The sequence below is a fragment of the Streptomyces sp. NBC_01525 genome (genome assembly GCF_045040405.1).
Classification (GTDB): domain Bacteria; phylum Actinomycetota; class Actinomycetes; order Streptomycetales; family Streptomycetaceae; genus Streptomyces; species Streptomyces benahoarensis.
The window spans coordinates 5,225,001-5,455,686 of record NZ_CP109397.1 but is presented as its reverse complement, the minus strand read 5'-3'; the positions used below and the strand labels follow the sequence as shown (position 1 = coordinate 5,455,686).

Here is a 230,686-nt window from a genome sequence, read left to right as displayed (position 1 = left end):
CCGGGCGAGCACGACGGCGTCCTCCACGGCCCAGAAATGGGCGAAGAACAGCCGGGGCGACTCGTCCAGGTGATGGTTGTGCAGCTCGACGAGGCGGATCCCGCCGCGCCGCAGCACCTTCAGTACGCTCTGGACCTCGTCCGCGGTCATGGCGAAGTCACCGGCGAGCGCCGCCCGGCCACCGCCCACCGGCTGGAAGAGGAACGCACACGTCGACCCGACACCGGTGGGCAGCACCAGCGAACCGCTGGTCACCGTCTCCCGGCGGACGAAGAGGCACGTGAAGAGCCCGTCCTCGACGGTCCCCCGGGTACCCAGCGCCGCCTCGATCCCTGCGGTGTCCAGATCGATGGGGAACGACAAACCCGGTGGCGCCGGGGGTGGAGTACCGGTCCGGTCGAACCCGGCGCGCAGCCCGCGGGCGAGCGCCTCCGCATCCCGGCCGTGCCCGTGCAGATGGGCCCACCAGATGTCCGGGTGCTGCGCGAGCAGATGCTTGTGGAGCGCGGTCAGCGCGATCCCGTGCCCCTGCCACGCATCGATCACCCGCTGCATCTCGCCCTCGGTGACCACCACGTCGCCCATCGCCATCGCGCTGCCGTCGGCGTACCGGACGAACGACACATGCGTCCCGAGCGCAAGCCCCGGCTGCACGATGACACCGTCGGAGATCACACTCAGATCCCGACGCGGAAAGCCCGTGTGATACATCGTGCGCCGCAACATATTGCCGCCACGGCCGAGCGCCCGCGCCACGCCGACCCAATCCGCCTCGGTGGTCGGCACCGGCTCAACCCTCTGGCGCCCAGGCGACCCCATCGCCCCCACGGTCCGCGCATACGCGGCGGCAGGCCCCGCTCCGGCGAGCACCGGCGCCGCAGCCACCGCGGCCAACAGCCCTCGCCGCGAGGTGGATGCCTGCGCATGCCTGTCCGGTGAGCGGTCTCCAGTCATCGTTCCATCGCCATTCATGGCGGGATGAAAACATGACGCAGCACAGAAAAAGGGGCATTACGCGCCGAGTGTCCCGGTTGAGTCGAGCGGCCCTCACCCCACGGCGCGCACTCCGCGGGAATCGGCGCGGGGTCCACCGCGCAGGAGCGCCGCGTACGGGCAGGGACGGCCGCGCCCGACGGGGGCCGTCGGGGCGCGAGAACCGGCACGGGCGGGCGATGACCCGCATGCGGTTCGACAGCTGCGGAGACCGGGCACAGGGCGATTCACCCCCTGTGCCGTGGAGCCACGCAGGTGCGGGGTGCGAAGATCCAGACCTCTTGCGAGAGAGTGGCGCCCAGGACGCGTCCCTGTTCGCGGAGCCACGGGTAACGGGGTTGCAATTCCACGTAGTTGTCGTTGGTGACGACCACGGCGCCGATGTCATCCGCGATGGCCGCGACGAGCGCGTCTCCCTTCCCCTCCGTTCCCGCAGGGGGCTGGATCACGTCCCCCTTGCTGAGGGCTTCCTGGACAGCGGCACGCTCTCCCGGTGCCACCCGGTGCCGGAGCGTCGCATCCACCACCATGTGGATCTGCGCGTCCGGGTAACGCGAGGCCAGAGCCGCACGGGCGGCCAGCAGCTGGAGGAAGCTGGGCCGGTCGTCGCTCTCGTACACGCCGGGCTTGCGGGGTGAGCGGCCGATCCAGGCGATGTTGGAGCCGTCGACAACCAGGGCCCGCGGCAAGCCGGCCGGAGCGGGGGTGGCGATGCGGGGTGCGTTCTTCGGTGGTGCGGGGACGTGAGGTCGCGCAGGCGACGTCTCGCCCCGCGCAGGCGCACCTCGCTGGGGCGACGGGATGCCGGGCAGGGAGACCTGCTGGTTACCGGCAAGCAGTTCGGCGAGTTCTTTGCGGACCGCGGGCGTGGGTCCGCCGGAGCCGAAGCTCCGGACCTCCTGGTCGACGACGACTTCACCGGTGCGCTCGAGTTCGGCCTTGACGTGGAGAAGGCCGTCGGTGTTGTAGGTGTATTCCAGTTCGAAGCGTGACTCGTCCCGGGGGCGGCGCTCGGGGTAGTTCAGGGTCAGCTCGGTGAGCTGGATGTTGTCCGGGTGGGTGAGGTTCTTGTCCGGATCGCCTTCCCAGATCTCGACGCGGAGCTCACCGGCGTGGTCACGGCGCGGGGTGTAACTCTTGCGTTCGCTCCACGGCAGAGGTGAGTTACGGGGGATGATCTGGCTGAACTTCTTCCGTCCCTGGGTGTCGGTGACGACGGTGCCCAGCGCGTGGCCGGTGGCGACCTGGATAACGCCCTCCGCCTCACCACTGAGTACGGCCGCGGCGACGGATGCTCCCCGGGCGACCGCTGTCATGGGGTCGCACAGGTCGGTGGAGACAGGCTCGGTCTGCAACGCCTCGGCGACGGCGGCGCGGACGCTCGGGATCTGGCTGGTGCCTCCGATCATCAGGACGGCATCGACGTCGAGCGGAGCCATATGGACGTCGTCCAGGCACCGCTCCAGCGGGACGAGGGACCGGTCCACCAAGTCCGTGATGGCTTCCGCGAGTTCCTCCTGGTGGATTTCCACCGTCGCCCCCTCGGGTGTCATGACGACCACCGAGTCCTGGCAGGAGAGAAGGATCTTGCTGCGTTCCACGTCCAGACGGAACTGACGCTCCTGCGCGGGCGTCCAGTCGGAGCGGACGGGCGCACGGCCCAGGATGAGCTTGCGTAGCCGCCGGTCGATTTCCAGTCCGCCGAGCTCGGTAACGCCGCGTGAGGCGCGCTCCTCGAAGAAGCCGTCGGCGTAGTCGAGCACGGTGACGTCGATGGTGCCGCCACCCCAGTCGAACACCAGGATCTGGGAGTCCTCCCGAAGGTCGTGCACATAGGAGATGGCTGCGGCGGTCGGTTCGTTGAGGAGCGCCTGCACCTCGATCCCGGCGAAGCGGGCCGCGGCCCGGGTGCGGTAGCGGGCCGCCCCCGTCGCATTGGCCGGGACGGTGATCACCGCACGATCGATGTCCGTGAGATTGTGCTGCGCCCCTTCCTTCATGGCTTGGAACACGCCGGCGGCTACCGTGGTGGCGGCGAACCTCCGGTCATGGATCTTGACGTACTCGTCGCTCTTCAGCAGCCGCTTGCATGCCTCTGCGGCTTCTTCGGAGCGGAGCTTGGCCTCCCAGCCGAACAGGGGCCCCCTGCGCAGGGAACTCATGCCCACGACTGACGGGAAGAGGAAGTCGAAACCCGGACGGCGCCAGTCCGCGTCGAGGTGGTGCGCGTCCAGCGGCAGCACCTCGACATCGTCACTGCTCCACTGGGCGACCACCGAGTTGGTGGTACCGAAGTCAATACCGGTCGCGGTCACGCTTCCCCCTCCTCCCGCGCGTGGTCCAACCGGCTGTCCGGGGACGACTGCGGGGGCAGCGGCACACGGCGGAGCTGACCGGACAGCAGCAACTTGCCCGTCACCTGATCCACATAGGCAGGGCGCAGCACCTCGAAGCCGTCCCCCTCACCCTCCACGACCACGAAATGCTCCTGCTCGCCGGGTGAGTCGATGCAGCGCAGCCCTTGGTCGTGCAGACAGCTACGGATCGTGCGCTGGAGCGCCTTCAGGCTCTGCCCCGGCGCACTGGCGAGCAGGTCGGTCTCGACCATGCGGGCCATGTACTCCTCACGCGTCCGGAAGGCTTCGAGGACGGCCTGGCGCAGCGCGGCGGACACCCCTGCCGGTGCGGGCTGGTCGTCGTCGGGGAGTGCCGCGATCAGCTCCTGGGCACGTTCGGTGAACCGGGCCAACAGCGCTGCGGGGCTGAGGACCTCGTCAGGGCGGTAGGTACGCGGCCGTTTCTCCACACCAAGAGCCTGGCGGGTCTTGTGGTCCAGGCGGCGACCACGCCCGGTGGCCTTGCGCTTCGGCTGGCTGGCCCCCTCGCGGGGCGTCGCACCGGTCTGCTTCTTGCGCTGCTGCGTCATACGGGGTTCCTGGTGTGGCGGTCGGGACGACGGGGAGTGGTGAGCAAGGAAGGCAACAGGTCGACGACTGCCTGAGCGCGCACAGCGTCCAGGTCGGCAGCAGAGCCAGGTGTCGTCCGCCGCTGAAGAGGGGCGGGAGGGGGAACCAAGGAGACCGGTACGGCGCACGGGAGCTGGTACCGGTCGCTGTCCAGCGGCAGGACGAAGAACCCGGACCAGTCCTCCTCCTGCTCGGCCCGGCGGATACGCTGCACGGCGCGATTGACACGAGCCGCGGCCTCGCGGTCCTGCGCGTGGTCACGCCGCAAGCCCCTGTAGCGCTGCTGCCAGGAGGCCGACTGATGGGAAAGGCCCAGGTCCAGGTAGGGGTTGCTCGGGGGTTCCCGGTCATTCCTGGGAATCGACCGTCGGCGCTGCACGAGCGCCAGGTTCGCCGCCACCCCGGGTTCATCCGTGGTGATCATCTTCTGCGCGGTGGCCACACGCGGAAGGTCGTCGTCGAGCAGGGCGAGATAAGCATGCATGTTCCATGCCTCGGCGGCGAACGCCGGCTCCGCATCCTCGTCGGCGATCAATTTCACGATCTGCGTTGCCGCCTTGCGGATCTCGCCCGAGCAGATCACGTCATACGCGTGGCGCAGGGCCATGAGAGCGTGCAGCGGACTGCGCCGCGGATCGATGGCCGCCTTGGGCTCCCAGAGACCGACGATGAGTCGCCAAAGTCCACGATCGGCGATGATGCCGGTGTCCCACGAGCCGATCTGCGCACCGTCCTGGATTCTCCGGAGGCGGAGCACCAACTCGCGGGGCAGATGGCGCTCCAACGGCTTCAGCGCCTTGGTGTCGCCGTCGGCGACCCTGGTCAGAAGGGAGTACAGGTCCCCTTCAGCCGCATCGAGGATGTCCTCACCGTCGAGAAAGCGGTCCCGCTGCAGTCGCTCCACCCAGCCGAGCCGCTCGCACTCCTCCGCACCAAGCTGCTCGGGAACCAGCCGCGCCCTCAAATACAGCGCCTCGTCCTCGTCCTGCCGTACCTCCCATGGCTCATCGGCCGCCTGGAGGACGCGTCCGTCGATCAAGTCATCCAGGACGCCCACAGGCGCCCAGGACAGGACGGAGGCGACCCGTCGGGCAGGGAATGCGTCGGCTTTTCCGGCGGCCAGGCAGGTGGATAACTCGTAGGCCCCCGAGGGGTCGTGGGAGTCCGATACGCCCTCTCCCGACGGCGGATCAGGGATCCGGCACCCACCGGGGAAGAGCGCGGCCATGCGCGCTTCCCCCCAGTCCGTGAGCCACAGGGTCCCCGCCGTGTGCGCACAGATGAGTACCTCGGCGACCGTCTCCCTGTCCATGTGCTCCAGAAGAGCCTTCACCGCGCCCGGCACCTCGTGGGACGGCTCACCACCCAACGCGGCGCGCAGCGTGCCGACGGCACCGGCGGGGGCACCGCTGCCGTCGGCCCGCTCCAGCAGCAGCCGGAGAGTCTCTTCCACGCGTCTCACCGAGTCGGCACCGAAGGCACCCGCACGCCGCCACTTGCGCAGAGCGAAACCATCGACGGTCGCCACACCTGCCGACGCAGCACGACGAGCCTGATGCGCGCGCCGTCGTGCGCGCTCGGCATCGACGGCAGCCGCTCGCGCGAAGACCCCGCCATCCCCTACCACACCGCGGGTCGCGTCCCCCGCCGGCGCGTTCTCCTTCATCAAAAGGCCCCACCCAGTCACCAATGCTGGGCGGAATTATGGCAGGCCGTCCACTGCCATGACTGGTGTACTCACCTATAAAACCTACGAGTTGCTCCGATCCGTACGTTCAGAGCCACTCGACTCACCACGCGGGATGTAGAGCACCTGCCCGGTGGCCACGGTGGCGTTCAGCAGGACGGGGCCGGCTTCTCCCGGGACTTCTCCGGCTTGCCAGTTGTGGTCGGACGGACCGCTCCTGACGGTCCATCGTTTGCTGCCCGCCACCTGGAGGAGGAACGCTGATCAACGAACTGGGCGTCGAGCCGGGTCCCGAACTGGCCTCGATGCACCAGTGCATCCTCAAGTGCGACCCGAACTCGACGAGAGCCCGCCGCCACGGGCGCACCTCGGCCGGCGGTCCAGGCCGGTGAGGAGAGCGGAGAGTTCGGCGTTCACGGGGGTCTCCTTCTTGACGGCGGCGGTCATGAGGGCTCCTTCTCGGTGACGGTGGATGTGCCGGCCGCACGCATGCGGTGGCGAACGGCGGCGGAGAAGCACTCCGTGTCCTGCGGGGTGGCAAAGGCCAGGACGGCCGCGATGACCGGGCCGAGGGCCAGGACGGCGAAGGCCGCTTCGAAGGAGACCGTGTCCGCGATCACGCCCAGTACGGGCGGCACGACCATGCCGGCGACCTGCCCGCCGAGGACGACGACGGCGCTGCCGACGCCGACCAGCTCAGGGACGAGGCTGCGCAGCGGCACGGCGAAGATCGGCATGTAGCACAGGGACGCGGCGAAGATGGCGATCGTGCCGAAGGCGACGGAGCCGGCGAGGCTGGGAGAGCGCGCCATGAGGCACAGTGCCGGTGCCGCGACCGACATGGCGGGCACGATCACCTTGCGGTGGTGGCCCTCGAACCGGTCGGACAAACGCCCACCCGGCAGGGTGCCCACGGCGGACGCGAGGGAGGGCACCGCCACCAGCACACCGGCGGAGGTGAGGGAAAGCCCGCGTTCCGTGCTGAGGTAGGACGGTATCCAGGTGCTCAGCCCCCACATGACGGCGGCGTACCCGAAGAGCATCAGGGAGAAGCGCCACAGCACGCCCATGCGCAGGACATCCCCCACCCGGACGCCGCCCGCGGTCCGTACGACGTTCTCGGTGCGCTCCCGGGGGGCGGGCAGCCACAGCCGCACCGCGAGGTGGACGAGGGCGCCTGTCCCGGCGGCCAGGACGAAGGCCCAGCGCCAGCCGACCACTGACGCCAGAGGCGGTACGGCCAGCGGCGCAACGACCGAGGCGAGGGAGTTGGAGCTCATGATCAGCCCCTGCTGTCCTCGGTCAAGAGCGAACTCGTCGCCGATCGCCGGGAGGATCGTGGCGATGGCGAGCCGGTCGACGTAGTCGATGAACCACGCCGCGAACAGCAGGGCCACCGTGGTCCTGACCGAGGCACTCATGGTCGGCTTCGTCGAGGCGGAGGGGGAACGGAGGAAGGGCACGGCGAACCTCTCTGAGATGGCCGCGACACGGCGGGCCTCTGCGATCTCCGGTCCGGTGCAGGTCGGTCACGGGGCGCTGCTCGCGACGGCCGTGATCCGGACCGTTGAACCGGGCGGAAGGTGTCACGACGAGCCGCCCGCGGGGCCTCACCGGCCGTCAATCAGTCGAAGAGGTCCGGCTGATCCTCGGTGATCTGGTCCCACAGGGGCCGGAGCTGGAACCACCCCGACAGTGGGGTGCCGATCTGTTCGCGCACCTGGAGCGCGGTCTCCCTGTCGATGAGGTACGGGGTGCCAGCAGCCATGGCCAGCAGCTGGGCCTGACAAGAGCGTTCCATCGTGATGAACCACCAGGCGGCCTCGGCAACACTCTGACCGACAGTCAGCAGACCGTGGTTGGCGAGGAGGGCGGCCTTGTGAGAGAGGAAGAGTTGTTCCTCGCACTGTTCGGCCTGCATGCGCAGCGAGTGATCGACCAACTGACCCAGGCGGTCGACGAACTGGACACGACCGACGACCCGCTACGGACGGTGCTCAGGCGGATGAGCACCGTCGACGAGACCGAGCGCCGCTGGTACCTGCTGTCCACCGAGTTCACTCTGCACGCCATCAGGCACCCCGCCACGGCCCGCACCCTGGCCGAGCACGACCGCCGCCTCCGCGAGGAGATCACCCACCTCCTCGCCCGCCTCTTCGACCGCCTCGGCCGTAGACCCACCGTCGACCTGGATTGCAGATTCAAGGATCGCCACGCACTCCACATGGTGCGTCTGAACCACCACATCGGGCCCATCCGGCGCCGGACGCGGTGAGCCACCTCACCGTCGCGCAATACCTGGCACGCGCTGTGCGGCGAAGCGGAAGACCGGCAGCCGGTACAGACGCACGAGATCTCTCCGTCTCTCCGGCGCCTGGGCGGCCGGCCGTCAGGCATGTCGCGGCCGCTCCGGTCGGCAGCTCGAAGGCACCTCCTGCCCGCGCACCCCAAAAAGGGGACTTTCCATGCAAACAATTGATCTAATAGTAAGAATTTCATTAAGGTCATGCCCCAACCCCCGTTCAGTGCTCACTCAGACGGAGTGACAGCGGAGGGCCCCGCCCACCGACGTGTTGGAAGGCGGCTGAAGGAGCAAGGAGTTCGCCCCTGTGGCGTCCCATCGTCGACCCAAGCAGCCCAGCCGAACGCGTATCACCGTACTGACCACCGCAGCAGCGGCCGCCGTGGCCCTGAGCACGCATGCCGCCAACGCCGCACCGAGCCAGAAACTCGACAAGGACGAGGTCAAGGCGAAGGTCGACAAGCTCTACGAGCAGGCGGAGCAGGCCACCGAGAAGTACAACGGGGCCAGAGAGGAGCAGCAGAAGCTGCAGAAGGGCATCTCCTCGATCCAGGACGGTGTCGCCCGCTGCCAGCAGGAGCTGAACAAGCTGCGCAACGGCCTGGGTTCACTGGCCAGCGCACAGTACCGCTCCGGAGGCATCGACGCCTCGGTCCAGCTCTTCCTGTCCTCCGCCCCGGACGACTTCCTGGACAAGGCCTCCACGCTTGACCAGTTGGGCGGACAGCAGGTCGCCGCCTTGAAGAAGATCCAGGACAAGCAGCGTGAAATCGCCCAGGCGCGCGCCAAGGCCACCGAGAGACTCAAGGACCTCGCCACCACCCGTACCGAGCTGGGCAACAAGAAGCAGGAAGTCCAAGGCAAGCTCGCCGAGGCACAGAAACTCCTCAACACCCTGACCGCCAAGGAGAAGTCGGCCCTCGCCGACGAACAGAAGCGGGCCAGCCACTCCGCCACCGAACGTGTACAGCTCGGCAACGACACTTCCGCCTCCGGCCGGGCCGCCGCCGCGTTCGCCGCCGCCCAGGGCCAGATCGGCAAACCGTACTTCCGCGGCGGCACCGGCCTCGCCTCCTACGACTGCTCGGGCCTGACCTCCTGGGCCTATGCGCAGGCCGGCGTCCACATACCGCGCACCTCCGAGGAACAGGCGGGCACCGGGACCCGCCTCACACGGAGCCAACTCCAGGTCGGCGACCTGGTTTTCTTCTTCAACGACTTGCACCACGTCGGCCTCTACGCGGGCAACGGCCAGATCCTCCACGCCCCTCGCACCGGCACAGTCGTGCGGTACGAGTCGATGGAAACCATCGGCGGACCGTTCATGTTCGGCGTCCGAGTCTGACCCGCACCCGCACCCGCACTCAGGTGAGCCGCCCGCGCCTTCGGCGAGAAGGTGCGGGCGAAACGTTCGCATGCCGGCCGAAATCCACCAGCTGGGCGATCACCGGAACACGGTTCCCGCCGGCCGAGGCCCACCGCCACGACCACCGAACCCGGCGAACCTATGTGGTCACAGCATCAGCATGTGACCAGGAATCTGCGGCTATCGGGGCAGTGGTTCTCAGTCGCCGCGCCGCACTCGGGCCGCCTTGCGGGCCTCGGCGAGCTTGCGGGCCTCGCTTGCCTTGCGGGAGTTGCCGCTGGTGCCGCGGGAGGCGCCCTTGCTGGTGCCCAGGCCGCGGAAGGGGGCGTTGGTGTTCTTGGGTCGGGGTGCGGCGGGCCCGCCGTCGAGCGGGATGCCGGAGGGGGCCTTGGCCCCGGTGATCCGACTCAGCTCCGCCTCGCCCGAGCGCACCTTGGTGACCGTCGGCTCGATGCCGGCCTCGGCCATCAGCCGGCTCATCTCCCGGCGCTGGCCCGACAGCACCAGCGTGACGACGTTGCCGGACTCTCCGGCCCGGGCAGTGCGGCCCGCACGGTGCACATAATCCTTGGGGTCGGTGGGCGGGTCGACGTTCACCACGAGATCGAGGTCGTCGACGTGCAGACCACGGGCCGCGACATTGGTCGCCACCAGGACGGTGACCTGGCCGTTCTTGAACTGTGCAAGGGTCCGTGTGCGTTGCGGCTGGGACTTGCCGCTGTGCAGGGCCGCGGCGTGCACCCCGCTGGCCCGCAGATGCCGGGTGAGCTGGTCGACGGCGTGCTTGGTGTCCAGGAACAGCAGTACGCGGCCGTCACGGGCGGCGATCTCCGTGGTGACGGCGTACCGGTCGGGGCCGTGGACGACCAGCACATGGTGGTCCATCGTCGTGACCGCGCCCGCGGAGGGGTCGACCGAGTGGACGACCGGGTCGTGGAGGTAGCGGCGGACCAGCTGGTCGACGTCGCGGTCCAGGGTGGCCGAGAACAGCATCCGCTGGCCGTCGTGGTGCACCTGGTCGAGCACCTCGGTGACCTGGGGCAGGAAGCCCATGTCGCACATCTGATCGGCCTCGTCGAGGACGGTGATCCGTACCCGTCCCAGGCGGCAGGCCCTGCGCTCGATGAGGTCGTGCAGACGGCCAGGCGTGGCGACAACGACCTCGGCTCCGTCGCGCAGCGCAGCGGTCTGCCGGCCGATCGACATGCCGCCGACGACCGTGGCCATCCTCAGGCGGAGCGCGTCGGCATACGGCGCGAGCGCCTCGGTTACCTGTTGGGCCAGCTCCCGGGTAGGCACCAGGATCAGGGCGAGGGGCTGCTTCGGCTCCGCGCGCCGCCCGGCCGTCCGTGCGAGCAGCGGCAGGCCGAAAGCGAGCGTCTTGCCCGATCCCGTGCGCCCGCGCCCCAGGACGTCGCGTCCCGCGAGGGCGTTGGGGAGTGTGGCTGCCTGGATCGGGAAAGGCTCGCACACGCCGAGCTCGGTGAGCGTGCGCAGCACCTCGGCCGGAAGTTCCATGTCGGCGAAGGCGATCGGGGGCACCGTCGGGGTGAGGGTCACCGGCCGGGCGAGGTCGCCGTGCGAGGTGCCGAGGCGGTCCGGGTGGTTCATGAAGAGCCTTCCGCATGGGGAACGTACCGAGGAAGGCCCGGCAGGAATAACGAGGAGCCGACGAACAGGGGAACCGCACGGACGGAGTCGGCAGCCGTCACGAACGTCCAAACATGTGAGACTAACACAAAGTGACATTTCGGCCCGGCGCTGTGGTGCTGATCGCTCCGTCTGCGTCGGTGACGTGACACAGCCTGAGAGCCATTTCCGTGGACAGAACACCTAAGCCCCTCCCCATGGGCACCGCCAGCAACGGTTGGCCCCTGTGCCGCATCCTCAGCGGCATGGACAGCAGCAAGTGCCTGGACGTCAAAGGCGGCTAGAGCAGTACACCGGGCAGCAACCTGCACCTCTGGGACTGCCACTCCCTGTCCAGCGACCCTTCAGCGTGAAAGCCAGGACTACACCCTGGAGCACCCCTTCGCCCAGTACCCCAACGCGACGATGATCCGCGACAACGCCGCCTACCTGTTCGCCACCATCGCCGGCAACCAGACCGGTGACGGCAGCCGGGTCATCCAGTGGCCGTCCCCGGAAACCACCCCCCGTCCAACGAAATCTTTTACCTCCACCCGACCGAAGACTCCCTCCTGCCGCTCCCCTCCCCCTGAGGATCGGCACATGGGCACGCCGTGGCCCGAGTCACGCCTGTGCGGCTCGGGCCACGCGCATGTCCGACGATTGGGCGCTAAAACCGCAGGTCAGGCGCCCTTGCCCGCCTTCTCCAGGATCGCCACGCACTCCACGTGGTGCGTCATGGGAACGGGTCAGCGACGTCCGCATGGCAATGCCGACCCGCAACGCATGGCTGCGCAGCCGGGCGCTGGCACAAGGGGCAGCAACCGGGTCAGTCAGCGGTCTGCTTCCGCCGCTTCGCCTGCACCTTCAGCCACGGATTTTCGGCGCGGATCTGGGACCGGTCCAGGTACTCCTTCTTCACCACGGCAGAGCCGGGCTTCGACCGGCCTTGCTGGGTGGGGTCGCCGCCGGCGTCGGCGATGGCCTGCGCGCCGCCGCGGCGCAGCCCGTGCGCGGTGATCTCCCGCCAGTGGTCATTGAGGATGGCGGCCTCGTGCTCGGGGCAGCGGATCGTCACGTCCTCCAAGACGGTGTCACTCGTCAGACGCACGCCCTTCGCACCGAACTCCAGGGTGCCGCCGCGCAGCTGCACCCCAGGCGCGAGGGTGATCATCGACATCCCGCGCAGTACACCGTTGACCTCGATCGCCGGTACTGCCTGCCGAAGCGCCTCAGCGAGTTCCGCCGTCGTCGACACGCGCGTCCACTCAGCCACTATGACCTCCATCGACCCATTTTTCGGATATACACCAGCCCATCACGCATCACCCACCAGAAGTGCGGTTGAAGCCCCTGGGGCAGCTGAAGGCGAGTCCGCCGTTGGTGGGTCACCGCGGTCAGCTCAGTTGGCCTCATCGAGCAGTTGCTGGAACGTCTTGTTGACGCGTAGTGCTTTTTGGATGTCTGTGATGGTGGCGTCGGGGGCGGCGCGGAGGTACGTGCACGCTGTGGCCTGGTGGGCGACGACGAAATCCTTGATGCCGGGGTCCTTGATGCCCGGGTAGCCCTCGGTGTGTTGCAGGACGGCGTCGAAGGTGTCGGGGATCAGCGCGGCGAAGTCGTCGATGTACGCGTCCCAGTTGCCGTCGAAGTTGCTGGCGAACAGGAGGCGTGTGTCGTCGTCGAAGAGCACCCACCGTAGGTCGTGGAGGGTGCCGATGCGGTCGGTCAGCGCCCTTCGCTTATCGTGGTCTACCCCTTGGAGGTAGTCGCGGATTTGCTGTGCGTGGCCGGGCTTGACGTTGAAGAAGAGGGTGAACTCGCTGGTTTTGCCTTCCTTCAGGCCGGGGCGGCTGGGGGTCTGTGTGTTCGCGGTCATGTCGGAATCCCTTCTCGGAGCACCTCAGGAGTGTTGGTCGCTGCCACAGATGGACTCGGCTGATCGGCCCGCAGGCATGGCTCAGGTACCCCGTTCGGCAATCCACTTCAGAGCGCGGATGCCGGGCATGAAGAGGTATTCGCCTCCCTTGGTCACAGCGAAGCGGGGCAGCTGCTGGAGTCGGCGGCGGACGGGCCGTTTGGGGATTGTGAAGGTGCCTGTGCCGTCGTTGCTTCCCACGATCGGGTCCTTCTCGTTGCCGAGGCCGACGAAGTCTCCGTCATTGGCCCACCGTGATTTGAGGAACTCGAACTGCCGGACGAGGTCGGTTCCCATGAAGATGAACACGATGCCGCGCTCGGCGCCGTCGTCCTCCAGCTCTCCCTCGGGGAGCATGGGGCCGTACGGGGTGCCCCGGCGCAGGGCTCGGTGCAGTTTCACGTCCACCAGGGAGTCGGCCAGGGCGTCGCGCGGGTTCATGCGTCGAATGTGGGCGCCGAGCGGACAGCGCCGGCCCTCCGGATCCTGCTCGTGGTAGGTGAAGTCGTTGACGCGGTGCGGGTCGGCGGCGATGGCCGGGTCGTCGTGCTCGGGGGCGAGCACCAGGGGTGCCCCGCTGGGCCAGCGGCCGACCATCTTGGCCGCGAGCAGTTCTTCTTCTTCGGGTGAGGAGGCGTTGTCCTTCAGGTAGCGGCGGTACTCGGCGACCCTCAGGTGCAGTTTGCGGAAGGCCACGTAGGTGCCGTTGCGGCTCAGTACGTCGGGCTGGGGCATGGGCGTGAGCCGTCCCATCTCGTTGGCATAGCCCAGGAGGAACTCGCCGGCCTTGATGGTGGGGCCGAAGCCTGGCAGGTAGCCGTAGTCACCGCCGCCCATCCCCTGGGCGAGGCTGGCCACCCCGGAGCCCTCGATGTCTGGCTCGCCGATCCCGTCCACGAAGCCCAGGTGGGTGCGCTTGGTCGGCAGCGCCGAGGCGTCCAGCCGGTAGATGACCGACACGCCGGGCAGGTCCCTGAGTTTCTCGCGGGCCGTCTCCAGCAGGGACTCCATCGCGGTGGCGTCCGGGGCGAACACGGATACCGCGACATGGGCGTCCGCGCTGCCCAGCGGGGCGTCCCAGTGTTCGGGACTGCTGCCGCCGGTGTCTCCCAGCTGTTCGGCGCGGGCTGCCATGCCCTCGCGGAAGGCGTCCGGGAAGCTGTCCAGCGATTCCTGCGGCACGCCGAGAGCCCGCAGCCCGGAGTAGCTCAGCGCGACGCTCAGCCACGCGCGGTGGGGAGGGTCCCACCATTGGGTCGCCGAGGCGACGAGGGGTACCAGGCGGGCGAGCATCTGTCGGCCGTCGGCGGGATCGTCGATGCGCAGCAGGAAGTACGCGCCCGTGAAGGGCGTAGGGCGCAGCCTGAGCAGTGTGCCCTGGATGTCGTCCAGCTCCAGCTCCAGCACCTGCTCCTCGGCCCGGCTTGCGCTGTCTGCCATGGTGTTCCGTCTCCGCGTCGTGGTGGAATCGAACCGTGCCCGGCGGCTGTCGCCCGTCCCAAACGCGCGTCGGCCCCGGCGTGGGGGGACCCGTTGGAGAACCGCACGAGCGCGTCGTGCCTGCCCGGGGTGGCGTAGATACCCTGGGCGTACTCCTCGGGCAGCCCATCGAGGGCAGTGCTTTTGCTCGGGCGCCCGGCAGTCTGCTGCCGAATTACTCCACACCGTTGGCACACGTCTATGACTCGGTCATGCGCCGAGTCTCGTCGCCACGCCGCTACCATCTGGCCGACCGGCGTGCTCACGCGACGGAAGACAACGCCCCGTCCGCCAGGCGGCCTCACACTGCTTCATCGTAGGCGCGTCGTGAATGCAGGCGCGCGTTGAAGACGTCCGTCGGCGAGCGGTGCCGAATCACCAGGAACGCGCACCCTCAGCTGGGCATGACGAACATTCCCGCAGCCCCTCACGGCGCCGGTCATTCACCCGTTCGTCTCCGCCACCGCGCTTCGGGGCCGACGCCACCTGACGATGTGCGTGAGAGCCACGCCGGTGCACGGGACGATCACCTGGGCTCGCGATCAGGCATCCCTGATGTGGCCCCGGCCACCGGTCCTCGTCAGACCGATGCCTACGACCACGCGCGGAGGCCGTCTCGGGACACGCTGTTGGTCATGTGCTGGGCCTGGTCGCCGCTGTCGCGGTCAGTCCACTTCCCATCATGGCCATGATCCTCATCCTGGCCACACCGGGCGGACGCCTCAACGGAACATTGTTCGCCCTCGGCTGGGTCCTGGGCTGGCACCGGCTCTGTCGGCCGCCAATCTCAAGAACGCCCCGCTCACCATCGCTGCCGGTGCCTCGATCAGCTCAGCCGGGATTCCCGTCCCGCAGCAGATCGGGACGCTCGCCGTGTGCGTGAGCACCGCGTCCCTCGGGGTGCTCACGCCGCTGACCGCCTACCTGATCATGGGAGAACGGGCAAAGAGCATGCTCAGCTCCTGGCAGGACTGGGCCGTACAGCACCACGTCGCCGTGATGGCCGTCCTGTTCTTCGTCCTCGGCCTGAAACTGTTCGGGGACGGCATCAGCATCCTCGCCACCTGAGTACGGCCGGGGACAGCTGCACGCCACGAGGAGAGGACGCGCTTGGGCCAACCCGAGCCCATCGGTGGCACCCGCGGGAAAACTACCCAACGGCGAGGGGAGTCACCGGGGCCCGAGCCGGACGAGAAGTACAGCAGCGGAGTACAGCCGATAGTTCCGGACGAAGAGACTTAGGTTCACATCCCCGACAAGTGTCCTGGAACGCGTGGGCGTAGACGTTCATCGTGACGGCGATCTGGTGGTGCGTCAGGAACTCCATCACGACCCTGCTCACCCCGGCCGCGGTGAGCAGGGTCACGCAGCCGTGCCGAGCGTCATGCGGTCGGATTACCCGTAGGTCCGCGTTCTTGGCCGCGACTTCATCGCCCGTCCCTGGGGGTGCTGTTGCGGGCCTCAGTAGCCGGTGCCGCGCTTGACCTGGGCCCGCTCGATCTCGGTGGTCGCACCCTTGTGGTCCAAGGTGCTGCACGCGTCGGCGATGTCCTGGGTCAGACGCTCGATCTGCTCGCGGCTCAGGGTCTCCTTGACCAGTGCACGCAGGATCTTCACTCGCTCCGCGTTGGGCGGGAGCGTGTACGCCGGCACCATCCAGCCGCGCTCGGCCGAGAGCTGCCAGGCGACGTCGGACTCGTCGTAGGCGTGCTTGCCGGCAAGGCGGAAAGCGACCAGCGGCAGCTGCTCGAGGTCGCTGCCGATCACTTCGAAGCGGCCGCTGCTACGCAGGTTGTCCGCCAACGCGTGGGCGTTCTTCTGCATCGTCTCCATGACGTAGGTGTAGCCCTGGCGACCCAGCCGCACGAAGTTGTAGTACTGGGCGAGCACCATCGCCGCGCCGGTCGAGAAGTTCAGTGTGAACGTCGCGTCGGTCTTGCCCAGGTAGTTCTCGTGGAACACGAGGTCCTTGGCCAGGTCGGACTCCTCGCGGAAGACCAGCCAGCCGATGCCGGGGTAGACCAGGCCGTACTTGTGTCCCGAGACGTTGATCGAGCGGACCTGGTCGAGCCGGAAGTCCCATGTCGAGTCCGGGTAGAGGAAGGGCCACACGAAGCCGCCGCTGGCGCCGTCAACGTGGATCGGGATGTCGAGGTCCCGCTCCTTGCGGATGTCCCGCAGGAGCTTGTCGATCCCGACGACGTCGTCCTTGTGGCCGGTGAACGTGGTGCCGAGGACGGCGACGACGCCGATCGTGTTCTCGTCGAGGTGGGGCTCCACGTCCTCCGGGCCGATCGTGTACTTGTTCTCGGCAAGCGGCACGATCCGCGGCTCGACGTCGAAGTAGCGGCAGAACTTCTCCCACACGACGTGGACGTCGCCGCCGAAGACCAGGTTGGGCCGGTCGGCCGACAGGTTGGCCGCCTGGCGGCGCTCCCGCCACTTCCACCTCAGCGACAGCGCGCCGAGCATGATCGCCTCGGACGAGCCCTGGGTCCGGCATCCGGTGGTCTTGCCCGGTGCGTGGAAGAGGTCGGCGAGCATGCGAACGCAGCGCTGCTCGATCTCGGCGGAGATGGGGTACTCCGCGTGGTCGATGAAGTTCCGGTGGAGGTTCTCGGCGATGATCCGTTGCGCCTCCGGCTCCATCCAGGTGGTGACGAACGTGGCCAGGTTGCGCTGCGGGTCGCCCTCCATGACGAGGTCCGCATCCAGCAGCCTCATGGCGTCCGTCGCCGTCATGCCCTCCTCGGGGAATTCCTCCGAGGGAGCGGGCGCGGTCAGAAACCGGTTGCCGAACAGAGCCGCAGCGTCACTCTTGGTCATGCGGAGGATTCAAACAGTTCCGGAACGTTCCTCGGCGAAGAACACGCCGAGGAAGAACAGCGAACCGTGGCCTTCGTCGTATCCGTCGATATTGTCGCAGCAGTTATCTACGTGGTCGCCTTTATGCTGAGTCGTTCGCGGCCCCCAACCGCCAGCGAGGTTGCCGCGATCTGAAAATCAGGATTGGCGAGAAGGCCGCCGAAGCCCTCGCCCCGGGGGCGACCGAGGCTACGCCCGAGATCAAGGCCGGGCGAGGCTTTCGATATCTGACGTAAGTGCGACCAAAAAATGGTGACGCTCACCACATAATTCACAAGTCGACATCCCTCAATGATTCCATGAATTCACGGTCACCATCATGGGCAAATTTCACCGCATCACCGATGCGCCGATTACCTCCTTACTGTGAAGGCAGCAAATCGCCGACCCTTGAGTGCTCGTTCCAGTGGATTCATGACGCGCTCCACTCACGAAGAGACCAAATAGCATGAGCCTGGTCAGTCAGAAAGCTGCGTGAAGCCCAGTGGACTCATCACCCATTATCCAGCAGCGGTCAGATTCCGTACTCCGGAGGCTGATTCTCTGGAGCACCGAGCCAACGGCACAGGGGGAGTCGACACGTTCGGCGGCGACGCATTCGCGAACAGGAAGAAAATCATCTTGCCATTAGCGCGTTTCACATGCCGGGGCACCCGGATCTTGATCGGAAAAGCGAAAGTTCCTTCTGAGCTGGGAGATAAGGCTTGCCGCAGATCTCTGGCATCCGAGCAGGAAGGAACTTTCTGCGTGCACACTCCGCCTTGCGCCCCGAGCTCGTCGTCTCGGTCCGACGGTCACGGGGTGGTCAGTCACGCCGGGTGCCGTCTGCTGGCCGATTGCGGGGCGCCCGGTCTCACGGGGATGCGTCGGTGGCTGTGTCGGATAGCCGGCTCTTGCTGGTCCGGACTGCTCCGAAGAAAAGTCGCAAACCAAGACCTAGGACGAGGAGATCGAGCAGCATCTGGACGGTGACGATCAGGTGGGCGGCTTCGCTGGTGGCGGTGATGTCGCCGAAGCCGACCGTGGTGAAGGTCGACACCGTGAAGTAGAGGGTGTCGGTGCGGGTGAGGGGGTGGGTACTGAAGTTCGCCGGATTATCTTGGGCGAGGATGAAGTACGCCGCGGCGAACAGCAGCAGGAATAGCGGTGCGGTGACCGAGAGTGCCTCGACCGCCCGGATGGTGGGGTAGTCGGCGCGGGTGATCGAACGGACCTGCCAGGTCACGGCTCCGGCAAGGACCAGCAGCGCGACTGACAATGACACCGGGACCGGGACCGACAACTCCTCGAGTTGATGCAGCGGGGCGAGGTAGTACAACGCGACCAGGCTCAGCGAGGTGGCCAGGATGCGCACGAATGCCAACAAGGTCAGCCGTCGCCGCTGTGCCGGGGCCAGGGCGCGCAGCAGTTTCGGGATAAACATCTAGCGGCCTCCGGTTCACACGGTCGCGTCCTCGGAGCGGTGTAAAAGCTCGACGAGGTAGGTGCCGTGGAGTGGATATTACGCGGCGTCCGTGAGTGTGTCGTTGATCTCGGCTGCGGTTCGCCTGATCGAGGTCGGGGGTTGGACCAGGGATCGGCGGAAGTCTTGGAGGCAACTGCGCCCGGAGGATGTCTGCCGCGTCGTCTATCGATGGCCTGTGCCGGACATGCCCTGATCCCGTCGCTCGCCAAGTGGGTGCGCAAACGTACTCCCGCGGTCGGTGTGGCGGCTTGGTGTGTACCGCCGCGCCAGGGGTACCCAGAAAGGCCCCCTGCCGCGGTCCCGGCACAGGTCACCGGGAGTACGCAGCCAAGTGCCGGACCAGCCCGACCAGCGCGAGCACCCAGGCGGCCGCGGCGACCCAGAGCAGTACCTGGCCCGGCGTCCGCAGCCAGCCGACGGCCGCGGCGTCGGCGACGGCGACGGACAGGGTGGCGACGGCCGTCATGCCCATCGGGAAGCCGTCGCCCAGCGCCTCATGTCGTAGCGCGGACGTGGCCAGCGTGCCTCGGCGAAGACGAGGACGGCGTACCAGCACACGGACAGCGCGAGCGTGACCAGCGTGAGCGGACGCAGCGCGTCGTGCAGAGCGGTGTCGCGCCAGGCGGGAACGGCCAGCAACTTCGCTCCGGCGAGCGCGGAGATCGCCAGCGTCCCGCCCGCCACCCACTGGTCGCCCGCGCCGGACCGTACCGGCCGAGGTCGAAGCGGAGGAAGGCGATCGGGTAGAGCGCCAGCCCGAGCACGAAGCAGCCCAGTGTCGGCCAGGCGAGCCACCCGGACGGCAGCGAGACGACCAGCGTTCCGCCCAGCACAGCCAGGCCCTGCGTCGCGACACACACCAGGAACACCGTTCCCGGCAAGCGCCGCCGCCAGTGCCGCACCACCGCCGTCAGCAGCACCGGCCAGATCAGTACCGCGACGACCAGCGCGGCGACGGCGACACCCGACCATCCCTGGAGTGCGAACCAGGTCCCGAGGCGGGTCGTCGCGGCCACTGCAGTCAGCGCGGGCGGCGTGTCTGCCTTGACCTCCCACCGGTCCCGTTCGCGCAGCAGCTGCCGCGCGAAGTCGACGGCGAGCGCGAGCCACGCGATGGAGGCCAGGACGAGCAGGATCCATGAGAGCGCCTCCTGCCCGACCAGGTGCAGCCCGATGGAGACAATCCCGGTCGCCATCACCGCCGTTCCTGCTCCCGGTGGCAGCGCCACCCACCAGCCGACCAGCCCGTCCTCGGCCGGGACACGATCACCCATCCCCCCCAATCTGCGGCGGTAGGGCGAGCCGCAACCGCCACGCGGTGTCCCACGGGCCAGCGGGCGTCAGTCCAGCGGACGTCCGTCTCGCAGCGCCTCGAGCACCGGTGCGTGCGTCCGCCCCGCCGGCAGCGGGCGACGGCGGAGCACGGTGATCGGCCCCAGGTCAGCCAGCAGGAGGACGAACGGCGGGAGATACACAGCCTGATCAGAAGCGAGATCAGCCAGCTGCCAGAACCGGCAACTCGAGTTGAGGCGTACCTGCAAATCCTTGCGCGGACTGGTTCTGACGAGTCCGTGCAGGAACCACCACCACCCGGCGAGGGCGCCGGAAACTCCCCTTAGAGCTCGTAACACGATCATGAGCGGGCTTTCTTGAGACGTCTCCAGCAGATGAGGCTGCAGGCGAGGGAGACGAAGGCGTCGTGGAGTTCAGTGCGACGCTCCCATCGGACAGTGAGGCGTTTGAAGTGGTGGAGCAGGGCGAAGGTCTGCTCGACGACGTAGCGGAGCTCGCCCATGCCCTTGATGTTCGGTGATCCCTTGCGGGAGATGACGGGCAGGATCCGCCGGTGACGCAGTTCGTCACGATGGACGTTGGAGTCGTAGCCCTTGTCGCCGAGCAGGGCTTCGGGCCTGCGGCGGGGCCGGCCGGGGCGGCCCGCGACGGGCGGGATGCCGTCGACCAGGGCGAGGATCTGGGTGACGTCATTGACGTTGGCCGCAGTAGTGATGACTTTGAGCGGGGTGCCGCGCCCGTCGCAGATCAGGTGATGTTTGCTGCCTGTCTTGCGCCGGTCGACCGGCGACGGACCGGTGTCGGCACCCCCTTTTTCGCCCGGATGTGTGAACCATCCACACACGCCCGGGACCAGTCGAGTTCGCCGGCCGCGTTTAGCTCCGCGAGCAGGATCCGGTGCAGCCGGTCGAAGACGCCGGCCTTCTGCCACCGGTCCAGACGCCGCCAGCACGTCTGACCCGAGCCGAACCCCAGCTCCAACGGCAGGAGTTGCCAGGCTATGTCGTTGTAGAGGACGAACAGGATGCCCTGCAGGCAGAGTCGGTCCGACACCGGCCTCGGCCCCGGCGACCGCTCCGGCCAGGGCGGCAGCAGCGGCTCGATCAGCGCCCACAAGTCGTCATCCACGATCCACGGCCGAGTAGTCACACCATCACGAACGGCCGAATCCTCACACCGGTCACGGCCAACCAGGACGATTCAGCAAGATCGTGTTACGAGCTCTTAGGAGAAAATCTTCGAGGTGACCGGATGACTCCGGTGACGCTGGTACTTCAGCAACACTTGCCCCTCGCTGTCTCTGTATCGCTCGAGCAACAACTCGCCGCGGCGTCCGGGAACGGGAACTCCCCCTGTCGCACTCATTCCCTCATGGGGCCGTGCAACTTTTTAGAGGCTGAAGGGTCGACTTCGGTATGCACCACCGCCTGCCGTACTGGCACCCAGCCCCCCGTTCCCCTACTGCGCATGACCGCCGAGGACCGGTGCTCCCACCTGCACCCGGAGCGCCGCCTTGGGCACCGCTCCACCTACCGCCGCCTGCCGCAGGCCGGCCAGAAGCGTCGCCATGGCCCGCAGGCCATCTGGCACACCGTCGCCGGTCATGGACCGAAACGACAACCACCGCCCCCTCCATTCATTGCCGCAGTCGGAGTCAAGGCGTGTTGACATAGTCAACAGCACTTCACGGTCCATACCCTCACTTCTGGTGTACGCTCCCCGCTAGATACCTTCCACCACGACGCGAGTGACGGGGAGCAGCAGTGGCACTGGAGCAGGTCGGTGGACGTTTCCGGATTACCGGTGACCTGGGTCGCGGAAACATGGGCGAGGTGCACCGGGCCGTGGACCTGGAGGCCGCACCCGCTTCGACGCAGTACGAGGTGGCGCTCAAGACGGTGCTGCGCAACCGCACCGGCCTGCTGGTCGAGGCTGCGGAGGGGAACAAGGAGACACAGCGCTTCCACCGCGAGGTGAAGATCATGCGCATGCTTTCCCAGGGTCACCCCAACCTCACCCATCTGCTCGCAGGCGGCGTCGACGACGCACCGGGTGCCAGCGGTCTCCCTTATCTGGCAATGGAGTTGCTCGACGGCCACACCCTGGGCCTGCTTATGGATGAAGAGCCGCAGCTCCCGGTCTCCTGGGTCGCCGCGATCGGCGCGCAGATCGCGTCCGGCCTCGCCGCCGCGCACACGGCTGGCGTCGTACACCGCGATCTAAAGCCGGCCAACGCGATGCTGCTCCGCGACGGCACCGTGAAGATCCTCGACTTCGGCATGGGCTCGATCGTCGACGACCCCGACCAGACGCGACTGACTAGCACCGGCGTGAGCGTCGGCACGGCACGGTACATGGCGCCCGAGCAGTTCCGCGCCGAGCCGGTCTCCGCCGCGGCCGATCTGTACGCGCTCGGCTGCGTCCTCTACGAGATGCTGATCGGCCGCCCCCCGTTCTCCGCGCGGACCGCCTACGAGCTGTCCGTGCAGCACCAGTACGACCCGCCGCCGCGGCTGACCATCGTCCGGCCCGATCTGCCGCAGGCCCTGGTGCGCCTGGTCTCCCGGCTCCTGGAGAAGGAGCCGGAGAACCGGCCGGAGAACGCCACCCTGGTCCGCGAGGCCCTGATCCCGCACGCGCTCGCCCCCGACGCGACGGTCGACCTGCTCGCCCCGGAGTGGACGGCGATGGACCCGGTGGCCCGGCTCCGCGCCGAGCTGCCGCAGCCCGCCGCCGTGAAGCCGGCCCCGGTACCGCGCCGTTCGCCCCGCCTGCCGGAGACCATGGACGTCTTCGGTATCCACAACAATCTGATCGAGGAGTACGAGAGCTTCACGCGGAGCGCCACCGTCATCCGTGACGCCCGGATCGAGAACTTCGTCGAGGACGACCTGGCCTCGAAGTCGCAGTGGCCCGACCCCTGGCTCTCGCTGAATCCGTTCTTCGCCGACGGCGGCCAGGTCACCGATCTGGTCAGGGACGGGCTGCTGCATCCACGCTGTGCCGAGATCTTCCAGGCCGGCAAGAAGGAGGACGCCCGCCGTCCGGACGGCCGGCCGCTCACCTTCCACCGCCATCAGCGCGAGGCGATCGAGGCGGCCCAGGAAGGCGACTCGTACGTGCTCACCACCGGCACGGGTTCCGGCAAGTCGCTCTCCTACATCGTGCCGATCGTGAACCAGGTATTGAAGGAGCGGGACGCGGCCGCTCCGGGGGCTCCGCGACGGGTACGGGCGATCGTCGTCTACCCGATGAACGCGCTGGCCAATTCCCAGCTCAAGGAGTTGGAGAAGTACCTGCGGCACGGCTTCGGGGAGGGCCACGAGCCGGTCACCTTCGCCCGGTACACGGGCCAGGAGGACGAGGAGCGGCGCAAGGAGCTACGCCGGAATCCGCCGGACATCCTGCTCACCAACTACGTGATGCTGGAACTGATGCTCACCCGGCCGGACGACCGCGACGGTCTGATCCGGAACGCCGAAGGCCTGCAGTTCCTCGTCTTCGACGAGCTGCACACATACCGGGGCCGGCAGGGCGCGGACGTCGCGCTCCTGATCCGCCGGGTCCGCGAGGCATGCCGTGCGGGGCAGAACCTGCAGTGCATCGGCACCTCGGCGACCATGTCCACCGAGGGCACCTGGGAGGACCAGCGGCGGGAGGTCGCCCGGGTCGCGGGCCGGCTCTTCGGCACCACGGTGCTGCCCACTCGGGTGATCGGCGAGACGCTGGTCCGGGCCACCGATCAGCCCCCGGCGGCCGTTCCCCCCGAGCGGCTGCGGATGCCCGCGGCGCCCCGCGCGTACGAGGCACTCACCCGGGACCCCCTCGCCCGCTGGGTGGAGTCCCGGTTCGGCCTTGAGGAGGAGCCGGATACCGGGCGGCTGCGCCGCTGTGCGCCGCGCACTATCGAGTCGGCCGCCGAGGAACTGTCCACCGACTCCGGGGTCCCCGCCGACCAGGTCCGGGAGGCGATCCGCGCCACCCTGGAGGCCGGTTCCCAGGCCAAGCACCCGGTGACCGAGCGGCCCCTCTTCGCCTTCCGCCTGCACCAGTTCCTCTCCAAGGGCGACACCGTGTACACGACCCTGGAGAACCCGCTCACCCGCCCGCTGACCCGCACCTTCCAGCTGGAGCAGCCGGGCAGCGGCGGCATGCCGCTGTACCCATTGTCGTTCTGCCGGGAGTGCGGTCAGGAGTACCTCACGGTGTGGCGCACCGAGGGCCGTGACGGTGTCTTCCGTTACGAGCCCCGGCGTGGCACCTCGGCCTCCGGCGGCCGCGAGGGCGAGGGCTGTCTGTACGTCGGGGTGCCGGACGAGGACTACGTCTGGCCCGCCGATCCGCAGCGGGCCGTGGACGACCGGCGGATTCCGGAGTCCTGGCTGGAGCAGGATGCGAATGGTCTGACGGTGGTGAAGAAGACCTACCGAGAGCGGGTGCCCAGGCGCGTCGTCGTCGACCCTCTCGGCACGGAGAGCACGGAGAGCGGCAAGGGTCTCGAGGCGGCGTTCGTCCCGGCGCCGTTCCTGTTCTGTTTGCACTGCCAGGTGTCGTACGAGCAGACCCGCGGCCGTGACTTCGCCAAGCTGGCGACGCTCGACCAGGAGGGCCGCTCCTCGGCCACCTCCCTGATCTCGGCCTCCATCCTCAAGTCGCTGCGCGCGGTGCCGGAGAAGAGCCTGGACAAGGAGGCCCGCAAGCTCCTCACCTTCGTCGACAACCGTCAGGACGCCTCGCTGCAGGCCGGCCACTTCAACGACTTCGCGCAGGTCACCCAGTTGCGCGGGGCGCTGTACGCGGCGGTCGTGCGCTCCGGTGAGGAGGGGGTGCGCCACGACGACCTGACGGCGGCGGTGACGGAGGTGATGGGCCTTGCACCGCGCGAGTACACCGGTGTCGCCGACCAGCCGCCGTCCATGGAGCGCCGGGCGACGAAGACCTTCCGGGACGTCGTCGGCTACCGCCTCTACCGCGACCTGGAGCGCGGCTGGCGGATCACCATGCCCAACCTGGAGCAGACGGGCCTGCTACGCATCGACTACGAGGACCTGGAGTGGGTGGCCGCCCGCGCCGAGCGCTGGGAACCGGCGCACCCGGTGCTCCGCGAGATCGACGCGGAGCTGCGTGCCGAGATCGCCCGCACCCTCCTGGACTTCCTGCGCCGGGGCCTGGCCATCGATGTGCAGTACTTCCGGGACGACTTCGACGCATTGAAGGGCGCCAGCGAGGAGCGGCTGACCGGCCCCTGGGTCCTCAGTGAAAGCGACAAGCCGAATGTCGGCACGGCCTACCCGTACGGTTCCAAGCCCGGTATGGAGCGCACCGCCCTGTTCCTCTCGCCGCGCGGGAAGTTCGGCAAGTATCTGCGCCGGAACGTCCCCGCGCTGCGTGAGGCCCCGCAGGACGATGTGCAGGGGGTGATCGAGACCCTGCTCACCGTGCTCCGCGACGCCGACCTGGTGCGCGAGGTGGAGGCGGCCCCGGAGCGTTCGGGGCCGGTGTTCCGCCGGCGTGCGGCGGAGAAGCGCACCGGGTACCGGGTGTCGGCCGCCGCGATCGTGTGGCGGGCCGGCACCGGGGAGACGGGGGCGATCGACCCGCTGACCCGCACCTACAGCCACGGCGAGGGGCCGCGCGTCAATCCCTTCTTCCGCGATCTGTACCGCAACGCCGCAACCGAGCTGGCGGGGCTCTACGCCCGCGAGCACACCGCGCAGGTGCCGCCGGAGGACCGGCTGCTGCGCGAGGAGGAGTTCCGCACGGCCGAACTGCCGCTGCTCTACTGCTCGCCGACGATGGAGCTGGGCGTCGACATCTCCTCGCTCAACGCGGTGATGATGCGCAACGTGCCGCCGACGCCGGCCAACTACGCCCAGCGTTCTGGCCGTGCGGGCCGTTCGGGGCAGCCGGCGCTGGTGACCACGTACTGCGCGACGGGCAACAGCCACGACCAGTACTACTTCCGCCGCTCGGAGGCGATGGTCTCCGGCCAGGTCGCGCCGCCCCGCCTCGATCTCGCCAACGAGGACCTGGTCCGCTCGCACGTCCAGAGCATCTGGCTGGCGGAGACCGAGATGAAGCTCGGTACGGCCGTACCTGACATCGTCGACGTGGCGTACGACCCGGAAAGCGGGGACCGGCCCGATCCGCGGATGGTGCTGCCGCTGCACACGCACATCCGTGACAGGTCGCTCGACGAGGGGGCCCGGCGCCGCGCGGTCACCGCCGCACACAACGTGCTCGCGCCGCTGATCTCGGACTTCCAGGACACGACCTGGTGGTACGACGAGTGGATCGAGGACCGTATCGAGCGGGCCGCCGACAGGTTCGACAAGTCCTTCGACCGGTGGCGTGACCTGTTCCGGGCCGCCGTACTCGACCAATACGAGCAGAACAAGCGGGTGGTGGACCACACGCTCAGCCAGGGCGAGCAGGGCCGCGCCCGCACCCGCCGCCGGGAGGCCGAGACGCAGACCAATCTGCTGCTCAACCGCTCCACCGACAACAAGTCGGTGATGAGCGACTTCAACCCCTACCGCTATCTGGCCTCCGAGGGCTTCCTCCCCGGTTACAGCTTCCCGCGCCTGCCGCTGGCCGCGTACATCCCACGTTCGGGCAACCGGCGCAACGCCGACGGCGACTATCTCCAGCGGCCGCGGTTCCTGGCGATCCGCGAGTTCGGCCCGGGTGCGCTGATCTACCACGAGGGCGCCCGCTACCAGGTGACCCGGATCCAGCTGCCGCCGGACGCCTCCGGCGATCTGGCGACGGCGGAGGCACGCCGCTGCGACACCTGCGGTTACCACCACCCGGTCCGTCCCGGCCTCGACCGCTGCGCGATGTGCGATACGGAGCTGACCGGGAAGCGCACCGGCCTGATCCATCTCCACACCGTGTACACCACCCCCCGCGAGCGGATCTCCTCCGACGAGGAGGAGCGGCGCCGGGCCGGTTTCCGGCTGGAGACCTCGTACGCCTTCCAGGACCACGGGGTCCGCAAGGGCCGTCTCACCTCGCAGGTGACGGACGGAGAAGGTGCCGCCGTCCTCGCCCTCGACTACGGCGATTCGGCCACGGTCCGGATCACCAACTTGGGCCGGGTCCGCGACAAGGAGGATGTGCAGGACGGCTACTGGCTGGACCTGGGCGACGGCCGCTGGCTCAACGACCGGGCCGCGGCGGACGCAGTGGAGGGCACCGGGATGCCGGTGGTCGACGAGGACGGCAACGAGAAGCGCCGCCGGAAGCGCGTCCTGCCGTACGTGGAGGACCGGCGGAACATCCTGGTGTCGACGCTGGACGAGCCGCTGCCGGAGCCGATCGCATTCTCCGTCCTGTACGCCCTGGAGCGTGGCATCGAGGCCGCCTTCGAGCTGGAGGACTCCGAGCTGACGGCCGAACTCCTGCCGCCGCCCGAGGGACCGCGCCGCCGGCTGCTCTTCACCGAGGCCGCGGAGGGCGGAGCCGGTGTGCTGCGCCGGCTGCGACAGGAGCGAGGGGCGCTGGCGAAGGCCGCCCGCGCCGCCCTGCAGATCTGCCACTTCGACCCGGACACCGGCGAGGACTTGGGCGGTCCCGAGGGCGGTGAGGAGTGCGCCCGCGGCTGCTACGCCTGTCTCCTGACGTACGGAAACCAGACCCATCACCGCCTGCTGAGCCGCCACGCGGCCCGCCCGCTGCTGCTGCGCCTCGCGGGTTCGCAGACCGAACGCGAGGACCGGGGCGAATCCCGGAGCGAGCAGTTCCACCGGCTGGCGGCACCCACCGCGACCGGGTCCGGCGGCCCCGCCCTGACCGGCAGCGATGGCCCCGCCGCGCCCACTCCGCTGGAGGCCGACCTCGAAGCCCTGATCGCCTCGGGTGATCTTCTCGGCTGGCTGAAGGCCAAGGGCTACCGGCTGCCGGACGAGGTCGACGTCCTGGTTCCGGAGGCCGCCGCCAAGCCGGATCTGGTGTTCCGTATGGACGGTGCCCGTCTCGCGGTCTTCGTCGACCTTCCCGACCACGGCGCCGATTCCACCCGGGACCGCGAGGCCGGCTACCGCCTGGAGGAGGCCGGCTGGGACGTGCTGCGTTTCCGGGCCGGATCCGACTGGGACGCCGTGGCGGACGACAACGCGACGTATTTCCAGACCCGTTGACCGTTACGTTCTCCCCGTCGATCCTTACGCTCACCGCCCAGGTCCCACCCCGACCACTCCACCCCGCCGACTCCGAAGGAACCGAGAGACCCATGAGCCCCACGTACACGGCCGGTTCGCTGGTGAACGCCCGCGGCCGGGAATGGGTGGTGCTCCCCGAGAGCGCCTCCGGCATGCTGGTGCTGCGCCCGCTGGGCGGCGGCGAGGACGACGTCGCGGCGGTCTTTCCCGCCTTCGAGGAGGTGCGGCCCGCCCAGTTCGCGGCGCCGAGCCCGTCCGACCTGGGTGACCAGCGGGCGGCCGGCCTGCTGCGGACCGCGCTGCGGATCGGTTTCCGTTCCGGGGCCGGGCCCTTCCGCGCGCTGGCGTCGATCGCCGTGGAGCCGCGCGCCTACCAGCTGGTGCCGCTGCTCATGGCGCTGCGGCAGCGCACCGTACGGCTGCTGATCTCGGACGACGTCGGCATCGGCAAGACCGTCGAGGCCGGCCTGATCGTCAAGGAGCTCCTCGCGCAGGGCGAGGCGAGCCGCCTCGCGGTGCTCTGCTCCCCCTCGCTCGCCGAGCAGTGGCAGGGGGAGCTGCGGGAAAAGTTCGGTATCGACGCTGAGCTGGTCCTCGCCTCCACCGTGTCGCGTCTGGAGCGCGGCCTGGAGCTGGGGCAGTCGCTCTTCGACCGGCACCCGTTCACGATCATCTCGACGGACTTCATCAAGTCGACCCGGCACCGCGAGGACTTCGTACGGCACTGTCCGGACCTGGTGGTGGTGGACGAGGCGCACACTTGCGTCGCGGCCGACGACGCGCAAGGCCCGGCCTCCTCGTCCACCAGTCAGCTCCGCTACGAACTGCTGCGGCGGGTCGCCGCTGACGAGGACCGGCATCTGCTGCTGCTCACGGCCACCCCGCACTCCGGCAAGGAGTCCGCGTTCCGCAATCTGCTCGGTCTCGTCCGGCCGGACCTGGCCACGGTCGATCTGGAGAGCCCGGCGGACCGGGCCCGTCTCGCCGAGCACTTCGTCGCCCGCAAGCGGGCCGACGTGCGCCAGTACCTCACCAAGGAGGACGGTCTCGCCGACGACTCCCTCGTCGAGCGGACCGCGTTCCCCTCCGACCGGTGGACCAAGGACGAACCGTACAAGCTCACCCCCGCCTACCGGGCGCTACTCGACGACGCGATCGCCTACGCCGCGGACCGGGTGGAGACCGCCGGTCGCCAGGGCAAGCGGGAGGCCCGGATCGCCTGGTGGTCGGTGATCGCGCTGCTCCGGTCGATGGTGTCCTCGCCCGCCGCCGCGGCCCGCACCCTGGAGACCCGCTCCGAGTCCGCCGCCGCCCGGACCGCCGTCGAGGCGGACGCCCTCGGCGCCCCGCTGACCCGTGACTCCTCGGACAGTGACCGGCTGGAGGGCATGGACGTCGCGCCGGGCGCGGCGGAGAGCGAGCAGGGCGACCCGCGGCTGCGTGAACTCGCCGCGTGTGCAGCCGAGTTGTACGGTCCGGCGTCCGACGCCAAACTCAAGGCGCTGACCGCGCATCTCAAGTCGCTGATCGCGGACGGCTACAGCCCGATCGTCTTCTGCCGCTACATCCCCACCGCCGAATATCTGGCGACGCACCTGGAGAAGAAGCTGGGGGCGAAGACGCGGATCGCCGCCGTCACCGGCACGCTCTCCCCGCAGCAGCGCCTGGAGCGCATCGAGAAGCTGGCCGCCGAGGACGCCGACGACCCGGCCGTCCGCCGGGTCCTGATCGCCACCGACTGCCTCTCCGAGGGCGTCAACCTCCAGCACGCTTTCGACGCGGTGATCCACTACGACCTGGCGTGGAACCCGACCCGGCACGACCAGCGGGAGGGCCGCGTCGACCGGTACGGGCAGAAGCGCGACCAGGTCCGCGTGATCACCATGTTCGGCGAGGACAACGGCATCGACGGCAAGGTCCTCGAAGTCCTCTTCGCCAAGCACCGCCAGATCAAGAAGGACCTCGGCATCTCGGTATCCGTCCCGGACGAGACGGCCTCGGGCGTCACCGACGCGGTGGTCGAATGGCTGCTCCTGCACGGCAGGCAGGGCACCCAGGAAGGGCTCTTCGACCTCGACGGCCACCAGGAGTCCCTGGACCGGATGGAACGGGAGTGGAACTCAGCCGCCGAGCGCGAGCGGACCTCCCGCTCGAAGTACGCGCAGCGCGCCATCCACCCGGAGGAGGTGGCCCGCGAAGTCACCGCCGTACGGGCCGCGCTCGGCGGCTCCGAGGAGGTCCGCGACTTCGTCCTGGAGGCGCTGCGCGACCTTGACGCCCAGGTCCGCGACCCCCGCGACGGCTCCGGCGACTTCGCCGCGCAGGTCGGCGGTACGCCGGCCGGTGTGCGCGACGGTCTCGCGGCGGTCCTCGGCGGACGGATCGTGGAGGAGGACCGGGAGATCCCCTTCCGCGCCTCCCCGGCGATCGGGCGCGGCGAGGCGGCCCTGGTCCGCACCGACCCGGCGGTCGGCGCGCTCGCCTCGTACGTCCTCGACTCGGCCCTCGACGCGAACACTCCGGGCCCGCGCCCGGCCCGCCGCTGCGGCGTCGTCACCACGGACGCGGTCACCATCCGCACCACCCTGCTCCTGGTCCGCTACCGCTTCCACCTGACGCTGCCGTCCCGCACCGGGGAGCGGCAGATCGTCGCCGAGGACGCCCGGCTGCTCGCCTTCGAGGGCCTGCCGTCCCGGGCCCGCTGGCTCGACGACGACGCGGCAGCGGCGCTCCTCGGGGCACGGGCTGCCACGAACACCCACGAGCAGCTGGCCCGCAACCAGATCACCCGCACCCTGGACGGACTCCCCGAACTGTCCGGCCACATCACCGAGTACGGTGTCGCCCTCGCCGCCGACCTCAACGCCTCGCACCGCCGGGTACGGAAGGCCGACACCAGCGACCGTGCAGAGATCGTCCGCGGTCTGAAGGTCGTCCCGCAGGAGCCCGCCGACGTACTCGGTGTGTACGTGTATCTGCCGCAGCAGCCCGCCGCCGTATCCGCCCCTGCTACCTCTTCCGCCTCTACCGTGACCGGAGCCGAAGCCTGATGTCCGCCGCCACCCGCACCGCACCGGTCTTCACCGCCGTCACCACCGTCGGCGGGCTGCTCCCCGGCGACATGCTCGTCCGCATCGCCGAGGCACGGAACCTGCCGGGCACCAAGTCCGCCGATTACGGGCTGCCGGGCTCGGTCACCGTCCGCGACGAGGCCGAGCGCGCCTGGGAGTACCTCAAGCCGCTCTGGCGCGAACTGCGCGCCGCGCTGCCCGCCGACCCGGAGACCGGCGCGCCCGCCGCCGACCCGACCGGCCGGGCCTCCTCCGACTGGCTCTCCCAGCTCTTCCGCAAGCTGGACTTCGGGGCGCTGACGGAGGTCGGCCCGGAAGGCATCCCCGCCGACTCCGATACGGAGACCCGGTTCCGTATCTCGCACCGGCACGGGCCCGCGCTGCTCCACCTGATCCCCTGGAACCAGGAACCGGACAAGCGGCCGGCGGCCGGGCAGGTGCCGCCGCAGTCCCTCGTCCAGGACTGCCTCAACCGGACCGAGGCCCATTTGTGGGCGGTCCTCACCAACGGTCGGACGCTGCGGCTGCTTCGCGACTCGTCGTCGTTCGCGACGGCCGCGTACGTCGAGTTCGACCTGGAGGCGATCTTCGACGGTGAACTGTTCAGCGAGTTCGTGCTGTTGTACTGCGTGCTGCACGCGTCGCGGTTCGAGGTGGCGGAGGGGGCGGCGCCGTCCGGGTGCTGGCTGGAGAAGTGGCGGACCGAAGCCGTCACCTCCGGCGCCCGTGCCCTGGACCAGCTGCGGCTCGGTGTCCAGCAGGCACTGACCGTGCTCGGTACGGGATTCCTGCGGCATCCGGACAACGGCCGGCTGCGCGAGGACACCGACCCGAAGGCGCTGCAGGCGGCGCTCCTCCGGCTCGTCTACCGGCTCCTCTTCGTCTTCGTCGCCGAGGACCGGGACGCGCTGCTCGACCCGGCAGCGGACGAGGGGGCGCGGGCCGCGTACGCCCGGTACTTCTCCTCGGACCGGCTGCGCAGGCGGGCCCGGCGGCGCCAGGGCACCGCGCACGGCGACCAGTACGAGGCGCTGCGCCTGGTCCTCGACGCGCTCGGCATCGAGGGCGGCCGGCCCGAGCTGGGCCTGCCCGGCCTCGGCGGGCTGTTCTCGCGTACGGACGCGGACGCGCCGCTGGAGGGGCTGAAGCTCTCCAACGAGTCGCTGCTCCAGGCCGTCGGGTACCTGGCTCAGGTCCACGACCCGGGAGCGCGGCGGTGGCGGGCCGTCGACTACCGGCACCTGGACGCGGAGGAGCTCGGCTCGGTGTACGAGTCGCTGCTCGAACTGGAGCCGAAGCACTCGGCGGCGGACCGGTCGTTCGAGCTGGTCGAAGTGGCGGGCAACAGCCGTAAGACGACGGGCAGTTACTACACCCCGTCGTCGCTGATCGAGTGCCTGCTCGACACCACCCTCGACCCGGTGATCGACGACGCGGTCAAGCGCGGCGAGCAGCGGGCCTCGGCCGGCGGGCGTCCCGATCCGGCGGACGACATCGTCGCGGAGCTGCTGGGCCTGACAGTGTGCGACCCGGCGTGCGGTTCCGGACACTTCCTGGTCGCCTCGGCGCGACGGATCGCCAAGCGGGTCGCGGCGGTACGCGAGCACAACCCGGAGCCGACGGTGGACGCGGTGCGGCACGCGCTGCGGGAGGTCGTGGCGCGGTGCATCTACGGCGTCGACCTCAACCCCATGGCGGTGGAGCTGGCGAAGGTGTCGCTGTGGCTGGAGGCGATGGAGCCGGGGAAGGCGCTCGGGTTCCTGGACGCGCATGTCCGGTACGGCAACGCGCTGCTCGGCACGACGCCGTCACTCCTCGCGGGCGGAGTGCCCGACGAGGCGTTCGACGCGATCGAGGGCGACGACAAGAAGTACGCGGCCGCGCTCAAGAAGCGCAATAGGGCCCAACGCGGCGGCCAGGGCGACCTGTTCGCCGAGTCCGAGGTCACGGTCCCCAGCAATGCACGCCTCGCGGCCCAGCTCAGCAGCATCACCAACGCTCCGTCCGAGGACCTCATCGAGGTCAACGCCCAGCAGGCGGCGTACGAGGATTACGTGACCTCCACCGCGTACACGCGCGACCGTGAGACGGCGGACACGTGGTGTGCCGCCTTCGTCTGGCCGAAGCAGCCGGGCGCGCCGGAGGCACCGACGCACGACGTCGTACGGAGCCTGCTCGCCTGGGACACGGCGGCGGTGAACGACGCGACGCTGACGGAGGTGCTCGCGCTGAGCGAGCGGTACCGGTTCTTCCACTGGCACCTGGAGTTCCCGGAGGTGTTCGCCGTCCCGGAGTCGGGGGCGGGCGTCGATCCGGCGACGGGGTGGGCTGGCGGGTTCGACGCGGTGGTGGGGAATCCGCCGTGGGACAGCGTGAGCCTTCCGGAGGTCGAGTTCTTCGCGGTGCGGGCACCAGAAATCGCGGCCACGAACAACACGGCGGCGCGCAAGAAGAAGATCGAGGCACTCAAGGATGACCCTGACACTCTCGATCTGTACAACGAGCATGAGGCAGCGAAGCGCACGATGCTGGGCGCGAGCCACTTCCTGCGCAACTCTCACCGCTATCCCCTCACGGGGCAGGGCAACCTGAACTTGTACGCGCTGTTCGCCGAGGCTGACCGCATCCTGACCGGGGGCCGGGGGCGTACCGGTGTCATCGTGCCGACGGGTATCGCGACGGACGCGCGGACGCAGTACTTCTTCAAGGACCTGGTGTCGGCGGGGTCGCTGGCGGCGCTGTTCGACTTCGAGAACCGCAGCGGTCTCTTCCCGGCGGTGGACTCTCGGATGAAGTTCTGCGTGTTGTCCCTCGTCGGCCGCTCACAACGTGAACCGGCGGCACGATTCGCCTTCTTCACCCACGACCCGGTCGAACTGGAAGCCCCCGGCAAGGTCTTCGCCCTCACCCCTGAGGAGATCACCCTCCTCAACCCCAACACCGGAACCTGCCCGGTCTTCCGCTCCCGCCGCGACGCCGAGATCACCCTCGGCATCTACCGCCGCGTGCCGGTGCTCCTCAAGGAGTCCGACAAGGCGAACAGCAACCCGTGGGGCGTGTCATTCATGCAGGGCTTGTTCAACATGTCCCACGACTCCCACCTCTTCCGCCCCTCCGCCGCCAACGGCGAAACCCTCGACTCGATGCTCGCGGACGGCTGGCGACTCGACGGGAACCAGCTGGCGCGCGGGGAGGAGCGACTGCTGCCGCTGTACGAAGGACGCATGGGGCATCAGTTCACTCACCGCTTCGCTGACTCAGCCGGAAAGGAGGAGGTGTCCGTTCTGGAACTCGACGACCCGGACTTCGTAGTTCAGCCCCAATACTGGGTCACCCCTGAGGACGCTGCCGTACGTCAGGGACGCAGGCCTTTTGCCTGCACATCGGCCCTACTGGGCCACCGCCGTGTGGCGCGGAGCACCGATGACCGCACCCAGATCGCAGCACTTATCCCCTGGGGTCCGGCATCCTACGGATGGATCATCTCAGCTGGCCCCGATGCTGAATCGCTGACGATCCTGTCGGCTGCGTACAACTCCTTCGCGTACGACTTTGCGCTGCGCAACAGCCTTACTCAGCCGAGCATCCCTCAGGGGACGTCCCAGCAGATTCCCGTTCCTGCACCGTCCACGGCTGCACCCTTGGCTTCCTTTATCACCCCCCGCGTTCTCGAACTCACCTACACGTCACAGGACATGGCGCCCTTCGCACAGGACCTCGGCGACACCGGCACGCCTTTCCACTGGGACGACTCCCGCCGCACCATCATCCGCGCCGAACTCGACGCCCTCTTCTTTCACCTCTACGGCATCACCCGCGACGACGTGTCGTACATCCTCGACACCTTCCCCATCGTGAAGCGCAAGGACGAAGCGGCCCACGGCACCTACCGCACCAAGGACCTGATCCTCGCCGAGTACGACCGCATGGCCGCCGCCGGTCTCACCCTGGATACCCCGCTCGACGAGAGCGACTCCGGCACATACCGGTCCACGCTCACCCCGCCCCCGGGGCACGGTCCGCGCCACCCGGCCCGCCAGGACGGCTGACGTCCGGACAACGCGAGGGGCGCCGTCCGCTACACAACAGCGGACGGCGCCCCTCGACCTATCAGCGCTCCAACGCGAACCGAACGAACCGTCCCCACCCGTCGCGGCCGACGGCGAAGGCCGGACGCGCCACATCCTTGGAGTCCCGTACGTGGACGGCCGCCTCGGCGATGGCCACCTCCACGCAGCTGTCGCCCTGGCTACCGCTGTAGCTGGACTTGAACCAGAACAGTTCCGCCGTTCCGCTCGTCATTGCTCTCCTCGCAGTCGCTCCAGAAGGGCCCTGCTCTCCTGAGGGTTGAGGGCCTGGGAGCGCCGTGTTTCATAGCGTTGGCAGAGCAGACTGACACCTTTCGGGTCGGAGATCAGCCGCCCGCTCTCCTGCCCCTCCGCATAGCCGAGCCGCCGCCCCTCCGGCGTCTCCAGCACCTGCACCGGGCCGTCCAGACAGACATGCAACACACCTTCCAGCGGGACCACTTGCAGGATCACGTTGCGCGGCGCCGTCGCTGCCAGCACATGATCAAGCATCCCCCGCATAGCCTCCACATCCCCGAACCGCCGCCGGAACACATGCTCCTCGACGATGAAACTGAACAACGTCGTCGGCCGCTCCACCAGCATCCGCTGCCGTTCCGCCCGCGCCGCCAGCAGCGCTTCGAGCCGCTCGTCCGTCACCACCGGAATCATGCCCTCGAACACCGCCCGCGCATACGCCTCCGACTGCAGCAACCCCGGCACCAGCCTGCACTCGTACGTACACAGACTCACCGCTGTCCGCTCCAGCCGCGCCCACTCCCGGAACCACGCCGCCAGCCCCACCTCTCCCCGCGGCAGATACGGCGCCGCCCTCCGCAACGCCCCCGTGTTCCCCGTCGCCTCCTCCCCGCGCTCCATGAACAACTCGTCCGGCATCCGCCGCCCCAGCTCCACCGACTCCACGGTGTGCTTCGAGAACCGCACCCGCTCGCCGAACTCCACCCGGCTCAGCCCCGCATGCTCGCGCAGCGTCTGCACGACCGCCCCGAACGTCCGCAGACTGTCCGACGGATGCGGTTCCCGTTCCCCCTCTGAGAACGCACCGGCCCCTTCTCCCACGATCGCCATCCGCCGCCCCTTCCCACCGCACGGTCAAACACACTTAGCGTGACGGCGTACGCCCCGTACTTTCTACCCTGCGTGCCCGTACGGTGGCCTCCCGTACGGGCCTCCCCTCTCGCCGCCCCAACCCCGCGCGGGCCACGCTGACCCCATGAACCACACCGCCCCCCAACTCACGCCTTTCACCCGGACGTTCAGGCAACAGCTGTCCTCCACTCGCCGCGGCGCACGGCTCGCCCGACTCCTGCCGTCACCGAACTCCACGCCTGGGGCCTCCCGCCGGACATCACGGAACGTGCCGAACTCGTCGTCGCCGAACTCGCCGCCAACGCCGTCCTGCACGGCCGCGTCCCTGGCCGCGACTTCGAACTCGCCCTGACCTACACCCCGCTGCCCCGCCCCGGCCGCCTCCTGGTCGAGGTCTCCGACGCCCGCGGCGACCGCCTCCCCCGAACCGCCGGCGAGAACCCCGACCTCTCCACCGGCGGCCGGGGCCTGACCCTCGTCACCCTCCTCGCCGACCGCTGGGAGACTGTGCCACGCCCACCGGGTGGCAAGACCGTACGAGCGGAACTGGCCACATCGTCCGGTATCTGACGGGCCGTTGACCGAGCCAACAGACGCCACCTAAGGTCAACCGCGCACCACGTGCACATGGGGGACCTGCTTGAACACCACTGACGCCACCCGCATGCTCCGTCAGGCCGAACAGGCCTACGGCACGGGTAATTTCGCGCGCACGCTCAACCTGCTGGACCGGATCTCCACAGACCGTCCCAGCCTCCCCGTGGACGACCGCGCCTCCTACGACGCACTGCGCGCCCTGCTCGCCGAACGCGCGGGCAACTGGCCCGAGGCGGTCCACCGCTGGCTCGCGGTGTTCGGCTCCATCCCGCCCGCGAGCGGCGAGGACCAGCCCTGCGACCTCGGCTGCGACTGCGACGGCCGCACCGTACTCGACGCTCCGGACGCCACGTCCGGCGAGGTGCCTTGCCTCTGCTGCCCGGCACACGCGCTGTGGCGCCTGGTGTGGCAGGCGGCCCGCCAGGGCGCGTTCGGCGAGGTCCTCGACGCCGTCCCCGACCCGTCCGGAAACCGCCGCACCGCCGTGGTGCACGCGCTCGCGGTCGGCGCGCTGAGGTTGCTCGCCCAAAGCGAGAAGGTTGATCCGGCTCACGCGGTCTTCGCTATTGCCGTCTGGCGTCTGCTGCTCGACGTAGAGGACTCACTCCGCTTCTGGAACCTGATGACCGCCCGGCGCGGCACCCCCATCGACGTCCAGGACTGGCTGTCCGCATGCGACAGGTTGGCGGACCGTATTCGTACGGCGCTTCGCTCAGTCGACGAACGCGACGGCCATGACGTCCTCGACGCCTGGGAGACCGTCTGGAACGTCGAGGAGCACGAGAACAGCGGCGAGCTTGTCCGCGGCGAACGCGCCTATCTGCGCATGGAGGACTGTTTCGGCAGCTGCAACGACGGCTTCCGCTGCCGGTGCCCCATCGACACCTGGCAGCCCCCCACGCCCGACACCACTCCCCCGTGCCTGGGCCTGATGTTCGGTGGCCACCGGCCCGCGACCGGCCACTCCCCCATCACCACGGACACGGCCGCCCGGCAGCTGGAGGAGTGCGGTGAACACCGCGCCCTGCTCACCGCGTACACCCACCGCCACGGCGAACCCGCCACCTGGCAGATGAAATCCGACACCCACCGGGCCTGCGCGCCGTACCTCGCCAGGGCCCTGGCCACCAGGGCACATGAGCAGTTCGAGAAGGGCGCGTGGCAGGACACCCTCGCCGACCTCACCTCTGCCGCCCGCCTCGGCCTCGTACTCGACCGGCATCACCACGAGATGGCCCGCAAAGCCGGACTGAGCGCCGGCCGGAACGGCAACGGCTACCAGCGGGCCACGCTCGTCCAGCGCATCCTCTGGATGGAGTCCGCGCACGCGCTCGCTCCCGATGACACCGCCCTTGCCAAGGAGCTGGCAGCCGCCCTGGTCCGGCGCGGCACCGAAGCACTGGGCACGAAGGACAGGCATCAGGGCCGTACCCGCTTCGAACGGGCACTGTGCGTACGCCCCGGCGATCCGGTGGCACAGGACGCGCTGGACGCGCTGGATCTCGCCGACATCGCTTCCGTCGTCACGGGAAACAGGCGGGGCAAACAGCCCGGCCTGCAACGGGTCGGGGAACTTCTGCACCGCGGGTTCCGCGCGGAGAACCCGGCCGAGGTTCTGCACGAGGTGTACTCCTGGTACCGCGACCGAATGATCGAACGGACCGTGCGGAAGGCGCTCGACGGGAAGAAGAGCGAGGCCCGTCGGGTCCTGCGACAACTGGAGGAGGTCCGCCCCTCCGAGGACGAGTGGGGGGAACTGGCTGACGACGGTGACATCGCGCACCTCCTGTACGACACGGCCGTCCGACAGCTCGGAGCACGATCCGGCGACTACACCCGGCAGGTGCCCCTGCTGCTCTCCGCCGCCGCGTCTTTCGCACAGCTCACCGGGGCGGAGGCGGAGTGGCAGGCGCTGGAGACCGTCGTGCCGTTCGCCGCCGAACTGGTCGACACCGGACGCTTCTCCGAGCTGATCGCCCTCCAGGGCGGGCTGCTGATCACCCCGGGCCGCTCCGCGGAGTACGACCAACTCGTCGCCGTCGCGTACCACCGGCGCGCCCGCGACCGCCGTACCGACGGCGACCGAGCCGGTGCCGTACGCGACGAACGCGCCGCGTCCGCGCTGGGGTTGGCGGCCGGCCGGCAGACCTCACTCCCCCTCGAACCGTTGATATTCCCCGGCCTCTTCGACTCACCGGGAACACCGGACCCGGACGACCCGCCGTACATCCAGGAGACCCTGTGACCGCGCACTCCCGCACGCCGATGCCCTCCTTTGGCCCCACCGTGTTCGAGCTCCTTCCGCGTGCCAGGCCGGGCATCGGCCAGGGGGACCTCGCGAAGGCGGTGGGCGTGGCGGTCTCCCGGGCCCGCCGCGCACGGGACACGGACCGCGAGCGCGCCCTGAAGACCGCCCACGACGCGGCCCGCACCCCCGCCGACACCCTCGTCAGCGAAATGCTCACCCCTCCTCTCCCGGCGTCCGCCGATCCGAAAGGTCCCGCACCCAAGTGACCACTCCCCCGCCCGGCACCGACGAGCTGCGCAAGCTGCGCGTCCGCGTCGCCGCCCTCTCCCGTAAACGCGAAGAGGCCGTAGCCCAACTGGCCGACCTCCTCACCGCGTTGCTGCCGCTCGACGATCTCCTCACTGACACGGCACACCGGTCCGAGCAGTTCGGCTGCTCCGGAACGGGCCGTACCGGACAGATCGCAGCCGCCGTGCAACAGCAGACGGACGCCGCCCACCGGATGCTTCGGGCCGAGCTCGCGCGCCACGGCGTCCGTCCCATGGATCTCGTCGGGAAGATCCCCGACCCGGTGGAGGCACGGGCGACGGGCGTCGAACCGCATCCGACCGCCCCCGAGGGAACCGTCTTGCGGGAGACCGTCACCGGCTTCCGCCACGGAACCGCCTGCCTGCGCCGTGCCGATGTCGTCCTAGCCGCACCCGGGCCCGCGCCCGCCACCGAACAGGCGGCACCTGCCGAGCCCTCCGACGGCGGGGCCACCCGGGAGCGCCGGAACCAGCCGCGCCGCACCAGCCGCGCCCGGCGCCGACAGCCGCTGCCTCGCAAGCCTTCCAAGCGCCGCCGCTGAACCCGCTCCACATCGCCCCCTCCCGTCCCTGCCACCCGAAGGCCACGTCATGCCGTACCGCACTCTCGGAATCGATCTCGGCACCACCAACTCCGTCACCGTCTGGATGGACGGCGGCGTGCCGGTGGTCCTCCCCAACCGCCACGGCGAGCAGGCCACGGTGTCCGCCGTCGGTACCGGCGCCGACGGATCCCTCCTGGTGGGCAGCGAGGCGCTCGGCGTGCGCGACCACCTGCCTGGCTCCGTGATCACCGAGGTGAAGCGGCTGATCGGCCGCCGCCATGCCGACGCCGACGTACAGCGGCTGCTCGACGAGCGGCCCGCGGGCGCACCGCCGGTACGGGAGTCCACGGACGGCGGGGTCGAGATCCGGCTCGGCACCCACTGGCTGACGCCCGTACAGATCTCGGCGATCCTGCTGCGACGACTGCGCACGGACGCCGAGAACACCGCCGGTGAACCCTTCCCGCGAGCCGTCATCACCGTCCCGGCGTACTTCACGGAACCGCAGTTCGCGGCGGTGCGGGAAGCCGGGGAGCTTGCGGGCTTCACCGTCGCACGGATCCTGCCCGAACCGACCGCGGCGGCCCACGCCTTCGGGGTGGAGCGCCTCGTCGAGGATGACGACGACATGTGCTCGGTGCTCGTCTACGACCTTGGCGGCGGTACCTTCGACGTGTCCCTGCTGCTCATCGGGCCGGGGTACTTCCGGGTGCACAAGCTGGGCGGGGACAAGTCGCTCGGCGGGGCCGACTTCGACTCCGCGCTGTGCCGGATGCTCACCGACAAGCGACTCGGCGGCCGTGACCTCTCCGGGACCGGCGACGCGGCACGCATCCGCGCCGCCGCCGAACGCACCAAGATCGAACTCTCGGATGTCACCGCAGCGGAGATCATCCTCGCGCCGCTCGGAAAGAACGGCGGCTCCTGGACGGGAAAGGTCACCCGCGACGACTTCGAGGAGCTGATCGGCGCCCAGATCAACCGCACGCTGGAGCTCACCCGTGGCGTGTTGCGCGACGCGTCCAGGACGACCGCGGACATCGACAAGGTCCTGCTCGTCGGCGGCTCGACCCGCATCCCGCTGGTCCGCCGCCGTCTGGCCGAACTGTTCGGCGAGGGGAAGGTGCACAGCGGAATCGACCCCATGTCCGCCGTCGCGCTGGGCGCCGGCATTGAGGCCGGGCTCGCGTCCGCTCTCGCCTGCCCCTCCGAGCCGTGCCTGACCACCGGAATCCCGATCACCGAGAGCGCCTGCCCCGACTGCGGCACCTCTCTGCTCGGCACGGCGACGGTCGACTGCCCCGGCTGCCACGTGCCCGCCGCCGAGGGGACCACGAGCTGTCCGGTCTGTGCCATCAGCCTCTCCGGGCTGCGGGCGGCCGCCCCCGTCGCATCCCGAGCATCGTGCCCACACTGCGGCGAGCAGAACTCCACCTCATCCACCGTGTGCCAACTCTGTGACGAGCCGCTGGACGCGGGCGGACTGAAGTGCCCCGACCCCGAGTGCCAGATGGTCAACGCCACCGGCCTGACAGCATGTTCGGCCTGCGGCACATTGTTCCGGACCGACCGACCGGAACAGGTCACCGCCCAGAACCTGGGACTGGCACTCGACGACGGCACCGTCGCGGTCCTCTTCACCGCCGGAACGACGTACCCGACCGACTGGCAGAACATCGAGAACCTTCAGATCCGGCCGGACGGCACCACCGCGCTGACCTTCCGGATCATCGAAGGACCGCACGAGAAGTCCCATGCCCGCAACGAGTTCTGCGGGGAGCACACGCATGTCTTCGACAGGGGCACTGACAGCGTCGAGCGGCTCACACTCCGGGTACAGCTGGACGAGAACCGCACCGTGAACCTCGCCTACCGCATCGGCGACGGCGAGGAGCTGGGCGCGCGGCTGCGCCGCAGCGCCGTCGCCGACGGCATCGGCCGCGACGCCTCTCGGCTCCTCGACGTGATCCGTACCCATGGCGCCCATTTCGGCGACGGGCTGACGGCGGCGGAGCACAGCGTCTTCGCCGAACTGACAGAGCAGCTCACCGCGATCGTGCGCGGTGAACCCCTCGGCCGGTCCCTTGACGGATTCCTCGACGAGGCTCGCGACACGGTGGAGACGTGCCGGGACGCCCGCGGCTGGTCGGCCAACGCGTCCGTCGCCGCGCGCCGGGGCCGGGAGCTGGGCCTCGGCGCGCCGGCCGAAGAGCTAGCCGACGCCCGGCGCGCCCTGGACGCGGCACGCGAGCGGCTGGATCTGCCCGCGATGCGGGCAGCGACGGAGCACGCCCGCAGCCTGTGGCGGCAGCTCGACACGACCACCTGGCAGTCCATGCTCGCCGCCCACGACGCCGAGCTCGGCCGCTTCCCGGAGTCCGTACGCCGTCCCGTCCTGACCGCCTGGGACGACCTGCGCGCCGCGGCCTCTCGCGGGGACTACGCCGCCCAGGACGCGCTGCACATGAAACTGAACGAGCTCGCCGGTCACTCGCAGGCGCCTGCCCCGGCGGCGCGCAAGCAGCGGGACAGCGCCCAGGTGTTCCCCGAGCGCCGGTAGCCGAACGGGCGTGGTGAGCGTCCAGCACACCGAACATACCGATTGACACCGTCAACACGTAGGCTGGAACGCACTTCGTGCCACCCGAACCACCCGCGTCCCGGAAGGTCCCCATGCCGCAGCTCCCCGACCGTCTTCCCGGCTTCCCGGACTTCCGGATCGCCCTGCCCAAGGACGCCGGTGAGGCTCGCGGCCTCCTGCTCGCCGAGCCCGGCGACAACGGCTCGCACAAGTTCCTGGTGACCGCGGGTTCGGCGGTGTCGGCGGAGGACTGGCCGGGGCTGAGCGACTTCGCTCGCCGGCTCCGTTCCGGACTGCGGGAGAACGGAACGCTGGCCGACGGTCCCCGCCCCGGCGCCTGGACCGCGTCCCGCGACATCGTGTGCAACTCGCCGTCCGCCGCGGCCTCCCTAGTCCTCGGCTACGGAGCCACCGGCCCCGGCACCTGGCGCAGCGCCGAGGACGGGCACCGCCTGGGCGACTTCCTGCCGCAGAGTTGGCGGGCCCCGCAGAAGGCCTGGCTGGTGCGGGGGAACAACGTCTCCGGCCACAACCTGGTCCGCCGGCTCTGGCTGAAGGAGGGCTTCGTCTCGCTCGACGCACCCCACCTGCCGCAGGTGGACGAGCCCGACCCGACCAAGAGCGTGCTGCGCCGCTTCGTCGAGGAGGGCTACGAGGGCTCGGCGACGTACCACCAGAAGCGCGGTCTCGTCGACGAACTGCACGCCTTCTTCACCCAGATGCGGATTGGCGACACCGTCGCCACCCTCAGCGACGGCCTGCTCCACCTCGGGCGGATCACCGGCGACCTGGTGCAGTCAGGCTCCCCCGGCGGGCTCTCCAACCTCCGGCGCCCGGTGGCCTGGCAAGAGACCGCCCATCCGTACGAGGAGCTGCCGGAGGAGGTGCAGCAGAAGCTCTCCGCCCAGCACGACGTGGTCGACCTGACCCCCGTCCTGGAACAGCTCACCGCGCTCACCGGCGGCCCGGGGACAGCGCCGGAGCAGGCCGGGGAGGCCCTGGAATCCTCCGAGCAGCGTGTCCTGACCTTCCCCGAGGTCACCGACGAGTTCGCCCGGAAGCTCCTCGTCCACGACCGCTCCTTCCTCGACGAGCTGCGTGAACTCCTTCTCGACGAGCGGCAGATGGTCCTCTACGGGCCGCCCGGCACCGGAAAGACGTATCTGGCGCTGAAGCTGGCCGAGTACTTCGGCGGCGGCCCTGAGCAAGTCAAGATCGTCCAGTTTCATCCGTCGTACGCGTACGAGGACTTCTTCGAGGGTTTCCGGCCGGTCGAGGACCCCGAGACACGGGAGGTCGCTTTCCGGCTGACGGCGGGACCGCTGCGGGAGCTCGCCGACACCGCCTCGCGGGAGGGCAACCGGCATGTACCGCACTTTCTGATCATCGACGAGATCAACCGGGCTAATCTGGCGAAGGTCTTCGGCGAGCTGTACTTCCTCCTGGAGTACCGCAAGAGCTCGGTGCGCCTGACCTACTCCGGGGACGACTTCGGGCTGCCGCCGAACCTGTACGTGATCGGCACCATGAACACCGCGGACCGGTCGATCGCGCTGGTGGACGCGGCGATGCGGCGCCGTTTCGCCTTCGTGGAGCTCTCCCCCCGCGTGGAGCCCACTGCCGGCCTCCTCACCCGCTGGCTGAAGCACGAGGGCAAGGACCCCGAACCTGCCCGCCTGCTCGACGCCCTCAACACGGCGATCGACGACCCCGACTTCGCCATCGGCCCGTCCTACCTGATGAAGCCCGGCCTATACCGCGAGGGCGGCCTCGACCGGACCTGGCGCACCAAGATCCTCCCCCTCCTTGAGGAGTACCACTACGGCGAGGGCATCGACATCGCCGCCCGCTACGGCCTGGACGCGCTGCGCGAGCGGACCCGGCGGTCATGAGCGGGAACGCGGCGGGCGGCGCCGCCCTGGCGCACAGTGACATCCCGGCCGCGACCACCGACGGCAACGCGGCAGACGACGCGGGCCCAGCATGCAGTTACATCCCGGGCGAGATCACGCTGCGGGAGTACGGCGCCGCCTTGTCCGTACCGCTGGACGCGGCCACCGGGCGGGCCCTCGTCGCGGCGCGATTCCTCGACGCCGCCGCGCCGGACCCCGAGCGGCCCGGACACTGGAGACTGCGGGCCGGCCACCAGGTCGGCGCGGTCCGGCTGCCGGGCGGGACGGTCCTGCGGATCGCGCCCAAGACACCGGTGGGGCGGCTGTTCTTCCTGCTCGGCTTCAGCCTCGACCCGGCTGGCGCCTGGCGCGACAGCCGTGAGGGCACGGTCAGCACCGGTGCGCACGACGAGGTGGTACCCGCGCTCGCGTACGCGGTGGAACGGCAGATCGACGGCGCGCTGCGGCAGGGGGTCCTCCAGGGCTACCGGGAGGTGGCGGAGTCCGCGCTGGTGGTACGAGGCCGACTGCGGGAGGCCGAGCAGATCCGGCTCCACTTCGGCCGCATGCCGCCCGCCGAGATCGTCTACGACGCGTACACCGCCGACACCGCCGAGAACCGCATCCTGCGCGCCGCGGTGGAACGGCTACTGCGGCTGCCGTCCGTTCCTGGGCCGGTGCGGCGCCGTCTCGCCCACCAGCGAATCCGCCTCGCGGACGCCGGTCCCCTGGTCCGCGGCCAGGACCTGCCGCACTGGCAGCCATCCCGTCTCAACTCCCGCTACCAGCCCGCCCTGCGGCTCGCCGAGGCCGTACTGCGCTCCACCTCGCCGGAGCACCGGACCGGCCCGCTCGCCCTGGACGGCTTCCTGCTCGACATGCACCAGCTCTTCGAGGACTTCGTGACGGTCGCACTGCGCGAGGCCCTCCGGGAGTACGGCCTGACGGCGCGGCTGCAGGACGTACACGCTCTCGACCCGGGCGGCCAGGTCCGGATGAAGCCAGATCTGGTGGTGTACGGCGTGGACGGCCGTACACCTGTCGCCGTCGTCGACGCCAAGTACAAGACCGAGAAGTCCCACCGGGCCCACGGCTACCCGAACGCCGACCTGTACCAGGCGCTCGCCTACGCCACCGTGCTCGGCCTGCGCGAGGCGCATCTGGTGTACGCGGCGGGCCGCCTGCCCGAGCGGACGACCGAGGTCCGCGGCACCGGCGGTCTGCGGTTGTTCCAGCACAGCCTCGACCTCACCTCGGAACCCGCGGCGCTGCTGCGGACCTTCCGGGAGCTCGCCGCCCGCCTGGCCGGGCCCACCGCCTGACACCCACGGAAAGGGGGCCCACGGCCCATGCCCCGACTCGCCTTCGCCCAGAGCTTCTGGGACGGATTCGACACCCTGGAGAAGCCGGTCAGAGCCGGCGTCCGCAAGGCCATGACGAAGTTCCAGGCCCTGACCGTGGCCGAGCTCAACGCTGACAAAGGTCTGCATCTGGAGTCCGTGGAGAACGCCCGTGACCAGCGGATGCGCACCATACGGATCACCGACTTCTGGCGCGGCGTGGTCCTCTCGCCGGACGACGGCAGCGATCTCTTCCTCCTCGTCCATGTGCTGCCGCACGACGACGCGTACACCTGGGCGGCGAAACGCCTGTACAGCACGAACAGCGCCACCCGCGGCCTGGAGGTACGCGACGCGGTCGCACTGGACGAGCTGACACCGCTGTACGAGACGGCCTCCCGCAAGGCGCCGAAGCTGCTGTTCTCCGGCGTCTCCGACGGAGTCCTGCGCGAACTGGGCATCGACGCCCAGGTGTTGCGTGCAGCGCGCTCGATGGCGGACAAGGCGCAGCTGGAGGCGTTCGCTACGCTGCTGCCCGAGGACCAGCTGGAGGTCCTCCAGTACCTCGCGGAAGGATTCTCACCGGAGGAGGTCTACCGGGACGTGGTGGCCGTGCGCCGCCCGGTGGACGCGCCGCCCGAGCCGGACGAGGACCTGGCCACCGTCATCAGCAACACCACCGCCCGGATCCGTCTCGTCACCGGCCCGCAGGAGCTGGAGGAGATCCTGGCGAAACCGTTCGCGGCCTGGCGGGTCTTCCTGCACCCCTCCCAGCGGCGGGTCGCCCACCGCACCTCGTACGGCGGTCCGGTGCAGGTCACCGGCGGCCCGGGAACAGGGAAGACCGTGGCCGCGCTGCACCGGGTCCGGCACCTGCTGGGACGGTCGCCGGACAGCCGGATCCTGCTGACGACGTACACCAACGCGCTGGCCGCCGGACTGCGCGACATGCTCGGTCTTCTCCTCCAAGGCGACGAACTCCTCCTCTCCCGGGTCGATGTCACGACCGTCGACGCCTATGCCAACGGCGTGGTGCGGCAGCACACCGGCGTCACCCCGAAGCCGGTGGGCGACCGCGACCAACGGCAGCTCTGGGAGAAGGCGGTCAAGCAGCTGGATCTGCCGTTCCAGGCCCGCTTCCTGGCGCAGGAGTACCGTCACGTGGTGCTCGGCCAGGACATCCGTGATCTGGACGGCTATCTCGCGGCGAGCCGGCGCGGACGCGGCACCGGCCTCGGAGCGGCCAGGCGCGGGCTCGTGTGGAACGGCGTCGAGTGGTTCGAGAAGCTGCTGCTGGAGCGCGGTGCCACCACCCACCTGCGGGTCTGTGCCCGGGCGGCCGATCTGCTCGCCGCCGGCCCGGCCCCGTACGACCACGTCGTGGTGGATGAGGCACAGGACCTGCACCCCGCGCAGTGGCGGGTGCTCCGGGCCGCCGTCACCCCCGGACCCGACGATCTGTTCCTCACCGGCGACCCGCACCAGCGGATCTACGACTCCCGGGTGTCACTCGGCTCGCTGGGGATCGCCACCGCCGGCCGCAGCTTCCGGCTGCGTCTCAACTACCGCTCCACCGAGGAGATCCTTGTCTGGTCGGCGCGGCTGCTCGCACCGGTCAGCGTGGACGCCCTGGAAGGCGACGGAACCGACTCCCTGGCCGGCTACCGCTCGCTGCTGCGCGGCCGCCGACCCGAGGCCGCCGGGTACGCCACCCAGCCGGAGGAGTACGCCGCCCTCGTGGACCGGGTGCGGGCCTGGATCGGTGAAGGGCTCGCACCTCACGAGATCGGGGTGTGCGCCCGGTTCAACCTGGCACTGGACGCGGCGGAGTCCCGGCTGAAGGACGCCGGGATCCCGGTGGTGCGAGTGAAGGGGCAGGTCGCCGCGGAGACGCCAGGGGTCCGGCTGGCCACGATGCACGCCATGAAGGGGCTGGAGTTCAGGGCGGTCTCCGTGCTCGGGGTCACGAAGGGAACGGTGCCCTTCGCCCGCGAGATCACCCCGCTGGAGACGGACGCACCGCAGCACGAAGCCGACCTCCTGCGCGAGCGCTGCCTGCTCTTCGTCGCCTGCACCAGGGCGCGCGAGGCACTGAGCGTGACCTGGACCGGAAGACCGAGCGAGTTCCTGCCGACCCAGGTGTGAACGGGTGGCTCCGGGGCTGCGGGGCCCCGGCGCTGCGGCGGCTCCGCCTCCCAGAGCCGCCCCGCCGGATGTCCTCAGTCCTCCGGGGCCAGAGCGCCGGTGGCGAGTCCGTCGCGGGCCAGCTCGGCGAGCCGGCGACTGAGCTCGGACACGGCCCGCATCGTCGCCTCGAATTCGGTGAGCTGCCGGAAGGCCGCACCGTAGCGGCGCTGTTCCTCGATGGCCAGCTGCGGAATCCTGGCGCCCTTGGCCTCCAGCCGGTAGGTGCCGGAGGCACTGGTGGCACGGCGGGTGTTGGCCGGGCTGCGCAGGAAGCCCTGGAGGTAATCGGTGTCGAGCTGGTCGCTGGCTGAGACCGGCTCCGGGCCTTCGTAGGTCACGAGGCCTGCCCGGAGGAGTTCGGCGACGCCCGCCGTGGCACCGTCGAGCGAGCCTGCCCCCGTACCGGGCCGTAGCTGAGGCAGCAGTGCGGCCAGCCGATGCAGCTGCTCCTCCAGATCGCCACGGAGGGCCGTGAACTCGCCGGAGTAGTCGCGGTGCACGGCCTGGAGGTGGCTGCCCGGGGTGAGGTCGACCATGTCGTCGAGGAGACTGATCGAAGGGACGTCCACGATCTGCTCGGGGCGGGGGGCGAGGCTGCCGTCGGGATCGTTGGCGGTGAGGTCCACCACCCGCACCGTGGACGGGGGGACGTCGGCCGGCCCGGGACGACGCAGAGTCCAGAGGTGAACGGGGAGGGCGTGCGAGGAGGCCGTGCCCGGCGGCAGGGCGACAACCTGGGTGAGGATGCCCCTGCGGACCAGCTCGGCCCTGATCCTTCGCCCGGCCTTGCGGTAGGCGACCGAGGCGGGCAGCACGATCACAACGTGCCCGCCCGGCGCGGTGTGTGCGTAGGCGTGCTGCAGCCAGGCGAGTTCGCCCTCCGCCTTGGACGGGGTGCCGAGTTCCCAGCGTGGATCGAGAAGGAGTTCCTCGCGGCCCCATCCGGTGACGCCCACCGGAGGATCACAGACCACGAGTTCGGCCCGGAGGTCGGGCCATCGGTCGTCGCGGAGCGAGTCGCCCGTCTCGATCCGGGTGTCGGGCATCGAGGACAGGGCGGCACGGAGCCTGGCGAGCCGCGCGGAGTCGGCATCGGCCTCCTGCCCGCGGCAGAGCGCCCCGGTCTGCCCGGCGACGGAGAAGAGCAACAGACCGATGCCGCAGGCAGGATCGAAGACCGTCGCCCCGGGCGGCAGCGGCGGCGCGAAGTGTCGTACGGCGAGGGCCAGGCGGGGGGACGTCACCTGATCCGACCCGGCGCGCCGTACGGCGTCGGCGAACCGTTCGGCCAGTGCGTTCACGACGTCAACGGGCCGCTCGGTTTCGGCGAGTGAACGGACGCGCGTCACGGCTTCTCGCGGCAGGCGCAACCCCGGCAGCCGTCGACCGTGCGCTTCGGAGAGCAGCTCGGCCACATCGGCGAGTCCGGCGATCATGTCCTCTCCATAGGCGGCCCGCAGCTCCTGCCAGACCTGGACCTCGACCGAGACCTCCTGCCCCTTCCGCTGCTTCTCCAGCCACGCCTGGACTTCGGCCAGCGCGAACAGGGGGCTGCTCGCCCCACCTCCCGAGGGCGCGGGAAAGTCCTCGTAGCGGCGCCGCCAGTTGGACACGGCGGCGCGGGTGACGCCGGCCAGCCTCGCGATCTCTGATCCGGTGACGAGGGGGCCGGTGGCGGGGGCAGCTTGGTCCGACATGCGGCCACCGTACACGCAGTGGCACGACCATGAGAACATCAATATCACGTTGACAACGTACACAGATTCTTGTCATCGTTCTGCGTATACAGGTGAGACTTCGTCAGCCTTCTTGCACCGCCCCCGCAGACGCTCGGAGAACTTCCCATGGCCACCCACACCGCAGTCCGCACCGTCTATCGACTCCCCACCGTCTCCCCGACCCCCGAGGCGATGTTCGAGGCCCTCGACCACGAACAGCTCGACCGGCTGGGAGCCGAACTGCACCACCCCGTGGTCCTCGGCGTGCCCGCGATCTACCTCACCTACGGCAAGGAGGAGGCCGCCGACACCTGGTGCGCCCCCAACGCCCATACCACCGGAATCACAGTCTTCGAACCCGTCCGCCGCACCGGAGCCCTGCTGCTCCTCGCCGTCGACGGCCAGGTCTACGCCGTGACCTGCGGCAACGGCTACCGCCTGGTTCCCGATGCCCTCAAGGACAAGCGGTTCGGCCTCTGCTTCGCCATCCGCATGATCGACCCCCGGCACATCAGCGGCGCCGTCACCAAAGCGCTCGGCCGGCCGCGCACCGACATCTCCCTGGTAGCCGCCGGCACCTCGGTCCCCGCACTCGGCATCCGCGACCAGGCACGGGTGGTCCGCCACCTCGGCGGCCACCTCGACGACGTCCCGCTCACCCGAAGCCGCCACGCCAACGGCCGGGCCTGCACCGCCCAAGGCGGTGTCGGCCTGCGGCTCCCGCTCGGCATCGAGCCGGCCGACCTGGTCGAGGACCTGCGCACGATCACCCGGGTCTGCCAGGACGACATCCCGCACCCCGAGCTGGAATTCGTCGACCACATCGTCCCGGTCACCGACACCGTCACCCGCGCCGCACTCGAAGCCGCCCTCGACCGTCTGCTCGGCGCCCCCGCCGACGGACGGATCTCGTCCTCCGTACCCCTCGACCTGCACGAGACGTACGCCGAGGCCACCGCATACCGGACCTGCATCGGCAGCACCGAGGCCTACCTCTGCGACGACTTCGACCTTGAGTACGTCCTCACCCGGGCCAGGATCCACCGCCCCGGCACCCGTATCGCCGCCCTGCGCGACGGCACGGTGACCCTCCACCGCGACCCGTCGCCCAGATCCTCCGTCCCGCTGGCAACCACCCACGCCCTGGACTGGATCCAGGCCGATGTCTCCCTCGGTCCACGGACGTACTGCCTTCTGGACGGCGACTGGTACGAGCTCGGCGCCTGCTACATCGACTCCGTCCGAGACAACCTGCGACAGTTGTTCACCGATGCCGCCGCGTACGGCCTGCCGTACTGGCCCGAAGGCGCGAACGAACGCGCCTACAACCGAGCGGTCTCAAAGGCCCGGCCCGAATGGCTGTTCCTCGGCGGCGAGTTCATCAATAACCCCCTCAAGCGCACCGACCGGGTCGAAATCTGCGACCTGCTGACTACGGACGGTACCCTTATCCTGGTCAAGCAATCCGGCTCCTCCGGCTCCTTCAGCCACCTCCTCGGGCAAGCACAGGTCGCCGTCGAACTCCTCGTCAACTCACCTGAGGCGCGCTGCCAGTTCGTCCGCCGGGTCGCACGGGACAGCGACAGGAGAATCAGGCTGGCCGAGGACTTCACACCTCGTCGGCTGGGCCTTGCGGTCCGGCACAAGTCCGGAGCCACCTTCACGCCCGACTCGCTTTTCGCCTTCTCCCAAATCACGCTCCACCAGACAGCAAGGGAGCTCACCACACGCGGGGTAAGTATCGAGGTCGTTCCCGTGCCGACGGCAGCCGAGATCGCTCGGACCACCGCGGCGTAACGGCACCCCGCACCAACGGTCCATCGACGCTCGCCGAGGCAGGCGTGTGCTGCGTGCCGAAAACCTGCTCGTCGGGCTCACCCGGGGCACGAATCGTCTGGAGCCCTCCGAGAACAGGGCTGTGACGTCGGCGGTGAGGACTGCACGGCGATTGCCCTCTGAGCGCCTTGACCGGAATTCCCCTTGGGGGTCCCGGGCTGGCCAGCGCATACAGGAATGCGCCCCGTCCTTTGGTGGCGGGTCGTTTCACGACCTCGACGTCGAATCCTCGGGCGACTCCGTGCTGGAAGACGCTGTGCTGGTGCCGCTGTCGGCCCAGACCTTCGTTACGCTGGGATGCGAGACTGCGGGCTCGTCGAACAGGCGTCTCGTTCCCAGGCCGGTCCGGGCGGCTCGACAGGCCGCGAACATAGGCTCGATCAACGTCCGTGGGTATCCGAGACGTCACTGCGATACGCGCGTCGAAAACTCACGAAGCACGCAACGATCCACCCTTGCCTCGGTCACCGCTAATAGCTCAGACGTCTGCAAAACAGATCAGTTGCCCCCGTGGGGGACGCCTGACCAGTCGGAATCAGCGTCCCGAACGCTCAGCGTCGCCTACCTGCAGCGCCCCGTCGATACCGGCCACCTCGACGGCGCCTAGCCTGCCAAATAGAGCACCTGGCACCCCATCAGAACGAGCGTTAATTTAGCGTCACGATGCCTCGGGGAGCGTCATTTCAGCGTAAAGATATCGCCCATAACGCCCGCACCACACATAATACACATCAACAAAACCGCAGGTCAGACGGCCTTCGCGGCAGGCTCCAGAATCGCCACGCACTCAACGTGCGAGGTCATCGAAATCAGGTCCCACATCGCGATGCTAGAAGAAACCACAGGTCAGACAGTCTTTCGAGGCTCGCCAGGCAGGACGTCAGGCACTCGAAGCGTCAAACGAGCGTCACCGGGCGCGTATAGCGACTCCGACAACCGACCCGCGAGCCCTGGAGCTTGCCGATCTGGGCGCAGAAGGCGATGCCGAAGGCGGGGCATGGGGCGGTTCTCCTCACTCGACTTCCGGCGGGCGCGGCATGAACGCCCTGCCGGGCTTTGGTCAGTCGCGTGCAGTCGTGGTCGTCTCGTCCTCGTCTGACTCCGCGAGCTCACCGAGGACCCGCCCGGCCAGATCGGCGAGGGAGTCGCCGGTCTCGGTCTCCCATCGGGCGGTGCCCTGGTTGGCCACGGGTCGCTCTTCCCATTCGGCGAGTTCCCAAATGCGGGTGATCAGGCTGGACGGTGAGTACTGGTTCCCGTCGGCAGCCCACAGGATCGGCTTAGTGCGGTGGTTGATCCACGTAGCCCGGCCGCGCTTGTCGTCCTGCGCCAGCCAGCCCTTGAGGGCCTCAGCCTCCACCGGGTAGGCGGTGGCCAGGACGAGCGGCGCGCCTTCTGCGAGCACCCCCTTGTCGACGAGGATGTGGACGGCATTGGGTCGGCGCGGCTTGCGCTGTGAGGCGACACGACGGTACTTGTCCGTCAAGGGTTGGCCCTCGGAGTCTACAAGGAGGCACATGACACGGTCGATGACCTCCCTGCTGCGGTGGACGTCCGCACATACCGCCCGGATCTGCGAGCGCTCGCCGTAAAGCCCGTCGATCGCCTCGGCTACGGCCGGCAGCAACTCTTGAACTAGTCCGGGAACATCAGCCACGGCGGCCGTCACCCATCCTTGGTTCGGGTCGGGCTCGTCGATGGTCTCGGTGTCGAGGCGGCGAAAGACCAGATGGGTGAGCAGATAGAGGCCGTGCTCGGTGAGCGCGGCGCCCCGGCCTTCGTATCCCGGACGCAGGGCGTGCAACTTCCGGCGAACCTCCCGGAGGATCTGCACCGAGTTCCAGAGCAGGTAGACGCTGGGTTGGGGTCGGAAGAGCACGTCATAGATGCCCTGCGAGCCGCGCTCCCAGAGAACGTCCAGGGTGGTACCCATTCTGGCCGCGTACTGGCTGTCGGGGTGAGCGCAGGCCAGCGCGCACGCAGCTTCCACCACCGAGCAGCCGGTGTCCTCCGTGGGGTCCAGTTCGCTGCGGCGGACGCTGTAGTCCAGACCGAGTTCCGCCCGCATCTCCTCAAGGATGCCGGCCTGGACCGGATCGAGGGCGATAAAGTCCCTTGGCTCCACGCGGTTCTGCCGGTTGGTGGCTTGAATGGTCCGCTTGGCGAATTCGACAGCCTTGCCTGTCACGATGATCCGGACGCCCACCTGTGCGTTCGCTGCGTCCTCGTCAGCGGCGATGGCCTCGGCCACCGACCGGACGGTCTGGACTCCGTTGACGATACTCGCGTTGTGCAGTGTCAGGGTGATCGGCCGTGTTTGGGGGTTCCGGATGGACTGATAGGTCCGATCCACTGACTCACAGAGCACGGTGACACCGTTGTTGAAGTACCAGAAGTTGTCGGGCTCCTCAGTGAGGGTGCCGATGAGCTCGTTGTTGATCGGTGTTCTGCCAAGGGGGTTACGGATGGTCAGGCTGAACAGGTTCGATCCGTGCTCCAGCCATTGGGCGACCTGTTCGGCCCCGACAGTGCCCTGATACGACTCGTACGGGACGCTCACCGCGAACCACGGGAACAGGTCGGCCCTCAACTGCACCGGCTGGGGAGCCAAGTCCTCGCGCACGGAAGCCCACACCTCGGGGGCAAGGATGATCCGATGGTCCAGTACCTCGCCATGCCGGTTGAACTCCTTCTCACCATCGACCAGGGCATGGCGGAATCCCTCGCTCACCTCGTCGGCCCGCATCAGCACTACGACCTGGGTAACCTTGGTCGGCCCCTTCGCCATGACGGCTTTGGCGTATTCGGCGAGCTGCCGGCCGCGCGGGTTGAACGCGGCGAAGTCCTCGTCGTCGATGAGCCGCAGTCCCGTGAGCAGTTCCCAGACCGCCTCCCGCTGGCCCTTGGCCCTGCCGTCCTTGCTCCACTTTCCTTGGACGAGATAGACGTGCGGGTCCGGCCCATCCACCACGGCAATGGCGTCGATGCCCTTGTCCGCTATGCCGTCGATCACCGTGAGCGCTGCATCCTGGGGGCTAAAGCCGGTGACAATGCGTACGGCTTGGGCGGTGAGAGCCCGTGAGAGCATGCGCTTGTCTAGGTCCTCACCCGCCTTTCCCGCCAGGTCACTGCTGTCGATGAGTCCTGAATCCAGATAGACAGATTTCAGAGCTTGGCTGACCTGGCGAACCTGCAGGCTCACATCCTGGATGCCGCTGCCCGTGTGCTTGGTGGCCATTCTCTGTCCTCCCCAGGGCATGCACCGGTGCCGTTCGCAGCCTGCCCACACACAGATCCTGCCACGAGCAGTTGCCTCATCACTCTGTGTTTCAGGACATCGAGCCCGATCGACTTTCGCGAACACATAGACGCCTTGGCCCTGCCCACAAGGACAGGGCCAAGGCGTCTATGCGGCAATGGTCAGCGGAGCGTCCAAACGCTCCCAAGCACCGAGCACAGCCTTGTGCGCATCCGGCTGCAGGTGTGCGTACCGCTGCGTGGTCTGGAAGCTCTCGTGACCGAGGAGGTGCTGCACCTCGTAGAGCGAGACCCCCTTCTGGACGAGCCACGAGGCGCAGGTGTGGCGCATGGAGTACGGCGGATATGGCGGGACGAGGCTGAGCTCGCCATCGGTGTCGAAGTGGTACGCGTTGCCGAGGGCGGGCCACCAGGTCTGGCGTCGCCAGTTGCCGTCATCAAGGCGGCGGCCAGCCCGGCCCTTGGTGAGCGTGGTGAAGACCAGCGCGTCACGCTCCAGCCGGTGGACGTGGCGTTCGACTGCCTCCAGGGCGTGGGGCGTCAGGGGGACTTCTCGACGGCTTTTCGAGGTCTTGGGATACTCCTTGATGCCGCTCTTGGTGTTGACCTCGACCACGAACACCCGTGAGCGGCGCCGGTCGATGCGGTGGTGGTGCAGATCAGAGAGCTCGCCCCAACGCAGACCGGTGTAGAAGCCGAGCAGGCACATGGTCCTCCACGCGGGTGGGAGGGCGTCGAGGATGCTCTGCGCCTGGTCAAGCGTGAACCACTGGGGCGGCTTCACCGGGAGGGCGGGGAGGTCGACGCTGCGGCAGGGGCTCACGGCGATGATGTCGTCGTCCACGGCCGCGCGCATGATGGAGGACGTCAGGTTGTACGCCCTCTTGATCGCCGCGGCGCCCGTGCCCTTCTCAACCAGGGAACGGATCCAACTCTGGACGTCCATGCGGGTGATGGCCCGCATCTCCCAGTCGGCCAGGTGGGGCAGGACGTGGTTTTGGAGGCTGGATGCGTCGCCGCGCAGCGTGTGCGGCTCCACGATGCGGGCGGCCCACCAGCGGTCGTGCCATTCCCGGAAAGTGATCTCACCGGCTCGTGGGTTGCGCAGGGCTCCCCGGGAGAACTGAGTCTCCAAGTCCGTACCCCACGCGCGGGCCTGGGACTTGAGGGGGAACGATTCGCTGAATCGCTCTCCCGCCCGGTTGCGTACGGTCGCCTGCCACTTGCCGGACTTGAGCTTGCGCAGGTACGTGGTGATCCTCCTCGTTCAACGGTGGCGGCGAGGGCCATGGCGGTGTCAGCGGCGGCGGGCTGTCGGTGATGCGACGGCGCGGCTGCTGACGAACGCGTCCAATCCGTCGGCAGGGACCCGTACACGGGACCGCTCCGGTCCGGTACGGAGGTCGACGACGGGAAGGTCGCCGGTCGAGATGAGGCGGTAGACGGTGCGACGGTCGACATCGAGCAGGGCGGCGACGGCGGGAACGGACAGCAGACGAGACGGCACGGGCAATTCCTTCGTGGTGAGGTGAGCGAAGTCGGTGGACCGCTTGGGGGCGGCTATCGGTTTGGCTTAGCGGAGGGTGAAATCCGGCAACACTTCCGGAGGGCTGCCAGGAATTCCGCACGTTCTGATCAGGAGGATTCACACACGATCCGTCTGGCATGGGCCGCGTCGGCGCATGCTGCGCGACAGCGAGGTGAATCGGAGCGATTTAACAACTCGAAAGAGAGCACCTCGCCGACATGGGGATCAATTTGACGTGCCGACGCGGTGGCTGTGCCGGGATATTCAATGATGCGGAACATCGCCGGTTTGGCTAACCGGCGATCGTCGGCTATGTTCCGCCCGCTCCGACCAGTTCCGGTCGCTGGCAGCACCCGCGAGGAGTGTGTCCGGGGAGACCCCGAGTGCAGTGGCGATAGCGACGAAGTCGTCGATGTCGCAGCGCCTGACCATGCGTTCGACGCGGGAGAGCGCGGTGACGGTCATGGGCCGGCCGAGGGCGGTGACGCGGGCTGCGAGCTGGCGCTGCGAGTAGCCGCAGGCGGTGCGGGCACGCACGATGGCCCGGGCGACACGCTTTCCTGCGGTACCGATTTCAAGGGAACGTGGTGGCATGAATGTGTTGTAGCTTGCGTTCCCCGATGCCGGGAACACTTTCCTGTCTGCCGTGAGCGATCCCCCGCACATCGACGCCTTCGCAGGCGATTTCGGCAACCGCGGATCTGGGTCTACTGTTTCCGACCGGCCGGAAAGTAGTACAGAGTTTCAGAACCAACTCTGGACTTTCGCGCCCCTGGTGTGGCTGTCTTGTCCACGCCCCGGCCCCGGCCTCGCCGGAATTCCTTGCCCCCGAATGCGACGAAGGTGGTCGATCGACATCGCCCGTATCCGCACCATCAAGCCCGAGGCGTTCAACTCGGAGTCCCTCGCGGCGGTGTCCCTCTCCGCCGAGCGGACGTTCTTCGGCCTGCTTACCCAGTCCGACGACCACGGCCGGTTCCGCGACCAACCCGCCGTCATCGCCGGCCTGCTGTGGTCCCTACGCCCCGAACACGGCCCTCTGGGCGTCGAGGACGACCTCACCCAGCTCCACGCCGCCGAGCTGATCTGCCGATACCAGGGCGACAACGGCAAGCGGTACCTGCACATCGTCACCTTCTCCCAGCACCAGAAGGTCAACCGGCCCAGCGGCGTACGGCACCCCGCCTGCCCACACCACGACCTCGGCATTCCGCATGAGCCCTCACCGCCGACGCACGCATCACTCACCGAGCCCTCCGCACCGACTCACGGTGGGGTCACGGAGGAGTCAGGGAGCGACGAACACGCAGGTCAGGACCGATTCCATGAGCCTTCATCGCCGACGCAGGGAGGACTCACGGAGCCCGCACCGAGTGCTCACGGTCCGGATCTAGGATCTAGGAACAGGGATCTAGGATCTACTCCGTTGGGGGGCGCGAGCGCCCCCGCGCCCCAGACCGTCTCGGCGAAGGACCTCATAGCCGAGTACACCGCCGCCTGCAGCCACCGACCTCCCAAGAGCGTGCTCGGACACCTCGGCAGCGAAATCAAGAAGCTCCTCGATGAGGGCATCGACCCCGACCACGTACGCGCCGCTCTCGCGCGTCACCGGGCCAAGGGCTTGCACCCCAGCGTCCTCCCCAGCCTCGTCAACGAGGCCATGAACGCCGCCCCGACCACACCCGGCACCGCCCACCGGTCGTGGACCAACCCCGCCGATGTCACCGCCGCCTACGGGGGTGACCTGTGACCACCACCCTCACCCACGCCCCGGACCGCCTCGGCCCGCTCGCCGAGCGGCTGTAGACTTCGATCCGCCGTACCGGCTGTACAGCCAGGACCTGCTGGAACAGGTCACGGGCGAACTGCGGGACATCGTCGGCGCCCACCCTGGTGCAGACCTTCTAGCCCCGGCCGCCGTCACCCGCCACCCGGACCACCTCCTCGTGCATGACGCGGCGGTCCGCCTGGGGTGCCGCTGGTTCTGGGAAGACCTCGCGTTTTGGTCCACGTACGCCCTCGCCGGATGCGACCGGTACCTCTTTCGCGCCCGCAACGGCCCGCGCCTGACGTCCGAACTGGTCGACATCACCGAGGTGCTCCTCGACAAGGTCACCATCCTGCGGATGCACGGCTCGCAGATGCACCCTGCCCGGAAGATGTATCGGCCGATTCGGCACGCCTGGACCACGGCCGCCGAACTCCCGGCCGGCACCGGCACCTACGCGGAACGCTTCTATCGGACGGAGTCGCTGTGAAGGTCATAGCCCTCGAAGGACCGTCGTACGCGGGGAAGTCCACCGCCATCAGCCACCTGCGCATCCGTGGCATCGAAGATCAGGCATTCGTCTCCGACTGCTACGTCAAGCACATCGCCCACCGCGACGACGTCCCACCGGCCCGGACCGGATCCGCCGCCGCGCAGCTCACCGCGTTTGAGAAGTTCATGGCGATCGAGGTGACCCGTGTCCGCAGGGCACTCGGAAGCGCCAAGCCCGTGGTGATACTCGACCGCTCCGTCGACACTCTCCTCGCTCATGCCCACGCCCTCGACGCCCTGTTCGGCTACGGCGTCCACCACCAGCTCCGTGATCGGCTCAAGGAGCTGCCGTTCCTACGCCCCGACCACACCATCTACCTCGACGTACCGGCCGAGGTGCTGGGCCTACGACGGAAGAGGGCCGGGCACACGGCGGCGGAGTCGGACCACTTCCTCCACGAACCGGCGTTCCTCGACCATGCCCGTGACTACTTCCTCTCGGGTGTGCAGCCGCCGATCTCGCGGGAGGTGGTCGCCGTCCCTGCCGACACCAACCCGGCGGAGATCGCGCAGGCAGTGGAGTCCCTCGTCACCTTCTGGACGAGGTGATTACCCGATGCCCACCGCCCTCTTCGCCTGGCGACGTACGCCGCCCCCGCTTCTCATCGGTGGAGCCGAGGTAACACAGCAGCTCCTCGCCGAGGAACTCGCCGTGGCCGGCTGGCAGGTCGTCTATCTGGGCTCCCACCAAGCACCTTGGGACCAAGCCGAGCAGCTTCCGCAGATCCGCGCGTTCCTGGACACCCATGTCATCTCATACGAGGAAACCCACAACACGCTGCGCTACCAGTGGCACGGTGCGGACTGCATCGCCGTACCTCAGGACAGGACCGTGCCGGTCCTCGGCAGTCTGCTGTCCGAATTCCGGCCCGACGTCGTGTTCACTGCTCAGGAGGGCGCGGCCGACCTCGCCGCACAGGCCCGGCCGACGTCGCTGGTCGCGGGCATCCTCCACTCGGTCTCGCAGAACGGCCTCGGGGTCCTGGCCGGTGGTCCGCACTACGGGCTGGCGGTCTCCGAGTTCGTCCGTCAACGAGCACCTCAGACCGAGGGAACCCGTATCGCCGTGGTCCACCCGCCGTTCATACCGCCCCAGCAGCACCCGAGCACGGCGCGGACCAATTCGGTGCTCATGGTCAACCCGATCCCCGCGAAGGGCTCCGCCCTCGTCCACCAGCTCATCCGTCTCATGCCGGAGCAGCACTTCACCCTGGTCGAGGGCTGGTGGAACACCGCCGCCGAGTTCGCCGCCTACCCCAACGTGACCTTCGTTCCGAGGGTCTACGACATGGCCCCGCTCTACCGCAGCCACCGGGTCCTGCTGGTGCCGTCCACGGTAGAGGACGCCTTCCCTCGAGTGATTATCGAAGCCGCACTGCATTCGACACCGAGCATCGGCAGTGACCGGGGCGGCATCCCCGAAGCCATCGGCAACGCGGGAATAGTCCTGCCCCTCACGGCGGACCCGCAGACGTGGGCGGACGCCATCCACGCGACCGACCACCACACCCGCGGGGCGCAGGCCCGGCAGCACGCGGCAGAGTTCACCGGCCCGCGCCTGCCCACCCTCGAAGCCTTGGGGATCTACCCCCCGGCGAAGGCAGCCTCGACCTCACAGAGCCGGCCCGTCCACCAGTGCAACAGCGCCTCGTCCGCGGTGAACAGCTCATCGCAGGAGAAGTCAGCGCGGTCGTAGTGGAATTCCAGCTGCCAGAAGTCCGTCATCCGCTTCCACCACAGCCGACGCACACCGTCCAACAGCGCGAAGGTCTCCAGCGGCACCACAGACCGATAGCCGCCCACGAACGCCGACACACGGGCGAGGTCGAACACCCCGTCCACGCCGAACTGCACCTGCGCCGTCCGTACGATCTCCTCGGCATACGGGCGGACGCCAACACGGTCCCAGTCCAGGACTGCGGCCAGCTCACCGCCCTCCCACAAGAGATTGCGGTACTGGACATCACCGTGTGTCCACCCGTGACCGCCCGCAGGGGCCTCGTCCTGCGGTCGGCGATCAGCGTGTTTGCCGATCAGCACGCGCCGCTGTTCCAGGGCGGCTGCCGCCGCCGTGTCGAACGCGCTGCCAGTGCCCTTGTCTCCTTCCGCAGCGGAAAGCCGCTCCGACTTCTCCACCGCCCGCTCCGGCGTCGTCACTTCGGCGGTCACCGTCTCGGGCACCGCCGGCAACAAACCTCGATCGCAAGCGCGTCCGAGCCCCTCGTGGAGGCGCCCCAGCTCCGCCCCCAGGGAGGCGGCCTGGGACAAACTGAGGTCCACACCACGGCCATGGGTACCGGGCACCCACGGGAACAGGCACCAGACGCCGCCACCGACCTCGGCCACCAGAGCGCCACTTCCGGTGACCGCGGGAGCAGCAACAGGAAGACCATCATCAGCCAGCGAAGCGAGCACCCCGAGGTTGCGCCGCAGACGGTCGAGCGGCACATCGGTAACCCGCTTGAGTGCGAACACCCCGGCCGGTGTCTCCACCTTCCAGTTCGCATTCATCAGTCCGTCGGCGAGGTAACGGCGCTCCCGCACCTCTCCTAGGCGGAAAACGCTGGTCAGCTCAGCGAGAACGCTGCCGGGGATCTCAGTCCGGTCCGTCACGGTCGCATCAGTCACGTGAAGGACGATACTCGGGGACGACGCCCCCGGGCACGAGGTTCCCGGCATGCCTCGCGGAGCCACATCGGCACCGAGCAGCGGCACCGCGACGCTCTCACCCGCTGGGCCCCGTAAAGTACAAACGCCTCCACACACTCACACACGCCGACCTCGGCGAAAGCCTCGCCGCCCAGCCCCGCGCCGACGAAGCCATGGCCACCTGGAGCCAGCCGGTCAATCGCATGGCCGGGATGACTTCAGAACGCACCCGCAAGGCGATCTCCTCCCTCAGGCCCACGCTCGCGGTCTACCAGCGACGCGGCGTCCGCGGGGACGCCAAATCGGCCGGATCGCGGCTGCCGGCCCTCGACAACGCCCGGTCGCCGCCGCAATCAGCGACGACGAAACCAGACCAATCTTCGGCAAGTTCCGTAGAGACAAACCTCGGGAACTGCGCCTTGCACCACTCGCGACCTGCTCGGCCAGGCAGGTGACGCCTCATCAGAACGAGCGTCATATGAGCGTCAAGATGCCGCGGAGAGCGTCATTTCAGCGTCAAGATACCGCCCATACCGCACATACCGCACATACCGCACGTCACCCAAACCCGCAGGTCAGGCGCCCTTTCCGGCCTTCTCAAGGATCGCCACGCACTCCACATGATGCGTCATCGGAAACAGATCGAACGCCTGCATCCGCCGCAGTACGTATCCCGCCTCGCGGAAGTAGGCCAAGTCGCGGGCGAGGGCGGCGGGGTCGCAGGCGACGTAGGCGATGCGGCGGGGGGTGAGGGAGGCGAGGTGGGCGACGGTTTTGCGGCCGGCGCCGGCGCGGGGCGGGTCGAGGACGATGAGGTCGGCGGTGGTGATGCCGGTGCGGGGGAGGATCTGCTCGACCTTGCCGTGCTCGATGCGGACGCGGTCGAGGTCTTCGAGGTTGTGGCGGGCGTCCTCGGCTGCGCGCTTGCCGGATTCGATGCCGAGGACGGCGCCCTTGTCGCCGACGCGTTCGGCGAGCGCACCGGCGAAGAGACCGACGCCGCAGTAGAGGTCGAGGGCGGTGTCGCCCTTCTTCGGCATCAGGCCCCGCATCACAGCTTCGACGAGGACGTCGGCGGCCATGGGGTGGACCTGCCAGAAGCCGCCGTTGCCCACGCGCCAGGTGCGGTCGGCGGCGCGCTCGCGGACGAAGGGGCGGCCGTGGACGCGGTGGACGCCGCCGTCCTTCTCGTCGACGCGCAGGACCGAGACCGGCTTGTCGAGTTCGACGATCGGCAGGCGGCCGCCGGGGCGCGGGGTGAGGACGACCTGGCGGTCGTTCGAGCCCGTGGCGGCGATGGCCTCGACGGTGGCCATCTGCGGCCAGGTGCGCTTCTCGATGCCGAGTTCGGTGACGCCGGGGGCGGCGATCAGGCAGTGGTCGACGGGCTGCACGTCGTGGGAGCGGTGCTTGCGCAGACCGGCGTGGCCGTCGGCGTCGACGGCGTACTGGACGCGGGTGCGCCACGCCGGAACCTCGCCCTTGGCGACCTTGTCCCCGGGGGCGGGAGCGACGGTGCCGTCCCAGCGGGCCTCCTCGGGGGTGAGGCCGGCGAGACGCGCGAGCTGTTCGGTGATGACGGCGCCCTTGAGGCGGCGCTGCGCACCGGGCGCGGCGTGCTGCCAGTCGCAGCCACCACACCGTCCGGGGCCGGAGAACGGGCAGGGCGCCTCGACGCGGTCCTTGGACGGGGTGTGGATCTCCACGGCGTCGGCGCGCAGGAAGCGGGCACCCTCGGCGCCCTCGGTGACACGGACGGTGACGCGCTCACCGGGCAGCGCGTGGCGGACGAAGAGGACCTGGCCCTCGTCGGTGCGGGCGATGCAGTGGCCGCCGTGGGCGACAGGGCCGACCTCGACCTCGTACTCAGCGCCGACCAGCGACTTCTCGGGTTCTGTCTGCATGGCGGGCGAAGCTCCAAAGGGTGGGACCGGCGCGGCGGGGCCGCGGCCGGGTACGGCGGACGACAGCCTTCGAGTCTACGTGCCGTCGCGCCGTGCCGTGCCCCGTGCCGGGCGGCCACCCGCCCGGCACGGTCCCGGTCACTTGCGGGGTGCGGCCTTGTCCTTCTTCGGCTGGCTGACCGGACCGCGGCGGACGGCGCCCGGCGCGTTCCACTCGGCGCGGCGACGGGCGCGCTTCTTGGCCACCTCGGAGGAGTCCAGCTGCCAGGGCACGGAGGTGACCATGACGCCGGGCGTGAACAGCAGCCGGCCCTTGAGGCGCAGCGCGGACTGGTTGTGGAGCAGATGCTCGTACCAGTGGCCGACGACGTACTCCGGGATGTAGACGGAGACGACGTCGCGCGGCGATTCGCGGCGCAGCGACTTGACGTGGTCGACGACGGGGCGGGTGATCTCGCGGTAGGGCGAGGCGAGGACCTTGAGGGGGACCTCGATACCGCGGCGTTCCCACTCGGCGCGCAGCGCCTTCGTATCGGCCTGGTCGACGTCGACGCTGACCGCCTCCAGGGTGTCGGAGCGCATCAGCTTGGCGTAGTTCAGGGCCCGCAGGGTCGGTTTGTGGACCTTGGAGACGAGGACGAGGGAGTGCACCCGGGAGGGGCGGACGATGTCGTCGTCGGGGGTGTCCTCGGCGGCGATCTCCTCGGAGACCCGGTCGTAATGGCGGCGGATCGCGGTCATCGTGACGAAGAAGATGACCATGCCGAGGAGGGCCACCCACGCGCCGTGGGTGAACTTCGTCAGCAGTACGACGACGAGGACCAGACCGGTGAGGCTGGCGCCGAACGCGTTGATCGCCCGGGAGCGGTGCATGCGGTTGCGCGCCGCCGGGGACTTCTCAATGCGCAGATGGCGGTTCCAGTGCCGGACCATGCCGATCTGGCTGAGCGTGAAGGAGACGAAGACGCCGACGATGTAGAGCTGGATCAGCCGGGTGGAGTCCGCGCCGTAGAGGTAGACGAGGACGGCGGCGGCTCCGGCGAGCAGCACGATGCCGTTGGAGAACGCGAGGCGATCGCCGCGGGTGTGCAGCTGGCGGGGGAGGTAGCGGTCCTGGGCGAGGATCGAGCCGAGCAGCGGGAAGCCGTTGTAGGCGGTGTTCGCGGCGAGGAAGAGGACCAGCGCGGTCGCGGCGGCGAGGATCACGAAGAGGAACGAGCCTTGACCGAAGACCGCCTCGGCGACCTGCGAGATGACCGGGTTCTGGGTGTATCCGGAACCGACCGGGTGGCCGTGGTCGAGCAGGTCGGTGGCGGGCTTCTCGGCCATCTTCACGCCGGTGGTCATGGCCAGCGCGATGATGCCGCAGAACATGGTGACGGCCAGACCGCCCATGAGGGCGAGGGTGGAGGCGGCGTTCTTCGACTTGGGCTTGCGGAACGCCGGGACGCCGTTGGAGATCGCCTCGACGCCGGTGAGCGCGGCGCAGCCGGACGAGAAGGCCCGCAGCAGCAGGAAGACCAGCGCGAAACCGGCCAGCCCGCCCTGTTCGGCGTGGATGGTGTAGTCGGCGGTGGGTGCCTTCATGTCGTGGCCGAGGACCAGTCCGCGGAAGGCGCCCCAGCAGATCATGAGGAAGACACCGGCGACGAAGACATACGTCGGGATGGCGAAGAGCTTGCCCGACTCCTTGACGCCGCGCAGGTTCATCAGCGTCAGCAGGACGATGATGCCGATCGCGCAGAGCGTCTTGTGCTCCACGACGAACGGGATCGCCGAGCCGAGGTTCTCGACGCCGGAGGCGATGGAGACGGCGACGGTCAGGACGTAGTCGACCAGCAGCGCGCTGGCGACGGTCAGGCCCGCCTTGGGTCCGAGGTTGGTGGTGGCGACCTCGTAGTCGCCGCCGCCGCTCGGGTAGGCGTGCACGTTCTGCCGGTACGACGCGACGACGGTGAACATCAGCACCACGACGGCGACCGCGATCCACGGGCTGAAGTGGTAGGCCGACACGCCCGCCACGGACAGCACCAGCAGCACCTCGCCCGGGGCGTAGGCCACGGACGAGAGCGGGTCGGAGGCGAAGACGGGGAGGGCGATGCGCTTGGGGAGAAGGGTCTCCCCGAGCTTGTCGCTGCGCAGTGCGCGCCCGATCAGAATGCGTTTGGGCACGTCGGTCAGTTTGGACACGCAGAGGATGCTAAGCCTTCGCCCGGGGCCCCGCCCACCCGCCACCCGCCTCGCGGAATCGCCGGGTGTGCGGACGCGCGGCGTCGCTCCGGGGCCTTCACCGGACGCGCACACCTCCCTCACCGCGCCCGTACGGGCTCAGCCGGTGCGCCAGGTGCGCTTGATCTCGGCCCAGCGGCGGGCCTGCACAGGGGTGAGGCGGCCGCGGAGCTCGGCGAGCTTGAGGAGGTTGGCCTCGGCGCCGCCGGTGAGGGTCTGGGCCTCGGCGCGGTAGTGACCGTCGAGCAGCGCCTCGGTCTCCGTGTCGTTCATCACGGGCACCAGCCGGGCGGCGATCTTGTTGGTGTTGCGGTACGAGCCCTGGAGCAGGAACGGCGGCTCGGTGCGGGTGGAGTCGGCCTGCGCGGCGGAGTCGATGTACGCGCGGTTGACGGCGAGGACGGTCTCCTGGACACGCAGCAGGGTGCGCAGCACGGCAAGGATCTGGTCCAGCTCGGCAGGGGCGTAGGGGTGGACGAGGCGGTCGGCGTGGGCGGTGGGGTCGCGGCGGGCGAGGCGGATGAGCAGGTCGGTGTCGGCGCGGTCGCGGGTGGCGAGCGGGGCGAGGTGCGGGTTGGCGGTCAGCGCGTTCTCGATGTGGGAGAGGGCGAACAGCTCCTCCTTCCCGGCGAGGACGTCGCCGAGGTTTCGTACGTCGGCGCGGTTGGCGAGCATGTCGGGCAGCCGGAAGCGGTGGCCGGACTCGGTGTAGGGGTTACCGGCCATGGAGACGGCGAACCGCTTGCCGCGCAGGTCGTAGCTGCGGGCCCGGCCGTTCCAGACGCCTTCCATGCGGCGCTGGGCGTCGCAGAGCGGGATGAACTTCTGGAGGAGTTCGGGCGAGGTGTGCTGGATGTCGTCGAGGTGGAGGAGGACGTTGCTGCCCATCTCCAGGGCGAAGGAGATCTTTTCGACCTCGCGGCGGGCGGCGGCGTCGGGGGCGGCCGCCGGGTCGAGGGAGGTGGTGTGCTGCCCGAGCGCCGGGCCGTCGACCTTGACGAGGACCAGTCCGAGGCGGGCGGCGACGTACTCCAGCAGCGTCGTCTTGCCGTAGCCGGGCGGGGACAGCAGGAGCAGCAGGCCCTGGCTGTCGGTGCGGCGGTCGTCGCCCGCGGTGCCGAGCTGGGTGGCGAGGTTGTCGCCGATGAGCGGCAGGTAGACCTCGTCGATGAGGCGGTTGCGGACGAAGGCGGGCATGACCTGGGGGCGGTAGGAGTCCAGGCGCAGGCGGCGGCGTTCGGCGTCGAGGAGCGCGGTGCGGTGGCGGGTGAAGGCGCGGTGCGCGGGGACGCGGTGGGTGCGGAAGGTGCGGGTCCGGTCGAGGAGTTCGTCGAGGCGGAGCGGGAGGGTGCCGTCGGTGAGGGCCGGATGGCTGCCGAGCAGGCCGTCGACGGTGGCGCCGACCGGGGCGTCGACGGGGCGTCGGGGCAGGTCGGGGCCGCACAGTTCAATGGCGGCGGCCTCGGGGAGGTCCGCGCGCGGCGCGCCGCGGTCGTCGGCGTAGCCGCCGAGCCAGGCGGTGACGAGCTGATGGCGGGCGGCGAGGTCGTCGCCGAGGGCGGTGAGGTCGTCGGCGTACTCCTTGACGGCGGCGGAGCCGGGGCCGCCGAGGGCCTGGCGGAAGCCGGTGAGGAGGTCGCGGGCGGCGGCACCGGTGGTGAAGCGGGGGCTGCCGTCGGCCAGCTCCTCGAAGAGGTACGCGCCCAGGGGGGCGAGGTCGTCGAGGGTGGCGTCGGACGTGGGCACCCCGGATGCGACGGCGCCCGCCCCGGGGGCGAGCCCGCTCAGCCCGGACGTGGTCAGGAAGGCGGTGGCGGCGCCGGTCAGCTCCGCGGCGAGGTCGGCGGGGCCGGTGGTGCGGCCGAAGCGGGCGCGGGCCCGGGCCAGGGAGTGGGCGCGGGTGGCCCAGGCGGTGCGGGCCGCGGGGTCGGTGCCGTGGTGCCAGAACAGCTGGGCGGCGGCGCGGGTGGCCGGGGTGAAGCGGAGCAGTCCGGCGTCGGCCCGCAGCCGCAGCAGGGCGTCGAGGACGGCGGTGGCGTCCAGGTCATGGACGCCGCGGTCGTACCCCTCGTCGTACCGGGCCTGGGCGGCGGCGCGTACCAGGTCGGGCAGGGTGCCGTCGGCCCGCGCCGCGTACAGCCCTTCCAGGGTCAGGCCGTCGTGGCCGGTCTCGGCGTGGTCGAGGAGGAGGGCGGCGAGGTGTTCGGCGCGGTAGACGGCCGGGGACTCGGAGGCGAGCGGCTGGTCGCGGAATGCGCGGTCGGCGGCGAGGCGGGCGTCGTCGGCCGGGGCGCGGTAGTCGGTGCCGGTGACGGCGAAGGCGAGGCCGTCGCCGTGCGGGACGAGGGTGAGGTCGAGGGGCTGGGTGGTGACGGCGAAGCGGTGGCGGCCCAGCCGCAGGGTGCCCTCGGGGTCGTAGAGGTCGGTGCGGTCGCGGAGCGCGCGGACGGCCTCCTGGCGGGCGGCGGCGAGGCGGCCCTCCACCTCCCCGGCGCGTACCGGATCGGCGAGGGTACGCAGTTCGGCGGCGGTGGCGCGGACCTTCGCGACGAGCGGGTCGGCGGCGAAGTAGGCGTGGATGTCGTCGGCGGCGGCCAGCGCGCGGGCGCGGCGGGTGACGGTGGCCAGGACGCGCGCGGCGGATTCGGCGAGCCGGTCGGTGTGGCGGGCGCGGGCGTCGAGCTGGGCCTGTTTGCGGGCGGCGAACGCCTCGTGGATCTCGTCGCGCCGCTCCGCGATCCGGGCGAGGCGGGCGCCTTGCACCTCGTCGGCGCCGCCGTCGGGTCCGCCGAAGCGGGCTTCGAGATCTTCGACCTGGAGGAGCAGCGCGGCCAGCTGCGTGTCGCACTCCTCGGGGGTCGCGGCGTCGGCGAGCGCACCGGCGACGGACTGGCCGAGGAGGGCGAGCCGGGCGGCGAACTCCTCCTTGCCCTCGGCCTCGGCGAGGGCGCGGCGGCGGGCGTCGAGGGTGGCGCGGGCGCGGTTGACGGCGCCGAGGACGTCGCCGATGCGGCCGAGGACGGCGGTGCGAACGGTGGTGTCGTCGAGGTCAAGGGTGGCGACGATGTCGGTGACGGTGCGCAGGCCCTCGGCGACCTCGTCGATACGGGCGGTGAGGGCGGCGGCGTCGGCGACGGTGGCGAGGGCCGACGCCTCGTCGGTGAGCGCGGCGACGGTGCGGTGGGTGGCGGCGAAGGCGTCGTCGGCGGCGAGGAAGGCGACGGCGCGGCGGGCGGTGGCGGCGAGGTCGTCGGTAAGGGTGGCGGACAGCGTGTCCAGCGTGGCGAGGTCTACGTACCGGACCTCGCGCAGGCTCTCCAGGCGGCCCTGGGCGCGGCGCAGGGCGGTGAGGTGGCCGACCCAGGCGGCCGCATCGTCGGGCTGCTCGCCGCGGACCCGCCGGACCAGCGCGGTGGTCTCGGTGGTGGCGCGCTCCAGCTGGTCCGCGGCACTTTCGCGGAGCGCGGTGACCCGGGCGAACTCCTCGACGACCTGCGTGGCGGCCGCGCCGACGGCGGCGAGGGGTTCGGCGGGCGCCCCGAGGCCGGCGTCGGTGAGCCAGTGGTGGGTGTCGGCGGCGCGGGTGGCGGCCGCCGCGAGGGCGTCGAAGACGGCGGCGGACGGCTCCATGCCGGCGGCCATCCGGGCCACGCCGAGCAGGTCGGCGATGCCGGAGACGAGTTCGGCGTTGCCGACGCGGGCGAGCGGCCCGTCACCCTGCGGGCGGGCGGCGGCGTGCGCGTCGGAGGTGAAGGGGGTGCGCCAGATCTGCAACGGGTGGACACGGGCCGCCTCGGTGCCCGCCTCCCGCAGCACGGCGAGGGTGCCGTCGTCGAAGAGGGCGTGGCCGCGGCCGGTGAGCGGGGCGGCGGCCTCCTCGCGGATGACGTTGTACGGCAGCAGCAGGGTGTGGCCGTCGGCCGGGCGGCGGAAGACGTAGAGGACGTCCTCGCCGTTGGGCGAGCGCACCGCGCGGGCGAACTCCAGGCCGTCGGCGGCGGTCCCGAAGAGCTTGGTGGCGCCGGTGGCGAGGTGGTAGCCGCCGGGGAAGACGAGGCCCTGCCCGTCGGGGAGCGAGCGGCAGGCCCGGCCCACGGCGTCGAGGCGGCGGGCGGTGCGGGTCCGCGTGTGGTAGACGAGGCAGCGGACGGCCTCCTCGTTGTACGGGCGGATGCGCAGCAGGATCAGCGGGCCGGTGCGGGCGTGCTCCACCTCGGCGTCGGCGAGCGACTGGAGCGGTTCGTCGACGGGCTCGCGGTGGATGCCGTCGGGGGTGGTGGTGTCGTTCTCGGCCTTGAGGGTGAGGTGACCGCCGGAGACGGAGACGTACACGGCGCCGCGGACGTCGATGTGCGGGTGGCGTCCGGCGACATGGTCCTCACGGGTGGCGGCGGTGAAGGTGACGTCGTGGGCGGGCGGGTCGGCGAGGTCGCGTTCGCCCTGGTCGTCGAGGTAGGCGGGGGTACCGTCGGCGGCCAGGCGCCAGCGCAGCACCCGTAGGTCGCCGGGGCGCTCGCCGGTGCGGAAGACGGCGAGCAACAGCGCGTCGGTGCGGCGCAGTTCGCGCAGTCGGGCCTGGCGGTAGTAACGGTGCAGCTCACTGACGTCGCGGCGGAAGCGCGGATCGTCGAGGAGGCCGGGCAGCGCGCCGGGAGCGGCCGGGGCGAGGGCGTCGCCGTCGCGGCGGTACAGCGCGAAGACGTCATCGGGGCCGGGCTCGGTCACGGTGGCCGGCGGGTGGTGGCCGAAGAGCAGATGGCCGCCGACCTCGACGACATCGCCGGGCAGGCAGGGCGCGGCGCTCTCCAGCCGCCCGGTGGCCCGCAGTTCCAGGCCCGCACCGCCGAACTCCTCGGTGCGGCGGGCGTTGAGGGCACGGGCCCGCTCGGCCAGCTCTCCCGCGGCGGCCAGCAACCGGTCGCGCAGTACCTCGTACGTGCCGTCGCCGGGCGAGGCGTCCGGCGTGCGGTCCGCCGGGGTGTCCGGTGCCTGCTGCGCGCTGTCGGTGTTCACGTTCTGGCTCTCCCGGTTCTCTCCCGGTGGCCTGGCACCGCTGCCGGGCCACCGGGCTGCTGACGTCGTACGGGGCGGACGGGGCGGACGGGGCGGGCGCCCGGCGGGCCGCGGCGCGCGCCCCGTCCGCCTGCCCCGTGCGGGCTACGCGACCGGTGCCGCGGAGCCGTTGACGGCGGCGGGGCCGTCCGGGGCCGCGGCCGGTGCGGCGGCGAGACCACCGAGGTCGCCAAGGCACAGACCGTCCAGGCCCTGGGCGCGGACCGCGTCCAGCAGGCCCTGGAGCGGACCGGCCTGCGGACCACCGCCGGCGATGAGGCGGCCGAGCGCCGCGGCGAGGGTGAGGTCGCGCAGCCCGGAGGCGCCGAGTCCGCCGAGCATCGCGCCGAGGTCCCCGGTGAACGTCGAGTGCTCCTTGTCGAGCCACGGCGCCGCGACGGTGCGGACCGTCTCGGAGCGGTCGACGAAGGCGTCGAGGCCCTTGGCGGTGCCGATGGAGCCGACGACCTTGTCGAAGAAGGCGCTTTCGCCGCCGACGATGTCGATCCGGGCGTTCTCCAGGCCGGTGGCGAGCACCGTCGCCTGCGCCTCGGCGACCTGCCGCCGCATGTCGAGGTCGGCCAGGCGGATGTCCTTCTCGGCGGCGAGCCGCAGCCGGTACTCCTCGTGCTCGCGGCTCGCGGCGTCCAGCGCGGCCATCGCCGCGGCCTTCTCGGTGAGCCCGGCGGCCTCCGCCTTCAGCTTCTCGCCGATGGCGACCGCGTCGGCGTGCGCCTGCGCGGTGGTGCCCTCCGCCTCGGCCAGCGCCTTGGCGCGGGCGCCGTCCGCCTCGGCCCGCAGCAGCGCCGCGGCGGCCGCGGCCTCGGCGCGTCCGGACCGTTCGATGACCTCGGCGTTGCGCTCACGCACCTGGACCTCGGCGAGGCCGGCGGCCGCCGCCTCGGCCTGCGTGCCCTCGGCGAGCCGGATCTTGGCCTGGGCATCCAGTTCGGCGGTCTTGTGCCGGGTCTCGGCGAGGGTGATCTCCTCGGCGGCGCGGTGGGTGGCGGCCGTCTCCGCCGCCTCGGCCGCCTTGATGTCCTTGACCAGCCGCTCCTGCGCCTCGGCCTCCGCCCGGATGATCAACGACTGCCGCTCGCGCTCCGCCTCCTCGACGGTGCGCAGCTTCTTGATCTCCTCCTCCTGCGCGGCGACGGTCTTCTCGACGGCGATGCGCTCCCGGATGACGTCGGCGATCTCCCGCTTCTCCGCCTCGATCTCCTTGTCGGCGGCGATCCGGGTCAGCTGCGTCTCCCGCTCCCGGGCGATGACCTCCAGCAGGCGGTCCTTCTCGATGCGTTCGTTCTCGATGGCGACGATCCGCTCGCGGTTCTTGACCGCCACCACGATCTCCCGCTCGCGGTTCTCGTTCTGGATGCCGAGCGCCTCCTCCGTCTTGAGGTGCGCGGACTGTGCCCGCAGCCGCTCCTCGGCCTGCACCCGCGCCGTCTCGGCCTCCTCGCGCGCCCGGACGATCTCGATCTCCCGCTGCTGCTTGATCTCCGCGTCGACCTGGCGCCGCTGGAGTTCGAGGACGGCCTCGCGGGCGTCGACGTTCTGCCGGGTGATCTCCTTCTCCTCGTGGCGCTGGAACTCGTTGGTGCGGACGTGCTCGATCGCGGTGAGTTCGGTGATCTTACGGATGCCCTGCGCGTCGAGGATGTTGGCGGAGTCCAGCTGCGACAGCGGCGTCTGCTCCAGGTAGTCGATGGCCGCGTCCTCCAGGCTGTACCCGTTGAGGTCGGTGCCGATGACCGCGATGATCCGGTCCCGGAACTCGTCCCGCATCGTGTACAGGTCCTGGAAGTCCAGCTGCTTGCCGACGGTCTTGAGCGCCTCGGAGAACTTCGCGGCGAACAGCGCCTGGAGGGTGCTGTCGTGGCTGGCGCGTTCGGTGCCGATGGCCTGGGCGACCTTGACGACGTCCTCCTTCGTCTTGTTGACGCGGACGAAGAAGGCGATCCGGATGTCGGCGCGGATGTTGTCCTTGCAGATCAGGCCCTCGTGTCCGGTGCGGCCGATCTCGATGGTCTTCACCGAGATGTCCATCACCTCGGCCTTGTGCAGCACGGGCAGCACCACCGCGCCGGTGAACGTCACCTCCACCTTGCGGTACTTGGAGACGATCAGCGCCTGACCCTGGTGGACCTTGCGGTAGAGGCGGGTGACGGCGAAGACCGCGACCAGCACGATGAGGACGGCTACGGCGACTGCTACGCCGATTCCTATGGTGAGGGCATTCATCGATACATCCCTGTGTCGATTCGGGAGGGTGACGACGCGTGGGGCCCGGCGCGCGGCATGCGGCGGCGCGCCCAAGGGCGGGCGGGGAGCGGTACGGCCGGACGGCCGCGGCTCAGGCGACGGGTTTGTGCGGGTCCAGCGCGCCGTCGAAGGGCGCGACCCGGAAGAACTCGCCGTCGGCGTCGTAGGCGTAGATGAGGGCGCTGCTGCCCGCGACGAGTCCGCTCTCGTCGGTGCGGACCTGGACGACGGCGGTGGAGCCGTCGTCGGCGCGGACCTCCGCCTGACCGAAGTCGGCGGCGACGCGGCCGGTGCGTACGGTGCAGACGCGGCCGATGAAGTCGTCGCGGGAGGCGACCCGTTCGGGCGGCAGCAGGCGGCGGGCGAGGCGCCCGGCGAGGCGGACCCCGGCCCAGGACACCGCGACGGCGGCGAGCAGGGTGACGGTGCGCACGGGCCCCTCGGGCGTCAGCGCCGCACCGGCCAGGCACACCAGCCAGGCGAGGAGCAGTCCGAGCGACAGCGATACCGTCACCGGCAGTCCGGCGCCGGCCGCATTGTCGGTGCCGGCGTGGCCACCCTCACCCCCGTCGAGGATGTGCACGCCGACGCCGCCGAGCAGGACCAGCAGCCAGTACCCGGCGACGACGATCAGGGCGAAACTGAAGAGCGCCGCCGGAAAGGCCAGCGCGGCTCTCAGAAAATCGGCCATGATCGTGCCCCCGTTGTGCTGCCGATGGCGGTACCGCTGTCGATGTCCGCATCGTGGCAGCAGAACGAGTTCGGGCACATTGCCGGTTTCCGGCAATCTTTATGCGTTCTTGATGGCCTGTTATCGCCATGCGGCGTGCCGGGCGCGCGGGGCGGCCCGGCGCATCGTCACAGCGGGGTCCCCGGCCAGCCCAGCGCGCGGGCGCCCAGCGCCGCGGTCTCCAGCGTGAAGCGCTGCAGCCCGTCGGCGGGGTCGTAGCCGGTGAGGAACTTGATGCGCTCCAGGCGGTACGAGAGGGTGCGCACGCTCACCGACAGACGGCGGGCCGCCTCGGCGTTGACGTACCCGGCCGCGGCGCACGCCGACAACGTCTCCAGGAGCGGTTCGGCGCCACCGCGCGCCTCGGTCAGCGGGCCCAGGACGCTGCGGACGAGGTCGGCCATGGCGGCCCGGTCGCGCAGCAGCACCGGGAAGACCAGCAGGTCCGCGGCGCGCAACACGGGGGCGCCCAGCTCCAGTTGCTCGCCCAGCTCCAGGGTGCCGAGCGCCTCCTCGTAGGAGCGGACCACTCCCCCGGCGCCGCTGTGCGGGCGGCCGATCGCGACCCGCCGGGCGCCCTCGCGTCCGGCGACCTCGCTGCGGGCGGTGGCCGCGAAGGCTTCCAGGAGGGCCGGTTCGGCGCTGGCGGCGATGCAGATCAGCCGCCCGCCCTTGGTGGTGATCAACGCGTCCCGGTCACCGAACCGGCCGATCAGTTCGCGCTCCACTCGTCCGGCGACGGGGTGGACGTCGTCGTACGGGCCGGTCCCCTCGGCGACCGCGACGGCGTGCGCGCGGGCCAGCCGCAACCCGAACCGCTCCGCGCGTTCGGCCAGCCGCCCCAGATCGCTGCGTCCGTAGAGCAGATCGTCGATGAACTCCCGGCGGACCGCCTCCTCCTCCCGCACCGCCAGCCGCGTCGCCCGCTCATGGCCCTCGCCGAGCGCGGAGACGGCCGCCTCCACGGCGCCGAGCAACGCGTCACCGGTGCGGGCCCGTTCGGCGACCCCTGCCGCGCGGGCGACGCCGGGAAGGGTGCCCCAGAGCCTGCGGGTCTCACCGAGGTAGAGGCCGACCAGCTCCCGCAGGCCGTACCCCGCCTCGGCGGCCCGCTCCCCCAGATCGCGCAGGGCCTCCCGCTCGGGGCGGCCGAGTGCCCGGCCGGTGGCCGAGACCTCGCCGAGCAGGGCGGCGTAGCCGTCGAGGAACGCGTCGGGTATCGCGGCGGGCGTGCGGCGGCTCACCGGGCGCCGCCGCACCGTGCGCCGGTGACGCCGCCGCCCCGTCCGTACCGGCCCGCGGGCCGCTCTCCCCCGTACCGCTCCACCACGTCGCGCACTCCCCACACCTTTCTTGCCGGATCCCGGACACCAGGATGCCCTCAATCCTGCCGGATCCCGGAAGCGGCCGGGCGCCGGCCCAGCAGATCGCCGAGCCCTTCGCGGGTGGCGGCGAGGAGCACCCGGTCCTGCGGACGCAGGACGTAGGTGTCGCCGAGTTCATGGACGAGGCGGGCGGGTTCGCGCTCCGCGCCGTCCGGTTCGGCGGGCGCGGCGTCCGGCCCGGCGTCGTCGGGCGCCGAGGTGTCCACCGCCAGCACCCGCAGCCGGCCGGGGCGCAACACCTCGGCGACGGTGCGGCCGGACAGCTCCGGATGGCCGCGTGCCTCGACGCGGGCCAGCAGCAGCACACGGCGCTCGACGGGGATGGCGCCGATGATCTGACGGCCCATGAGCGCACCGGCGAAGGCGGGCGCCGCGAGGAAGGTGACACTGCGGCTGCGGGTCAGGGCCCGCGGATGCGCGGCGCGCAGGGTGCGGTAGACGGCGGTGGCGAACCGGTCGTCGAACAGCCGCAGCGTCACCCGCAGCCGCGGGGTGAGCGAACGGGCGTAGAGCGCCGCCTCCAGATTGGTGGAGTCCACGCTGGTCAGGGCGAGCAGCGTACGGGCCCGTTCGATCTTGGCGGCCTCCAGGACGCCCTCGTCGGTGACGTCGCCCAGCACGACCGGCACCCGCAGGCGGCGGGCGAGCGGGATGCCCCGCGCCTCCGGGTCGGCCTCGACGCACACCACCGGGATACCCAGTTCGTGCAGCCGGGCCAGGACCCGGGTGCCGACCTTGCCCAGGCCCAGCAGCACGACATGGCCCGACAGGCCGCGCGGCGGGCGGCGCAGCGCGGCGGCGCTGCGGAACGTGCCGAGCGCCTCCAGCACCGCGGCGATCAGCACCGGCAGCAGCAGCAAGCCGGTCAGCCCGGACAGCAGTTGGAGGACCTTGCGGGCGAGCGGTTCGTCGACGGCCGGGTCGTTGATGGCGAACAGGTCCAGGAGCGAGAGATGGACGGCGCGCAGCGGGGGTTCGCCGGTGGTGAGGGTGGAGGCGACGGCCAGCGCCAGCACCGCGCCGACGATCCCGGCGATCGACCAACGCAGCCGGGGCGAGAACAGCGAGCCGAGCGGGGCGCCGCGGCCGCGCAGCGCACGGGGCCGCAACTGGCGGCCCCCGTAGGTGACGGTCTCCAGGACGACGCGGCTGCCGCCCGCCTCCCCCGCCGCGGCGACGGCCTCCGCACCGGGCAGCATCACCGGCCCGTCGTCGTCGCCGCGGGACGCGCCCCGGTGGCGGCCCGCGTGGTGGCCGTCGTCCGGGTCGTCGGACGGCGACAGCAGCGCGAGGGTGCACAGCTGGGTGCCCTCGCCCCGGCCGGCCGCGTCCGGGCCGCGTTCCACGGCGCGCAGCAGCAGGCCGTCCGCCTCGATGACCTTGCTGGTACCGGCGACGGCGGTGGCCGCGAGGGCGGGCGCGACGGTGTCGGCGTCGGAGAGCACCGTGGTCGACGTGTCGATCCACTCGGCGTCCGCCGGGTCGGTGTCCGTGGCGACCGCCGCGGCCTGGTCGAGCAGCGCCTCCACATGCTGGCCGAGCTTGCGGTTGTAGAGCCGGATGACCAGCCGCAGCCGGGGGTTGAGGCGGCGGGCGCGCAGCGCGGCGTGGATGTTGGTCTCGTCGTCGTCATAGACGAGCGCCAGCGCCTCCGCCCCGGGCACCCCCGCCTCGATCAGCGTCGCGTCGTCCGCCTCGGCCGACTCCAGGATCCGTACGGTCTCCTCGGGCGGCACGCCGTCGTCCGCGCCCGGCGCGTCGGACGGCAGCAGGGAGGTGCGGGCCATCGCCGCGGTGACCCGGCCGAGCAGCGCGGAGGCCCGGCCCAGCCCGCGCAGCGACGGCGGGATACGGGGCCGGTGCGGCTCGCGGGCGGACGGCAGGACGAGGGTGACGCGTTCGCGGTAGACATCGCGGAGTTCGGCGGCGATGCGGTGGGCGAGGGCGTCGTCGCCGCAGACCACCATGGCGGGCGAGGACGGGGACGGCGGGGACGACGGTGCGGACGGGCTCTGGTGAGGCAGATGGGGCACCCGCGTAGCGTGCCTCATGATCACCGAACGGCGCATCCGGTCGCGCGGGCTCCGGATCGGCCGTGGTGCGTGGGTGTACGGGCGGGTGTGGGCCGCGTGGGGCGGGCGCCAGGCCGCATACGGGGCAGACACCGGGCCGCACGGGGCGAGCCGCACGGGGCGGCGCACCGGGCCGCAGGGGGCGGGCACCGGTTCGTACGGGGCGGGCACTCCGGGCCGCAGGGGGCGGGGCGCCAGGCCGTGAGGTGCCTCCCCGGCGTACGCCCGCGCTCGCCGCCGCGTATCCGGAATCCGTATCCCACTTCGCTCGGTGGCCGTCGCCTCACCGACCGCGCACACCACCCTTCCGGGGCGCCGCGAGGCCCCGCGGATGCGGGCGGCACCGGCGTTGACGCTTAAGCTCGTCCCCGGGCGGCGCCGTACGCGGTGCGGCCCGTTGTTGCCCGGAAAGCGGAGAGAGAAGAGTGAGCAGGGTGTTCGTGCGGGTCGGCGGAGTGACCAGGACTGCGGGGTAGGTGGACGTGCACATCGTCATCATGGGGTGCGGGCGGGTCGGTTCCGCGCTCGCCCAGACCCTGGAGAGCCAGGGCCACACCATCGCCGTCGTCGACCAGGACCCGACCGCGTTCCGCCGCCTCGGCTCGTCGTTCGGCGGCCGCCGGGTGACCGGCGTCGGCTTCGACCAGGACACGCTGCGCGAGGCCGGGATCGAGGAGGCGGGCGCGTTCGCCGCGGTCTCCAGCGGCGACAACTCCAACATCATCGCCGCCCGGGTGGCCCGCGAGATGTTCGGCGTCGAGAACGTCGCGGCCCGGATCTACGACCCGCGCCGCGCCGAGGTCTACCAGCGCCTGGGCATCCCCACCGTCGCCACGGTCCGCTGGACCGCCGACCAGATGCTGCGGCGGCTGCTGCCGTCGGGCGCCGAACCGCTGTGGCGCGATCCGAGCGGCGGCGTGCAGCTCGCCGAGGTGCACACCTCCCCGTCCTGGGTCGGCCACAAGATCAGCAAGCTCCAGGAGGAGACCGGCGTCCGCGTCGCCTTCCTCACCCGGCTGGGCGAGGCGATGCTGCCGACCTCCCAGACCGTGCTGCAGGAAGGCGATCTGGTGCACGTCATGATGCGCACCAACGACGTCGAAACCGTCGAGGCGGCATTCGCCGAAGGTCCCGAGGAGGCCCACGCATGAGGGTCGCGATTGCCGGAGCCGGCGCGGTGGGCCGTTCCATCGCGGGTGAGCTGCTGGAGAACGGTCACGAGATCCTGCTCATCGACAAGGCGCCCACCGCCATCTCCGTCGAGCGGGTGCCGCTCGCCGAATGGCTGCTGGCCGACGCCTGCGAGATCACCTCGCTCGACGAGGCGGCGCTGCAGCGCTGCAACGTCGTCATCGCGGCGACCGGCGACGACAAGGTCAACCTCGTCGTGTCGCTGCTCGCCAAGACCGAGTACGGCGTGCCGCGGGTGGTCGCCCGGGTCAACAACCCGAAGAACGAGTGGCTGTTCAACGAGGCGTGGGGCGTGGACGTCGCCGTCTCCACGCCGCGCCTGATGTCCGCCCTCGTCGAGGAGGCGGTGAGCGTCGGCGACCTCGTACGGCTGCTGCGCTTCAGCCACGGCGACGCCAACCTCGTCGAGCTGACGCTGCCCCCGGAGGCGGCGCTGGCCGGCACCCGGGTCGGGGACGTCGACTGGCCGGAGGACACCTCGCTGGTCACCATCATCCGCGGCACCCGCGTCCTGACGCCCAACAAGGAGGACGCGCTGGAGGCGGGCGACGAGCTGCTGTTCGTTGCGGCGCAGTCGCGCGAGGAGCAGCTGGAGGACCTGCTGTCGGTCCGCCGCAAGGACGCGTAGCCGACGCGCATACGGCGAAGGGCCCGGGAACCGTGGTGGTTCCCGGGCCCTTCGGGCGTTCCGGGCGGCGCGCCGGTCGGGTCAGCGGCGGTGGCGCGGACCGTCCGACGGGACCTGCCGCCCCGTGGCCGCGCGCTCGGCCTTCGCCGCCTTCTCGGCTTCCTCGGCCGCCTCCATCTCCGCGAACACATCGATGGGCGGCGGCGCCTTCACCAGGAAAACCCAGGTCAGATAGACCGCCAGCAGGAACGGCGGAATCTTCAGCGCGATCAGCACCCAGCCCAGCTGCGTCGTGTCCGCCCACCAGTACAGCGGGAAGAGGATCGCGCACTTGGCGAAGAGGATCAGCCCCCACGCCCAGCTGGCCTTGGCGTACGCGGCCTTACGGCCGGGGTTGCGGGTGCGCCAGGAGAGGTTCTCCTTGAACACCGGTCCCAGGATCAGCCCGATCAGCGGCACCCCCGCCACCGTCGTGATCATGTACGCCAGCGCCAAGCCGAGGGTGTAGATCATGCCCGGCAGATAGAAGTCCTTGGCGTTGCCGGTCATCATCGCGAAGACGACACCGAACGCGACGCCGAAGACGCCGCCGAAGGCGTGCTTGAGGGTGTCCTTGCGCACCAGCCGCACCACGGCCAGCACCAGCGACACCGCCAGCGCCGCGATCGCCGAGGACTTCAGGTCCTTGTTGACCGTGAAGATCGCGACGAACAGCAGGCCCGGCAGCACGGTCTCCACCATGCCCCGCACCCCGCCGAACGCCTCGAACAGCGCCGCCTCGGTGACGGCCCTGCTGTCCCCCTCCGGGCCCGGCCCTCCGGCGGGGCCCTGCGGCGCGCCCGGCGCCCGGCCGTCGGGCGGCTCGGCGGCGTGCTCCGCGGCGGGCGGGTGGTGGGGGGATGCGTCAGTGGTCGGTCGGTCGGTCGACGTCACCGGCTACTCCTGTCCGAGCGGTCGGAGTTCGTACTTCGGATTGAAGAGCACCCGGCGTCCGTGGCTCATCGAGACACGGCCCGAGGCGATGAGCTTGCGGCCCGGCTCTATGCCGACGATGGAGCGGCGGCCCAGCCACACCACGTCGAGGGCGGCCGAGCCGTCGAACAGCTCCGCCTCCAGCGCGGGCACCCCGGCGCGCGGCCGCAGCGTCACATGCCGCAACGTGCCGGTGACCTTGACGATCTGCCGGTCGTCGCAGTCGGATATCCGGGTGCAGCCCGTCGCCTGTGTGTCCTCCCGCAGCTCGGCGGACTGCAGCTCCTCCTCGGAGGACGACAGCCTGTCGAGCATCCGGCGGAACCGGCCGGCCGGCTTCTCGGATCGGGTCCCAGCACTCATGAACCCAGCGTACCGGTGCCCACCGACACCGCTCACAGCATGCGCGCGGCCGGGCCCGGGGCGCGCGGTACGGACCGCGCCCGCCCGGCACGGGGCGACGTGCACGGGGCGCGCCCGCCCGCGGCTACGGCTACGGCTACGGCTACGGCTACGGCTACGGCTACGGCTACGGCTACGGCTACGGCTACGGCTACGGCTACGGCTCGAAGCGGTACCCCATGCCCGGTTCCGTGACGAAGTGCCGCGGATGCGACGGGTCCGCCTCCAGCTTGCGACGCAGCTGCGCCATGTAGACCCGCAGGTAGTTGGTCTCCTTGCCGTACGACGGCCCCCAGACCTCCTGCAGCAGCTGCTTCTGGCTCACCAGCCGGCCCGCGTTGCGCACCAGTACCTCCAGCAGATGCCACTCCGTGGGCGTCAGCCGGATGTCCCGGCCCCCGCGGTTGACCTTCTTCGCCGCGAGATCGACGGTGAAGCCCGGCGTCTCGACGACCACCTCCGCCTCCGCGGACCCCGTCGGCTCCGCCCGGCGCACCGCGGCCCGCAGCCGCGCCAGCAGCTCGTCCATCCCGAACGGCTTGGTGACGTAGTCGTCGGCGCCCGCGTCCAGCGCCTCGACCTTCTCGTCCGATGTCTGCCGGGCGGACAGCACCAGAATCGGCACCCGCGTCCAGCCCCGCAGCCCCTTGATCACCTCGACGCCGTCCATGTCCGGCAGGCCCAGGTCCAGCACCACGACATCGGGATGGCGGGCCGCGGCCAGCTTGAGGGCCGTGGCCCCGTCGGGGGCCGCGTCGACCTCGTACTTGCGCGCCTTCAGGTTGATCACGAGGGCCCGCACGATCTGCGGCTCGTCATCGACCACGAGCACCCGGTTCACTGACGTTCTCCTCGCGATGTCGGGACCCCGGGCACCCGGCCCGGGGAACGGAAGGGGGTCCGGGCGGCGACCGCGCCGACCGGACCGTACGGGACGGGGACGGCGCCCGCGGCGCCGCCAAAGCCCGCGGGCCGCTCGCCCGCCCCGCTCATGTGAAGGCCCCGGCCGTCGAAGACCGCGGCCCGGCGGAGGGCGGCCGGCCCTCCGCCGCCCGCAGCGTGAGCACCATCGTCATCCCGCCGCCCGGGGTGTCCTCCGCGGCGAGTGTGCCGCCCATCGCCTCGGTGAAGCCCCGCGCCACGGCCAGCCCCAGCCCCACGCCCGCACCACGCGGCGCGTCGCCGTACCGCTGGAACGGCTCGAAGATCCGGTCCTTCGCCTCGTCCGGCACGCCCGGCCCCCGGTCGACGATCCGCAGCTCCACCCGGTCGCCCAGCGCACTCGCCGCCACCAGCGCCTGCGACCCCTGCGGGCTGTACTTCACGGCGTTCTCCACCAGATTGGCGACCGCCCGCTCCAACAGCCCCGGATCGACCGCGACGATCGGCAGCGCCTCCGGGATGTCCAGCGTCACGCTGCCGTCCGGCACGCCGCCCAGCGCCATCGGCACCACCTCGTCCAGATCGATCTCCCGGATCAGCGGGGTGACGGTGCCGGTCTGCAGCCGCGACATGTCCAGCAGGTTGCCCACCAGGTGATCCAGCCGGTCGGCGCCCGCCTCGATACCCGCCAGCAGCTCCGCCTCGTCCTCCGGCGACCAGGCCACGTCGTCGGAGCGCAGCGACGTCACCGACGCCTTGATCCCGGCCAGCGGGGTCCGCAGATCGTGACTGACCGCCGCCAGCAGCGCCGTCCGGATGCGGTTGCCCTCCGCCAGCTCCCGGGCCTGCGCCGCCTCCCCCACCAGCCGCTGCCGGTCCAGGACGACGGCGGCCTGCGCGGCGAACGCCGCCAGCACCCGTCGGTCCTCGGCCGGCAGCACCCGGCCGCTCAGCGCCAGCGCCATGTGGTCACCGACCGGCATGTCGACATCCGCGTCCTCCGGGCGGCGCAGCGGCACACCCTTCGCCGGTTCGCCGACCTGCCCCGCGCACGTCCACGGGTCGACGTCGCTGTGCCGCTCCAGCAGCGCCACCGCGTCCATCCCGAACGTCTCCCGTACCCGCTCCAACAGCGCGTCCAGGCTGGTCTCACCGCGCAGCACACTGCCCGCCAGGAACGACAGGATCTCCGACTCGGCCCGCAGCCGCGCCGCCTGCTGGGTGCGCCGCGCCGCCAGATCCACCACCGACGCCACCGACACGGCCACCGCGAAGAAGATCGCGATGGCGACGATGTTCTGCGGATCGCTGACCGTCAGGGTGTGCGTCGGTGGCGTGAAGTAGAAGTTCAGCAGCAGCGACCCGACCGCCGCCGACGCCAGCGCCGGGAGCCGCCCGCCCAGCAGCGCCGCCAGCACCGTCAGGAAGAGGAACAGCAGCACGTCGTTGGCAAGCCCCGGTCCGTCGTTGGCGAGCCCCGGCCCGTCGTCCACGCGGTACAGCAGCAGCGACAGCAGCATCGGCGCCACCACCCCGACCAGCCACCCGGCCACGATCCGCGCCCGCCCCAGCCGCGCCCCACGCGCCACCGGCAGCCCGCGGCCCTTCGCGACCTCGTCGTGCGTGACGATGTGGACATCGAGGTCAGGACCCGACTCCCGGGCGACCGTCGCCCCCACCCCCGGCCCGAACACGTACTGCCAGCTCTTGCGGCGGCTGGAGCCCAGCACGATCTGCGTGGCGTTCACCCCCCGCGCGAACTCCAGCAGCGCCGCCGGGATGTCGTCCCCGATGACGTGGTGGAACGTCCCCCCGAGGTCCTCCACCAGCGTGCGCTGCACGGCCAGTTCCTTCGGCGACGCGGACGTCAGCCCATCGCTGCGCGCGATGTAGACGGCGAGCACCTCGCTGCCCGACCCCTTGGCCGCCATCCGCGCGGCGCGGCGGATCAGCGTACGGCCCTCGGGGCCGCCGGTGAGTCCGACGACGATCCGCTCCCGCGCCTGCCACGTACTCCGGATGGAGTGCTCTGCGCGGTACTGCTGCAGATACTCGTCCACCCGGTCGGCGACCCACAGCAGCGCCAGTTCGCGCAGCGCCGTCAGGTTGCCGGGGCGGAAGTAGTTCGACAGTGCGGCATCGACCTTGTCCGGCTGATAGATGTTGCCGTGCGCCATGCGGCGACGCAGCGCCTGTGGCGACATGTCGACAAGCTCCAGCTGCCCTGCACGCCGCACCACTTCGTCCGGAACGGTCTCCTGCTGCCGGACGCCGGTTATCGACTCGACGACATCCCCGAGTGACTCCAGATGCTGGATGTTGACGGTCGAGATCACCTCGATACCGGCTTCGAGCAGCTCCTCGATGTCCTGCCAGCGCTTCTCGTTGCGCGAACCGGGCACGTTGGTATGGGCCATCTCGTCGACCAGCGCGACCGCGGGACGCCGCGCGAGCACCGCATCGACGTCCATCTCGGTGAAGGTGGCGCCGCGGTACTCCATCTCGCGCCGCGCCACCTGCTCCAGGCCGTGCAGCATCACCTCGGTACGCGGCCGACCGTGCGGCTCGACGAACGCGACGACGACATCCGTACCGCGCTCCACACGCCGGTGCGCCTCGGACAACATCGCGTAGGTCTTGCCGACGCCCGGCGCCGCACCGAGGTATATCCGTAGCTTGCCGCGTGCCATGGCCCCATTGTCTTACGTCAAGCCCGCCCCCACCGGGCTGAGCCTGCTCCCGACAGTACCCATCACCCACCACCCGGCGACCCCCGAGAACGGACCGGAGCACCGGTTTTGACGGGACCCTGATGGCTGGGGCGGGCGTGTCGGGGTGACGGGGCCGGGGCGGACACGGTCCAACGGGCAGGACGGGGCCGAGGGCGCCGCGGAGCTACCTCCCTGGAGAAACGACACCGCACAGCAATCGGGTGGGGAGGACGGCATTGGGGAGGACGGCATACGGCATGAACGAAGCAGCAGCCGGAACGGTCCACCGGGATGGGAGCCTGGCACCGGGACAAGAGCCCGGTCAGGCGCAGGGCCGGGAGCCCGGTCGGACACGGGGCTCGGCGCTCCCGCCCTCTCCCGGGGCGAACCGGAACCGCGGGCCAGCCAGGCCCCCAGGCGACGAGCCGAAACCGAGGGACGGCTCCGCACCGTGCGACGAGCCGGTACCGGGGAACGAATCCGCACCGTGCGATGAACCCGTACCGGAGGCCAGCCCCGCCCCGGACGAAGACGACAGCCTCTACGTCCTACCGGTATCCGCACCCCTCGACCTCGACGCATCCCTGACCTGCGACGGGCACGAGGGCGACGCGTGGTGATCTAGGTGGTCTCGTTTGGATCATCGGGCGGACCAGAGGAAGATGCCTGCGATGTGGAGTCCGGCCAGGTAGATGGTGGCGGTCTTCTCGTAGCGGGTGGCGATGCCTCGCCACTGCTTCAGGCGGTTGGTGCACCGCTCGACGGTGTTGCGCTGCCTGTATGCCTCCCGGTCGAAGGTCGGTGGCCGGCCGCCCTGGCTGCCCCGTCGCAGCCGGTGTCCGTGCTGGTCAGCGGGGACGGGGATCACTGCCCGGATGCCGCGCTTGCGCAGGTACTCGCGGATCGCGCGGGAAGAGTACGCCTTGTCCGCCAGGACCACGTCCGGTCTGGTGCGTGGCCGTCCTCGGCGGCGGGGAACCCGCAGACGGGCCATGACATCGGTGAAGGCAGGTGCGTCGCCGGCCTGGCCTGCGGTCAGACGAACGCCAGAGGCCGGCAGCGGTCGTCGGCAGCAAGGTGGATCTTTGTGGTCAGTCCGCCCCGGGACCGGCCGATGGCATGGTCATCCGGTTCGCCGGCCGGGGCCCCTTTGCGGGCCCCGGCCGCGTGCTGGTGAGCCCGCACGATCGTGGAGTCCACCGAGACTGCCCAGTTGAGGTCTTCCTCCGCGTCGGCCTGGGCCATCAGCGCGGTGAATACCCGCTCCCAGGTCCCGTCGACGGCCCACATCCGCAGCCGGTTGTAGACCCCTCGCCAGTTGCCGTACTTCTCCGGCAGATGGACCCACTGGGTACCGGTCTGGAACTTGTGGGCGATCGCGTCGATCACCTCACGATGGTCCCGCCAGCGGCCACCCCGCTTCGGCGTCCGGTCCGGGAGTAAGGGCTCAATCCGCACCCACTGCGCATCAGTCAACGGCACACCCAGGCCAACGACCCACTGATCCAAACGAAACTGCCTAGGGGCCGGGGCTGTTGAGCGCGGGGGAGGTTCCGCCCTCCTGGATCACCCCGTCGCTCAGCTCAAGCACGCGATCCGCCAGACCAACGAGGTGCGGGTCATGGGTCGCGACCAGCGCCGTGACACCCTCACTGCGTACTACGGCGCGCAGCAGCTCCATCACCTCTCTCCCGGTCTCGGCGTCCAACTGTCCGGTGGGTTCGTCCGCGATGAGGAGAGACGGCTGGTTGGCGAGCGCCCGGGCGATGGCGACGCGCTGCTGTTGTCCGCCGGAGAGCTCACCAGGACGCTGCTTCATGTGGTCGGCGAGCCCGACGAGGGACAACAGCAACGCCACCCGCTCGTCGCGCTCCCGCGACGGCATGCGGCGCAGGCGCAGCGGAACTCCGACGTTCTCCGCGGCGCTGAGGATCGGTATCAGCCCGAACGTCTGGAAGACGAAGCCGATTCGGTCACGCCGCATCTCCAGCAGCCCGTTTTCGTCGAGGTCGGCCAGGGCCGTCCCGTCCACGGTGACCTGCCCCGAGTCAGGGGTGTCGAGCCCGCCGATCAGGTTGAGGAGCGTGGTCTTCCCCGAACCGGATCGGCCACGCAGGGCGACGAGTTCACCCCGCGGCACTTCGCAGGACACCCCGCGCAGCGCATGCACCGCCCCCGCGCCCCGGCCGTAACTCCGGTGCAGATCCCGCACCACGACCATGGGCCGATGCGACACCTCGAACGCGACCCCCGCTCTACCGACCGCCATCGCCGCACTCCTCGACCTCGTGCCGCTACGCCACGCAAAGCCCTTGCGGAACTTCCCTCCGCCGCCTTCGCCGTCCCGCGCTCTGCCACCGCTCCCGACCACCGTGCCCACTCCCCCGTTCCCCGCCGCGCACTTCCCGCGCGTACGCCATCAGCCCGTGCACCAATCCGGGCCTTTCCCACCAGGCCCCGGCGTCCGCCCGGTACCGCACCACAGGCCGACAGCGGCTCACATCACGCGGCGGCACCCACCGATGGCGTCAGTATGCGTAGGGCCCGGCCGACCGGGCAACGCCTGTGGACAACTCACGCATCAGCCGGAATCAGGCACCCGAGCAACCCCACCCGCCCGCACCGAGAAGGGCAGGCCCCACGCGCCCTCCCCGTCTTAGCCTTGCCCTTGACACCGTGTGAGGCCATGTACTGAGGGACGTCGTGTTCACCATCGGAGACTTCGCCCGGCACGGCCGCGTGTCCGTCCGCGTGCTGCGCCATGACGACGCACTCGGACTGCTGCGACCCGCACATGTCGACCCCGTCAACGGCTGCCGCTTCTACGAGGCGGCCCCACTCATCCGCCTCAACCGCGTCCTCGCCCTGAAAACCCTCGGGTTCCCCCTCCAACAGGCCCAGGAAATCCTCGACGAGGCAGTGGACCCCGAGCAGTTGCGCGGAATGCTGCGGCTACGGCAGGCAGAGCCGGAGGCAGCCATGGCGGCGGCGGCGGCACGGCTGGTGCGCGTCGAGACGAGGCTCCGGTCGATCGCAAGCGAAGGACACATGAGCACCGACGACGTAGTCGTCTAGCGCACTCCGCCGGTACGTGTCACCGAACTCAACGCCACGCCCGACAGTTTCGCCCCACTCCGTCCTGCTTGCCGCACCGCGCCCCCACCACGTCAACGCACCGCCCCGAAACTCACCCCACCCCGCAAGCCACACTCACCCCGAACACACGGATGCCCGTGGCCGCACCCTCTCGGGTACGTCCACGGGCATCCATCTCTCCTCGCTCGACCGAGCCAACCGCACGACGGGGATGGGCACGGGCGGCGAATCGCCCGCCCCGCCCCCCCGCGGTCAGCGGATCTCGGTGATCTCCGGCCCGCGCTCCAGGCGCTCCACCCCGCCGCCGAAGCGGGAGCCTTCGGCCGGCTCCTGCTGTACGCCGTCGGGCACCATCTGGGCGTCGTCCGGCAGCTTCAGGACGATCGGGTCACGCGGCGCCATCGGGGCGTCACCGCGGATGACGACGGTGTCCCGGAAGATGTGCTCCAGCACGCTGGCGGCCTCCGGCTGCACCGCGCCCTGACCGGAGATGACACCGCGCAGGAACCATCGCGGACCGTCGACGCCGACGAAGCGCACGACCTGCACACCGTTGGTGCCGTCGGGCAGCTGCACGGGGACCTGGGCGCGCAGTTCCCAGCCGAGGGGGCCCTCGACCTCGTCGATGACACCGCCCTGCTGCGTGATGCCGGAGGCGATCTCTTCGCGGACCTCGCCCCAGATGCCTTCGTTCCTGGGTGCGGCGAACGCCTGCACCTGCACGGCGCTGTCCTGGAGGACGACGGTCGCGGCGACGATCGCGTCACCCGCGACCTCCACCCGCAGCTCCATGCCGTCGACGCCGGGGACGAAGAGTCCTCCCAGGTCTACGCGGCCCTCGCCGGGGTTCTTGACCTCCGACACGTCCCAGGGTCCGTCGGGACGGGGCGCGGGCGGCAGGGCGACCCTCTCCTCCCTCGCGTCCGCGTCGGTTTCGCTCACCGCGGCCTCGTCGGCGAGTTCCGTGTCCTCCGCCGGCTCGTGCGCGCTCTCGTTCTTCTTGCGACGTCCGAACACGTCACTGTCCTTCCCGGTCGGCACCGACCGATGCGTATTCATTCCCGCCCGTGGAGCCGCCCACCGCCGCGTGACCGCCGGTGGACCCGAATCCCCCCTCGGCCCGCGCCGAGCCGGGAAGTTCCGCCACCTCGTGGAAGCGCACCTTCTCGACCTGCTGGACGACCAATTGGGCGATCCGGTCGAACCTCTCGAACCGCACGCTCTCGCGCGGATCCAGATTGACCACGATCACCTTGATCTCTCCACGGTACCCGGCATCGACCGTCCCAGGGGCATTCACCAGCGCCAGTCCGCACCGGGCGGCCAGGCCGGACCGGGGGTGCACAAAGGCGGCGTACCCGTCGGGCAGGGCGAGGGAGATGCCGGTGGGCAGCACGGCGCGCTCCCCCGGGGCGAGGTCGGCGGCCTCGGTGGTCACCAGGTCGAGGCCCGCGTCGCCGGGGTGCCCGTACGAGGGGACGGGCACCTCGGGGTCGAGGCGGCGCAGCAGCACGTCGACCGGGTTGCGTCGTTCGCTCACGGGTTCACCTCGAAGGCGCGGGCGCGCCTGGTCTGGTCCGGGTCCTCCATGGCGGCCCGGATCTCCTCGCTGCGGCCGTTGTCGATGAAGTGGTCGACCTTGACCTCGATGAAAACGGCGTCGGCGCGTACGGCGACGGGGCCGTCGGGGGCGCCTATGCGGCCGACGGCGGTGGAGTAGATCTTGCGACCGTGAACGGCGGTGACATGTGCGTCGAGATGCAGGACGGTGCCCAGAGGGACGGGGCGCAGGAAGTCGCTCTCCAGTCGGCCGGTGACCGCGATCACACGCAGCAGCCAGTTCAGCGAGCCCAGGGTCTCGTCGAGCGCGGTGGCCAGCACGCCGCCATGGGCCAGGCCGGGAGCACCCTGGTGGGCCTCCTTGACGGTGAACTCGGCGCGTACGCTCACGCCGTCACCGGCGCGGGCCTCCAGGTGGAGGCCGTGCTGCTGGCCTTCGCCGCAGCCGAAGCAGCGGTCGTAATGGGCGCCGAGGAGTTCGCCGGGGGCCGGGGCGTCGGGGTGCCGGACCGGGGCGACGGCGCCTTCGGGGGGCGTCAGCCGCGTCCTGGGTTCGTCAGTTCCACTCACGAGTGCAGACCCTACCCGCGCGCGCCGAGGGCCCGCGCCGCCGTGCCAAGCTTGTGCCATGCAGTCGTACGAAGAACGTCTCACGGCGCCCCGTTCCTGGTGGCTTGTCGCCGTGCTGGTCGGTGTGGCCTGTGCCTTGATGCTGCTCCCCGTGGGGACGCTGCCGATGCTCGGCGGGCTGATCGGCGGGTGCGCGCTGTCGGCCGTGGTGGTGAGCGCATACGGGTCGGCGCGGATCCGGGTGGTCGGTGACGCGCTGATCGCGGGGGACGCGAAGATCCCGGTGGCGGCGCTGGGTGACGCGCAGGTGCTGGACGCCGAGGAAACGGTGGCCTGGCGGACGTACAAGGCCGATGCGCGGGCGTTCATGATGCTGCGCAGTTACATCCGGACCGCGGTGCGGGTGGAGATCGTCGATCCGTCGGATCCGACGCCGTACGCATATCTGTCGACGCGGGATCCGGAGCGCCTGGTGGCGGCGCTGGCGGCTGCACGCGCCTGACCGGCGGCCGGGAGGTTACGCGGTTTCCTGCGGCCCGGGCAGTGGGCCGGGGGCCGCGACGTCGGGGAGGGCGCCCCAGGGGACCTGGCGGGTGCGCAGGTCCTTGCGGAGGGTGTCGGCGAGCTTGCCCGTCTCGCGGCGGTTGAGGAACGCGCCGACCGCGGCGCCGACCATGAACGGGGTGAGGTTGGGCAGATTGCGCAGGGTGCGCTTCATGATCTGCTGGCGCAGCTCGCGTTTCATCTGGCCGCCGAGCGCGAGGTTGAGCGTGGCGGGCCGGACGACGTCGATGCCGCGTTCCTCGGTCCAGGAGGTCAGGTAGGCGAAGCCGCGCTGCCCGGTGGTGCCCTGGGGGCGCAGGCCGTAGACCTCGTGGAGTTCGGCGATGAGCTTGATCTCGATCGAGGCCACGCCGACGACTTCGGCGGCCAGCTCGGTCGGCATCGCCGGTGGTACGGGCAGCATGGCTGCCGCCCCGACACCGGCGCCGACGGCCGCGGTGGCCCTGGTGGCACCCGCGACGAGCTTGTCGGCGAGCTCCTCGGGGGTCAGGCCGGGGAACTGGGTGCGCAGGGCCGCGAGGTCGCGGACGGGGATCCGCGGGGCGATGGCGATGAGCCGGTCGGCGAGTGCGACGAGCTGGGCCCGCACGCTGCCGCCGCCGCGTACGGCGCCTTTGCCGATCGTGGCGGCGAGCGAGGCCACACGGCCTCGCTCCTGCGGTGAGCCGGCCGTCCGCTCCGTGGGGAGGGCGGTGGGGTCGGCGGGCACGGGCGCGTGTTCTCCGCGTGATCGTGCGCCGGCCGCCGGGCCTTTCCCGCCCTTGAGGCCCTTACGGAACGGGTTCACGCCTGCCACGGCGCCGACCGGTCTCAGGCCGCGCAGTCGCGACAGATCGGGTTGCCGTTCTTGTCCTCCGCCGCGAGCTGGCTGCGGTGGTGGACCAGGAAGCAGCTCATGCACGTGAACTCGTCCTGCTGCTTGGGCAGGACCCGTACGGCGAGCTCCTCGTTGGACAGGTCGGCGCCGGGGAGTTCCAGGCCCTCGGCCTGCTCAAACTCGTCGACGTCGACCGCCGAGGCGGACTTGTCGTTCCGCCGCGACTTCAGTTCCTCGATGCTGTCCTCGTTGAGGTCGTCATCGGTCTTGCGTGGGGTGTCGTAATCCGTAGCCATGTCGCTCTCCCCCTCTGGGTGTCTGCGGTGTCTCAGCGCTCGTAACGCGTGAGAGGCCGGACTTGTGCCCGACCTGAGGCGGAGATTTTGCCTCACATCAAGGTCTGTTACTCAATCGACACCCAACCGCACCCGGAAGGGGTGATCGGTTTGGATGGCGAACTGGACCGTACACGGTCCGAATGCCGCATCGCGCGGATGCCAACCCGTGTACTTCCCGTGATCAGGGCTCCGAGAAACCCGGATTTTCCCGGCTTTTCGCCGGGTGTTTCGATCACGGAGGGTGGAGGGGCGGAATGCAACCGCTGTGAGCGATCACACATGGAAAGGGCGGCGGGCAGGCCGTCCGAATTCCGCGCAAAGCGAACTCGGCGAAGGATGACCGCCCGGCCCCCGTTCCGTCAAACCGCGCATCGTCCCCATGGCGCTGTACGGCCGCCCAGCGGGCGTTCGCACACGCATACGTCCGTTGACGTACGAAAGCCTCTGTCCGCGCCCCAGCGGGCCGCACAGCGCGCCCACGCCGCCCCGCCGGCCGCTCGGGGCGACGGCCGACTCAGAGCGGGAGCACCACGCGCATCGTGAGGCCACCGCCTTCGCGCGGCTCCGCCGTGATGGTGCCGTCGTGGGCGCGAGCCACCGAACGCACGATGGACAGCCCCAGGCCGACGCCCTTGTCGCTGCCGGTCCGCTCGGTGCGCAGCCGCCGGAACGGCTCGAAGAGGTTCTCCACCTCGTAGGCGGGGACCACCGGGCCCGTATTGGAGACGACCAGCACCGCGCAGCCCGGTTGCGGCTCAGTGGTGACCTCCACCCAGCCACCCTCGGGGACGTTGTAGCGCACGGCGTTCTGGACGAGGTTGAGCGCGATCCGCTCCAGAAGGACGCCGTTGCCCTGGACGAACACCTGACGGCGCGCCCCGCGGAACTCGATGCCCTTCTCCTGCGCCTCGCCGCGGGCCTGGTCGACAGCCTGGGAGGCGACCTCGGCCAGGTCGACCGGCTTTTTGTCGACAATCTTGTTCTCGCTGCGGGCGAGCAGCAGCAGTCCCTCGACGAGCTGCTCACTGCGTTCGTTGGTGGCCAGCAGCGTCTTGCCCAGCTGGGTCAGCTCCGGTGACGCGTCCGGGTCGGCGAGCTGCACCTCCAGAAGGGTGCGGTTGATCGCCAGAGGGGTGCGCAGCTCGTGCGAGGCATTGGCGACAAAGCGCCTTTGTGACTCGAAGGCCCGGTCAAGGCGGTCAAGCATCTCGTCGAAGGTGTCCGCCAGCTCCTTCAGCTCGTCGTCGGGCCCGCCCAGCTCGATCCGGCGGTGCAGATCGGAGCCGGCCACCCGCTGCGCGGTGCGGGTGATCCGCCCCAGGGGCGACAGGACCCGCCCCGCCATGGCGTACCCGAAGGCGAACGCGACGACCGTCAGGCCGAGCAGCGCCAGCAGCGAGCGGTTGAGGAGGGTGTTGAGGGCGAAGGCACGCTGGTGCTGGATGCACTCGCCGACCGCGCGGTTGAGCTGATCGACGTCGGCGACCGACGACAGGCCGCTGCAGGTGCTGCTGGAGATCCGCAGACTCTGCGCGTCGATGATCTTGAACGGCAGCTGGTTCCCGGCGCCCAGGGCATCGGCCGCGAGGATGTAGATGATCGTCAGCAGCACGATTCCGGCCATCAGGAACATACCGCCGTACAGCAGCGTGAGCCGTATCCGGATGGTCGGGCGCAGCCAGGGGAAGGGCCGGACGTTGACCGGCTTCGGATCCCAGGTCGGCTTGGGCGGGGTGGGGGGTGGCGTGGGGGTCGCCTTGGAGAAGGAAGGCATGTGTTCAGATCCGGTATCCCGAACCGGGGACGGTGACGATCACGGCGGGCTCACCCAGCTTGCGGCGCAGCGTCATGACCGTGACGCGGACGACGTTGGTGAACGGGTCGGTGTTCTCGTCCCACGCCTTCTCCAGCAGCTGCTCGGCCGAGACCACCGTTCCCTCGCTGCGCATCAGCACCTCCAGGACCGCGAACTCCTTAGGCGCGAGCTGCACCTCCCGGCCGTCCCGGAAGACCTCGCGGCGATTGGGGTCGAGTTTGATACCGGCGCGCTCCAGAACGGGCGGCAGGGCGACGGTCGTACGGCGCCCCAGGGCGCGCACCCGGGCGGTCAGCTCGGTGAAGGCGAACGGCTTGGGAAGGTAGTCGTCGGCGCCGATCTCCAAGCCCTCCACCCGGTCGCTGACGTCCCCGGAGGCGGTGAGCATCAGGACACGGGTGGCGATGCCCAGCTCCACGATGCGGCGGCAGACGTCGTCGCCGTGCACGAGCGGCAGGTCACGGTCGAGGACCACGACGTCGTAGTCGTTCAGCTCGATCCTCTCCAGGGCTGCTGCGCCGTCGTAGACCACGTCGACGGCCATGGCCTCCCGGCGCAGTCCGGTGGCCACCGCATCGGCGAGCAGTTGCTCGTCCTCGACGACGAGAACACGCACGTCGCAAATCCTTCCGCAAAGCCCCGCAGGCAGGGCACATCAATGTCTCAGAGCCCTTCCATCCTGCCCCGAAGAGCCATAAACCGGCGGTAAGGGGGGCTCGGGGAGCGCGCAGGCCCCGATTCGCCGGATTCGCGGACGGGTTGAGGTTTCCCTGAGGTGGCGCGGGGGGAGGACGACTGCACACCCGCGATCACGCCCCGGCAGGCGTCTCTTGACGACCCTCCGCAGGGATCACGCCGTGATCGACCCACCCGTCGGCACACCAGTGCCAACCCGGACCCACGACGAGGGGGCGCACCATGGACGCGTTCACCGCAGGCATTCTGCAGCGCATACGGAACACCGAAGCCGTTCTGGACCGGGCTCGTGCGTCGGGCGACGACTACCTCGTCGACGTCGAGCAGGCAGAGCTTGAGGACCTGCAGCGCCTGGCCAGCGAGTACGGAGTGGAGGTCGGCGCGGTCCGCGCCTGACGTCCACCGCACGCCGCCGCGCCCCGGTCACCGCACAGGTGCCGGGGCGCAGTCGTGGCGTGACGCCGTCAGTCGTGCCAGGCGCCCAGATCCTCCAGCAGCGGCTGCAGCACGCCGAACACCTCGGGCGACGCGGCGACGGTCAGCTCGTGGGAAGCGGGCTCGCCGGGGCGGCCGCCGGTGAGCGCCCCGGCCTCGCGGGCGATGAGCACCCCGGCCGCCAGGTCCCAGGGGTTCAGGCCGCGCTCGTAATAGCCGTCGAGGCGGCCGCACGCCACATCACACAGGTCGATGGCGGCCGATCCCCCACGCCGGATGTCGCGGACCCGCGGCACCAGCGTGCGCACCACCTCGGCCTGCGCGGCACGACGCTCGGCGAGATAGCCGAAGCCCGTACCGATCAGGGCCTGGGAGAGCGGGGGCGCGGGCCGGTGGCTCACGCGCTCCCCGTTGTTGAATGCGCCACCCCCCAGAACCGCGTGACAGGTCTCACCGCGCATCGGAGCGGCCACCACGCCGACGACGGTCTCGCCGTCCTTCTCCGCGGCGATGGACACGGCCCAGGAAGGCAGTCCGTAGAGGTAGTTGACGGTCCCGTCCACGGGGTCAATGACCCAGCGCACCCCGCTGGTGCCGACGATGCTGGCGCCTTCCTCGCCGAGAAACCCGTCGTGCGGCCGGTGCTCGGCGAGAAAGCCGGTGATCAGCTTCTCGGAGGCGATGTCCATCTCGGTGACGACATCGATGGGGCTGGTCTTCGTGGCGGCCACACCGAGGTCGGCGGGACGACCGTCACGCAGCAGCCGGCCGGCCCGGTCGGCGGCCTCAAGGGCCAGCTGGAGAAGTTCGTCGTGCAGCGGGTCGGACACGGGGCTCCTTGCTCGGTCGAGCGGCGGGCGGAAGGCAGCTGGCGGCGTGCGCGCCTTGTGGGGCGGGCCGCCGCGCTAGGGGGCGACGGGGGCGGTCCAGTCGGCGCCGGCGGCCGCCGGACGAGGCGCGCGGGCCGGGCAGCAGCCGACGGGGCACAGGTCGTGCGAGGCACCCAGCGCTCCCAGGGCGCAGCGCCGGGGGTCCAGGCCGCGTTCGGTGGCGGCGCGCTCCAGGAGGAGGTCACGTACGGAGGCGGCGAAGCGGGGGTCGGCCCCGACGGTCGCCGACCGGGCGACGGGCAGACCCAGCTCCGCGGCCTTGGCGGTGGCCTCGGTGTCGAGGTCGTACTTGACCTCCATGTGGTCGGAGACGAACCCGATGGGGGCCATCACGACGGCCGGAACGCCCTGCCGATGCTGTTCCTCCAAGTGATCGCAGATGTCGGGCTCCAGCCACGGGATGTGGGGGGCGCCGCTGCGTGACTGGTAGACGAGGCGCCAGGGGTGATCGACGCCGGTCTCCTCGCGCACCGCGTCGGCGATCACCCGGGCCACGTCCAGGTGCTGGGCGACGTACGCGCCGCCCGCCCCGTCGGTGGTGTGGTCGGCCGGGGTGCCCGAGGTGTCGGCGGCGGCGGCGGGGATGGAGTGGGTGGTGAACGCGAGGTGCGCGCCGTCGCGGACGTCCTCCGGGAGCGCCGCGAGGGAGGCGAGCACGCCGTCGACCATCGGGCGGACGAACCCGGGGTGGTTGAAGTAGTGCCGGAGCTTGTCGACCTGCGGGACGGCCAGCCCTTCGGCCTTCAGGGTGGCCAGCGCGTCGGCGAGGTTCTCGCGGTACTGGCGGCAGCCCGAGTACGAGGCGTACGCGCTGGTGGCGAGGGTCGCGATACGGCGATGACCGTCGCGCACCATGGCGCGCAGGGTGTCCGTCAGATAGGGCGCCCAGTTGCGGTTGCCCCAGTAGACGGGGAGGTCCAGGCCGTGGTCGGCGAAGTCCTTGCGGAGCGCGTCCAGCAGGCTGCGGTTCTGGGCGTTGATGGGGCTGACGCCGCCGAACAGGAAGTAGTGCTGCCCCACCTCCTTGAGACGCTCGCGGGGGATGCCGCGGCCGCGGGTGACGTTCTCCAGGAACGGGACGACGTCGTCGGGGCCCTCGGGGCCGCCGAAGGAGAGCAGCAGCAGGGCGTCGTAAGGACGGGGATCGCACTGTTCGGGCATGTCTCGATCCTCCCACCCCCCTTCGCCACGACGCGACGGGGCAGGCCCCGGCAGCCCCGTGTGCGCAGCACGGTGCCGCGCGCCCCATGGGCCCACGGGTGACGGCATCGGTCCGTCCCTCTGAGGCAGCTGTCACAGCGACGCGCCCTGGGGACGTCGCCCAGTCCCCAGGGGGAGGGCGGCAACGGGGGCGCAGCGGGCCGCGCGGGTCGAGGCGAACGGGCCGGAAATGCGGAGGCGGCCGCTCCTCCGTCCCCCGTAAGCTGTATCGGCCACAGACATCCCTTACCGATCTTCGGTCCTCACCCGGCGGAGCACCCTCGTTGCCCAGTCCCTACCGCGCCATATTCGGCCCGCCCGGCACCAAGTCCTTCTCCGCCGCCGGACTCCTGGGGCGGATGCCGCTGTCGATGCTGGGCATCGGCGTGGTGACCATGGTTTCGCAGCTGACCGGCCGCTACGGCCTCGCCGGGGCACTGTCGGCGACACTCGCGCTGTCCGCGGCGCTCATGGGGCCGCAGATCTCCCGACTGGTGGACCGCTACGGGCAACGCCGGGTGCTGCGCCCGGCGACGCTGGTGTCGGTGACCGCCGTCGCCGGTCTGCTGCTCAGCGCGCAGCAGCGCTGGGCCGACTGGACGCTGTTCGTGTTCGCGGCGTGCGCGGGGTGCGTGCCGAGCGTCGGCTCGATGGTGCGGGCACGGTGGGCGGCGCTCTACCGGGGTTCGCCGCGCGAGCTGCACACCGCGTACTCGTGGGAGTCCATCGTCGACGAGTGCTGCTTCATCTTCGGCCCCATCCTGTCGATCGGGCTGTGCACGGCATGGTTCCCGGAGTCGGGTCCGCTACTGGCGGCCGTCTTCCTGGTGGCGGGAGTGTTCTGGCTGACGGCGCAGCGCGCCACGGAGCCGGTGCCGCATCCGCGCGTCGAGCACGCCGCGGGGTCGGCCTTGCGGGCGCCGGGGCTGCGGGTGCTGGTGGTGACGTTCGTGTCGACGGGCGCGATCTTCGGCTCGATCGACGTGGTGACTGTCGCCTTCGCCGAGGCGGACGGCCACAAGGGGGCGGCCAGCCTCGTACTGGCCGTCTACGCGCTGGGTTCCTGCCTGGCGGGCGCCGTGTTCGGGCTGTTGCACCTGAAGGGGCACGCGTCCCGCCGGTGGGTGGTGGGTGTGTGCGTCATGGCAGTGAGCATGGTGCCGCTGCAACTGGCGGGAACGCTGCCGCTGCTGGCCGTCGCCCTGTTCGTCGCGGGGCTGTCGGTCGCGCCCACGATGGTGACGACGATGGCGCTGGTCGAGGAGCACGTCCCCCGGGAGAAGCTGACCGAGGGCATGACGTGGACGAGCACCGGCCTCGCGGTAGGTGTCGCACTCGGCTCCTCCGCCGCCGGCTGGGTGGTGGACGCCGCGGGCGCGGGGCGCGGCTATCTCGTCCCGTGCGCGGCCGGTCTCCTCGGCGCCGTGGTGGCCCTGCTCGGATACCGCCGCCTCCGCCCCGGGGCCACGGCCGCTGGGCCTGCCGGGGTTGTGCAGCAGGGCGGACCGACGGGCAGCGAGGCGCAGGCCGATGGGGAGCGGGTGCTGTAGGTGGGGTGGTCGGTTCGGGGGCGTGTCGCGAGGAGGTGGTGACTGCGCGAACGGGCGGGATGACTGGTGACTGTCACACTCACGTAAGTCGCTTTGTCGATAGTGCCGCACGGCGACCTGGCCAGTGCACGACATCCACCCGATGGCTCGCCGGAACGACGCGCCGTGCGCATGCCTACTGGGGCGCGACAGCGACAGCGACAGCGACAGCGACAGCGACAGCGACAGCGACAGCGACAGCGACAGCGACAGCGACAGCGACAGCGACAGCGACAAAAGCCAACACCCAACAGCCCTCGGACGATGTCGACAATCCCTCGGCGCAGTGACCGTGACCGCACGCTTACGGAGACACCCCTGGGCGCGCCAGCTTGCGCTGACACGTAGCCACCACCACGTCAAGTTCCCCCTCGTACGACCCCGTACGACCAACGCGCCACTCCAACGAAGCGCAAGGTGATACGACGTGCCCGAGAGGCGGCGACTTCCACTCACTCCCGCCTCGTGTGATTCCCATCACCTCCCCTGAACTGGCCAGTAACGGCTGGCATCATGCGCTCAACTCAGACCGACGGCAGCCCTGTCAGGGGCCGCCCGCGCAGGGAGGGGACGTCACCATGGCAGTCAGCGACGCCGTCGGCGGCTCGGGAGGACGCGGCAGCGGAGGGCCATGGCGGAACTGGGCGGGGAACGTCTCCGCCCGGCCCGCTCGCACCGTGGCCCCGGCGAGTACCCAGGAGTTGGTGGCCGCTGTCCGGTCCGCCGCCGAGGACGGGCTGACCGTCAAGGTCGTCGGCACTGGCCATTCCTTCACCTCGGTCGCCGCCACCGACGGGCTGCTGATACGCCCGGAACGTCTGTGCGGGGTACGCGACATCGACCGGGACGCCGGGGCGGTCACGGTGGCGGCCGGTACCCCTCTGCATCACCTGAACCGCACGCTGGCCGCGCACGGACTGTCGCTGACCAACATGGGCGACATCATGGAACAGACCGTCTCCGGGGCGACCGCCACCGGAACACACGGCACCGGCCGCGAGTCCGCCTCCCTCGCCACGCAGATCACCGCCCTGGAACTGGTCACCGCCGACGGGTCGGTGCTGCGCTGCTCGGCCGAGCAGAACGCGGATGTCTTCGCCGCGGCCCGGCTCGGCCTGGGGGCGCTCGGCGTCGTCACCGAGCTGACGTTCGCGGTGGAGCCGGAGTTCCTGCTGACCGCCCGCGAGGAACCCATGCCGTTCGACGAGGTGACCGACCGGTTCGAGGAGCTGGCCACCGAGAACGAACACTTCGAGTTCTACTGGTTCCCGCACACCGGCAACTGCAATACGAAGCGGAACAACCGCAGCCAGGGACCGGCCACACCTCCCGGGAAGGTCAGCGGCTGGATCGAGGACGAGTTGCTGTCCAACGGCGTGTTTCAAGCTGCCTGCGCCATCGGCCGGGCCGTCCCGGCGACCGTCCCGGCCGTCGCCAAGCTCGCCAGCCGCGCCCTGTCGGCGCGGACGTACACCGACATCCCCTACAAGGTGTTCACCTCGCCTCGCCGGGTGCGGTTCGTGGAGATGGAGTACGCGCTGCCCCGTGCCGCCGCCATCGGTGCACTGCATGAGCTGAAGGCTCTCGTGGACCGGTCGGACTTCAAGGTGTCGTTCCCGGTGGAGGTGCGGTGCGCACCGTCCGACAACATCGCTTTGTCGACTGCCTCCGGTCGCGACACCGTGTACATCGCGGTGCACATGTACCGGGGCACGTCGCACGGTGCGTACTTCGCGGCCACCGAGCGGATCATGACGGCGCACGGTGGCCGTCCGCACTGGGGCAAGCTGCACACCCGGGACGCGGAGTATCTGTCGGGCGTCTATCCGCGGTTCGGTGAGTTCACCGCAGTGCGTGACCGGCTCGACCCGGGGCGGCTGTTCGGCAACGCCTATCTGCGGCGGGTACTGGGCGAGTGACGACGCGGCTGTGGCCGGCACCCCGGGGAGGGGTGCCGGCCACAGCCGCGTCGGGTGGAAGCCGTCAGGACGGGTTCGGGTCGGGCTCCTGGGCGGCGGTCTTCCCTCCGGTGTCCTGGCCACCGGTGCCCGCGTCGCCGGTGGTGCCGTTCTTGCCCCCGGCCGGCCCCGTGGGCTCGGGCGTGGTCGGCTCGGACGAGGGGGTGGCACCGTCGGACGGTGTGGGCGCGGGGGTGGTCGCGGACGATTCACCGTTCACACCGCCCCCCGGGGTCGGCGTGCTGCCGCCGTCCGGACCGGTGGTGGGGTCCGGGGCGCCGGTGGGGGTGCCGTTGTCGCGCGTGCCATGGGAGTGATCCGGACGGGGCGACGCCGGGGCGTCGTCGGGAGCCGTGTCACGTTGACTGCCACCGGTGTGGGTGAGGCGGCCGAGCGTGGTGCCGGAGCTGCCGCTCGGGGTCTCCCCCGTGATCAGCTCGACGCCGGTGACCGCCCCCATGGCGAGCACGAAGATGCCGACCGCACCGAGGACCGGCCGACGCCAGCCGCGCAGCCGGGTCCCGTACGTAGCGGTGACGGTCTCGTCACCGGGGAACCGCGCCGTCTCCGCACCGTCGGCGGGCCCGCCGTACGGGGGGGCCGCGCCCAGGGCGACAGTGTGCTCGTCGAGACGCGGCACCAACTGTGTACGGTCCGTGGCGCCCGCCGGGCGCCCCGCGCGCAGGGCACGGGTCGCGTCGTCGGACGGCATGTCCGCTCCGGGGCGGAGCAGGCGGGTCGCCGCGTCACCCCCCGTGGGTGGCTGTACGTCCGCCCGGGGCAGCAATTGGGTGCGGGTGTTGTCCACCGGGACGGCGGGTTTCGCGGCGACCGCCGTGACCACGTCCGGCGCCCCGTCCCGGCCGAAGGTCGGCAGCACCATGGTGGCCGCGGCATCCGGGCCGCCCTTCCGGGTGGTACGGGAGTCACGGGGCCGGGGACGGGTGACGATCGTCGCCTCCTTGATCTGCTCCCCGGTACGCCGGAACAGATGCTGGAAGACCGAGCCTCCGGTGGTGGCCACGACACTGACCACACCGGCACCGATGATCGTTCCGTAGACGCCGAGCTGACCCGCGAGGAAAGCGGCGACGGCCGCCGCGAGAGCACTGCCCGCGACCTGAGGAACGCTCAGATCGATCCGTTTCTCCTTACCCTTCAAGTCGGTTTTGGTTTCTTCGTCCATCTCCAGCCCTTGATCAGCATTTCGATCCACCTTGCACACCAAAGATACTTTTGCGTGAAGGGAATAGTTCCGGACCTGGCGATTCTGTGAACCTTGCCACCTGCCGTTGTGGTAGAGAGATCGACAAGGTGACTCAACTCCGTTGTCGCACCACAACTTCAGCAGAGCGGCGGTGCACTTCAGTGGCCCGAATGGAGTACTGTGGCGAGCCCTGGCCCCGGGATCCCGTCCTGCTGCCCGGACTCACGGGGAGAGGGGCCCAACAGGTGGCACCCGCCCTGGAGCGCCGCCGCTCGGCACGGGTGATCGGTCCCAGGGCAGGCGATACGGACACTGGCGTTGCGAACAGGTAACCGTCTCGCTTCGGCGTTTACGGACTCCAGTCCGATCCGCCGGGCAACTCGACAATGTTGTGGCAGGCTGCACCCCGGGCAGGCCACACTCGACCAGCGGAAGCAGCGACGCACGTGACGTCGGCAGGCACCACCCGGGAGGTCCCCATGCCCGAACTGCGTGTCGTGGCCGTCTCCAACGACGGCACACGGCTGGTGCTCAAAGCTGCGGACAGCACCGAGTACACACTGCCGATCGACGAGCGGCTGCGCGCCGCGGTCCGCAACGACCGCGCACGCCTGGGCCAGATCGAGATCGAGGTCGAGAGCCACCTGCGGCCGCGGGACATCCAGGCGCGGATAAGAGCGGGTGCGTCCGCCGAGGAGGTCGCCCAGCTCGCCGGGATCCCCGTCGAACGCGTCCGCCGCTTCGAAGGGCCGGTGCTCGCCGAGCGTGCCTTCATGGCCGAGCGGGCCCGTAAGACGCCCGTGCGGCGCCCCGGGGAGAGTGCGGGGCCGCAGCTCGGTGAGGCGGTGGCCGAGCGGCTGTCGCTGCGCGGTGCCGACAAGGACAGCGTGCAGTGGGACTCCTGGCGCCGCGACGACGGCACCTGGGAGGTGCTGCTGGTCTACCGCGTCGCCGGTGAGCCGTTCTCCGCGGCGTGGACGTACGACCCGCCCCGGCGGCTCGTACAGGCCGTCGGCGAGGAGGCGCGGGCGCTGATCGGCGAGGCCGACGACACCCCCGAGCCCAGCTTCCCGTTCGTCCCGCGGATCGCACGGCTGCCGCGTGACCGGCCGCTGGACCGTGCCCTGGACCGGCAGACGCCGGACCGTACGGAGCGTGCGGAGCGCGTCGCCCCCGTCGAGGAGGAGGCCGAAGCGCAGGTCGCCGAGGAGGCCACCGGTGAGCGGGAGCGGGATTCGCTGACCAGCCTGCTGGAGGCGGTGCCGAGTTTCCGTGGCGACATGGTCGTACCGGACAGCATCACGACGCCGGTCGACGAGCCGATGGACGACGAGGTCGAGGAACCGGCCGCACCGGCAGCCAGCGCGGGCGCCGGGTCCGCGTACGCCGATGTGCTGATGCCGCGCGCGGTCGCCGGGCACCGTGACCGACTGACCGGGACCACCGACCGGCAGGCCGAGGCCGACGGTGTCCGCCCCGGGCGCCGTGCCGCCGTGCCGAGCTGGGACGAGATCGTCTTCGGCACCCGGCGCAAGAAGCAGGAGTAGCGCCACCGCGCACAGCGATCCGCCCGCCCCGTACGGTACGGGGCGGGCGGATCGCTGTGCGGCGGCTCAGCCGGGCTGTGCGCCGGTGGCGACGGGGCGGGACGGGTCGGCGGTCCAGCCGCTCCACGAACCGATGTACAGCGCGGCCGGGACGCCCGCGAGGGTCAGCGCCAGCACCTCCTGGGCGCCTGAGACGCCCGAACCGCAGTAGACACCGACCTCCGCGTCGCCCTTGGCGCCCAGCGCCGCGAACCGGTCGGCCAGCGCGGCGGCCGGGCGGAAGGTGTGGTCCTCGGTGACGTTCTCCGTCGTCGGGGCGGAGACGGCGCCGGGGATGTGACCGCCGACGCGGTCGACGGAGGCGGCCTCGCCCCGGTAACGCTCGGCAGACCGGGCGTCCAGCAGGACACCGCGGCGAGCCAGGGCGGCCGCCTCGTCCGCCGTCAGCTGCGGCAGTCCGCCGGGCTCGGGCGTGAAGTCGCCCTCCCGCGGCTGCGGAATCTCCGTCGTCACGGCCCCGCCGGACGCCGTCCAGGCCGCCAGCCCGCCGTCCAGCACCCGCACCTCGCGGTGCCCGGCCCAGCGCAGCAGCCACCAGGCCCGCGCGGCGGCCCAGCCCAGCCCGGCGTCATAGGCGACGACGGGGCGGTCGCCCCGTACCCCGGCGCGGCGCATGGCGGCGGTGAAGACGGCGACGTCCGGCAGGGGGTGGCGGCCCTCGTCACCGGCCGGGCCGGCGAGGTCGGCGTCGAGGTCGATGAAGACGGCGCCGGGCAGGTGTCCCGCCTCGTAGTCGGGGCGGCCGTGCGGTCCCTGGAGCTGCCAGCGGACGTCCAGGAGGACGGGCGGGTGGGCGCCCGCCGACTCGCTCGCGAGTTCGGTAGCGGTGAGGATGTCATTCATGGCACTCATCCTTGCGTAGGGACGGCTACGTACGGAAGGCGGACGCACACCCTCCGTATGACGGAGGGGGCGCGGCCCGCTCCGGCCACGGTATCGGGGTAACACCCCCGAAAACGGGCGTTCTCCGGGACGAAACCGCCGGTCACGGCGCGGCCGGAGGCTGTCACGGGGTGCCTGGTGCGAGCATCTTGCCTCGGGTCCCGCGCCCGTCCCATGGCCGCCACCGCGATGGTCCGAGGAGTGAGTGACGATGACGACCGAGGCAGCGACCCGGCGGATGTCCGGTGCGCCCTGCTGGGTGAGCCTGCTGACGCACCGCCTGGCCGCGACGCAGGAGTTCTACGGTGCGCTGTTCGACTGGGAGTTCCGTCCGGGGCCGCAGCACCTGGGGCCGTACTGCCGCGCCGTCCTGGACGGGCGGGAGGTGGCCGGGCTCGGGGAGCCCGCGGCCGACCGCCTCCTGCCCGTGGCTTGGACCACCTATCTGGCCTGCGACGACGCGGACGCGACCGCGGAGCGGATCCGGTACTGCGGCGGGACGGTGGGCGTGGGGCCGCTGGACGCCGACGACGCCGGGCGGATGGCCCTCGCCTGCGACCCGCAGGGCGCGGTCTTCGGGATCTGGCAGGGCCGCGCGACGACCGGCACCGCGACCGCCGGAGAACCGGGCACCCCGGTGTGGAACGAGCTGATCACCCGCGAGACCCACTCCGCCGGACCGTTCTACGAGCACGTCTTCGGCTACGAGCCCAAGGCGGTCGTCTCGGCCGACTTCGACTATCTGACGCTGTATCTCAAGGGCCGCCCGGTGGCCGGTCTCCACGGGGTGGGCAACGCGTTGCCGCGTGAGGCGGGCCCGCGGTGGATGACGTACTTCGCCGTGTCGGACACCGACGCCGCGGTCCGGCGGGTCGAGGGGCTCGGCGGCCAGGTGGTGCGGCCGCCACGCGACTCGCCCCATGGGCGGCTGGCCACGGTGGCCGACCCCGGGGGCGCCGCTTTCACCGTCATCCGGCCCGCGCCCGGCGGGACGGGGGTGGATGTGTAACGGGTGATCCGTCGCGCTGCGGTCGCGGCGGAGGCTCCCGGGGCCAGCCCGAGGCCCGTCAGTCGGCGGTGGCGTGAGCCACCGGTACCGGAACACCCCCGGGAGGCACCGGGGTGGCACGTTCCTGGGCGCGTCGCATGCGCCGGGACGGCCACCAGCTGGCGTTGCCGAGCAGGATCAGGGCCGACGGCAGGATCATGACGCGGATGATGAAGGCGTCGAGCAGGACGGCGACCGCGAGGCTGAAGCCGATCTGCTTCATCTCCGCCAGGTGCAGGAACATGAAGCTCGCGAACACCGTGACCATGACGACCGCCGCGCTGGTCACCACCTTTGCCGACTTGTCGATTCCCTCGATCACCGCCTGCCGGGTGGGCACCCCGTTCCTCGCCGCCTCCTTGATGCGGCTGACGACGAAGACCTGATAGTCCATCGACAGTCCGAAGAGGATCACGAAGAGGAACAGCGGTACCCGGGAGCCGATCGCGTGGGTGGCACTCTCCTCGAAGCCGAACACCGTGGAGGCCCAGCCCCATTGGAAGAAGGCGACCACCAGGCCGAACGACGCGCCGACGGACAGCAGATTCAGCACCACGCCCATAACGGCGATGGCCGCCGAGCGGAAGACCAGCAGCGTCATGACGAACGTCAGCAGCAGCAGGAGCCCGACGACGACCGGCAGTTTGTCGTTCTGGTGGGAGAGGTAGTCGGCGTCCTGGGCGACGGGGCCGGTGACGGCGTACTCGGCGCCCGGCACCTTCCCGAGCGTGGCCGGGAGGTAGCTCTCGCGCAGCTCCTTCAGCGAGCCGGACGCCTGCGGGGAGCTGAGGTTGTAGGGCACGGAGAGGGTCATCATGCTGATCCGACCGTCGGGGGTCGCGGTCAACTCGGGTGGCTTCTTGGAGAACATCGGGTCGGTCTCGGCCCGATGGGCGAGGTCCTTCAGGGCCGTGCGTACCTGGCCGACTTCGCCGGCGTCGCTCCTGACGACGACCCAGTGGGAGGCGAGCAGGTCGGGGAAGGCGGCGTTGAGCCGGTCGTAGACCTTCATCGCAGGGATGGACCGGGAGTGGGTGGCGGTGTTCAGTACGCGCAGGTGCATCCCGAATGCGGGGACGGCGAGGCCGATCATGACGAGCAGCGACACCACGAGGGTGGCCGCCGGGTGATTCCTGGCGGGCCGCAGCAGTGCGGTCCACACCCGGCCGGTCCGCTCGGGCCCGCGCCGGGAGCGCTTGCCGCGTTCCGCCGCGCGGGCCGCCTTGCGGTCCAGCCGGCGGCCGATGAGGACGAGGAGCGCGGGCAGCGCCGTCATCGAGCTGAGGACGGCGACGAGAACGACGACGATGGTGCCGACGGCGAGCGAGGAGAAGATGACGTCGGTGGCGAGGAAGAGCGTGGCGGTGGTCAGGGCCACGGCGAGGCCGGAAACCGCGATGGCCCGGCCCGAGGTCGCGGCGGCGATCCCCACCAGGGCCTCGGGGCCGATCCGGCCGTCGGCGCGAGCCCGTTCCTCCCGTTCCCGCTTGAGGTAGAAGAGCGTGTAGTCGACGCCGACCGCCATGCCGATCAGCAGGATGAGGCTGTTTCCGACGCCCGCGTCGGGCAGCAGGTGCGAGACCAGCTGGCACAGGCCCATGGCGGCGCCGATGGAGGAGACCGCCAGCAGCAGCGGCACGCCGACCATGATCAGCGAGCCGAAGGCGGCGAGCAGGGTGATCAGGGTGATCGGGAAGGTGATCTTTTCCGAGGTGTCGAGGTCGTCGTCGCGCGAGGTGTCCAGGCCCTTGCCGACCGAGGCGTCACCGGTCTCCTCGACGCGCAGGCCCGGGTGGCCGCGCTGCACCTCGGCGGTCTGCTTCAGCAGCGGGTCGATGTGCTGCTGAGCCTCCAGCCGGGGCCCCTTGAGGGTCACCTCGACCATCAGCATCCGGCGGTTCTCCGAACGCACCGGGTCGGCGACGCGGAGGACCTCGGGTATCGGCTTCATCCGGGTGACGACGTCCTGTGCGGCGCTCCGAGCCGCCGCACCGACGGGGTCACCGGACCTGTTGGTGATCATGATGCGCTCGGCCGCCTTGTGCTGGAGGTTGCCCTCCGCCGCGAGGGCCTCGGCGCGGCCCGCCTCGCCCACCCAGTAGTCCCTGTCGCCCGCCTCGTTCGTACCGACCACGCTTCCGAGCGCGAGGCACAGGGCGACGAAGACACACCAGCCGATGACGGCACGCGCGGGGTGCAAGGCACTCCAGCTCGCCACCCTTACGGTAAGTGGCTGTTTTTTCACCGAACCCAGCTCCTTCACGGCACTGCCCCCCGGCTCGACGGACACCGCTCACTCGCATCCATCAGATGTAAGTCGGAAGTTACACATGAAGCATTGGGTGGTCAATCCGGAATGCGCAACGGCATCCGGGCGCGGTGGAACGGGGGTGCCGTCGGCGACGGCCGCACGAAGACCCGCCGAATCGGCAGGGACCCAGCGGGAAAGATCAGGCAGGGTCGACCGGCAGGACGTCCGGGGAGAGGACGTCCGCGCGGGCGGTGGCGCTGGTCACCCGGCGCTGGTGGTGTCGGCGGCACAGCACCTCGTAGCCGACGTCGCCCTCGTGCTGGTCCACGTCGCCGACGACGACCTGCTCACCCTCGACGACCATCTCGCCGCCCACCGTGCGGGCGTTGTGGGTGGCGCGCGCACCGCACCAGCACATCGCCTCGACCTGGAGGGCCTCGATCCGGTCCGCCAGCTCGATCAGCCGCCGGGAGCCGGGGAAGAGCCTGGTGCGGAAGTCGGTGGTGATACCGAACGCGAAGACGTCCAGCCCCAGGTCGTCGACGACGCGCGCGAGCTGGTCGATCTGCTCGGGGTGGAGGAACTGCGCCTCGTCCACGATCACGTAATCGACCTTGCCGCCCTTCGACATCTCACCGATGAGATGGGCGTAGAGATCCATGTCCGGGGCCACCTCGACGGCGTCCGTCACCAGGCCGAGCCGAGAGGAGAGCTTGCCCGCGCCCGCCCGGTCGTCGCGGGTGAAGATCACGCCCTGCAGGCCGCGCGCCGAGCGGTTGTGACCCATCTGGAGCGCCAGGGTGCTCTTCCCGCAATCCATGGTGCCGGAGAAAAAGACCAGTTCGGACATCAGGAGAGGGGGGCCTTTCGGACGGTCGGGGGCGGTGGACGGCGCGCCGGGCGGACCGGGGCACCGCGCCGGTCCGCCCGGCGCGCCCGGGCAGGGACACCGGCTCGGGCACGCCGGAACGCGGGCCCTACGGGCTCGTGACGGCGTGGCGGAACGGGGCGGGGTCAGATGCGGACTTCGCGGGTCAGGTGCGGACTTCCAGCAGCGGAACGAGCTGCTCCACGGGGGTCATCGACCCGTGCATGCCGACCATCTTCGACTCGCCGGGCTCGCGTTCGCTCGCGATGATCACCATGTCGGCGTGGGCCGCGGCGACGACATCGCCGATGCGGCCGCGCACCCGGTCGTCGATGTGCGGCCCGAACCAGCCCGCCGCGATGGCCTCGTCGCGGCTCGCCACCCACATCTGCTCGCCGACGACCTCCCGCCACACGGCGAGGACGTCGCCCGCCGCTCCCGGGTGGGCGTAGACATGCCGGGCGCGGCCCTCGCCGCCCAACAGGCGGACCCCGGCGCGCAGTTCCCAGTCCTCGTCGAAGTCGATGCGCGACTCCGGGTCGAAGGGGATGTCGATCATGCCGTGGTCGGCGGTGATGTACAGGGCGCTGCGCGGCGGGAGTTGTTCGGCGAGCCGCTGCGCGAGCCGGTCGACGTACATCAGCTGACCGCGCCAGGCGTCGGAGTCCACGCCGTAGCGGTGGCCGTTGCCGTCGACCTCGGCGTAGTACGTGTAGACCAGCGAGCGGTCGCCCGCGGCGAGTTGGGCGGCGGCGAGGTCCATGCGTTCCTCGCCGCTGAGGCGGCCGTGGAAGGTGCCGCCGCTCAGCGCGATCTTGGTGAGCGGGGTCTGCGCGAAGTGGGGCGCGGAGACCTGGCAGGTGTGCACGCCCGCGGCATCGGCCAGCTGGAACACCGTCGGATACGGCTGCCAGGCGTACGGGTCGGTCCACGGCTGCCAGCGCAGCTGGTTCATCAGCGCGCCGGAGGACGGGTCCTCGCAGGTGTAGCCGGGCAGGCCGTGGGCGCCCGGGGGCAGGCCGGTGCCGACGGAGGCGAGGGAGGTGGCGGTGGTGGAGGGGAAACCGGCGGTGAGCGGGCGGCCGGTGCCGTTGCAGGAGGTGTCCAGGAGGGACGTCAGGAACGGCGCCTCGTCCGGGTGGGCGCGCAGCAGCTCCCAGCCGAGGCCGTCGATGAGGAAGACGCAGGCCCGGTCGGCGGGGGTCAACTCCATCGACGTCGACGGGCCGGACACACCCTGACCTGCGACGACGGCGGGCAGCAGATCGGCGAGCGAGCAGGTGCCGTACCGGGGCAGCGGGGCGGTCAGCGGGTCGAGCGGCTCGGGCTCCGGCCAGGCGGGGGCGGTGTACCCCATCAGCGGGCGCTCGTGGTGGCCGCGGTGGCCTCGGAGAGCGCCTGCGCGAAGGTGAGCGTCTCGCGGACGGAGTCGGGCCCGTCACCGGCCTCGCTGACGCGCAGCGAGAGATCGTCGGCGGTGGAGGAGCCGGTGTAGCCGTGATCCGCCTCGCAGTTGGGGTCGCCGCAGGTGGCGGGCTCCAGATCGAGGCGGGCGACGGCGCCCCAGCCGATGGTGAGCACGACCTCGCGGGGCAACTGGCCCGGGGTGTACGACTCCGGGTTGGCCACCACACGGCTGAGCACCACCGAGGAGATCCGCCCGAGCTTCACGGACTCGGTGGAGGTCGTGGCGTACGGGGACGGGGAGGTGGCGTCGGCGGCCTGCTCATCGGTGTGGCTGACGATGAAGCGGGTGTCGGTGAGGACGAGGACGGTCACATGGCGGCGGACCTCGTTGGCGTCGAAGGTCGTCTCCTGGTGCACCAGGTACGCCGCCACCGGCTCACCGCCGACGGCGGCCTGCACCGCCTCGGCCACGAGGGCCGGGTAGTAGCCGCTGCGCTCGATCGCCGCGCGCAGCCCCTGGGTCGTCGTACCGGTCTTAGCCATGCCCTCCATCTTACGGGCCCACAAGGGGGCGGCAGGACGCCCGGGACGAGCCGGTTCGCGGGGGCCGGTGTGGCGGGGGCACAGCTCCCGCTGTGCCGCGCGGGCGGTCAGTAGGCGGGCAGGCGGCGGGGGCCGAGGTCAGTGGTGGCGGGCGGGCGGGCGAGGCGGACGGACGCCCCGAGGACGGACAGACCGTGCGGGGCGACGACGACCGGTTCGAGGTCGACGCCCACCACCTCGGGGTGGTCGTCGACGAGCCGGGACACCCGCAGCAGCACCTCGGCCAGTGCGGCGGTGTCGACGGGCTGGGAGCCGCGCCAGCCGAAGAGGAGGGGGGCGGCGCGGATCGACCGGATCTGGGCGTCGACGTCGCGGTCGGTTGCGGGGATGAGGCGGTGCGCGATGTCGCCCAGCAGCTGGGAGGGGGCGCCCGCCAGGCCGAACGAGAGGACGGCACCGGCCGCCGGGTCGATGGCGGCGCGGATCACCGTGTCGACGCCGCGCGGCACCATCTTCTGGACGACGGGCGCCAGCTCCTCCGGGGTGCCGAGGGAGGCGGTCAGTTCGCCGTAGGTGCGGCGCAGGTCCTCCTCATCGGCTATGTCCAGGCGGATGCCGCCGAGGTCACTGCGGTGACGCAGGTGGGGCGCGGTGGTTTTGAGGGCGACGGGGTAGCCGAGGCGGGCGGCGGCGCGGACGGCGGCGTCCGGGCCGGGGGCGGGCAGCGACGGCTGGGTGGGGATGCCGTAGCGGGCGAGCAGGGCGGCGGCGTCCTCGGCGGGCAGCGGAACGGAGCGGCCGGCGGGCGGGTCGAGGTGGTCGAGCAGCCGCGCGATGTCGGCACCGGCCGCGGCCTCCTGGATGTCGTCGTACGCGGGGACCCGGCCCGGCTCGGCGACCTCCCGGCGCCAGGCGGCGTACCGCACGGCCGCGGCGAGGGCCCGGACGGCGCGCTCGGCAGCGGGGTAGGCGGGGAGCGGGGTGCGGGCGGGTGGGTAGGGGGCGGTGGGCGAGGTGGGGGCCACGGGAACGCCGTCTGCGGCGGGGGTCTCGGGACCGGCCAGCGCGGTGGGCGCTGCGGCCCCCGCGCCGGGCGCTTCCGGTCCGGCCTGGGCGGCGGGCTCCCCGAGGCCGGTGGCGGGGCCGCCGGGGTCGGCGGCCGCGGCAACGTCATCGGGCACCCCCGGGCCGGCCGGAGCCGCGAGCGCCGTAGCGAACGTGTCCATGGCCAGATGAACGACGGCCACCGGCTTGGCCGGGCCCGCGGCGGCCGCCGAGCGCAGCGCCGCAGCCAGCTCCTCGCCCTCCCCCGGGGCTGTCGCGTCGCCCTCCCCCACCCAGGGGATCGCGGTGACCACGACGGCGTCGCAGCCCTCGCGCGCCAGTTCCTCGGCGAGGGCGGTGTGGAAGTCGTGCGGGGTCGCGGCGGAGGGCAGCACCCGGGGGCGCCGCGGGCGCAGGCCCTCGGTCAGACACGCGTCGTAGGCGAGGAGGGAGAGCGCCTCGGAGTTGCCGAGGACGGCGACGCGGGCGCCCGCAGGGAGCGGCTGGGAGGCGAGCAGCAGCCCGGCGTCGAGGAGTTCGGTGACGGTGTCGACGCGGATGACCCCGGCCTGCCGCATCAGGGCGGCGACGGTGCTGTCCGGGATGCGGACGGTGGGGACCGTGTGCCCCAGGGGCGCGGTGCCGTGGTGGCGGGCGCCCTTGGCGACGACGACCGGTTTGACGGCGGCGGTGCGGCGGGCGAGGCGGGTGAACTTGCGGGGGTTACCGATGGATTCGAGGTAGAGGATCGCGACATCGGTGTCCGGATCGTCGTACCAGTACTGGAGCAGGTCGTTCCCGGAGGCGTCGGCGCGGTTTCCGGCGGAGACGAAGGTGGAGACCCCGGCGGGCGAGCCGTCCCCGGGGCCGCGCTCATGCAACCCGCTGAGCAGGGCGATGCCGATCGCGCCGGACTGGGTGAACAGCCCGATGCGGCCGGTGGCGGGCATCACCGGCGCGAAGGAGGCGTTCAGCCGGACGCCGGGGGCGGTGTTGATCAGGCCGAAGGCGTTCGGGCCGATCAGGCGCATGCCGTAGGAGCGGGTGCGGCGCAGCAGGGCGCGCTGGCGTTCGCGCCCCTCGGTTCCGGCCTCGGCGTACCCGGAGGAGAGGACCAGGACGCCCTGGACGCCGTGTTCCCCGCAGTCGTCGATCACCTCGGGGACGTGGTCGGCGGGGACGGCGATGACCGCGAGGTCGACCGGGCCGTCGATCTCCCGCAGGGAGCGGACGGCGGGGACGCCCTCGGGGTCGAGGCGGTCGGTCCCCTCGGGGAAGGCGTGGTTGACGGCGTGGACGCGGCCGGTGAAGCCGGAGTCGAGGACATGGCGCAGGGCCGTGCGGCCGACGCCGCCGGGCGTGCGGCCGGTGCCGATGACGGCGACCGAGCCGGGGGCGAGGAGCCGCTGCATGGAGCGGGCCTCGGCGCGCTGCTCGCGGCCGCGCATCACGGCCATGGACTGCTCGGTCGGTTCGAGGTCGAATTCCAGCCGGACGACGCCGTCCTCGAAGGTGCGCTGCTGGGTGTACCCGGCGTCCGTGAACACCTTGATCATCTTGGAGTTGGCGGGCAGTACCTCGGCGGCGAACCGGCGGATGCCGCGCTCCCGGGCAACGGCGGCGATGTGCTCCAGCAGCGCGGAGGCGACGCCGCGGCCCTGGTGGGCGTCCTGTACCAGGAAGGCGACCTCCGCCTGGTCGTCGCCCGGGTCCGTGGCCGGCAGCCCCCGGTCGTTGATCCGGTCGTAGCGGACGGTGGCGATGAACTCGCCGCCCACGGTGGCGGCGAGGCCGACCCGGTCGACGTAGTCGTGGTGGGTGAAGCGGTGCACGTCGCGGTCGGAGAGGCGGGGGTAGGGCGCGAAGAAGCGGTAGTACTTCGATTCGTCCGAGACCTGTTCGTAGAAGGAGACCAGGCGCTCGGCGTCGTCCGGGGTGATCGGGCGGATCCGGGCGGTGCCGCCGTCGCGCAGCACCACATCGGCTTCCCAGTGGCGCGGGTACGCGTGATCCGGCGGCTGCTGCATGCGGACAGCGTACGGCCGGGCACCGACAACCGGCTCGGTGTGCGCGGGGACCGGGCCCCGGGCCGGCGGCGGGCACCCGGGCGGCAGTCGTCGGGCGGCACCCGCGGACCGGTCCGGACGTGGTGCGGACGTGGTGCGGAACACCGGAAGTGGGGCTTCCGAAGCACCGGTGACCGCGTGAGAGACTGGTCTAGACAACCGTTACGACTTGAAGGGCAACACCATGGCTGAGCGCCGCGTCAATGTCGGTTGGGCCGAGGGGCTGCACGCCCGTCCCGCCTCGATCTTCGTCCGTGCGGCCACCGCCGCCGGCGTTCCCGTGACGATCGCCAAGACCGACGGCACCCCCGTGAACGCGGCCTCGATGCTCGCGGTGCTGGGCCTGGGCGCCCAGGGCGGCGAGGAGATCGTGCTCGCCTCGGACGCCGAGGGCGCGGAGGCCGCGCTGGAGCGCCTGGCGAAGCTGGTCGCCGAGGGCCTCGACGAGCTGCCGGAGACCGTCTGAACCAGGACGCCACCGCCTCCCCACAGCCGGGGAAAGGCCCCGCCGCCACGACCGGAAACGGTCACCGCAGCGGGGCCTTTCGCGTTCCGCGCGACGGAACGCCCCCCCGAGGCGGCACCCCTCCCCTGCCCGCAATTCGCCGCAGCCCCGCGGGCACCGCACGACCGAATACCTGAATACGCATCTACGCGATTGCGGCAATTCCCGGATGGCGTGTTTTCCCGGCACCCGTTTCCGCAATTCCCCGAACAGATCCCGCCACCCGCCGGTCGCCCCGTATACCGCGCCCCTATGGAGAACGCACCCGCCCGCTGCTGAGGGGACGTTGCGGATGGCGCACCGCGGCCGGCTGACGGTGCCGCGGGCGGTACGCCGGGAGCGACCGCGCGACATGCGACGCCATCAGGGCGCGCGCCGCCTCCGCGTCGCCCCGGGTCACCGCGTCCAGCACCGCACCGTGGTCGTCCCAGGTCTCCGCGTACCGCGCCGAAAGCTCGACGACGTACATCCACTCGATCTTCCGCCGCACCTGGGTCAGCAGCGCGGTCAGCCCCGGATTGCCCGCCGCCCGCGCCAGCGTCTCGTGGAACCAGCGGTCCAACCGGGGCAGATCGCCCGGACAGCCGCGGCGTGCGCGCTCCCTGCCGAGCCGCACCACGCCCCGTAAGACCTTCAGATGCGCGTCGGTGCGGCGGGCCGCCGCGCGGGCGGCGCCCATCGGCTCCAGGAGTGCGCGCAGATCCAGGAGGTCGGCCGCCTCCTGGGCGGTGGGCGCCGCGACGCAGGCGCCCGCGTGCCGTCGCGCGGTGACGAACCCCTCGGACTGCAGGGTCCGCAACGCCTCACGGACCGGCACCCGGGAGACGCCGTAACGGGTGGCCAGAATGTCCTCGACGAGTCGGCTGCCGGGGATCAGCGCACCGGAAACGATGTCGTCGCGAATCGCCGTGGAGATGCGCTGCACGGAAATCTGGCCTTGCGTCATCGTGGGTGCCTCCACCGTCCTCCCCGGAAAACGCCGGTGTACGGCGCCTTTTCGGCGACTCTATTCGACGGTGTCGGCTTCTTTACCGCCTTCACGCATTCATGGAAATCTTTTGGTGAGGGCCTTCCCTGACCGCCGGGAAATCCGGCCACCCGCCGTACGGCACCGGACGCGCCGGAGCCCCGGACGCCCAGTGAGGGCGGGCCGGGGCTCCGGGAGGCGATGTGGATCAGACGTTGACGCCGTGCGACCGCAGGTAGGAGATCGGGTCGATGTCCGAGCCGTAGTCCGGACCGGTACGGGCCTCGAAGTGCAGGTGCGGGCCGGTGACGTTGCCGGTCGCGCCGGACAGACCGATCTGCTGATGGGGCATCACCTGCTGGCCGACCGAGACACCGATCTGCGACAGGTGGCCGTACTGGGTGTACGTGCCGTCGTTCATCTTGATGACGATGTTGTTGCCGTACGCGCCGCCCCACCCGGCCTCGACGACGGTGCCCGCGCCGACGGCGTGCACGGTGGTGCCGGGGGCGGCGTGGAAGTCGATGCCGGTGTGCGTACCGGAGGACCACAGTCCGCTGGACGCCTGGTAGGCGGTGGAGACGTACGAGCCGGAGATCGGGGCGACGAAGGCGTTGAGGCGCTTGCGCTCCTCCTCGCGGGCGGCGCGGACCTTGGCGTCGTGCCGCTTGTCGGCCGCCGCCTTGGCGGCCTGGGCCTGCTTCTCCGCCTCGGCCTCGGCCTTCGCCTTGGCCTCGGCGGTCTCGGCGACGGCCTGCTGCGCATCGGCCTGGGCCTGGACGCGCTCGGCGAGTTCGTCACCGAGGACGACGGCCCGCTGCAGGCCCGTGTCGTGCGCGGCGCCGGACGTGGCGGCCATCGCGGGAGAGGACACGGAGACGACGACGCCGGAGGCGGCGAGACCGGCGATGCCGGCGATGTTGCGGGTCGTCCGGGCGCTGCGGCTCGGACGGCGATGCTTCCCGGTGGCACGGGTGAACGCCATGTGCTGGCTGGTCCTTTCCTTCCTTCTCGCCTACCGGGTTAGCTGACGGGTTCGGAGCAGGAAGGTCTCCTACGGGTTCCTCCGGAGAGGCGCCCGATTCACCCCAGGGACGTGTGGGTCCCCGGCTCCCCTGGCTCGCGCCGTACGGGGACTCGGCGATGACTGTCCGGTGCCGCGGTTGCGGCGTGCAGCTGACGGACAGCGCGCATGAAGCTAATCGTGGCAACTTTCAATCGGCAAACAGAAACGCCATATTGTGCGTTACGCCACACCGGGGCGGCGGAACCAGTGGCCAGCAAATCCGGGCGTAAAGGGGATCCCGAGAGTGGCCGTCCACCCTCGGGATCCCCTTTTGTTCCACTGTGCCGGGCCGCCGTGACGGCCCGGCCGGGGCCACCGCCCCTCCGGTTCGTCAGCCGCTGACGACCGTCACCTCGCCGATGCCCAGCGCCCGGACCGGCTCAGCGATCTGCGCCGCGTCACCGACCAGCACCGTCACCAGCCGGTCCGCCGGGAACGCGCTGACCACGGCGGCGGTCGCCTCGACCGTGCCGGTCTCGGCCAGCCGCGCGTACAGCTGCGCCTGGTAGTCGTCCGGCAGATGCTGCTCCACCTGGTCGGCGAGGGTGCCCGCGACCGCCGCCGCCGTCTCGTACTTCAGCGGCGCGACGCCGACGAGGTTCTGCACGGCGACGTCCCGCTCAGCGTCCGTCAGCCCCTCCGCCGCGAGGGTGCGCAGCACCTTCCACAGGTCGTCGAGGGCCGGACCGGTGGACTCGGTGTCGACCGAGCCGCTGATCGCCAGCATCGAGGCGCCGGTGGAGCCCCCGGGCGCGTCCGGCGCCGACGACCGCAGCACCTGACCGAAGGCCCGCACCCCGTAGGTGTAGCCCTTCTCCTCACGCAGCACCCGGTCCAGACGCGACGTCAGGGTGCCGCCCAGGCAGTACGTGCCGAGGACCTGCGCGGGCCACTGGCGGTCGTGGCGGTCGGCGCCGATCCGCCCGATGAGCAGCTGCGTCTGCACCGCGCCGGGGCGGTCGACGATCACGACGCGGCCGGTGTCGTCCGCGGTGATCGGCGCGACGGCGACCGGCTCGGCGGCGGACCCCTGCCAGGCGCCCAGCGTGTCGGCGAGCGCCGCGGCCACGTCGATGCCGGTGAAGTCACCGACGATCACGACGGTGGCCGCCGCGGGCCGCACATGCGCCGCGTAGAACGCCCGGACGGCCGCCGCGTCGATGCGGCCGACGGTCTCCTCGGTGCCCTGCCGGGGCCGCGACATCCTGGACGACGCGGGGAACAGCTCCTTGGACAGCGCCATCGCGGCGCGGCGCCCCGGGTTGGCCAGCTCGTGCGGGATCTCGTCGAGACGGTTACGCACCAGGCGCTCCACCTCGCCCTCGGGGAAGGCGGGGGCGCGCAGCGCGTCGGCGAGCAACCCCAGGGCGTGCGACAGCCGGGAGGCCGGGACCTCCAGGGAGACCCGCACCCCGGGGTGGTCGGCGTGCGCGTCCAACGTGGCGCCGCAGCGCTCCAGTTCGGCGGCGAACTCCTCGGCGTCGTGCCGGTCGGTGCCCTCCGACAGCGCCCGCGCCATGATCGTGGCGACGCCGTCCAGGCCCTCCGGCTCGGACTCCAGCGGCGCGACGATGTCGACCTCGACGGCCACGACCTGCTGGCCGGGGCGGTGGCTACGCAGCACCGTCAGGCCGTTGGGCAGCGCACCGCGCTCGGGCGCCGGGAAGGCCCACGGCTTGGGCGCCCCGCCCCGAGGCTGCGGGTGGAAGGTCATCTCGCTCATGGCCAGGTCCTCGCGGGTCGTGGCGTCGCTCACCGGTCCGCCTCCTCGTCGTTGTCGGCGCTCTCGTCGGCGGCGGTCGGCTCGTACACCAGCACCGCGCGGTTGTCGGGGCGCAGCCGGGCCTGGGCGACGGCGTGCACCTCCTCGGGCGTGATGTCCAGAACACGCCCCACGGCGGTCAGCGCCAGCTGCGGGTCGCCGAACAGGACGGCATAGCGGCACAGTTCGTCGGCGCGCCCGCTGACCGTCGCGAGGCGGTCCAGCCACTCGCGCTCCAGCTGGGCCTGCGCCCGCTCCATCTCCTCCGGGGTCGGCCCCTCGGCGGCGAACCGGGCCAGCTCCTCGTCGACGGCGCTCTCGATGTCCGCGACCTCCACGCCCCCGGACGTCTTGACGTCCAGCCAGCCCAGCGACGGCGCACCGGCCAGCCGCAACAGACCGAACCCGGCGGCGACGGCGCTGCGGTCGCGGCGCACCAGGCGGTTGTAGAGACGTGAGGACTCGCCGCCGCCCAGGACGGTCAGCGCGAGATCGGCGGCGTCCGCCTCCCGGGTGCCGTCGTGCGGCAGCCGGTAGGCCGACATCAGGGCACGCGAGGGCACCTCCTCCTCGACGACCTCCCGCAGCTGGCCGCCGAGGGTGTCCGGCAGGGCACCGCTGCGCGGCGGCTGCTTGCCGTCGTGCGAGGGGATCGACCCGAAGTACTTCTCGACCCAGGCGAGCGTCTGTTCGGGGTCGATGTCGCCGACCACCGACAGGACCGCGTTGTTGGGCGCGTAATAGGTGCGGAAGAACGCCCGCGCGTCCTCCAGGGACGCCGCGTCCAGATCGGCCATCGACCCGATGGGCGTGTGGTGGTACGGGTGGCCCTCCGGGTACGCCATGGCCGTCAGCTTCTCGAAGGCCGTGCCGTAGGGGACGTTGTCGTACCGCTGGCGGCGTTCGTTCTTGACGACGTCGCGCTGGTTCTCCAGCGACTCCTCGTCGAGCGCCGTCAGGAGGGAGCCCATGCGGTCCGCCTCCAGCCAGAGCGCCAGCTCCAGCTCATGGGCGGGCATGGTCTCGAAGTAGTTGGTGCGCTCGAAGCTCGTGGTGCCGTTCAGCGAGCCGCCGGCACCCTGCACCAGCTCGAAGTGGCCGTTCCCCTTGACCTGCGCGGAGCCCTGGAACATCAGGTGCTCGAAGAGGTGGGCCAGGCCCGTACGGCCCTTGACCTCGTGACGCGAACCGACGTCGTACCACAGGCAGACGGCTGCCACCGGCGTCAGATGGTCCTCCGAGAGCACCACGCGCAGGCCGTTGGCCAGCCGGTGCTCGGTCGCTGTCAGGCCGCCGGAGCCGGCTTTTTCTGTGGCCGTGTGACCCATGGGCATGTACGTCCCTTCGATCCGCTTGCGAAGAAGTCCTGTCACTGTATGCAACCGCGTCGGCATCTGGCGAAGTTCCCGCCCGGCCGCCCCCGTATGAGCGGCGGGAAGCGCGCCACGGCCCCGTGGAGGGGAGTCGCGTCCGGCGTTGTCGGTGGGGCGGTCCACAATGGTCCGCGTCGGAGTCAGCAGACTCACCGGTCGATTCCCCGCCGGTCGGACCGGCAGCTGTTCACCAACGGCTGGTCGACCTACACATCGGCAGTAGACGCAGCAGAAGGAGCCGCAGCCGCGATGGCCCGCCGCAGCACGAAGACCCCGCCGCCGGACGACTTCGAGGAGAGGATCCTCGACATCGACGTCGTCGACGAGATGCAGGGTTCCTTCCTTGAGTACGCGTATTCGGTCATCTACTCCCGCGCCCTGCCGGACGCCCGGGACGGCATGAAGCCCGTGCACCGCCGCATCCTCTACCAGATGAACGAGATGGGCTTGCGCCCCGACCGCGGCTACGTCAAGTGCGCCCGCGTCGTCGGCGAGGTCATGGGCAAGCTCCACCCCCACGGCGACGCTTCCATCTACGACGCCCTGGTGCGCATGGCGCAGCCGTTCTCGATGCGGCTGCCCCTGGTGGACGGCCACGGCAACTTCGGCTCGCTCGGCAACGACGACCCGCCCGCCGCGATGCGGTACACCGAGTGCCGGATGGCGTCCGCGACGTCCCTGATGACGGAGTCGATCGACGAGGACACCGTCGACTTCGCGCCGAACTACGACGGCCAGGAGCAGGAGCCGGTCACCCTCCCCGCCGCCTACCCGAACCTTCTGGTCAACGGCTCGTCCGGCATCGCTGTCGGTATGGCGACAAATATGCCGCCGCACAACCTCGGCGAGGTCATCGCCGCCGCACGTCACCTCATCAAGCACCCCAACGCCGACCTCGAGACGCTGATGCGGTTCGTGCCGGGTCCCGACCTGCCCACCGGTGGCCGGATCGTGGGGCTGGGCGGCGTGCGCGACGCGTACGAGAAGGGCCGCGGCACCTTCAAGATCCGCGCCACGGTGGCGGTCGAGAACGTCACCGCGCGCCGCAAGGGCCTCGTCGTCACCGAACTGCCCTTCGCCGTCGGCCCCGAGAAGGTCATCTCGAAGATCAAGGACCTGGTCGGCTCGAAGCGGCTGCAGGGCATCGCCGACGTCAAGGACCTCACCGACCGCGAACACGGTCTGCGCCTGGTCATCGAGATCAAGAACGGCTTCAACCCGGAAGCCGTCCTGGAGCAGCTCTACAAGCTGACGCCGATGGAGGAGTCCTTCGGCATCAACAACGTCGCCCTCGTCGACGGCCAGCCGCTGACCCTGGGCCTCAAGGAGCTGCTGGAGGTCTACGTCGACCACCGCTTCGAGGTCGTACGGCGGCGCAGCGAGTTCCGCCGCGGCAGGCGCCGCGACCGGCTCCACCTGGTGGAGGGCCTGCTCACCGCCCTCGTCGACATCGACGAGGTCATCCGCCTCATCCGCTCCAGCGAGAACAGTGCCCAGGCCAAGGAGCGGCTGATCGAACGCTTCTCCCTGAGCGACATCCAGACGCAGTACATCCTGGACACGCCGCTACGCCGGCTCACCAAGTTCGACCGCATCGAGCTGGAAGCGGAGCGCGACAGGCTGCGCTCCGAGATCGAGCAGTTGACCCGCATCCTGGAGTCGGACGCCGAACTGCGCAAGCTGGTCTCCGGCGAACTCGCCGCCGTCGCCAAGAAGTACGGCACCGAGCGCCGCACCGTCCTGCTGGAGTCCGCCGGTACCTCGGTCGCCGCGGTGCCGCTGGAGGTCTCCGACGACCCGTGCCGGGTACTGCTGTCGTCGACGGGTCTGCTGGCCCGGACGGCCGGTGGGGACACCCCGTTCGACGCCGACGCCAAGCGCGTCAAGCACGACGCCATCGTCTCCGCCGTGCCCGCGACCACGCGCGGGGAGGTCGGCGCCGTGACATCGTCGGGACGGCTGCTGCGCCTGCCGGTGATCGATCTGCCGCAGCTCCCCGAGACGGCGGCCGCGCCCAGCCTCGCCGGTGGCGCACAGCTGTCGGAGTTCCTGACCCTGCAGGACGGCGAGACCCTGATCTGCCTGACCACGCTCGACGAGTCCTCACCGGGCCTCGCACTCGGCACGGAACAGGGCATCGTCAAACGCGTGGTGCCCGACTACCCGGCGCACAAGGACGAGTTGGAGGTCATCGCCCTCAAGGAGGGCGACCGCATCGTCGGCGCCGCCGAACTGCGCACCGGTGAGGAGGACCTGGTCTTCATCACCGACGAGGCGCAACTGCTCCGGTACCCGGCCTCGCAGGTCCGGCCACAGGGCCGCCCGGCGGGCGGCATGGCGGGCGTCAAACTCGGCACGGGCGCCAAGGTGCTCTCCTTCGGCGCCGTCGATCCGGCGGCCGACGCGGTGGTCTTCACCGTCGCCGGTTCGCACGGCATGCTCGACGACTCGCTGGCGACGGCCAAACTCACCCCGTTCGACCAGTACCCACGCAAGGGCCGCGCGACCGGCGGCGTACGCTGCCAGCGCTTCCTGAAGGGCGAGGACTGCCTCACCTTCGCCTGGGCGGGCGCGGCCCCCGCCCGCGCCGCCGACCCCAAGGGCGCCCCGGTCCCCCTCCCGGAACCGGACCCGCGGCGCGACGGCTCCGGCGTACCGCTGACGAAGCGGGTGGCAGCGCTGGCGGGGCCGGCGTAGAGGGATCGGCTACGGCGACAGCCACTTGGAGGGGGCGCACTCACGCTGTGGTGTGAGTGCGCCCCCTGATGCTGTGCGGGGTGATGCAGGGGTGCGGGGGCGGGGCGAGTTGCCGCCTCTGTCCGGGCGCTGCTGCTCCGCTGTCCTCTCGTTACCGCTCGTGGCCGACTTGGTCATCACGGTCGGCTACGTAGCGCAGGACGCCCCACATGGCACGCTCCAGTAGGTCGTCGTCTTGGGGTGACGATGCGTCTTGGGGCGACGATGCGCGCTGAGACGGTCGGTCGTGCGCGAGTGTGTCATCGGGGGACGGTGCGGTGACAGTCACTGCTTCCGACATCCTGCATGCTCGCAACTGCTCCTGCAGTGACCCCGCGTCGATACCGCTACCGATGAGCACGAGCTGCGTACAACGCTCCTCGCCACGCTCCCAGGGCGTCGGGTAGAACCGGAGAAAGTCACCCACCGCGTGCACTCCGAACCTCTGCCTGCTCCCCGGAACGTCGAAGTGGACGAACCCCTTGATGCGATACAGACCTGCTGGGCGACTGTCGAGAAAATCCATCAACCGCCGCGGGTGCATGGCGACACGCGAGGTGAACTCCACGCTCTGGTAACCGCTGTGCAGGTGTTGCCCGTGACAGTCGTCCGAACACGGCTCACCTTCATGCGGCGGCGACTGTCGCTGCCCCTCGCCCGACGCGTCATGCGCACGCGCACTGCCGTCCGCCACAGCCACTGGGGCATGCTGTGGTTGGGGGTGCTGACTGTCGCGAGACACGGTGCCCAGCTGACAGTCACTCCCCGAACCGATACGTGTCACCGCTTCCTCGTCGTGGTGACGCGCCGCGCGGTAGTCGGCCGTTTCCCGCAACAGGTCCTCGAACGACAACTGCTTCACCGCCGGGTCACAGTCGTCTCCCGGTCCGCGGTCGAAGAACACCTCCGGGGCGATACGTCCGTACGCCGCGCAGATCACGGGCCGTCCCGGCGCCAGCTCCCCCAAGGTGGTGGCGAGCCGTCGGCGCTGCTCATCACCGATACGGTCAGCCTTGTTGAGCACGACAAGGTCGGCGATGCCCACATGCCGGTCAAGTTCGGGATGGCGGCCGCGCGCTGCCTCGAACTCGGCCGCATCGACGACCTCTACCAGGCCACCGTAGACAATCCGGGTGTTCTCGCTGGCGAGGATCATGCGGATGAGTTCCTGGGGCTCGGCCAGGCCGCTGGCCTCGATGACGATGACGTCGATACGGGCCGCGGGCCGTGCGAGACGTTCCAGGTACTCATCCAACTCGCTGGTGTCGACCGCACAGCACAGGCATCCGTTGCCGAGTGAAACCATCGAGTCCACCTGACCGGCGACTGTCATCGCATCGATCTCGATGCTCCCGAAATCGTTGACGATAGCGCCGATGCGCGTATCGTCACCTGCCGCCAGGAGGTGGTTGAGCAACGTGGTCTTGCCCGATCCCAGAAAGCCGGCAAGGACGACCACCGGGATCTGCTGCGTGGCCAAGGGGGCGCCTCCATGATTCGGAGACCGGGCCGCGGCGCGAGTGACGGACCGAGCGGACCGGCGGAAAACGGGCTGCCGATCGTAACGGATCCCTGATGCACCCAGACGACTAGCCCGGCCGACGAAATGAGGCGGCCACATCCACCGCGATCAGCTGGGCCGTCGACCTCCCACATACTCTTCCCCATGACTGACAGCAACACGGACGGGCCGGTACATCCGGCCTCGCGACGGCATCCACACCCGCGGGTCAAGCCAGGCCACAGCTTCCGTGGCTGCGGTGCCAGCATGCTGAAGTTGCGGTGCTCCCCGCCTTGAGAAGCACCGCCCCGGCTGCCACTGCTGGGCGGAGTGGGCCCACCATCCATGCCCAGGGCTCCTGCTGGGCCCCAAAACACTCTGGCCGCTATACGGCCCAGGGCACCCGAGCCCGCTCAGCCCTACCGCCGCCCCGGCCGCCGGGACCGCCCGGCGGACTGTCGCCCCGGCCCACCGGCAGGTCGTGCCGCCCCGCGTGGCCCCGTCGTAGCGGCAGACTTCCTGCGGTGCCTTCGGCCACCGCCCGTCACCGCATGGGGACGGTGATCACGTCGGTGCCTGTCGCACGGCTCACCGCCTTCGGCCACTCCATCCCCATCTGCTGCCCGCTCCCCGGCGGCCAGCGCATTGTCGACACCCCCCTCCGCTTCAGGCAGGTTAGGCTTACCTTCGTGAGCACCTGCACTCTTGCTTCCCGCGAAGGCGCCGAGCCCCTCGCCGGAACCGCGGCCACCGCCCGAACCTGGCTGCTCATCGAGCAGCCGGGCCCGTGGGGAGTCGAGGCTCTGACGAACAGCCACCTCGACCCGGACCTCGGCCGAGCCCTGAAGGCTGTCACCGACGGGACTGACGTCCGCGTTGCGTTGATCCGCCGCCCCACCCCGTACAGCAAGAGAAGCACCTTGCTCCGGCGCCGGGTGTTCCTCGCCCACACCGCACCGGGCCGCTCCTGGATCCGTACCACCACCATCGCCGACCCGAGGAGCCTGCTCCGACTGGACTTCACCGCCGCGGATGCCGGTCATCACGGTGGGCTCTGGGACGCCTACTCCGGCCCCCCTCTCGTCCTGGTCTGCACGAATGGCAAACGGGACAGGTGCTGCGCCGTCCTGGGACGCCCTCTCGCCGCCGACCTCGCGAGCACCGGCACCGAGACCTGGGAAGTCACCCACATCGGTGGCCACCGCTTCGCACCGACCCTGGTCGTGCTGCCCTACGGGTACGCCTACGGTCGTGCCTCGGCCGATCTGGTCAGGCACGCCATCGAGGCGGCGAGCAATGGCCGGATCGCGCTCGACCACTGCCGCGGGCGCTCCACCTGGGACCGACAGGCCCAAGCCGCCGACCTCGCCGTCCGGGACATGCTGGGTGAGCACCGCGCGGACGCACTCGACGTCGTACGGACCGACACGGTGCGGCCCGAAGCGGTGTGGGCCAACCCTCCGGCCTCCGCGCGCGCCACCGCTGCGGAGCCCCTCCCTGCGTGGTCCGTCACCGTCGCCCATGCCGACGGCCGCATGTGGCAGGTGCTGGTCGAACAGCGGGCCGATGGTGCTCCTGCGCCCGCGAGCTGTGGCTCGCTGCTCGGCCCACCTGCGCGTATGGCCGTTACGGCCATCACTCACCTCAGCAGCGGATCGCCCACGAGCCTTGTGAGTGGTCGCCTCGTCGCAGCGTCCTGACGTACCCGCGGGAGCGGAGCCTCGGGCCTGCCGGGGAGCTGCTCCCCGGCAGGCGTGGGCCGGAACGGGCTCCTGCTGGCTCACTTTCCTGGTACGCCCTGCCCGGGAGGCCAAGGCCACCGCGACGGCGATGCCGACTCCGAGTACCGACCACACGACGTGCGCCCCTCGTCGGCCACCCGAATTCGGCAGTGCCTCCCGAGTAGCACAACCCCGCGTTGCTGCGTTCATCCCTTGTCTCCCCCGCTCGCTGTGTCGCGTGCGGTGACGTCGGACGCCCAGGACCCTATCCGTCCAGGCCCAGCAGTTCCGGCGTCACCCGCTCTCTCTTCGCGAGGTTAGGACTTCACGATCCGCAGCCGAAAGCCCTGTGGATAACTCTGCTGTCGCAGCTCTTGACCACTCGGCATTCCCTTCCGTCACCGAGCGAACACCAACAGTACGTAGGTCTCAGGTCGCACTGCGGGGGATTACCGAGGCGACAGTGACCGCCCTTACTGTTCGTCCACATGGGCGAGCCGGAAAGACCAAATTCTCCGAGCCCGAGCGCTGAAGAGTCCTCGGGCCCCACCCCCTTGCCCAAGCCCCCCGGCGCAGAAGGTCCCGGCGATACACCGCCGCCCGTGTCCGGCACGCACCACCGGCTGTCGGGGTGCCGTGGAAGACAAACCACTACTACTGGCCATCCGGCCGCCCATCACTGGTTGCTGCGGCCGCGCCTCCACTGGCCGCGCCGCGTCTTCGCTCAGGTCCTGATGGTGCAGTTGGCCATCGCCGCCGGTGTGACAGCACTCGTCACCGGCCTCTTCCTGGCCCCGCTCAGCATGGAACTCGACAACCAGGCGATGCACCGCGCCCTGGCAATCGCCCAGACCACCGCTGCCGAGCCCCAGCTGGACAACGCACTGGAGAACTCACGCCCCACGCGCCACGGCCCCGTCCAACGAGCAGCCGAGCGGATCCGCAACGCCACCGGCGCCGAATACGTAGTGGTCATGAACAGGCACGGTGTGCGCTGGTCTCACACCGACCCGAATGAGATCGGACGGCGCGTCTCCACCGACCCGAGCCTGGCCCTCTCCGGCCACGAGGTGATGGAGATCGACGACGGCACCCTCGGCCGATCGGCCCGCGGCAAGGTACCGCTGCGCAACGACAGCAGGGAAGTCATCGGCGCCGTATCCGTGGGCATCGCCTACGAGAGCGTGCACGAACGGCTTCTCTCCACTGTCCCGCAGCTGCTCGCCTACGCGGGCGGCGCCCTGGCCGTAGGAGCACTCGTCGCCTACCTGGTGGCCCGCCGCTTGCAGCGTCGTACGCACGACCTGGCGTTCTCTGATATTTCCGCACTGCTCAGCGAGCGCGAAGCAATGCTGCACGGCATCCGAGAGGGGTTCCTCGCCCTCGACAAGAACGGGCGGATCCGTCTGATGAACGATGAGGCGCAGCGGCTGCTGGGCCTGCCACCTCAGGTCACCGGGAACATGGTGGACGCCGCTCTTCCCCCTGGTCGCACAGCAGATGTACTGGCCGGCCGAGTCTCAGGAGCGGATCTGCTGACCGTCAGCGGTCAGCGTGTTCTCGTGGTCAACCGGATGCCCACCGACGACGGCGGGGCGGTGGTCACGCTGCGGGACCGTACCGAACTGGAGCGGCTGGGTCGCGAACTGGACGGCACCCGCGGACTCATCGACGCGCTCCGCGCCCAGGATCACGAACATGCCAACCAGCTCCACACACTCCTCGGCCTGCTGGAGTTGGGCCTCCACGAGGAGGCCAGTTCCTTCATCACACAAGCGGTCGGCGTTCATCGAGCAACGGCCGAGCAAGTCACGGAGCGCATTCACGATCCGCTTGTGGCATCTCTCCTTGTCGGTAAAGCGACTATGGCAACCGAACGCGGCGTCTCGCTCACCCTCGCCTCTGGCACTCACCTCCCCGACCGCCTCATCGACCCGCACAGCTTGGTTACCGTTCTCGGCAATCTGGTGGACAACGCCCTGGATGCCACCGCCACGGTTCCCGGCGCACAACTGGAGGTGCAGGTCCACGCGGACGAGCGGACGGCGGTCGTCCGCGTCAGCGACAACGGCCCCGGCGTCCCAGCGGCCCATCGCGCTTCGGTCTTCACCGAGGGATGGACGACGAAGGAACCCCCGCCCCATGGGCAGCGTGGCATCGGCTTGGCGCTGGTACGGAGGCTGGCCGAGCGCTACGGCGGCACCACGATGGTCGGCGACCGCCCCGGTGGGGGAGCTGTCTTCACGGTCGCGCTCCCTGACGCATTGTCCGACGAGCTGTCCGAGGAACGCTCGACTCCCCCAAGGCAAGCCGCCGCGACCAACCTTCCGCGGAACGACAGCACCATCACGGGCACGTTCCCCGATGAGGCAACAGGAGCCCACCAGTGATCAATGTCGTGGTCGTGGACGATGACATCCAGGTGGCGAAGATCAACGCTGCGTACGTCGGCAAAGTGCCGGGTTTCCAGGTCAGTTGTCTCGCCCACACCGCAGCCCAGGCTCACGAAGCGCTGCGCACCCACGCAGTTGATCTGATCCTCCTGGACCATTACCTCCCCGATGGCACGGGCCTGCAGATGATGAGCAGCCTACGGAGCCACGGCATACCGACAGACGTGATCATGGTAACCGCGGCACGTGACATCACGACGGTTCAAGCGGCGATGCGTCATGGCGCTCTGCAATACCTCGTCAAACCGTTCACGTTCGCCGGCCTGCGCTCCAAGTTGGAGGGATACGCGGCCTTGCGTCGCACCTTCGAGAGCGGCGGTCAGGCCGAGCAGTCAGAGGTGGACCGGATCTTCGGAGCGCTGGGGGCGGCCGGTACGGGTGCGACAGAGCTTCCCAAAGGTCACTCTGCCGCCACCGCCGACCGCGTACGCTCCGTTCTCCGCACCGCCGATGTCGCCTTGTCCGCTCAGGATGTCGCTGAACGGGCCGGACTCAGCCGTCAGACGGCGCAGCGCTATCTGAAGCTTCTGGAACGGGCGGGACGCGTCCGGCTCACTCTCAGATACGGCGAGACCGGACGCCCCGAGCATCGCTATGCGTGGGTATGAGAACGCGGCCAGGCCGCACCCGCACCGGTCAACGACCGTACTTCGGCCTCCGCATGCCGGGCCTCATCCGCGGGTTCGCCGCCCGCGTAGAACTCCTCGGCGGAGCCGTGCCTGCGGCGGACCGCCCAGGCGTGATCGCGAGCGTGACCGCGATGAAGACGCTGAAGAGTACGAGTGCGAGCGTCTGGTGGTCACCGATCACCGCGCGTTGCCTCCCATCAATTCCTGGGTTTCCCAGCGGATCTCCAGCGCCGCGGCACCCCGGTGGATACGTGCGTGGCGGGCGTACACCCAGGTGAGGAGGAAGGTCGTGAGGAACTGCCCCAGGCCCGCCAGGAGTGCAACATTGAGCGCACCGACAACGGGGCAGGCCATGAGGTGTGGTGCGACGGGCGCAGTGATGACGTAGGCGAGGTACCAACCGAGGAAGAGGACGGTGGCGGGAATGACGAAGCCACGGTAGCGGCGGCGCACCTCCTGGAAGGCGGCGCTCCCCTGGACCGTGCAGTACATCTCGTCATGAGCAGCGGCTCGTGCACTCGGCACTTGGTGACGTGAAGGCCCTCGCCGCGCCGTCGTCTCCTCGACGGTCCAGAGGGGCGCGAGACCGTGGGGGCTCCCTCCGGGCGCTGTCGCTTCGCCCGTACCGTCCTGCCTGGGGTCGGTCGCCTTGTTCCAGGCAGCGGTGGCGGGGGCGCTTCCACGTGGTGCGGTCAAGCCGCTGTACTACTTGTCCACCGAACACTCCTTGCTGCACCGACCTGTTGGCCGGTTTCGTCAAGGATGGGTAGGTGGGCAGGGTGATGTCCGGTCCCGCCTTCCGGTCCGCTCACTCCATCAGGTGAAGTTCTCGCCAGGTGGCTGCGCCAGGCCGTGCCGGTACGCGTAGTGAATCGCCTGCGCCCTGTCGCGCAGCCCCGCCTTCCCGAAGAGATTGTTGATATGTGTCTTTACCGTCGCGGTGGAGACGTGGAGCGTGCGCGCGATCTCCGAGTTGGACAGTCCTTCGGCGACGAGCCGCAGCACCTCGACCTCGCGTGCGGTCAGCCCGTCCGGTCGTTCCGCGGATCGCCTGCGCGGCGACGGTGCGGGCTCGGCAACGCGTTCCAGCAGTCGCCGCTGGATCCTGGGTGACAGCCCGGCTTCCCCGGAGAGGACGTCGTTGATGGCACGGACGATCTCGTCGCCGTCCGCGTCCTTCGTCAGGTAGCCGCGGGCACCGGCCTGGAGGGCGGGGAAGAGCGAATCGTCATCGGCGTAGGTGGTGAGGACGACCACCTGGGTGCCCGGGTGGTCGGTCCGGATGCGTCGCGTGGCTTCGACCCCGTCGCAGCGGGGCATGCGCAGGTCCATCAGGACGACATCCGGGGCGAGTTCGGCGACGAGGCGGATGGCTTCCTCACCGTCCGGCGCGGAACCGACGACGTCGATGCCTGGCAGGAGGCCCAGCAGCATCACGATGCCTTCGCGCACCACGGTCTGATCGTCGGCGACCACCACACGCCTCACGGGCCCGCCCGTCATGCCGGCACCTGCAATCGCACCACAAAACTCTCCCCTTCAGGTCCTGACTCCAGCGTGCCGCCGAGGAGTTCGGCGCGCTCCCGCATGCCCACCAGACCGTATCCGGAGCCGCTGCACGCGAGTGCGTCGGGCTCCGTGCACCCCATCGTGTTGCGTACCTCCAAGCCGATCGTGTCCTCCGTATAGGTGAGGCGGACGCCGATGCGGGCCCCGGGCCCGTGTTTGCGGACATTGGTCAGCGCCTCCTGCGCGACACGGCGTACCGCCAGCGCCGCCTCCGGGAGGAGTCCGCGGCGCTCCCCCGTGATCTCCAGGCGGGCACCTTCGGCCGCAGTCAGTTCACGCAGGTACTCCTCGACGGGGCGCATCTCGCCTCGGAGCGCGGACAGCGCCTCACGGGTACCGTCGAGTCCTTCGCGCGCCATGCCACGGCAGGCTGTCACCCGTTCGAGGAGCTGCTCGCGGTCGGCTTCGAGGTCGGTGCTGCGCTGGATGAGTAGCCGGACCGCCTCCAGGTGGACCAGTTGGGCGCTCAGGCTGTGGGCGAGGACATCGTGGATCTCGCGGGCGATGCGGCCCCGTTCGGCCAGGGCGGCGGTCTCCGCCTCGGCGTTGCGCGCGGCGCGTTCCTGGGCGAGCAGCCGCTGAGTGTTGCCGCGTGCCTCCGCGTCGAGGCGCATCACGTAGCCGGCGAGGGCGAGTCCCCCCGTGGTCGTCGCTGTCGTCAGCCAGTTGTCGTCGTTCACGAGGGCGAAGGTGGCGAGTGCGGCGGTCGCGCAGAGCAGGGCGGCGGCGAGTGGCAGGCGTTCCATGGCGACGACGGCGCAGCCGCACCAGAGCACGACCGCGGGGAGCGAGGCGCCGACGGCGTGGAAGGCGAACGCGCCACCCTCCATGGCCAGAAATAGTCCGAGGGATGGCCACAGTCGCTGCCGCAATGTGGTCCGGAAGAAGCCGTGGAAGGCCGCTCCCGCGAGGAGTACCGCGACGGCTCCGACGGATCTCCACCAGCCGTGGAACGGCGGCCGGGTGAGTGTGGCCCACAGCAACAGCCCCACGAGGAGGGCACGGACGACCCTGCCGATCCACCGGCGGGTCTCGCTCATGCCTTCGCGGGCGAGCGCTTCCCTCAGGGGCCAGCGCGTCCAGACGTTCTGCGGCACTCGGTATCCCTCCCTGAGCGGCGCGGCGTTTTTCAGCCACCCACCGGAACACGGTACGCGGGCCGTACGGAGCGGGCCCTCCAGAAGGTGACCCCGTTCCGCGACAGCAGCATCGCGGCAACGGAGAGCATCAAGGCACCCGTCCCCTGGTGGATGCCGCACCGGAGCCCCACTCCGATGAGCCCGAGGCGCACAACCATGCAGCACAGCCAGACGCTGACGGTCCGCCAGCCGCCCTTCGTCCAGACAGTGCCGTCGGCGTCCGTCCACATCGTGGTGGTCCAGGCCCAGGCGGCTCCGCTCGCGAGTCCGAGCAGGAGGCCGACGGTCAGCAGCACGGCCGACGCGGTCGGGTGGGAGGCGTCCAGGAGGTGCGGTTCACGCAGCGCCATCACCGCCAGAATCGCGGGAATCAGCCACATTTTCCGGCCACTTGACGACAGTGACTGCGCGGCGAACTGGCGGATGAACACGAACGCGACCACCGCGACGATGACAACGGTGTTGAGCAGGCCGCTCATGAACCCTGGCCTCCGGATGACGGGAACGCTGACGTCTCCGACGCTACGGAGCGTTCGCCGTCGGCGGATCGGCCCGCGGGTGGGGCCCGGGTGGATTGCCTAGGGGCGTCCCTCCACCCTTGGGTGGAGGGACACCCCTCAGCGCGCCCGGCGGCGCTCAGGTGTCGATGCGCGACCTGTCCAGCGTGGACGCGGAGCTGGTGATGAACTCCTTGCGCGGGGCGACCTCGTTGCCCATGAGGAGGTCGAAGGCCCGCTCCGCCGCTTCGAGATCGCTGATGTTGATCCGGCGCAGGGTGCGGTGGCGCGGTTCCATGGTGGTCTCGGCGAGCTGGTCGGCATCCATCTCACCGAGGCCCTTGTAGCGCTGGATGCTGTCCTTGTAGCGGACCTTCTTCCGCTCCAGTTCGAGCAGGGTCTGCCGCAGTTCGTTGTCGGAGTAGGTGTAGAGGTACTTCTCCTGCCCCTTCTTGGGGTTGGTCAGTTCGATGCGGTGCAGGGGCGGCACGGCGGAGAAGACCCGGCCCTGCTCGACCATGGGCCGCATGTAGCGCTGGAAGAGCGTCAGCAGCAGGCACCGGATGTGCGCGCCGTCGACATCGGCGTCGGCAAGGAAGATGACCTTGCCGTACCGGGCGGTGTCGATGTCGAAGGTGCGGCCGGAGCCTGCCCCTATGACCTGGATGATGGCGCCGCATTCGGCGTTCTTGAGCATGTCCGAGACGGACGACTTCTGCACGTTGAGGATCTTGCCGCGGATCGGCAGCAGCGCCTGGAACTCGGAGTTCCGGGCGAGCTTGGCGGTGCCGAGCGCCGAGTCGCCCTCGACGATGAAGAGCTCGCTGCGCTCGACGTCGTCGCTGCGGCAGTCGGCGAGCTTGGCGGGCAGCGAAGAGGACTCCAGGGCCGTCTTCCGGCGCTGTGCCTCCTTGTGCTGACGTGCGGCGATTCGAGTGCGGGCCGCAGCGACGACCTTCTCCAGGACGGCGCGGGCCTGCTGCTTCGCGTCGCGCTTGGTGGACGTCAGGAACGCCTTGAGCTCCCGGCCGACCACCTGGGCGACGATGCGGGAGGCGGCGGAGGTGCCGAGCACCTCCTTGGTCTGGCCCTCGAACTGGGGCTCCGCGAGCCGTACGGTGACGACGGCGGTGAGCCCCTCCATGGCGTCGTCCTTGACGACGTCGTCCTCGGCGACGCGGAGGAGCTTGCTCGACCGCAGCACCTCGTTGACGGTCTTGGCGACCGACCGCTCGAACCCGGAGATGTGGGTGCCGCCCTTGGGCGTCGCGATGATGTTGACGAAGGACCTGATCGTCGAGTCGTACCCGGTGCCCCAGCGGAGCGCGATGTCGACGCCCAGCTCGCGGGTGACCTCGGTGGGGGTCATGTGGCCGCGGTCGTCCAGGACGGGCACGGTCTCCTTGAAGGTGCCCTGTCCGCTCAGCCGCAGGACGTCGCAGACGGCCTTGTCCTGGGCGAGGTACTCGCAGAATTCGCTGATGCCGCCGTCGTAATGGAAGGTCTCTTCCGTGGTGGGGGCACCGTCGGTGCCGCGTTCGTCACGGACGACGAGGGTGAGCCCGGGCACCAGGAAGGCGGTCTGGCGGGCGCGGGCGTACAGCGTCTCCAGGGAGAGCCGGGCGTCCTTGAGGAAGATCTGGCGGTCGGCCCAGTAGCGCACCCGGGTGCCGGTCTTCGTCTTGGCGACGCGCTTGCCCTTGACGAGGCCGTTGCCCGGGTCGAAGGGAGCCTCCGAGCCGGATGCGGTGAAGGTCCCGGGGACGCCGCGGCGGAAGCTGATCGAGTGCGTCTTGCTGTTGCGGTCGACCTCGACATCGAGGCGGGCGGAGAGGGCGTTGACGACGGAGGCGCCGACGCCGTGCAGACCACCGGAGGCGGCGTAGGAGCCGCCGCCGAACTTTCCGCCGGCGTGCAGCTTGGTCATGACGACCTCGACGCCGCTGAGGCCGGTCTTCGGCTCGACGTCGACGGGAATGCCGCGGCCGTTGTCGCGGACCTCCACGGAGCCGTCGGCGTGGAGGATGACCTCGATGCGGTCGCAGTAGCCGCCGAGCGCCTCGTCGACGGAGTTGTCGATGATCTCCCACAGGCAGTGCATCAGGCCGCGGCTGTCCGTGGAGCCGATGTACATGCCGGGGCGTTTGCGGACGGCCTCCAGCCCCTCCAGGACGAGCAGATGCCGCGCGGTGTAGTTGGATCCGTCCCGGTCAGCCCCGGTCAGCACTGCGGTGGACGGCACGGACATCTCGGCGGTCACGCGGTTCGCTCCTCGCTGAATTTCTGGCAGTCCGCATTCCGCGGACTCGGTTGTGGCGGTAACGCCGGTCAGAGCGTACCGAGGCCAGGTAGAGCCGATGTGACGCCACCCGTCAGCACGCTCATGGTAGTAGAATTTCGATCGTTCGTTCGATCTCTCGATGGGGTGAAGGCGACGTGACGTGAACATCACGTTCCCTTCGAGGCATGAACCATTTAGGCTCCGGGCACGTCCTCATCAACGACCGGCAAGCCAGCCGGGAGGACACACCCAGCAACTGTGAATCGAACCATCAAGCAATACGGCTCATTCGCCGCCACCCGGCAGCACCCGGCCAGCCTCTCGAAGATTTTTTTCGAGGAAAAGGCACGAGCGGGAACGTTTTCGGCCTGGTTGGATGTTGACCCTGGTACGACAGCTCGTCGAGCTAGAGAAGAGGCGACGTGACTACTGTTCTGACACCCGCGAGCCCGCTGACGGCCGCTGACCGCTGCGACCGCTGCGGCGCCCAGGCATACCTGCGCGTCGTCCTGATGTCCGGCGGAGAACTGCTCTTCTGCGCCCATCACGGTCGCAAGTTCGAGCCAGAACTCAAGAAGATCGCCGCGGAAATACAGGACGAGACGGAGCGGCTGACCGCCCCTCCGGCGTCTGCGTCCGACGAGGAACGCTGACACATCGCATCCACGACGACGAGCGAGTAGCGGCACAGGCCGTGGCGGGCGGTCTCCCCGGACATCACCGGGGAGACCGCCCGCACTCGTGATTCCGTGCCTGGTGCCGCAGGCGGCACTCAGCCCGCGCCGTGCACCGCTACGGCCGGGATCAGCGCGGAGGCCCGCGTGTAGACCCCGGGGCTCCCCGGCTCCCCGCAGCCAGCGCCCCACGACACCAGCCCCACGAGGCGCCCCTCGACGACCAGCGGGCCGCCGGAGTCGCCCTGGCAAGCGTCCCGGCCTCCTTGCGGTTCACCCGCACAGAGCATGGAAGAGGGCTGGTACGCCCCGTCGACACTGCCCGGGTAGGCGCGGGCGCACGCGGCGTCGGCCAGGATGTTCACCTCCGCGGACCGCAGACGCGTCGCGTAGGCACCCCGGCCCGTGGTGTCGCCCCAGCCGTACACCACGGCGGTGGTGCCTTCGCTGTAGGCACCCGAACCCTCCGGGGCTATCGGGATGGACCGGTTGGTGACGGGCGTCGGCAGGGTGATGACCGCCATGTCCCCGGCGTTCGTCCGGCTGTCGTAGCGCGGATTGACCCACACGCTCGCGGGCTTCAGCGCCTGTCCCCCGGCACCGGCGAGATCCTCGCGGCCCACGAGCACGCGCAGGTCACGGACCTGCTGCCAGGGTGCCCCCAGCACCTCGGTGCTCAGGCAGTGCGCAGCGGTCACCACCGTTGAGCGGCCGACCAGGACGCCGCCGCAGAATTGGCCGGACCGTTGCTTGCCGAAGCGGTTCTGGGAGGCGAGAGCCACCATCCAAGGGCTCTCCACGGCCTGTACGGGCTGCCCCCCGACCACCGATGCGTCGGCCATGGCCAGGGACGGTGTGGCAAGGACCATGGCGAGGGCCCCAGGTACGGCGCGGAAGATCGGGCGCATACGGACTCCTGACTCCGAGGCAGTGATCGCCCACCCAGCGTGACCCAAACGGAGGCTTCGCGCACCCGGACGGCGGCGGGCCCGGCCCCCTCGGGAAGGGTGCCGGGCCCGCAGAAACCGTATTGCCGTATCCGCTAGTCGAGGTAGTCGCGCAGCACCTGCGAGCGCGACGGGTGACGCAGCTTCGACATGGTCTTGGACTCGATCTGGCGGATCCGCTCACGCGTGACGCCGTAGACCTTGCCGATCTCGTCCAGCGTCTTCGGCTGGCCGTCGGTGAGGCCGAAGCGCATCGAGACGACGCCGGCCTCGCGCTCGGAGAGGGTGTCCAGAACCGAGTGCAGCTGCTCCTGCAGAAGCGTGAAGCTGACCGCATCGGCGGGGACGACCGCCTCGGAGTCCTCGATCAGGTCACCGAACTCGCTGTCGCCGTCCTCGCCCAGCGGGGTGTGCAGCGAGATCGGCTCGCGGCCGTACTTCTGGACCTCGATGACCTTCTCGGGGGTCATGTCGAGCTCCTTGGCCAGCTCCTCCGGGGTGGGCTCGCGGCCCAGGTCCTGGAGCATCTGGCGCTGGACGCGCGCGAGCTTGTTGATGACCTCGACCATGTGGACGGGGATACGGATCGTCCTGGCCTGGTCGGCCATGGCGCGGGTGATGGCCTGGCGGATCCACCACGTCGCGTAGGTCGAGAACTTGTAGCCCTTGGTGTAGTCGAACTTCTCGACCGCACGGATCAGACCGAGGTTGCCCTCCTGGATGAGGTCCAGGAAGAGCATGCCGCGGCCGGTGTACCGCTTGGCCAGGGAGACGACCAGACGGAGGTTGGCCTCCAGGAGGTGGTTCTTGGCGCGGCGGCCGTCCTGGGCGATGATCTCCAGCTCGCGCTTGAGCTTGGGAGCGATCTTCTCCTCGGTGGCCAGCTTATCCTCGGCGAACAGACCGGCCTCGATGCGCTTGGCGAGCTCGACCTCCTGCTCGGCGTTGAGCAGCGGGACCTTGCCGATCTGCTTGAGGTAGTCCTTGACGGGGTCGGCGGTGGCACCGGCTGCGGCGACCTGCTGCGCGGGCGCGTCGTCCTCGTCGTCGTCGGACAGGACGAATCCGGCGGCCTCGGCGCCTTCGGCGGCCTCGGGCGCGTCGCCCTTGCCGGACGCCGGGGTCTCCTCGGTCACCTCGTCGTCGAGCAGCTCGTCGACGTCCTTCTTGGCCGCCGTCTTCTTTGCGGTCGCCTTCTTGGCCGTGGCCTTCTTGGCGACCGTCTTCTTGGCCGTGGCCTTCTTGGCGACCGTCTTCTTGGCAGGCGCGGACTCCGCCTCGGCGGAGGGCGTGTCACCCAGGGAGGTGGCCGCCGCGGTGGTCTTCTTCACCGCTGCGGTCTTGGCCGCGACGGTCTTGGTGGCGGTGCGCTTTGCCGGACTCTTCGCTGCGACGCTCTTGCGGGTGCGCTTGGGCGCCTCTGCGGCACTGACCATCAGCGTCACACCCTCCTCGTCGAGGATCTGGTTGAGGCTGCGCAGAACGTTCTTCCACTGGGTTGGCGGAATCTGGTCAGCCTCGAAGGCCCGACGCACGTCATCGCCGGCGATCTGCCCATCAGCCTTTCCCCGCTCGATGAGCGCCATCACAGACTCGGACTCGGCGATCTCCGGCGGGAGCGTACGGGATGTGCTGGCCGACACGAACAACCTCTCGGAACGATGGAAACGGCTTCCGACCCCGTCCAGTGTGGATCGGAGCCGACGACCGCCGGAGGGGATGGCCGACGGCGTAGGGGTAACCGGGGAGTTGAACAGCGTCGTCGACGCCACTCGTATTCCCTCCTCGGCTATCACCTCTTAAGTCATCGCGCTTCCCCGACAAGCGTTACGCCCAATCCGCGTGGCCCGAGTCACACCTCATAACGACACATTCCCGGTCATATGACATGCAACCCTACCGAAGCCCGCCGCCGGATCCGGAGGACGCCCGGATCCGGCGGGCTGCGGTCACTCTTCCGTGCGGCGCCCCGGCCTTCGGGGTGCGCGCCGCCGGCCGACCGCCTCGGGGCCTGTGGCGGGTGCGCGGGAGGTGGTGCCGTCAGTGCTCGCGGGGAGCGGGCACGACATGGTCCGCGGGCGCCCCGGGGGCCTGCCCGCCACTCTCGCCGTGAGCGAGGAGCTGACGCACGGCACCCTCGGCGGCCGCGGCGTCCCCGGCGGCGATGGCGTCGACGATCCGCATGTGCTGTCCGACGGACGTCTCGGCCGGCCGCTCACAGCCGCCCGACGTGCCGCCGGAGACGTGCAGGGCGGAGGAGACGATGCCGGAGAGGTGGTCGAGCATGCGATTCCCGGCGAGCTGGAGCAGCAGGGCATGGAATTCGGTGTCGGCGCGGGCGAAGTTCATGGTGTCGCCCTGGGCCGCGGCGTGCCCCATGACGTCGACCATGTCGGCGAGCCTCTGCTGGATGTCCTCGCGCCCCTGTCCAGCGGCGAGGCGGGCGGCGAGCGGCTCGATGGTCCAGCGCAGCTCGCACAGCTCACGGCGCTGGGCATCGCGCTGCGGCCCGTAGGCGCGCCATTCGATGATGTCGGGGTCGAGGAGGTTCCAGTCGCTCACGGGGCGCACCCGGGTGCCCACATTGGGTCGCGCGCTGACGAGGCCCTTGGCCTCCAGCACCCGCAGCGATTCTCGGACAACGGTGCGGGAGACCTCGAATCGCTGGCCGATCTCCTCGGGGACGAGTGGCCGGTCGGCGCCGAGGTCGCCGGAGACGATCATCTGGCCGAGCTGCTGGACGAGTTGGCCGTGCAGGCCGCGGCCGCGACTGCTGGCGGTGCGCCGGCCGACGCGGGCGATGTCGGCCTCGGCGCCGTTCCACGCCGGTGCGACGCGGTCCGCCGCGCTGTTGACGGCGGTGCCGTAGGGGTAGCGGTCGAGCTCGCCCGGGCCTGCGTGGCCGGCGTCAGCGGGGCGAGCCGCGGTCATCATGGTGTGCGCAAGGGTACTCACCCATCCTTTGTCGGCGGCGTCCCGAACACCCTTGAGGTCTTTGGTGAAAAGCACACGAAAGGGTGATCGCCCGGTACCTCATAATTGACGCTTTATCGGAAAGAAACGCGCTCTCCAGGGCGAGTTGCGGACAGCGAACGCCCCAGGGGTACACACCACACCTGTACTCGACGGTCAGCGCACCCGGCTTCGGAGCGCCGTCAGGCCATAAGCGCAGACCAGCGCGGCGACGGACAACGCCAGGGCACCGCCCACGGGTTGAGTCACCCAGCGCACGACAACAGAGGCACCGTGATCGATTCCGGAAGGCCAGCGAACGGGTCCCGAAGCTTGCAGCCTCGCGGCGAGCCCCGCCAGGGAACGCCCCGCCTGCTCGGCCAGCACGTACCGCAGGGCCGGTACGACGAGCACCGGGACGGCGAGCACTGCTGCCAACCCCATCGCCGTGGACCGGAACAGTCCGGCGGCGAGCACCCCCGCCCAGGCACACCCGACCAGCAACCCCGCCCAACCGACCACGAACACCGGGATGTCGGGGAGGCCGCCCAGGCCGTCGGCCCCGAACAGAAGCCGCACGGCCGCTTCGTCGGCGAGGAGGACGGCCACGCCGAGCGCCAGTGCACAGACACCGCTGACCACCAGTTTCGCGACCAGCAGCCCCAGTCGACGCGGAACGGCACCACGTTCATGAGCCAACGCGGGGAAGCGGAACTCCTGCCCGAACGCCAACGATCCGACGAGCCCGGCCCCGAGCGCGGCGGGCGGAAAGGGGAGTTGGCGCGGCCACCCGCTCAGGACACGCGACAAGGGGGCGGCACCGTGGCGCGCCAACAGGAGCGCCGGCACCAACGAAGCGAGCAGCGAAACGACGGCGACGAGAGCAACGGTGCGGTCAGTCACCGTGCGGCGCACTTCGTAGCGCAACGGCCATGCGGGGCCGGGGGCCGGGAGGCGTGGGATGTGTAGCTCCGGAGCCGATGCTGACCGAGGGGGACGTGCGGGGCGGGGGACGGCTGTGGGTGCGGGTGCGGTGATGACCGGCAGGGTGAGGGTGTCGGTGAGTTCGCTGGGGTCGACGGTAGGGCGAGGGGTGGTCGCGGGGCGACAGTCACCGTCAGGGTGTGTCGCCATATCGCCAACGCGTGATGTCGGCATATCGATACCAGGGGGTGCGACTGCGTGCGCGGGGCTGGTGACAGTGTCGTGGTCAGAGACGTCGACCTCGCCGGGAGGTGCAGTCACTGCGCGCGTTTGTCGACCATCTGCCCGGTGGAGCGGTTCGACGAGGCCGCTGTCGCCTGCCTCGTCGGCGAGTTGGTGCACCAACACCCGGTTCCGGAAGGCGGTTTCGCCGACTGCGGCGCAGTTGCTGCCGTACACCGCAATGCGACTGCCGCTCTCGCGGACGACTTCGATGCCGCGCCCGATGACGGGGTCCGAAGCGTGGTCGGCGCGTTGTGATGCATCGATGAGCAACGTCGCAAGGCGGTCGGCCTGCGGAGAGCGGACGACGACGCGGGGGCGCATGCGGGTGCGGGCGAAGGCCACCGCGTCCTGGTCGGCGGCGAGAAGGCCGTCGTCGAGGGTGATGACGCGGTCGGCGATGCGGGTGGCTTCGCGGGAGTGGCGTGAGGTGATGAGGACGGCGCCGCCTTGTGCCGCGTAGCCGCGCAGCAGTCCGTGGAGCCAGGCGGAGTCGCGTGGCTGCAGGCCGTCGGTGGGTTCGTCGAGGACGAGGGTGTGGGGGTCCCCGAGGAGGGCGGCGGCCAGGGCGAGGCGTCGGTCCATACCGCGGGAGAGGTCACCGACGCGTTTGTCGGCGAGGCCGGTGAGGCCGACAAGGTCCAGTACGTCGTCGGCGTGGGCCACGGGGACACCGGCTGCCGCGCTGAGCAGGCGCAGGTGGCCGATGGCGGTGCGTGAGGGATCGCCGGGTACGTCGCCGAGGACGACGCCGATTTCGCGTGGGGGGTTGGGGACGCGATGCAGGGGGCGTCCGCGGAAGAGGGCGACGCCGCGGCCGGACTGGAGCTGGAGCATCAGCCTCAGTGCGGTGGTTTTCCCTGACGCGGCGGGGCCGAGCAGTACGGTGACGTTTCCCGGTCGGGCGTCGAAGGTGAGGTCGTGGACGGCGGGCGGGCGTTCGCCGCGGGGTTCGCTGGTCAGTCCGATGGCCTGGATCATCGCGTCCCTCGCGGGGCGTGAGACCGGTCGGACGGGGTGGGGGGTACGAGAGGACTCACCCCACCAAGATAGCCTTATATGTCTTATTTACCCGTTATTACCGGATGGGTGCTGCGGCGTGTCACTGATGCGCCGTGCGCGTGCCCGCCGAGGGTTACGCCTCGGGGCGCAGCATCGGCGGATTGAGCAGGGTGGCGCCGCCCGCGCGGAACAGCTGTGCCGGGCGGCCACCCTGACGGGTCGTCGTACCGCCGGTGGGCACGAGGAAGCCCGGGGTTCCGGTGACCTTGCGGTGGAAGTTGCGGGGGTCCAGCGCGACGCCCCAGACGGCTTCGTAGACGCGGCGCAGCTCGCCGACCGTGAACTCCTGGGGGCAGAACGCGGTGGCGAGCGAGGAGTATTCGATCTTGGAGCGGGCGCGTTCCACGCCGTCTTCGAGGATCTGGGCGTGGTCGAAGGCGAGTGGAGCCGGGGTGTCGTCGTCGGGTCCGTTCGTGGGCTCCTGGTCAAGGAAGGTTTCGACCGGTGCCCAGCGGGCGCTGTGGGCGTCGCCGCCGGCCCGCGGGGCGGGCAGGTCGGGGGCGAGCACGAGGTGGGCGACGCTCACCACCCGCATACGGGGGTCGCGCTTCGGGTCGCCGTAGGTGGCGAGCTGTTCGAGGTGCGCGCCGTACGGTGCCATGGGGTCGGCCGGGTCATGGGCGTGCAGGCCCGTCTCCTCGGCCAGCTCCCGGGCCGCGGCGCCCGCCAGGTCTTCGTCGGCGCGGACGAAGCCGCCGGGCAGCGCCCATCGCCCCTGGAACGGCGGCTCACCGCGGCGTACGGCCAGGGCGCAGAGGGAGTGGCGGCGCACGGTGAGCACAACCAGATCGACGGTGACGGCGAAGGGCGGGAAGGCCGACGGGTCGTAGGGAGGCATGTCGTGATCATAGTCGTCCGCCTGACGATAAACAGGCCGTCGCGCCAGATCAGGACTTCAGTTGCAAGCCGTCGGCGGCCTCCTCCACCATGCCCATGCCGAGGCGGCTGATCCGTACGGCGAGGGGGCGTCCGGCGGCGCGGAGGCCGGTGAACTGGAGCGCGCCGAGCGGGGCGCTGGCCACGGGCCGGAGCGTGAGAGTGCCGCCGGGGGCGTCGGGGCGCAGACCGGCGAGGGCCAGGAGGAGGTGGACGGCTCCGGCCGCCGCGACGGAGGCGGGGCGGCAGGCCGCGGGGTGGGGCACGGGCGTGGCTCCCGCGGTGCGCTGCTCCCCCGCGTACATCTCGGGGAGCCGGTGGCCAAAGCTCTCCGATGCGTCGAGGACGCCCTTGATCAGGGCATTCGCGCCGGGTTCGTGGCCTGCGGCGGCCAGCCCGGCGGCGGCGACTGCGCTTTCGTGGGGTCGTACCGCTCCACTGCGGTGCCCGAACGGGTTGTGACCCTCCTCTTTGGCGCTCAGGCTCCGCAGGCCCCAGCCGGTGTCCATGGCGGGACCGGCCAGGAGTGCGGCGAGCTGTGCCGCGCGGACGGGGTCGAGCAGGCCGGGGGCGTGCCGGCCGCCGCCGAGCAGACCGGTGTCGAGGAGGTGCGCGGTGGCGGCGCCGAGGTGCGCCAGGGGGCGGCCCTGAGGGGTGATCAGCGCGGTGGGGCGGCCGCCGTAGCGGTCCTCATACCAGAAGTCGGTACGGAAGTGGGTGCGGAGGTGGGCCGCCCATTCCCGCAGGTCGTCCCCGTGGGGTTTGCCGTACGCGTCGAGGAGGTCGGCGCCGAGGAGGGCGGCGCGGTGGGCGTGTGCCTGGGTTTCGCAGCGGTACGGGCCCGACGGGGCGGGGTCGGGCACGTAGGGCGGGCGGCCGGTGGAGGTGGCGGTGCGGAGCAGCCAGTCGAGGCAGCGTTCGGCGGTGGGCAGCAGATCCTCGGTCTCGTGGTCGGGCAGGCCCCAGCGGCGTGCCTCGGCGAGGACGGCGGGGAAGAGCAGGGTGGCTTCGGTGCCGGTGCAGCTGGGTGGGGCGTGTGGTCCGGCGTCCCGGAGCGGGCCGGGGAGGCGACCGGAGTCCGGTCCCGGGGCGGCGTGTTGGGTGCGGGCGAGGAGGCGGAGGGTACCGGCAGCGAGGTGGGTGCCGAGGGGGAGGAGCATGCGGGCGGACCACAGGGCTTCGGCTGGTGAGAGGCCGGGGCGCCAGGGGATGCCGCCCGCGGTGTAGAGGTCTGTGGGGGTGCCGGTGTCGCGTGTCAGAAGGCCGTGGAGGTCGTCGAGGGAGGTGGCGAGGAGGGCGTCGGCGCGGGGATCGTCGCATTCCAGGCGCGCCGCCCACAGGCGTTGGGGCCGTGCGGTGCGGGGGCGCGGGGTGACGGGGTGAGATGCGGGGTACGGCCCGCGGAGCTCCGGGCCGGGGCGGGGGCCTTCGGGTGCGGTGCGGGTGTCCGGGCGGCCGGGTGGGGTGCGTTCCAGGGTGAGGCGGAGGTCGATGGTGCGGGTGCCGCCGGGTGGGAGTTCGAGTTCCCAGCGCAGGAGGCCGGCGGAGGCGAGGGCATCGTCGGGGGCGGGGGTCGCGGTGACCGCGGCGTGCGCGCCGGGGCCGGACCAGCGCAGGCCCGCTCCGTGGACGGCGGGTCGCAGGTCGGGGCCGGGTATGCCGGTGGCGGCGGCGCCGAGTTCGGCGAGGTCGGTGCCGAGCCGGAGGTCGACGGGGAGGCGGATGGGGCGGGAGGCGCTGCTGCGGAAGGTGAGGCGTTCGCTGCCGTCCGCGCGGCGTAGTCGTTCGAGGCGGATGTCGGGGTCGGGGCTGCGGTCGCCGGTGAGGCGTACGGTGCCGAGGAATCGGGTGTGATCCGCTGCGGTCTGCTTGCTCTGGAGGATGACGGGTTCGCCGGCTCCGGCGCGCAGTTCGCAGCGGGAAAGTATGCGGCGGCCGTCGTGGTAGCAGCCGTCGGCGTTTTCGCCTCTGAGCTGGCCGTCGGGCGGGGAGATGGTGAGGTGGGGCAGCGCCACGGAGATCAGTGAGGCGTGGAGGGGCTGGGGCCGTGGGATGCGCGGCGGCGCGGAGCGGGGGATTCCGGGGGCGCGTGGGGCCGGTGGGGTGGGGTGGTCGTTGCCTGGCACGGGTGGTGCTCCCTGGTGGTACCGGTACGGGTGGCGGTTGACGCCACCCACCTGAACGGTGCGGCCGGCGTGCAGGTCACGCCGGCCGCACCGCGTTCCTGAGTCACCTTCGGCTCCGGTCACCGCCGCGTGGGGTGCGGCGGGCGGCGGGGCGGGTACCGGGCGGGCCGGAGGTGCCCCGGAGCGCCCTGGGGTGGCCGGCCGTTGCGCGGCGGGAACGGGGCTTCCGTTCAGGGGCAGGTCCGGTGTCGGGGGCGGGTGCGGTGTCGGGGGCGGGTGCGGTGTCAGGGGCGGGTGCGGTGTGGGCGGCGGCCGCCGCGTCGCGGGTGCCGCTCGTCTCGCGAGCCGCCTGTGCTTCGCGCTCCTCGCGTTCGCTCCGGAGACAGCGGCGCAGCGGTTCGGGGTCGAGGCCCTCGTTGATGCCGCGGTGCAACAGTTGCGCGAAGACGTAGTCGGGGTCGATGCCCAGGGCGCGGCTGAGAGCGACGCGGGCGGAAGGCTGGTCGTCGGTGGACCAGGCGACCCATCCGGCGAGGGTCAGTGGGGCGACGGAGTGTTCGATGTAGGCGCCCGCGCAGCGGCGGGCGAGGGCGCGCCAGACACGGAGGGCGGCTGCGGCGGAGGGGCCTTCCATCCATTCGGCGGCCCGGTCGCGGGTGAGGCGGTCCTGGAGTCCGAGGATGAGCTCGGCGGCTTCGGCGTCGGTGAGGAGGGCGTCGTCGCAGGCGTCGCGGGCCCTGTTGCTTCCGGCGGGGGTGTCCAGCCGGAAGCGGTGGATCATGGCGGCTGCCCGATCGAGGGTGTCCTGGCGGACGACGTGGGCGCCCTTGGCGTGGAGCATCCGGGGCAGGAAGCGGCTGACCGCGGTGTCGAGGGCCTTGACCTGCTCGGCGGCGCGGGGGCCGGTGCGCGGGGTGAGGCGTGCCTCCATCTCCTTGAGGGAGCCGCGTACCTGCATGCCCGCGTACGCGGCGGCCGCCGCCATGACCGAGGTTCCGGGCATGACCATGGGTTTGCCGTCGGCGGGACAGCAACGGTAGTCGGGGCAGCAGTACGACCAGTAGCGGTTGTTGGAGAGGCAGAGCGCTTCGAGGACGGGGACGTCGAGGGCGCCGCAGGCGGTGCGCAGGCGCTTGGCGAGGGGCCGTAGGCGCTGTGTGACGTCCTGGCCGCGTTCGCCGTTCGTCGGCTCCTGGCAGAGGAAGACGAGCATGCCGGTGGGTCGGTCGCCCCGGTCGTCGGCGGCGGTGATGAGGCAGGAGGCGAGCTGGTCGGCGACATCGGGCCACTGTTCCGGGTCGGTGGGGATGCCGAGCCTGACCCGGGCGCCGAAGCGTCCGCGGGGGCCGTGGAGTCCCACCAGGACGACGCTGTCGTCGGGGTAGAAGCCCATCAAGTACGGCAGGGCGTCGGCGAGGTCGGCGGCGTCGCGCAGGGTGACCTGCTGCTCGGTTTCGGGTCCCGGGTGGGTGGTGTGGTTTCCGTCGGATGGTGCGGCGTCGGGTGCGGGGACGGCTGCCGGGCCGGGATCGTCCGGTGTGGGGGCGTCCGGAGCGGGGCCGGTCGGGAGGAAGAGGTTCGCAGGCAGAGAGAGATCGGTGGGAGCGGGGTCGCTGGGCCGGGGTGCCCCGGGCCGTTCGACGGCGGGGAGTCGTGGTCCTGTGGCGCGGGGGGTTCCGGCGTCGGGGCGGGCGGGCTTCCGTGGGGGTGCCGTGGTTTCCGGGGGCGGGGCGGACGAGGGCGAACGGGGCGCGGGGATCGTAGGAGCCGGTGGCCGCGCGGCGGCCGGTGCGGCGGCCGCGAGCGGACCTTCCGGGCGCCCGGAGGCGGAGGACGTACCGGGGCGGGAACGCGGCTTGCGGGTGGGGTTCGGGTCGTGAGGTCGTTCGCTGTGCTGGTTCATGGCTCGAAGATCCCGCGCCGGTCCGCCGCGCCGCGACCCCTGTGGATATCTGCCGGGTGACGGAGATTTCCACAGCACGGCGGGATTCCGGGGTGGGGCGGGGTGAGGTGGGGTGGTTTCGGCTGAGCCTTGTGACGTCGTGTGAGCCTCGGGCCGAGCGCTGTTCGGGGGCCACGGTCCTGGCACCGGGGGCCGTCTACGGTCCTGACGCCTCGTGCCCGGGGCGGCGAGAGGCCCGTGATCACTGCCCGGTCATCGAGCGGCGCGGGCGTCGTGGACGTGGACGGTGCCGGGGCAGCCCCTCGCGGTCGGCAGGTTCCCGGCGCGACTTCGCAGGGTGCGTCGGCCCGCCCGTCGTCACCAGCTGTGGTCCAACGATCCCCCGCGCCCGGGCCGGAGCCGGGGCGACCCGCCACGCGGCTGCCGCACACCCTGCTGCCGAGGAGCCGCGCGGCGCGTCGGGCCGACGCACACCCCGAGCGCCGCCGGAACGGGGCAGCCGACACCGCACGAGCCTGGGCCGAGGCGACGGCCCCCGCGCAGCAGGAGCGCCCCAGCTCACCGCCACAGCCCGGCACGCCACAGCCCCGGGCCGCACCCGGAACCGGCGCACCCCACCAGGCGCCTGTCGCGCACCAGGCCCCGCCAAAACCGCAGGGGGCACCTCAAGGCCGGCCCAACACCCCACCATGGCCACGCCGCACAGGCCGATCCCCAGCGGTGCACGAAACCCGGCCCCTCACCCCGCCGCGGCAAGCACCAACGGCAGCACCCGTTCCGTGCCCGCCCTCTGGAGGAGGCGGGCGGCGACCGCGAGGGTCCAGCCGGAGTCGGTGTAGTCGTCCACGAGGAGGACCGGGCCGGGGGTCCGGGTGAGGCCATCGGCCAGTGGGGCGGGGACGGTGAAGGCGGCGGACAAGGCCTGGAGGCGTTGTGCGGAGTTGCTGCGGTGAGCGCGGTGGGCGTTGCCCTGCTCGGTGTGGGCGAGGGAGCCGAGGAAGGGGAGGTGTCCGATGCGTGCGATGCCTTCGGCGAGGGAGTGGACGAGCCGGGGGCGGCTCAGGGACGGGACGGCGACGACGCCCACCGGCCGGGCCGCGGCGTCCGGGTCCTTCGAGGCCCAGCCGCCCGGGGAACGCGCCCAGTCACCGAGGACCGCCACCGCGGCCTGGAGGACATCGTCCGGGACGGAGCCGTCCGGGGCCTGCTCGGCCAGCAGAGGGCGCAGGCGATTGCCCCAGCCGATGTCGGAGAGACGGCCCAGGGCACGCCCGGGGGCGCACTGTTCGTTGGCCGGGATGCGGCCCTTGAGGTCGATGCCCAGGGCGGGCATGCCCGTCGGCCACATGCGGCGGGGTTCGACCGCCACGCCCGGGCGGTCCAGTTCGCCCGTGGCGCCTGCCAACGCCGCCGGGGACACCGTGGAGTTGGTCCACTCTCCCGCGCAGTTGTCGCAGCGGCCGCACGGGGCCGCCCCCTCGTCGTCCAGCTGGCGGCGCAGGAACTCCATCCGGCACCGGGCGGTACCGACGTAGTCGCGCATGGCCTGCTGTTCGGCGGCGCGTTGCCGTGCCACCCAGGCGTACCGCTCGGCGTCGTACACCCAGTCGGCGCCGGTGGCCGTCCAGCCGCCCTTCACGCGCCGGACCGCGCCGTCCACGTCCAGCACCTTCAGCATCATCTCCAGCCTGTTGCGCCGCAGGTCGACCTGGGCCTCCAGGGCCGGTACGGACAGGGGGTGTCCGGCGTCGGCGAGGGCGGCGAGGGTCTGGCGGACCTGGGACTCGGGCGGGAAGGCGACCTCGGCGAAGTAGCGCCAGATGGCCTCGTCCTCCTTGCCGGGCAGCAGCAGCACATCGGCGTGGGCCACACCACGGCCCGCGCGGCCCACCTGCTGGTAGTAGGAGATGGGCGAGGACGGCGAACCGAGGTGGATCACGAAGCCGAGGTCGGGCTTGTCGAACCCCATGCCGAGCGCGGAGGTCGCGACGAGCGCCTTGACGCGGTTCTCCAGCAGGTCGGTCTCGGCCTGCTGGCGGTCGGCGTTCTCGGTGCGGCCGGTGTAGGAGGCGACGCGGAAGCCGCGGCCCTGCAGGTAGGCGGTGACCTCCTCGGCGGCCGAGACGGTGAGGGTGTAGATGATTCCGGAGCCCGGCAGTTCGCCCAGGTGGTCGGCGAGCCAGGCCAGGCGGTGTGCGGCGTCCGGCAGTCGCACCACGCCGAGCCGCAGACTCTCCCGCTCCAGCGTGCCGCGCAGCACCAGCGCCTCCCCCGCGCCCGTGCCGAGCTGGTCGGCGACGTCCGCCGTGACCCGGGCGTTGGCGGTGGCGGTGGTGGCGAGGACGGGGACCCCCGGGGAAAGCTCCGCGAGCATGGTGCGCAGCCTGCGGTAGTCCGGGCGGAAGTCGTGGCCCCAGTCGGAGATGCAGTGCGCCTCGTCCACCACGAGCAGGCCGGTGGTGGCCGCGAGCTTCGGCAGCATCCGTTCTCGGAAGTCGACGGAGTTGAGGCGCTCCGGGCTGACCAGGAGGACGTCGACGTCGCCGCGCTCGACCTCCTCGTGGATGGCGTCCCACTCCTCCGGGTTGGCGGAGTTGATCGTGCGCGCCCGGATTCCGGCGCGGGCGGCCGACTCGACCTGGTTGCGCATCAGCGCCAGCAGCGGCGAGATGATCACCGTCGGGCCGGAGCCGCGGCGGCGCAGCAGCGCGGTGGCGACGAAGTACACCGCCGACTTGCCCCAGCCGGTGCGCTGCACGACCAGCGCGCGGCGGCGCTCGACCACCAGGGCGGCCACCGCCTGCCACTGGTCTTCCCGAAGCGTCGCCGGGCCCCCCGGATCGCCGACCAGTTCGGCGAGGATGGCGTCGGCTTCGGCACGCAGCTCCTGTTCGTTCATGCCCCCATGCAACCGCACGGCACTGACAAACAGCCACCCGCCCACCGCGGCGGAGGGCATCCGCGCGCTCCGCCCACGTCGGAGAACCGCGTCACCGGACATCCGCGCGGGCTCGTCCACACTCTCCGCATGAGGTTGTTTACCCAGGTCAGAGACTTGGCGCAGGGGCCTCGCCGGGGTGGTCCACGGTCGTGGGGCGGTGCTCGGCACGCTGAAGAAATGGGGGGTCCGCACCCGTAGGTGGCCCGGTTCGCGGAGCCCTGGCGCGTTTCACGGCCGCGGCGGGCCGGTCGCGGCGCCGCCGGGCGCGGACCGGCACGCGGCCCGGCAGTCCCCGAGGAGCGCTACGCGGCAAGCGTCTCGTACGCCCGCGCAGTGCCCGCCATGCGCCCCTCGCGGGGAAAAGGCCCGTGCGAGGCCGATGTGGAGCGGGCGACGGGGCGTCGGGCGGGGCGGCAGCGGGAAGGATGGAGGCAGCGCCATCGGTGAGGCGGGAGTGCGCGCGTGTGGGGGTACGGCCGCGGTCCCGTGCGAGCGCGGAGACCGGTGCCGCTTCCACGTACCGGCCGTGCACGCCCGGTCGCCGTGGAGTCGCGCGCCCGGCGCCGCCTGCCGGAGGGACGCGCGGTGAAGGGAGGAACGTGGATTTCGCCGACGCCCCACGCACGCCCGCGTCGCGGCCCGCGTCCGCCGATCCGGCTGCCCGGTGGAGCCGCGTACTGGAGCCCGCCGAGTGGGCGACGGCCGGGATTCCGCTGCTGCGCAACCCCCGTGAGCTGGTCAACGGGGTGCACGACCGGCACTCCCCGGCGCTCGCCACCGCGGTGGTGGCGGTGCTCGATCCGGATCAGCGGGTGCGGGCGAGCGCGTCGTTCACGCTCGCCGCCGCCGACCCCGACGGGTGGCGGTTCCGGCACGCCCTGCTGGTGCATCTGCGGCGGATCGTGCCACACGATCTGCGGTTGCGGATCCCGGTGCGTACGGCGGTGCTCGTGTACTGCCGCGCGGGCGAGCTGCGGTGGACGGAGACGGACGGCGCCTGGATGTGGGGGCTGCGGGACGCCTGCACGCTGCACGGGCTGCGGTGCGGGGCGTACCTGATGATGAACGGCGAGCGCTGGCAGGTGCTGGGCGAGGAGCGCGGCGGACGGCGGCCCGGCGGACGGCCGAAGCCGGGCGGGCGCGCCGTGGTCGCGGCGGGCGGTGAGCGGCCCCGTGCCGTACCGGAGACGGCGCGGCGGCGGAGCAGTGCGCGACGGTCAGCCGGTGGTGCGGAGCGGCCCCGGCGCCTGCCGGAATCCGAGGCTCCGACCGGTAGCCGGGGCCCCAGGAGCATTGCCGCGGGCGGGAGTTGAGGCGGCGGGCCGAAGAAGCCCCGGGCCGCCACGGAAGCGGAGCCGCCGTTTTCGGGTACGTGTACGGTGCTCGCGCACCGGCCGTGCATGGGGCGTCAGCGGTGCCCGTATGCACGCCTCGCCGGTACCCCTGGCAGCCACCGTGCTCCGGCCCCCGGCACACCGACGAGCCCCCGCCCCCCGGGTACACGTGCGGGCCCGACCGGCCGGGTGGCCGGCGGGCCGCTGCGTGCGGGACCGGTCAGGCGGAGGTGCCGAGCACGGCGTTGATCCGCTGCGGGTCGCCGCAGACGATCAGCAGTGCTCCGGCGCGCGCCAGGGCGGCGGGCAGGACCCCCGCCGTGGTCTCGTCGGTGCCGCCGTTGACCGCGACGACCACGACGGGCCGTCCGGCGGGCCGGGTGGCGGCGGCGTCCGCGTAGAACACGTCGTCCGCGGCGTCGTACTGCGCCCAGTAGGACGCCTCGCCGAAGGACAGTTCGTGTGCGGCCCAGGGGTGCGGGTCACCGGTCGTGAGCACCAGGATGTCGCTCGGTGCGCGTCCGGAGTCCAGCAGCAGGTCGACGGCTTCGTCGGCGGCGTCCAGGGCGCCGTCGGCGGGGGCCGGGATCAGCTGGAGCTGCGCGCCGGTGGCGGCAGCCTCCTGGGGGCGCGGGCCGGTGCGCTGCGCGGGCGGGGCCGTGACGGGCGCCCGCGGCGGAGCGGGCGGGCCGGGCTTGCCCGGACGGACTCCGGCCGCGTGGAGGCCACGCCCGGGTGCAGGGCGGGGACCGGGGCCAGGAACGGGTCGGGGGGTCGGCGCGGTGCGGCCGGCGGCCGGAGTAGCGCGGGGACCCGGGACACTCTCGTGAATCTGAGGCTCCTCGGGGATGAGAGGCATGAAGGGATGTTTATCAAACGTGGGTGCGGGACATGTCGGCGGGTCCGCCTCGACGCCCGCACCGCTCAGAAGTCGAAGCCGAGTTGGCCACCGGCCTTCAGAGCGGCTGCTTCGGGGGTGACGCGCACCTTCTTCAGATGCCGCCACCGGGGCAACGCGTCCATGTAGGACCACGACACCCGGTGGTGCGGCGTGGGACCGTACTCCTCCAGGGCGGTGCGATGGGTCGGGGAGGGGTAGCCGGCGTTGCCGGCGAAGTCGAACTCGACGTGGTCGACGCCCAGTTCGGCCATCATCGCGTCGCGTCGCACCTTGGCGAGCACGGATGCGGCGGCGACCGCGATGCAGGACTGGTCACCCTTGATGACCGTGCGGACCCGCCATGGCGCGCCCAGGTAGTCGTGCTTGCCGTCGAGGATGACCGCGTCCGGGCGGACCGGCAGCGCCTCCAGGGCGCGGACGGCCGCGAGCCGGAGCGCCGCGGTCATGCCCAGGGCATCGATCTCCTCCGGGGAGGAGTGCCCCAGGGCGTACGCGGTGACCCAGTCGCCGAGGACCTCGGCGAGGCCGGTGCGGCGCTTGGGGGTCAGCAGCTTGGAATCGGTGAGTCCGGCGGGCGGGCGGCGCAGGCCGGTGACGGCCGCGCAGACGCTCACGGGACCGGCCCAGGCTCCTCGCCCGACCTCGTCGACACCGGCGACGATCTTGGCGCCCGTCGTGGCGCGCAGTGATCGCTCGACGGTATGGGTGGGAGGCTCGTACGGCATGGCGCGAGCAAGCGTACGCCTATTCGGGGCGCCCGTCGCCACCGGATCCGGATGAGAGTGCGACCGCCACCACCGGGGCCGGTCGCGGGGGCGCACGGGGCGGGTGGCACGGGGTGCGGGGCGGTGCTCCCCGGGGGCGAAGTCACCCGTCCGGGGCGCCTGTTGGCGCGGCGGGGCGCGCCGGGGCGCGGCGGGGCGCGGCGGCCCCCGGGCGGGCCGGGCGGCGCCGGGCGGATCAGGCGGGCGCCCAGGCCGGGAGCGGCTCCGTGGCGTCGAGCCAGTCGGACGGCGGGGCTCCGGCGGGGGCGGCGGCGACGATGCCGCCGACGATGGCGCAGGTGGTGTCCACGTCGCCCCCGGCCCGGGCGGTGGCCCAGAACGCCGCCGGGTAGTCGCCGAGGTGCCGGGCGGCGGCCCAGAGGGTGAAGGGGACGGTGTCGTGGGCGCTGGTGCGGCGGCCGCAACCGAGGACGGCGGCGACGGTGCCGGGGTCACCGTAGTCGAGCATGTCCCGGGCGCGGCGGAGTCCGGCCTGGACGGCGCTGCGTGGGATCAGCGCCATGACGTCGTCGATCAGCTGCGTGGGGCCGGTGTCGCGGTCCGGGTCGGCGACGAGGGCGGCGGCGGCCGCGACCGCCATGGCGCCCACCACGGCCTCGCGGTGCTGGTGGGTGGGGTACGCGGAGATCTCGGCCTGGTGGGTGGCCTGCTCGGCGTCGCCGGCGTACCAGGCGCCCAGCGGGGCGATGCGCATCGCGGCGCCGTTGCCCCAGGAACCGTGGCCCTGGAAGAGCGCGGCGGCGAGGTCGTGCCAGTCGGCGCCGTCGCGGATCTGCCGCAGCAGGCGGTCGACGGCCGGGCCGTAGTCGCGGTCGGCGTGGTGGTGGTCAGCCAAGGACCGGGCGAGTGCGTCCTGGTCGATGCGGCCGTGGGCGGCGAGGACCGCCAGGACGGAGCAGGCCATCTCGGTGTCGTCGGTCCACCGCCAGGGGCCGGGCGGCAGGGCCCGGCGCCGGAGGGCGGGGAGGTGTGCGGGGGTGGCGAAGCGGGCGCCGAGGGCGTCGCCCACGGCGAGTCCGCGCAGGCTGGCGAGGGCCCGCGCGCGGCGGTCTGCGTCACGGTCGTCGGCGGTCATCGCTCGCACTCTAACCGGAGATGCCGTACGGCTCCGGTTCCCGCCAGCGCTCGAACGGCCGGTCCAGGGTGTAGCGGCCGTCGGCGCCGAGGAGGAGGATGCGCCGCTCGGCGTTGCCGGGGTTGGCGAGCGATTCGAACTCCGCCACCGACCAGTGGAACCACCGCATGCAGAACAGCCGCATGGTCAGGCCGTGCGTGACGATCAGGACGTTCGGCGGGTGGTCGGGGGCCTCGAAGCTGCGCCACAGGCTCTCCAGGAACGCGCCGACCCGGTCGTAGACGTCGGCGCCGGACTCCCCCTGGGCGAAGCGGTAGAAGAAGTGCCCGTAGGCGTCGCGGTACGCCTTCTGAAGCCGTACGTCGTCACGGTCCTGCCAGTTGCCCCAGTCCTGCTCGCGCAGCCGTGGCTCCTCGCGGACGCGGACGCGGTCCAGGTCGAGGCCGAGCGCCTGGAAGGTCTGGTGGGTGCGGCGGTAGGGCGACACGTAGGCGGAGACGCGTTCGTCGCCGAAGATGTCGCGGAGCGGGCCACCGGCCTCGCGGGCCTGGTGGCGCCCCTTGTCCGTCAGGCTGAGCGCGTGGTCCGGCTCGCGTTCGTAGACGGTGTCGTCGACATTCCCCGCCGACTCTCCGTGGCGGATGAGGACGATGCGTCGCGGCCGTGCCATGCGGCCACCCTAGAGTGCCCCGGCGCGGGCCGCGGCCGCCGGACACGGGGCGCGAGGGTCGGCCCCGTGCGGCGCGCAGGGGGGCGGGCGTTACCCGGGCGGCGCGCCCCGGGGGCATGCGCTCAGACCGTCCACGCCGGTTCGAGCTGGACGACATCGCCCGCGAGGGCCTCCACATCGGCCGCTATCTGGGCGCGCAGGGCCAGCCGCTCCACCCGCTCCGGGCGGTACTTGCCGCGTTCGGCGGCCGACTGCCACATCGACAGCACCAGGAACTCCTCCCCCGGCGCCCGCCCCAGCATCCCGCGCACCATGCCCGGCGAACCGGCCATCGCCGGGTTCCAGACCTTCTCCTGCATCAGCGTGAAGTGCTCCACGCGGTCCTCGCGCACCCGGGAGTGCGCCAGCCGCAGGACGTCGACGTCGGCGAAGACCGGCTCGAAGCCCACCTTCACATCGAATTCGTGCTCGAAGAGGCGGACTTGACTGTCCTTGAAGGTGCCCACCTGGGCGGCGGCGAGCCGGTCGTGGGAGCGGGCCATGAACGAGTCGTAGAACGCCCGGCTCTCCCAGAAGGCCACGAAGTGCGCGACCCCGGGGCGGCTTCTGCTCCATCCGCCGCCCTGCCCCCGGAATCCCGGCTCCCCCAGCAGTCCCGCCCATTTCCGCTGCCCCCGCTCGAACCCTCGACGGTCCACGACGGTGAGGCGAATCCACTTGACAAGCACCGCGCCATCGTACGGCCCGGGACCGGCGGAATCACCGCCGTCGCCCGGCGAACATGGGCGGATCCGCGCGCGACGGGCGGGGCGCCGCCCCGGGGCCCGTCGCGGACGAACCGCCTTACGGGCGGGGGTCGATGGGCACCGGGACGGCGAGTCGCCGCTCCACCTCCTCGGCGGCGTCCAGGCACAGGTCCTCCCGGTAGGGGCGGCCGATGAGCTGGACGCCCCGGGGCAGCCCGTCGGCCGTCCCCGCGGGCACCGCGACGGCGGGCAGCCCCGCGAAGCTGGTGGCGGTGCAGAGCCGCATGGCGCGCTGCAGGCGCAACGAGCCTTCCGGATCGCGCAGTTCCTCGCCCGGGGCGAACGGCGGCAGGGTGAACACCGGCCCCAGGACCAGCGGGTACTCCGCCAGGAACGCCGCCCAGTCCCGGCGGATGCCCAGGCGCACACCGGTCAGCCGCAGGTACTCCGCAAGGTCCACGGGGCGGGTCCGCGCCATGCCCCACTCGATGTAGCGGTGCCCGCCCTCCCCCAGGAGCGGCTTGAGGCGCGGCCATGCGGAGGCGAACTCGGTGAGCGTCATCCGGGCGTACGCCTCCAGCGTCTCCTCCAGACGCGGGACGTCGGGGACCTCGTGCACCTCGTAACCGGCGTCGTTCAGGGCGTCCGCCGCGGCGTCGAGGGCCGCGCGCACCGACGGGTGCACCCCTCCGCCCCCGGGGTCGGCCACCTTCGCCACCTTGAGGGGACCCGGGAGCGGCGCGCCGAAGGGCGGTACGGGTACGGCCCTCGGGTCGCACGGGGCGGCTCCGGCCAGCACCCCGTGGACCAGCCGCAGATCCGCGACAGTCCGGGCGAGCGGCCCGTCGACCACCAACTCCTGGGCGGCCAGGGCGGGATCGTCGGGGCCGATGCGGTGGTCGGCGGGGTACCGCCCCGTGGTCGGCTTCAGCCCCGCGACGCCGCAGAAGGCGGCGGGGATGCGCACCGATCCCCCGGCGTCGTTGCCGAGGCCGAGGGGCACCATGCCGCTCGCCACGGCCGCCCCGTCGCCGCCGCTGGAGCCGCCCGGGGTGACCGCGCGGCTCCAGGGGTTGACGGTGTCGCCGAACAGTTCGCTGCGGGTGTGCATCCCGGCGAGGACGAGGGTGGGCATGTTGGTGTGCCCCACGGCGACGGCACCGGCGGCACGCAGCCGCGCCACCGGGGGCGCATCGGCGCGCGCCGTGGCGTGCCGGAACGCGGTCGCGCCGAAGGTCGTCGGGACGCCCTCGACGGCGGTGGTCTCCTTGACCGTGAACGGCACCCCGGCCAGCGGCCCCAGCTCCTCGCCTGCCGCCCGGCGGCGGTCGACGGCGTCCGCATCGGCGCGCGCCCGGTCGGCGATCAGCTGGGTCACCGCGTTGACCGCCGGGTTGACCTCGGCGATCCGTTCCAGATGCGCCTCCAGCAGTGCGGTGGCCGTCACCGCTCCCCCGCGCACGGCCGCCGCCTGCGCGCCCGCCGACTTTCGCCACAGTGCGTCCCGCATGCCTCGCTCCCTCCCACCGCCCACCCTTAGGGGCGGGCGTGCATCCCGGGGGCGGCGCTGTCGCATTCCGACCCCCACCAGTCGTACTAATGCAGTTGCATCGAAAAAACACCGTACCCTGACCGGCGATACATACGCATCGAATAAGCGGGGTGCCATGCCGAAACTGGTGGACCACGAGGGCCGACGCCGCCAGATCGCCGACGCCGTCTGCCGGCTCGCCGAGGAACGCGGCCTGGAGGGGGTCACCCTCCGGGACGTCGCGGCCCGCGCGGACGTCTCCATGGGGGCGGTCCAGCGCTGCTTCCGCACCAAGGACGAGATGCTCACCTTCGCCCTGACCTACATCGGCGAACGCGTCACCACCCGGGTCTCCGCCCGCATCTCCGAGTCCCCCGCGCAGTCGGCCCGCACCACCCTCGGGCACGCCGCAACGGAACTCTCCCTGCTGCGGCAGGAACACCGGGCCGAGGCCCGCGTCTGGCTCGCGTTCCTCGCCCAGGCCACCGTCAGCCGCCCGCTGGCGGACATCCTGCGCGCCAACTACACCGCACTCCAGGAGGCGTTCACCGCGCTCCTCGCCCAGGCGGCGCCCGAGGCCGATGCCTCCCTGGAGGCCCGCACCCTCCTCGCCCTCGTCGACGGCCTCACCACGCATGTACTGATCGACCACATCTCGCCCGCCGCCGCGCTGGACGTCCTGGACCACCATCTGTGCCGCCTGTGGGGCGAGCCGCAGAAGTGACACCGGGCACCCCTGGGACCGGCCCGTCCGCCGGTCGCGGAACTCGCACATCGGGGCACTCCCCCCACACCCTTACGGGGCAACGGATCCGGCCAGATTCCGGAACAACGGAGTTCTCCACAAGCACAGTTCGCCTCACCGCGTACGCGCATCGCCATGGCACCATGGACATCCAACGGGGTGTTACGGCGCGCTGCCCGCACGACCACGGGCGGATCGCCCGACGCTCCGCGGCTGCCCGCCACCGGCCGTACGCCTCACCGCCCGGGCCGGGAGGGGCGGCCGACCGCGCGCGGAGCCGTTCCGCGCGTCCGGTGAGACGGAAAGCGACGGAAGGACAAGCCCGGTGAGCACGCTCAACAAAGGCATCGAGAAGGCCGAGGTCACGCTCAAGTGGGACCCCAGCCCCGTCGGCGAGCCGGACAACGACCTCGACCTCATCGCCGCCACCTACGAGGCGGACACCCTCGCGGGCAAGCCGGTCTACCTCGTCCACTTCGACAGCCGCTCCCCCGACGGCACCATCACCCTCAACCGCGACAGCCGCACGGGCCAGGGCTTCGGGTCCGACGAGGTCATGACGCTGGAGCTGGAGCGGCTGGCGGAGCGCTACACCCGGGTCGTGGTGGGCGTCGCCATCCAGCAGGGCGGCGGCCGCAAGACCTTCGGTGAGGTACCCCACACCGAGGTCCAGATCCGCGAGGGCTACACCGACCTCGTCCAGGACGACTTCGCCTCGGTCGCCCCGTCGACGGCGGCGGTCGTCGCCGTGTTCGCCCGTGACGCCGACGGCGAATGGCGCCTGCAGAAGGGCCTGCGCGGCTTCGACGCCGACCCGAACGCCTTCACCGCCCTGATGGGGACCTGACCGGAGCCCCCGTACGGGACCCGGCAGGCGCCGCCGCGCCGAAGGCGCTCTCCGGCGCGGCGGCGCCTGCGGTACCGGTGGAGATCGGCGCCGCGAGTTCGCCGGGCTCATCGCCGGCCGGTAGCAGCACGATCAGGGAGATCGTGTGGACCAGGACGACCGGCTCCGTCACAGCGCCTCGTTCGGCGCGGCGGCGGCCGCATACGCCGAGCACCGTCCGGACTACGCGCAGGCCGCGGTGCGTTGGGCGCTGGAGCGTGCGCCCGATCCGCGCGTGCTCGACCTGGGCGCCGGGACCGGCAAACTCACGGCCACGCTTGTCGCGCGGGGCTCGGACACCGTCGCGGTCGAGCCCGATCCGTCGATGCTGACCGAGCTGCGCCGCGCGCTGCCGTCCGTCCGTGCCCTCGCGGGCCGGGCCGAGGCGATACCGCTGCCGGACGGTTCCGTCGATGCCGTGCTGTCCGGCAACGCCATGCACTGGTTCGACATGGCCGTCGCGGGCCCCGAGATCGCCAGGATCCTCGCGCCCGGCGGCACCCTGGCCGGTCTGTGGAACGTCATGGACGACCGGGTCGACTGGGTGGCCGGGCTCGCGCGGATCAGCGGGACCGCGGCCATCAGCCCGCGTGACGTGCCCACCAGTTGGCGTACCGAGACGGCTGACCTGCACCTTCCCAGGACGGGCGTGGCTGCCCGGTTCGGCTCGCCGGAGCAGGCCGCGTTCCCGCACGGGCAGCGCCGCACCGCCGACTCCCTCATCGCGACCCTCGCGACGAGAGCGGGGATGCTGGTCATGCCGGAACAGGAACGAGAGGCCACGCTGGCCCGGATCCGCGCCTACCTCGCGAGCCGACCGGAGACCGCCGACGGCGAGTTCACCCTCCCGATGCTGACCGGCGTGCTGCGCGTCCGGCGGCTGTGAAGGTCATCGACGCTCACGAACCTGGTCGGCGGCACCACTGACGGTAGCGTCCCGGACACCACGCCGAGGTCCCGGACACCACATCGAGGCGGAAACGGCGAAGAGGGAGCCGACTCGGCGTCGGCTCCCTCTCTCACCTGCGGATCAACGGCCTCAGCAACGGATGCTCAGAGGCACCGGATGCGATTCCGCTCGTTCTCAGCTGCAGCCGCTGGTCGAGCCGCAGCCCTCGCAGAGGTAGCAGCTGCCCGCGCGCTGCATCTTCGTCCCGCAGGAGAAGCAGAGCGGGGCGTCGGCGTTGATGCCGAGCTGCATCTCAACCAGTTCGGCGTTGGTGTGCGCCTGCTTCTTCGGGGCCGGGGCCTCGATCTCCGCGGCCGGGACCGCGGGAGCGGAGACGGGCGCCTCGGTCTGGCGCGGCGCGGACTGCGCCAGGCCCTCGACGTCGATGTCCTCGGACGGCTCGTACGAGCCGGTGTCCAGGTGACGCTGCCGCTCCTCGACGGAGTGGATGCCGAGCGCGGAACGGGTCTCGAAGGGCAGGAAGTCCAGCGCCAGGCGGCGGAAGATGTAGTCGACGATCGACTGCGCCATCCGCACATCCGGGTCGTCCGTCATACCGGCCGGCTCGAAGCGCATGTTGGTGAACTTCGAGACGTAGGTCTCCAGCGGCACGCCGTACTGGAGGCCCACCGACACCGCGATGGAGAAGGCATCCATCATGCCCGCGAGGGTCGAGCCCTGCTTGGACATCTTCAGGAAGACCTCACCGAGACCGTCGTCCGGGTAGGAGTTGGCGGTCATGTAGCCCTCGGCGCCGCCCACCGTGAAGGAGGTGGTGATGCCGGGACGGCCCTTGGGGAGACGCTTGCGGACGGGGCGGTACTCGACGACCTTCTCGGGCGCCGGCTCCGCGGTCTCCGCCTTCGCCTCCTCCTTCTTCTTCGCCGACAGCGGCTGGCCGACCTTGCAGTTGTCGCGGTAGATCGCGAGCGCCTTCAGGCCGAGCTTCCAGCCCTCGTAGTAGACCTCCTCGACCTCCTCGACGGTGGCCGTCTCGGGCAGGTTCACGGTCTTGGAGATCGCACCCGACAGGAAGGGCTGCGCCGCGGCCATCATGCGGACGTGGCCCATGGCCGAGATCGAGCGGGCGCCCATGGCGCAGTCGAAGACCTCGTAGTGCCCCGGCTTCAGACCGGGGGCGTCGATGACGTTGCCGTGCTCGGCGATGTGGGCGACGATCGCCTCGACCTGCTCGGGCTGGTAGCCGAGCCGCTTGAGCGCCTTGGGGACCGTGTTGTTCACGATCTGCATGGAGCCGCCGCCGACCAGCTTCTTGAACTTGACCAGGGCGAGGTCCGGCTCGACGCCCGTGGTGTCGCAGTCCATCATCAGGCCGATGGTGCCGGTCGGCGCGAGGACGGACGCCTGCGCGTTGCGGAAACCGTTCTTCCCGCCCAGCCGCAGCACGTCCTGCCACGCCTCGGTCGCCGCGGCCCACACCGGGGTGTCCAGGTCGTCCATGCGCGTGGCGACACCGTTGGCGTCGGAGTGCTGCTGCATGACGCGCTTGTGGGCGTCGGCGTTGCGGGCGTAGCCGTCGTACGGGCCGACGACCGCGGCCAGCTCGGCGGAGCGCTTGTAGGAGGTGCCGGTCATCAGCGAGGTGATGGCACCGGCCAGCGCGCGGCCGCCGTCCGAGTCGTAGGCGTGGCCGGTGGCCATCAACAGCGCGCCGAGGTTGGCGTAGCCGATGCCCAGCTGACGGAAGGCGCGGGTGGTCTCGCCGATCTTCTCGGTCGGGAAGTCGGCGAAGCAGATGGAGATGTCCATCGCCGTGATGACCAGTTCGACGACCTTGGCGAAGCGCTCGGCGTCGAACGACTGGTGTCCCTGGTCGTCGTCGCGCAGGAACTTCATGAGGTTGAGCGAGGCGAGGTTGCACGAGGAGTTGTCCAGGTGCATGTACTCGCTGCACGGGTTCGAGGCGGTGATCCGGCCCGACTCCGGCGAGGTGTGCCAGTGGTTGATGGTGTCGTCGTACTGGATGCCGGGGTCGGCGCAGGCCCAGGCGGCCTCGGCCATCTTGCGGAAGAGGCCCTTGGCGTCGATCTCCTCGATGACCTCGCCGTTCATCCGGCCGCGCAGGCCGAACTTCGATCCGGACTCGACGGCCTTCATGAACTCGTCGTTGACGCGGACGGAGTTGTTGGCGTTCTGGTACTGGACGGACGTGATGTCGTCGCCGCCCAGGTCCATGTCGAAGCCGGCGTCGCGCAGCGCGCGGACCTTCTCCTCCTCCTTGACCTTGGTCTCGATGAACGCCTCGACGTCGGGGTGGTCGACGTCGAGCACGACCATCTTGGCGGCGCGGCGGGTGGCGCCGCCCGACTTGATCGTTCCGGCGGACGCGTCGGCGCCGCGCATGAAGGAGACCGGGCCGGAGGCGTTGCCGCCGGAGGAGAGCAACTCCTTGGAGGAGCGGATGCGGGAGAGGTTCAGACCGGCGCCGGAACCGCCCTTGAAGATCATCCCCTCTTCCTTGTACCAGTCGAGAATCGACTCCATGGAGTCGTCGACGGAGAGGATGAAGCAGGCGCTGACCTGCTGCGGCTGCTGGGTGCCGACGTTGAACCAGACCGGCGAGTTGAAGCTGAAGACCTGGTGGAGCAGCGCGTACGCCAGCTCGTGCTCGAAGATCTCGGCGTCCGCCGGGGAGACGAAGTAGCCGTTCTCCTCGCCGGACTTGCGGTACGTCGTGACCACGCGGTCGATCAGCTGCCGCAGGCTCGACTCGCGGGTCGGCGAGCCCACCGCACCACGGAAGTACTTGCTGGTGACGATGTTGACCGCGTTCACCGACCAGAAGTCGGGGAACTCGACGCCACGCTGCTCGAAGTTGACCGAGCCGTCGCGCCAGTTGGTCATGACGACGTCACGACGCGCCCACTCCACCTCGTCGTACGGGTGCACGCCGGGGGTGGTGTGGATGCGCTCGATACGCAGCCCCTTGCTCGCCTTGCTGCCCTTGGCGCGGGAGCCGCGTGCCGGGCCGCTCGTCGTCTCTGTCATTCCGCCTCCCTGTACGGGCGAAAACGCCCATATGTGCACACTTGTTCCGTGGCACGGTGTCTGTCGTTCTGCGGCCGGAGCGCCTGCACGCGCCCCGGTCAGATGTGATCGCGCCGCACTAGTCGGCGGCGGTGGCGGGCTCGGGAACGGACGCGGCGTCGCCGCCGTCCGCCCCGCACTCCCGCTCGGGCGGCCCCTGCTCGCGCTGCTCACGCAGTTCGGCGATGGCCGCCTCGAAGTCTTCCAGCGAGTCGAAGGCCCGGTACACGGACGCGAAACGCAGGTACGCGACGAGGTCGAGTTCCCGCAGCGGTCCCAGTATGGCGAGCCCGACGTCGTGGGTGGACAGCTCGGCGCTGCCGGTGGCGCGCACCGCCTCCTCGACCCGCTGGCCGAGTTTGGCGAGGGCGTCCTCGGTGACCGGCCGCCCCTGGCATGCCTTACGCACGCCCGCGATGACCTTGGTACGGCTGAAGGGCTCGGTGACCCCGCTCCGCTTGATCACCGTGAGGGACGCCGTCTCGATGGTGGTGAAACGGCGGGAGCAGTCGGGGCACTGGCGACGGCGGCGGATCGATGTGCCGTCGTCGGTGGTGCGGCTGTCGACGACCCTGCTGTCCGGGTGCCTGCAGAAGGGGCAGTGCATGGCTCCACCCTCCTCACCTCGGAACTGCGCGGACGTACGCCGCCGGAATCCGCGTACGACTGATCGGCCCCACGAGGGCCCTTCCAGGCCCTCGGAGCAGTCACCAGCATAGGTGATCCGCGGGGGCCCGCCGGACCAGACACCACAACTTGTAGGCGGTCGGCGCCATCCAAGCACTAGATGTGGTGTCGGGACGCACATGGCCGCCTACCGCGTGTCGCGGTGGAGGCAGGCCTTCGGGGTTACCCACGAGCCTACGGGAAACCACTCGCGGGGCGGTCCGCAGGGGCCGGAATGACGGAATCCGCACATGGCGGCACGGGCGGCGGGCACGGCCGGGCGGCCCACTCCCGCTCCCTTCCACCCCGTTCCGGGCACCCGGGAGCCGAAGGGGATAATACGGAGCGAAGCGGCCTTCGGGGTCCGCGTCGGGAGCCGCCACCCCTTTGCGATCTTTCCGGGTGCGACGGACTCGCACAGGGTGCGGCGTGCTGCCCGCCGGACCGAATCGCCGTTCGAGTCTCCGGTCCATACACCAGACACCCGAGCGAGTCAGCAGATTCGCAGAATTTCACTCGAACGTGTGTTTGGCGCAACCTTTCGAAAGCAACTACCGTTGGCTAACTAGGGAGCACATTCCGAGAGGGGCTGACGTGACCACCACCGCAGACAGCGCGACCATCACCGCACAGAGCCACTCCCAGAGCCGGTTCGAACACCCTCAAGTGGCACGGAGCACACCGATGGACGACCCCGCGCCGGATGCTGCGGAGCAGAAGCCCACCCGTGCGCTGCCGGGACGGCCACCGGGGATCCGGGCCGACAGCTCGGGGCTGACCGACCGCCAGCGCCGCGTGATCGAGGTGATCCGGGACTCCGTGCAGCGCCGCGGCTACCCACCGTCGATGCGGGAGATCGGCCAGGCCGTCGGGCTCTCCAGCACCTCGTCCGTCGCCCATCAGCTCATGGCCCTGGAGCGCAAGGGCTTCCTGCGGCGCGACCCGCACCGCCCCCGGGCGTACGAGGTCCGCGGCTCCGACCAGGCCAGCAGCGCGGCCACGGAGACAGCGGGCAAGCCCGCGGCGTCCTACGTCCCGCTCGTCGGGCGGATCGCCGCCGGTGGCCCGATCCTCGCCGAGGAGTCCGTCGAGGACGTCTTCCCGCTCCCCCGCCAGCTGGTCGGTGACGGTGAGCTGTTCGTCCTCAAGGTCGTCGGCGACTCCATGATCGAGGCCGCGATCTGCGACGGCGACTGGGTCACCGTCCGCCGTCAGCCCGTCGCGGAGAACGGCGACATCGTCGCCGCGATGCTGGACGGCGAGGCCACCGTCAAGCGTTTCAAGCGCGAGGACGGCCATGTGTGGCTGCTGCCGCACAACGCCGCCTACCAGCCGATCCCCGGCGACGAGGCGACCATCCTCGGCAAGGTCGTGGCGGTCCTGCGGCGGGTCTGACCTCGCCCCCACGAGCGGGCCCCGGGACCACTGCGCCGGTTCCGGGGCTCTGCACCGCCCGGCGGGCGTTCCCGCCGCCGGGTCCGCGTCATGCGCCGCTCTCCGCCTCCCGGGCCGTCGCGTCGATGGCCGCGAGCGACCGGCGGACCTGATTGCGGTCGGTGGTGTACCAGAAGTCCGGCATCGACTTCCGCAGGAACGAGCCATACCGGGCCCGCTCCAGCCGGGGGTCGAGCACGGCGACGACGCCGCGGTCCCCCGTCGCCCGGACCAGCCGCCCGGCGCCCTGGGCCATCAGCAGCGCCGCGTGCGTCGCCGCCACCGACATGAAGCCGTTGCCGCCGGCCTCCTCCACCGCCTTCTGGCGGGCACTCATCAGCGGATCGTCCGGGCGCGGGAACGGCACCCGGTCCATCACCACGAGCTGGCAGTTCGGGCCCGGCACATCCACGCCCTGCCACAGCGACAACGTGCCGAACAGGCAGGTCCGGGCGTCCGCCGCGAACGTACGGATCAGCTCGCCCAGGGTCTCCTCACCCTGGAGGAGCACCGGCATGTCGAGACGGCCGCGCATCGCCTCGGCCGCCGCCTGCGCCCCGCGCATCGACGAGAACAGGCCCAGCGTCCGGCCGCCCGCCGCCTCGATCAACTCCGCCAGTTCGTCGAGCATGTCCTCCCGGCTGCCCTCCCGGCCCGGCTGCGCGAGGTGCTTGGCGACGTAGAGGATGCCCTGCTTGCCGTAGTCGAAGGGCGAGCCGACGTCCAGGCCCTTCCAGACCGGGGCATCGTCCTCCCGCACGCCCTCCGGGGAGAGGCCCAGGGACGCGCCGACGCCGTTGAAGTCGCCGCCCAGCTTCAGGGTGGCGGACGTCAGCACCACCGAACGGTCCGCGAACAGCTTCTCGCGCAGCAGCCCGGAGACCGACAGCGGTGCCACCCGCAACGACGCGCCGAAGCGGTCGTGGCGTTCGTACCAGACCACGTCGTACTCGGAGCCGTTCGCGATGCGCTCGGCGACGGCGTGGACGTTCTCCACCGAGGCGAGGGCCTGCTTGCGGACCGCGTCCTCGTCCTGGACGTTCTTGTCCCGCGTCGAGCCGAGCGCGGAGATCACCGTACGGGCGGCGTCCCGCAGCGCCATCAGGCAGTAGCCGAGATCCTCCGGGATCTCCTCCAAGCGGCCGGGCAGCGCCAGCTCCATCAGCCGCTCGAACGTCTCGGACGCCGTCTGCAGCTGGTCGGCGGCCTTCTCGTTGACGAGCTTGGCGGCCCGGCGGACCGCGCGGTTGACCTGCCCCGGGGTCAGCTCGCCGGTGGCGACGCCGGTGACCCGGGAGACCAGTTCATGGGCCTCGTCGATGATCAGCACATCGTGCTCCGGCAGGACCGGAGCGCCCTCGATCGCGTCGATCGCCAGCAGGGCGTGATTGGTGATCACGACGTCGGCGGTCTTGGCGCGCTCCCGGGCGGCCTCCGCGAAGCATTCCGCGCCGTAGGCGCACTTCGAGGCGCCCAGGCACTCACGGGAGGCGACCGAGACCTGGCCCCAGGCGCGGTCGGAGACGCCGGGCGTCAGGTCGTCGCGGTCGCCGGTGTCCGTCTCGTCCGCCCAGTCGCGCAGCCGCAGCAGGTCCTTGCCGAGCTTGCTGGTGGGCGTCGCCGCCTCGAACGGGTCGAAGAGGCCCTCCTCCTCTTCCTGCGGCACGCCCTCGTGGAGGCGGTGCAGGCAGAGGTAGTTGGAGCGGCCCTTGAGCATGGCGAAGTCGGGGCGGCGGCGCAGCTGCGGATGGAGCGCGTCGACGGTGCGCGGCAGGTCACGCTCGACGAGCTGACGCTGGAGCGCGAGGGTGGCCGTGGCGATGACCACGCGGTCGCCGTGGGCCAGCGCCGGCACCAGATAGCCGAGGGACTTTCCGGTGCCGGTGCCGGCCTGCACCAGCAGATGCGACTGGTCGTGCACGGCCTCGGCGACGGCCTCGGCCATCGCCACCTGGCCGGGCCGCTCGGTGCCGCCGACGGCGGCGACGGCGGCGTGCAGCAGATCGTTGAGGGAGGGCTTCGTCATAGCGTGGCCAGCCTACGCGGGACCACTGACAGCCCGCCCCGTCATGGCGTGTGCAACGGGTTGGGGACGGTGCCGTGGACCGTGGCGTGCGGGCGTTCGGCGCGGTCGCGGTAGCCGTCGGTGTGCAGACGGTTGCGGTTCAGGCACAGCCGCTCGATCCGCGGGGTGAGCAGGTCGAAGAGGGAATGCCGTTCCTTGAGGGTGGGGAAACGTTCGTGGTGGCGCAGGATCTCCGCCCGGACGAGGGACCAGAATTCCCGTTCGGAAACGCCCAGTTGCTCCTCACAGAGCGGTGCGAGGTAGCGGAAGACGCCGACGAACAGCCCGGAATGGATGAACTGGGTGAGGAACTCCGGCGGCTCGGTCAGCAGCACCGCGCGGACCTCGTCCGGCATCGCGTCGTGCTCCGGCAGCGGCGTGGCGCTGGTGTTGACGTCGTCGACGAAGTCCTTGACCGCGAGCCGGACGGGCACGTCCTGGGCATCGAAGACGACGATGGCGTTCTCGCCGTGCGGAGAAAAGACCGTGCCGTAGCGGTAGAGGAAGTGCAGCAGGGGCGGCAGGAGCGCGGCGAAGAGGCGGCGCAGCCAGACCCGGGGCGGCAGGCCCGAGCGGCGGACGAGTTCGGCGGTCAGGGCGCGGCCGTGCGGGTCGGTCTGGAGCAGCGAGGCGAGGGTGCGGGCGCGTTCCCCGGGGTCGAGATGGCGGATGAGCGGCTCGCGCCAGATGCAGCCGAGCAGCTCCTTGTACTGGTAGGGGACTCCGGGCAGCCGGTCGTAGAGCGGGTGGTGGACGGTGACGGAGGCGGTTTCGCCGAGGAGGATCACCCGCGTCTCGTCGCGCAGATACGGGTCGTTGTCGCGCAGCGCGTGGACCCAGCCGGTGACGGCGGGGGCGGCGGCGGTGCGTTCGGTGGGCAGTCCGCGCCAGACGAGGGTGTTGAGGACCGACAGCGGGAGCTTGACGGTGCGGGCGTGCGGACGGCTGATGTTGAGGAAGGTCCGGATCGACTGCTGCGGCAGGCGGAGGTCGTTGTCAGTGGGCAGCGCGATGATGGATCTGTCGGCGAGTTGCGGCGCGAAGAGCGGCGCCACGGTCTCGTCCCACTGCCAGGGATGGACGGGAAGGTAGAGGTAGTCGGCGGGGTCGCGGCCCTCGGCGGTGACGGCGTCGGCGAAGCGGTCACGGACGGCGGGGGGCAGTTCCTCGCCGTAGAGACGGTCGGGGGTGGCCAGTGCGGGGATGCCGCGGTAGAGGGCGAGGTCGCGGTGGGCGGCGAGCCAGGGCAGGCGGTGCGGGGTGCGGGATTCGGGGGCCCACTCCTCGGCGTCCCGGGCGGAGAAGCCGAGCCGGCCCTTGTTGGCGACGAGCCAGGGGTGGCCGCTCTGGTGGCCTTCCAGGGACGCGTAGTCCAGGTCGGCGACGGCTTCGGCGTCGAGCGCGGTGGCATCCAGCCGGGCGTCGGCGGCGAGGGTGGCGGTCAGCTCCCGCAGCAGGTGCCCGGTGGTGTCGCCGGACAGCCCCAGGACGGTGTCGTGGGCGCGGGCGAGGAAGCGCAGCGGGTCGGCGTCCGGGGTGAGCGAGTCGGGGTCGACGCGCCAGTGTCCGTAGGCGCCGCGGCGGGCGGTGAAGCGGTAGACGAGGTCGTCGGCGACGGGCAGGCGGTAGCGGGTGGGGCGGCTGTCGGGGACGGACGGGACGGGCGTCGCCTCGGATCCGGTGCCGGGCTCGGACGCGGCGGGCGCGGGCGCGGCCGCGTCAGCCGCAGGCATGGGCACGGCGGCTGCGGTCTCGGCAGGCACGGCCCCGTCGGACTCCCGCCCGGATTCCGGTTCGGGTTCCGGCCGGATGATCTCCTCGTAGGCGAACTCCGCCAGCGTCTTGGCGAGCAGGCGGCGTGCGGCGCGCTGCCAGAGGTGCGGGGCGGGCCGGGGCTCGTCGGCGGTGTGGGGCGCGGCGGGCCGGTGTTCAGCGGTCACGGTGGGACTCCTCGTGGTGGGACCGCACCGGCACGGCGGGGACAGCCGGCGGTCATCGGATGAAAGGGATCGGTCAGGGGCGGCGCTTTTCCTTCGAAGGGGTGGTGGCGCGGACGATTACGGGAAGGGCGGTCGGGGTCCGGCCAGCGGTGCGGGGGCCGTCGGCGGACGACCCCAGGTCAGAGCGGGTCGAGGGGTTCACGGTCGCGGATCATCAACGCGGCGCGTTTGCCGGGCAGTTCGATCTCACCGCCGTACCGGAATCCGGCGGCGCGGAAGGCGGCGACGGAGGGGGTGTTGCGTACGTCCGGTTCGGCGACGACGCGGGTGCAGCGCGGGCGGTGGGCGAGAACGAGATCGGCGACGGCCCGCAGCAGGGCCGAGCCGAGGCCGCGTCCCCGGTGGTCCGCGCCGAGGAGGAGATGCAGACCGGTGTCGTGCGGGCGGGCCGGGTAGTGGCGGGCGAGCGGATCGAGATCGGCGCGGTAGATCTCCCAGTAGCTCATCGGGACGCCCGCCAGGACGCCGAGGCAGGGGACGCTGCGGCCGTCGCCGGTGAGCTGGGGGCGCAGATGCGCCACGGTGACCTCGGGAGGGCCCGCGAGTTCCCAATAGGCCGCGACCGCCGGATCGTTCATCCACGCCGCGATGCGGGCGAGGTCGGCGGCCCGGTCCACGGGGACGAGGGCGAACGGCCCGTCTGCGGTCCTGACGGGCGGCCATCCGGCGAGCGCGTCAAGAAGCGGCCCGGCGGCGGGTCCGGCGGACGCCGGGGGAACCGCGGCGGGCGGCTCCGGGGCGTGGGGCAGCTGCCGGACGGGGGTGGTGCCGGAGCCGGTTTCGGTGGGGGGCACGGCGGCGCTCTCCTCTCGTGGCCCCGGGAACGCGGATCGGCGCGTCCCCGGGGCGGGCCGGGGCGGCTGGCGGGTACGCCGCGCCCCGGGCTGTCCTGGTGCTTGCGGGTGTCGAACGACATGCCCTGGAGGGTGTCCGTAAAGTCCCGTCGTTCGCCCGGAGGGCGTCGCACGCCAGGCGGGCCTTTGCGGACACGCCCTAGACGGCCAGTGGGTTGGGCAGGGCGAGGTAGACGGATTGGGTGTCGACGGGCCCGACGAGTTCGTCGAGACCGTGCAGCCGGGTCGCGAGATTGGCCTTGCAGCGCAGGGTGCGCGTGGTCAGCAGCAGCTCCGGCAGGCGGGAGCGGTGGGCCGCGGGCGCGGTGGCGGCGTCGGCGAGGAAGTGGCGGAAGGCGGCAAGCAGGACCTCCTCACGGACCAGGTGTTCGGCGCCGAAGGCCCCGATGAGGCCGAGGACGTTGTTGATGGCGAGGTAGTAGGCGAAGCGTTCGTCGGTGACGTCGTCGGGGACGAAGGTGTCGCTGGCCTCGCCGAGACCGGGCAGGCGGGCGGTGAGTTCGTCCCGCCGCGAGGTACGGAAGTAGTAGCCCTGGTTGTCGCGGTAGCGGCCGCCCGCGGGCCAGCCGTCGGCGTCGAGGAGGACCAGGGTGTTCTGCTGGTGGGCCTCCAGGGCGACGCCCGCGGTGCCGTCGAGCCACAGGGCGGGCCGGACGACGGCTTCGAGGTAGCGCAGGAACCATTCGGTGGCGACGGCGGCGAGGGTGCGGCCGGTCCGCGCGCCGAGGGCGGTGATCAGTACGGCGAGGCGGGACCGCATCTCCGGGCGGCCGGGCCAGGGCCGGGGCGAGGTGAGCCCGGCCAGGCAGACCGCGTCGTCGCCGGGGCGGAAGGGGTGGTGCCGGATGACGGCGTCCAGGCCCTGGACGGGGGCGCCGTCGGGTCCGTCGACGGCGAGGTAGGCCGGGTCGCGGATGATGTCGAATCCGGGGTGGGCGGCCTGCCAGCGGGCGGCGAGGCCGGTGCGCAGCAGCCGGTGCACCTCGACGCCGCGGAGCAGCTCCTTGCGGAGGTTCTCCCGGCGGGAGTTGGTGATCCGCAGCCCGAGGGAGAGCTTCAGCATCGCGTCAGAGCCGGGGCGGCAGACGGTACGGACCGAGGAGGTCGGGTACCAGACCGGGCCGCCCGGTCCGAGGTCGGTGAGCGCGCCGGAGTCGAGGAGCGCGGCGACCTCGGGGCGGGTGGCGAGGTCGCGGGCCTGCCAGGGGTGGAGCGGCAGCGGGACGGTGCCGTCGGGAGGGGTCGGGGCACCGGCGGCGAGGGCGTGGGCGAGCCGGTCGGCGGGGACGGTCCGGCCGCGTTCGGTCCAGGCGGAGTCGGCGGCGAGGACCGAGGGGTGCACGGCCATCCAGTGGAGCGGGAAGCCGCCGCGCAACTCGGGGGCGTAGAGATGGTGTTCGGCGTCGGTCAGGCCCTCGCGGCTCTTGGGGGTGGGGTGCAGCGGATGGCCGAGGAGGAGGGACTGCTCGCCGTCGAGGAAGCGGGAGTGCCCGGCGTCGGCGGGGCGGGCGCGGCGGTCGGCGAGGAAGACGGCGGTGGTGCGGACGGAGGAGGCGACCCGGCCGACGAGGTCGGCGCCGTCGCCGCAGGCGGTGCCGGAGCCGGGGCGGGCCGCGTCGTGGGCGGCCTCCCGGCGCAGCAGTGCGGCGAGGGTGACCGCGTCGAGCGGGGCGGCGCCGTCCGGGGTGCCCTCCAGAGTGGGGGCGCCGAGGCGGTGCAGGCCGGTGGGCGACCAGTAGCGGACGGGAATGTGCAGGGCGGTGGCGCTGGCGTGCAGCGGGATGCGCAGGCGGCCGCCCGCGGGGCGGTGGCCGCCGCTCTCACGGATCCAGCAGCGCAGCAGGTTCTCGACGGCGGCGGCGTCGGCGGCGCGGGCCGGGTCCGGGTGGTCGAGGGGGTCGGGCTCCGTGGGGAACGGGTGCGGCGTGGCGTCCGGCTCCGGGGCGGGGTCGGCGCCACGCCGCTGGGCCTGGCGCGGTACGCCCGGGCCGAAGGTGTCCGTGCCGGGGCGGGCGGGGCGCTCGGGGGCCTGCGTCCCGTCGGTTCCGGGGCGTTCGTTCATGGGGAGGTGCCTCACTGTGTGGTGGGGGACGAGCCGGTCGGGCCCGGGGTGGGGCGGACCGCCGCGGCGAGGGCGTCGGCGAGGCGGTCGAGGATCGCTTCGGCCTGTTCGTCGGTGAGGGTCAGGGGCGGCAGCAGCCGGACGACGGACTGGTGGCGGCCGCCCAGCTCGATGATCAGGCCGCGCTCCAGACAGGCGCGCTGGACGGCGGCCGCGAGGCCGGGGGCCGCGGGCAGCTCACCGGCCGGGCCCGCCTCGCCCTCCGGGTCGACGAGTTCGACGCCGAGCATCAGGCCGCGGCCGCGGACGTCGCCGATACAGGGGTGGGCGGCGGCGAGCGCCCGGAGCCGGGCGAGCATCCGGGCGCCGAGGGCGGCGGCATGCCGGTCGAGTCCGGCCTCGCGGACGTGGGCAAGGGTGGCGCACCCGGCGGCCATCGCGAGTTGGTTGCCGCGGAAGGTCCCGGCGTGCGCGCCGGGCCGCCAGGTGTCCAGCTCCTCGCGGTAGACGATCACGGCGAGCGGCAGGCTGCCGCCGATCGCCTTCGACAGGACGAGGACGTCGGGGACGATGCCGCTGTGCTCGATGGCCCAGAAGGCGCCGGTGCGGCCGACGCCGGTCTGGATCTCGTCGACGATCAGGGGGATGGAGCGGGCCGCGGTGATCTCCCGCATCCGCCGCAGCCAGGCGTCGGGGGCGGGGATCACGCCGCCCTCGCCCTGGACCGGCTCGACGATCAGTCCCGCAGGGTCGGGCACCCCGCTCTTGGGGTCGTCGAGGAGGGATTCCGTCCAGCGGGCGGCGAGTTCGGCGCCCCGTTCGCCGCCGGTGCCGAACGGGCAGCGGTAGTCGTACGGGTACGGCAGGCGGGTCACGGCGGTGTGCCGGGCGCCGCCGGACGCGGCGAGGGCGCCGGCGGTCATGCCGTGGTAGGCGCCGGAGAAGGCCATCAGCCCGTCCCGGCCGGTGGCCGTGCGGACGAGGGTGAGAGCGGCCTCGACGGCGTCCGTCCCGGCGGGCCCGCAGAACTGGATCCGCGCGTTTTCGGCCAACTCGGCGGGCAGGGAGGCGAACAGCTCGGTGACGAAGGCGTCCTTGACCGGGGTGGCGAGGTCGAGGACGTGCAGCGGGGCGCCGGAGTCGAGGACGGTGCGGACGGCTTCGAGGACGACGGGGTGGTTGTGTCCCAAAGCGAGGGTCCCGGCGCCCGAGAGACAGTCGAGGTAGCGGCGGCCGTCGGCCCCTTCGATGGTCAGCCCGCGGGCGCGCACCGGCACGATCGGCAGGGAGCGCGCGTAGGTGCGGGCCGCGGATTCCCGCTGGGCCTGCCGTCGCAGGATCCCCTCGTGGCCCGGCGGCGGGGCCGTCGGTACGGATTCGGTCAACGCCACGTCGGTCGTGTCCTCCGGATGAAGAGCTGCGGCGCACGGGCACGGCGGGCGGCCCGGCGTTCCCCCGTACGTACCAACGACGTTCACGGCACGGGATCACGGTCGTGGGAAAGATCCTTCACCAGCCGGAACCGGGGGCCCGGCTAACGCCGTCCCCTTCGGCACCGGCATAGTGGGGGCTTGCGTCCGGCGGCTTGCAGTTCATGACAAGGGCCGCGGCAGGCGTGCCACAGCAGCTCAGATCGACGCCTCAGGGGGAGTTCACCCATGCGTTCCATACGTCCGCCCGCCCGCCGTGCCACGCCGCGTGCGCGCCGTTCCCCGGCTCTGGCCGCCGCGCTGACCGTCGTCGTGGCGCTGACCGCGACCGCCTGCGGGCCCGACAGCGGCGACGCGGACGCCAAGGCCAGCGCCTCCGCGGCGCAGGACGCCCCGGGCGGCACCGAGATCAAGATTCCGCAGGACGTCCAGGAGAAGCTGAAGAAGCACGGCATCGACCTGGACAAGTGGAAGAACGGCGAGTGGAAGAACTGGGACCGCGACAAGTGGCTCCGGCAGGCCGGGGAGTTCATCAACCCGATCATCAAGGACTTCTGGGACCCGGACAAGATCGAGAAGGTCAAGCCGCCGCAGGACCCGAGCAAGCCCGAGGACATCTCCGAGGACCAGGGCAAGACCGACCCGGAGCCCGCCGCGGTTCCGGCGCAGCCGGTGCGGACGCCGTACACCTCCACCGCGCCCGGTGTGGGTCTGCTGCTCTTCAGCACGCCTGAAGGGGAGTCGCGTTGCTCGGCCACGGTTGTCAAGGACCCGGCGCACCCCGGCAAGTCCAACCTGGTGTGGACGGCCGCGCACTGTGTGCACGCCGGTAAGAACGGCGGTTGGTACCGCAACATGATGTTCGTGCCGAACTTCAACCGGAACGGCGCGTCCGCCGCCGAGATGAAGACCGCGCCGTTCGAGGACCGCGTCCCGGCGGGCAAGTGGTGGGCCGACGACATGGCCACCTCCAGCGAGTGGATCAAGGACGGCGGCGCGGTACCGGGCGTGCCGATGGCGCCGTACGACTTCGCGCTGATGCACGTCAAGCCGGAGGAGGGCTCCAGCGGCAAGTCGCTGGAGGAGACAGCCGGTGGCGCGTACTCCGTCAACTTCAACGCGCCCGCGATGAGCAAGATCCCCAGCCTGACGGCGCAGGGTTACCCGGCGGAGGCGCCGTTCGACGGTGCGCTCCAGGAGCAGTGCACCGACAAGCCGACCCGCCTGTCGATGGACGCGGTCAAGCCCACCATGTACCGCATCGGCTGCACCATGACCGGTGGTTCCTCCGGTGGTCCCTGGTTCGCGAAGGACGCCGACGGCGAGCCCGAGCTGATCTCCAACATGTCGATGGGTCCGCGTCCGGCCCGCTGGTCGGCCGGTCCGCACCTGGGCCCCGAGGCCCGGAACATGTTCCACGCGATGAGCAAGCGCTGGGCCGCCAAGGGCTGATCCGCCCCTGACGTCCCGACAGCGGTGAAGGGCCGCTCCCCCTCGGGGGAGCGGCCCTTCGGCGTGTCGTACCGGCGCCGGTCAGGCGGCGGGGACGAACGGCTGGAGCTCGGCGGCGAGTTCCTGGTGGACGCGGGCCTTGAGGACCGTGCCGTCCGCGGTGTGCTCCTCGGAGATGACCTCACCCTCGGCGTGCGCCCGGGAGACCAGAGCGCCCTGGGTGTAGGGCACCAGCGCCTCGATCTCGACCTCGGGCCGCGGGATTTCCTCGTCGAGCAGCTCCAGCAGCTCGGTCATGCCCTGGCCCGTACGGGCCGAGACCACGAGGGCGTGCTTCTCCTGGCGCAGCAGCCGCTGGAGGACCAGCGGGTCGGCGGCGTCCGCCTTGTTGACGACGACGATCTCGGGGACGTCGACCGCGCCGACGTCCCGGAACACCTCGCGGACGGCGGCGAGCTGCTCCTCGGGCGCCGGGTGCGAGCCGTCGACGACGTGCAGGATCAGGTCGGAGTCGCCGACCTCCTCCATCGTGGAGCGGAACGCCTCGACGAGGTGGTGCGGCAGGTGCCGGACGAAGCCGACGGTGTCGGCGAGGGTGTAGAGCCGTCCGCTGGGCGTCTCGGCGCGCCGGACGGTCGGGTCCAGGGTGGCGAACAGGGCGTTCTCCACCAGGACGCCGGCGCCGGTGAGGCGGTTGAGCAGCGAGGACTTCCCGGCGTTGGTGTAACCGGCGATGGCGACCGAGGGGATCTTGTTGCGTCGGCGTTCCTGCCGCTTGATGTCCCGGCCGGTCTTCATCTCCGCGAGCTCCCGGCGCATCTTCGCCATCTTCTCGCGGATCCGGCGCCGGTCCGTCTCGATCTTGGTCTCACCGGGGCCACGGGTGGCCATACCGCCGCCCGCGGAACCGGAGCCACCGCCACCCATCTGCCGGGACAGCGACTGACCCCAGCCGCGCAGCCGGGGAAGCATGTACTGCATCTGCGCCAGCGAGACCTGCGCCTTGCCCTCCCGGGACTTGGCGTGCTGGGCGAAGATGTCGAGGATCAGCGCGGTGCGGTCGACCACCTTGACCTTGACGACGTCCTCTAGGTGGATCAGCTGGCCCGGGGAGAGCTCACCGTCGCAGACCACCGTGTCGGCGCCGGATTCGAGGACGATGTCGCGCAGCTCCAGGGCCTTGCCGGAGCCGATGTAGGTGGCCGGGTCGGGCTTGTCGCGGCGCTGGATGACGCCGTCGAGCACCAGGGCACCGGCCGTTTCGGCGAGGGCGGCCAGCTCGGCGAGGGAGTTCTCCGCATCGCTCGCGGTGCCCGAGGTCCAGACGCCGATGAGCACCACGCGCTCCAGACGGAGCTGGCGGTACTCGACCTCGGTGACGTCTTCGAGCTCGGTGGACAGCCCGGCGACGCGGCGCAGTGCAGCGCGCTCCGACCTGTCGTACTGCTCGCCGTCACGTTCCTCGTCGATCGTGTGGCTCCAGGCGGCGTCCTCTTCCATCAGGGCGTCGGCCCGAAGGCTCTCGGGGAGGCGCTGGCGGTCCGCAGGAAGGGAAGAGGAGGAGGTCATTTGATCCTTTGTGTCGTCGGGAAGTCCTCGGGAGGCCGGTCGGCCGCACTGGGACCGTCGGTGGTGACAACGTCCGGGCCGCGCCGGAGATTCCCGGCCGCCGGAGTCGACCCGTCGATGGTCGCACGGGCGGTGGGGGCCGTCACGCGAGTTTCCCCGTGTTTCCGGCGATTCCCGGCGGACGGGCGCACGTCGGGGCGGTACGCCGCGAGTCCGCCCCGCGCGCCGTGCACGGGGCGGGCCCGTGCGGTCACGTGGGGCGACGGGAAGTCCACCGCGGGTGGCCGGGCATCGGCGGGGTCTTCGCGTCGTACAGCCAGGCGTGCAGGAAGGCGGAGAGGTCGTGGCCGGAAATCTCGGAGGCGAGGGCGCTGAAGTCGGCGGTGGAGGCGTTGCCGTCGCGGTACCGGGCGACCCAGGTGCGCTCCAGGCGGTCGAAGGCGGCCGGGCCGATCTTCTGGCGCAGCGCGTACAGGACGAGGGCGCTGCCGTCGTAGACGACGGGGCGGAAGATGCTGATCTTCTGTCCGGCGACGGGCCGCTTCGGCGCGGCGGGAGGCCCGCCCTCGGCCCGCCAGCCGTCCGACTCGGTGTACGCGTGCCGCATCCGGTCCTCCAGGGAGGCGCGCTTCTTGCCGCCCTTCTCCTGGGCGTAGAGCGCCTCGTACCAGGTGGCGTGGGCCTCGTTGAGCCAGAGGTCGGACCAGCGGCGGGGGCTGACGCTGTCGCCGAACCACTGGTGGGCCAGTTCGTGCACCATCACCGACTCGACGTACCAGGAGGGCAGGCGGTCCTCGGTGAAGAGACCCTTCTCGAAGAGGGAGAGGGTCTGGGTCTCCAGCTCGAAGCCGGTGCGGGTGTCGGCGATGAGCAGCCCGTAGACCGGGAAGGGGAAGCGGCCGACCCGGCGCTCCATCCAGGCGAGTTGTTCCGGGGTGCGGGCGAGCCAGGGCTGCATGGCGGTGCGGGCGGCGGCGGGCACCACGTCGCGTACCGGCAGGCCGTGCGGCCCCTGGCGGGTGAGGACGGCAGACTTCCCGAAGGAGACCTGGGCCAGTTCGGTGGCCACGGGGTGGACGGAGCGGAAGGTGTGGGTGGGGCGGGGCCCGTCGTCGGCGCCCGGGACGGGCACGCCGCCGGCGATCGCCGTGACGCCGCGGGGCGCGGTGAGGTGGAAGGCGAGGTACGCCTTGTCGGAAGGGTGGTCGTTGCAGGGGAACACCCGGTGGGCGGCATCGGCCTGGTTGGCCATGGCGAGGCCGTCGGGGGTGCGGATCCAGCCGCCGTCGGCGGCGCCCCGGGGGTCGCTGGTGTGGCGGACGACGATCCGCAGCGGCGCCCCCTCGGGCACCGGCACGGCGGGGGTGACCACGACGTCCTCACCGCGGCGCACGTGGCGGGCGGGCAGTCCGCCGACGGTGACGGAGGCGATGGTGCCGCGGGCGAAGTCGAGGTTGAGGTGGTCGAGCGCCGCGGTGGCGCGGGCGGTGATCGTGGTGACGGCGGAGAGCGGCCGGTCGTTGCGGCCGCTGTAGTCGAGGGCGATGTCGTACGCGAGGACGTCGTAGCCGGGATTGCCGAGCTGGGGGAAGAGCCGGTCGCCGATACCCGCAGGCCCGGGGGCCGGGGGCGCGGCGGCCCCGAGGGCGGCGACGGCGGCCAGGGCGAGGGCGGTGGCGCGGCGGGCGCGGGGCGCGGTGCGCCGCCCGTCCCGGGAAGCGGGGTGCGGCCCGGAGCGCGCGGTGTACGGAGGGCGCCGGAGGTACGGGGGAAGCAGCATGGGCTACGGCTACCAGCGCCGCCCCCTCCCCCGGGGACGGCACTCCCCCACGGCACCCGAACGGGCGGTGGACGGCGCGCCGGGGCCCGTATACGCGGGCGTGCGGCGGCGGTGTGTTCGGTGGGGGCGTGGGGCGCGTCCCTGGGCGGGCGCGCCCCTACGCGGCGGCGGGTGCCGTCCCGTCAGGGACGGGGCGCCGGGGCCCGGCGGGGCCTCCCGTCCCGGGTGACGTCGTAGACGCCCGGGACCTGGCGCATGGCGCGCAGCAGGGCGGGCAGCGCGGCGGCGTCGGGCAGCCGGAGCGTGTAGGTGTGGCGGACGCGCTGCTCGTAGGGGGGTTCGACGGCGGCGGCGACGACGGCGGCGCCCTGCACCGCGATGGCCTCGGTCAGGTCGGCGAGGAGGTGGGGACGGCTGAACGCCTCGGCGCGGAGCGTGACCCGGCAACCGTGTCCGGCCGGACCGGGGGCGCCGGGGTCGGGAGCGTCGGCCGGGGATGCGTCCCCTGCGGCCCCGGGGGCCTCGTCCGGGGTGGCGGCCCCGGTGTCCTCGGGGGCGCCGGGGGCCTCGTCCGGAGTACCCGGCGCCGTGGGTCCCGCGGCCGGGCGGGCGGACGGCGCCGTGGGCCCGGCGGACGGCGCCCCGACGGCGGCGCGCCCGCCGGGGGCGCCCGCCACGGCATCGCGCGCCCCGCCCCCGTCCGCCTCCGGGGCGGGCGGGGACGGCGCATCCACGACGGAAGCCACGCCGCCAAGGGCCGCGCCGTCCGGCGACAAGGCAGCAGCCGAGGCGCCCTCCCCCGGCTCCCCGCCCCGCCCCGCCAGCCACCGGCCGATGGCGAGGCGGGCGGCGGGGGTGCGGGTGTGGTCGAGCCACTCCGGGGACGGTCCGGCGGCGGCGTCGGGCCCCAGCAGCAACTGGAGGCTGTCGCCGTCGCACAGCACCGTGGAGAGGGTGGCCAGCCGGCCGTTGACCCGGGCGCCGATACAGCGGTGCGCGTCCTCGCCGTGCAGGGCGTACGCGCCGTCCACACAGCTCGACCCGGCGGGCAGCCCCACGGGCCGGGCGCCCGCCGTCCGGCCGCCCGGGGCGGTGTCCCCGGTGCAGAAGACGGTGATCTCACGGTCCTGGGCGAGATCGTCGCGGAGCGAGGACCAGAAGGTGTCCGAATCGGGCGTGGCACGCTGCCACTCCAGGAGACGGGAGAGCCACCCGGGGCGCGTCGGGTCGGCCCGCTCGCCGTCCGGGGTGTCGGCGCCGTCCACCGGGGCGGCGTACGGATTGCCCAGGGCGATCACCCCGGCCTCCGCGACGCGGTGCATCTGATGGGTACGGATCAACGTTTCCGCGATCTCCCCCGCCTCGCCCGCCACCGCGGTGTGCAGCGACTGGTAGAGGTTGAACTTGGGGGCCGCGATGAAGTCCTTGAACTCCGAGACGACGGGCGTGAAGCAGGTGTGCAGCTCCCCCAGGACCGCGTAGCAGTCGGCGTCCTCGGGGACCAGCACCAGGATCCGCCCGAGGTCGGCGCCGGTCAGCTCGCCGCGGGCCCGCCGTACCCGGTGCACCGAGACGAGGTGCCGGGGCCGCAGCCGGACCTCCGCATCGATCCCGGCGTCGGTCAGGACCGTACGCATCCGGGCGGCGAGCACGGCGAGCGGATCGCGGCGGTCCGCGTGCGCGCGCAGCAGGCGGCGGGTGGCGGCGTACTCCTCCGGGTGCAGGATCGCGAAGACCAGGTCCTCCAGCTCGCTCTTGAGGGCCTGGACGCCGAGGCGTTCGGCGAGCGGGATGAGGACGTCGCGGGTGACCTTGGCGATCCGGACCTGTTTCTCCGGGCGCATCACGCCGAGGGTGCGCATGTTGTGCAGCCGGTCGGCGAGTTTGATGGACATCACCCGGACGTCGTGGCCGGTGGCGACGAGCATCTTGCGGAACGTCTCCGGTTCGGCGGCCGCACCGTAGTCGACCTTCTCCAGCTTGGTGACGCCGTCGACGAGATAGCGGACCTCGGCGCCGAACTCCGCCCGTACCTGATCGAGCGTCACCTCGGTGTCCTCGACGGTGTCGTGGAGCAGTGAGGCGGTCAACGTCGTGGTTTCGGCGCCGAGTTCGGCGAGAATGAGGGTCACCGCGAGCGGGTGGGTGATGTACGGTTCGCCGCTCTTCCGCATCTGGCCGCGGTGCGAGGACTCGGCCAGCGTGTACGCCTTGGCGAGGATCGCGAGATCGGCGTGCGGATGGTGGCCGCGGTGCACCTTGGCGACGTGTTCCAGCGCGTCGGGGAGGCCGCCGCGCGGCGCCGGGCCGAGCAGTGCGGCCCGGCCGATGCGACGCAGTCCGTGCAGCGCGGGCCGGGGCAGACCACGGCGGCTCCGGGCCGTGTCCGGGTTTCCAGGGTTCGTGGCCTCTGCGCTCATGGGCACCTCCGGCAGCGAGTCGACCGGCGGTCAGGCGCCGTCGGTTGAGCGGCCGGGCCGGTGGTTGATGCTACCGAGCCCACCACGCAGCGTTGCCCGCCCCCTCCCCCCTACGAAACGGATCACCCGTTCGAGCGAACTTCCCGGCGACGGCCGTGTCTTGGGAGGGCGGCGGTGTGGCGGCGTACGGTCAGGCGGTTCCCCCGGCGAGCCAGGCGCGGTCGAGGGTCCCCTCGGCGACGATCACGGCGGGTCCGGTCATCTCCACCGTGCCGTCGGGCAGTTCGGTGATCTCCAGGGTGCCGCCGAGGACATCGACGGTGTACGTGACGGGGGTGCCGGTCAGCGCCGGGTCGGTGCCGTCACGGCGGGCGGTGGCGACGGCGACGGCGCACGCGCCGGTACCACAGGAGCGGGTCTCACCGGAGCCGCGCTCATGCACCCGCATGGCGACATGGCGCGGTCCGCGGTCGACGACGAACTCGACATTGACGCCCTCCGGGTAGACCGCGGCGGGCGCGACGCCCGGTGCGTCGAGCAGCGCACCGGCGTGCGTCAGGTCCTCGACGAACGCGACGGCGTGCGGGTTGCCCATGTTGACGTTCCGGGACGGCCAGGTGCGCTCACCCACGGTGATGACGGCGCTGCCCTCGGGCAGCGCGGCGCGCCCCATGCCGACGGTGACGTCACCGGTCTTGGCGACGTGCACCCGGCGGACCCCGGCGCGGGTGGCGACGGCGAGGTCGCCGGCTTCGGCCAGTCCGGCGTGGAGGAGGTAGCGGGCGAAGACGCGGACGCCGTTGCCGCACATCTCGGCGACCGAGCCGTCGCCGTTGCGGTAGTCCATGAACCACTCGGCCTCGTCGGCCATCGCCCGCGCCTCGGGGTGGGCGGCGGCGCGCACGGCACGCAGCACGCCATCGGCGCCGAGCCCGGCGCGCCGGTCGCAGATCCGGGCGACCGCGGCGGCGGTCAGGTCGAGGCGGCCGTCCGGGTCCGGAACGATCACGAAGTCGTTCTCGGTGCCGTGGCCCTTGAGGAAGTCGATACGCGCTGCGGTGCTCACCCCTGAATCGTACGGGCCACGGGGGTGATCCGGCGCGCGGGGCGGGCGGGCACGGGGCGCGCACGACGTACGACGGGGGGCGCGGGACGCGCACGGGGCGCGGCACACGGGGCGGGCGCCCCGGTGGACCGGCCGCTCGGCCGGTTCAGCGGAGGCGGGTGACGCGCCAGATGGCGAGGGCCGCGGGGACGACCACCACGGCGGTGTAGGCGAGCACCACGCGCCAGCTCGCGCGGCGGCCCGAGCCGCGCCCGGGCAGTCCCGGCCAGGTGTGGCCGACGCGGCGGGCCGCCATCATGCCCCAGCCCGCGGCGCAGCAGCACAGCAGCAGGCCGAGCATGGCGATGGGCGCGCCGCCGTCGCCGCCGAACTCGAAGGCGAGGGGGAAGGCGAACATCAGGGAGCCGATGGCGGCGAGCGCCACGACCGGCGCCAGCTGCCACAGCCGCAGTCGCCGCGGCGGGCGCAGCTCCCGGAACGACTCGCCGCCCTCGGTGGACGGCTCGTCGGCGTCGGGCCCGTCGGAACCATCCAGGGCGGGGCTGTGCGGGGCCTGGAGAGCGGTGCCGTCCGGCTCCGGCAGGTCGTCGGCGCGCGGCTCGCGGCCACTGGGGACGGCGTACGGGGCGGCGTCGGCGTCCCCCGGGTGCGCGGGGTGCGGGGTCGGGGCGTCGGTGTCGCGCGGCGCCGTGCCGGTGCCGTGCCGGTCCGGGTGCTGCGCTCCGTTACGAGGGCCGGCCTCCATTGCCACGCGCCCTCCCCACTACAGACTGCACGCTCGATCGACGGTTGATGATGACATGCGCTCAGGGGCGCCGATGACGGGCGGAGCGTCCCGATGCCATGACGTGATCAGGCTGTGACCGGTCGTTCGAGGAGGGCGAGGGCGTGCCGCGGGAGTTCCGCGCGGTCGGCGTCGGCGCCACTGAGCCAGTGGACCCGGGGATCGCGGCGGAACCACGCGTCCTGCCGCCGGGCGAACCGCTTCGTGGCCCGTACGGTCTCCTCCCGCGCCTCCGCTTCGGTGCACTCCCCCGCCAGGTGGGCGAGGACCTGCTGGTAGCCGAGGGCGCGGGAGGCGGTGCGGCCGTCGCGCAGGCCGACGGTCTCCAGGGCGCGCACCTCGTCGACGAGGCCGTCCTCCCACATGCGGTCGACGCGGCGGGCGATGCGGTCGTTCAGCTCCGGGCGCTCGACGCCGACGCCGATCTGGAGGGTGTCGTAGACGGCTTCGTGGCCGGGGAGGTGGGCGGTGAAGGGGCGGCCGGTGATCTCGATGACCTCCAGGGCGCGCACGATGCGGCGGCCGTTGCCGGGCAGGATCGCGCGGGCGGCCTCCGGGTCGGCGGCGGCGAGCCGGGCGTGCAGGACACCGCTGCCGTGCGCGGCCAGCTCGGCCTCCAGACGGGCGCGGACCTCCGGGTCGGTGCCGGGGAACTCCAGGGCGTCGAGGGCACCGCGTACGTACAGCCCGGAGCCGCCGACGAGGACGGGGGTGCGGCCCTCGGCGAGCAGCCGGTCGATCTCGGCGCGGGCCAGGCGCTGGTACTCGGCGACGTTGGCGGCGCGGGTGACGTCCCAGATGTCGAGGAGGCGGTGCGGCACGCCCCGCCGCTCGCCCTCGGTGAGCTTGGCGGTGCCGATGTCCATGCCGCGGTAGAGCTGCATGGAGTCGGCGTTGATCACCTCGCCGCCCAGGTGCGCGGCGAGCGCGACCCCCAGATCGGACTTCCCGGCCGCGGTGGGCCCAACGACGGCGATGACCCGCGGAGCGGGGACTGCGGTGTTCACACCGCACAGTCTCCCAAACCTCCGGCGCGGCCCGGTCCCCGGCCCGGACGGCACGGCCGGCGGCCGGGGCCGCACGGGGCGGGCCGGTGGCGGCGCCGACCGGGGGCGCATGGGGCGGCGCCGCGCGCCCCGGGCTACGTCCAGCTGGCCACGAAGTAACCGACGCCGTACGGGGCCTCGTCGTAGTGCAGTGCGCCGTGGAGGGGGGTGCTCGCGCGGGCGGCGCCGGTGAGGAGCTGCCAGGGGGCGCGGCCGGTCGCCTTGAGGGACGCGGCGTCCTCGGGGTCGAGGGCGGCGAGGGTGTCGGTGTCGGCGGTGGCCAGGGCGCGGGCGAGCGTGGCGTCGAAGTCCGCGGCGCGGGCATCGTGGTAGCCGGGTGCCTTGACCGTGCGGCAGGCGCTGCCGTCGCCCATCACCAGGAGCGCCACCCGGGGGGCCGACGCGGCGATCTCACGGCCCGCCTCCAGGCACTGTTCCGGGGCGAGCGCCTCGTCCACGCCCAGGCCCTCCACGGGGGCGTCGACGGGGGCGGCATGGGCGAGCAGCCAGGCGCCGACGGACAGGGACGGCGGCAGCGGGCGCGCGGGCGGGTGCGGCGCGGCGCCGAGGCGGACCTCACTGTCCACGCCGAAGCCCCGGAACGAGCCGGTCGCGCCCTGCGGGTGCGGCCCCTGTCCGGCCCGGTCGGCGGGGCCGACGACGACCAGCCGGTCGGGGCGGGCGGCGGCGAGGGCGCCGACGGCCTCCCGGCAGGCGGCGCGGAGCGGTTCCAGCTCGGCGGCGGCGCCGGAGGCGACCTCGGGGACGAGCAGGGGCGGGCACGGGCACAGGGCGGCGGCTACGAGCATGCCAGGCAGCGTAGCCCGCGCCCCCGAGGCGGCCGAGGGCCGCCGCCCGCTCCGGCCCGAGGGCCGCTGTGCGCGGCAGCCCCCGGCCCCGTTCCCCCTCAGTCGCAGCCGCAGCCGCCCGTCGGCGCCGGGGTGGCGGCCGGGGCACCGAGGGTGGGCAGGCCCAGCATGACGCCGACGGGCTTGGCGGCGGGGGCGGCGTTGCGGCGTTCCCAGGCGTCGCCCGCGGCGGTCCGGCGTACCGCGGAGACAGGGCCCTCGGCCAGGAGGTGGTGCGGGGCGGCGTAGGTGATGTCGACGGTCACCGTGTCGCCGGGGCGGACCGCCTCATCGGGGCGGGTGAAGTGGACGAGGCGGTTGTCGGGGGCGCGGCCGGAGAGGCGGCGGGTGGCGTCGTCCTTGCGGCCCTCGCCCTCGGCGACCATGACCTCCAGGGTGCGGCCGACCTGCTTCTTGTTCTCCTCCCAGGAGATCTCCTCCTGGAGGGCGACAAGACGCTCGTACCGCTCCTGGACGACCACCTTGGGGATCTGGCCGTCCATCTCGGCCGCCGGGGTCCCGGGGCGCTTGGAGTACTGGAAGGTGAACGCCTGGGCGAAGCGGGACTCGCGGACCGTGTGCAGGGTCTGCGCGAAGTCCTCCTCGGTCTCACCGGGGAAGCCGACGATGATGTCGGTGGAGAGCGCGGCGTCCGGCATGGCGGCGCGGACCTTCTCGATGATGCCGAGGAAGCGCTCCTGCCGGTACGAGCGGCGCATCGCCTTCAGGACGCGGTCGGAGCCCGACTGGAGCGGCATGTGCAGCTGCGGCATGACGTTCGGGGTCTCGGCCATGGCGGCGATGACGTCATCGGTGAAGTCGCGCGGGTGCGGGGAGGTGAAGCGGACCCGCTCCAGGCCCTCGATCTTCCCGCAGGCGCGCAGCAGCTTGCTGAACGCCTCGCGGTCGCCGATGTCGGAGCCGTAGGCGTTGACGTTCTGGCCGAGGAGGGTGATCTCGGCGACGCCCTCGGAGACCAGCGCCTCGATCTCGGCGAGGATGTCGCCGGGGCGGCGGTCCTTCTCCTTGCCGCGCAGCGCCGGGACGATGCAGAAGGTGCAGGTGTTGTTGCAGCCGACGGAGATGGAGACCCACGCGGCGTACGCGCTCTCGCGGCGGGTCGGCAGCGTCGAGGGGAACGCCTCCAGGGACTCGGCGATCTCGACCTGCGCCTCCTCCTGGACGCGGGCGCGCTCCAGGAGGACCGGCAGCTTGCCGATGTTGTGCGTGCCGAAGACCACGTCGACCCACGGGGCCTTCTTGACGATGGTGTCGCGGTCCTTCTGCGCGAGGCAGCCGCCGACGGCGATCTGCATGCCGGGGCGGCCGGCCTTCTTGGGGGCGAGCTGGCCGAGGTTGCCGTAGAGCCGGTTGTCGGCGTTCTCGCGGACCGCGCAGGTGTTGAAGACGACGACGTCGGCACCGTCGGCGTCCTTGGGGGCGCGGACGTATCCGGCGTCCTCCAGGAGGCCCGACAGCCGTTCGGAGTCGTGGACGTTCATCTGGCACCCGTAGGTGCGGATCTCGTAGCTTCGCTCAACGCCCACGTCACAACTCCGGTCACTGCTGCTGGTCACCCCACAAGGGTAAGGGGGTGCGGGAAGCGGATCTCCCCCGGCGACGGGACGGGCCCCGTACGGTGCGCCGGGTGCCTGGCCGGGTGACCGCATCGCGGGCATCGTGCGGCGGCCGGGCCCGGTGCCGTGCGCGGCCCCCACTCGCGTACAGGCAGGGGCCGGTGCGCACGGGGCGCGTCAGCTCGCGTCGAGCCCCCAGAGGGGCGACGGCGTCGAGCCGTTGAAGGTGTCGCCGAAGAGGGCGGGGTGCGCCGGGGCGCCGACGTCGGCGGGGGCGAAGGATGTCACGCCGCCGTGGGCCGGGTCGCCGGACGGCACGGACCAGACGGCGCCGTGCCGGTCGTTCTCACCGGGCGCGGAGACCGCCAGATCGGCGTGGCCGTCGCCGTTGGCGTCCAGCAGCCGCACCCCGGCACCGAACAGGTCGCCCGCCTCGGCGACGCCGGGAACACCGGGGCTGTCCTGGCTGAAGGCGACCGAGCCGGTGCCGGTCAGCCCCTTCGCGGAGCCCTTGAGCAGCACCACCGAACCGGCCCTGGCCTTGGTGCCGACGGCCTCGCCGGGCACGCCGACGGCCAGCTCGTCGCGGCCGTCGCCGTCGGTGTCACCCGCGGCGAGGGACGCGCCGAACACGTCGCCCTCCTCGTCGGCGCCGGGCACACCGGGCGTGGCCTGGGTGAACGTGTCGGTGCGGCTGCCGAGGCCGGAGGCGGTGCCGTAGCGGACCTTGACGGTGCCGGAGTCGGTCCAGGGACCCTCGATGACGCCGTCGGGCGCCTCGCGCCAGGCAAGGTCCGCGCGGCCGTCGCCGTTGAAGTCGCCCATGGTGGCCGGGAGCGCCTCCGGGCCGTTGTCGGACTGCTTGGTCAGCCCCTTCGGGCCGCCGAGGAAGACGGCTCCGGGGCGGGCCGACTCCTCCATGGAGCGGGCGACGAACACATCGTCGGCGCCGTCGCCGTTGAGGTCGCCCGCGGCCAGGGACAGCACCTCGGAGTCGCCGTCGGCGACCGACACGGTCTGCTCGTGGGCGGCCTTGCCGTCCCGGGTGAACGGGCCCTGGAGCAGCTTGGCCTGCTTCTCCTGCGCGTAGGCGGTGGTGAAGAGGTCCTGGTGGCCGTCGCCGTTGAAGTCGCCGCCCGCGATGTGGCGGGCGTGGTGCAGCGTGACGGCGCCCTCGCCGCTCAGGCCCTTGCCCTTGGTGCCCCACAGGGCGAGCAGGGTGTCCTGCTGCCCGGCCACGACGACGGCGAGGTCGGTGACCCCGTCGCCGTCGAGGTCACGGGCGACGAGCGCGTCGCCGAACCGGCCCTCGACGGACGGGATGCCGGGCGTCTTGGCGTCGACGACGGTACGGGTCGCCGGGTCCAGCCCGTGCGCGGAGCCGTAGACCACGGCGATGTACCCGGGGTTGTCGCCCGTCGCGGGGGCGCCGACGGCCAGGTCGTTGTAACCGTCGCCGTTGAAGTCCTCCTTCAGCGCTGTCTTCTTGACGGCTGCCCGGGGGGTGCTGCCGGGATCGCTGCCGCCGGACGTGACGGCGCCCGCAGTGACAGCGAGCGCCCCCACGACGACGGCTCCCACGCCCGTGGCTATCGCTCCCCTGGTGCGCTTGCGCACTCGGCCTCCTGAGATCAGTGGTCCGCGTATTCCCTACGCCTGCCTTCGTACGGTGCCCGGGCCCGCCGGGCACCGCCCCCGTCCCCCTCCGAGGGGGATGCCGTTCCGCGCTCCGTGGCCGGTGGCGCGCCCCGGAGAAGCGGAAGGTCACCCAGGGGGACTCCAGCAGGACCCCTGCCGGTTGCATTCCCGTTGCCTCGTCATTGCTCCGTGATTGCCTTGTGATTTCCCTTTGCCTGTACGGGCGTTGGGGAACGGGGCGCCCGGCGGCGCCCGGCGGGCGGGCCGCGCGCCCCGTGGCCGGTGGGCCCGCACCCCTCCCCCTTCCGGACACGCCCTGGCAGGATTCCGGTCATGTTTCCGGCGATCCCGTCGCTCTCCGCGCTCCCCCGCCGCCTGGCCGGGGCCCTGCGCCGCCCGCTGTCCGCCACGCTCTGCGCCGTGGCGGCGCTCGCGCTGCTCGCCTGGTGGCTGCTGCCCCTGGGCGGCGCCCCGTCCCCCCGGGGCACCGTGACGCTGGCGACGGGCGTCCCGACCGGGGTGTACGCGCGCTACGGCGAACTGCTGCGGCAGGACCTCGCCCGGGACATGCCGCAGCTGGACGTCCGGCTGACGCGCAGCGAGGGGTCGATCGACAATCTGCGGCAACTCACCTCCGGGCGCGCGGAGTTCACCATCGCGACGGCCGACGCGGTCGCCGCATACCAGGAGCGCGGCGAGGCGGGCGGGCGCTCTCTGCGGGCCTGTGCCCGGCTCTACGACGACTACATGCAGCTGGTCGTGCCGGAGGGGTCGCGGGTGCGCTCCGCGAAGGACCTGAGCGGGCTGCGGGTGGGCGTGGGCGCCAACGGTTCGGGCGTCCAGCTGATCACCCGGCGGCTGCTGGCGGCGGCGGGCCTGGCCTTCGCCCGCGACATCCACCCGGTGCGCGTCGGCATCGACACCATGCCGACGCTGCTGCGCCACGGAAAGCTGGACGCGTTCTTCTGGTCGGGCGGGCTGCCGACCACCGCGGTGCAGCACCTGGAGGCCCGTTTCCCGGTCCGGCTGGTGCAACTCGGCGATCTGGCGGCGGCGTTGCACCGTCAGGGCGGGAAGGCCCGCTACTACCGGGAGGCCGTGATGCCGGCCGACGCCTATCCGCGGGCGCAGCACGGGCAGGGCGTGAAGACGATCGCGGTGGCCAATCTGCTGGTCACCACCGACCGGGAGGACGCGGCGCTGACCGAGGCGATGACCCGGACGGTGATACGGAGCCGGGACGCGATCGGCGAGGAGGTGCACGCCGCGCAGAAGGTGGACCTGCGGACCGCGGTCTTCACCGATCCGCTGGCGCTGCACCGGGGCGCGCGGCGCTACTACGTGTCCGAGAAGCCCTGAAACGGCGCGGCCCGGCACCCGGTCCTGAAGGCCGGGTGCCGGGCCGCGCGTCCGGCTCAGGCTGCGGGCGTCCCGCCGGGGCGACGGCCCGGGCGGCTGCGGCGCGGTCGGCGACGGCCGCCCGCCGCTCCGCCCGCGGCGCCTCCCGAGGCGCCTCCCGCGGGGCTGCGCCGTCCGCCGCCCGCGGGGCGCCGCCGGGCGGGCTGCTGCGGGGCGGGGGCGGCGAGCTGGACCTGCTCGCCCGAGGGGGTGCGGGCGCCGGTGATCCGTATCAGCTCGGCATCGCCGGGGCGGACCGTGGCGGTGTCCGGGGTGATCTTCGCCTGGCGCATCAGCCGGGTCATGTCGCGGCGCTGCTCGGGGGTGACGAGCGTGACGACGGTGCCGGACTCCCCGGCCCGCGCGGTGCGGCCGCCGCGGTGCAGATAGTCCTTGGCCTCGGTGGGCGGGTCGACGTTGACGACGAGGTCGAGGCCGTCGATGTGGATGCCGCGGGCCGCGACGTTGGTGGCGATCAGCGCCGAGGCATGGCCGGTGCGGAACTGCTCCAGGGTGCGGTTGCGCTGCGGCTGCGACTTGCCGCCGTGCAGCGCGGCGGCGCGTACGCCCTGGGCGAGCAGGTGCTTGGTGAGCCGGTCGGCGCCACGCTTGGTGTCCACGAACATGATCACGCGGCCCTCGCGGGCGGCGATCTCGGTGGCGGTGGCGCGCTTGTCGGTGTCGGCGACGTAGAGGACGTGGTGGTCCATGGTCGTGACGGTGGCGGCCGAGGGGTCCACGGAGTGGGTGACCGGGTCGGTGAGGAAACGGCGGACCAGTTTGTCGACATTGCGGTCGAGCGTCGCGGAGAACAGCATCCGCTGACCGTCCGGGTCCACCTTCTCCATGAGGCGGGTGACCTGCGGCAGGAAGCCCATGTCGGTCATCTGGTCGGCCTCGTCGAGGACGGTGATGGCGACCTGGTCGAGGGCGCAGGCGCCCCGGTCGAGGAGGTCGGCGAGCCGCCCCGGGGTGGCGACCAGCACCTCGGCGCCGCGGCGCAGGGCGTCGGTCTGCCGGTTGATCGAGGTCCCGCCGACGACGGTGGTGGTCCGCAGCCCGACTGCCTCGGCGTACGGGCCGAGCGCGTCGGCGACCTGCCCCGCGAGTTCGCGGGTGGGAACGAGCACCAGCGCCAGCGGCCGCCTGCTCTCGGCGCGGCGGCCGGCGGTGCGGCTGAGCAGCGCGAGGCCGAAGGCGAGGGTCTTGCCCGAACCGGTGCGGCCACGGCCGAGGACGTCGCGCCCGGCGAGCGTCGCGGGGAGGGTCGCCGCCTGGATGGGGAACGGCTCGGTGACACCCTGTGCGCCCAGCGCGGTCAGGAGGGCCGGGGCCAGCGGCAGCTCCTCGAAGGAGGCCACGGCCGCGGGGGCCGGCGTCCGGGGGGATGTGCGGGGTGCGGCGCTGCGTCGCGGTGCGGTCGCTCGTGTCACTGAAGGCCCTTCGGGTGAGGTGGAGGCGTGGTCGTGCCGACCGCGCACTCATCCGTGGAACGGCGCTCGGACACGAGGCGCACGGGGGGCGCGGTGGGGTGGGGCCGGGGCGGTCGGGGCATCCGCGCCGTCCGCCGGGAAGGCGGGCGGGGGGTGCGACGGGGCGCCCGGCCCCGCGGAGACGGGACGGGGCCCGCACCGGTCAGCCGGTGCGGGCCCCGTCCGCGCATCGCGTGGGCGTCAGGCGCCGACGATGTTCTCCGCCTGCGGGCCCTTGGGGCCCTGGGTCACGTCGAAGGTGACCTTCTGGCCCTCGAGGAGCTCACGGAAGCCCTGGGACTGGATGTTCGAGTAGTGGGCGAAGACGTCGGGGCCGCCGCCGTCCTGCTCGATGAAGCCGAAGCCCTTTTCCGAGTTGAACCACTTCACGGTGCCGGAAGCCATAATTTTCTCCTTCATGGGGCACGGAGCCCGCACTGCGCGGACTCCCTGTCGCCGAGATGAGTGACCCGACACCGGAGGATTCCGGTAAAAACACGGAACGCCCGGGGCTACCAGCCTCCGGGCGCACACGACGTTCATGGGTACCACAACTGCAACGCCGTTCACAGTAGCACAGCCCCGGCGTGCCCGGGCGGAGCGCACGGTCCCCGCCCCGTGGTGCCCCGCTCACCCGCCGTACGGGGCATCCCGCGGCACCGTCACCCGTACCTGGAGGCCGTGCGGCACCTGCGGGGCGAAGCGCAGGGTGGCGCCGCCCGCGGCGAGCAGGGCGCGGCTGATGGAGAGACCGAGGCCGGAGCCGGAGACGTTCTGGTGGCGGCCGCTGCGCCAGAACCGGTCGCCGATCCGGGCCAGCTCGTCATCGGTGAGGCCGGGTCCGCTGTCGGCGACGGTGATCCGTACGCCGTTGCCACGCGAGATGACGGCGACGGTGACGGGGCCGCCGGGCGGGGTGAACTTCAGGGCGTTGTCGACGACGGCGTCGAGGGCGCTGGAGAGAGCGACGGGGTCGGCCCAGCCGGTGACGGCGGCGTGCCCCTCGTAGGTCAGGTGCACGCCCTTGTCGTCGGCGAGCGGGCGCCAGGAGCCGACCCGCTCGGCGGCGAGGGCGGCGATGTCGGTGAGTTGGAGGTCGGCCGCGGCGTGCTCGGCGAGGGCGAGGCCGAGGAGGTCGTCGAGGACGCGGGCGAGCCGCTTGCCCTCGGCGCGTACGGAGGCGATCTCCGCGTTGCCCTCGGGGAGTTCGAGGGCGAGCAGTTCGATGCGGAGCAGCAGCGCGGAGAGCGGGTTGCGCAGCTGGTGGGAGGCGTCCGCGACGAAGGCGCGCTGCTGCTCCAGGACGTCCTCGACGTGGTCGGCCATCTCGTTGAACGAGCAGGCCAGCCGCCGCAGTTCGGGCGGTCCGGCGGTGGCGGCGACCCGGGACTTCATCCGGCCGGTGGCGATGTCGTGGCTGGCCGCGTCGAGGACCCGTACCGGCCGCAGCACCCAGCCGGTGAGGCGGAACGCGGCGGCGACGGCGGCGAGCATCGCCGCGCACTCCCCGGCGGCGATCAGCAGCCAGCCGCGCAGGATGCGGTCGCGCAGCTGCCCGGTGGGCGAGTCGGTGACGACGACTGCGACGACGTCACCGTCGCGGATGACCGGCGAGGCGACCGGGATGCGGCCGGTGTCGTCCCAGGGCCAGATCTGGTCGGGGTCGTGGCTGCGGTGCCCGGCCAGCGCCTCCTTGAACGCCTGCGCGCCCTTGCCGTCGCGCGCCACGGGCCAGCCGCGCGGGGCGGCGGCCATGGGGGTGCGGTCGCGGTGGAAGACCCCGGCCCGGATGCCGTAGAGGTCGTGGTAGCGGGCGAGTTCCGCGGCGAGGGTGGCGCGGCGTTCGTCCTCGTCCCCGCCGGACGCCCCGGCGCCGGAGCGGTCGGTGACGAACTGCGCGAGGGAGGCGAACCGCGCCGCGTCGTCGATGCGGTCGATGACCACCTTCTGCTGCTCGACACCGGCGGTGATCACCGCGAGCGGGACGCCGAGGGCGAGCAGCACCCCGGCGAGCAGCACGATCAGGAGGGGGAGGAGTCGGGTACGCACGGACCGGCCGGGTCCCTCAGCCGGCCGGGGCGGCGGGCGGGCGCAGGGGGGCGGCGGGGGCGACGAGGCGGTAGCCGACGCCGCGGACCGTCTCGATGAGCGCGGGCATCCGCAGCTTGGCGCGGAGCGAGGCGATGTGTACCTCCAGGGTCCGGCCGGTCCCCTCCCAGCTGGTGCGCCACACCTCGCTGATGATCTGCTCCCGCCGGAAGACCACCCCGGGGCGCTGGGCAAGCAGGGCGAGGAGGTCGAACTCCTTACGGGTCAGCGGGACGGCGGTGCCGTCCACCGAGACCTGGCGGGTGGGCAGCTCGACGGTGACGGCGCCCAGCCGCAGCGCGTCGTCGGGTCCGCTCTCCTCGGCGCGCGGCTCGGCGGGGCCGGGCGTCCCGCGACGGCTGACGGCGTGGATACGGGCGAGGAGTTCGCCGGTGTCGTAGGGCTTGACGACATAGTCGTCGGCGCCGAGGTTGAGGCCGTGGATGCGGGAGCGGACATCGGCGCGCGCGGTGACCATGATGACGGGCACGGCGCGGATCCGGCGGATGCGGCCGCAGACCTCGAATCCGTCCTGGTCGGGCAGGCCGAGGTCGAGCAGGACCACCGCGAACGGCTCGTCGTGGTCGGGCAGGAGCGCCTGGAGGGCCTCCTCGCCGTTGCGGGCGTGCACGACGGCGAAGCCGTGCCGTCCGAGCACCGCGGACAGGGCCGCGGCGACGTGGTCGTCGTCCTCGACGAGCAGCAGTCTCATCGGCCCGGCCTCCTCCTCGGTGATGGTGTGCGGTGACGGTGTGCGGGAACCACACGGCATCTACGGCGATGAACGGTGTGCACGTCAAGGGTTGGCCATGCCCCGGACGCCATCCGTTACGCAGCCGGTACGCCCGGGGGCACCGGGGCGGCTCCGGAGCGCGGGAGACGGACCGGCGCCCCGTGCGGGCGCCCCGTGCGCCGATGTCCCCGAACCGGGACAGCGGGTTCCGGCCGTCGCGGCCGGATCGTGATGCTCAAGTTCCGCTCAGATGTAATGACGCAGGTCGCGGGCCGCCCTAGGGTCCTGGCAACCGAGGAGGACGGAGCTACACGCCGATGAGCGAAGTATCGGGGACCGGGAGCACCGAGGCCCCCGCACCGGCCGGGGACCAGTTGGTCGTACTGGACAACGTCAACAAGCACTTCGGCGCGTTGCACGTGCTCCAGGACATCGACCTGACGATCCACCGTGGTGAGGTCGTCGTGGTGATCGGGCCCTCCGGGTCCGGCAAGTCGACGCTGTGCCGCACCATCAACCGTCTGGAGACGATCGACAGCGGCGCCATCAGCATCGACGGCAAACCGCTGCCGCAGGAGGGCCGGGAACTGGCCAGGCTCCGTGCCGATGTCGGCATGGTCTTCCAGTCCTTCAACCTCTTCGCGCACAAGACGGTGCTGGAGAACGTGGTGCTGGGCCAGACCAAGGTCCGCCGCACGGACAAGGCGGCCGCCGAGAAGAAGGCGCGCGCCCTGCTGGACCGGGTGGGCGTGGGCACCCAGGCGGACAAGTACCCCGCGCAGCTGTCGGGCGGTCAGCAGCAGCGGGTGGCCATCGCCCGCGCGCTGGCCATGGACCCCAAGGTGATGCTGTTCGACGAGCCGACGTCGGCGCTGGACCCGGAGATGATCAACGAGGTGCTGGAGGTCATGCAGCAGCTCGCCCGGGACGGGATGACGATGGTCGTCGTCACGCACGAGATGGGGTTCGCCCGCTCCGCCGCCAACCGCGTGGTGTTCATGGCCGACGGCCGGATCGTCGAGGAAGCGGAGCCGAACCAGTTCTTCAACAATCCGCGCAGCGACCGCGCGAAGGACTTCCTTTCGAAGATCCTGCACCACTGAGCCCGCGGTCGGGCCACGATGACCGTCAACACCTGTGTAGACAAAGGATGTTCACCATGAGGATGCGTAAGACGGCCACGGCGTGCGCGGCGGTGCTCGCGCTGGCGGCAACGGCGACCGCGTGCGGCGGCGAGTCGGGCACGGCGGGCGACAAGCCGGCCGGTGGCGACGTCTACAGCGGCACCTACAAGCCCGCGTCCGGCGTCAAGGTCGACTCCCCGGTGCTGCAGAAGGCCCAGAAGGCGCACCAGATCACCGTCGGCGTCAAGGCTGACCAGCCGTTCCTCGGCTTCAAGGACACGTCGGGCACGTACTCCGGCTTCGACATCGAGATCGCGAAGATGGTCGCCGCCGACCTCGGGTTCTCCGAGAAGGAGATCACCTTCAAGACGATCGACTCCAACGTCCGCGAGACCGCCATCTCCAAGGGCCAGGTGGACTTCTACGTCGGTACGTACTCGATCAACGAGGAGCGCAAGAAGCAGGTCGACTTCGCCGGGCCGTACTACACCGCGGGCGCCGACCTGCTGGTGCGCCGTGAGGACAAGTCGATCACCGGCCCGATGTCGCTGCGCGGCAAGAAGGTCTGCTCCATCGTCGGCTCCACGCCGCTGCAGGAGATCAAGAAGCCGAAGTACGGCGCCGACACCACCGAGCTGTCGAAGTACTCGGACTGCGTCAAGTCGCTGCTCGACGGCCAGGTCGACGCCGTCACCACCGACGACGCGATCCTCAAGGGCTACGCCGCGCAGCGCAAGGACAAGCTGCGGGTCGTCGACAAGCCGTTCACCAAGGAGCCGTACGGCGTCGGCCTGAAGAAGGGCGACAAGGCGCTCCAGGACGCGATCACCGCCGCGCTGGAGAAGCACATCAAGAACGGCGACTACAAGACGGCGTACAACGGCACGCTGGGCAAGTCCGGTTCGCCGTTCACCGACAACACCGCGCCGGAGCTGCCGCTTCCGCGAGGCTGACGCGCTCGCGCCCCGCTTCGGAGGGGGCCCCGCGTCCGTCCGCCCACCGGGGCGGGCGGACGCGCCCTCCACCGCACTTCCAGGGCTGCGCCCCGTACGCCCGCCGCGCCGGGTGTGCGGGGCGCGCTGCCGTCCGCGCCGCGCGGGCCCCGCCCCCTTTTCGCCGCCGACCCGACCGCAACCGCGGAGACCCCATGAACGTACTCCTCGATCATTTCCCCGAGTTCCGTGACGGGTTCCTCGGAACCCTGGCGATCACCGCGGCCAGCGCGCTGCTGGCGCTGGTGCTCGGCATTCTCATAGCCGGCTTCCGGGTCTCCCCGATCCCGCCGCTGCGCGTGTTCGGGACGGCCTGGGTCACGGTGCTGCGGAACACCCCGCTCACCCTGCTCTTCCTCGTCGCCTTCTTCGTGGTGCCGCAGGTCCTCATCCCCGGCACCAGCCCGTTCGTGCTGGCGACGCTGGCGCTGGGCTTCTACACCTCGTCGTTCGTGTGCGAGGCGGTGCGCTCGGGCATCTCGACTGTGCCGATCGGGCAGGCGGAGGCCGCCCGCTCACTGGGCATGACGTTCTCCCAGACACTGCGGATGATCGTGCTGCCGCAGGCCACCCGCACGGTGCTGCCACCGCTCAGCTCGATCTTCATCGCGCTGACGAAGAACTCCGCCATCGCGGGCGCGTTCAGCGTCGCCGAACTGTTCAGCGTCTCGAAGCTGCTGAGCGACAAGGGTTTCGCCATCGGCTGGATCTTCCTGTGGATCGCCCTGGCCTACCTCGTCATCACCTTCGCGATCAGCGGCCTCTTCCGGGTGCTGGAGCGGCGGATGGGGGTGGCCCGGTGAGCGGGGCCGGACGGCGGATCAGTACGACGTGGGTGCCGCGCGCAGGCGGGGCGGATCGAAGCGAGGTATCGGCATGAGCGGCGCCAGCGTTCTCTACGACGCACCGGGTCCGAAGACGAAGGCGCGCAACCGCCTCTACAGCATCGTCGGTTCGGTGGCGGTGGTGGCCCTGATCGCCTTCGTCATCGAACGGCTCAACGCCAAGGGCCAGTTCGCGCCCGGGATGTGGAACATCTTCAACTACGCGGACGTGCGGACCAATCTGCGCGACGGCGTGCTGACCACTCTGGAGGTCTTCGCGGTCGCCGCGGTCCTCTCGCTGGCGCTGGGCGTGCTGCTGGCGGTGGCGCGACTCTCCGACCACAAGCCGGTGCGCTGGCTGGCGACCGGTTTCGTCGAACTGTTCCGCGCGATCCCGCTGCTGATCACCATCTACGTGCTGTGGGTGATCCTCCTCGCCAACCGCGACGCGCTCGGCCTGTCCGGTAACGGTCCGCAGTTCTGGGCGCTGGTGGTGGGCCTGACGGCGTACAACGGCTCGGTGCAGGCCGAGGTGCTCCGCGCGGGCATCGCGGCGGTGCCGCGCGGCCAGAGCGAGGCGGCGTACGCGCTGGGCATGCGCAAGACGCAGGTCATGACGACGGTGCTGATCCCGCAGGCGGTGCGCGCGATGCTGCCGACGATCATCAGCCAGCTGGTGGTGACGTTGAAGGACACCTCCCTCGGCTACATCATCACGTTCGAGGAACTCCTCTACACCGCTCGCCAGATGAGCACCAACATCATCGTCAACGGCTCGGACACCTACGTTCCGGTCATCATCGTGACGGGCGTCATCTACGTCGCGATGTGCCTGGCGCTCTCCGGCCTGGCCACCTGGATCGAGCGGCGCGGCCGCCGCGCGAAGACCGGTGTCGCACCGGCGACCGCCGCGCCCGCGGGCGACCCGGCCACCGCCGCCGCCGACGCCGGGAAGGACACCGCCGCGACGCCGTGACCGGCCGGTGAGCGGCGGGGCGGACGAGGTGCGCGGGGGCGGCGGCGCCCCGGTCACTTGACGCGGAGGGCCGCAGTGGGTTGCATACGCTGTGTGATCACGCACCGGGCTTCAACTGCCAGTTCCCGTACCGCCGCTTCGCCCCTGCGGGGCCGGGGAGCCACCTCGTGGACCCGGTGATCGTCGTGGGGGCGGGCCCGGTCGGCCTCGCCCTCGCCCTCTCCCTCTCCCGCCTCGGCGTACCGTCCGTCGTCCTCGACGACACCACCGGCCCGGAGCCCGTCCGCCCGGCCCGTACCGCGGTGCTGCGCGAGGACACCGCCGGGTACGTGGCGCGGCTGGGCTGCGCCGCGACGCTGGCATCGGCGGGCACCCGCTGGACCGCATGGCGCACGGTGCGCCGACGACGGCTGATCGAACGCGTGGAGTTCGGCCCCGGCGGCCTGTGGACGTCCGGCGCCGACGACGCGCCCGCCTCGCCCGTCCATCTCCCCCAGCACGCGCTGACCTGCGCGCTCCGTGCCGCGCTGGAGGGCGAGGAGCTGGCGCGGATCGTCGGCGGCGGCCGGCTGACGGAGCTGGAGCAGGACGCCGACGGCGTGAGCGCCCACACCCGCGGCCCCGGCGGCACCTGGTGGCGCGGGAGTTACCTGGTCGGCTGCGACGGCCCGCGCTCCACCGTCCGCAAGCTGCTGGAGATCCGTTTCCCGGGCCGCACCTCCGTGGAGCGCCACGCGGTGGCCGCCATCCGCGCGGAGCTGCCCTGGCCCGGCGAGGCACTGCTGCACCGCGCCCCGGGGCGGCACGGCGGCGCGGAGGTCTGCGCCCGGCCGCTGCCGGACGGGGTGTGGCGGCTGGACTGGCTGCTGCCGCCGGGCCGCGATCTGGTCACCCCGGACGCACTGGTGGCCCGGATCCGCGATTCGCTGGCGGGCTGGGCCGCCGAACCCGCTCTGTCGGCCGACGCCGAGGACGCCCCGCAGCCGCCCCGCGGCCGTGGCCAGGCCCGCCCCGTGCCGCCGTACGAACTGCTCGACACCGGGGTGCACACCGTCCACCACCGGCTGGCGCGGCGCTGGCGGCACGGGCGCGCGTTCCTCGCCGGGGACGCCGCCCATCTGCTCGGCGCGCTCGGGACGCAGGGCCTCGACGAGGGGCTGCGGGACGCCGAGAACCTCGCCTGGAAGCTGGCGCTCGCCTGGCACCACGGGGCGTCCGAGACGCTGCTGGACAGCTATCAGGCCGAGCGGCGCGGCGCGGTGGCCGCCCGGCTGCGCGCCGCCGACCAGGCGCTTCCGCGGCTGCGGGACGGCGGCGCGGGACGTCTGCGGCGCGCGGTGCCGGGCGCCGCGCGCGGCCATGCCACTCTGCTGACGGATGGTCACCTGGGGCGCGGGCCGCTGGGCGCGCCGCCGGTCCACGCCTGTTCGCCGCTCGCCCCGGCTCCGGCGCACACCGCGGCGACGCCGGTGGGCACCCTGCCGGGCGCGCCGGTCGCCGATGTGCCGGTGACGGCCGCCGACGGTTCGGTGGTGCCGCTGCGCGAACGGCTGGGCCGGGGGCTGCTGTTGGTGCTCGTCGCGCCCGGTACGGGCGTGTGGGAGCCGCGGCACTGGCGGTCCGCCGGGCTGATGCCGCGGCTGACCGGCGCGGCCGAGGGGCTGCCCCTCGCCACCGAGGTCCTGGTCGCCGAGGAGTATCCGGGGGCGGCCGCGCACACCGTGCTGCTGGTGCGCCCGGACGGTCATCTGGTCACCGCGATGTCCGGGGTCCGCCCGGCCGAGCTGTACGCCTGCGCGGACGCGGTACGCGGCGGGGCCTTCGGCGGGGCGGCACACCAGCCGCCGGCCGGGGGCGGTGACGCGGCCGGCGGTGACGGGGTGGCCGGTGGTTCTCCGGGCGCGGAATGCGTGGTTGACCCTGTGGGAACGTCCGTGTTTCACTCCGAGCGTGACTGATCACGGCGCGCGTTTCTGGCGGAGGGTCCATCTCGACCTGGTCCGCTACGCGGGCTGCACCTGTCGTCCGTCCTGCTGATCCGCAGTTCTTCCCCGCGCGCTCCCGGCCGTCCGGCCGTGGTGAGCGCGTCTCTTCGCGATCACTCAGGACGGTGTCCCGTGCCCGATCTCTCCACCCCTGCCCGCCCTCGGACCGCCCCACTCACGGGCGGTCCGAGCGCCGCAGAACTCTTTAGCTTCGTCCGCCGCACCGCCGCGGACACCCCGCTCGTCGCCTCCCTCCCCCTCGACCCCGAGGGCCGCACCTGGCTCCGGCTGGACGGCCCGGACGGCAGCGAGGCATGGCTGATCGGCTGGCCGCCCGGCACCGGCACCGGCTGGCACGACCACGGCGGCTCACGCGGCGCCTTCGCCGCGGCCGCCGGTGCGCTGACCGAGGACTCCCTCACCGTCCAGCTCCCCACCGAGGGCTGGACGAGCCTGGAGCTGACCGACGGCGTCGACCGCACCCACACCCTGACCGACGGCCGCGGCCGGGCATTCGGCCCCCACCACGTCCACCAGGTACGCAACGTCTCGCCCGCCACGCACGCGATTTCGGTGCACGCGTACCACCCGCCGCTCCCCCTGATGCGCCGCTACCGCCGCACCGGTGCTCTCCTCCGCCTCGAAGAGGTGGAGCGGCCGGAGGATTGGGGGTGAGGGCGGGGGCGTACGGGGTGCGGCACGGGGGCCGGGGTGACCTCTGTGCCGGGCGGCGGGACGGGTGTGGCGCGGAGAGCCGTATCGCCCGATGGGCCGGGTGCCGGGCCCGGCACCGTGGCGGCCCGCGGTCCGGGTGCGACGCCGGGCCCCGTATCCGGGTACACGTCGGGGCGGGCGTCGTCGCGGAGGTGCCGCAGCGCCTGCCGAGCGGCACCAACAGAGAGGCGGAGGTGGGAAGTTGAGCGCCATCGACACCCTGCTGGAGCAGGCCCGGACCCGACTGCACCGGGTGGATCCCGGGCAGGCGGCAGCGGTGCAGCGGGCGGGCGGACTCCTCGTCGACATCCGCTACGCGGCGCTGCGTGCACGCGACGGCACCATCCCCGGCGCGCTGATCGTGGAACGCAACGAGCTGGAGTGGCGCCTCGACCCGACGGGCGACCACCGCGCCCCCGAGGCGACCGGCCATGACCTGCACATCGTCGTCATCTGCAACGAGGGATACGCATCGAGCCTCGCCGCCGTCTCCCTCCACCAACTGGGGCTGCACCGCGCCACCGACCTGACCGGCGGCTTCCAGGCATGGCGCGCTGCGGGGCTTCCCGTCAGCCCCGGCACGGCGCCCGCCACCAGCTGACCGGTACGGCCCGGCCGCGCCCCCGGTCATGACCCGGCTGCCGTGCCCCGGTCGCCGGGTCACCGCGCCGGGGCGGGCGTGACGGGACGACCGGTGGGGGCGGCACCAGCACACTCGGCGGCACCCCGGCCCGGCACCACTACTCCTGCGCCCATTGCTCCAGCAGTTCGGGGTCCTCGCCCTCCTCCTCCAGCGCCTGGCGGACCACCCGGAGGGCCAGGCCCTCGGAGTAGCCCTTGCGGGCCAGCATTCCGGCGAGGCGACGCAGCCGCCTGTCGCGGTCCAGACCCCTGGTACTGCGGAGCTTGCGCTCGACCAGCTCCCGGGCGGTGGCCTCCTCCTGCTCGGGATCGAGGCGGCCGACCGCCTGGTCGATGACCTCGGACTCCACGCCCTTGGTCCGCAGCTCGCGGGCGAGCGCCCGCCGGGCCAGGCCCCGCCCGTGGTGCCGGGACTCCACCCACGCATCGGCGAACGCCATGTCGTCGATGAGCCCGACCTCCACGAAGCGGGAGAGGACCTCCTCCGCGGCCTCCTCGGGGATGTCTCGCTTGCGCAGGGCGTCCGCGAGCTGGCTTCGGGTGCGCGGGGACCCGGTGAGCAGGCGCAGACATATCGCCCGCGCCTGCTCCTCGGGCGTGCGCGGGGACCCCTGCCCGGCCCTCGACGGGGAGGGGTCATCGCTGTCGTCACGGCCACCACGGCCCTTACGGTGTTCGGCACCGCCCATGGCGTGACCGCCGCCGTCGGGCCATTCCGTTCGCCGCGTCATGACGGACTAGCTCTTGGCCGCGGCGGCCTTGGCACCCTTGGCACCCTTGGCCGCGGGCGCCGGGAGCGACTTGGCGGGCTCGGCCGGGCCCGCGGCGTCCGGGCCGGGCTCCGCCACCGGGTCCTGCGGCTTGACGCCGATGCCCAGCTTCTCCTTGATCTTCTTCTCGACCTCGTTGGCGAGGTCCGGGTTGTCCTTGAGGAAGTTGCGGGCGTTCTCCTTGCCCTGGCCGAGCTGATCGCCCTCGTATGTGTACCAGGCGCCCGACTTGCGGATGAAGCCGTGCTCCACGCCCATGTCGATCAGGCCGCCCTCACGGCTGATGCCCTGGCCGTAGAGGATGTCGAACTCGGCCTGCTTGAAGGGCGGGGCCACCTTGTTCTTGACCACCTTGCAGCGGGTGCGGTTACCGACCGCATCCGTGCCGTCCTTGAGGGTCTCGATACGGCGGATGTCGATACGCACCGAGGCGTAGAACTTCAGGGCGCGGCCACCCGTCGTGGTCTCCGGCGAGCCGAACATCACGCCGATCTTCTCGCGGAGCTGATTGATGAAGATCGCGGTGGTCTTGGACTGGTTGAGCGCGCTGGTGATCTTGCGCAGCGCCTGGCTCATCAGCCGGGCCTGGAGACCGACGTGCGAGTCGCCCATCTCACCCTCGATCTCCGCCTTCGGCACCAGGGCCGCGACGGAGTCGATGACGATGAGGTCGAGGGCGCCGGAGCGGATCAGCATGTCCGTGATCTCCAGGGCCTGCTCACCGTTGTCCGGCTGGGACAGGATCAGCGCGTCCGTGTCCACGCCGAGCTTCTTGGCGTACTCGGGGTCGAGCGCGTGCTCGGCGTCGATGAACGCCACGGAGCCGCCGGCCTTCTGGGCGTTGGCCACCGCGTGCAGGGTCAGGGTCGTCTTACCGGAGGACTCCGGTCCGTAGACCTCCACGACGCGGCCGCGGGGGATGCCGCCGACACCCAGCGCCACGTCGAGCGCGGTCGACCCGGTGGGGATGACCTCGATGGGTTCGTTCGGCCGCTCCCCCATGCGCATCACGGCGCCCTTGCCGAATTGCCGTTCAATCTGTGCGAGCGCGGCGTCGAGCGCCTTCTCGCGGTCAGTGCCTGCCATGGGTTCCACCCGATTTGCTTGAGTCGATCGCTTCACGTCCACGACGCTAACGCCTGCCACTGACAATGCGCCCGGACCCGGCTCCGGCCTGTGGACAACTCGGCGATGAAGCCCCGGAACTTTCGCTCCGGCGTACAGGTCGGACCCCAATAAGAATAGATGTTCGATTTTACTGTCAAGCGCACCCGCCGGAGCCCCGGGCACGAGGCCCCGGGGCCCGGTCCGTGCAGGTCACGACGGCGGCCGGTCAGGCATGCGGGGCCCAGAAGGCGGTCAGCCTCCCGGCGCCGGGCTCGATGTCCCGCCAGGAGCCGGTGAAGGCGAGAACGGCGATCGCGGACGTCGGGAGGCCACTGCGGTGCATCCGTGCCAGCAGATCACCGTCCGCCTCGCCGGTGAGCGCGTCGGCGAGCTCGTGGATACCGGGGTTGTGCCCAATGACCACCAGGCTCCCGACCTCGTCACCCACCTCGTTGAGGAGCGCGATCAGCTCGCCCGGCGACGCCCTGTAGACGCGCTCCTCGTACACCGTCCTGGGCTGCTCCGGCAGCTCGGACAGGGCGAGCCGCCATGTCTCCCGGCAGCGTGCGGCGGTCGAGCACAGCGCCAGGTCCGGAAGGACACCGGACCCGGCGAGCCGGCGGCCGGCGGCGGGTGCGTCCTCGCGGCCGCGCGCCGCAAGCGGGCGCTCATGGTCGTCCCCGTCGGTCCGTTCGGCCTTGGCGTGGCGCAGGAGCACCACATGGCGGGTCGTCTCAGCACTCATGGCGGCCATCCTCGCCACCCGACGACCCCGGGCCGGGGCGCACCGCGCGGAACTCGGCCGGGCGGGCGAATCCCGGCCCGCGCCCGGCGGCCGGTCAGCCCCCGTGGGCGGTGAGCCGGTAGCCCTCCGGGCCTTCGAACGAGAACATCGGCCCGAAGGGGCTCTCCGCCATCGGCGTGAGGATCGTGATCCCGGCGGCGACGAGCCGGTCGTGGAGCTGTTGGGCGTCGGGGGTCCGGAACCAGAGCACCACGCCGAGGCCCGGCCGTGCGGCGTCGGCGAGGTCGGTGTCCGGGAACAGCTCGCGGACGGCGAACGGAATCGGCGCGGTGTCGAACACGACCGCATGGGGCGGCGAGGCCGGGGACCGGCGCAGCCCCAGGTGCCGCTCACAGAAGGCCGCGGCGGCCTCCACGTCACGGACCTGCAGGGCGACGAAGTCGGGACCGTCGACGGCAACAGACATGGGCTTCCCTCACTCTTATGTCAGGACTTTGACACAGGGGAGGCTAGGGGGCAGCCCACGAGCATGTCAAAATGCTGACATGAACGAGAGTGTGCCGCCGGAGCCGTCCCGCCCCGCGAACGATGTCACCCAGCACGTCGGATACCTGCTCAAACGCGCCCAGGCGGCCCTGCGCGCCGCCATGGACAAGGTGCTGCGCGAGCACGGGCTGACCGTGCCGCAGTACGCCACGCTGGAACTGCTGGCGCTGCACCCCGGGATGTCCAACGCCGACCTCGCCCGCGCGACCTTCGTCACCCGGCAGTCCGGCAACGTCGTCCTCCGGGGCCTCCAGGAGGCCGGGCTGATCACCCGCCCCGCCACCGCCGATCACGGCCGCGCCCGGCCCGCCCGCCTCACCGAGGAGGGCCACACCCGCCTGGCCACGGTCCAGGCCACCGTCCATGCCGTCGAACAGCGCATGGCCGACGCGCTCCCGCCCCGGCGCGTCACGGCACTCCTGACCGACCTCGAACGCATCGCGACGGCACTGGAGGACTGACGGCCGGAGCCCCGCGCGTCCCTAGGCGGTGCCCGACTGCTCCGTCTCCTCCGAAGGCGCTTCCGGTCCCCCAGTGGCCGCCCCGGGGCGCGCCCCCTCGGGTGCCTCCCCGTGCAGCCCCCGCCGGACCCGTGCCAGCACCTCGGAGCCGCGCCGGAACCGGCGGCCGCCGTCGGCCCTCGGGTCGGTCACCTCGTACCGCTTGACGTACGCGCTCAGGAACGCCTGGAGGGTCGCCGTGGCGGGGATCGCGATCAGTGCGCCGACCGCGCCCATCAGCGCCGTGCCCGCGATGACGGAGCCGAAGGCGACGGCGGGGTGGATGTCGACCGTGCGCGCGGTGATCCGGGGTTGCAGCAGGTAGTTCTCGAACTGCTGGTAGACCACGACGAACGCGAACACCCACAGCGCGTACCAGGGGTCCACGGTGAAGGCGATCAGAATGGGCAGGGCCCCTGCGAGATACGTACCGATGGTCGGGATGAACTGCGAGACCAGGCCGACCCAGACGCCCAGCGCGGGGGCGTAGGGCACCCCGAGGGCCTCCAGCAGGACGTAGTGGGCGGCCCCGGAGATCAGCGCCATCAGGCCGCGCGAGTAGAGGTAGCCGCCCGTCTTGGCGACCGCGATCTCCCAGGCGCGCAGCACCTCCGCCTGGCGGCTCGGCGGCAGCACGGAGCAGAGCGCGCGGCGCAGCCGGGGGCCGTCGGCCGCGAAGTAGAACGAGAACAGCGCCACCGTCAGCAGGTTGAACAGGCTGCCCAGCACCGTCGCGGAGACGGCGAGGACGTTGTTGGCGCTGTCCTGGACGTACTTCTGCAGCCAGTCGGAGTTGAGGAGGTTGTTCTGCACCTCCAGCCGGGACAGGTGGGTGTGGAAGGTGCTGTTCGCCCAGCTGATGACGGAGTCCAGATACTGCGGGAACTCCTCGACCATGGTCGCGATCTGGCCCGCGACCATCGACCCGAGGAGGGCGAAGAAACCCGCCGCGGCGACGAGGAGGCCAAGGAAGACGGTGCCGGTGGCGAGGCCGCGCCGCACGCCGCGCGCCGCCATCCAGTCCACCGCGGGCTCGACGGCCAGCGCGAGGAAGAAGGCGATCAGGATGTTCAGCAGCAGGCCGATGAGCTGGTGGAATCCCCAGCTGGCGAGCTGGAAACAGGCCACCAGCGCGAGCGCCAGCACCATGGCGCGCGGCAGCCAGCGCGGCATCCGCGCGTCCGGCGGCTCGGGAGGTCGTCGGGCGTCGTCGCTGGGCGTGTCATCAATCGCGGGCACCGGCCCAGTGTCGCGCACCCGTACGACACTCCTGGCCGTCCCCCGGGATCGGCCGGTCAGCGCCGCTCGTCCGGTACGTCCATGGTGACGCAGACCACCCGCCACACCTCCTTGGCGCTCCAGCCCGCCGCCAGCGCCTCGTGGACGGTGCGGCCCCCGAGGCCGGACATCACATGGTCGCGGGCGAACGAGTCGGCGTACGCCGGTCCGAAGTGGTCCGCCATCCGCTGCCAGAAATCCGTCAGCCTCATGAATCCCGTTTCCTCATGGCCCCGGCCCCGCCCGTCCGCCGGCCCGCGGCCGGAGCGGCACCGTGGTCCCCGCAGCGTATGCCCTCCTCACCAGGGGGCGCCGCCATCAATCCGGCGCCCCCGGTGTCCCGCCCTGGGAGGGCGTGGGCCCCGGTGCGGTGCGCCGGGGCGTGATCCGGCCCTACGGTGCGGGGCATGGCCGAAACCGCAAGCCCGTCGCCGTCCCCGCCGGCCCGTGCCGAGCGCTTCGTGTGGCTCACCGCCCGGGTGCTCGAACAGCGGCTCTTCGCGTACCACTTCCTGGGCGGCGGTGACACCCCGGTGGAGCGGGCGCTCGCCGCGTACCGCAACGACGACGGCGGGTACGGCCACGCGCTGGAGCCGGAGCTGCGCGGACCGGCCAGCCAGCCGCTGCACACCGCGCACGCCCTGGGGGTGCTGGACCGCATCGGGCGTTGCGACAGCCGCCACATCGAGCACGTCTGCCGCTATCTGACGCGGATCTCGACCCGGGACGGGGCGCTGCCCGCGCTGCACCCGTCGGCGCGTGGGTACCCGGTGGCCCCGTGGTTGCCGGTCGCCGGCGATCCGCCCAGTTCCGCGCGGGCCGCGGACACCCCGGTCGCCCCGGGGTACGCCCCCGGGGAGCATCACTTCGCGTACGACTACGCGACCGCGCCCGGGGCGCTCGCCCGCGGCTGGTTCACGGACGCGGAGCTGGCGCGGTCGCTGGACCACCTCGCCTCGCTGCAGCGCGACGACGGCGGCTGGCCCGCCGACGCGTACGTCCGGGCGCCGGGCACCGCGGCGGAGAGCCGCCCGGTCGTCACCCTGCGGGCCCTGCTGACGCTGCGCGCACACGGGTGGGCGCTGGACTGAGCGGGGCGGCGGGCCGCGGCGCTCAGTGGTCGGGCGCGGGAGACGTGGGCGGCCGGGTGGGAAAGACGTGGGCGGCCGGGTGGGAAAGACATGGGCGGCCGGGTGGGAAAGACATGGACAGCCGCGTGGGGAAGACGTGGGCGGTGGCCGCGGTGGGGCGAAGGCGCGGCGCGCGGCCGCTCCGCTCGGCCGTGGACGGCCCGCCGCACCCGCCGTGAGCTGCACGGATGCCCCGTTCCGGCGGCGTTGTCAGTGGGGCGGTGCACGATGGGGGGCATGGACGGGACAGCGCTCGATTCCTTCTCCGCCGCGACCCGCGGCTGGTTCACCGGCGCCTTCCAGGCGCCGACGGCGGCGCAGGAGGGTGCCTGGAGCGCGCTGCGCGAAGGCTCGGATGTCCTGGTGGTGGCGCCGACAGGCTCCGGCAAGACGCTCGCCGCGTTCCTCGCCTCGCTGGACGCGCTGGCGAGCACCCCGCCCCCGGCGCAGCCGAAGAAGCGCTGCCGGGTGCTGTACGTCTCGCCGCTGAAGGCCCTCGCCGTCGATGTCGAACGTAATCTGCGCAGTCCGCTGACCGGCATCCGGCAGGAGTCGGTCCGGCTCGGGCTGCCGGAGCCGGACCTCACCGTCGGCATCCGCTCCGGTGACACCCCGGCCGCCGAACGCCGCGCGCTCGCCACCCGCCCGCCCGACATCCTGATCACCACCCCCGAGTCGCTGTTCCTCATGCTCACGTCGTCGGCCCGGGAGGCGCTGGAAGGCGTCGAGACGGTGATCCTCGACGAGGTGCACGCCGTCGCCGGGACGAAGCGCGGCGCGCATCTGGCGCTGTCCCTGGAGCGGCTCGACGCGCTGCTGCCACGCCCGGCCCGCCGGATCGGACTGTCGGCGACGGTCCGCCCGGTGGAGGAGGTGGCCCGCTATCTGTCGCCGCGGCGCCGGGTGGAGATCGTGCAGCCGCTGTCCGGGAAGCGGTTCGACCTGTCGGTGGTCGTCCCGGTCGAGGACATGGGGGAGCTGGGCGGCTCGCCCGTACGGGAGGGCGAGGCGGGCGAGAAGCCGTCGATCTGGCCGCAGGTCGAGGAGCGGATCGCCGACCTGGTGCAGGCCCACCGCTCCACGATCGTCTTCGCCAACTCCCGCCGCTTGGCGGAGCGGCTCTGCAACCGCCTCAACGAGATCGCCCACGAGCGGGCGACCGGCGAGCCGCTGCCGGAGGACCACTCCCCGGCCGAGCTGATGGCCGAGTCCGGCGCCGCCAAGGGCGCGCCGCCGGTGCTGGCCCGCGCCCACCACGGTTCGGTCTCCAAGGAGCAGCGGGCCCTGGTGGAGGAGGACCTCAAGGCGGGGCGGCTCCCGGCCGTCGTCGCCACCTCCAGCCTGGAGCTGGGCATCGACATGGGCGCGGTCGATCTGGTGATCCAGGTCGAATCGCCGCCGTCGGTGGCGTCCGGGCTCCAGCGGGTGGGCCGGGCCGGGCATCAGGTGGGCGCGGTGTCGAAGGGCATCGTCTTCCCGAAGTACCGCGGCGACCTGGTGCAGGCGGCCGTGGTCACCGAGCGGATGCGGACGGGCGCCATCGAGGCGCTGCGGGTGCCCGCCAACCCGCTCGACGTCCTGGCGCAGCAGCTCGTGGCGATGACGGCGCTCGACGCCTGGGATGTCGGGGAGCTGCTGGCCCTGGTGCGCCGCGCGGCGCCGTTCGCCTCCCTCCCGGAGTCGGCGTTCACCTCCGTCCTGGACATGCTGGCCGGTCGCTATCCGTCCGACGCCTTCGCCGAGCTGCGGCCGCGTCTGGTGTGGGACCGCGTCGCGCAGACGGTGACCGGCCGCCCCGGCGCGCAGCGGCTCGCCGTCACCTCCGGCGGCACGATCCCCGACCGCGGGCTGTTCGGCGTCTTCCTGGCCGGGGGCGACGGCAAGGGCGGCGGCCGCCGGGTCGGCGAGCTGGACGAGGAGATGGTCTACGAGTCCCGCGTCGGCGACGTCTTCACCCTCGGCACGACCTCCTGGCGCATCGAGGACATCACCCGCGACCGCGTCCTGGTCACCCCCGCCCCCGGGGTGCCGGGCCGCCTGCCCTTCTGGAAGGGCGACCAGCTGGGCCGCCCCCTGGAACTGGGCCGCGCGCTCGGCGCGTTCCTCCGCGAGATCGGGGCGCTGTCGCCCGAGGAGGCACGGGCCCGGCTCGCCGCCGCCGGGCTCGACGACTGGGCCTGCGACAACGTCCTCGGCTACCTCGCCGAGCAGCGGCAGGCGTGCGGCCATGTGCCGGACGACCGCACCGTCGTCGTGGAGCGGTTCCGGGACGAGCTGGGCGACTGGCGGGTCGTGGTGCACTCCCCTTTCGGCGCGCAGGTGCACGCCCCGTGGGCGCTCGCCCTCGGCGCGCGGCTCGCCGAGCGCCACGGCATCGACGCCCAGGTGATGCATGCCGACGACGGGATCGTGCTGCGGCTGCCCGACGCGGATCTGCTGGGCCTCGACCTCCTCGACGGGCCGGGCGGCGCCGGTCCCGTGGCGGGCGCGGAGTTCGACCCGGAGCAGTCGCCGGTCGGCGCCGCCGATGTCGTCTTCGATCCCGGTGAGGTCGATCAGCTGGTCACCGACCAGGTGGGCGGCTCGGCACTGTTCGCCTCCCGCTTCCGGGAGTGCGCGGCGCGCGCCCTGCTGCTGCCGCGGCGCAGCCCCGGCCGGCGCACCCCGTTGTGGCAGCAGCGCCAGCGCGCGGCGCAACTCCTCCAGGTGGCGAGCGAGTTCGGCTCGTTCCCGATCGTCCTGGAGGCGGTGCGCGAATGCCTCCAGGACGTGTTCGACGTCCCCGGGCTGACGGAGCTGATGGGCGACATCGAGGCCCGCCGGGTCCGCCTGGTGGAGGTCACCACCCCGGAGCCGTCCCCGTTCGCCCGCTCCCTCCTCTTCGGTTACGTCGCGCAGTTCCTGTACGAGGGCGACTCCCCGCTCGCCGAACGCCGGGCCGCCGCGCTGTCGCTGGACTCCCGGCTCCTGGCGGAGCTGCTGGGCCGGGCGGAGCTGCGTGAGCTGCTGGATCCGGAGGTGCTGGCGGAGCTGGAGCGGGAGTTGCAGTGGCGCACCGACGACCGCCGCGTCAAGGACGCCGAGGGCGTCGCCGACCTGCTGCGGGTGCTGGGTCCGCTGACCGACGCGGAGCTGGCCGAGCGGGGCGCCGACCCGGCGTGGGCCGAGGAGCTGGCGGCGGCCCGGCGCGCCATCCCGGTGCGGCTGGCGGGCACCGCGCACCGGGCCGCCGTCGAGGACGCCGGGCGGCTCCGCGACGCCCTGGGCACGGCGCTGCCGGTGGGCGTCCCCGAGGCGTTCACGGAGCCGGTGGCCGATCCGCTGGGCGATCTGCTGTCCCGGTACGCCCGCACCCACGGCCCGTTCACCTCCGAGCAGGCCGCGGCCCGCTTCGGGCTGGGCCCGGCCGTCACCGACGGCGCCCTGCACCGTCTGGCGGCGTCCGGCCGCCTGGTGCAGGGCGAGTTCCATCCGGCGGGCATCGGCCAGGAGTGGTGCGACGCGCAGGTGCTGCGGCGGCTGCGGCGCCGTTCGCTGGCGGCGCTGCGTGAGGAGCTGGAGCCGGTGCCGCCCACCGCGCTGGCCGTATTCCTGCCCCGGTGGCAGCAGGTCGGCACGCCCCGCCTGGCTTCGGGCGCCGCCCGTCCGCCGCAGGGCGCCGCCCCCGGGCTGCGCGGGATCGACGGACTGGTGCGCGCCGTCGAGCAGTTGCAGGGCGCTCCGGTGCCCGCGTCGGCGCTGGAGAAGCTCGTCCTGCCGTCCCGCGTCGCGGACTACTCCCCCGCCCTGCTGGACGAACTCACCGCCACCGGCGAGGTGGTGTGGGCGGGCGCGGGCGCGCTGCCCGGCAAGGACGGCTGGCTCACCCTCCATCTCGCCGACACCGCGCCGCTGTCGCTGGCGCCACCGCTCCCCCTGGAGGTGTCGGCGCTGCACGCCTCCGTCCTGGACGCCCTCGCGCCCGGGTACGGCCTGTTCTTCCGCCAGCTCGCCGACCGGGTCCGCGCCACCACCCACCCCGAGGTCACCGATCCGCAACTCGCCGACGCCCTCTGGGAGCTGACGTGGTCGGGCCGTCTCACCAACGACACACTGGCCCCGCTGCGCGCCCTTCTCGGCTCGGGCCGCACGGCCGGTTCCACCGCGCACCGCGCCCGCCGCTCCGTGCCCCGCGGCCGCTACGGCGTACCGGCGGCGCGCGGCGCCCGCCCGACCGCGTCCCGCTCCGGCCCGCCGACCGCGGGGGGCCGCTGGTCGCTGCTGCCCGCCCTGGAGCCCGATCCGACGCACCGCGCCCACGCCCTGGCCCGTACGCTCCTGGACCGCCACGGCATCGTCACCCGCGGCGCGGTCGCGGCGGAGGGCGTCGAGGGCGGTTTCTCGGCGGCGTACCGCGTGCTGGCCGCCTTCGAGGAGAGCGGGCAGGCCCGCCGCGGCTATGTCGTCGAGGGGCTGGGCGCGGCCCAGTTCGCGGTGGACGGCGCGGTCGACCGGCTCCGCGCGGTGCACAACCGCCGCGAGCGCGACGCCTCGGACGGCTTCGCCCCGCCGCCGGACCGGCGGGGCGGCGACGGCCCGCAGCGGGCGGTGGTGCTCGCGGCCGCCGACCCGGCCAACGCCTACGGCGCGGCACTGCCGTGGCCCGAGCCGCCCACGGGCTGCACCCACAAACCGGGCCGCAAGGCCGGTTCCCTGGTCGTCCTGGTCGACGGCGAGCTGACCCTCTACATGGAGCGCGGCGGCAAGACCCTGCTGCTGTGGCCGCTCGGCACGGACGCGGACGGACCCCGGCCCGACGCCCGGCTGCGCCAGGCGGTCGAGGCGCTGGCCGCCCTCGCCCGCGCGGGCGCCCTGGGCACGGTCACCACCGAGCGCATCAACGGCATATCCGCGCTGACCTCCCCCTTCGCCGCCCTCCTGGAGGAGGCGGGTTTCCATCCCACGCCACGGGGGCTGCGGTTGCGGGCGTGAGGAAGGCGGGCTCGCCCGCGCCTGAAAGGGGCCCGCATCGTGCATGCGAGGGCAGGGAGGGGGCGGCCCTACCCTCGCCGTACCCCTTGGGCCGTCCCGGGGGCACGCGGTACGGCCCCGCGCCTCGCCGAACGGTCCCACACCCTGAGCGCCCGGCAAAGGCACGGCCCCCGCCCCCTGCCCCCGGGACGGCCCCTCCCCGGCATCATGGACCCATGCCCGAAGGTGACACGGTCTGGCGGGTCGCCCGGCAGTTGCACGAGGCGCTGGCGGGGGAGGAGCTGATCCGGTGCGAGCTGCGCGTACCGCGGCTCGCGACGGCCGATCTGTCCGGCCGGACGGTCCGGGAGGTGGTGCCGCGCGGCAAGCATCTGCTCCTCCGCGTCGAGGGCGGTCTGACCCTCCACTCGCATCTGCGGATGGACGGCGCCTGGCGGATCCACACGCCCGGGGAGCGGTGGCGCGGCGGCCCCGCGCACCAGATCCGTGCGGTACTCGGCACGGCGCACCGCACCGCCGTCGGGTACCGCCTGCCCGTACTGGAGCTGATACCGACCGCCGACGAGGCCCGCGTCGTGGGACACCTGGGCCCCGACCCGCTGGGCCCTGACTGGGACCCCGAGGAGGCGCTGCGCCGCCTGCTCACCACCCCGGAACGCCCGCTCGGCGAGGCCCTGCTCGACCAGCGCAACCTCGCCGGGATCGGCAACGTCTACCGGTGCGAGCTGTGCTTCGTGCTCGGCGCCTCCCCCTGGCTACCGGTCGGGCAGTTCCCCGACCCCGCCCGCGCACCGGCCCTCGCCCGGCGACTGCTGGAAGCCAACAAGAACCACCCCGCTCGCCGCACCGTCCCCGGCGCCCGCCCCGACCGCCGCCTGTGGGTCCACGGCCGCGCCGACCGCCCCTGCCACCGCTGCGGCACCCTCGTACGCCACCGCGCACAGGGCCCGACGGCCGACGAGCGCGTCACCTACTGGTGCCCCACCTGCCAGCCGGGCCCCACGCCCGAAGCCTGACGGCACGCCCCGCGCCCGCCCGGTCCGCCCGAAAGCCCCCGTACCGCTCCCCGCCTCGTGCCCACGCCCCTCACAGCCCGCACGGCATCCGCCCCGGCCCGCCGCGGAGCGGCCACCGCACCGCCTCGCCTCAGCCCCGCTTCCCGGGCGCCCGCCCCCGCGACAACACCGCCCACACCGGACGCACGACATCCCCGGCCCGACGCCGCCTCCCCGCCCACGGCACACAATGCACCGGCAGCAGACTCAGCCCCCAGCCGCCCGCGGCCACCGCCGATTCGACCGGTCCCGCGGTGGCGGGCCACCAGACCAGCCGGGCCACCGCCCACCACCACAGCGCCCCGGCCACCACCGCGATCACGACGCGCCCTCGGGCACCGACCCGCGGACCTGGCCGACCGGTCCCCCGGCCGGTCGATGCGCACCTCGCCGCTCCGTGTCCGCTCATCGCCGCCTCCTCCGGCCGGCCGCCGTCCGGGTTCCGCCCCGCCCCCGCCCCGTACGACGCTAGTGGCGCCCCGTAACGGTGCGGCAGGGCGCATCGGCGCTCCCCCGGCGCACGTCCGCGCCGCGCCCGCCCACCGGCCGGGCCCCCGCGCACGCCCCGTGCGGCCGCACCGATGGCGCGACCGTGCGGCGGGCCTCCGGCGTCCGTCAGCGGGCCTCGGCCTGGAACATCCAGTGGTGTTTCTCCAGGTCACCGGTGAGGCCGATGAGCAGATCCTGGGTGACGGGATCGGGCGTCCCGGTCGCGTCGATCCGCTGCCGCATCCGCCCGATGACCACGCCCAGTGCGGTGACCAGCGCCGCGACCCCGGCCTCGTCCTTGATCCAGCCCTCCGCGACCTCCGCGATGCCGGTGGTCTTCGCGACTGTCGCGGCCCGGCCGTCCGGCGGCACCCCCACCGCGGACGCCCGCTCGGCGACCTCGTCCGCGTGTGCCCGCGCCGAGGCGACGACCTCGTCGAGCTGGAGATGGACGGAGCGGAACCGCGGGCCGACGACGTTCCAGTGCACCTGCTTGGCGACGAGGGAGAGATCCACCAGATCGACCAGGGCGCCCTGGAGGGCCTTCCCCACGGTGGCGCGGTCGGCGTCGGACAGCGTGCTCGTGACCACAGACATCCAGCTCCTCCTCATGGGGACGAACGCCCCGGCACCAGAGGCCCGAAGCGTTCGGGAATGTACGGGTTCGGTCATCGTATAAACGATCGGCCGGCGGCGAGCAGTCGAGCGGCCGGACCGGGCACCGTGCCCGCGGCGCCCAAGGATCCGTGCGTATGCCACCGGTCGCGCCCGGCCCCGGACGGCACGGAGCCCCGCCCGGCTGCTGCCGGGCGGGGCTCCGTAAAGGGTCTGTGCGGTGCGTCAGGCGGCGACGACGTCCACGACATCGGCCGGCGACTTGATCGTCACGCGGTCCTCCGCCACACCCGTCAGGGAGGCGACGGACACGGCGTTGAACGTGGGCCGCACCGGTGCGGGCACCGAGTCGGTCGCGGCCGCGGACGCGGCAAGTTCGGCGAGCGCCAGCTCGTCGCTGACCTCACGCATCAGCTCGGACATGCGCACATCCAGCGCGTCGCAGATCGACGAGAGCAGTTCGGACGACGCTTCCTTCTGTCCTCGTTCGACCTCGGACAAATAGCCGAGCGACACCCGGGCGGAGGAAGAGACCTCGCGCAGGGTGCGGCCTTGGCGCTGACGCTGTCGGCGCAGCACGTCACCCAGCAGGCGACGAAGCAGAATCATCGCTGGCTCCCTCCTCGGACCTCGGATCCGGATCCTTCTCGCCCCACCGTACCGCCTCCGGCCGTGGCCGTGCCGGGCGCAAGTACGTGTTCACTCAGGGCTGCAAACATCCCTTCCCCCCGTGTTGTTCCGTATCCTGTGCCCCCGTATTTTCTGTCAGTTCGCCGAGCAGCAGCCCCACCGCGGCCTCGACGCTGTCCCTGCGGATCCCCTCGCGGTCCCCCTCCAGGGCCAGCCGCCGCACCGCGGCCACCTCCCCGGGACCGCAGACCGCGACATAGACGGTGCCCACCGACTGCCCGTCCTGCGGATCCGGGCCGGCCACCCCGGTGGTGGCGACGCCCCAGTCGGCGCCCAGCAGCCGCCGCACCCCGCAGGCCATCTGCCGCGCCACCTCGCCGTCCACCGCGCCCCGCACCGCGAGCAGCTCCCCGTCGACGCCCAGCACGGAACGCTTGACGTCGGTGGCGTACGCGGTCACCGCGCCGCGCACCACGCGCGAGGCCCCGGGCACGGCGGTCAGCCCGGCGGCGACCAGGCCACCGGTGAGCGATTCGGCCGCCGCGAGGGTCTCTCCCCGCGCCGCGAGCAGCTCCAGCGCCCGCGCCGCCGCCCCGCCCGCCGGGCCGGTCACCGTACGGCGTCCCGCTCGGCGCGCTCGCGGACCAGACCGGCCCGGCGCAACGCGACGGCCTGGCGTACGTAGTCGAGGCCGGTCACGACGGTCAGCGCCACGGCGACCGCCATCACCCACCAGCGGAACGTGGCCAGCGGGCCTGTGAGCACCAGGACGTACATCCCGACGGCGATGCCCTGCGCCAAAGTCTTGATCTTGCCGCCACGACTGGCCGGAATCACCCCGTGCTTGATCACCCAGAACCGCAGGAGCGTGATGCCCAGCTCCCGGAAGAGGATCACGCCCGTCACCCACCACGGCAGATCGCCCAGCACCGACAGGCAGATGAGCGCCGCGCCCATGATCGCCTTGTCGGCGATCGGGTCGGCGATCTTCCCGAAGTCGGTGACGAGGTTGTACGACCGCGCCAGATGCCCGTCGAAGACGTCGGTGATCATGGCGACGGCGAACGCGGCCCAGGCGAACGCGCGCCACGCCGGGTCCCGGCCGTCGCCGTGCATCAGCAGCAGGACGAAGGCCGGTACCAGGACCAGCCGGAGCATCGTCAGGACGTTGGCGATGTTCCACAGCCCGGCCTGCCGGACCGCCGCCGGGCGCGGCCCGCCGGTGGCGGAAGCCGGCAGCGGCGTCATCTGCCCGCCCCCTCGGCGCCCTCGGCCGAACACACCTCGGCGACCAGATCCACGCCCTCGCTGGCGACGACCTTCGCCTCGGCCATCCGGCCAGGCGTCAGGCCGTCCGCGCCCCGCAGCAGCGTCACGCCGTCGGTCTCGGGCGCCTGGTGGGCGCCCCGGCCCACCACACCGTCCTCGTCGTCGATCCGGTCGACCAGCACCCGCACCGTGTCGCCGATGCGCTCCTCGGCGCGCTGCGCGGTCAGCTCCTCGGCCAGCCGCGACACCCGCGCCAGCCGCTCGGCGACCACGTCCGGATCGGTCTTGTCCGCGTACGAGGCCGCTTCGGTGCCGTCCTCGTCGGAGTAGCCGAAGATGCCGATCGCATCGAGCCGCGCGCCGGTGAGGAAGCGCTCCAGCTCGGCGACGTCGTCCTCGGTCTCGCCGGGGAAGCCGACGATGAAGTTGGAGCGCGCACCGGCCTCGGGCGCCTTGGCGCGGATCTGCTCCAGCAGCTCCAGGAAGCGGTCGGTGTCACCGAAGCGCCGCATCCGGCGCAGCACCCCGGGTGCCGCGTGCTGGAAGGAGAGGTCGAAGTAGGGCGCCACCTTGTCGGTGGAGGTCAGTACGTCGATCAGCCCGGGCCGCATCTCGGCGGGCTGGAGGTAGCTGACCCGGATCCGCTCGATGCCGTCGACGGCGGCCAGCTCCGGCAGCAGCGTCTCCAGCAGGCGGATGTCGCCGAGGTCCTTGCCGTAGGAGGTGTTGTTCTCGGAGACCAGCATGATCTCCTTGACGCCCTGCTCCGCCAGCCAGCGGGTCTCCCCGAGGACGTCGGAGGGGCGCCGCGAAATGAACGAGCCGCGGAACGAGGGGATGGCGCAGAACGAGCAGCGCCGGTCGCACCCGGAGGCGAGCTTGACCGACGCCACCGGGCTGCTGTCGAGTCTGCGGCGCAGCGGCGCCCGCGGCCCGGAGGCCGGTGCCACGCCCTCGGGCAGATCGGCGGGCGGGGTGTCCTGCGCGTGGCCGGGCAGCGCGACGGCGTCGGCGTCCTGCCGCTCGGCGGGGCTGATCGGCAGCAGCGTGCGGCGGTCGCGCGGCGCGTGCGCCTCGACGTTGCCGCCGCTCAGGATGGTCTGGAGGCGGTCGGAGATGTCGGTGTAGTCGTCGAAGCCGAGCACACCGTCGGCCTCGGGCAGCGCCGAGGCCAGCTCCTTGCCGTAGCGCTCGGCCATGCAGCCGACGGCGACGACGGCCTGGGTACGGCCGTGATCCTTCAGCTCGTTGGCTTCGAGAAGGGCGTCGACGGAGTCCTTCTTGGCGGCCTCGACGAAGCCGCAGGTGTTGACGACGGCGACATCGGCATCGGCGGCGTCCTCGACGAGGTCCCAGCCGTCCGCTGCCAGGCGGCCTGCGAGCTCCTCCGAGTCCACCTCGTTACGGGCGCAGCCAAGAGTGACAAGGGCGACGGTACGGCGTTCGGGCATGGGGCTCAGCCTACTTCGTCCCGGACGCGCCCCTCGCGCGCAGGTCCGCCGCCGTGCGCTTCCGGTGTCCGGGAAGCGCACGGCGGCGGAGGATGCCCGGTCTGCTCAGCCGGCCTGCGGGTCGCCCGGGGTGTAGCTCAGCCGTTCCACGGAACCCTGGTCGCCGACCTCCTTGACCTCCTTGCCGTTGACGTACAGCTGTACGGCTCCGGCATTGCCGAGGACGAGGTCGATGCGTTCCTTGTCGGTGAAGGTCTTGGACTCGCCCTGCCGCAGCAGACCGTCCTCCAGGAGCTTGCCGTTGGCGTCCTTCGCGGAGATCCAGCTCTGGCCGTCGCGGCCGATGACCTTGATCGTCACCTTGTCCTTCGGCAGCCCGGCGATGGCACTGTCGGAGGGCTCCGGATCGGGCCGGGGGTGCTTGGCGGGGGTGGTGTGGGAGTGCGGGGCGGGCTTGTCGGGGTTGGTGTCGCCCCCGGCGACGGAGATGCCGCCGCCCTGCCCGCCGTCGCTGAACAGCGTGAAGCCGACGAAACCGACCACCGCGACGATCGCGGCGACCATCGCGGCCGTCCAGTTGGGGCGGCGCCGCTCGGGCCGGATCCGCTCGGCCTCGAAGAGCGGCGCGGCGGGCGTCGGCTCGGGACGGCCACCGTGCTCGGCGTCGTACTGCTCGATCAGCGGACCGGGATCGAGCTGGACGGCGCGGGCGAGCGTACGCAGGTGGCCCCGGGCGTAGACGTCACCGCCGCAGCGTGAGAAGTCGTCCTGTTCGATCGCGTGGACAAGGGGGATACGCACCCGTGTCGACGCGCTGACCTCTTCGACGGTCAGCCGCGCCGCGATACGGGCCTGCTGGATGGCTCGACCGACGGAAGGCCGGTCGTCAGTTGGGGAGTTGCCGATGGACACGGGGGCGCCTTTCGAGCGTGTAGCCACCTGCTGGACGTTCAGTCTAGGGGTGGACCGAAAGGGACGGGCAAGCGGGCGGACGCAGTCTGTACGCCATCGGTACGCCGGTGGCGACGCCTCCGGCTCCGCTGGTGAAGCATCGTTCCCTCACCTCCCTCAACTTGACGTATCGGCAGGAGAAACGGTTGCTTTGGCGCCCGCACGCATGACTCGTACGGGTGAATCGCTCGGGTTTTTCTACCCGGAAGCCTCCCCCCGGATAACTCCGAGCACTCCGTCCAGCTCATCCGGCTTCACCAGGACGTCGCGGGCCTTGGACCCCTCGCTCGGCCCGACGATGTGGCGCGACTCCATCAGATCCATCAGCCGGCCCGCCTTGGCGAAGCCCACCCGCAGCTTGCGCTGGAGCATGGAGGTGGAGCCGAACTGTGTCGAGACCACCAGCTCAGCGGCCTGACACAGCAGGTCGAGGTCGTCGCCGATGTCCTCGTCGATCTCCTTCTTCTGTCTGCCGCCGACCGTCACGTCGTCGCGGAAGACCGGCGCCATCTGATCCTTGCAGTGCTGCACCACCGCGGCCACCTCGGCCTCGGTGACGAACGCGCCCTGCATCCGCACCGGTTTGTTGGCGCCCATCGGCAGGAAGAGACCGTCGCCCTTGCCGATCAGCTTCTCGGCGCCCGGCTGGTCCAGGATGACGCGGCTGTCGGCGAGCGAGGACGTCGCGAAGGCGAGCCGGGAGGGGACGTTCGCCTTGATCAGGCCCGTGACGACGTCGACGGACGGCCGCTGGGTGGCGAGCACCAGATGGATACCGGCCGCGCGCGCCAGCTGTGTGATGCGGACGATCGCGTCCTCGACGTCCCGGGGCGCGACCATCATCAGGTCCGCCAGCTCGTCCACGATGACCAGCAGATACGGGTACGGCGCCAGCTCGCGTTCGCTGCCCTCGGGCGGCTTGACCTTGCCGCCTCGGACCGCCTCGTTGAAGTCGTCGATGTGGCGGTAGCCGTACGCCGCGAGGTCGTCGTAGCGCAGATCCATCTCGCGGACGACCCACTGCAGCGCCTCCGCCGCCCGCTTCGGGTTGGTGATGATCGGCGTGATCAGGTGCGGGATGCCCTCGTACGCGGTGAGCTCGACGCGCTTGGGGTCGACCAGCACCATCCGCACGTCCTCCGGGGTGGCCCGGACCATCACCGAGGTGATCAGACAGTTGATGCACGAGGACTTACCGGAACCGGTGGCACCGGCGACCAGCAGGTGCGGCATCTTCGCCATGTTGGCCATGACGTAGCCGCCCTCGACGTCCTTGCCGAGCGCCACCAGCATCGGATGCTCGTCGCCCGCCGCGTCGGCCAGCCGCAGCACATCGCCGAGGTTGACCATCTCGCGGTCGGTGTTGGGGATCTCGATGCCCACCGCGGACTTGCCGGGGATCGGGCTGATGATCCGCACGTCCGGGCTGGCCACCGCGTACGCGATGTTCTTCGCCAGCGCGGTGATCTTCTCGACCTTGACGGCCGGGCCCAGCTCGACCTCGTACCGGGTGACCGTCGGACCGCGGGTGAAGCCGGTGACCGCCGCGTCGACCTTGAACTCCTGGAAGACGTTGGTCAGCGCGGCCACTATCGCGTCGTTGGCGGCGCTGCGGGTCTTGCCCGGCCCGCCCCGGGAGAGGAGGTCCAGCGAGGGCAGGGAGTAGGTGATGTCGCCCGCCAGCTGGAGCTGCTCTGCGCGGGCGGGCAGCGCGCCGTCCGGCTCCGGCGGCGCCTTGGTGAAGTCCGGCACCGACGGCGGACCGTCCACCGGCGGCACGTGCACCGGCGGCTGCGCCGCGCGCGCCGGGGGCACCGCGCCGGACGGGGTGCTCCCCTCGCCGCTGCCCCGGCGCTCGCCGGAGATGCTGCTGCTGAGCCCGGCGATCAGCGGGGACGGCTGGACGCCGTGCAGCACCGCGCCGTCCAGCGCCGCCGCGGCCTCCGCGGCGACGTCCACCGCGTCCTTGGGCCGCGCCACGGCGGGCGGCGCCTGCTCCTTGCGGGGGCGCCGCCACTCGGCCGGCGCCTCCGCCTCCCTCTCGTCCGGCTCGCCCGCCTCCGCGGCGACGGCGCGGCGCGGACGGCGCGCCGGACGCTCCTCCCACTCCTCCTCGTCGTCCGCCCAGTCCGCCTCCGGCTCGGTCTCCAGCACGCCGAGCCGGGCGCCGAGCGCGCGCAGCCGCTGCGGGATCGCGTTGACCGGGGTGGCCGTGACGACCAGCAGGCCGAACACCGTCAGCAGCACCAGCAGCGCCACCGCCAGCATCTGCCCGAGGGTGAAGATCAGGGGCTTGGAGACCGCCCAGCCGACATAGCCACCGGCGTCCCGCACCCCCACCGCGTTGTCCCGGCCCGGCGACCCACAGGCGATCGCGACCTGCCCGAGGACGCCGATGACCAGCGCGGAGAGCCCGATCACGATCCGGCCGTTGGCCTCGGGCTGCTCAGGATGGCGGATCAGCCGGATGGCGATCCCGGCCAGCAGGATCGGCACCACCAGGTCGAGCCGCCCGAACGCGCCGGTCACCAGCAGCTCGACGAGATCGCCGACGGGACCGCTGAGGTTGGACCAGGTACCGGCCGCGACGACCAGCGCCAGGCCGAGCAGCAGCAGCCCGAGGCCGTCCCTGCGGTGCGCCTCGTCGAGGTTCTTCGCCCCGCGGCCCATCCCGCGGAACACCGCGCCGCACGCCCGGCCGCAGGCCCGTACGAGGCGGACGATGCCACCGGTCGGGGACGGCGCCGGTGGGGGCGGCGCCTTCTTCGCCGGTGCCCTCTTGGCGGGCGCTTTCCGGGGCGGCGCCTTCTTCGCGGCGGTCTTCTTCGCCGGCGGCTTACGCGCAGCCGCCTTCTTCGCCGCGGGCTTCTTGGCGGCGCCCCCGGACGCTCCGGCGCGCTGCTTCGAGGGGCCCGCCGTGCGCTGGGTTCCCTTGCCGGACGTACGTGAGGCCATGGTGCCGAGATTACAGGCGCCGCCGGAGCTGACACGAGCGCAGACCACTTCACCCGAACGTGTCGTACCGGAATGTCAGGTCGGGCGTATCACCGGGCGCGTGAGCGGCCGTCAGCCGAACGGCGGCGGCCCGGTGGTCAGCCCGCGGCGCCGCCCGCGCCGGGCTCCAGCGCGTCCAGCGCCCGCCGCAACCCGGTCAGCTTCCGCTCCAGATGGGCGGCGGTCGCCACCGCCGCCGCGTCCGCCGACTCGTCCAGCTGCTTGGACAGCGCCTCCGCCTGCTCCTCGACCGCCGCGAGCCGCGCCGACAGCTCCGCGAGCAGCCCGGCCGACTCCTTCGCCTCGTCGACGCGCCCGCCCTCCAGCTGGAGCCGCAACAGCGAGGCCTGCTCCCGCAGTTGGCAGTTCTTCATGTACAGCTCGACGAAGACCGAGACCTTCGCGCGCAGCACCCAGGGGTCGAACGGTTTGGAGATGTAGTCCACCGCACCGGCGGCGTAGCCCCGGAAGGTGTGGTGCGGGCCGTGGTTGATCGCGGTCAGGAAGATGATCGGGATGTCACGGGTGCGCTCGCGGCGCTTGATGTGCGCCGCGGTCTCGAAACCGTCCATCCCCGGCATCTGCACATCGAGCAGGATCACCGCGAAATCATCCGTGAGCAGCGCCTTGAGCGCCTCCTCCCCGGACGATGCCCGCACCAGCGTCTGATCGAGCGCGGAGAGGATCGCCTCCAGCGCCAGCAGATTCTCCGGCCGGTCATCGACCAGGAGGATCTTGGCCTTCTGCACCATGGCCCGACCTCCTCGCCCCGGCATGGGGCCTCCCCTGTCCGAAGGACTTGGGGAAGAACCGGACGCCGCCCCAAGGGGCGACTCCGTCATGCCACCCGTCCTTGTGCCGGTCATCGTAGCTGCACCCCGCTCGTCGCCACACCCTGTCACCGCGATGTCACCGTGTACGTAGCGGAAACGCCGGAGGGGGCCCGAAGGTTCCCCCGCCGCGCGTCACGCCACGCCCGCGGCCATCGTGCCTCAGCACCCGGTGATCCTCTTCCGCTTCCATACTGGACGCTCCGTCACCTCGCGCGCATCCATTGCTCCATGACCGACAACAGATGGTCGGTGTCGACCGGCTTGGTGACGTAGTCCGACGCCCCGGACTCGATGCTCTTCTCCCGGTCGCCCTTCATCGCCTTGGCGGTCAGCGCGATGATCGGCAACCCCGCGAACTGCGGCATCCGCCGGATCGCCGTCGTCGTCGCGTAGCCGTCCATCTCCGGCATCATGATGTCCATCAGCACCAGGACGACATCGTCGTGCTGCTCCAGGACCTCGATGCCCTCCCGGCCGTTCTCCGCGTACAGCACCGACAGGCCGTGCTGCTCCAGGACGCTGGTCAGCGCGAAGACGTTCCGGATGTCATCGTCGACGATCAGCACCTTCTCGCCGTGGAAGCCGCCGTTCGCGGCCGGTTGCACCAGGTCCTGGCCGTTGCCGAGCCAGGGCTCCTCGGCCGGTCGCGCCGGGGCCGGCTGCGCGGGCGCCGCGCCGTCGGGCCGCTGCGGCGCGGGCAGCGCCGCCCGGTGCGCGCCGCCGGTCAGCCCGCGCCGTCGCCGTCGGCTCAGCGCGCCGACCGACGCCTGCTCCTCGGCCACCCGCGCCGCCTCCTCGGCCGCCAGCCGCCCGACCTCCGTCTCGCGCGCCTCGGCGTCCATCGCCAGGCCCCCGGCCACCAGTGCCGGGTAGCCCTGCGGCGGCAGCCCGCCCGGGTTCTGCGGCAGGTACAGCGTGAACGTCGAGCCGCGGCCCGGCTCGCTCGCGGCGTGGATCTCGCCGCCCAGCAGCCGCGCGATCTCCCGGCTGATCGACAGGCCCAGGCCCGTACCGCCGTACTTCCGGCTGGTCGTGCCGTCCGCCTGCTTGAACGCCTCGAAGATCACCCGCATCTTGCTGGACGCGATGCCGATACCGGTGTCGGTCACCGAGAAGGCGATCATCTCGGCGTCCGGGTCACGCAGCGAACCGTGCTCGAGAAGCTGCTCGCGGATGGCCACCGGCACATCCGCGCCCGCCGGCCGGATGACCAGCTCGACGTTGCCGCTGTCGGTGAACTTCACCGCGTTCGACAGGAGGTTGCGCAGCACCTGCAGCAGCCGCTGCTCGTCGGTGTGCAGGGTGGACGGCAGATCCGGCGAGACCCGGACCGCGAACTCCAGGCCCTTCTCGGCGGTCAGCGGGCGGAACGTCGCCTCGACGTAGTCGACGAGCTGGACCAGCGCGATCCGCGTCGGCGAGACGTCCATCTTGCCCGCCTCGACCTTCGACAGATCGAGGATGTCGTTGATCAGCTGGAGCAGATCGCTGCCCGCCCCGTGGATCGTCTCGGCGAACTCCACCTGCTTCGGGGAGAGGTTCCCCTCGGCGTTGTCGGCCAGCAACTTGGCGAGAATCAGCAGGGAATTGAGCGGCGTACGCAGCTCGTGCGACATGTTCGCCAGGAACTCCGACTTGTACCGCATCGAGACCGCGAGCTGCTCGGCGCGCTCCTCCAGGACCTGCCGCGCCTCCTCGATCTCGGTGTTCTTCACCTCGATGTCGCGGTTCTGCGCCCGCAGTTGCTCGGCCTTCTCCTCCAGCTCGGAGTTGGACAGCTCCAGCGCCTTCTGCCGGCTCTCCAGCTCGGCGGAACGCTCCTTCAGCTGCTCGGTCAGCTCCTGCGACTGCTGGAGCAGCACCTCGGTCTTGGTGTTGACCGAAATGGTGTTGACGCTTGTCGCGATCATCTCGGCGATCTGGCTGAGGAAGTCCTTCTGGATCTGGGTGAACGGCTGGAACGACGCCAGCTCGATCACGCCGAGCACCTTGTCCTCGAAGAGCACCGGCAGCACGATCACATTCGCCGGCGGCGCCTCCCCCAGCCCGGACGCGATCTTCAGGTAGCCGGAGGGCACGTTCTCCACCAGGATCGTGCGGCCCTCCTCGGCGGCCGTCCCGATCAGCGTCTCGCCCGGCTTGAACGTCGTCGGCATCGCGCCCATCGCGTAGCCGTACGACCCCATCAGCCGCAGCTCGTACGCACCGGCCTCGCCGCCGTCCGCGCCCAGCTCCTGCTTGTCGGGCCGGGCGGCGAGGAAGAACGCGCCGTGCTGGGCGGAGACCGCGGGCGACAGCTCGCTCATGATGAGCGTGGCGACGTCCTTGAGGTCCCGCCTGCCCTGCATCAGACCGGAGATCCGGGCGAGGTTGCCCTTGAGCCAGTCCTGCTCCTCATTGGCGAGCGTGGTCTCGCGGAGCGTGGCGATCATGGTGTTGACGTTGTCCTGGAGCTCCAGGATCTCCCCGGCCGCGTCGACGTCGATACGGACGTTGTGGTCGCCGAGGGTGACCGCCGCGGCGACCGCGGCGATGGCCCGCACCTGACGGGTGAGGTTGCCCGCCATCTCGTTCACCGACTCGGTCAGGTCCTTCCAGGTCCCGGCCACGCCCCGCACCTGCGCCTGACCGCCCAGCTGGCCCTCCGTACCCACCTCACGGGCCACCCTGGTGACCTGCTCGGCGAAGGACGACAGCTGGTCGACCATGGTGTTGATGGTGGTCTTCAGCGCCAGGATCTCGCCCCGCGCGTCCACGTCGATCTTCTTCGTCAGATCGCCCTTGGCGACCGCGGTGGTGACCATCGCGATGTTGCGGACCTGGCCGGTGAGGTTGTTGGCCATGGAGTTCACCGACTCCGTGAGGTCCTTCCACGTCCCCGCGACGCCAGGTACGCGCGCCTGGCCGCCGAGGATGCCGTCGGTGCCCACCTCACGCGCCACCCGCGTCACCTCGTCGGCGAACGACGAGAGCGTAGTGACCATGGTGTTGACGGTGTCGGCGAGCTGCGCGACCTCACCGCGCGCCTCGACCGTGACCTTCTTCGTCAGGTCACCGTTGGCGACCGCCGCCGAGACCTGCGAGATGTTCCGCACCTGGATCGTCAGGTTGTTGGCCATCAGGTTGACGTTGTCGCTGAGGTCGAGCCAGATACCGGTGGCACCCGGCACCCGCGCCTGACCGCCGAGCTGCCCCTCGGTGCCCACCTCACGGGCGACCCGCGTGACCTGCTCGGCGAACGACGAGAGCTGATCGACCATCGTGTTGACGGTGGTGACCAGTTCGAGGATCTCGCCCTTGGCATCGACGGTGATCTTCTTCGACAGATCGCCGTTGGCCACCGCCGTCGTCACCTCGGCGATGTTGCGCACCTGCGACGTCAGGTTGTTCGCCATGAAGTTGACGGACTGGGTCAGGTCCTTCCAGGTGCCGCTGACGCCCTGCACCTCCGCCTGGCCGCCGAGAATGCCCTCGGTACCGACCTCCCGGGCCACCCGGGTCACCTGCTCCGCGAACGACGACAGCTGGTCCACCATCGTGTTCAGGGTGTTCTTCAGCTCCAGGATCTCGCCCCGGGCATCCACATCGATCTTCTGCGAGAGGTCACCGCGGGCAACCGCCGTGGCGACCTGCGCGATGTTGCGGACCTGCGCGGTGAGGTTCCCGGCCATGCCGTTCACCGAGTCCGTCAGGTCCCGCCACACCCCGGCGACGCCCGGCACCTGCGCCTGACCGCCCAGCCGCCCGTCGGTACCGACCTCCCGGGCGACGCGGGTGACCTGCTCGGCGAAGGCGGAGAGCTGGTCGACCATCGTGTTGATGGTGTTCTTCAGCTCCAGGATCTCGCCGCGCGCGTCCACATCGATCTTCTGCGACAGGTCACCGCGCGCCACCGCCGTCGTCACCTGCGCGATCTGCCGCACCTGCGAGGTGAGGTTCCCCGCCATGAAGTTGACGGAGTCGGTCAGCTCCTTCCACGTGCCGCTGACGCCGTCCACCCGCGCCTGACCGCCCAGACGGCCCTCCGTACCGACGTCCCGGGCCATCCGCGTGACCTGGTCGGCGAAGGACGACAGCTGATCCACCATCGTGTTCACGGTGTTCTTCAGCTGGAGCATCTCGCCGGAGACGTCGACGGTCACCTTCTGCGAGAGGTCGCCGTTGGCGACGGCGGTCGTCACCTGCGCGATGTTGCGGACCTGACCGGTGAGGTTGCGGAACGCGGTGTTCACCGAGTCGGTGAGGTCCTTCCAGGTGCCCGCCGCGCCCGGCACCGCCGCCTGGCCGCCCAGCTCACCCTCGACGCCGATCTCCCGCGCCACCCGCGTGACTTCCGCACCGAACGCGGAGAGCTGGCCCACCATCGTGTTGACGGTGTTCTTCAACTCCAGCATCTCACCGGCGACATCGACCGTGACGGTCTGCGACAGATCACCGTTGGCCACCGCCGTCGTCACCTGCGCGATGTCCCGCACCTGCGCGGTGAGGTTACGGAACGCGGTGTTCACCGAGTCCGTCAGGTCCTTCCAGGTGCCGGCGGCGCCCGGCACCTGCGCCTGCCCGCCGAGCTGCCCCTCGGCCCCGACCTCGTTCGCCACCCGCGTCACTTCGTCCGCGAAGGTCCGCAGCGTCTCGGTCATGGTGTTCATCGTGTCGGCGAGCTGCGCCACCTCACCGCGGGCGCTGACCGTGACCCGCTGCGACAGATCGCCGTTCGCGACGGCGGTGGTGACCTGCGCGATCCCCCGCACCTGCGCCGTGAGGTTCCCCGCCATCAGATTGACGGAGTCGGTGAGGTCCTTCCACACCCCGGCGACACCGGGCACCCGCGCCTGGCCGCCCAGCTCCCCCTCGGTGCCGACCTCACGGGCGACGCGCGTCACCTCGGAGGCGAACGACGAGAGCTGGTCCACCATCGTGTTGACGGTGTTCTTCAGCTCCAGCATCTCGCCCTCGACGTGGACGGTGACCTTCCGCGAGAGGTCACCCTTGGCCACCGCCGTGGTGACGAGAGCAATGTCACGTACCTGCGCGGTCAGCCGCGCCGCCATCGTGTTGACGGATTCGGTGAGGTCCTTCCAGGAGCCCGACATCCCGCGCACCCGCGCCTGGCCGCCGAGCTTGCCCTCCGTACCGACCTCACTGGCCACCCGCGTGACCTCGTCGGTGAACGCCGACAACTGGTCGACGAGGCCGTTGACCGTCCGTCCGACCTTCAGGAACTCGCCGCGCAGCGGATGCTCCGAGGAGCTGTCCGAACTGCGCGACCGCAGATCCATCCGCTGTTCCAGATCGCCCTCGGACACCGCCGACAGCACCCGCCCCACCTCGGAGACGGGCCGTACCAGATCGTCGACGAGCGCGTTCGACGCGTCGATGGCCGCCGCCCAGGCCCCCTCACAGGCCCCGGTCTCCAGCCGTTCCGTGAGCTTTCCCTCACGTCCGACGACCCTGCGCACCCGGGCCAGCTCGCCCGTCAGATGCAGATTGCGGTCCGCGGCCTCGTTGAACACCGCCGCGATCTCGGCCATGACCCCGTCGCCGGAGACCGTGAGCCGCTTGCGGAAGTTGCCGTCCCGCATGGCGACCAAAGCGACCATCAGCCGGTTCAGGGCAGCCGTGTCCACCTCGGTCGTCCCGCTGCTCCGGGACCGTCCGCCTTTCGCGCGCGTGCTTACGCCCCGCGCTGCTGCGCCAGACTCCACCGTGTCCCTCCCGCAAGGGTCGACCGTTCCACCCGGGCTTTCTCCTGATGCCTGCCCAGTGTTTCACCATGACCCAACCAGGCCATAACAGTTCGGCAGCATCGCATACCGTCCCGGGGCACGATCGGGGCGGAATCACCCGTGACCGGCATCCGCAGCCGCGGCGAAGGTAAGTAACCTGGCACAGGGCTGTCCACCCGCACGGCATCCCGCCCGAGACGGTGGCACACGCACGACAGGTATTCGGAGGGCGCCGCAGGTATGGGGGAGCAGATCACCGACACACGCATGAGGAGACCAGTGATCACCGCGCGGGCCGCCGCCACCTTCGAGCCGGTCGGGCGCTCGGTCGCCCAGGCCCGTGCGTTCGTCCGTGACACCCTCCAGGGCTGGGGATACGGCGACATCGTCGACGACGCCGTCGTCCTTACCAGTGAACTGGTCACCAACGCCGTCGTGCACGCCGGAACCGCCGCCGACGTCCTGTGCCTGCGCGAGGACAGCGGCGTCCGCATCTCCGTCGCCGACCGCTACCCGGAGCGCGAGATCCCGCTCCAGAACACCAGCCGCACCCTCGTCCACCCCGACCGCGAGGGCGGCCGCGGCCTGCTGCTGTGCGGCGCGCTCGCCGCCCGCTGGGGCGTCGAGTACTCCCCCGACCGCAAGTACGTCTGGTTCCGCCTCGACCTGCCCGAGCGCCCGGCGGGCACCCGCGCCGCCGGTCCCGCGCTTCCCGTCGACGCGCTGCCGGTCGCCGACCACCGTGTCCGCGTCGCCGTCGTCCAGATCGACCGCGGCGGCTGCGTCAGCGCCTGGAACGACGACGCCTCCGGCCTCTTCGGCTACGACGCCGAGCACGTCGTCGGCAAGCCCCTCACCGACATCGCCGCCTGGCCGCACACCCCCGGCACCGGCACCGGCATCGCCGAGGCCCTGCGCCTCTCCCGCTGGGAGGGCTCCTACGGCGTCCGCGGCGCCGATGGCCGGGTCCTCCCCGTCTACGCCTCCCACCTGCGGGTCCGCGACGCCGGCGGCGAGGCGTCCACGGTCTGCCTGCTCGTCCGCGACCATGAACGCGCCATCCTGCAGAGCCCGACGCGCACCCCCGCCCCGGACGCCGCCTCGCAGACGGCCCGGGCCGACGGCCGCCCGTCCGACCCGTTCGAGGTCTTCATCGGCTCACCCGCCCCCGACGACCTCGACGGCCTGCTGCAGCGCACCGTCGAGCGGGCCCGCGACATGCTCGACGGCGACGCCGCCTATCTGCTGCTCGCCACGGACGACGAGACGGAGCTGGAGGTCCGCGCCTCCACCGGCCTGCCCTCCGCCCGCCAGCGCTTCGCCCGCGTCCCCGTCGAGACCGGCTCGGGCCGCTACGGCTCCGCCCGGATGCCGTCCGTCCACGAAGACCTCACCGCCGTCCCCGGCGCCGTCCCCCTCCTCAACGGCACGGGCATGCGCTCCGTCGTCACCGTCCCGCTGAAGGTCGAGGGCCGTCTCACCGGCTCGCTCGGCGTCGCCGCGGAGAGCGCCGGCCGCTACACCAACGAAGAGGCGCTGCACCTGCAGTTCGCCGCCGACCGCATCGCCCTCGCCGTCGAGCGGGCCCGCCTGACCGAGCTGGAAAAGCTCCGCCGCGGTTCCCTCTCCTTCCTCGTCGAGGCGTCCGACCTGCTCGCCGGCACCCTCGACCGGGATCAGACGCTCGCGCTGATGGCCCAGATGACGGTCCCCACCCTCGCGACCTGGTGCGCCGTCTACACCGTCGCCGACCAGGCGTCCGAGCCGGAGCTGTCGTACGTCCTGCACGAGGACGAGGACCGCATCGACGGCCTCAAGACCCTGCTGATGAAGGTCGATGCGCCGGAGCCGGTGCCCACCCCGGGCGCCCGGGTGTGGACCGCCCCCACCGAAGCCGCGCACGACGCCGCCCTGCGTACGTCCCTGCGCAGCCTGGGCCTCGGCGATTCGGCGCGGCCCTCCACCGGGCCCGGTGCCTCCCTCGCCACGGCCTCGGCGGTCGGCGGCGAGACCGTCGTCCTACCGCTGGTGGCCCGCAACCGCGTCATCGGCATGCTCACCCTGGGCAAACCGACCGAGGAACACTTCCGCCAGGAGATCCTGGAACTCGCCGAGGACCTCTCCCGCCGCGCCGCCCTCGCCCTCGACAACGCCCGCCTCTACTCCGAGCGCACGGCCATCAGCCAGTCCCTCCAGCGCAGCCTCCTCCCGCCGGAGTTGCCGGATGTCCCCGGCGTCGAGGTCGAGGTCATCTACCGCGCCGCCGGGGAGGGCAACGAGGTCGGCGGCGACTTCTACGACCTCTTCCCGATCCGCGACGGTGCGTACGGCTTCGCCATCGGCGACGTCTGCGGCACGGGCCCGGAGGCCGCGGCCGTCACGGGTCTGGCCCGGCACGCCCTGCGCCTCCTCGCCCGCGAGGGCTTCGGCGGCCCCGCCGTCCTGGAGCGGCTGAACGCCGCGATCCTCGACGAGGGCGCCCGCAGCCGCTTCCTGACGCTGCTCTACGGCGAGCTGTGGCCGCAGGAGGACGGCAGCGCCCTGCTGAAGGTGGTCTGCGCGGGCCATCCGTTGCCGCTCCGGCTCCGCCAGGACGGCTCGGTCGAACCGGCCGCCGAACCGCAGCCCCTCCTCGGCGTCATGGACGACCTCGAACTGTACGAACAGACCGTCACCCTCGACCCGGGCGATGTCCTGCTGTGTGTCACCGACGGCGTCACGGAGCGCCGCGAGGGCACCCGTATGCTCGGCGACGACGGTCTCACCGATGTGCTGACGACGTGTACGGGCCTGACCGCGGGCGCGGTCGCCGCCCGGGTGCTGCGCGCCGTGGAGCGTTTCGCGGCGGAGCCCGCCTCGGACGACATGGCGATCCTCGCGATGCGCGTCCCCGAAATCCCCGCCGCACAGCAGTAGAAGCGCCGTGTTGTTCCCGCCCGGTCGGTGCCGGGCGGGAACAACACGGCGCTTTCGCCACCGCATGCAAAAGGCCCCCGCCATATCGGCGGGGACCTTTTCCTTCTGAGCCCCAATACGGAATCGAACCGTAGACCTTCTCCTTACCATGGAGACGCTCTGCCGACTGAGCTATTGGGGCGAGCCAGCGAAATAGATCATACATGGCCTGCGCCGAAGCTCCGAATCGCGCACGCACCGCTCCCGGAACGCGCCTGGCGGCCCGTCACAATGCGGGCTGCAGCAATCCCCCGAGCGCATTGCAGGCCCCCACCATGCGGTGCAGCTCCCGCCGTTCCATTCCCGCCCGCAGCGGCAATGCCAGCGTCTCGTCCACGGCCCGTTCGGTCTGCGGCAGATACACATCCCGCCGCAGTCCCGGCATGCGGTACACCGGCGCCTGTACGGGAATCCGGCAGGCGACACCCTTGGCCCGCAGCGCCCGCGCGAACGCGTCCCGGTCCGGGCGGCCGTTGCCAGGGACCCGCACCACGTACTGCTCGTAGGTGTGCCCCGCGGCGGGCGTCGGCGTCTCCACGCCCTTGAGCCGTCCATCGAGGTACGCCGCATGCGACCTGCGCCGCTCGGCCCCTTCGGACGCCGCACCCGGTTCGTCCACGACCAGCACCAACAGCCCCTGCCGTCGTCCGAGTTCCCGTATCCAGCCGTCGTCGGCCCGCCGCCCGAAGCGGTGTATCGCAACGACGGCGGCGGTACGGTGCGTCACCACGTCGAACACGGCGGCCGGATCGAGGCAGTAACTCTCGCCGTCGACGTCGGCGAAGACGGGCAGCGCACCCAACTCCACCACCGCCTCGGCCACTTCGGCGTTGCCGTACGCCGGCACCACGACCTCGTCACCGGCGCGCACCCCGGCCGACTTGAGCGTCTCCACTGTCCCCATGCCGCGGATCCTGGCGACGCAAGGTGAACGCGGCGTTACACGCACGCGGCCACCTGTGGCTGAACGCAAAAATGCTCCGGTCCCCGGAAACCACTAACTGGTTTCCGGGAACCGGAGCTCAAAAATTGTTCGGCGGCGTCCTACTCTCCCACAGAGTCCCCTCTGCAGTACCATCGGCGCTGAAAGGCTTAGCTTCCGGGTTCGGAATGTAACCGGGCGTTTCCCTAACGCAATGGCCACCGAAACACTATGAAGTTGACCAACCCGGCATCAACACAGGTCGTTACTTCAGAACCTACACAGTGGACGCGAGCAACTGAGGACAAGCCCTCGGCCTATTAGTACCAGTCAACTCCACCGGTTGCCCGGCTTCCATATCTGGCCTATCAACCCAGTCGTCTACTGGGAGCCTTAACCTCTCAAGGAGGTGGGAGTACTCATCTCGAAGCAGGCTTCCCGCTTAGATGCTTTCAGCGGTTATCCTTTCCGAACGTAGCCAACCAGCCATGCCCTTGGCAGGACAACTGGCACACCAGAGGTTCGTCCGTCCCGGTCCTCTCGTACTAGGGACAGCCCTTCTCAATACTCCTACGCGCACAGCGGATAGGGACCGAACTGTCTCACGACGTTCTAAACCCAGCTCGCGTACCGCTTTAATGGGCGAACAGCCCAACCCTTGGGACCGACTCCAGCCCCAGGATGCGACGAGCCGACATCGAGGTGCCAAACCATCCCGTCGATATGGACTCTTGGGGAAGATCAGCCTGTTATCCCCGGGGTACCTTTTATCCGTTGAGCGACGGCGCTTCCACAAGCCACCGCCGGATCACTAGTCCCTACTTTCGTACCTGCTCGACCCGTCAGTCTCACAGTCAAGCTCCCTTGTGCACTTACACTCAACACCTGATTGCCAACCAGGCTGAGGGAACCTTTGGGCGCCTCCGTTACTCTTTAGGAGGCAACCGCCCCAGTTAAACTACCCACCAGACACTGTCCCTGATCCGGATCACGGACCCAGGTTAGACATCCAGCACGACCAGAGTGGTATTTCAACAACGACTCCACAACCACTGGCGTGATCGCTTCACAGTCTCCCACCTATCCTACACAAGCCGAACCGAACACCAATATCAAGCTATAGTAAAGGTCCCGGGGTCTTTCCGTCCTGCTGCGCGAAACGAGCATCTTTACTCGTAGTGCAATTTCACCGGGCCTATGGTTGAGACAGTCGAGAAGTCGTTACGCCATTCGTGCAGGTCGGAACTTACCCGACAAGGAATTTCGCTACCTTAGGATGGTTATAGTTACCACCGCCGTTTACTGGCGCTTAAGTTCTCAGCTTCGCCATGACGAATCATGACTAACCGGTCCCCTTAACGTTCCAGCACCGGGCAGGCGTCAGTCCGTATACATCGCCTTACGGCTTCGCACGGACCTGTGTTTTTAGTAAACAGTCGCTTCTCGCTGGTCTCTGCGGCCACCACCAGCTCACCGAGTAAATCGGATCACCAGCAATGGCCCCCCTTCTCCCGAAGTTACGGGGGCATTTTGCCGAGTTCCTTAACCATAGTTCACCCGAACGCCTCGGTATTCTCTACCTGACCACCTGAGTCGGTTTAGGGTACGGGCCGCCATGAAACTCGCTAGAGGCTTTTCTCGACAGCATAGGATCATCCACTTCGCCACAATCGGCTCGGCATCAGGTCTCAGACTATATGCACGACGGATTTACCTACCGTGCGTCCTACACCCTTACCCCGGGACAACCACCGCCCGGGCTGGACTACCTTCCTGCGTCACCCCATCACTCACCTACTACCACCTTGGATCAGCGGCTCCACCACTCCCCTCAACTCCGAAGAGATCAGGGCGGCTTCACGGCCTTAGCATCAGAGGGCTCGATGTTTGACGCTTCACAACGGGTACCGGAATATCAACCGGTTGTCCATCGACTACGCCTGTCGGCCTCGCCTTAGGTCCCGACTTACCCTGGGCAGATCAGCTTGACCCAGGAACCCTTAGTCAATCGGCGCACACGTTTCCCACGTGTGTATCGCTACTCATGCCTGCATTCTCACTCGTGAACCGTCCACAACTCGTTTCCACGGCTGCTTCACCCGGCACACGACGCTCCCCTACCCATCACCACACCCGTTAGGGCTCCCATGGCAATGACATGACTTCGGCGGTGTGCTTGAGCCCCGCTACATTGTCGGCGCGGAATCACTTGACCAGTGAGCTATTACGCACTCTTTCAAGGATGGCTGCTTCTAAGCCAACCTCCTGGTTGTCTCTGCGACTCCACATCCTTTCCCAC

General features: G+C 71.4%; 165 protein-coding genes, 1 tRNA gene, 2 rRNA genes, 5 pseudogenes and 1 riboswitch (2 of these 174 only partly in view). Of the genes and pseudogenes, 54 read left to right on the top strand and 119 right to left on the bottom strand.

Annotation, left to right across the window (positions count from 1 at the left end):
• From OG422_RS24295 to OG422_RS24260, 8 genes and pseudogenes are all read right to left on the bottom strand, one after another.
• Positions 1–819, bottom strand: partial view of a DUF1259 domain-containing protein gene (locus tag OG422_RS24295; RefSeq protein ID WP_405745530.1) — the 5' portion only. Its footprint begins 66 nt before the window's first position; the window shows 819 of its 885 coding nt (coding positions 1–819); its start codon is at positions 817–819; the stop codon falls past the left edge of the window.
• Between the two features lie 401 nt (positions 820–1,220).
• Positions 1,221–3,308 (bottom strand): Hsp70 family protein, encoded by a 2,088-nt coding sequence (locus OG422_RS24290; RefSeq protein WP_405745527.1) that lies wholly within the window; start codon positions 3,306–3,308, stop codon positions 1,221–1,223.
• Positions 3,305–3,919 carry a hypothetical protein gene (locus tag OG422_RS24285; protein ID WP_405745524.1) on the bottom strand — a complete coding sequence of 205 codons (615 nt, stop codon included), beginning with the start codon at positions 3,917–3,919 and terminating at the stop codon, positions 3,305–3,307. Before OG422_RS24285 ends, OG422_RS24290 begins: the two co-directional genes overlap by 4 nt.
• Positions 3,916–5,625: a hypothetical protein gene (locus OG422_RS24280; RefSeq protein WP_405745522.1), complete on the bottom strand. Its 1,710-nt coding sequence runs from the start codon at positions 5,623–5,625 to the stop codon at positions 3,916–3,918. Before OG422_RS24280 ends, OG422_RS24285 begins: the two co-directional genes overlap by 4 nt.
• A gap of 84 nt (positions 5,626–5,709) precedes the next feature.
• Positions 5,710–5,895: pseudogene (locus OG422_RS24275) on the bottom strand (hypothetical protein); the annotation flags it as partial.
• A 72-nt stretch (positions 5,896–5,967) separates the two neighbouring features.
• On the bottom strand, positions 5,968–6,093 hold the full coding sequence (locus OG422_RS24270) for a hypothetical protein (protein WP_405745519.1): 126 nt from the start codon (positions 6,091–6,093) through the stop codon (positions 5,968–5,970).
• Positions 6,090–7,067 carry an MFS transporter gene (locus tag OG422_RS24265; RefSeq protein WP_405745516.1) on the bottom strand — a complete coding sequence of 326 codons (978 nt, stop codon included), beginning with the start codon at positions 7,065–7,067 and terminating at the stop codon, positions 6,090–6,092. Before OG422_RS24265 ends, OG422_RS24270 begins: the two co-directional genes overlap by 4 nt.
• Positions 7,068–7,270: 203 nt before the next feature.
• Positions 7,271–7,567, bottom strand: coding sequence for a class II aldolase/adducin family protein (locus OG422_RS24260; RefSeq protein WP_405745513.1), 297 nt, complete (start codon positions 7,565–7,567; stop codon positions 7,271–7,273).
• Positions 7,568–7,576: 9 nt separating this feature from the next.
• Between OG422_RS24260 and OG422_RS24255 the strand changes: the two genes are divergently transcribed.
• Together OG422_RS24255 and OG422_RS24250 are read left to right on the top strand one after the other, a co-directional pair.
• Positions 7,577–7,921 (top strand): TetR family transcriptional regulator C-terminal domain-containing protein, encoded by a 345-nt coding sequence (locus OG422_RS24255; protein ID WP_405745510.1) that lies wholly within the window; start codon positions 7,577–7,579, stop codon positions 7,919–7,921.
• A 334-nt stretch (positions 7,922–8,255) separates the two neighbouring features.
• Positions 8,256–9,293 carry a C40 family peptidase gene (locus tag OG422_RS24250; protein ID WP_143942345.1) on the top strand — a complete coding sequence of 346 codons (1,038 nt, stop codon included), beginning with the start codon at positions 8,256–8,258 and terminating at the stop codon, positions 9,291–9,293.
• Between the two features lie 219 nt (positions 9,294–9,512).
• On the opposite strand, the gene OG422_RS24245 is transcribed toward OG422_RS24250, so the two are convergent.
• The 4 genes from OG422_RS24245 to OG422_RS24230 all read right to left on the bottom strand — a co-directional run bounded on the left by OG422_RS24245 (position 9,513) and on the right by OG422_RS24230 (position 14,301).
• Positions 9,513–10,925 carry a DEAD/DEAH box helicase gene (locus OG422_RS24245; RefSeq protein WP_405745507.1) on the bottom strand — a complete coding sequence of 471 codons (1,413 nt, stop codon included), beginning with the start codon at positions 10,923–10,925 and terminating at the stop codon, positions 9,513–9,515.
• A gap of 847 nt (positions 10,926–11,772) precedes the next feature.
• Positions 11,773–12,219 carry a hypothetical protein gene (locus tag OG422_RS24240; RefSeq protein WP_405745504.1) on the bottom strand — a complete coding sequence of 149 codons (447 nt, stop codon included), beginning with the start codon at positions 12,217–12,219 and terminating at the stop codon, positions 11,773–11,775.
• 126 nt (positions 12,220–12,345) lie between these two features.
• Positions 12,346–12,822, bottom strand: a complete 477-nt coding sequence (locus tag OG422_RS24235; protein WP_405745501.1) for a hypothetical protein — start codon at positions 12,820–12,822, stop codon at positions 12,346–12,348.
• Positions 12,823–12,903: 81 nt separating this feature from the next.
• Positions 12,904–14,301: a Dyp-type peroxidase gene (locus tag OG422_RS24230; protein ID WP_405745498.1), complete on the bottom strand. Its 1,398-nt coding sequence runs from the start codon at positions 14,299–14,301 to the stop codon at positions 12,904–12,906.
• A gap of 531 nt (positions 14,302–14,832) precedes the next feature.
• Between OG422_RS24230 and OG422_RS24225 the strand changes: the two genes are divergently transcribed.
• Entirely contained in the window at positions 14,833–15,408 is a 576-nt protein-coding gene (locus OG422_RS24225) for a GAP family protein (RefSeq protein ID WP_405745496.1), read from the top strand.
• Between the two features lie 82 nt (positions 15,409–15,490).
• On the opposite strand, the pseudogene OG422_RS24220 reads toward OG422_RS24225, so the two are convergent.
• From OG422_RS24220 to OG422_RS24195, 6 genes and pseudogenes are all read right to left on the bottom strand, one after another.
• Positions 15,491–15,760: pseudogene (locus tag OG422_RS24220) on the bottom strand (tyrosine-type recombinase/integrase); the annotation flags it as partial.
• Positions 15,761–15,801: 41 nt separating this feature from the next.
• Positions 15,802–17,166, bottom strand: a complete 1,365-nt coding sequence (locus tag OG422_RS24215; RefSeq protein WP_405745494.1) for a glutamate decarboxylase — start codon at positions 17,164–17,166, stop codon at positions 15,802–15,804.
• Between the two features lie 892 nt (positions 17,167–18,058).
• Positions 18,059–18,628, bottom strand: coding sequence for a potassium channel family protein (locus tag OG422_RS24210; protein WP_405745491.1), 570 nt, complete (start codon positions 18,626–18,628; stop codon positions 18,059–18,061).
• A gap of 352 nt (positions 18,629–18,980) precedes the next feature.
• Entirely contained in the window at positions 18,981–19,142 is a 162-nt protein-coding gene (locus tag OG422_RS24205) for a hypothetical protein (protein WP_405745489.1), read from the bottom strand.
• A 22-nt stretch (positions 19,143–19,164) separates the two neighbouring features.
• The gene (locus OG422_RS24200; RefSeq protein ID WP_405745487.1) at positions 19,165–19,944 is read right to left on the bottom strand and encodes a hypothetical protein; all 780 of its coding nucleotides are present in this window, start codon (positions 19,942–19,944) and stop codon (positions 19,165–19,167) included.
• A gap of 359 nt (positions 19,945–20,303) precedes the next feature.
• Positions 20,304–21,112 (bottom strand): IS5 family transposase gene (locus OG422_RS24195; protein ID WP_405745484.1). Its coding sequence is split into 2 segments (ribosomal slippage): positions 20,304–20,792 and positions 20,795–21,112, totalling 807 coding nucleotides; the frame shifts between segments, so codons are not numbered across the junction.
• 674 nt (positions 21,113–21,786) lie between these two features.
• Between OG422_RS24195 and OG422_RS24190 the strand changes: the two genes are divergently transcribed.
• The 3 genes from OG422_RS24190 (at position 21,787) to OG422_RS24180 (ending at position 35,245) form a co-directional block, all read left to right on the top strand.
• A complete protein-coding gene (locus OG422_RS24190) occupies positions 21,787–28,104 on the top strand; it encodes a protein kinase domain-containing protein (protein ID WP_405745482.1) in 6,318 nt (2,105 codons plus the stop codon).
• Positions 28,105–28,196: 92 nt separating this feature from the next.
• Positions 28,197–31,175 carry a DEAD/DEAH box helicase gene (locus OG422_RS24185; RefSeq protein WP_405745480.1) on the top strand — a complete coding sequence of 993 codons (2,979 nt, stop codon included), beginning with the start codon at positions 28,197–28,199 and terminating at the stop codon, positions 31,173–31,175.
• Positions 31,175–35,245 carry an Eco57I restriction-modification methylase domain-containing protein gene (locus OG422_RS24180; RefSeq protein WP_405745478.1) on the top strand — a complete coding sequence of 1,357 codons (4,071 nt, stop codon included), beginning with the start codon at positions 31,175–31,177 and terminating at the stop codon, positions 35,243–35,245. Before OG422_RS24185 ends, OG422_RS24180 begins: the two co-directional genes overlap by 1 nt.
• 61 nt (positions 35,246–35,306) lie before the next feature.
• On the opposite strand, the gene OG422_RS24175 is transcribed toward OG422_RS24180, so the two are convergent.
• Together OG422_RS24175 and OG422_RS24170 are read right to left on the bottom strand one after the other, a co-directional pair.
• Positions 35,307–35,498: a DUF397 domain-containing protein gene (locus OG422_RS24175; RefSeq protein WP_405745476.1), complete on the bottom strand. Its 192-nt coding sequence runs from the start codon at positions 35,496–35,498 to the stop codon at positions 35,307–35,309.
• Positions 35,495–36,352: a Scr1 family TA system antitoxin-like transcriptional regulator gene (locus OG422_RS24170; protein WP_405745474.1), complete on the bottom strand. Its 858-nt coding sequence runs from the start codon at positions 36,350–36,352 to the stop codon at positions 35,495–35,497. The genes OG422_RS24175 and OG422_RS24170 overlap by 4 nt, the downstream gene beginning before the upstream one ends.
• A 145-nt stretch (positions 36,353–36,497) precedes the next feature.
• On the opposite strand from OG422_RS24170, the pseudogene OG422_RS24165 reads away from it, so the two are divergent.
• From OG422_RS24165 to OG422_RS24130, 8 genes and pseudogenes are all read left to right on the top strand, one after another.
• A pseudogene (locus tag OG422_RS24165) lies at positions 36,498–36,943 on the top strand (ATP-binding protein).
• 70 nt (positions 36,944–37,013) lie between these two features.
• A complete protein-coding gene (locus tag OG422_RS24160; protein ID WP_405745472.1) occupies positions 37,014–39,215 on the top strand; it encodes a hypothetical protein in 2,202 nt (733 codons plus the stop codon).
• Complete coding sequence (locus OG422_RS24155) at positions 39,212–39,484, top strand: hypothetical protein (RefSeq protein ID WP_405745471.1); 273 nt, start codon at positions 39,212–39,214, stop codon at positions 39,482–39,484. The genes OG422_RS24160 and OG422_RS24155 overlap by 4 nt, the downstream gene beginning before the upstream one ends.
• Positions 39,481–40,068: a nucleotide exchange factor GrpE gene (gene grpE / locus OG422_RS24150; RefSeq protein WP_405745468.1), complete on the top strand. Its 588-nt coding sequence runs from the start codon at positions 39,481–39,483 to the stop codon at positions 40,066–40,068. The genes OG422_RS24155 and grpE overlap by 4 nt, the downstream gene beginning before the upstream one ends.
• A 49-nt stretch (positions 40,069–40,117) precedes the next feature.
• Positions 40,118–42,631, top strand: coding sequence for an Hsp70 family protein (locus OG422_RS24145; RefSeq protein ID WP_405745465.1), 2,514 nt, complete (start codon positions 40,118–40,120; stop codon positions 42,629–42,631).
• Between the two features lie 113 nt (positions 42,632–42,744).
• Positions 42,745–44,544, top strand: coding sequence for an AAA family ATPase (locus OG422_RS24140; protein WP_405745462.1), 1,800 nt, complete (start codon positions 42,745–42,747; stop codon positions 44,542–44,544).
• Complete coding sequence (locus OG422_RS24135; protein ID WP_405745459.1) at positions 44,541–45,866, top strand: McrC family protein; 1,326 nt, start codon at positions 44,541–44,543, stop codon at positions 45,864–45,866. The genes OG422_RS24140 and OG422_RS24135 overlap by 4 nt, the downstream gene beginning before the upstream one ends.
• Positions 45,867–45,893: 27 nt before the next feature.
• The gene (locus tag OG422_RS24130) at positions 45,894–48,029 is read left to right on the top strand and encodes a UvrD-helicase domain-containing protein (protein WP_405745456.1); all 2,136 of its coding nucleotides are present in this window, start codon (positions 45,894–45,896) and stop codon (positions 48,027–48,029) included.
• Positions 48,030–48,103: 74 nt separating this feature from the next.
• Here OG422_RS24130 and OG422_RS24125 read toward each other — a convergent pair whose 3' ends face one another.
• On the bottom strand, positions 48,104–49,768 hold the full coding sequence (locus OG422_RS24125; RefSeq protein WP_405745453.1) for an N-6 DNA methylase: 1,665 nt from the start codon (positions 49,766–49,768) through the stop codon (positions 48,104–48,106).
• Positions 49,769–49,915: 147 nt separating this feature from the next.
• On the opposite strand from OG422_RS24125, the gene OG422_RS24120 reads away from it, so the two are divergent.
• Positions 49,916–51,586 carry a TIGR04141 family sporadically distributed protein gene (locus OG422_RS24120; RefSeq protein WP_405745450.1) on the top strand — a complete coding sequence of 557 codons (1,671 nt, stop codon included), beginning with the start codon at positions 49,916–49,918 and terminating at the stop codon, positions 51,584–51,586.
• Positions 51,587–52,685: 1,099 nt separating this feature from the next.
• On the opposite strand, the gene OG422_RS24115 is transcribed toward OG422_RS24120, so the two are convergent.
• The 4 genes from OG422_RS24115 to OG422_RS24100 form a co-directional block, all read right to left on the bottom strand.
• Positions 52,686–54,863: an AIPR family protein gene (locus OG422_RS24115; protein WP_405745447.1), complete on the bottom strand. Its 2,178-nt coding sequence runs from the start codon at positions 54,861–54,863 to the stop codon at positions 52,686–52,688.
• Positions 54,864–55,031: 168 nt separating this feature from the next.
• Positions 55,032–56,018, bottom strand: a complete 987-nt coding sequence (locus OG422_RS24110) for a tyrosine-type recombinase/integrase (RefSeq protein ID WP_405745444.1) — start codon at positions 56,016–56,018, stop codon at positions 55,032–55,034.
• Between the two features lie 162 nt (positions 56,019–56,180).
• Entirely contained in the window at positions 56,181–56,390 is a 210-nt protein-coding gene (locus OG422_RS24105; RefSeq protein WP_405745441.1) for a helix-turn-helix domain-containing protein, read from the bottom strand.
• Positions 56,391–56,675: 285 nt separating this feature from the next.
• Positions 56,676–57,005, bottom strand: a complete 330-nt coding sequence (locus OG422_RS24100) for a helix-turn-helix domain-containing protein (RefSeq protein WP_395369317.1) — start codon at positions 57,003–57,005, stop codon at positions 56,676–56,678.
• Between the two features lie 262 nt (positions 57,006–57,267).
• On the opposite strand from OG422_RS24100, the gene OG422_RS24095 reads away from it, so the two are divergent.
• Genes OG422_RS24095 through OG422_RS24080 form a run of 4 tightly spaced genes read left to right on the top strand, consistent with a single transcriptional unit; the run spans position 57,268 to position 60,427 of the window.
• The gene (locus OG422_RS24095; protein ID WP_405747968.1) at positions 57,268–58,161 is read left to right on the top strand and encodes a hypothetical protein; all 894 of its coding nucleotides are present in this window, start codon (positions 57,268–57,270) and stop codon (positions 58,159–58,161) included.
• Positions 58,151–58,669 (top strand): hypothetical protein, encoded by a 519-nt coding sequence (locus OG422_RS24090; RefSeq protein WP_405745437.1) that lies wholly within the window; start codon positions 58,151–58,153, stop codon positions 58,667–58,669. The genes OG422_RS24095 and OG422_RS24090 overlap by 11 nt, the downstream gene beginning before the upstream one ends.
• Positions 58,666–59,280, top strand: coding sequence for a dTMP kinase (locus tag OG422_RS24085; protein ID WP_405745434.1), 615 nt, complete (start codon positions 58,666–58,668; stop codon positions 59,278–59,280). The genes OG422_RS24090 and OG422_RS24085 overlap by 4 nt, the downstream gene beginning before the upstream one ends.
• Before the next feature lie 7 nt (positions 59,281–59,287).
• Positions 59,288–60,427: a glycosyltransferase gene (locus OG422_RS24080; RefSeq protein WP_405745431.1), complete on the top strand. Its 1,140-nt coding sequence runs from the start codon at positions 59,288–59,290 to the stop codon at positions 60,425–60,427.
• Here OG422_RS24080 and OG422_RS24075 read toward each other — a convergent pair.
• Positions 60,316–61,410 (bottom strand): phosphotransferase, encoded by a 1,095-nt coding sequence (locus OG422_RS24075; RefSeq protein WP_405745428.1) that lies wholly within the window; start codon positions 61,408–61,410, stop codon positions 60,316–60,318. The two genes, OG422_RS24080 and OG422_RS24075, sit on opposite strands and share 112 nt — an antisense overlap.
• Positions 61,411–61,422: 12 nt before the next feature.
• Here OG422_RS24075 and OG422_RS24070 point away from each other — a divergent pair.
• Positions 61,423–61,673 (top strand): annotated as a pseudogene (locus OG422_RS24070) (tetratricopeptide repeat protein); the annotation flags it as partial.
• Positions 61,674–61,955: 282 nt separating this feature from the next.
• Here the strand turns inward: OG422_RS24070 and OG422_RS24065 are convergent.
• The 7 genes from OG422_RS24065 to OG422_RS24035 form a co-directional block, all read right to left on the bottom strand.
• Positions 61,956–63,284 carry a class I SAM-dependent RNA methyltransferase gene (locus OG422_RS24065; RefSeq protein WP_405745425.1) on the bottom strand — a complete coding sequence of 443 codons (1,329 nt, stop codon included), beginning with the start codon at positions 63,282–63,284 and terminating at the stop codon, positions 61,956–61,958.
• Positions 63,285–63,422: 138 nt separating this feature from the next.
• Complete coding sequence (locus OG422_RS24060; RefSeq protein ID WP_405745423.1) at positions 63,423–65,474, bottom strand: APC family permease; 2,052 nt, start codon at positions 65,472–65,474, stop codon at positions 63,423–63,425.
• A 138-nt stretch (positions 65,475–65,612) separates the two neighbouring features.
• Positions 65,613–70,526 (bottom strand): DNA repair ATPase, encoded by a 4,914-nt coding sequence (locus tag OG422_RS24055; RefSeq protein ID WP_405745421.1) that lies wholly within the window; start codon positions 70,524–70,526, stop codon positions 65,613–65,615.
• A 144-nt stretch (positions 70,527–70,670) separates the two neighbouring features.
• The gene (locus OG422_RS24050; RefSeq protein WP_405745418.1) at positions 70,671–72,809 is read right to left on the bottom strand and encodes a flotillin family protein; all 2,139 of its coding nucleotides are present in this window, start codon (positions 72,807–72,809) and stop codon (positions 70,671–70,673) included.
• Positions 72,810–72,921: 112 nt separating this feature from the next.
• Positions 72,922–73,521 carry a hypothetical protein gene (locus tag OG422_RS24045; RefSeq protein WP_405745415.1) on the bottom strand — a complete coding sequence of 200 codons (600 nt, stop codon included), beginning with the start codon at positions 73,519–73,521 and terminating at the stop codon, positions 72,922–72,924.
• A 167-nt stretch (positions 73,522–73,688) separates the two neighbouring features.
• A complete protein-coding gene (locus tag OG422_RS24040; RefSeq protein ID WP_405745412.1) occupies positions 73,689–74,804 on the bottom strand; it encodes a PucR family transcriptional regulator in 1,116 nt (371 codons plus the stop codon).
• 137 nt (positions 74,805–74,941) lie between these two features.
• On the bottom strand, positions 74,942–76,912 hold the full coding sequence (locus tag OG422_RS24035) for an NAD-binding protein (protein WP_405747967.1): 1,971 nt from the start codon (positions 76,910–76,912) through the stop codon (positions 74,942–74,944).
• Positions 76,913–77,499: 587 nt separating this feature from the next.
• On the opposite strand from OG422_RS24035, the gene OG422_RS24030 reads away from it, so the two are divergent.
• Both OG422_RS24030 and OG422_RS24025 read left to right on the top strand, forming a co-directional pair.
• Positions 77,500–78,168 (top strand): TrkA family potassium uptake protein, encoded by a 669-nt coding sequence (locus OG422_RS24030; RefSeq protein ID WP_143943971.1) that lies wholly within the window; start codon positions 77,500–77,502, stop codon positions 78,166–78,168.
• Entirely contained in the window at positions 78,165–78,836 is a 672-nt protein-coding gene (locus OG422_RS24025) for a TrkA family potassium uptake protein (RefSeq protein ID WP_030285300.1), read from the top strand. Before OG422_RS24030 ends, OG422_RS24025 begins: the two co-directional genes overlap by 4 nt.
• A gap of 81 nt (positions 78,837–78,917) precedes the next feature.
• Here OG422_RS24025 and OG422_RS24020 read toward each other — a convergent pair whose 3' ends face one another.
• From OG422_RS24020 to OG422_RS23995, 6 genes are all read right to left on the bottom strand, one after another.
• Positions 78,918–79,769 (bottom strand): DUF3159 domain-containing protein, encoded by an 852-nt coding sequence (locus OG422_RS24020; protein WP_405745409.1) that lies wholly within the window; start codon positions 79,767–79,769, stop codon positions 78,918–78,920.
• A gap of 3 nt (positions 79,770–79,772) precedes the next feature.
• Complete coding sequence (locus tag OG422_RS24015) at positions 79,773–80,171, bottom strand: OB-fold nucleic acid binding domain-containing protein (RefSeq protein WP_078654088.1); 399 nt, start codon at positions 80,169–80,171, stop codon at positions 79,773–79,775.
• A 196-nt stretch (positions 80,172–80,367) separates the two neighbouring features.
• Complete coding sequence (locus OG422_RS24010) at positions 80,368–81,051, bottom strand: response regulator (protein ID WP_143943969.1); 684 nt, start codon at positions 81,049–81,051, stop codon at positions 80,368–80,370.
• A 148-nt stretch (positions 81,052–81,199) separates the two neighbouring features.
• Positions 81,200–83,782 carry an ATP-binding protein gene (locus tag OG422_RS24005; protein ID WP_405745405.1) on the bottom strand — a complete coding sequence of 861 codons (2,583 nt, stop codon included), beginning with the start codon at positions 83,780–83,782 and terminating at the stop codon, positions 81,200–81,202.
• Positions 83,783–84,443: 661 nt separating this feature from the next.
• Positions 84,444–85,291 (bottom strand): IS5 family transposase gene (locus tag OG422_RS24000; RefSeq protein ID WP_405747965.1). Its coding sequence is split into 2 segments (ribosomal slippage): positions 84,444–84,844 and positions 84,844–85,291, totalling 849 coding nucleotides; the frame shifts between segments, so codons are not numbered across the junction.
• 31 nt (positions 85,292–85,322) lie between these two features.
• The gene (locus OG422_RS23995; RefSeq protein WP_405745403.1) at positions 85,323–86,072 is read right to left on the bottom strand and encodes an ABC transporter ATP-binding protein; all 750 of its coding nucleotides are present in this window, start codon (positions 86,070–86,072) and stop codon (positions 85,323–85,325) included.
• Between the two features lie 434 nt (positions 86,073–86,506).
• Here OG422_RS23995 and OG422_RS23990 point away from each other — a divergent pair.
• Positions 86,507–86,875 (top strand): annotated as a pseudogene (locus tag OG422_RS23990) (MerR family transcriptional regulator); the annotation flags it as partial.
• 276 nt (positions 86,876–87,151) lie between these two features.
• On the opposite strand, the gene OG422_RS23985 reads toward OG422_RS23990, so the two are convergent.
• Genes OG422_RS23985 through OG422_RS23975 form a run of 3 tightly spaced genes read right to left on the bottom strand, consistent with a single transcriptional unit; the run spans position 87,152 to position 89,029 of the window.
• Positions 87,152–87,916: a DUF3710 domain-containing protein gene (locus OG422_RS23985; RefSeq protein WP_143941509.1), complete on the bottom strand. Its 765-nt coding sequence runs from the start codon at positions 87,914–87,916 to the stop codon at positions 87,152–87,154.
• A gap of 1 nt (position 87,917) precedes the next feature.
• Positions 87,918–88,439, bottom strand: coding sequence for a dUTP diphosphatase (gene dut / locus OG422_RS23980; RefSeq protein ID WP_143941510.1), 522 nt, complete (start codon positions 88,437–88,439; stop codon positions 87,918–87,920).
• Positions 88,436–89,029 (bottom strand): PaaI family thioesterase, encoded by a 594-nt coding sequence (locus OG422_RS23975; RefSeq protein WP_143941511.1) that lies wholly within the window; start codon positions 89,027–89,029, stop codon positions 88,436–88,438. The genes dut and OG422_RS23975 overlap by 4 nt, the downstream gene beginning before the upstream one ends.
• A gap of 58 nt (positions 89,030–89,087) precedes the next feature.
• Between OG422_RS23975 and OG422_RS23970 the strand changes: the two genes are divergently transcribed.
• Positions 89,088–89,531, top strand: coding sequence for a DUF3093 domain-containing protein (locus tag OG422_RS23970; protein WP_143941512.1), 444 nt, complete (start codon positions 89,088–89,090; stop codon positions 89,529–89,531).
• Between the two features lie 15 nt (positions 89,532–89,546).
• On the opposite strand, the gene OG422_RS23965 is transcribed toward OG422_RS23970, so the two are convergent.
• The 4 genes from OG422_RS23965 to OG422_RS23950 all read right to left on the bottom strand — a co-directional run bounded on the left by OG422_RS23965 (position 89,547) and on the right by OG422_RS23950 (position 93,180).
• Complete coding sequence (locus tag OG422_RS23965; protein ID WP_405745399.1) at positions 89,547–90,389, bottom strand: hypothetical protein; 843 nt, start codon at positions 90,387–90,389, stop codon at positions 89,547–89,549.
• A 14-nt stretch (positions 90,390–90,403) separates the two neighbouring features.
• Positions 90,404–90,706, bottom strand: coding sequence for a DUF4193 domain-containing protein (locus OG422_RS23960; RefSeq protein WP_016575747.1), 303 nt, complete (start codon positions 90,704–90,706; stop codon positions 90,404–90,406).
• A gap of 556 nt (positions 90,707–91,262) precedes the next feature.
• Positions 91,263–92,522 (bottom strand): sensor histidine kinase, encoded by a 1,260-nt coding sequence (locus OG422_RS23955; protein ID WP_405745397.1) that lies wholly within the window; start codon positions 92,520–92,522, stop codon positions 91,263–91,265.
• A gap of 4 nt (positions 92,523–92,526) precedes the next feature.
• A complete protein-coding gene (locus OG422_RS23950) occupies positions 92,527–93,180 on the bottom strand; it encodes a response regulator transcription factor (RefSeq protein ID WP_143941515.1) in 654 nt (217 codons plus the stop codon).
• A 302-nt stretch (positions 93,181–93,482) separates the two neighbouring features.
• Here OG422_RS23950 and OG422_RS23945 point away from each other — a divergent pair, with 302 nt between their 5' ends.
• Complete coding sequence (locus tag OG422_RS23945) at positions 93,483–93,656, top strand: hypothetical protein (RefSeq protein WP_169750012.1); 174 nt, start codon at positions 93,483–93,485, stop codon at positions 93,654–93,656.
• Positions 93,657–93,724: 68 nt separating this feature from the next.
• Here the strand turns inward: OG422_RS23945 and OG422_RS23940 are convergent, their stop codons facing one another.
• Positions 93,725–94,525 (bottom strand): inositol monophosphatase family protein, encoded by an 801-nt coding sequence (locus tag OG422_RS23940; RefSeq protein ID WP_405745394.1) that lies wholly within the window; start codon positions 94,523–94,525, stop codon positions 93,725–93,727.
• Between the two features lie 75 nt (positions 94,526–94,600).
• Positions 94,601–95,746 carry a ferrochelatase gene (locus tag OG422_RS23935; RefSeq protein ID WP_143941517.1) on the bottom strand — a complete coding sequence of 382 codons (1,146 nt, stop codon included), beginning with the start codon at positions 95,744–95,746 and terminating at the stop codon, positions 94,601–94,603.
• 323 nt (positions 95,747–96,069) lie between these two features.
• Between OG422_RS23935 and OG422_RS23930 the strand changes: the two genes are divergently transcribed.
• Positions 96,070–97,335: an MFS transporter gene (locus tag OG422_RS23930; RefSeq protein WP_143941518.1), complete on the top strand. Its 1,266-nt coding sequence runs from the start codon at positions 96,070–96,072 to the stop codon at positions 97,333–97,335.
• A 617-nt stretch (positions 97,336–97,952) separates the two neighbouring features.
• Positions 97,953–99,293: a D-arabinono-1,4-lactone oxidase gene (locus OG422_RS23925; RefSeq protein ID WP_405745391.1), complete on the top strand. Its 1,341-nt coding sequence runs from the start codon at positions 97,953–97,955 to the stop codon at positions 99,291–99,293.
• A gap of 64 nt (positions 99,294–99,357) precedes the next feature.
• On the opposite strand, the gene OG422_RS23920 is transcribed toward OG422_RS23925, so the two are convergent.
• The gene (locus OG422_RS23920; protein WP_405745389.1) at positions 99,358–100,518 is read right to left on the bottom strand and encodes a hypothetical protein; all 1,161 of its coding nucleotides are present in this window, start codon (positions 100,516–100,518) and stop codon (positions 99,358–99,360) included.
• Positions 100,519–101,018: 500 nt separating this feature from the next.
• Here OG422_RS23920 and sepH point away from each other — a divergent pair, with 500 nt between their 5' ends.
• A complete protein-coding gene (sepH, locus tag OG422_RS23915) occupies positions 101,019–102,086 on the top strand; it encodes a septation protein SepH (protein ID WP_405745386.1) in 1,068 nt (355 codons plus the stop codon).
• Between the two features lie 66 nt (positions 102,087–102,152).
• Here sepH and OG422_RS23910 read toward each other — a convergent pair whose 3' ends face one another.
• Positions 102,153–102,989, bottom strand: coding sequence for a sulfurtransferase (locus tag OG422_RS23910; protein ID WP_405745383.1), 837 nt, complete (start codon positions 102,987–102,989; stop codon positions 102,153–102,155).
• A gap of 250 nt (positions 102,990–103,239) precedes the next feature.
• On the opposite strand from OG422_RS23910, the gene OG422_RS23905 reads away from it, so the two are divergent.
• Positions 103,240–104,037, top strand: coding sequence for a VOC family protein (locus OG422_RS23905; protein WP_405745380.1), 798 nt, complete (start codon positions 103,240–103,242; stop codon positions 104,035–104,037).
• A gap of 58 nt (positions 104,038–104,095) precedes the next feature.
• Here the strand turns inward: OG422_RS23905 and OG422_RS23900 are convergent, their stop codons facing one another.
• The 5 genes from OG422_RS23900 to OG422_RS23880 all read right to left on the bottom strand — a co-directional run bounded on the left by OG422_RS23900 (position 104,096) and on the right by OG422_RS23880 (position 112,216).
• Complete coding sequence (locus tag OG422_RS23900; RefSeq protein WP_405745377.1) at positions 104,096–106,276, bottom strand: MMPL family transporter; 2,181 nt, start codon at positions 106,274–106,276, stop codon at positions 104,096–104,098.
• Positions 106,277–106,526: 250 nt separating this feature from the next.
• Positions 106,527–107,177, bottom strand: a complete 651-nt coding sequence (locus tag OG422_RS23895) for a thymidine kinase (protein ID WP_143941525.1) — start codon at positions 107,175–107,177, stop codon at positions 106,527–106,529.
• Between the two features lie 184 nt (positions 107,178–107,361).
• On the bottom strand, positions 107,362–108,552 hold the full coding sequence (locus OG422_RS23890; RefSeq protein ID WP_143941526.1) for an alkaline phosphatase family protein: 1,191 nt from the start codon (positions 108,550–108,552) through the stop codon (positions 107,362–107,364).
• On the bottom strand, positions 108,552–109,145 hold the full coding sequence (locus OG422_RS23885; protein ID WP_030285252.1) for a DUF5998 family protein: 594 nt from the start codon (positions 109,143–109,145) through the stop codon (positions 108,552–108,554). Before OG422_RS23885 ends, OG422_RS23890 begins: the two co-directional genes overlap by 1 nt.
• Before the next feature lie 107 nt (positions 109,146–109,252).
• Entirely contained in the window at positions 109,253–112,216 is a 2,964-nt protein-coding gene (locus OG422_RS23880) for a GNAT family N-acetyltransferase (protein ID WP_405745371.1), read from the bottom strand.
• 223 nt (positions 112,217–112,439) lie between these two features.
• On the opposite strand from OG422_RS23880, the gene OG422_RS23875 reads away from it, so the two are divergent.
• Positions 112,440–112,721: an HPr family phosphocarrier protein gene (locus OG422_RS23875; protein ID WP_405745368.1), complete on the top strand. Its 282-nt coding sequence runs from the start codon at positions 112,440–112,442 to the stop codon at positions 112,719–112,721.
• A 289-nt stretch (positions 112,722–113,010) separates the two neighbouring features.
• Here the strand turns inward: OG422_RS23875 and OG422_RS23870 are convergent, their stop codons facing one another.
• The 4 genes from OG422_RS23870 to OG422_RS23855 all read right to left on the bottom strand — a co-directional run bounded on the left by OG422_RS23870 (position 113,011) and on the right by OG422_RS23855 (position 117,883).
• The gene (locus tag OG422_RS23870) at positions 113,011–113,706 is read right to left on the bottom strand and encodes a GntR family transcriptional regulator (RefSeq protein ID WP_405745365.1); all 696 of its coding nucleotides are present in this window, start codon (positions 113,704–113,706) and stop codon (positions 113,011–113,013) included.
• A gap of 229 nt (positions 113,707–113,935) precedes the next feature.
• Positions 113,936–114,712 carry a M23 family metallopeptidase gene (locus tag OG422_RS23865; protein WP_143941010.1) on the bottom strand — a complete coding sequence of 259 codons (777 nt, stop codon included), beginning with the start codon at positions 114,710–114,712 and terminating at the stop codon, positions 113,936–113,938.
• A gap of 12 nt (positions 114,713–114,724) precedes the next feature.
• Positions 114,725–114,880, bottom strand: a riboswitch (cyclic di-AMP (ydaO/yuaA leader).
• Positions 114,881–115,124: 244 nt separating this feature from the next.
• Positions 115,125–116,507, bottom strand: coding sequence for a pitrilysin family protein (locus tag OG422_RS23860; protein ID WP_143941016.1), 1,383 nt, complete (start codon positions 116,505–116,507; stop codon positions 115,125–115,127).
• Positions 116,508–116,545: 38 nt separating this feature from the next.
• The gene (locus tag OG422_RS23855; RefSeq protein ID WP_143941015.1) at positions 116,546–117,883 is read right to left on the bottom strand and encodes a pitrilysin family protein; all 1,338 of its coding nucleotides are present in this window, start codon (positions 117,881–117,883) and stop codon (positions 116,546–116,548) included.
• A gap of 294 nt (positions 117,884–118,177) precedes the next feature.
• Between OG422_RS23855 and OG422_RS23850 the strand changes: the two genes are divergently transcribed.
• Positions 118,178–120,625 carry a DNA topoisomerase (ATP-hydrolyzing) subunit A gene (locus OG422_RS23850; protein ID WP_405745362.1) on the top strand — a complete coding sequence of 816 codons (2,448 nt, stop codon included), beginning with the start codon at positions 118,178–118,180 and terminating at the stop codon, positions 120,623–120,625.
• 151 nt (positions 120,626–120,776) lie between these two features.
• Here OG422_RS23850 and OG422_RS23845 read toward each other — a convergent pair whose 3' ends face one another.
• Complete coding sequence (locus OG422_RS23845; RefSeq protein ID WP_405745359.1) at positions 120,777–122,144, bottom strand: CobW family GTP-binding protein; 1,368 nt, start codon at positions 122,142–122,144, stop codon at positions 120,777–120,779.
• Positions 122,145–122,854: 710 nt separating this feature from the next.
• Between OG422_RS23845 and OG422_RS23840 the strand changes: the two genes are divergently transcribed.
• From OG422_RS23840 to OG422_RS23830, 3 genes are all read left to right on the top strand, one after another.
• Entirely contained in the window at positions 122,855–123,865 is a 1,011-nt protein-coding gene (locus tag OG422_RS23840; RefSeq protein WP_405745356.1) for a sucrase ferredoxin, read from the top strand.
• A 755-nt stretch (positions 123,866–124,620) separates the two neighbouring features.
• Positions 124,621–126,276: an ATP-binding protein gene (locus OG422_RS23835; protein ID WP_405747963.1), complete on the top strand. Its 1,656-nt coding sequence runs from the start codon at positions 124,621–124,623 to the stop codon at positions 126,274–126,276.
• Positions 126,273–126,947 carry a response regulator gene (locus OG422_RS23830; RefSeq protein ID WP_405745353.1) on the top strand — a complete coding sequence of 225 codons (675 nt, stop codon included), beginning with the start codon at positions 126,273–126,275 and terminating at the stop codon, positions 126,945–126,947. Before OG422_RS23835 ends, OG422_RS23830 begins: the two co-directional genes overlap by 4 nt.
• 198 nt (positions 126,948–127,145) lie before the next feature.
• Here the strand turns inward: OG422_RS23830 and OG422_RS23825 are convergent, their stop codons facing one another.
• The 5 genes from OG422_RS23825 to OG422_RS23805 all read right to left on the bottom strand — a co-directional run bounded on the left by OG422_RS23825 (position 127,146) and on the right by OG422_RS23805 (position 132,433).
• Positions 127,146–127,664, bottom strand: a complete 519-nt coding sequence (locus OG422_RS23825; RefSeq protein WP_405745350.1) for a DUF485 domain-containing protein — start codon at positions 127,662–127,664, stop codon at positions 127,146–127,148.
• A gap of 120 nt (positions 127,665–127,784) precedes the next feature.
• The gene (locus OG422_RS23820; protein ID WP_405745347.1) at positions 127,785–128,471 is read right to left on the bottom strand and encodes a response regulator; all 687 of its coding nucleotides are present in this window, start codon (positions 128,469–128,471) and stop codon (positions 127,785–127,787) included.
• A complete protein-coding gene (locus tag OG422_RS23815; protein WP_405745344.1) occupies positions 128,468–129,634 on the bottom strand; it encodes a sensor histidine kinase in 1,167 nt (388 codons plus the stop codon). Before OG422_RS23815 ends, OG422_RS23820 begins: the two co-directional genes overlap by 4 nt.
• A 32-nt stretch (positions 129,635–129,666) precedes the next feature.
• Positions 129,667–130,155 carry a DUF1453 domain-containing protein gene (locus OG422_RS23810; protein WP_405745341.1) on the bottom strand — a complete coding sequence of 163 codons (489 nt, stop codon included), beginning with the start codon at positions 130,153–130,155 and terminating at the stop codon, positions 129,667–129,669.
• A gap of 157 nt (positions 130,156–130,312) precedes the next feature.
• Entirely contained in the window at positions 130,313–132,433 is a 2,121-nt protein-coding gene (locus tag OG422_RS23805) for a type IIA DNA topoisomerase subunit B (protein WP_143941003.1), read from the bottom strand.
• A 443-nt stretch (positions 132,434–132,876) separates the two neighbouring features.
• Between OG422_RS23805 and OG422_RS23800 the strand changes: the two genes are divergently transcribed.
• Positions 132,877–133,107 carry a hypothetical protein gene (locus OG422_RS23800; protein ID WP_033267354.1) on the top strand — a complete coding sequence of 77 codons (231 nt, stop codon included), beginning with the start codon at positions 132,877–132,879 and terminating at the stop codon, positions 133,105–133,107.
• 119 nt (positions 133,108–133,226) lie between these two features.
• Here the strand turns inward: OG422_RS23800 and OG422_RS23795 are convergent, their stop codons facing one another.
• The 8 genes from OG422_RS23795 to OG422_RS23760 form a co-directional block, all read right to left on the bottom strand.
• On the bottom strand, positions 133,227–134,036 hold the full coding sequence (locus tag OG422_RS23795) for a serine protease (RefSeq protein ID WP_405745336.1): 810 nt from the start codon (positions 134,034–134,036) through the stop codon (positions 133,227–133,229).
• A 134-nt stretch (positions 134,037–134,170) separates the two neighbouring features.
• A complete protein-coding gene (locus OG422_RS23790; RefSeq protein ID WP_405745333.1) occupies positions 134,171–135,724 on the bottom strand; it encodes an RNA polymerase sigma factor in 1,554 nt (517 codons plus the stop codon).
• Positions 135,725–136,115: 391 nt separating this feature from the next.
• On the bottom strand, positions 136,116–137,084 hold the full coding sequence (locus OG422_RS23785; protein ID WP_405745330.1) for a FadR/GntR family transcriptional regulator: 969 nt from the start codon (positions 137,082–137,084) through the stop codon (positions 136,116–136,118).
• Positions 137,085–137,204: 120 nt separating this feature from the next.
• Positions 137,205–139,214, bottom strand: coding sequence for an ATP-binding cassette domain-containing protein (locus tag OG422_RS23780; protein ID WP_405745327.1), 2,010 nt, complete (start codon positions 139,212–139,214; stop codon positions 137,205–137,207).
• Between the two features lie 154 nt (positions 139,215–139,368).
• The gene (locus OG422_RS23775) at positions 139,369–140,133 is read right to left on the bottom strand and encodes an NUDIX domain-containing protein (RefSeq protein ID WP_405745324.1); all 765 of its coding nucleotides are present in this window, start codon (positions 140,131–140,133) and stop codon (positions 139,369–139,371) included.
• Between the two features lie 49 nt (positions 140,134–140,182).
• The gene (locus OG422_RS23770; RefSeq protein WP_405745321.1) at positions 140,183–142,297 is read right to left on the bottom strand and encodes a glycogen debranching N-terminal domain-containing protein; all 2,115 of its coding nucleotides are present in this window, start codon (positions 142,295–142,297) and stop codon (positions 140,183–140,185) included.
• Positions 142,298–142,400: 103 nt separating this feature from the next.
• Positions 142,401–144,200: a DUF4192 domain-containing protein gene (locus OG422_RS23765; protein WP_405745319.1), complete on the bottom strand. Its 1,800-nt coding sequence runs from the start codon at positions 144,198–144,200 to the stop codon at positions 142,401–142,403.
• A gap of 739 nt (positions 144,201–144,939) precedes the next feature.
• Positions 144,940–147,099: a RecQ family ATP-dependent DNA helicase gene (locus OG422_RS23760; protein WP_405745316.1), complete on the bottom strand. Its 2,160-nt coding sequence runs from the start codon at positions 147,097–147,099 to the stop codon at positions 144,940–144,942.
• Between the two features lie 641 nt (positions 147,100–147,740).
• Here OG422_RS23760 and OG422_RS23755 point away from each other — a divergent pair.
• Positions 147,741–148,454, top strand: coding sequence for a hypothetical protein (locus tag OG422_RS23755; protein ID WP_405745313.1), 714 nt, complete (start codon positions 147,741–147,743; stop codon positions 148,452–148,454).
• A gap of 241 nt (positions 148,455–148,695) precedes the next feature.
• On the opposite strand, the gene OG422_RS23750 is transcribed toward OG422_RS23755, so the two are convergent.
• The 6 genes from OG422_RS23750 to OG422_RS23725 form a co-directional block, all read right to left on the bottom strand.
• Positions 148,696–149,334: a hypothetical protein gene (locus OG422_RS23750; protein WP_143944122.1), complete on the bottom strand. Its 639-nt coding sequence runs from the start codon at positions 149,332–149,334 to the stop codon at positions 148,696–148,698.
• A gap of 65 nt (positions 149,335–149,399) precedes the next feature.
• A complete protein-coding gene (locus tag OG422_RS23745) occupies positions 149,400–150,101 on the bottom strand; it encodes a ribonuclease HII (RefSeq protein WP_405745310.1) in 702 nt (233 codons plus the stop codon).
• Between the two features lie 235 nt (positions 150,102–150,336).
• Positions 150,337–151,236, bottom strand: a complete 900-nt coding sequence (locus tag OG422_RS23740; protein ID WP_405745306.1) for an ADP-ribosylglycohydrolase family protein — start codon at positions 151,234–151,236, stop codon at positions 150,337–150,339.
• A 10-nt stretch (positions 151,237–151,246) separates the two neighbouring features.
• Complete coding sequence (locus tag OG422_RS23735) at positions 151,247–151,906, bottom strand: histidine phosphatase family protein (protein ID WP_143942214.1); 660 nt, start codon at positions 151,904–151,906, stop codon at positions 151,247–151,249.
• 122 nt (positions 151,907–152,028) lie between these two features.
• A complete protein-coding gene (locus tag OG422_RS23730; RefSeq protein ID WP_405745302.1) occupies positions 152,029–152,634 on the bottom strand; it encodes a YdbC family protein in 606 nt (201 codons plus the stop codon).
• A gap of 115 nt (positions 152,635–152,749) precedes the next feature.
• The gene (locus OG422_RS23725; RefSeq protein WP_405745299.1) at positions 152,750–154,162 is read right to left on the bottom strand and encodes an amidase; all 1,413 of its coding nucleotides are present in this window, start codon (positions 154,160–154,162) and stop codon (positions 152,750–152,752) included.
• Positions 154,163–154,319: 157 nt separating this feature from the next.
• Here OG422_RS23725 and OG422_RS23720 point away from each other — a divergent pair, with 157 nt between their 5' ends.
• The 3 genes from OG422_RS23720 to OG422_RS23710 all read left to right on the top strand — a co-directional run bounded on the left by OG422_RS23720 (position 154,320) and on the right by OG422_RS23710 (position 156,700).
• Positions 154,320–154,907: a TetR/AcrR family transcriptional regulator gene (locus OG422_RS23720; RefSeq protein WP_143942211.1), complete on the top strand. Its 588-nt coding sequence runs from the start codon at positions 154,320–154,322 to the stop codon at positions 154,905–154,907.
• Positions 154,908–155,253: 346 nt separating this feature from the next.
• The gene (locus OG422_RS23715) at positions 155,254–155,775 is read left to right on the top strand and encodes a TerD family protein (protein ID WP_405745296.1); all 522 of its coding nucleotides are present in this window, start codon (positions 155,254–155,256) and stop codon (positions 155,773–155,775) included.
• Between the two features lie 145 nt (positions 155,776–155,920).
• The gene (locus OG422_RS23710) at positions 155,921–156,700 is read left to right on the top strand and encodes a class I SAM-dependent methyltransferase (protein WP_405745293.1); all 780 of its coding nucleotides are present in this window, start codon (positions 155,921–155,923) and stop codon (positions 156,698–156,700) included.
• 198 nt (positions 156,701–156,898) lie between these two features.
• Here the strand turns inward: OG422_RS23710 and OG422_RS23705 are convergent, their stop codons facing one another.
• Complete coding sequence (locus tag OG422_RS23705) at positions 156,899–159,772, bottom strand: vitamin B12-dependent ribonucleotide reductase (protein WP_405745290.1); 2,874 nt, start codon at positions 159,770–159,772, stop codon at positions 156,899–156,901.
• A 118-nt stretch (positions 159,773–159,890) separates the two neighbouring features.
• Positions 159,891–160,418, bottom strand: coding sequence for a transcriptional regulator NrdR (gene nrdR, locus OG422_RS23700; RefSeq protein ID WP_143942207.1), 528 nt, complete (start codon positions 160,416–160,418; stop codon positions 159,891–159,893).
• 653 nt (positions 160,419–161,071) lie between these two features.
• Here nrdR and lexA point away from each other — a divergent pair.
• Complete coding sequence (gene lexA, locus OG422_RS23695; RefSeq protein WP_143942206.1) at positions 161,072–161,872, top strand: transcriptional repressor LexA; 801 nt, start codon at positions 161,072–161,074, stop codon at positions 161,870–161,872.
• Positions 161,873–161,960: 88 nt separating this feature from the next.
• Here lexA and OG422_RS23690 read toward each other — a convergent pair whose 3' ends face one another.
• From OG422_RS23690 to OG422_RS23670, 5 genes are all read right to left on the bottom strand, one after another.
• Positions 161,961–163,937 (bottom strand): ATP-dependent DNA helicase, encoded by a 1,977-nt coding sequence (locus OG422_RS23690; protein WP_405745285.1) that lies wholly within the window; start codon positions 163,935–163,937, stop codon positions 161,961–161,963.
• Positions 163,938–163,978: 41 nt separating this feature from the next.
• Entirely contained in the window at positions 163,979–165,916 is a 1,938-nt protein-coding gene (locus tag OG422_RS23685; protein ID WP_405745282.1) for an IucA/IucC family protein, read from the bottom strand.
• Between the two features lie 179 nt (positions 165,917–166,095).
• On the bottom strand, positions 166,096–166,770 hold the full coding sequence (locus OG422_RS23680; RefSeq protein WP_405745279.1) for a GNAT family N-acetyltransferase: 675 nt from the start codon (positions 166,768–166,770) through the stop codon (positions 166,096–166,098).
• Positions 166,771–166,969: 199 nt separating this feature from the next.
• Positions 166,970–168,892, bottom strand: a complete 1,923-nt coding sequence (locus OG422_RS23675) for an IucA/IucC family protein (RefSeq protein WP_405745276.1) — start codon at positions 168,890–168,892, stop codon at positions 166,970–166,972.
• Between the two features lie 11 nt (positions 168,893–168,903).
• Positions 168,904–170,283: a diaminobutyrate--2-oxoglutarate transaminase gene (locus tag OG422_RS23670; protein ID WP_405745273.1), complete on the bottom strand. Its 1,380-nt coding sequence runs from the start codon at positions 170,281–170,283 to the stop codon at positions 168,904–168,906.
• Between the two features lie 267 nt (positions 170,284–170,550).
• On the opposite strand from OG422_RS23670, the gene OG422_RS23665 reads away from it, so the two are divergent.
• Entirely contained in the window at positions 170,551–171,774 is a 1,224-nt protein-coding gene (locus OG422_RS23665) for a trypsin-like serine peptidase (protein ID WP_405745270.1), read from the top strand.
• An 81-nt stretch (positions 171,775–171,855) separates the two neighbouring features.
• On the opposite strand, the gene hflX is transcribed toward OG422_RS23665, so the two are convergent.
• The 9 genes from hflX to OG422_RS23620 form a co-directional block, all read right to left on the bottom strand.
• A complete protein-coding gene (gene hflX / locus OG422_RS23660; protein WP_405745268.1) occupies positions 171,856–173,343 on the bottom strand; it encodes a GTPase HflX in 1,488 nt (495 codons plus the stop codon).
• Positions 173,344–173,593: 250 nt separating this feature from the next.
• The gene (locus OG422_RS23655; protein ID WP_405745265.1) at positions 173,594–175,123 is read right to left on the bottom strand and encodes a M1 family metallopeptidase; all 1,530 of its coding nucleotides are present in this window, start codon (positions 175,121–175,123) and stop codon (positions 173,594–173,596) included.
• Between the two features lie 182 nt (positions 175,124–175,305).
• Entirely contained in the window at positions 175,306–177,543 is a 2,238-nt protein-coding gene (locus OG422_RS23650) for an HD domain-containing protein (RefSeq protein ID WP_405745262.1), read from the bottom strand.
• A 190-nt stretch (positions 177,544–177,733) separates the two neighbouring features.
• A complete protein-coding gene (gene dapF / locus OG422_RS23645) occupies positions 177,734–178,609 on the bottom strand; it encodes a diaminopimelate epimerase (protein ID WP_143944752.1) in 876 nt (291 codons plus the stop codon).
• A 145-nt stretch (positions 178,610–178,754) separates the two neighbouring features.
• Positions 178,755–179,354 (bottom strand): hypothetical protein, encoded by a 600-nt coding sequence (locus tag OG422_RS23640; RefSeq protein WP_405747962.1) that lies wholly within the window; start codon positions 179,352–179,354, stop codon positions 178,755–178,757.
• Between the two features lie 107 nt (positions 179,355–179,461).
• Positions 179,462–180,400 (bottom strand): tRNA (adenosine(37)-N6)-dimethylallyltransferase MiaA, encoded by a 939-nt coding sequence (gene miaA, locus OG422_RS23635; protein ID WP_405745257.1) that lies wholly within the window; start codon positions 180,398–180,400, stop codon positions 179,462–179,464.
• Positions 180,401–180,534: 134 nt separating this feature from the next.
• Positions 180,535–181,248, bottom strand: coding sequence for a class III extradiol dioxygenase subunit B-like domain-containing protein (locus tag OG422_RS23630; RefSeq protein ID WP_405745254.1), 714 nt, complete (start codon positions 181,246–181,248; stop codon positions 180,535–180,537).
• Positions 181,249–181,346: 98 nt separating this feature from the next.
• Positions 181,347–182,834, bottom strand: a complete 1,488-nt coding sequence (gene miaB / locus OG422_RS23625; protein WP_405747960.1) for a tRNA (N6-isopentenyl adenosine(37)-C2)-methylthiotransferase MiaB — start codon at positions 182,832–182,834, stop codon at positions 181,347–181,349.
• Between the two features lie 207 nt (positions 182,835–183,041).
• On the bottom strand, positions 183,042–184,481 hold the full coding sequence (locus tag OG422_RS23620; RefSeq protein WP_405745251.1) for an FG-GAP-like repeat-containing protein: 1,440 nt from the start codon (positions 184,479–184,481) through the stop codon (positions 183,042–183,044).
• Between the two features lie 354 nt (positions 184,482–184,835).
• Between OG422_RS23620 and OG422_RS23615 the strand changes: the two genes are divergently transcribed.
• Positions 184,836–185,861 carry a TAXI family TRAP transporter solute-binding subunit gene (locus OG422_RS23615; RefSeq protein ID WP_405745248.1) on the top strand — a complete coding sequence of 342 codons (1,026 nt, stop codon included), beginning with the start codon at positions 184,836–184,838 and terminating at the stop codon, positions 185,859–185,861.
• Between the two features lie 56 nt (positions 185,862–185,917).
• On the opposite strand, the gene OG422_RS23610 is transcribed toward OG422_RS23615, so the two are convergent.
• From OG422_RS23610 to OG422_RS23595, 4 genes are all read right to left on the bottom strand, one after another.
• Positions 185,918–187,261, bottom strand: coding sequence for a DEAD/DEAH box helicase (locus OG422_RS23610; protein WP_405745245.1), 1,344 nt, complete (start codon positions 187,259–187,261; stop codon positions 185,918–185,920).
• A 312-nt stretch (positions 187,262–187,573) separates the two neighbouring features.
• Positions 187,574–187,777, bottom strand: coding sequence for a cold-shock protein (locus tag OG422_RS23605; protein ID WP_143944847.1), 204 nt, complete (start codon positions 187,775–187,777; stop codon positions 187,574–187,576).
• Positions 187,778–188,002: 225 nt separating this feature from the next.
• Positions 188,003–189,421, bottom strand: coding sequence for a sensor histidine kinase (locus OG422_RS23600; protein ID WP_405745242.1), 1,419 nt, complete (start codon positions 189,419–189,421; stop codon positions 188,003–188,005).
• 16 nt (positions 189,422–189,437) lie between these two features.
• The gene (locus OG422_RS23595; protein ID WP_405745239.1) at positions 189,438–190,172 is read right to left on the bottom strand and encodes a response regulator transcription factor; all 735 of its coding nucleotides are present in this window, start codon (positions 190,170–190,172) and stop codon (positions 189,438–189,440) included.
• 338 nt (positions 190,173–190,510) lie between these two features.
• Between OG422_RS23595 and OG422_RS23590 the strand changes: the two genes are divergently transcribed.
• The 7 genes from OG422_RS23590 (at position 190,511) to OG422_RS23560 (ending at position 197,409) form a co-directional block, all read left to right on the top strand.
• A complete protein-coding gene (locus OG422_RS23590; protein ID WP_143944387.1) occupies positions 190,511–191,296 on the top strand; it encodes an amino acid ABC transporter ATP-binding protein in 786 nt (261 codons plus the stop codon).
• Positions 191,297–191,352: 56 nt separating this feature from the next.
• A complete protein-coding gene (locus tag OG422_RS23585; protein WP_143944386.1) occupies positions 191,353–192,270 on the top strand; it encodes a glutamate ABC transporter substrate-binding protein in 918 nt (305 codons plus the stop codon).
• A 194-nt stretch (positions 192,271–192,464) separates the two neighbouring features.
• Positions 192,465–193,112: an amino acid ABC transporter permease gene (locus OG422_RS23580; RefSeq protein ID WP_143944385.1), complete on the top strand. Its 648-nt coding sequence runs from the start codon at positions 192,465–192,467 to the stop codon at positions 193,110–193,112.
• A 73-nt stretch (positions 193,113–193,185) separates the two neighbouring features.
• The gene (locus tag OG422_RS23575; protein ID WP_405745234.1) at positions 193,186–194,109 is read left to right on the top strand and encodes an amino acid ABC transporter permease; all 924 of its coding nucleotides are present in this window, start codon (positions 193,186–193,188) and stop codon (positions 194,107–194,109) included.
• 167 nt (positions 194,110–194,276) lie between these two features.
• Positions 194,277–196,067 (top strand): FAD-dependent monooxygenase, encoded by a 1,791-nt coding sequence (locus OG422_RS23570; RefSeq protein WP_405745231.1) that lies wholly within the window; start codon positions 194,277–194,279, stop codon positions 196,065–196,067.
• A 159-nt stretch (positions 196,068–196,226) separates the two neighbouring features.
• Positions 196,227–196,769 (top strand): cysteine dioxygenase, encoded by a 543-nt coding sequence (locus OG422_RS23565; RefSeq protein ID WP_143944764.1) that lies wholly within the window; start codon positions 196,227–196,229, stop codon positions 196,767–196,769.
• 241 nt (positions 196,770–197,010) lie between these two features.
• On the top strand, positions 197,011–197,409 hold the full coding sequence (locus OG422_RS23560) for a rhodanese-like domain-containing protein (RefSeq protein WP_405745228.1): 399 nt from the start codon (positions 197,011–197,013) through the stop codon (positions 197,407–197,409).
• Between the two features lie 139 nt (positions 197,410–197,548).
• Here the strand turns inward: OG422_RS23560 and recX are convergent, their stop codons facing one another.
• The 4 genes from recX to OG422_RS23540 form a co-directional block, all read right to left on the bottom strand.
• Positions 197,549–198,181: a recombination regulator RecX gene (gene recX, locus OG422_RS23555; protein ID WP_405745225.1), complete on the bottom strand. Its 633-nt coding sequence runs from the start codon at positions 198,179–198,181 to the stop codon at positions 197,549–197,551.
• 6 nt (positions 198,182–198,187) lie between these two features.
• Positions 198,188–199,306, bottom strand: a complete 1,119-nt coding sequence (gene recA, locus OG422_RS23550; protein WP_405745222.1) for a recombinase RecA — start codon at positions 199,304–199,306, stop codon at positions 198,188–198,190.
• 247 nt (positions 199,307–199,553) lie between these two features.
• Positions 199,554–200,072 (bottom strand): SixA phosphatase family protein, encoded by a 519-nt coding sequence (locus OG422_RS23545; protein WP_405745219.1) that lies wholly within the window; start codon positions 200,070–200,072, stop codon positions 199,554–199,556.
• A gap of 94 nt (positions 200,073–200,166) precedes the next feature.
• The gene (locus OG422_RS23540) at positions 200,167–200,538 is read right to left on the bottom strand and encodes a VOC family protein (RefSeq protein ID WP_405745216.1); all 372 of its coding nucleotides are present in this window, start codon (positions 200,536–200,538) and stop codon (positions 200,167–200,169) included.
• A gap of 79 nt (positions 200,539–200,617) precedes the next feature.
• On the opposite strand from OG422_RS23540, the gene OG422_RS23535 reads away from it, so the two are divergent.
• Positions 200,618–201,079, top strand: coding sequence for a MarR family winged helix-turn-helix transcriptional regulator (locus OG422_RS23535; RefSeq protein ID WP_143943848.1), 462 nt, complete (start codon positions 200,618–200,620; stop codon positions 201,077–201,079).
• 21 nt (positions 201,080–201,100) lie between these two features.
• Here OG422_RS23535 and OG422_RS23530 read toward each other — a convergent pair whose 3' ends face one another.
• Entirely contained in the window at positions 201,101–202,291 is a 1,191-nt protein-coding gene (locus OG422_RS23530; protein ID WP_405747959.1) for an AI-2E family transporter, read from the bottom strand.
• A 122-nt stretch (positions 202,292–202,413) separates the two neighbouring features.
• Positions 202,414–202,608 (bottom strand): DUF3046 domain-containing protein, encoded by a 195-nt coding sequence (locus OG422_RS23525; RefSeq protein ID WP_030288116.1) that lies wholly within the window; start codon positions 202,606–202,608, stop codon positions 202,414–202,416.
• 195 nt (positions 202,609–202,803) lie between these two features.
• Here OG422_RS23525 and OG422_RS23520 point away from each other — a divergent pair, with 195 nt between their 5' ends.
• From OG422_RS23520 to OG422_RS23510, 3 genes are all read left to right on the top strand, one after another.
• Positions 202,804–203,487, top strand: a complete 684-nt coding sequence (locus tag OG422_RS23520; RefSeq protein WP_405745212.1) for a hypothetical protein — start codon at positions 202,804–202,806, stop codon at positions 203,485–203,487.
• 276 nt (positions 203,488–203,763) lie between these two features.
• On the top strand, positions 203,764–208,497 hold the full coding sequence (locus OG422_RS23515; protein WP_405745209.1) for an ATP-dependent helicase: 4,734 nt from the start codon (positions 203,764–203,766) through the stop codon (positions 208,495–208,497).
• Between the two features lie 215 nt (positions 208,498–208,712).
• Positions 208,713–209,513 carry an Fpg/Nei family DNA glycosylase gene (locus OG422_RS23510; RefSeq protein ID WP_405745205.1) on the top strand — a complete coding sequence of 267 codons (801 nt, stop codon included), beginning with the start codon at positions 208,713–208,715 and terminating at the stop codon, positions 209,511–209,513.
• A 130-nt stretch (positions 209,514–209,643) separates the two neighbouring features.
• Here OG422_RS23510 and OG422_RS23505 read toward each other — a convergent pair whose 3' ends face one another.
• The 10 genes from OG422_RS23505 to OG422_RS23460 all read right to left on the bottom strand — a co-directional run bounded on the left by OG422_RS23505 (position 209,644) and on the right by OG422_RS23460 (position 224,489).
• A complete protein-coding gene (locus OG422_RS23505) occupies positions 209,644–209,874 on the bottom strand; it encodes a hypothetical protein (RefSeq protein WP_405745202.1) in 231 nt (76 codons plus the stop codon).
• A 293-nt stretch (positions 209,875–210,167) separates the two neighbouring features.
• Positions 210,168–210,638 (bottom strand): Dps family protein, encoded by a 471-nt coding sequence (locus tag OG422_RS23500; protein ID WP_143944449.1) that lies wholly within the window; start codon positions 210,636–210,638, stop codon positions 210,168–210,170.
• A gap of 243 nt (positions 210,639–210,881) precedes the next feature.
• Positions 210,882–211,265 carry a helix-turn-helix domain-containing protein gene (locus OG422_RS23495; RefSeq protein ID WP_405745199.1) on the bottom strand — a complete coding sequence of 128 codons (384 nt, stop codon included), beginning with the start codon at positions 211,263–211,265 and terminating at the stop codon, positions 210,882–210,884.
• 94 nt (positions 211,266–211,359) lie between these two features.
• The gene (locus OG422_RS23490) at positions 211,360–211,899 is read right to left on the bottom strand and encodes a CinA family protein (RefSeq protein WP_405745196.1); all 540 of its coding nucleotides are present in this window, start codon (positions 211,897–211,899) and stop codon (positions 211,360–211,362) included.
• Positions 211,896–212,534: a CDP-diacylglycerol--glycerol-3-phosphate 3-phosphatidyltransferase gene (pgsA, locus tag OG422_RS23485; RefSeq protein ID WP_143944452.1), complete on the bottom strand. Its 639-nt coding sequence runs from the start codon at positions 212,532–212,534 to the stop codon at positions 211,896–211,898. The genes OG422_RS23490 and pgsA overlap by 4 nt, the downstream gene beginning before the upstream one ends.
• Positions 212,531–214,006: a 30S ribosomal protein S12 methylthiotransferase RimO gene (gene rimO / locus OG422_RS23480; protein ID WP_405745193.1), complete on the bottom strand. Its 1,476-nt coding sequence runs from the start codon at positions 214,004–214,006 to the stop codon at positions 212,531–212,533. Before rimO ends, pgsA begins: the two co-directional genes overlap by 4 nt.
• Before the next feature lie 105 nt (positions 214,007–214,111).
• Positions 214,112–214,918: a helix-turn-helix domain-containing protein gene (locus OG422_RS23475; RefSeq protein ID WP_405745190.1), complete on the bottom strand. Its 807-nt coding sequence runs from the start codon at positions 214,916–214,918 to the stop codon at positions 214,112–214,114.
• Between the two features lie 237 nt (positions 214,919–215,155).
• Positions 215,156–217,912 (bottom strand): DNA translocase FtsK, encoded by a 2,757-nt coding sequence (locus OG422_RS23470; protein WP_405745186.1) that lies wholly within the window; start codon positions 217,910–217,912, stop codon positions 215,156–215,158.
• 137 nt (positions 217,913–218,049) lie between these two features.
• On the bottom strand, positions 218,050–218,703 hold the full coding sequence (locus OG422_RS23465; protein ID WP_143942621.1) for a two-component system response regulator: 654 nt from the start codon (positions 218,701–218,703) through the stop codon (positions 218,050–218,052).
• A 284-nt stretch (positions 218,704–218,987) separates the two neighbouring features.
• Positions 218,988–224,489 carry a HAMP domain-containing protein gene (locus OG422_RS23460; protein WP_405745182.1) on the bottom strand — a complete coding sequence of 1,834 codons (5,502 nt, stop codon included), beginning with the start codon at positions 224,487–224,489 and terminating at the stop codon, positions 218,988–218,990.
• A gap of 261 nt (positions 224,490–224,750) precedes the next feature.
• On the opposite strand from OG422_RS23460, the gene OG422_RS23455 reads away from it, so the two are divergent.
• Positions 224,751–227,426 (top strand): SpoIIE family protein phosphatase, encoded by a 2,676-nt coding sequence (locus tag OG422_RS23455; RefSeq protein WP_143942623.1) that lies wholly within the window; start codon positions 224,751–224,753, stop codon positions 227,424–227,426.
• Between the two features lie 108 nt (positions 227,427–227,534).
• Here OG422_RS23455 and OG422_RS23450 read toward each other — a convergent pair.
• From OG422_RS23450 to OG422_RS23435, 4 genes are all read right to left on the bottom strand, one after another.
• A tRNA-Thr gene (locus tag OG422_RS23450) sits at positions 227,535–227,607 on the bottom strand.
• Between the two features lie 84 nt (positions 227,608–227,691).
• Positions 227,692–228,369, bottom strand: coding sequence for a DegT/DnrJ/EryC1/StrS family aminotransferase (locus tag OG422_RS23445; RefSeq protein ID WP_405745178.1), 678 nt, complete (start codon positions 228,367–228,369; stop codon positions 227,692–227,694).
• 127 nt (positions 228,370–228,496) lie between these two features.
• A 5S ribosomal RNA gene (gene rrf / locus OG422_RS23440) occupies positions 228,497–228,613 on the bottom strand.
• 74 nt (positions 228,614–228,687) lie between these two features.
• Positions 228,688–230,686 (bottom strand): 23S ribosomal RNA (locus OG422_RS23435); it runs 1,122 nt beyond the window's last position.

Bases quoted from the DNA above. Each gene is read 5' to 3' on its own strand.
- OG422_RS24285 (WP_405745524.1), bottom strand. From the start codon at position 3,919: ATGACGCAGCAGCGCAAGAAGCAGACCGGTGCGACGCCCCGCGAGGGG.
- OG422_RS24280 (WP_405745522.1), bottom strand. From the start codon at position 5,625: ATGAAGGAGAACGCGCCGGCGGGGGACGCGACCCGCGGTGTGGTAGGG.
- OG422_RS24270 (WP_405745519.1), bottom strand. From the start codon at position 6,093: ATGACCGCCGCCGTCAAGAAGGAGACCCCCGTGAACGCCGAACTCTCC.
- OG422_RS24265 (WP_405745516.1), bottom strand. From the start codon at position 7,067: ATGAGTGCCTCGGTCAGGACCACGGTGGCCCTGCTGTTCGCGGCGTGG.
- OG422_RS24260 (WP_405745513.1), bottom strand. From the start codon at position 7,567: ATGCAGGCCGAACAGTGCGAGGAACAACTCTTCCTCTCTCACAAGGCC.
- OG422_RS24245 (WP_405745507.1), bottom strand. From the start codon at position 10,925: ATGAACCACCCGGACCGCCTCGGCACCTCGCACGGCGACCTCGCCCGG.
- OG422_RS24235 (WP_405745501.1), bottom strand. From the start codon at position 12,822: ATGACCGCGAACACACAGACCCCCAGCCGCCCCGGCCTGAAGGAAGGC.
- OG422_RS24230 (WP_405745498.1), bottom strand. From the start codon at position 14,301: ATGGCAGACAGCGCAAGCCGGGCCGAGGAGCAGGTGCTGGAGCTGGAG.
- OG422_RS24225 (WP_405745496.1), top strand. From the start codon at position 14,833: ATGTGCGTGAGAGCCACGCCGGTGCACGGGACGATCACCTGGGCTCGC.
- OG422_RS24215 (WP_405745494.1), bottom strand. From the start codon at position 17,166: ATGACCAAGAGTGACGCTGCGGCTCTGTTCGGCAACCGGTTTCTGACC.
- OG422_RS24210 (WP_405745491.1), bottom strand. From the start codon at position 18,628: ATGTTTATCCCGAAACTGCTGCGCGCCCTGGCCCCGGCACAGCGGCGA.
- OG422_RS24205 (WP_405745489.1), bottom strand. From the start codon at position 19,142: ATGGGCATGACGGCCGTCGCCACCCTGTCCGTCGCCGTCGCCGACGCC.
- OG422_RS24200 (WP_405745487.1), bottom strand. From the start codon at position 19,944: ATGGGTGATCGTGTCCCGGCCGAGGACGGGCTGGTCGGCTGGTGGGTG.
- OG422_RS24190 (WP_405745482.1), top strand. From the start codon at position 21,787: ATGGGCGAGGTGCACCGGGCCGTGGACCTGGAGGCCGCACCCGCTTCG.
- OG422_RS24185 (WP_405745480.1), top strand. From the start codon at position 28,197: ATGAGCCCCACGTACACGGCCGGTTCGCTGGTGAACGCCCGCGGCCGG.
- OG422_RS24180 (WP_405745478.1), top strand. From the start codon at position 31,175: ATGTCCGCCGCCACCCGCACCGCACCGGTCTTCACCGCCGTCACCACC.
- OG422_RS24175 (WP_405745476.1), bottom strand. From the start codon at position 35,498: ATGACGAGCGGAACGGCGGAACTGTTCTGGTTCAAGTCCAGCTACAGC.
- OG422_RS24170 (WP_405745474.1), bottom strand. From the start codon at position 36,352: ATGGCGATCGTGGGAGAAGGGGCCGGTGCGTTCTCAGAGGGGGAACGG.
- OG422_RS24145 (WP_405745465.1), top strand. From the start codon at position 40,118: ATGCCGTACCGCACTCTCGGAATCGATCTCGGCACCACCAACTCCGTC.
- OG422_RS24140 (WP_405745462.1), top strand. From the start codon at position 42,745: ATGCCGCAGCTCCCCGACCGTCTTCCCGGCTTCCCGGACTTCCGGATC.
- OG422_RS24135 (WP_405745459.1), top strand. From the start codon at position 44,541: ATGAGCGGGAACGCGGCGGGCGGCGCCGCCCTGGCGCACAGTGACATC.
- OG422_RS24130 (WP_405745456.1), top strand. From the start codon at position 45,894: ATGCCCCGACTCGCCTTCGCCCAGAGCTTCTGGGACGGATTCGACACC.
- OG422_RS24125 (WP_405745453.1), bottom strand. From the start codon at position 49,768: ATGTCGGACCAAGCTGCCCCCGCCACCGGCCCCCTCGTCACCGGATCA.
- OG422_RS24120 (WP_405745450.1), top strand. From the start codon at position 49,916: ATGGCCACCCACACCGCAGTCCGCACCGTCTATCGACTCCCCACCGTC.
- OG422_RS24115 (WP_405745447.1), bottom strand. From the start codon at position 54,863: ATGGCCACCAAGCACACGGGCAGCGGCATCCAGGATGTGAGCCTGCAG.
- OG422_RS24100 (WP_395369317.1), bottom strand. From the start codon at position 57,005: ATGCCACCACGTTCCCTTGAAATCGGTACCGCAGGAAAGCGTGTCGCC.
- OG422_RS24080 (WP_405745431.1), top strand. From the start codon at position 59,288: ATGCCCACCGCCCTCTTCGCCTGGCGACGTACGCCGCCCCCGCTTCTC.
- OG422_RS24075 (WP_405745428.1), bottom strand. From the start codon at position 61,410: ATGCCGGGAACCTCGTGCCCGGGGGCGTCGTCCCCGAGTATCGTCCTT.
- OG422_RS24065 (WP_405745425.1), bottom strand. From the start codon at position 63,284: ATGCAGACAGAACCCGAGAAGTCGCTGGTCGGCGCTGAGTACGAGGTC.
- OG422_RS24050 (WP_405745418.1), bottom strand. From the start codon at position 72,809: ATGAATGCCCTCACCATAGGAATCGGCGTAGCAGTCGCCGTAGCCGTC.
- OG422_RS24045 (WP_405745415.1), bottom strand. From the start codon at position 73,521: ATGGCCGATTTTCTGAGAGCCGCGCTGGCCTTTCCGGCGGCGCTCTTC.
- OG422_RS24035 (WP_405747967.1), bottom strand. From the start codon at position 76,912: ATGGTGGTCTGCGGCGACGACGCCCTCGCCCACCGCATCGCCGCCGAA.
- OG422_RS24025 (WP_030285300.1), top strand. From the start codon at position 78,165: ATGAGGGTCGCGATTGCCGGAGCCGGCGCGGTGGGCCGTTCCATCGCG.
- OG422_RS24015 (WP_078654088.1), bottom strand. From the start codon at position 80,171: ATGAGTGCTGGGACCCGATCCGAGAAGCCGGCCGGCCGGTTCCGCCGG.
- OG422_RS24005 (WP_405745405.1), bottom strand. From the start codon at position 83,782: ATGGCACGCGGCAAGCTACGGATATACCTCGGTGCGGCGCCGGGCGTC.
- OG422_RS23995 (WP_405745403.1), bottom strand. From the start codon at position 86,072: ATGGCGGTCGGTAGAGCGGGGGTCGCGTTCGAGGTGTCGCATCGGCCC.
- OG422_RS23970 (WP_143941512.1), top strand. From the start codon at position 89,088: ATGCAGTCGTACGAAGAACGTCTCACGGCGCCCCGTTCCTGGTGGCTT.
- OG422_RS23960 (WP_016575747.1), bottom strand. From the start codon at position 90,706: ATGGCTACGGATTACGACACCCCACGCAAGACCGATGACGACCTCAAC.
- OG422_RS23955 (WP_405745397.1), bottom strand. From the start codon at position 92,522: ATGCCTTCCTTCTCCAAGGCGACCCCCACGCCACCCCCCACCCCGCCC.
- OG422_RS23945 (WP_169750012.1), top strand. From the start codon at position 93,483: ATGGACGCGTTCACCGCAGGCATTCTGCAGCGCATACGGAACACCGAA.
- OG422_RS23935 (WP_143941517.1), bottom strand. From the start codon at position 95,746: ATGCCCGAACAGTGCGATCCCCGTCCTTACGACGCCCTGCTGCTGCTC.
- OG422_RS23925 (WP_405745391.1), top strand. From the start codon at position 97,953: ATGGCAGTCAGCGACGCCGTCGGCGGCTCGGGAGGACGCGGCAGCGGA.
- OG422_RS23920 (WP_405745389.1), bottom strand. From the start codon at position 100,518: ATGGACGAAGAAACCAAAACCGACTTGAAGGGTAAGGAGAAACGGATC.
- sepH (WP_405745386.1), top strand. From the start codon at position 101,019: ATGCCCGAACTGCGTGTCGTGGCCGTCTCCAACGACGGCACACGGCTG.
- OG422_RS23910 (WP_405745383.1), bottom strand. From the start codon at position 102,989: ATGAATGACATCCTCACCGCTACCGAACTCGCGAGCGAGTCGGCGGGC.
- OG422_RS23905 (WP_405745380.1), top strand. From the start codon at position 103,240: ATGACGACCGAGGCAGCGACCCGGCGGATGTCCGGTGCGCCCTGCTGG.
- OG422_RS23895 (WP_143941525.1), bottom strand. From the start codon at position 107,177: ATGTCCGAACTGGTCTTTTTCTCCGGCACCATGGATTGCGGGAAGAGC.
- OG422_RS23890 (WP_143941526.1), bottom strand. From the start codon at position 108,552: ATGGGGTACACCGCCCCCGCCTGGCCGGAGCCCGAGCCGCTCGACCCG.
- OG422_RS23885 (WP_030285252.1), bottom strand. From the start codon at position 109,145: ATGGCTAAGACCGGTACGACGACCCAGGGGCTGCGCGCGGCGATCGAG.
- OG422_RS23880 (WP_405745371.1), bottom strand. From the start codon at position 112,216: ATGCAGCAGCCGCCGGATCACGCGTACCCGCGCCACTGGGAAGCCGAT.
- OG422_RS23875 (WP_405745368.1), top strand. From the start codon at position 112,440: ATGGCTGAGCGCCGCGTCAATGTCGGTTGGGCCGAGGGGCTGCACGCC.
- OG422_RS23870 (WP_405745365.1), bottom strand. From the start codon at position 113,706: ATGACGCAAGGCCAGATTTCCGTGCAGCGCATCTCCACGGCGATTCGC.
- OG422_RS23865 (WP_143941010.1), bottom strand. From the start codon at position 114,712: ATGGCGTTCACCCGTGCCACCGGGAAGCATCGCCGTCCGAGCCGCAGC.
- OG422_RS23860 (WP_143941016.1), bottom strand. From the start codon at position 116,507: ATGACCTTCCACCCGCAGCCTCGGGGCGGGGCGCCCAAGCCGTGGGCC.
- OG422_RS23855 (WP_143941015.1), bottom strand. From the start codon at position 117,883: ATGGGTCACACGGCCACAGAAAAAGCCGGCTCCGGCGGCCTGACAGCG.
- OG422_RS23850 (WP_405745362.1), top strand. From the start codon at position 118,178: ATGGCCCGCCGCAGCACGAAGACCCCGCCGCCGGACGACTTCGAGGAG.
- OG422_RS23835 (WP_405747963.1), top strand. From the start codon at position 124,621: ATGGTGCAGTTGGCCATCGCCGCCGGTGTGACAGCACTCGTCACCGGC.
- OG422_RS23820 (WP_405745347.1), bottom strand. From the start codon at position 128,471: ATGACGGGCGGGCCCGTGAGGCGTGTGGTGGTCGCCGACGATCAGACC.
- OG422_RS23810 (WP_405745341.1), bottom strand. From the start codon at position 130,155: ATGAGCGGCCTGCTCAACACCGTTGTCATCGTCGCGGTGGTCGCGTTC.
- OG422_RS23795 (WP_405745336.1), bottom strand. From the start codon at position 134,036: ATGCGCCCGATCTTCCGCGCCGTACCTGGGGCCCTCGCCATGGTCCTT.
- OG422_RS23780 (WP_405745327.1), bottom strand. From the start codon at position 139,214: ATGATCCAGGCCATCGGACTGACCAGCGAACCCCGCGGCGAACGCCCG.
- OG422_RS23775 (WP_405745324.1), bottom strand. From the start codon at position 140,133: ATGCCTCCCTACGACCCGTCGGCCTTCCCGCCCTTCGCCGTCACCGTC.
- OG422_RS23765 (WP_405745319.1), bottom strand. From the start codon at position 144,200: ATGAACCAGCACAGCGAACGACCTCACGACCCGAACCCCACCCGCAAG.
- OG422_RS23760 (WP_405745316.1), bottom strand. From the start codon at position 147,099: ATGAACGAACAGGAGCTGCGTGCCGAAGCCGACGCCATCCTCGCCGAA.
- OG422_RS23750 (WP_143944122.1), bottom strand. From the start codon at position 149,334: ATGCCTCTCATCCCCGAGGAGCCTCAGATTCACGAGAGTGTCCCGGGT.
- OG422_RS23745 (WP_405745310.1), bottom strand. From the start codon at position 150,101: ATGCCGTACGAGCCTCCCACCCATACCGTCGAGCGATCACTGCGCGCC.
- OG422_RS23740 (WP_405745306.1), bottom strand. From the start codon at position 151,236: ATGACCGCCGACGACCGTGACGCAGACCGCCGCGCGCGGGCCCTCGCC.
- OG422_RS23735 (WP_143942214.1), bottom strand. From the start codon at position 151,906: ATGGCACGGCCGCGACGCATCGTCCTCATCCGCCACGGAGAGTCGGCG.
- OG422_RS23725 (WP_405745299.1), bottom strand. From the start codon at position 154,162: ATGCGGGACGCACTGTGGCGAAAGTCGGCGGGCGCGCAGGCGGCGGCC.
- OG422_RS23720 (WP_143942211.1), top strand. From the start codon at position 154,320: ATGCCGAAACTGGTGGACCACGAGGGCCGACGCCGCCAGATCGCCGAC.
- OG422_RS23705 (WP_405745290.1), bottom strand. From the start codon at position 159,772: ATGACAGAGACGACGAGCGGCCCGGCACGCGGCTCCCGCGCCAAGGGC.
- nrdR (WP_143942207.1), bottom strand. From the start codon at position 160,418: ATGCACTGCCCCTTCTGCAGGCACCCGGACAGCAGGGTCGTCGACAGC.
- OG422_RS23690 (WP_405745285.1), bottom strand. From the start codon at position 163,937: ATGACGAAGCCCTCCCTCAACGATCTGCTGCACGCCGCCGTCGCCGCC.
- OG422_RS23675 (WP_405745276.1), bottom strand. From the start codon at position 168,892: ATGAACGAACGCCCCGGAACCGACGGGACGCAGGCCCCCGAGCGCCCC.
- OG422_RS23665 (WP_405745270.1), top strand. From the start codon at position 170,551: ATGCGTTCCATACGTCCGCCCGCCCGCCGTGCCACGCCGCGTGCGCGC.
- hflX (WP_405745268.1), bottom strand. From the start codon at position 173,343: ATGACCTCCTCCTCTTCCCTTCCTGCGGACCGCCAGCGCCTCCCCGAG.
- OG422_RS23655 (WP_405745265.1), bottom strand. From the start codon at position 175,123: ATGCTGCTTCCCCCGTACCTCCGGCGCCCTCCGTACACCGCGCGCTCC.
- OG422_RS23650 (WP_405745262.1), bottom strand. From the start codon at position 177,543: ATGAGCGCAGAGGCCACGAACCCTGGAAACCCGGACACGGCCCGGAGC.
- OG422_RS23640 (WP_405747962.1), bottom strand. From the start codon at position 179,354: ATGGAGGCCGGCCCTCGTAACGGAGCGCAGCACCCGGACCGGCACGGC.
- OG422_RS23630 (WP_405745254.1), bottom strand. From the start codon at position 181,248: ATGCTCGTAGCCGCCGCCCTGTGCCCGTGCCCGCCCCTGCTCGTCCCC.
- OG422_RS23615 (WP_405745248.1), top strand. From the start codon at position 184,836: ATGTTTCCGGCGATCCCGTCGCTCTCCGCGCTCCCCCGCCGCCTGGCC.
- OG422_RS23605 (WP_143944847.1), bottom strand. From the start codon at position 187,777: ATGGCTTCCGGCACCGTGAAGTGGTTCAACTCGGAAAAGGGCTTCGGC.
- OG422_RS23595 (WP_405745239.1), bottom strand. From the start codon at position 190,172: ATGAGACTGCTGCTCGTCGAGGACGACGACCACGTCGCCGCGGCCCTG.
- OG422_RS23590 (WP_143944387.1), top strand. From the start codon at position 190,511: ATGAGCGAAGTATCGGGGACCGGGAGCACCGAGGCCCCCGCACCGGCC.
- OG422_RS23585 (WP_143944386.1), top strand. From the start codon at position 191,353: ATGAGGATGCGTAAGACGGCCACGGCGTGCGCGGCGGTGCTCGCGCTG.
- OG422_RS23580 (WP_143944385.1), top strand. From the start codon at position 192,465: ATGAACGTACTCCTCGATCATTTCCCCGAGTTCCGTGACGGGTTCCTC.
- OG422_RS23575 (WP_405745234.1), top strand. From the start codon at position 193,186: ATGAGCGGCGCCAGCGTTCTCTACGACGCACCGGGTCCGAAGACGAAG.
- recX (WP_405745225.1), bottom strand. From the start codon at position 198,181: ATGACGCGGCGAACGGAATGGCCCGACGGCGGCGGTCACGCCATGGGC.
- recA (WP_405745222.1), bottom strand. From the start codon at position 199,306: ATGGCAGGCACTGACCGCGAGAAGGCGCTCGACGCCGCGCTCGCACAG.
- OG422_RS23545 (WP_405745219.1), bottom strand. From the start codon at position 200,072: ATGAGTGCTGAGACGACCCGCCATGTGGTGCTCCTGCGCCACGCCAAG.
- OG422_RS23540 (WP_405745216.1), bottom strand. From the start codon at position 200,538: ATGTCTGTTGCCGTCGACGGTCCCGACTTCGTCGCCCTGCAGGTCCGT.
- OG422_RS23535 (WP_143943848.1), top strand. From the start codon at position 200,618: ATGAACGAGAGTGTGCCGCCGGAGCCGTCCCGCCCCGCGAACGATGTC.
- OG422_RS23530 (WP_405747959.1), bottom strand. From the start codon at position 202,291: ATGCCGCGCTGGCTGCCGCGCGCCATGGTGCTGGCGCTCGCGCTGGTG.
- OG422_RS23525 (WP_030288116.1), bottom strand. From the start codon at position 202,608: ATGAGGCTGACGGATTTCTGGCAGCGGATGGCGGACCACTTCGGACCG.
- OG422_RS23520 (WP_405745212.1), top strand. From the start codon at position 202,804: ATGGCCGAAACCGCAAGCCCGTCGCCGTCCCCGCCGGCCCGTGCCGAG.
- OG422_RS23515 (WP_405745209.1), top strand. From the start codon at position 203,764: ATGGACGGGACAGCGCTCGATTCCTTCTCCGCCGCGACCCGCGGCTGG.
- OG422_RS23510 (WP_405745205.1), top strand. From the start codon at position 208,713: ATGCCCGAAGGTGACACGGTCTGGCGGGTCGCCCGGCAGTTGCACGAG.
- OG422_RS23500 (WP_143944449.1), bottom strand. From the start codon at position 210,638: ATGTCTGTGGTCACGAGCACGCTGTCCGACGCCGACCGCGCCACCGTG.
- OG422_RS23495 (WP_405745199.1), bottom strand. From the start codon at position 211,265: ATGATTCTGCTTCGTCGCCTGCTGGGTGACGTGCTGCGCCGACAGCGT.
- pgsA (WP_143944452.1), bottom strand. From the start codon at position 212,534: ATGACGCCGCTGCCGGCTTCCGCCACCGGCGGGCCGCGCCCGGCGGCG.
- rimO (WP_405745193.1), bottom strand. From the start codon at position 214,006: ATGCCCGAACGCCGTACCGTCGCCCTTGTCACTCTTGGCTGCGCCCGT.
- OG422_RS23470 (WP_405745186.1), bottom strand. From the start codon at position 217,912: ATGGCCTCACGTACGTCCGGCAAGGGAACCCAGCGCACGGCGGGCCCC.
- OG422_RS23465 (WP_143942621.1), bottom strand. From the start codon at position 218,703: ATGGTGCAGAAGGCCAAGATCCTCCTGGTCGATGACCGGCCGGAGAAT.
- OG422_RS23455 (WP_143942623.1), top strand. From the start codon at position 224,751: ATGGGGGAGCAGATCACCGACACACGCATGAGGAGACCAGTGATCACC.
- OG422_RS23445 (WP_405745178.1), bottom strand. From the start codon at position 228,369: ATGGGGACAGTGGAGACGCTCAAGTCGGCCGGGGTGCGCGCCGGTGAC.